Origin of the sequence: Geomicrobium sp. JCM 19038 (assembly GCF_000698125.1) — a bacterium.
Lineage (GTDB): Bacteria > Bacillota > Bacilli > Bacillales > Marinococcaceae > Geomicrobium_A.
On sequence record NZ_BAXA01000002.1, the window covers coordinates 173,015 to 403,700 of the forward strand.

General features: G+C 41.7%; 211 protein-coding genes, 18 pseudogenes and 1 other annotated feature (2 of these 230 cut by a window edge). Of the genes and pseudogenes, 175 read left to right on the top strand and 54 right to left on the bottom strand.

Annotated features, from left to right (window positions below):
- The 12 genes from JCM19038_RS03710 to JCM19038_RS03750 form a co-directional block, all read left to right on the top strand.
- Window positions 1-1,184, top strand: the 3' portion of a protein-coding gene (locus JCM19038_RS03710) for a lactate racemase domain-containing protein (protein WP_152549327.1). The gene continues 67 nt to the left of window position 1, outside the view; only the last 1,184 of its 1,251 coding nucleotides appear in the window; its start codon lies beyond the left edge, outside the window; the stop codon is at window positions 1,182-1,184.
- A gap of 22 nt (window positions 1,185-1,206) precedes the next feature.
- Window positions 1,207-2,637 carry a dihydroxy-acid dehydratase gene (locus JCM19038_RS24835; protein WP_307189942.1) on the top strand — a complete coding sequence of 477 codons (1,431 nt, stop codon included), beginning with the start codon at window positions 1,207-1,209 and terminating at the stop codon, window positions 2,635-2,637.
- Between the two features lie 31 nt (window positions 2,638-2,668).
- Complete coding sequence (locus JCM19038_RS24840) at window positions 2,669-3,412, top strand: dihydroxy-acid dehydratase (RefSeq protein WP_307189943.1); 744 nt, start codon at window positions 2,669-2,671, stop codon at window positions 3,410-3,412.
- Window positions 3,413-4,348, top strand: coding sequence for a U32 family peptidase (locus tag JCM19038_RS03720; RefSeq protein WP_042414677.1), 936 nt, complete (start codon window positions 3,413-3,415; stop codon window positions 4,346-4,348).
- Between the two features lie 79 nt (window positions 4,349-4,427).
- Window positions 4,428-5,186 carry an IclR family transcriptional regulator gene (locus tag JCM19038_RS03725; protein ID WP_042414686.1) on the top strand — a complete coding sequence of 253 codons (759 nt, stop codon included), beginning with the start codon at window positions 4,428-4,430 and terminating at the stop codon, window positions 5,184-5,186.
- 51 nt (window positions 5,187-5,237) lie between these two features.
- Window positions 5,238-6,140: a fumarylacetoacetate hydrolase family protein gene (locus JCM19038_RS03730; protein WP_042414688.1), complete on the top strand. Its 903-nt coding sequence runs from the start codon at window positions 5,238-5,240 to the stop codon at window positions 6,138-6,140.
- Window positions 6,141-6,230: 90 nt separating this feature from the next.
- Complete coding sequence (gene gucD, locus JCM19038_RS03735; protein WP_042414690.1) at window positions 6,231-7,682, top strand: alpha-ketoglutaric semialdehyde dehydrogenase GucD; 1,452 nt, start codon at window positions 6,231-6,233, stop codon at window positions 7,680-7,682.
- 28 nt (window positions 7,683-7,710) lie between these two features.
- Window positions 7,711-8,580 carry a DctP family TRAP transporter solute-binding subunit gene (locus tag JCM19038_RS03740; protein WP_238554269.1) on the top strand — a complete coding sequence of 290 codons (870 nt, stop codon included), beginning with the start codon at window positions 7,711-7,713 and terminating at the stop codon, window positions 8,578-8,580.
- An 8-nt stretch (window positions 8,581-8,588) separates the two neighbouring features.
- Window positions 8,589-8,741 carry a hypothetical protein gene (locus JCM19038_RS23300; RefSeq protein ID WP_238554270.1) on the top strand — a complete coding sequence of 51 codons (153 nt, stop codon included), beginning with the start codon at window positions 8,589-8,591 and terminating at the stop codon, window positions 8,739-8,741.
- Window positions 8,742-9,055: 314 nt separating this feature from the next.
- Window positions 9,056-9,382: a hypothetical protein gene (locus JCM19038_RS24845; protein WP_307189944.1), complete on the top strand. Its 327-nt coding sequence runs from the start codon at window positions 9,056-9,058 to the stop codon at window positions 9,380-9,382.
- Window positions 9,379-9,882, top strand: coding sequence for a mechanosensitive ion channel family protein (locus JCM19038_RS24850; protein WP_307189945.1), 504 nt, complete (start codon window positions 9,379-9,381; stop codon window positions 9,880-9,882). Before JCM19038_RS24845 ends, JCM19038_RS24850 begins: the two co-directional genes overlap by 4 nt.
- Before the next feature lie 54 nt (window positions 9,883-9,936).
- Window positions 9,937-10,173, top strand: a complete 237-nt coding sequence (locus tag JCM19038_RS03750; RefSeq protein ID WP_042358146.1) for a hypothetical protein — start codon at window positions 9,937-9,939, stop codon at window positions 10,171-10,173.
- Between the two features lie 43 nt (window positions 10,174-10,216).
- On the opposite strand, the gene JCM19038_RS20360 is transcribed toward JCM19038_RS03750, so the two are convergent.
- From JCM19038_RS20360 to JCM19038_RS03765, 3 genes are all read right to left on the bottom strand, one after another.
- The gene (locus JCM19038_RS20360; protein ID WP_052361032.1) at window positions 10,217-11,101 is read right to left on the bottom strand and encodes an N-acetylmuramoyl-L-alanine amidase; all 885 of its coding nucleotides are present in this window, start codon (window positions 11,099-11,101) and stop codon (window positions 10,217-10,219) included.
- A 388-nt stretch (window positions 11,102-11,489) separates the two neighbouring features.
- The gene (locus JCM19038_RS03760) at window positions 11,490-11,669 is read right to left on the bottom strand and encodes an S-layer homology domain-containing protein (protein WP_042414693.1); all 180 of its coding nucleotides are present in this window, start codon (window positions 11,667-11,669) and stop codon (window positions 11,490-11,492) included.
- A gap of 5 nt (window positions 11,670-11,674) precedes the next feature.
- A complete protein-coding gene (locus tag JCM19038_RS03765) occupies window positions 11,675-12,532 on the bottom strand; it encodes a C40 family peptidase (protein ID WP_052361038.1) in 858 nt (285 codons plus the stop codon).
- A gap of 425 nt (window positions 12,533-12,957) precedes the next feature.
- Between JCM19038_RS03765 and JCM19038_RS03770 the strand changes: the two genes are divergently transcribed.
- The 15 genes and pseudogenes from JCM19038_RS03770 (at window position 12,958) to cas7c (ending at window position 31,533) form a co-directional block, all read left to right on the top strand.
- A complete protein-coding gene (locus JCM19038_RS03770; RefSeq protein WP_042414696.1) occupies window positions 12,958-13,761 on the top strand; it encodes a DUF6612 family protein in 804 nt (267 codons plus the stop codon).
- A 564-nt stretch (window positions 13,762-14,325) separates the two neighbouring features.
- Window positions 14,326-18,969, top strand: coding sequence for an S-layer homology domain-containing protein (locus JCM19038_RS03775; protein WP_042414699.1), 4,644 nt, complete (start codon window positions 14,326-14,328; stop codon window positions 18,967-18,969).
- Window positions 18,970-19,184: 215 nt separating this feature from the next.
- On the top strand, window positions 19,185-19,466 hold the full coding sequence (locus JCM19038_RS24855) for a hypothetical protein (RefSeq protein ID WP_307189946.1): 282 nt from the start codon (window positions 19,185-19,187) through the stop codon (window positions 19,464-19,466).
- Window positions 19,439-19,692, top strand: a pseudogene (locus tag JCM19038_RS24860) (JAB domain-containing protein). Before JCM19038_RS24855 ends, JCM19038_RS24860 begins: the two are co-directional and overlap by 28 nt.
- Window positions 19,673-20,011, top strand: a complete 339-nt coding sequence (locus tag JCM19038_RS03785; protein WP_193745041.1) for a hypothetical protein — start codon at window positions 19,673-19,675, stop codon at window positions 20,009-20,011. Before JCM19038_RS24860 ends, JCM19038_RS03785 begins: the two are co-directional and overlap by 20 nt.
- Before the next feature lie 680 nt (window positions 20,012-20,691).
- Window positions 20,692-21,396: a DeoR/GlpR family DNA-binding transcription regulator gene (locus tag JCM19038_RS03790; protein ID WP_042414704.1), complete on the top strand. Its 705-nt coding sequence runs from the start codon at window positions 20,692-20,694 to the stop codon at window positions 21,394-21,396.
- A 98-nt stretch (window positions 21,397-21,494) separates the two neighbouring features.
- Window positions 21,495-22,508: a 4-hydroxythreonine-4-phosphate dehydrogenase PdxA gene (pdxA, locus tag JCM19038_RS03795; RefSeq protein WP_042414707.1), complete on the top strand. Its 1,014-nt coding sequence runs from the start codon at window positions 21,495-21,497 to the stop codon at window positions 22,506-22,508.
- Window positions 22,508-23,545 (top strand): tripartite tricarboxylate transporter substrate binding protein, encoded by a 1,038-nt coding sequence (locus JCM19038_RS03800; RefSeq protein ID WP_042414710.1) that lies wholly within the window; start codon window positions 22,508-22,510, stop codon window positions 23,543-23,545. The genes pdxA and JCM19038_RS03800 overlap by 1 nt, the downstream gene beginning before the upstream one ends.
- 45 nt (window positions 23,546-23,590) lie before the next feature.
- The gene (locus JCM19038_RS03805; RefSeq protein WP_042414712.1) at window positions 23,591-24,118 is read left to right on the top strand and encodes a tripartite tricarboxylate transporter TctB family protein; all 528 of its coding nucleotides are present in this window, start codon (window positions 23,591-23,593) and stop codon (window positions 24,116-24,118) included.
- Window positions 24,119-24,132: 14 nt separating this feature from the next.
- Window positions 24,133-25,668, top strand: a complete 1,536-nt coding sequence (locus JCM19038_RS03810; protein WP_042414715.1) for a tripartite tricarboxylate transporter permease — start codon at window positions 24,133-24,135, stop codon at window positions 25,666-25,668.
- 547 nt (window positions 25,669-26,215) lie between these two features.
- Window positions 26,216-28,027 carry a CRISPR-associated helicase Cas3' gene (cas3, locus tag JCM19038_RS03815; RefSeq protein ID WP_042414718.1) on the top strand — a complete coding sequence of 604 codons (1,812 nt, stop codon included), beginning with the start codon at window positions 26,216-26,218 and terminating at the stop codon, window positions 28,025-28,027.
- Window positions 28,028-28,089: 62 nt separating this feature from the next.
- Complete coding sequence (locus tag JCM19038_RS03820) at window positions 28,090-28,338, top strand: hypothetical protein (protein ID WP_042414721.1); 249 nt, start codon at window positions 28,090-28,092, stop codon at window positions 28,336-28,338.
- A 17-nt stretch (window positions 28,339-28,355) separates the two neighbouring features.
- Entirely contained in the window at window positions 28,356-29,006 is a 651-nt protein-coding gene (gene cas5c, locus JCM19038_RS03825; RefSeq protein ID WP_238554271.1) for a type I-C CRISPR-associated protein Cas5c, read from the top strand.
- Window positions 28,997-30,607, top strand: coding sequence for a type I-C CRISPR-associated protein Cas8c/Csd1 (gene cas8c / locus JCM19038_RS03830; RefSeq protein ID WP_042414724.1), 1,611 nt, complete (start codon window positions 28,997-28,999; stop codon window positions 30,605-30,607). The genes cas5c and cas8c overlap by 10 nt, the downstream gene beginning before the upstream one ends.
- On the top strand, window positions 30,604-31,533 hold the full coding sequence (gene cas7c, locus JCM19038_RS03835) for a type I-C CRISPR-associated protein Cas7/Csd2 (RefSeq protein WP_042414727.1): 930 nt from the start codon (window positions 30,604-30,606) through the stop codon (window positions 31,531-31,533). Before cas8c ends, cas7c begins: the two co-directional genes overlap by 4 nt.
- Window positions 31,534-32,496: 963 nt before the next feature.
- Here cas7c and JCM19038_RS03840 read toward each other — a convergent pair.
- Entirely contained in the window at window positions 32,497-34,506 is a 2,010-nt protein-coding gene (locus JCM19038_RS03840) for an acyltransferase family protein (protein WP_042414730.1), read from the bottom strand.
- A gap of 145 nt (window positions 34,507-34,651) precedes the next feature.
- Window positions 34,652-35,875: a polysaccharide deacetylase family protein gene (locus JCM19038_RS03845; protein ID WP_042414733.1), complete on the bottom strand. Its 1,224-nt coding sequence runs from the start codon at window positions 35,873-35,875 to the stop codon at window positions 34,652-34,654.
- Between the two features lie 258 nt (window positions 35,876-36,133).
- On the opposite strand from JCM19038_RS03845, the gene JCM19038_RS03850 reads away from it, so the two are divergent.
- The 6 genes from JCM19038_RS03850 to JCM19038_RS03875 all read left to right on the top strand — a co-directional run bounded on the left by JCM19038_RS03850 (window position 36,134) and on the right by JCM19038_RS03875 (window position 41,627).
- A complete protein-coding gene (locus tag JCM19038_RS03850) occupies window positions 36,134-37,180 on the top strand; it encodes a bifunctional glycosyltransferase family 2/GtrA family protein (protein ID WP_042414735.1) in 1,047 nt (348 codons plus the stop codon).
- Between the two features lie 8 nt (window positions 37,181-37,188).
- Entirely contained in the window at window positions 37,189-37,665 is a 477-nt protein-coding gene (locus JCM19038_RS03855; RefSeq protein WP_042414739.1) for a hypothetical protein, read from the top strand.
- Window positions 37,666-37,956: 291 nt separating this feature from the next.
- On the top strand, window positions 37,957-38,868 hold the full coding sequence (locus JCM19038_RS03860) for a hypothetical protein (RefSeq protein ID WP_042414743.1): 912 nt from the start codon (window positions 37,957-37,959) through the stop codon (window positions 38,866-38,868).
- A gap of 297 nt (window positions 38,869-39,165) precedes the next feature.
- The gene (locus tag JCM19038_RS03865; protein ID WP_042414746.1) at window positions 39,166-39,783 is read left to right on the top strand and encodes a hypothetical protein; all 618 of its coding nucleotides are present in this window, start codon (window positions 39,166-39,168) and stop codon (window positions 39,781-39,783) included.
- A 51-nt stretch (window positions 39,784-39,834) separates the two neighbouring features.
- Window positions 39,835-40,122 (top strand): hypothetical protein, encoded by a 288-nt coding sequence (locus JCM19038_RS03870; protein ID WP_042414750.1) that lies wholly within the window; start codon window positions 39,835-39,837, stop codon window positions 40,120-40,122.
- A 38-nt stretch (window positions 40,123-40,160) separates the two neighbouring features.
- On the top strand, window positions 40,161-41,627 hold the full coding sequence (locus JCM19038_RS03875) for a CotH kinase family protein (protein ID WP_255343342.1): 1,467 nt from the start codon (window positions 40,161-40,163) through the stop codon (window positions 41,625-41,627).
- A 56-nt stretch (window positions 41,628-41,683) separates the two neighbouring features.
- Here JCM19038_RS03875 and JCM19038_RS03880 read toward each other — a convergent pair whose 3' ends face one another.
- From JCM19038_RS03880 to JCM19038_RS03885, 3 genes are all read right to left on the bottom strand, one after another.
- The gene (locus JCM19038_RS03880) at window positions 41,684-42,223 is read right to left on the bottom strand and encodes a YusW family protein (RefSeq protein WP_042414756.1); all 540 of its coding nucleotides are present in this window, start codon (window positions 42,221-42,223) and stop codon (window positions 41,684-41,686) included.
- Window positions 42,224-42,329: 106 nt separating this feature from the next.
- Window positions 42,330-42,482: a hypothetical protein gene (locus JCM19038_RS22600; protein WP_193745030.1), complete on the bottom strand. Its 153-nt coding sequence runs from the start codon at window positions 42,480-42,482 to the stop codon at window positions 42,330-42,332.
- Complete coding sequence (locus tag JCM19038_RS03885) at window positions 42,482-43,423, bottom strand: hypothetical protein (RefSeq protein WP_042414757.1); 942 nt, start codon at window positions 43,421-43,423, stop codon at window positions 42,482-42,484. The genes JCM19038_RS22600 and JCM19038_RS03885 overlap by 1 nt, the downstream gene beginning before the upstream one ends.
- Before the next feature lie 329 nt (window positions 43,424-43,752).
- Here JCM19038_RS03885 and JCM19038_RS23305 point away from each other — a divergent pair.
- From JCM19038_RS23305 to JCM19038_RS03895, 3 genes and pseudogenes are all read left to right on the top strand, one after another.
- Window positions 43,753-44,963: pseudogene (locus JCM19038_RS23305) on the top strand (AMP-binding protein); the annotation flags it as partial.
- Window positions 44,964-45,152: 189 nt separating this feature from the next.
- Complete coding sequence (locus tag JCM19038_RS23310) at window positions 45,153-45,443, top strand: hypothetical protein (RefSeq protein ID WP_238554285.1); 291 nt, start codon at window positions 45,153-45,155, stop codon at window positions 45,441-45,443.
- 93 nt (window positions 45,444-45,536) lie between these two features.
- Window positions 45,537-46,892 carry an acyl-CoA carboxylase subunit beta gene (locus JCM19038_RS03895; RefSeq protein WP_238554286.1) on the top strand — a complete coding sequence of 452 codons (1,356 nt, stop codon included), beginning with the start codon at window positions 45,537-45,539 and terminating at the stop codon, window positions 46,890-46,892.
- Between the two features lie 98 nt (window positions 46,893-46,990).
- Here the strand turns inward: JCM19038_RS03895 and JCM19038_RS03900 are convergent, their stop codons facing one another.
- Window positions 46,991-48,472, bottom strand: a complete 1,482-nt coding sequence (locus JCM19038_RS03900; protein WP_042414758.1) for a methyl-accepting chemotaxis protein — start codon at window positions 48,470-48,472, stop codon at window positions 46,991-46,993.
- Between the two features lie 205 nt (window positions 48,473-48,677).
- Window positions 48,678-50,348, bottom strand: a complete 1,671-nt coding sequence (locus JCM19038_RS03905; protein ID WP_042414759.1) for a methyl-accepting chemotaxis protein — start codon at window positions 50,346-50,348, stop codon at window positions 48,678-48,680.
- 258 nt (window positions 50,349-50,606) lie between these two features.
- Between JCM19038_RS03905 and JCM19038_RS03910 the strand changes: the two genes are divergently transcribed.
- Together JCM19038_RS03910 and JCM19038_RS03915 are read left to right on the top strand one after the other, a co-directional pair.
- Entirely contained in the window at window positions 50,607-51,785 is a 1,179-nt protein-coding gene (locus JCM19038_RS03910; protein ID WP_238554273.1) for a ParM/StbA family protein, read from the top strand.
- Window positions 51,786-51,795: 10 nt separating this feature from the next.
- Entirely contained in the window at window positions 51,796-52,137 is a 342-nt protein-coding gene (locus tag JCM19038_RS03915) for a hypothetical protein (RefSeq protein ID WP_042414760.1), read from the top strand.
- A gap of 250 nt (window positions 52,138-52,387) precedes the next feature.
- On the opposite strand, the pseudogene JCM19038_RS03925 reads toward JCM19038_RS03915, so the two are convergent.
- Window positions 52,388-52,836 (bottom strand): annotated as a pseudogene (locus JCM19038_RS03925) (DUF4385 domain-containing protein).
- A gap of 176 nt (window positions 52,837-53,012) precedes the next feature.
- On the opposite strand from JCM19038_RS03925, the gene JCM19038_RS03930 reads away from it, so the two are divergent.
- The 36 genes and pseudogenes from JCM19038_RS03930 to JCM19038_RS04095 all read left to right on the top strand — a co-directional run bounded on the left by JCM19038_RS03930 (window position 53,013) and on the right by JCM19038_RS04095 (window position 95,517).
- Window positions 53,013-53,759 carry a 2-phosphosulfolactate phosphatase gene (locus JCM19038_RS03930; RefSeq protein ID WP_042414762.1) on the top strand — a complete coding sequence of 249 codons (747 nt, stop codon included), beginning with the start codon at window positions 53,013-53,015 and terminating at the stop codon, window positions 53,757-53,759.
- Window positions 53,752-54,813 carry a phosphotransferase family protein gene (locus JCM19038_RS03935; RefSeq protein ID WP_052361043.1) on the top strand — a complete coding sequence of 354 codons (1,062 nt, stop codon included), beginning with the start codon at window positions 53,752-53,754 and terminating at the stop codon, window positions 54,811-54,813. The genes JCM19038_RS03930 and JCM19038_RS03935 overlap by 8 nt, the downstream gene beginning before the upstream one ends.
- Window positions 54,810-56,042, top strand: coding sequence for an acyl-CoA dehydrogenase family protein (locus tag JCM19038_RS03940; RefSeq protein ID WP_042414765.1), 1,233 nt, complete (start codon window positions 54,810-54,812; stop codon window positions 56,040-56,042). The genes JCM19038_RS03935 and JCM19038_RS03940 overlap by 4 nt, the downstream gene beginning before the upstream one ends.
- The gene (locus JCM19038_RS03945) at window positions 56,039-56,818 is read left to right on the top strand and encodes a glucose 1-dehydrogenase (protein ID WP_042414767.1); all 780 of its coding nucleotides are present in this window, start codon (window positions 56,039-56,041) and stop codon (window positions 56,816-56,818) included. Before JCM19038_RS03940 ends, JCM19038_RS03945 begins: the two co-directional genes overlap by 4 nt.
- A gap of 262 nt (window positions 56,819-57,080) precedes the next feature.
- Complete coding sequence (locus JCM19038_RS03950; RefSeq protein ID WP_052361045.1) at window positions 57,081-58,664, top strand: sigma-54-dependent Fis family transcriptional regulator; 1,584 nt, start codon at window positions 57,081-57,083, stop codon at window positions 58,662-58,664.
- Window positions 58,665-58,849: 185 nt separating this feature from the next.
- Window positions 58,850-60,421 carry a long-chain fatty acid--CoA ligase gene (locus JCM19038_RS03955; RefSeq protein WP_307189947.1) on the top strand — a complete coding sequence of 524 codons (1,572 nt, stop codon included), beginning with the start codon at window positions 58,850-58,852 and terminating at the stop codon, window positions 60,419-60,421.
- A 12-nt stretch (window positions 60,422-60,433) separates the two neighbouring features.
- Window positions 60,434-61,300 carry a branched-chain amino acid ABC transporter permease gene (locus JCM19038_RS03960; RefSeq protein ID WP_042414770.1) on the top strand — a complete coding sequence of 289 codons (867 nt, stop codon included), beginning with the start codon at window positions 60,434-60,436 and terminating at the stop codon, window positions 61,298-61,300.
- Window positions 61,301-62,296, top strand: a complete 996-nt coding sequence (locus JCM19038_RS03965) for a branched-chain amino acid ABC transporter permease (RefSeq protein WP_042358182.1) — start codon at window positions 61,301-61,303, stop codon at window positions 62,294-62,296.
- Window positions 62,297-63,073, top strand: a complete 777-nt coding sequence (locus JCM19038_RS03970; protein WP_042414772.1) for an ABC transporter ATP-binding protein — start codon at window positions 62,297-62,299, stop codon at window positions 63,071-63,073.
- Window positions 63,057-63,764, top strand: coding sequence for an ABC transporter ATP-binding protein (locus tag JCM19038_RS03975; protein WP_042358183.1), 708 nt, complete (start codon window positions 63,057-63,059; stop codon window positions 63,762-63,764). Before JCM19038_RS03970 ends, JCM19038_RS03975 begins: the two co-directional genes overlap by 17 nt.
- 24 nt (window positions 63,765-63,788) lie before the next feature.
- The gene (locus tag JCM19038_RS23315; protein ID WP_238554274.1) at window positions 63,789-64,268 is read left to right on the top strand and encodes an ABC transporter substrate-binding protein; all 480 of its coding nucleotides are present in this window, start codon (window positions 63,789-63,791) and stop codon (window positions 64,266-64,268) included.
- A 12-nt stretch (window positions 64,269-64,280) separates the two neighbouring features.
- Entirely contained in the window at window positions 64,281-64,964 is a 684-nt protein-coding gene (locus tag JCM19038_RS03980) for an ABC transporter substrate-binding protein (RefSeq protein ID WP_238554275.1), read from the top strand.
- 94 nt (window positions 64,965-65,058) lie between these two features.
- A complete protein-coding gene (locus JCM19038_RS03985; RefSeq protein WP_042414774.1) occupies window positions 65,059-65,448 on the top strand; it encodes a PaaI family thioesterase in 390 nt (129 codons plus the stop codon).
- Window positions 65,442-66,584 (top strand): thiolase family protein, encoded by a 1,143-nt coding sequence (locus JCM19038_RS03990; RefSeq protein ID WP_152549328.1) that lies wholly within the window; start codon window positions 65,442-65,444, stop codon window positions 66,582-66,584. Before JCM19038_RS03985 ends, JCM19038_RS03990 begins: the two co-directional genes overlap by 7 nt.
- A gap of 25 nt (window positions 66,585-66,609) precedes the next feature.
- Window positions 66,610-67,785 (top strand): acyl-CoA dehydrogenase family protein, encoded by a 1,176-nt coding sequence (locus JCM19038_RS03995; RefSeq protein ID WP_042414778.1) that lies wholly within the window; start codon window positions 66,610-66,612, stop codon window positions 67,783-67,785.
- Window positions 67,786-67,855: 70 nt separating this feature from the next.
- Window positions 67,856-68,617 (top strand): 3-oxoacyl-ACP reductase FabG, encoded by a 762-nt coding sequence (gene fabG, locus JCM19038_RS04000; RefSeq protein WP_042414780.1) that lies wholly within the window; start codon window positions 67,856-67,858, stop codon window positions 68,615-68,617.
- A gap of 17 nt (window positions 68,618-68,634) precedes the next feature.
- Window positions 68,635-69,084 carry a MaoC family dehydratase N-terminal domain-containing protein gene (locus JCM19038_RS04005; RefSeq protein WP_042414782.1) on the top strand — a complete coding sequence of 150 codons (450 nt, stop codon included), beginning with the start codon at window positions 68,635-68,637 and terminating at the stop codon, window positions 69,082-69,084.
- Complete coding sequence (locus tag JCM19038_RS04010; protein ID WP_042414785.1) at window positions 69,081-69,518, top strand: MaoC/PaaZ C-terminal domain-containing protein; 438 nt, start codon at window positions 69,081-69,083, stop codon at window positions 69,516-69,518. The genes JCM19038_RS04005 and JCM19038_RS04010 overlap by 4 nt, the downstream gene beginning before the upstream one ends.
- Window positions 69,519-69,778: 260 nt before the next feature.
- On the top strand, window positions 69,779-71,254 hold the full coding sequence (locus tag JCM19038_RS04015) for a sodium:solute symporter (RefSeq protein ID WP_042414788.1): 1,476 nt from the start codon (window positions 69,779-69,781) through the stop codon (window positions 71,252-71,254).
- A 20-nt stretch (window positions 71,255-71,274) separates the two neighbouring features.
- Window positions 71,275-72,952, top strand: a pseudogene (locus JCM19038_RS04020) (M3 family oligoendopeptidase).
- A 476-nt stretch (window positions 72,953-73,428) separates the two neighbouring features.
- On the top strand, window positions 73,429-78,813 hold the full coding sequence (locus tag JCM19038_RS04025) for a S8 family serine peptidase (RefSeq protein WP_052361047.1): 5,385 nt from the start codon (window positions 73,429-73,431) through the stop codon (window positions 78,811-78,813).
- 172 nt (window positions 78,814-78,985) lie between these two features.
- Window positions 78,986-80,083, top strand: coding sequence for a YecA family protein (locus tag JCM19038_RS04030; protein WP_042414791.1), 1,098 nt, complete (start codon window positions 78,986-78,988; stop codon window positions 80,081-80,083).
- Window positions 80,084-80,555: 472 nt separating this feature from the next.
- Window positions 80,556-82,322 (top strand): S-layer homology domain-containing protein, encoded by a 1,767-nt coding sequence (locus JCM19038_RS04035; protein ID WP_042414793.1) that lies wholly within the window; start codon window positions 80,556-80,558, stop codon window positions 82,320-82,322.
- A 68-nt stretch (window positions 82,323-82,390) separates the two neighbouring features.
- The gene (locus JCM19038_RS04040) at window positions 82,391-83,287 is read left to right on the top strand and encodes a hypothetical protein (RefSeq protein ID WP_042414796.1); all 897 of its coding nucleotides are present in this window, start codon (window positions 82,391-82,393) and stop codon (window positions 83,285-83,287) included.
- A 173-nt stretch (window positions 83,288-83,460) separates the two neighbouring features.
- Window positions 83,461-85,593, top strand: a complete 2,133-nt coding sequence (locus JCM19038_RS04045) for an S-layer homology domain-containing protein (protein ID WP_042414801.1) — start codon at window positions 83,461-83,463, stop codon at window positions 85,591-85,593.
- 69 nt (window positions 85,594-85,662) lie between these two features.
- A complete protein-coding gene (locus JCM19038_RS04050; RefSeq protein ID WP_042414804.1) occupies window positions 85,663-86,244 on the top strand; it encodes an S-layer homology domain-containing protein in 582 nt (193 codons plus the stop codon).
- A gap of 53 nt (window positions 86,245-86,297) precedes the next feature.
- On the top strand, window positions 86,298-86,615 hold the full coding sequence (locus tag JCM19038_RS21605; RefSeq protein WP_238554276.1) for an RNHCP domain-containing protein: 318 nt from the start codon (window positions 86,298-86,300) through the stop codon (window positions 86,613-86,615).
- A gap of 114 nt (window positions 86,616-86,729) precedes the next feature.
- Window positions 86,730-88,121: a fibronectin type III domain-containing protein gene (locus JCM19038_RS04055; RefSeq protein WP_042414807.1), complete on the top strand. Its 1,392-nt coding sequence runs from the start codon at window positions 86,730-86,732 to the stop codon at window positions 88,119-88,121.
- Window positions 88,122-88,203: 82 nt separating this feature from the next.
- A complete protein-coding gene (locus tag JCM19038_RS04060; RefSeq protein WP_052361049.1) occupies window positions 88,204-88,521 on the top strand; it encodes a hypothetical protein in 318 nt (105 codons plus the stop codon).
- Window positions 88,522-88,809: 288 nt separating this feature from the next.
- Complete coding sequence (locus tag JCM19038_RS04065) at window positions 88,810-89,982, top strand: DNA-processing protein DprA (RefSeq protein ID WP_042415160.1); 1,173 nt, start codon at window positions 88,810-88,812, stop codon at window positions 89,980-89,982.
- 8 nt (window positions 89,983-89,990) lie between these two features.
- On the top strand, window positions 89,991-90,695 hold the full coding sequence (locus JCM19038_RS04070) for a gamma-glutamyl-gamma-aminobutyrate hydrolase family protein (RefSeq protein ID WP_238554277.1): 705 nt from the start codon (window positions 89,991-89,993) through the stop codon (window positions 90,693-90,695).
- Window positions 90,696-90,843: 148 nt separating this feature from the next.
- Window positions 90,844-91,278, top strand: a complete 435-nt coding sequence (locus tag JCM19038_RS04075) for a YaiI/YqxD family protein (RefSeq protein ID WP_042414812.1) — start codon at window positions 90,844-90,846, stop codon at window positions 91,276-91,278.
- Window positions 91,275-92,480, top strand: coding sequence for an ArgE/DapE family deacylase (locus JCM19038_RS04080; RefSeq protein WP_052361051.1), 1,206 nt, complete (start codon window positions 91,275-91,277; stop codon window positions 92,478-92,480). Before JCM19038_RS04075 ends, JCM19038_RS04080 begins: the two co-directional genes overlap by 4 nt.
- 99 nt (window positions 92,481-92,579) lie before the next feature.
- Complete coding sequence (locus JCM19038_RS04085) at window positions 92,580-93,335, top strand: SDR family NAD(P)-dependent oxidoreductase (protein WP_042414817.1); 756 nt, start codon at window positions 92,580-92,582, stop codon at window positions 93,333-93,335.
- 15 nt (window positions 93,336-93,350) lie between these two features.
- A complete protein-coding gene (locus tag JCM19038_RS04090; protein ID WP_042414820.1) occupies window positions 93,351-94,340 on the top strand; it encodes an NADPH:quinone oxidoreductase family protein in 990 nt (329 codons plus the stop codon).
- Window positions 94,337-95,517 (top strand): annotated as a pseudogene (locus tag JCM19038_RS04095) (lactate 2-monooxygenase). The gene JCM19038_RS04090 and the pseudogene JCM19038_RS04095 overlap by 4 nt, the downstream one beginning before the upstream one ends.
- Here JCM19038_RS04095 and JCM19038_RS20365 read toward each other — a convergent pair.
- Both JCM19038_RS20365 and JCM19038_RS04105 read right to left on the bottom strand, forming a co-directional pair.
- Window positions 95,487-96,149 carry a GntR family transcriptional regulator gene (locus JCM19038_RS20365; RefSeq protein WP_052361052.1) on the bottom strand — a complete coding sequence of 221 codons (663 nt, stop codon included), beginning with the start codon at window positions 96,147-96,149 and terminating at the stop codon, window positions 95,487-95,489. The pseudogene JCM19038_RS04095 and the gene JCM19038_RS20365 sit on opposite strands and share 31 nt — an antisense overlap.
- A 195-nt stretch (window positions 96,150-96,344) precedes the next feature.
- Window positions 96,345-97,121, bottom strand: coding sequence for a TerC family protein (locus JCM19038_RS04105; protein ID WP_042414823.1), 777 nt, complete (start codon window positions 97,119-97,121; stop codon window positions 96,345-96,347).
- A gap of 336 nt (window positions 97,122-97,457) precedes the next feature.
- Between JCM19038_RS04105 and JCM19038_RS04110 the strand changes: the two genes are divergently transcribed.
- The 6 genes from JCM19038_RS04110 to JCM19038_RS04130 all read left to right on the top strand — a co-directional run bounded on the left by JCM19038_RS04110 (window position 97,458) and on the right by JCM19038_RS04130 (window position 103,777).
- Window positions 97,458-99,572, top strand: coding sequence for a hydantoinase/oxoprolinase family protein (locus JCM19038_RS04110; protein ID WP_042414826.1), 2,115 nt, complete (start codon window positions 97,458-97,460; stop codon window positions 99,570-99,572).
- Window positions 99,541-100,566 (top strand): hydantoinase B/oxoprolinase family protein, encoded by a 1,026-nt coding sequence (locus JCM19038_RS24215; RefSeq protein WP_193745031.1) that lies wholly within the window; start codon window positions 99,541-99,543, stop codon window positions 100,564-100,566. Before JCM19038_RS04110 ends, JCM19038_RS24215 begins: the two co-directional genes overlap by 32 nt.
- Entirely contained in the window at window positions 100,554-101,165 is a 612-nt protein-coding gene (locus JCM19038_RS24220) for a hydantoinase B/oxoprolinase family protein (RefSeq protein ID WP_255343343.1), read from the top strand. Before JCM19038_RS24215 ends, JCM19038_RS24220 begins: the two co-directional genes overlap by 13 nt.
- Window positions 101,166-101,190: 25 nt before the next feature.
- Window positions 101,191-101,976, top strand: a complete 786-nt coding sequence (locus JCM19038_RS04120) for an SDR family NAD(P)-dependent oxidoreductase (RefSeq protein WP_042414829.1) — start codon at window positions 101,191-101,193, stop codon at window positions 101,974-101,976.
- Between the two features lie 199 nt (window positions 101,977-102,175).
- Window positions 102,176-103,060 (top strand): AEC family transporter, encoded by an 885-nt coding sequence (locus tag JCM19038_RS04125; protein WP_042414833.1) that lies wholly within the window; start codon window positions 102,176-102,178, stop codon window positions 103,058-103,060.
- 45 nt (window positions 103,061-103,105) lie between these two features.
- Complete coding sequence (locus JCM19038_RS04130) at window positions 103,106-103,777, top strand: glycosyltransferase family protein (protein ID WP_042414836.1); 672 nt, start codon at window positions 103,106-103,108, stop codon at window positions 103,775-103,777.
- A gap of 202 nt (window positions 103,778-103,979) precedes the next feature.
- Here the strand turns inward: JCM19038_RS04130 and JCM19038_RS04135 are convergent, their stop codons facing one another.
- Window positions 103,980-104,300: a hypothetical protein gene (locus JCM19038_RS04135; RefSeq protein ID WP_202963040.1), complete on the bottom strand. Its 321-nt coding sequence runs from the start codon at window positions 104,298-104,300 to the stop codon at window positions 103,980-103,982.
- 147 nt (window positions 104,301-104,447) lie between these two features.
- On the opposite strand from JCM19038_RS04135, the gene JCM19038_RS04140 reads away from it, so the two are divergent.
- From JCM19038_RS04140 to JCM19038_RS04170, 7 genes are all read left to right on the top strand, one after another.
- Window positions 104,448-104,873, top strand: a complete 426-nt coding sequence (locus JCM19038_RS04140; protein ID WP_042358205.1) for a hypothetical protein — start codon at window positions 104,448-104,450, stop codon at window positions 104,871-104,873.
- 56 nt (window positions 104,874-104,929) lie between these two features.
- A complete protein-coding gene (locus JCM19038_RS04145) occupies window positions 104,930-105,433 on the top strand; it encodes a DinB family protein (RefSeq protein ID WP_042414839.1) in 504 nt (167 codons plus the stop codon).
- 104 nt (window positions 105,434-105,537) lie between these two features.
- A complete protein-coding gene (gene pxpB / locus JCM19038_RS04150; protein WP_042414842.1) occupies window positions 105,538-106,281 on the top strand; it encodes a 5-oxoprolinase subunit PxpB in 744 nt (247 codons plus the stop codon).
- Window positions 106,271-107,287, top strand: a complete 1,017-nt coding sequence (locus JCM19038_RS04155) for a biotin-dependent carboxyltransferase family protein (RefSeq protein ID WP_042414845.1) — start codon at window positions 106,271-106,273, stop codon at window positions 107,285-107,287. The genes pxpB and JCM19038_RS04155 overlap by 11 nt, the downstream gene beginning before the upstream one ends.
- Complete coding sequence (locus JCM19038_RS04160; protein ID WP_152549329.1) at window positions 107,287-108,060, top strand: putative hydro-lyase; 774 nt, start codon at window positions 107,287-107,289, stop codon at window positions 108,058-108,060. Before JCM19038_RS04155 ends, JCM19038_RS04160 begins: the two co-directional genes overlap by 1 nt.
- 20 nt (window positions 108,061-108,080) lie before the next feature.
- Window positions 108,081-109,295 (top strand): NRAMP family divalent metal transporter, encoded by a 1,215-nt coding sequence (locus tag JCM19038_RS04165; RefSeq protein ID WP_042358210.1) that lies wholly within the window; start codon window positions 108,081-108,083, stop codon window positions 109,293-109,295.
- Between the two features lie 20 nt (window positions 109,296-109,315).
- Window positions 109,316-110,074 carry a LamB/YcsF family protein gene (locus JCM19038_RS04170; RefSeq protein WP_042414853.1) on the top strand — a complete coding sequence of 253 codons (759 nt, stop codon included), beginning with the start codon at window positions 109,316-109,318 and terminating at the stop codon, window positions 110,072-110,074.
- Window positions 110,075-110,120: 46 nt separating this feature from the next.
- Here the strand turns inward: JCM19038_RS04170 and argS are convergent.
- Window positions 110,121-111,757 (bottom strand): annotated as a pseudogene (gene argS, locus JCM19038_RS04175) (arginine--tRNA ligase).
- 39 nt (window positions 111,758-111,796) lie between these two features.
- Window positions 111,797-112,003: a binding site (T-box leader), on the bottom strand.
- Between the two features lie 91 nt (window positions 112,004-112,094).
- Here argS and JCM19038_RS04180 point away from each other — a divergent pair.
- The gene (locus JCM19038_RS04180; protein WP_042414856.1) at window positions 112,095-112,490 is read left to right on the top strand and encodes an ASCH domain-containing protein; all 396 of its coding nucleotides are present in this window, start codon (window positions 112,095-112,097) and stop codon (window positions 112,488-112,490) included.
- Window positions 112,491-112,560: 70 nt separating this feature from the next.
- Here the strand turns inward: JCM19038_RS04180 and JCM19038_RS04185 are convergent, their stop codons facing one another.
- From JCM19038_RS04185 to JCM19038_RS21620, 3 genes are read right to left on the bottom strand one after another with little or no spacing between them, the layout of a single operon-like run.
- Complete coding sequence (locus JCM19038_RS04185; RefSeq protein ID WP_042414859.1) at window positions 112,561-113,427, bottom strand: hydroxymethylglutaryl-CoA lyase; 867 nt, start codon at window positions 113,425-113,427, stop codon at window positions 112,561-112,563.
- Entirely contained in the window at window positions 113,427-113,894 is a 468-nt protein-coding gene (locus JCM19038_RS04190) for a GntR family transcriptional regulator (protein WP_193745032.1), read from the bottom strand. The genes JCM19038_RS04185 and JCM19038_RS04190 overlap by 1 nt, the downstream gene beginning before the upstream one ends.
- Window positions 113,895-113,906: 12 nt before the next feature.
- Window positions 113,907-114,068, bottom strand: a complete 162-nt coding sequence (locus JCM19038_RS21620) for a GntR family transcriptional regulator (RefSeq protein ID WP_081831590.1) — start codon at window positions 114,066-114,068, stop codon at window positions 113,907-113,909.
- 167 nt (window positions 114,069-114,235) lie between these two features.
- Between JCM19038_RS21620 and JCM19038_RS04195 the strand changes: the two are divergent.
- The 8 genes and pseudogenes from JCM19038_RS04195 to JCM19038_RS22605 all read left to right on the top strand — a co-directional run bounded on the left by JCM19038_RS04195 (window position 114,236) and on the right by JCM19038_RS22605 (window position 120,551).
- Window positions 114,236-115,437, top strand: a pseudogene (locus JCM19038_RS04195) (CaiB/BaiF CoA transferase family protein).
- Between the two features lie 28 nt (window positions 115,438-115,465).
- Window positions 115,466-115,714, top strand: coding sequence for a hypothetical protein (locus JCM19038_RS04200; protein WP_042358212.1), 249 nt, complete (start codon window positions 115,466-115,468; stop codon window positions 115,712-115,714).
- A gap of 58 nt (window positions 115,715-115,772) precedes the next feature.
- Entirely contained in the window at window positions 115,773-116,582 is an 810-nt protein-coding gene (locus JCM19038_RS24230; RefSeq protein ID WP_255343336.1) for a sodium:solute symporter, read from the top strand.
- Window positions 116,555-117,223: a hypothetical protein gene (locus JCM19038_RS24235; protein WP_255343337.1), complete on the top strand. Its 669-nt coding sequence runs from the start codon at window positions 116,555-116,557 to the stop codon at window positions 117,221-117,223. The genes JCM19038_RS24230 and JCM19038_RS24235 overlap by 28 nt, the downstream gene beginning before the upstream one ends.
- A 172-nt stretch (window positions 117,224-117,395) precedes the next feature.
- Window positions 117,396-117,719, top strand: a complete 324-nt coding sequence (locus tag JCM19038_RS04210; protein ID WP_042414862.1) for a membrane protein — start codon at window positions 117,396-117,398, stop codon at window positions 117,717-117,719.
- 472 nt (window positions 117,720-118,191) lie between these two features.
- On the top strand, window positions 118,192-118,977 hold the full coding sequence (locus JCM19038_RS04215; RefSeq protein ID WP_238554279.1) for a class I SAM-dependent methyltransferase: 786 nt from the start codon (window positions 118,192-118,194) through the stop codon (window positions 118,975-118,977).
- Between the two features lie 131 nt (window positions 118,978-119,108).
- Window positions 119,109-120,172, top strand: a pseudogene (locus JCM19038_RS04220) (M42 family peptidase).
- Window positions 120,173-120,323: 151 nt separating this feature from the next.
- Window positions 120,324-120,551, top strand: a complete 228-nt coding sequence (locus JCM19038_RS22605) for a DUF4190 domain-containing protein (RefSeq protein ID WP_052361057.1) — start codon at window positions 120,324-120,326, stop codon at window positions 120,549-120,551.
- A 46-nt stretch (window positions 120,552-120,597) separates the two neighbouring features.
- Here the strand turns inward: JCM19038_RS22605 and JCM19038_RS04230 are convergent, their stop codons facing one another.
- Complete coding sequence (locus JCM19038_RS04230) at window positions 120,598-121,869, bottom strand: globin-coupled sensor protein (RefSeq protein WP_042414869.1); 1,272 nt, start codon at window positions 121,867-121,869, stop codon at window positions 120,598-120,600.
- 48 nt (window positions 121,870-121,917) lie between these two features.
- The gene (locus JCM19038_RS04235; RefSeq protein ID WP_042414872.1) at window positions 121,918-123,480 is read right to left on the bottom strand and encodes a PucR family transcriptional regulator; all 1,563 of its coding nucleotides are present in this window, start codon (window positions 123,478-123,480) and stop codon (window positions 121,918-121,920) included.
- A gap of 113 nt (window positions 123,481-123,593) precedes the next feature.
- On the opposite strand from JCM19038_RS04235, the pseudogene JCM19038_RS04240 reads away from it, so the two are divergent.
- Window positions 123,594-124,951: pseudogene (locus JCM19038_RS04240) on the top strand (aspartate aminotransferase family protein).
- A gap of 126 nt (window positions 124,952-125,077) precedes the next feature.
- The gene (locus tag JCM19038_RS04245) at window positions 125,078-126,025 is read left to right on the top strand and encodes an alpha/beta hydrolase (RefSeq protein WP_042414875.1); all 948 of its coding nucleotides are present in this window, start codon (window positions 125,078-125,080) and stop codon (window positions 126,023-126,025) included.
- Between the two features lie 30 nt (window positions 126,026-126,055).
- On the opposite strand, the gene JCM19038_RS04250 is transcribed toward JCM19038_RS04245, so the two are convergent.
- A complete protein-coding gene (locus tag JCM19038_RS04250; protein ID WP_042414878.1) occupies window positions 126,056-126,466 on the bottom strand; it encodes a DUF3021 domain-containing protein in 411 nt (136 codons plus the stop codon).
- Window positions 126,467-126,470: 4 nt separating this feature from the next.
- The gene (locus tag JCM19038_RS04255) at window positions 126,471-126,926 is read right to left on the bottom strand and encodes a LytTR family DNA-binding domain-containing protein (RefSeq protein WP_042414881.1); all 456 of its coding nucleotides are present in this window, start codon (window positions 126,924-126,926) and stop codon (window positions 126,471-126,473) included.
- A gap of 358 nt (window positions 126,927-127,284) precedes the next feature.
- Between JCM19038_RS04255 and JCM19038_RS04260 the strand changes: the two genes are divergently transcribed.
- The gene (locus JCM19038_RS04260) at window positions 127,285-128,778 is read left to right on the top strand and encodes a helix-turn-helix domain-containing protein (RefSeq protein WP_042414884.1); all 1,494 of its coding nucleotides are present in this window, start codon (window positions 127,285-127,287) and stop codon (window positions 128,776-128,778) included.
- Window positions 128,779-128,912: 134 nt separating this feature from the next.
- Here JCM19038_RS04260 and ssb read toward each other — a convergent pair whose 3' ends face one another.
- A complete protein-coding gene (gene ssb, locus JCM19038_RS04265) occupies window positions 128,913-129,290 on the bottom strand; it encodes a single-stranded DNA-binding protein (protein ID WP_307189950.1) in 378 nt (125 codons plus the stop codon).
- A 215-nt stretch (window positions 129,291-129,505) separates the two neighbouring features.
- Here ssb and galU point away from each other — a divergent pair, with 215 nt between their 5' ends.
- Window positions 129,506-130,366 carry a UTP--glucose-1-phosphate uridylyltransferase GalU gene (gene galU, locus JCM19038_RS04270; protein ID WP_042414887.1) on the top strand — a complete coding sequence of 287 codons (861 nt, stop codon included), beginning with the start codon at window positions 129,506-129,508 and terminating at the stop codon, window positions 130,364-130,366.
- A gap of 36 nt (window positions 130,367-130,402) precedes the next feature.
- Here galU and JCM19038_RS04275 read toward each other — a convergent pair whose 3' ends face one another.
- The 4 genes from JCM19038_RS04275 to JCM19038_RS04285 all read right to left on the bottom strand — a co-directional run bounded on the left by JCM19038_RS04275 (window position 130,403) and on the right by JCM19038_RS04285 (window position 133,099).
- The gene (locus JCM19038_RS04275; RefSeq protein WP_081831593.1) at window positions 130,403-131,020 is read right to left on the bottom strand and encodes a DUF4956 domain-containing protein; all 618 of its coding nucleotides are present in this window, start codon (window positions 131,018-131,020) and stop codon (window positions 130,403-130,405) included.
- Between the two features lie 126 nt (window positions 131,021-131,146).
- The gene (locus JCM19038_RS25315) at window positions 131,147-131,329 is read right to left on the bottom strand and encodes a VTC domain-containing protein (RefSeq protein ID WP_193745033.1); all 183 of its coding nucleotides are present in this window, start codon (window positions 131,327-131,329) and stop codon (window positions 131,147-131,149) included.
- Between the two features lie 8 nt (window positions 131,330-131,337).
- Complete coding sequence (locus JCM19038_RS04280) at window positions 131,338-131,913, bottom strand: polyphosphate polymerase domain-containing protein (protein WP_052361059.1); 576 nt, start codon at window positions 131,911-131,913, stop codon at window positions 131,338-131,340.
- A 127-nt stretch (window positions 131,914-132,040) separates the two neighbouring features.
- Window positions 132,041-133,099, bottom strand: a complete 1,059-nt coding sequence (locus JCM19038_RS04285) for a glycosyltransferase family 4 protein (protein ID WP_152549337.1) — start codon at window positions 133,097-133,099, stop codon at window positions 132,041-132,043.
- Window positions 133,100-133,435: 336 nt separating this feature from the next.
- On the opposite strand from JCM19038_RS04285, the gene JCM19038_RS22610 reads away from it, so the two are divergent.
- The 3 genes and pseudogenes from JCM19038_RS22610 to JCM19038_RS04295 all read left to right on the top strand — a co-directional run.
- Window positions 133,436-133,591, top strand: coding sequence for a hypothetical protein (locus JCM19038_RS22610; protein ID WP_193745034.1), 156 nt, complete (start codon window positions 133,436-133,438; stop codon window positions 133,589-133,591).
- Window positions 133,592-133,609: 18 nt separating this feature from the next.
- Entirely contained in the window at window positions 133,610-134,134 is a 525-nt protein-coding gene (locus JCM19038_RS04290) for a SpoIID/LytB domain-containing protein (RefSeq protein WP_042414896.1), read from the top strand.
- Between the two features lie 64 nt (window positions 134,135-134,198).
- Window positions 134,199-134,984 (top strand): annotated as a pseudogene (locus JCM19038_RS04295) (SpoIID/LytB domain-containing protein); the annotation flags it as partial.
- 136 nt (window positions 134,985-135,120) lie between these two features.
- On the opposite strand, the gene JCM19038_RS04300 reads toward JCM19038_RS04295, so the two are convergent.
- The 8 genes from JCM19038_RS04300 to JCM19038_RS04335 all read right to left on the bottom strand — a co-directional run bounded on the left by JCM19038_RS04300 (window position 135,121) and on the right by JCM19038_RS04335 (window position 143,249).
- A complete protein-coding gene (locus JCM19038_RS04300; RefSeq protein ID WP_042414901.1) occupies window positions 135,121-135,765 on the bottom strand; it encodes an S-layer homology domain-containing protein in 645 nt (214 codons plus the stop codon).
- Window positions 135,766-135,791: 26 nt separating this feature from the next.
- Window positions 135,792-137,102, bottom strand: coding sequence for a UDP-glucose/GDP-mannose dehydrogenase family protein (locus JCM19038_RS04305; RefSeq protein ID WP_042414903.1), 1,311 nt, complete (start codon window positions 137,100-137,102; stop codon window positions 135,792-135,794).
- The gene (murJ, locus tag JCM19038_RS04310) at window positions 137,099-138,640 is read right to left on the bottom strand and encodes a murein biosynthesis integral membrane protein MurJ (protein WP_042414905.1); all 1,542 of its coding nucleotides are present in this window, start codon (window positions 138,638-138,640) and stop codon (window positions 137,099-137,101) included. Before murJ ends, JCM19038_RS04305 begins: the two co-directional genes overlap by 4 nt.
- A gap of 31 nt (window positions 138,641-138,671) precedes the next feature.
- Window positions 138,672-139,148 (bottom strand): glycosyltransferase, encoded by a 477-nt coding sequence (locus JCM19038_RS04315; protein ID WP_042414907.1) that lies wholly within the window; start codon window positions 139,146-139,148, stop codon window positions 138,672-138,674.
- Entirely contained in the window at window positions 139,145-139,612 is a 468-nt protein-coding gene (gene pssD / locus JCM19038_RS04320) for a PssD/Cps14F family polysaccharide biosynthesis glycosyltransferase (RefSeq protein ID WP_042358230.1), read from the bottom strand. Before pssD ends, JCM19038_RS04315 begins: the two co-directional genes overlap by 4 nt.
- 172 nt (window positions 139,613-139,784) lie before the next feature.
- Window positions 139,785-140,696, bottom strand: coding sequence for a glycosyltransferase (locus JCM19038_RS04325; protein WP_052361061.1), 912 nt, complete (start codon window positions 140,694-140,696; stop codon window positions 139,785-139,787).
- A complete protein-coding gene (locus JCM19038_RS04330) occupies window positions 140,696-142,039 on the bottom strand; it encodes an O-antigen ligase (protein WP_042414909.1) in 1,344 nt (447 codons plus the stop codon). The genes JCM19038_RS04325 and JCM19038_RS04330 overlap by 1 nt, the downstream gene beginning before the upstream one ends.
- On the bottom strand, window positions 142,005-143,249 hold the full coding sequence (locus tag JCM19038_RS04335; protein WP_238554280.1) for a polysaccharide pyruvyl transferase family protein: 1,245 nt from the start codon (window positions 143,247-143,249) through the stop codon (window positions 142,005-142,007). Before JCM19038_RS04335 ends, JCM19038_RS04330 begins: the two co-directional genes overlap by 35 nt.
- Before the next feature lie 282 nt (window positions 143,250-143,531).
- Between JCM19038_RS04335 and JCM19038_RS04340 the strand changes: the two genes are divergently transcribed.
- Window positions 143,532-144,608, top strand: a complete 1,077-nt coding sequence (locus JCM19038_RS04340; RefSeq protein WP_042414912.1) for a phosphodiester glycosidase family protein — start codon at window positions 143,532-143,534, stop codon at window positions 144,606-144,608.
- On the top strand, window positions 144,575-145,726 hold the full coding sequence (locus tag JCM19038_RS04345; RefSeq protein WP_081831598.1) for an S-layer homology domain-containing protein: 1,152 nt from the start codon (window positions 144,575-144,577) through the stop codon (window positions 145,724-145,726). Before JCM19038_RS04340 ends, JCM19038_RS04345 begins: the two co-directional genes overlap by 34 nt.
- Before the next feature lie 46 nt (window positions 145,727-145,772).
- Here JCM19038_RS04345 and JCM19038_RS24240 read toward each other — a convergent pair whose 3' ends face one another.
- From JCM19038_RS24240 to JCM19038_RS04385, 9 genes are all read right to left on the bottom strand, one after another.
- Window positions 145,773-146,954 carry a CotH kinase family protein gene (locus tag JCM19038_RS24240; RefSeq protein WP_081831599.1) on the bottom strand — a complete coding sequence of 394 codons (1,182 nt, stop codon included), beginning with the start codon at window positions 146,952-146,954 and terminating at the stop codon, window positions 145,773-145,775.
- A complete protein-coding gene (locus JCM19038_RS24245) occupies window positions 146,954-148,771 on the bottom strand; it encodes a CotH kinase family protein (protein ID WP_193745035.1) in 1,818 nt (605 codons plus the stop codon). Before JCM19038_RS24245 ends, JCM19038_RS24240 begins: the two co-directional genes overlap by 1 nt.
- A gap of 60 nt (window positions 148,772-148,831) precedes the next feature.
- Entirely contained in the window at window positions 148,832-149,509 is a 678-nt protein-coding gene (locus JCM19038_RS24250) for a CotH kinase family protein (RefSeq protein WP_193745036.1), read from the bottom strand.
- Entirely contained in the window at window positions 149,437-150,342 is a 906-nt protein-coding gene (locus tag JCM19038_RS24255) for a CotH kinase family protein (RefSeq protein ID WP_081831601.1), read from the bottom strand. Before JCM19038_RS24255 ends, JCM19038_RS24250 begins: the two co-directional genes overlap by 73 nt.
- Window positions 150,300-151,217: a leucine-rich repeat domain-containing protein gene (locus tag JCM19038_RS04370; RefSeq protein ID WP_042414930.1), complete on the bottom strand. Its 918-nt coding sequence runs from the start codon at window positions 151,215-151,217 to the stop codon at window positions 150,300-150,302. Before JCM19038_RS04370 ends, JCM19038_RS24255 begins: the two co-directional genes overlap by 43 nt.
- Before the next feature lie 67 nt (window positions 151,218-151,284).
- Window positions 151,285-151,923, bottom strand: coding sequence for an accessory Sec system S-layer assembly protein (locus JCM19038_RS04375; protein ID WP_193745037.1), 639 nt, complete (start codon window positions 151,921-151,923; stop codon window positions 151,285-151,287).
- A complete protein-coding gene (locus tag JCM19038_RS24260) occupies window positions 151,872-152,198 on the bottom strand; it encodes an SLAP domain-containing protein (protein ID WP_052361065.1) in 327 nt (108 codons plus the stop codon). The genes JCM19038_RS04375 and JCM19038_RS24260 overlap by 52 nt, the downstream gene beginning before the upstream one ends.
- Window positions 152,191-154,569, bottom strand: a complete 2,379-nt coding sequence (secA2, locus tag JCM19038_RS04380; RefSeq protein ID WP_042414934.1) for an accessory Sec system translocase SecA2 — start codon at window positions 154,567-154,569, stop codon at window positions 152,191-152,193. The genes JCM19038_RS24260 and secA2 overlap by 8 nt, the downstream gene beginning before the upstream one ends.
- Window positions 154,570-154,621: 52 nt before the next feature.
- Window positions 154,622-155,437 (bottom strand): lipopolysaccharide assembly protein LapB, encoded by an 816-nt coding sequence (locus JCM19038_RS04385; RefSeq protein WP_042414937.1) that lies wholly within the window; start codon window positions 155,435-155,437, stop codon window positions 154,622-154,624.
- 321 nt (window positions 155,438-155,758) lie between these two features.
- On the opposite strand from JCM19038_RS04385, the gene JCM19038_RS04390 reads away from it, so the two are divergent.
- The 4 genes from JCM19038_RS04390 (at window position 155,759) to JCM19038_RS24265 (ending at window position 159,392) form a co-directional block, all read left to right on the top strand.
- Entirely contained in the window at window positions 155,759-157,813 is a 2,055-nt protein-coding gene (locus JCM19038_RS04390; protein ID WP_042414939.1) for an SH3 domain-containing protein, read from the top strand.
- A 96-nt stretch (window positions 157,814-157,909) separates the two neighbouring features.
- Window positions 157,910-158,236 carry an S-layer homology domain-containing protein gene (locus tag JCM19038_RS04395; RefSeq protein WP_042414941.1) on the top strand — a complete coding sequence of 109 codons (327 nt, stop codon included), beginning with the start codon at window positions 157,910-157,912 and terminating at the stop codon, window positions 158,234-158,236.
- Window positions 158,233-158,811 (top strand): CAP-associated domain-containing protein, encoded by a 579-nt coding sequence (locus tag JCM19038_RS04400; RefSeq protein ID WP_042414943.1) that lies wholly within the window; start codon window positions 158,233-158,235, stop codon window positions 158,809-158,811. The genes JCM19038_RS04395 and JCM19038_RS04400 overlap by 4 nt, the downstream gene beginning before the upstream one ends.
- A complete protein-coding gene (locus JCM19038_RS24265; protein WP_255343344.1) occupies window positions 158,808-159,392 on the top strand; it encodes a CAP domain-containing protein in 585 nt (194 codons plus the stop codon). The genes JCM19038_RS04400 and JCM19038_RS24265 overlap by 4 nt, the downstream gene beginning before the upstream one ends.
- 66 nt (window positions 159,393-159,458) lie before the next feature.
- Here JCM19038_RS24265 and JCM19038_RS04410 read toward each other — a convergent pair whose 3' ends face one another.
- The 4 genes from JCM19038_RS04410 to JCM19038_RS04425 all read right to left on the bottom strand — a co-directional run bounded on the left by JCM19038_RS04410 (window position 159,459) and on the right by JCM19038_RS04425 (window position 165,404).
- The gene (locus tag JCM19038_RS04410) at window positions 159,459-162,434 is read right to left on the bottom strand and encodes a CotH kinase family protein (protein WP_042414947.1); all 2,976 of its coding nucleotides are present in this window, start codon (window positions 162,432-162,434) and stop codon (window positions 159,459-159,461) included.
- Between the two features lie 119 nt (window positions 162,435-162,553).
- The gene (locus tag JCM19038_RS04415) at window positions 162,554-163,582 is read right to left on the bottom strand and encodes an LCP family protein (RefSeq protein ID WP_042414950.1); all 1,029 of its coding nucleotides are present in this window, start codon (window positions 163,580-163,582) and stop codon (window positions 162,554-162,556) included.
- 122 nt (window positions 163,583-163,704) lie between these two features.
- Window positions 163,705-164,703 carry an LCP family protein gene (locus tag JCM19038_RS04420; RefSeq protein WP_042414954.1) on the bottom strand — a complete coding sequence of 333 codons (999 nt, stop codon included), beginning with the start codon at window positions 164,701-164,703 and terminating at the stop codon, window positions 163,705-163,707.
- Window positions 164,704-164,762: 59 nt separating this feature from the next.
- Window positions 164,763-165,404: a YigZ family protein gene (locus JCM19038_RS04425; RefSeq protein WP_042414957.1), complete on the bottom strand. Its 642-nt coding sequence runs from the start codon at window positions 165,402-165,404 to the stop codon at window positions 164,763-164,765.
- Between the two features lie 241 nt (window positions 165,405-165,645).
- On the opposite strand from JCM19038_RS04425, the pseudogene JCM19038_RS04430 reads away from it, so the two are divergent.
- The 21 genes and pseudogenes from JCM19038_RS04430 to JCM19038_RS04525 all read left to right on the top strand — a co-directional run bounded on the left by JCM19038_RS04430 (window position 165,646) and on the right by JCM19038_RS04525 (window position 180,642).
- Window positions 165,646-166,790, top strand: a pseudogene (locus tag JCM19038_RS04430) (sensor histidine kinase).
- Window positions 166,791-166,856: 66 nt separating this feature from the next.
- Window positions 166,857-167,576 (top strand): response regulator transcription factor, encoded by a 720-nt coding sequence (locus JCM19038_RS04435; protein ID WP_042414959.1) that lies wholly within the window; start codon window positions 166,857-166,859, stop codon window positions 167,574-167,576.
- A 113-nt stretch (window positions 167,577-167,689) separates the two neighbouring features.
- Complete coding sequence (locus JCM19038_RS04440; protein ID WP_042414962.1) at window positions 167,690-168,535, top strand: DegV family protein; 846 nt, start codon at window positions 167,690-167,692, stop codon at window positions 168,533-168,535.
- 36 nt (window positions 168,536-168,571) lie between these two features.
- The gene (locus JCM19038_RS04445; RefSeq protein WP_052361066.1) at window positions 168,572-170,026 is read left to right on the top strand and encodes a DEAD/DEAH box helicase; all 1,455 of its coding nucleotides are present in this window, start codon (window positions 168,572-168,574) and stop codon (window positions 170,024-170,026) included.
- Between the two features lie 160 nt (window positions 170,027-170,186).
- Entirely contained in the window at window positions 170,187-170,711 is a 525-nt protein-coding gene (locus JCM19038_RS04450) for a ComF family protein (protein WP_052361067.1), read from the top strand.
- An 80-nt stretch (window positions 170,712-170,791) separates the two neighbouring features.
- The gene (locus tag JCM19038_RS04455; protein ID WP_042414967.1) at window positions 170,792-171,199 is read left to right on the top strand and encodes a TIGR03826 family flagellar region protein; all 408 of its coding nucleotides are present in this window, start codon (window positions 170,792-170,794) and stop codon (window positions 171,197-171,199) included.
- A 2-nt stretch (window positions 171,200-171,201) separates the two neighbouring features.
- Window positions 171,202-171,459 (top strand): flagellar biosynthesis anti-sigma factor FlgM, encoded by a 258-nt coding sequence (flgM, locus tag JCM19038_RS04460; protein ID WP_042414970.1) that lies wholly within the window; start codon window positions 171,202-171,204, stop codon window positions 171,457-171,459.
- A 12-nt stretch (window positions 171,460-171,471) separates the two neighbouring features.
- The gene (locus JCM19038_RS04465; RefSeq protein WP_042414973.1) at window positions 171,472-171,975 is read left to right on the top strand and encodes a flagellar protein FlgN; all 504 of its coding nucleotides are present in this window, start codon (window positions 171,472-171,474) and stop codon (window positions 171,973-171,975) included.
- A gap of 14 nt (window positions 171,976-171,989) precedes the next feature.
- Window positions 171,990-173,438 carry a flagellar hook-associated protein FlgK gene (flgK, locus tag JCM19038_RS04470; protein ID WP_042414976.1) on the top strand — a complete coding sequence of 483 codons (1,449 nt, stop codon included), beginning with the start codon at window positions 171,990-171,992 and terminating at the stop codon, window positions 173,436-173,438.
- 19 nt (window positions 173,439-173,457) lie between these two features.
- On the top strand, window positions 173,458-174,507 hold the full coding sequence (flgL, locus tag JCM19038_RS04475) for a flagellar hook-associated protein FlgL (protein WP_081831606.1): 1,050 nt from the start codon (window positions 173,458-173,460) through the stop codon (window positions 174,505-174,507).
- A 78-nt stretch (window positions 174,508-174,585) separates the two neighbouring features.
- Complete coding sequence (gene fliW / locus JCM19038_RS04480; protein ID WP_052361069.1) at window positions 174,586-175,047, top strand: flagellar assembly protein FliW; 462 nt, start codon at window positions 174,586-174,588, stop codon at window positions 175,045-175,047.
- Complete coding sequence (csrA, locus tag JCM19038_RS04485) at window positions 175,028-175,252, top strand: carbon storage regulator CsrA (protein ID WP_042358253.1); 225 nt, start codon at window positions 175,028-175,030, stop codon at window positions 175,250-175,252. Before fliW ends, csrA begins: the two co-directional genes overlap by 20 nt.
- 337 nt (window positions 175,253-175,589) lie before the next feature.
- Window positions 175,590-176,327: a response regulator transcription factor gene (locus tag JCM19038_RS04490; protein WP_042414981.1), complete on the top strand. Its 738-nt coding sequence runs from the start codon at window positions 175,590-175,592 to the stop codon at window positions 176,325-176,327.
- A 94-nt stretch (window positions 176,328-176,421) separates the two neighbouring features.
- A complete protein-coding gene (locus JCM19038_RS04495; protein WP_042358255.1) occupies window positions 176,422-176,790 on the top strand; it encodes a hypothetical protein in 369 nt (122 codons plus the stop codon).
- An 18-nt stretch (window positions 176,791-176,808) separates the two neighbouring features.
- Window positions 176,809-177,006, top strand: coding sequence for a YjfB family protein (locus tag JCM19038_RS04500; protein ID WP_042414983.1), 198 nt, complete (start codon window positions 176,809-176,811; stop codon window positions 177,004-177,006).
- 160 nt (window positions 177,007-177,166) lie between these two features.
- Complete coding sequence (locus tag JCM19038_RS04505; RefSeq protein WP_042415179.1) at window positions 177,167-177,499, top strand: flagellar protein FlaG; 333 nt, start codon at window positions 177,167-177,169, stop codon at window positions 177,497-177,499.
- A gap of 195 nt (window positions 177,500-177,694) precedes the next feature.
- A pseudogene (locus JCM19038_RS25320) lies at window positions 177,695-177,873 on the top strand (flagellar cap protein FliD N-terminal domain-containing protein); the annotation flags it as partial.
- A gap of 537 nt (window positions 177,874-178,410) precedes the next feature.
- Entirely contained in the window at window positions 178,411-179,436 is a 1,026-nt protein-coding gene (gene fliD / locus JCM19038_RS25325; RefSeq protein ID WP_373902418.1) for a flagellar filament capping protein FliD, read from the top strand.
- 13 nt (window positions 179,437-179,449) lie between these two features.
- The gene (fliS, locus tag JCM19038_RS04515) at window positions 179,450-179,860 is read left to right on the top strand and encodes a flagellar export chaperone FliS (RefSeq protein ID WP_042414984.1); all 411 of its coding nucleotides are present in this window, start codon (window positions 179,450-179,452) and stop codon (window positions 179,858-179,860) included.
- Window positions 179,857-180,219 carry a hypothetical protein gene (locus tag JCM19038_RS04520; protein ID WP_042414985.1) on the top strand — a complete coding sequence of 121 codons (363 nt, stop codon included), beginning with the start codon at window positions 179,857-179,859 and terminating at the stop codon, window positions 180,217-180,219. The genes fliS and JCM19038_RS04520 overlap by 4 nt, the downstream gene beginning before the upstream one ends.
- Before the next feature lie 54 nt (window positions 180,220-180,273).
- Window positions 180,274-180,642, top strand: coding sequence for a hypothetical protein (locus JCM19038_RS04525; RefSeq protein ID WP_042414987.1), 369 nt, complete (start codon window positions 180,274-180,276; stop codon window positions 180,640-180,642).
- A gap of 35 nt (window positions 180,643-180,677) precedes the next feature.
- Here JCM19038_RS04525 and JCM19038_RS04530 read toward each other — a convergent pair whose 3' ends face one another.
- Window positions 180,678-181,607 (bottom strand): DUF6612 family protein, encoded by a 930-nt coding sequence (locus JCM19038_RS04530; RefSeq protein ID WP_042414990.1) that lies wholly within the window; start codon window positions 181,605-181,607, stop codon window positions 180,678-180,680.
- 195 nt (window positions 181,608-181,802) lie between these two features.
- On the opposite strand from JCM19038_RS04530, the pseudogene hpf reads away from it, so the two are divergent.
- The 36 genes and pseudogenes from hpf (at window position 181,803) to JCM19038_RS04705 (ending at window position 218,537) form a co-directional block, all read left to right on the top strand.
- Window positions 181,803-182,367 (top strand): annotated as a pseudogene (hpf, locus tag JCM19038_RS04535) (ribosome hibernation-promoting factor, HPF/YfiA family).
- A 191-nt stretch (window positions 182,368-182,558) separates the two neighbouring features.
- The gene (gene secA / locus JCM19038_RS04540) at window positions 182,559-185,072 is read left to right on the top strand and encodes a preprotein translocase subunit SecA (RefSeq protein WP_042414993.1); all 2,514 of its coding nucleotides are present in this window, start codon (window positions 182,559-182,561) and stop codon (window positions 185,070-185,072) included.
- 15 nt (window positions 185,073-185,087) lie between these two features.
- Window positions 185,088-186,197, top strand: a pseudogene (gene prfB, locus JCM19038_RS04545) (peptide chain release factor 2).
- 70 nt (window positions 186,198-186,267) lie between these two features.
- Window positions 186,268-187,143 (top strand): YitT family protein, encoded by an 876-nt coding sequence (locus JCM19038_RS04550; protein ID WP_081831610.1) that lies wholly within the window; start codon window positions 186,268-186,270, stop codon window positions 187,141-187,143.
- A 66-nt stretch (window positions 187,144-187,209) separates the two neighbouring features.
- Window positions 187,210-187,557, top strand: a complete 348-nt coding sequence (locus tag JCM19038_RS04555) for a cytochrome c (protein ID WP_042414997.1) — start codon at window positions 187,210-187,212, stop codon at window positions 187,555-187,557.
- A 60-nt stretch (window positions 187,558-187,617) separates the two neighbouring features.
- The gene (locus JCM19038_RS04560; protein WP_042415001.1) at window positions 187,618-187,965 is read left to right on the top strand and encodes a cytochrome c; all 348 of its coding nucleotides are present in this window, start codon (window positions 187,618-187,620) and stop codon (window positions 187,963-187,965) included.
- A 211-nt stretch (window positions 187,966-188,176) separates the two neighbouring features.
- The gene (ftsE, locus tag JCM19038_RS04565; protein ID WP_042415005.1) at window positions 188,177-188,863 is read left to right on the top strand and encodes a cell division ATP-binding protein FtsE; all 687 of its coding nucleotides are present in this window, start codon (window positions 188,177-188,179) and stop codon (window positions 188,861-188,863) included.
- A complete protein-coding gene (ftsX, locus tag JCM19038_RS04570; RefSeq protein ID WP_239575104.1) occupies window positions 188,847-189,740 on the top strand; it encodes a permease-like cell division protein FtsX in 894 nt (297 codons plus the stop codon). Before ftsE ends, ftsX begins: the two co-directional genes overlap by 17 nt.
- 35 nt (window positions 189,741-189,775) lie before the next feature.
- Window positions 189,776-191,131: a murein hydrolase activator EnvC gene (locus JCM19038_RS04575; protein WP_042415007.1), complete on the top strand. Its 1,356-nt coding sequence runs from the start codon at window positions 189,776-189,778 to the stop codon at window positions 191,129-191,131.
- A gap of 312 nt (window positions 191,132-191,443) precedes the next feature.
- Complete coding sequence (locus JCM19038_RS24870) at window positions 191,444-191,872, top strand: S41 family peptidase (protein WP_307189951.1); 429 nt, start codon at window positions 191,444-191,446, stop codon at window positions 191,870-191,872.
- Window positions 191,865-192,890, top strand: a complete 1,026-nt coding sequence (locus tag JCM19038_RS04580) for a S41 family peptidase (protein ID WP_307189952.1) — start codon at window positions 191,865-191,867, stop codon at window positions 192,888-192,890. The genes JCM19038_RS24870 and JCM19038_RS04580 overlap by 8 nt, the downstream gene beginning before the upstream one ends.
- Before the next feature lie 120 nt (window positions 192,891-193,010).
- The gene (locus tag JCM19038_RS04585; protein WP_042415011.1) at window positions 193,011-194,222 is read left to right on the top strand and encodes a PDZ domain-containing protein; all 1,212 of its coding nucleotides are present in this window, start codon (window positions 193,011-193,013) and stop codon (window positions 194,220-194,222) included.
- Window positions 194,223-194,391: 169 nt separating this feature from the next.
- Window positions 194,392-196,365 (top strand): excinuclease ABC subunit UvrB, encoded by a 1,974-nt coding sequence (gene uvrB, locus JCM19038_RS04590; protein ID WP_042415014.1) that lies wholly within the window; start codon window positions 194,392-194,394, stop codon window positions 196,363-196,365.
- 46 nt (window positions 196,366-196,411) lie between these two features.
- The gene (gene uvrA / locus JCM19038_RS04595; protein WP_042415017.1) at window positions 196,412-199,276 is read left to right on the top strand and encodes an excinuclease ABC subunit UvrA; all 2,865 of its coding nucleotides are present in this window, start codon (window positions 196,412-196,414) and stop codon (window positions 199,274-199,276) included.
- A 79-nt stretch (window positions 199,277-199,355) separates the two neighbouring features.
- Complete coding sequence (locus tag JCM19038_RS04600) at window positions 199,356-200,504, top strand: DUF4097 domain-containing protein (protein ID WP_042415020.1); 1,149 nt, start codon at window positions 199,356-199,358, stop codon at window positions 200,502-200,504.
- A gap of 55 nt (window positions 200,505-200,559) precedes the next feature.
- A complete protein-coding gene (locus JCM19038_RS04605) occupies window positions 200,560-200,913 on the top strand; it encodes a phage holin family protein (RefSeq protein WP_042415023.1) in 354 nt (117 codons plus the stop codon).
- 133 nt (window positions 200,914-201,046) lie between these two features.
- A complete protein-coding gene (hprK, locus tag JCM19038_RS04610; RefSeq protein ID WP_042358268.1) occupies window positions 201,047-201,982 on the top strand; it encodes an HPr(Ser) kinase/phosphatase in 936 nt (311 codons plus the stop codon).
- A 20-nt stretch (window positions 201,983-202,002) separates the two neighbouring features.
- Window positions 202,003-202,851 (top strand): prolipoprotein diacylglyceryl transferase, encoded by an 849-nt coding sequence (gene lgt, locus JCM19038_RS04615; RefSeq protein ID WP_042415026.1) that lies wholly within the window; start codon window positions 202,003-202,005, stop codon window positions 202,849-202,851.
- A 71-nt stretch (window positions 202,852-202,922) separates the two neighbouring features.
- A complete protein-coding gene (locus tag JCM19038_RS04620; protein ID WP_042415029.1) occupies window positions 202,923-203,891 on the top strand; it encodes a nucleoside recognition domain-containing protein in 969 nt (322 codons plus the stop codon).
- On the top strand, window positions 203,863-204,507 hold the full coding sequence (gene ppaX / locus JCM19038_RS04625) for a pyrophosphatase PpaX (protein WP_042415032.1): 645 nt from the start codon (window positions 203,863-203,865) through the stop codon (window positions 204,505-204,507). The genes JCM19038_RS04620 and ppaX overlap by 29 nt, the downstream gene beginning before the upstream one ends.
- Window positions 204,508-204,509: 2 nt before the next feature.
- Complete coding sequence (locus JCM19038_RS04630; RefSeq protein ID WP_042415035.1) at window positions 204,510-204,995, top strand: DapH/DapD/GlmU-related protein; 486 nt, start codon at window positions 204,510-204,512, stop codon at window positions 204,993-204,995.
- Between the two features lie 46 nt (window positions 204,996-205,041).
- Window positions 205,042-205,542, top strand: a complete 501-nt coding sequence (locus JCM19038_RS04635) for a hypothetical protein (protein ID WP_042415038.1) — start codon at window positions 205,042-205,044, stop codon at window positions 205,540-205,542.
- Window positions 205,543-205,748: 206 nt separating this feature from the next.
- Window positions 205,749-206,924 carry an ATP phosphoribosyltransferase regulatory subunit gene (locus tag JCM19038_RS04640; protein WP_042415040.1) on the top strand — a complete coding sequence of 392 codons (1,176 nt, stop codon included), beginning with the start codon at window positions 205,749-205,751 and terminating at the stop codon, window positions 206,922-206,924.
- Window positions 206,921-207,564: pseudogene (gene hisG / locus JCM19038_RS04645) on the top strand (ATP phosphoribosyltransferase). Before JCM19038_RS04640 ends, hisG begins: the two are co-directional and overlap by 4 nt.
- On the top strand, window positions 207,554-208,834 hold the full coding sequence (hisD, locus tag JCM19038_RS04650) for a histidinol dehydrogenase (protein ID WP_042415041.1): 1,281 nt from the start codon (window positions 207,554-207,556) through the stop codon (window positions 208,832-208,834). Before hisG ends, hisD begins: the two are co-directional and overlap by 11 nt.
- The gene (gene hisB, locus JCM19038_RS04655) at window positions 208,834-209,424 is read left to right on the top strand and encodes an imidazoleglycerol-phosphate dehydratase HisB (protein WP_042415043.1); all 591 of its coding nucleotides are present in this window, start codon (window positions 208,834-208,836) and stop codon (window positions 209,422-209,424) included. The genes hisD and hisB overlap by 1 nt, the downstream gene beginning before the upstream one ends.
- Entirely contained in the window at window positions 209,425-210,060 is a 636-nt protein-coding gene (hisH, locus tag JCM19038_RS04660) for an imidazole glycerol phosphate synthase subunit HisH (RefSeq protein WP_042415046.1), read from the top strand.
- Between the two features lie 2 nt (window positions 210,061-210,062).
- Window positions 210,063-210,814, top strand: a pseudogene (hisA, locus tag JCM19038_RS04665) (1-(5-phosphoribosyl)-5-[(5-phosphoribosylamino)methylideneamino]imidazole-4-carboxamide isomerase).
- Entirely contained in the window at window positions 210,796-211,554 is a 759-nt protein-coding gene (gene hisF / locus JCM19038_RS04670; RefSeq protein WP_042415049.1) for an imidazole glycerol phosphate synthase subunit HisF, read from the top strand. The pseudogene hisA and the gene hisF overlap by 19 nt, the downstream one beginning before the upstream one ends.
- A complete protein-coding gene (gene hisIE, locus JCM19038_RS04675; RefSeq protein WP_042415051.1) occupies window positions 211,551-212,174 on the top strand; it encodes a bifunctional phosphoribosyl-AMP cyclohydrolase/phosphoribosyl-ATP diphosphatase HisIE in 624 nt (207 codons plus the stop codon). The genes hisF and hisIE overlap by 4 nt, the downstream gene beginning before the upstream one ends.
- 275 nt (window positions 212,175-212,449) lie before the next feature.
- A pseudogene (putP, locus tag JCM19038_RS04680) lies at window positions 212,450-213,957 on the top strand (sodium/proline symporter PutP).
- 138 nt (window positions 213,958-214,095) lie between these two features.
- Window positions 214,096-215,316, top strand: a complete 1,221-nt coding sequence (locus tag JCM19038_RS04685) for a hypothetical protein (RefSeq protein ID WP_042415054.1) — start codon at window positions 214,096-214,098, stop codon at window positions 215,314-215,316.
- Window positions 215,317-215,439: 123 nt separating this feature from the next.
- On the top strand, window positions 215,440-215,964 hold the full coding sequence (locus tag JCM19038_RS04690; RefSeq protein WP_042415057.1) for a GNAT family N-acetyltransferase: 525 nt from the start codon (window positions 215,440-215,442) through the stop codon (window positions 215,962-215,964).
- A complete protein-coding gene (locus JCM19038_RS04695) occupies window positions 215,964-216,581 on the top strand; it encodes a lysoplasmalogenase (RefSeq protein ID WP_042415060.1) in 618 nt (205 codons plus the stop codon). The genes JCM19038_RS04690 and JCM19038_RS04695 overlap by 1 nt, the downstream gene beginning before the upstream one ends.
- Window positions 216,582-216,594: 13 nt before the next feature.
- On the top strand, window positions 216,595-217,554 hold the full coding sequence (locus tag JCM19038_RS04700) for an alpha/beta fold hydrolase (protein ID WP_052361078.1): 960 nt from the start codon (window positions 216,595-216,597) through the stop codon (window positions 217,552-217,554).
- The gene (locus tag JCM19038_RS04705; protein ID WP_042415063.1) at window positions 217,551-218,537 is read left to right on the top strand and encodes a D-glycerate dehydrogenase; all 987 of its coding nucleotides are present in this window, start codon (window positions 217,551-217,553) and stop codon (window positions 218,535-218,537) included. The genes JCM19038_RS04700 and JCM19038_RS04705 overlap by 4 nt, the downstream gene beginning before the upstream one ends.
- On the opposite strand, the gene crcB is transcribed toward JCM19038_RS04705, so the two are convergent.
- Both crcB and JCM19038_RS04715 read right to left on the bottom strand, forming a co-directional pair.
- Window positions 218,503-218,871 carry a fluoride efflux transporter CrcB gene (gene crcB / locus JCM19038_RS04710; protein WP_042415067.1) on the bottom strand — a complete coding sequence of 123 codons (369 nt, stop codon included), beginning with the start codon at window positions 218,869-218,871 and terminating at the stop codon, window positions 218,503-218,505. The two genes, JCM19038_RS04705 and crcB, sit on opposite strands and share 35 nt — an antisense overlap.
- Entirely contained in the window at window positions 218,868-219,248 is a 381-nt protein-coding gene (locus JCM19038_RS04715) for a CrcB family protein (RefSeq protein ID WP_052361080.1), read from the bottom strand. The genes crcB and JCM19038_RS04715 overlap by 4 nt, the downstream gene beginning before the upstream one ends.
- A gap of 190 nt (window positions 219,249-219,438) precedes the next feature.
- Between JCM19038_RS04715 and JCM19038_RS04720 the strand changes: the two genes are divergently transcribed.
- The 7 genes from JCM19038_RS04720 (at window position 219,439) to JCM19038_RS04750 (ending at window position 224,900) form a co-directional block, all read left to right on the top strand.
- On the top strand, window positions 219,439-219,669 hold the full coding sequence (locus JCM19038_RS04720; protein ID WP_042415073.1) for a M48 family metallopeptidase: 231 nt from the start codon (window positions 219,439-219,441) through the stop codon (window positions 219,667-219,669).
- Window positions 219,656-220,537 carry a tetratricopeptide repeat protein gene (locus JCM19038_RS04725; RefSeq protein ID WP_042415074.1) on the top strand — a complete coding sequence of 294 codons (882 nt, stop codon included), beginning with the start codon at window positions 219,656-219,658 and terminating at the stop codon, window positions 220,535-220,537. Before JCM19038_RS04720 ends, JCM19038_RS04725 begins: the two co-directional genes overlap by 14 nt.
- Window positions 220,538-220,632: 95 nt before the next feature.
- Entirely contained in the window at window positions 220,633-221,595 is a 963-nt protein-coding gene (trxB, locus tag JCM19038_RS04730) for a thioredoxin-disulfide reductase (protein WP_042358282.1), read from the top strand.
- A 231-nt stretch (window positions 221,596-221,826) separates the two neighbouring features.
- Window positions 221,827-222,699: an RNase adapter RapZ gene (rapZ, locus tag JCM19038_RS04735; protein ID WP_255343339.1), complete on the top strand. Its 873-nt coding sequence runs from the start codon at window positions 221,827-221,829 to the stop codon at window positions 222,697-222,699.
- Window positions 222,699-223,643, top strand: coding sequence for a YvcK family protein (yvcK, locus tag JCM19038_RS04740; protein ID WP_042415077.1), 945 nt, complete (start codon window positions 222,699-222,701; stop codon window positions 223,641-223,643). The genes rapZ and yvcK overlap by 1 nt, the downstream gene beginning before the upstream one ends.
- Before the next feature lie 18 nt (window positions 223,644-223,661).
- The gene (gene whiA, locus JCM19038_RS04745; protein ID WP_042415080.1) at window positions 223,662-224,624 is read left to right on the top strand and encodes a DNA-binding protein WhiA; all 963 of its coding nucleotides are present in this window, start codon (window positions 223,662-223,664) and stop codon (window positions 224,622-224,624) included.
- Between the two features lie 24 nt (window positions 224,625-224,648).
- Entirely contained in the window at window positions 224,649-224,900 is a 252-nt protein-coding gene (locus tag JCM19038_RS04750; RefSeq protein WP_042415081.1) for an HPr family phosphocarrier protein, read from the top strand.
- Between the two features lie 175 nt (window positions 224,901-225,075).
- On the opposite strand, the gene JCM19038_RS24680 is transcribed toward JCM19038_RS04750, so the two are convergent.
- Together JCM19038_RS24680 and JCM19038_RS22615 are read right to left on the bottom strand one after the other, a co-directional pair.
- Window positions 225,076-227,406: a S8 family serine peptidase gene (locus JCM19038_RS24680; protein ID WP_052361082.1), complete on the bottom strand. Its 2,331-nt coding sequence runs from the start codon at window positions 227,404-227,406 to the stop codon at window positions 225,076-225,078.
- A 295-nt stretch (window positions 227,407-227,701) separates the two neighbouring features.
- Complete coding sequence (locus tag JCM19038_RS22615) at window positions 227,702-227,863, bottom strand: hypothetical protein (protein WP_193745038.1); 162 nt, start codon at window positions 227,861-227,863, stop codon at window positions 227,702-227,704.
- Window positions 227,864-228,896: 1,033 nt separating this feature from the next.
- Between JCM19038_RS22615 and JCM19038_RS25330 the strand changes: the two genes are divergently transcribed.
- Complete coding sequence (locus JCM19038_RS25330) at window positions 228,897-228,986, top strand: hypothetical protein (RefSeq protein WP_373902420.1); 90 nt, start codon at window positions 228,897-228,899, stop codon at window positions 228,984-228,986.
- A 98-nt stretch (window positions 228,987-229,084) separates the two neighbouring features.
- Here the strand turns inward: JCM19038_RS25330 and clpP are convergent, their stop codons facing one another.
- On the bottom strand, window positions 229,085-229,681 hold the full coding sequence (gene clpP, locus JCM19038_RS04760; RefSeq protein WP_042358286.1) for an ATP-dependent Clp endopeptidase proteolytic subunit ClpP: 597 nt from the start codon (window positions 229,679-229,681) through the stop codon (window positions 229,085-229,087).
- A gap of 231 nt (window positions 229,682-229,912) precedes the next feature.
- On the opposite strand from clpP, the pseudogene rpoN reads away from it, so the two are divergent.
- Window positions 229,913-230,686: pseudogene (gene rpoN, locus JCM19038_RS04765) on the top strand (RNA polymerase factor sigma-54) (it continues 551 nt past the right edge of the window).

Genomic DNA, 230,686 nt, shown 5'->3' on the forward strand with positions numbered 1-230,686 from the left:
TTTCTGCTCCAGTTGTTGAAGATGTCCGAGCAGCAGTGAGAATAGCCATTTCGAGTCGAGGTGTACTAAAGAAAGTCAAGCGTGGAGATCGTGTTGCTATTGCCGTAGGCAGCCGAGGGCTTACTGATTTGCCTATCCTTGTAGAAGAAACAGTGCGGTCTGTACAGGAGATTGAAGCGATTCCTTTCATCATACCTGCAATGGGCAGTCATGGTGGCGCTAGTAGTCAAGGGCAGGCAGATGTTTTGAAAGCACTTGGTGTTACCGAAGATCGTGTGGGAGCGCCAATCATATCCAGCATGAAAGTTGTGAAGGTTGGAAGTACGAATTCTGGTATTCCCATCTATACCGATCAATACGCTTACGAAGCAGATCATATTATTGTTATCAACCGCATCAAGCCACATACAGCGTTTCGAGGCGAAGTGGAAAGTGGACTGACAAAAATGATAACAATTGGATTAGGGAAGCAGAAGGGTGCAGAAGAAGCTCATAAGCTAGGCTTTGGTTATATGGCAGATCATGTTCCTGAAATGGCACACATCGTACGTGAGAAAAGTCCAATATTATTTGGGTTAGGTACAATTGAGAATGCTTATGACCAAATAGCAAAAGTTGTAGCAATTCCTGCGGAATGTCTGGAAGCAGAAGAACCGGTACTTTTAAAAGAGGCAAAGCAACTGATGCCAAAAATACTAATAAATCCAATTGATGTCCTTATTATTGACGAGATAGGCAAGGATATTTCAGGAGATGGAATGGACCCTAATATCAGTGGGCGATTTGCAACTCCCTACGCTGATGGGGGAGTAAATGCTACGAGGGTAGTTGTATTGGACCTTACATCCAAGACCACAGGAAATGCCAATGGAATTGGTCTTGCAGATTTAACGACTCGACAAGCATTTGAAAAAATACAATTCGAAAAAGGATACGTAAATGCCCTGACAAGCACCGTTTTAGAAGTTGTGAAACTACCGATGTTTTTAGAATCTAAGGAGCTGGCAGTAAAAGCGGCAATTAAAACGTCACAAGTTAAAAACTTAAACGAAGCAAAGATTGTGCGTATTAAAAATACCCTAGAGTTGGAACGAATACAAGTTTCTACGTCTTTATTGGACGTTATTCACTGTCATGCAAGCCTGACTGCTTTATCCAAACCGAAGAAGATGAATTTTCAATAAACATTATAAGGACGTGGTTGTGATGGTAAAGTATCCTCTCATTACAGATTCATATAATCCATATCGTGACAATGTACAAGGGAAAGCTAATGAGCCAATTACAGTTGCTGGTTTATTGGATCGTTCCAAGCAAGTTTTGGGGAAATCTTATGAAGGTAGTGTTCCTGATTGGACACTAGATGAGATCTATGATCGGCTTGAGAATAATGCTCCGCGTATTGCCATTATCGGGGGTTCTTCTGATCACCCTGCTCACATTATGGATTTTCAAACCTCATCCCGTGCAGCAATTCGTATTTGGGAAAATGGTGGAGTTCCTTTTTACTTCTCAACGCCCGTCATGTGTGATGGCACAGCGCAGAGTAATCAAGGGATGAGTTACTCTCTTCAGAGCAGAAATGCTGTTGCGCAAATGATTGTCAATCAGCTAGAGTCTCATAATTATCACGGTGCTTTTGTTATTCAAGGTTGTGATAAACAGCCACTAGGGGTGGTAAGCGGACTTGCACATTTGGACCGTTTAAGACAAGAACGTGGGGAGACACCGTTTATAGCTACTTTTGCTCCTGCGCATGTACTACAAGGTGGCACAATTCCAGATGATTTATGGGGTGAATTGGAAGAAGTTGCTGAGAGAGCTGTTGCACAAGGCTACTCAGATATTGCAGATGATTTGAATGATGCGATGGCTTATATCTTACAATGTTCATCTAATACTTCATTTCAAGGCGTCTTTGAACGTGCGGTAGCTCATGAAGTCATGAGCTTTGAAGAACATAAATATTTTGAAAAGAGATTAGCTGTAAATACTTGTGATGGCGCAGGTGGTGTTTGTGCATTTAATGGTACGGGAAATAGCTCCCGTCATATTGTTGCGGGATTTGGTCTTGTGCATCCCGAATTGGAACTATTAACAGAAGCACCGTCACAAGATGTAATAAATGCAGCACTTGATTCATTTGAAGTGATGTTAAATAAAAAGGAATTCGGCGTTTCGAACCTTGTGGCTGCTAACATAAGAAATGGCATTCGAATTCATAGTTCCTCTGGTGGCTCAACAAATCTCATGATGCATATTGTGGCAGCCATGTTGTACGGCGGGTATCAATTTTCTCTACAGGACTTAAATAAACTTCACAACGAATGCAAGATACCGGACCTTTTTAATTACAGCCTTACAGAAGATCGTGATATTTATCAGCTTGCAATGCAATGTTGTGATAGTTCAAGTAGAGGTATGGAATCATTATTCTATGAACTTCTTCAGAATGATGTGCCGATGGATGTGCATGCATTAACGGTTGAAGGGCGTACTTGGATGGAGCGTCTTGAGAAGAAACAAGGTCTTTCAGCAGAGAATGTAAAAAAGAATCGCATTATTCTATCGAAACCCCGTCGTGCATTCAGTGGTGTGGATGTATTAAAGGTAACTTCTTTGATTCCGCTGTTGTGAAAATCAGTGGTATGCCGACCCTCAGCTTGATATGTTTGATAACAAAGTGGCTCAAGTTCTTTATTTTGAAAATGAGGAGGATGCGAATAAAGAACTGTTGGACGATCGCTTATTAGAGAATTTGAAGCAACGGGAAGTATTTCAGAAGTCTCATCTACTTGCGCAACTTAAAAAGAACGACTCAGCTTCTTATCAAGAATGCCTCGAGATGAATACGGAGCAGCTTTTTGATTACATGATTGAGAATGAATCACTGAAAATTGCTATTATTATTGCTGGTCAGGGGCCTGAGGCTTATGGGATGCCAGAGATGTTCACACCCATGCAACATATAAACACCAACAGGAAAATGAAAAAACTAGCTACAGTAATCAGTGATGGCAGATATTCTGGAGTGACTTTTGGTGCAGCCATTGGCCATATGACTCCAGAAGCCAAGAACAATGGCGGAATTTTGTATTTGCAAAGTGGCGATCTCCTTCACATTGGATTAAGAAATAAAAAAATAGATTTTCTGGAGGTTAGAGAGGACCATGAGGTAGAAGTTAGCAATCGTTTCAATCAGATTACGAATCAACGTAATGAAGTTGCCAATCTTCGCAAGGAACGGATGAACAGGCGGATGAAACGGGTAGCTGCATCAAATAGGATGCCATACCATACTGATGCTTCTGAAGGTGTTGTGCCACACTTAATCAAAGACGAGGCGGATAAAGACTATGTTCCAATATTGAAGTCTGTATCTATTGCTAATGTAGAGAAAGAGAGGATATAAATGAAAGAAACGAGACAGTTTATACAATCGTTAGGTTTCCCAGATTCTGATTTGAACGATTTACCGACTTCTAAAAAGCGTTTTCCAGATGGAGCTCAATATCGAATTGAGATCCCTAGTGTTGAAGGACCAGAAGCTGTCAAAGCAGTTCTATCGGCAAAAGAAGTCCATCAAGTTGACATCCATCGTATTTCACAAGGCAGTGGTATTATGCTGTTAACTGACGACGAAATAATAGAGATGAGAGATTTATGTAATGAACAAAAAATTGAGCTAAGTTTATTCGTTGGACCGAGAGGAACGTTTGATGTTACAGCGATGCAGCGTGCAAGTGCAGGTCAAATCGCAGGGCTTCGTTCTCAAGGCATGAACCAGCTTGTGTATGCGATAGAAGATATTAAACGTGCTTGTAAATTAGGTATTCGAAGCATACTTGTTGCTGATGAAGGCCTTTTAAGCTTAGTAAATGAGGCAAAGAAAGGCGGTCAGTTGCCTTCAGATCTAGTTGTGAAAGTATCTGTTCAAGTGGCACATGCGAACCCTGTTTCAATTCGTATAATGGAGACGATTGGTGCCAATACCTACAATGTACCGACAGATTTAACTTTAGATAAACTTGCGGCGATTCGTGAGGCAGTTGATATTCCGATAGATATGTATGTCGAAGCACCAGATGATGTAGGTGGATTTATTCGATACTACGATATCCCAGAAATTATTCGAATAGCGGCTCCGGTGTACATTAAGTTTGGCTTGAGAAATGCCCCGAATATTTACCCTTCAGGGACTCATCTTGAGGATACTGTTGTGCGATTGACGAAAGAGCGAGTAAGAAGGGCGAAATTAGGTCTGGATATTATTCAGCGATATGCACCGGAATTAAACATGTCACCTGCAGGAAGTATAGACCTTGGGCTTACCAATGTAAAAGTATGACGGATTAGGGTTACAGTTCTTACATTAATGTATGTGATAAAATGACGGTACATTTGTTGTAAGGACGAGGAGGATCACCATGCCAATTATTCAGTCGGTTGACCGTGCTTTAGGAATTTTAGATCTATTCAATGAGTTCGATTCAGAATTGAAAATTACAGAAATAAGCAAGCGATTAAATCTCCATAAAAGCACGGTGCATTCACTACTAAAAACTCTAGAGAAGCATGATTATATTGAACAGAACGTAGAAAATGGGAAATACAGGCTCGGACTTAAGCTTTTTGAGAGAGGGAATTATGTCATAGCAAGTCGTGATATAAGAACAATGGCTAAAGATCACTTATATGAATTATCTAAAGAAACAGGCCAAACCGTGCATCTGGTTATTCAAGATGGGCAAGAAGGTGTTTACATCGATAAGGTTGAGGGAGCAGGAGCCACGGTGTTTTATTCAAGAATTGGCAGAAGAATACCTTTGCATTGTAGCGGTGTCGGTAAAGCGCTCATTGCGTTTCAAGCCGACGATGAGATTGCTAAGACATTGGAAGGATATTCATATATAAAACGCACAGAAAACACAATTACTGAGCAAAACTCTTTTATGAATGAAATTGAAAGAATTAGGCAAAAAGGATACGCAGAAGACGTTCAAGAAAATGAACCAGGCATTCATTGTGTCGCAATACCGATTCGTAACCATAACGGTCACGTTATTGCTGCAATTAGTATTTCCATGTCGGCAATGAAAATAACAGAAGACATCATTGCCCAGTTCGTTCAATTATTGACAAACACGAGCAATAAATTGTCTGCAGAACTCGGTTACGAATACTAAAATGAAGCCGTCATATTCTTGGACGATTATTGAAGGGAAATGGTGAGGAAAATGAATATATTTGTCTATGAAGATAGTGAACAGAATGTTCAGTTGGGAGCCCGAACAGATGAGGGGTTATTATATTCTTTACCCTATGAAAATTATCATCGTTTAATTGAGGTTTCGAGAGAATTAGACAAAACTCCTTTAAGCATCGTTCAAGAAGAAATTAAGTTGAATAAACCACTTTCTATTCCATTTAGTTCATTGAAGTTAAGAGTACCCATTGAAGCTCCAGAAGTATGGGCGGCAGGCGTCACGTACCAAAAGAGCCGGGAAGCCCGCAACTATGAAGCTACTGAAGGTAAGTTAGATGCAAGTACGTTTTACGATAAGGTTTATGATGCAGTAAGACCAGAATTGTTTATGAAATCAACGGCTGCCAGAACGGTGGGACCTAACGAGGAGGTTTGTATACGCTCAGATTCCCAATGGCAGATACCTGAACCAGAGCTTGGGTTAGTTTTATCTAGTTCTGGGGAGATCACAGGGTTCACTATTGGTAATGATATGAGCTGCCGAGACATTGAAGGTGAAAATCCGTTGTACCTCCCTCAAGCAAAGGTCTGGCATCGTTCTTGTTCAATTGGTCCGAGCATTCGTCTCGTGGAAACTGTTAAAAATCCTTATGATATGGAGATCAACTGTAAGATTTACCGTGATGAACAACAAGTTTTTTCAGGCAGTGGCATGATTAGTCAATTAAAAAGAAAACTGGAGGAACTGATTACTTTTCTTGTAAGGGACAACGATCTATTTGAAGGAACGATATTGCTTACAGGGACGAATATTGTTCCACCAAATGATTTCTCACTTCAAGAAGGGGATCGTATTGAAATAGAAATTACCGATATTGGTATACTTTGCAATACCGTTCAGAAGATTCAAGTGAAAACAGTGACACTAGGATGAAACCGGTGAAAAGGCTCTTTATGAGATGTGTACGTAAGAATTTACTTTATTATAGGAATAGTCAAATTATATAAACGGAAGGATGATAGTATGTCACAAATCTATTTAAATCTCGTTAACGGTGAGTGGACAAAGTCGTTAACTGGCAATATAGAAGAGAGTAGAAATCCTGCAAACTACCATGAGGTCGTTGGTATGGTTCAAGACTCAAACCTTGAAGACTTAGATAAAGCCATACAAGCTGCCAATAGTGCGAAAGAAGATTGGCGGAAGTTAGCCGCACCTGAAAGAGGAGTATTTTTACAAAAGGCAGCAGACATATTAGAAACGAAAATCGATGAAATTGCAGAGACAATGACGAAAGAAATGGGTAAAACATTACCAGAGGCGAAAGGTGAAACTGCTAGGGGAGTAGCAATTTTACGCTATTATGCAGGAGAGGGTATGAGGAAAGTTGGGGACGTAATCCCATCGACAGATGATCAAGCACTGATGTTTACGACTAGAGCACCTTTAGGTGTTGTTGGTGTGATCACCCCATGGAATTTCCCGGTAGCTATTCCGATTTGGAAGATGGTACCGGCATTAGCTTATGGAAATACAGTTGTTTTGAAGCCTGCTCAAGATGCCTCGGTCACAGCAACCAAGGTGGTTGAATGCCTACATGAGGCGGGGATTCCAAACGGTGTTTTGAATCTAGTTACAGGCAAAGGTTCAATCATTGGCCAAGGAATTGCAGATCATAATGAGGTGAACGGCATTACTTTTACAGGGTCGGATCAAGTTGGAAGGAAAGTCGGTCAAGCTGCACTTGCTCGTGGTGCAAAGTATCAACTTGAGATGGGTGGTAAAAACCCAGTAATCGTTGCTCGGGATGCAAATCTTGATTTGGCGGTGGAAGCTACTGTAAGTGGTGGACTAAAATCAACTGGTCAAAAGTGTACTGCAACTAGCAGAGTGATAGTCGATGAAACTGTTTATGAAGTGTTTAAAAAGAAACTAATAGCAAAAGTAAAGGAAATTAAAGTAGGGAATGGACTGATGGAAGACGTATGGATGGGACCATCAGTAAATGAACATCAATTAGATACGGTCATGTCTTATATTGAGAAAGGGAAACAAGAAGGCGCGGACCTGATATATGGGGGTAATCGGTTAGAAGATGAAGGACTAAAGAACGGTTATTTCGTGGAGCCTACCATCTTTGATCATGTGGAAAATGATATGGTAATTGCTCAAGAAGAGATCTTTGGGCCAGTATTGGCATTGATTAAGGTTGCTAATCTAGAAGAAGGCATTCAAATTGCCAATGATAGTGAATTTGGATTGAGTGCTTCTATTTTCACTTCGAATATTCAAAATATGCTTACATTCATTGACGATATGGAAGCCGGGCTTGTACGAGTAAATGCTGAAAGTGCAGGTGTTGAATTGCAAGCGCCTTTTGGAGGCATGAAAAACTCGAGTTCTCATTCTAGGGAACAAGGTGAGGCAGCAATTGAATTTTTTACATCAATTAAAACGGTGTTTGTTAAAGGTTAATCAACATACAGGTGAGGAGGTGTAAAGAATGAAAGCACTTCTAAGTATTACGATAGTTTCGTTGTTATTTCTTTACGGTTGTAATCCTGCAGAAGAAGTTTCGACAGAAACTGAAGCTGCCGTAGATCAACAGACACTAAGGGTTAGCATTGGACTTAATGATCGTCACCCTCAATATAATGGAATTGTCAGATTTAAAGAGCTGGTAGAAGAGCAAACAGACGATTTTGAAATAGAATTGTACCACTCAGGTCAAATAGCTGGTGACCGAGTAGCTGTTGAAATGTTGCAACTTGGATCACTAGATATTACGATTCCATCGACATCACCATTGATCAATTTCACACCTGAATATGGAGTGTTTGATCTTCCTTTTACGATACCCAATTCTGAGGTGGCTGATGAGTTGCTAGATGGAGAGTTTGGAGACCGGATGTTGGATTTGGCTGAAACACAAGGAATGGTCGGTCTAGCTTGGTGGGAGAACGGATTTAGAAATCTTACAAATGATGAACGGCCGATTGAATCAATTGATGATTTACGAGGGTTGAAGGTGCGGACGATGGAAAGTGATATCCACTTAGATACGTGGCAAGCTCTAGGCGCTAATCCTACGCCGATGAGCATGTCGGAAGTATTCAGTGCATTGCAGCAAGGAACAGTTGATGGTCAAGAGAATCCATATCCGACGATTCATATGGAGAATTTTTCAGAAGTGCAGGGGTATTTGACGGAAACGTTGCACACGTACACCCCTTTCATCTTCTTAATGGATAAAGCAGTTTGGGATAAGATGAATGTGAACAACAGGAAATTATTCAAACAGCTGCCGTTGAAGCGGGTAAATACAACCGCGACATTAACAGAGAGACTGCAGAGGAAAGTTTACTTACTTTAGAAGAATCGATGAACTTTAACCGGATTAGTGATGAAGAATATATACGCTTTCAAGAAGCGGTGAACCCAGTTATAGAAAAATACAGTGATATGATTGGAGAAGAGATCGTAGAGGATTATCTATCCGAAATTCAAGAAATTGAGTCCAGACTGAATAATTAAAGTCGCAATGCTGTCTTAGTACAAAGACAGCATTGCGACTTTGCGTTTTGAAAATTTGGAGTCGTGAGAGATAGACATTCATAAGAACCTTGTTGTTTATGTTGTCTATTTATCTATGAGTATAGACCAGAGGTGTTTTTTCAAGAAGAAAACTGGTGTATGGATCATCAATTTGATAAGCAAAGCTGTTAAGAGTCCAGATGACGGGCTCTTTTTGTTTCCAGGGTTCTGTTCATTGATATCTAGTTTATTTAATATTACTTAAGGGTAATATGGCTCGAGGAGACAAACATAAAATGTAGGGAGTGCAAGCAATGTTTGATTTTGATTTCCAAGCGATTATGAGCGCTGCAATTCCAGTGCTAATTGAAGTTGTACTCATTGTCGTCGGGTATTTGATTGTTCGTGCAGTCGGCGCGTCGGTGATTACACGGATCTTTAAGACGGTATCAGAGAAGCGTAACATTCATCCAGGACGAATTAAGACGCTAAAGAACTTGGTTCATAGCATTTTTACGTACGTATTATTATTTGTATTCGTGCTCGTCTTCTTAGGTGCCTTTGGCGTTGAGATTATGCCAATCTTAGCTGGTGCCGGTGTTGTCGGACTAGCTGTTGCGTTCGGTGCACAAGGCTTGTGAGCGATATTGTGACGGGTTTCTTCTTATTAATAGAGAAACAAATTGATGCAGAAGATTATGTAACGGTAGCAGGGCTAGACGGGATTGTGGAAGAAGTCGGTCTTCGTACGACGCGAATTCGCGGTTTTGACGGTACCCTTCATTTCATTCCGAACCGTGACATTACGAGTGTAAGTAATCATTCCAGAGGAAATATGGAAGCATTTATTGACATCGGAATCTCTTTCAACGAAAATATCAATGAAGCCATTTCAGTGCTTCAAAAAGCAACGAAAGAGTTGTATGAACAAGACGAGAATATCGTCGAAGAACCTTATGTTCTTGGGGTGTCTAGCTTCGATGAATACGACATGAAAATTCGCATCCTAACGTACACAACGAACATGAATCAGTGGGCTGTTGAACGTAAGCTTCGCCAAGTGTGTAAAGAAGCGCTAGAAGAAGCGGACATTCACATTCCAGTGCCAAAGCAAGTGTACGTGGAAGAGAAACAATCGTAGTAACGCGTTGACTCACCAGGAAACAAATTGAGGGAAAAGGGGAGCAGGGTTCTGGTGGATGCACTGCAGATGTTAAGGAATTTTCTCATTGCGTTTTTAGTCCTCATGACCATCATTGTCATTCCGTTAAGTATATTGGCAGTGGTGAACCCAGACGAACACGGCGTACCTGTCGGCACGATGATTAGCATCTCCATCGGCGCGGTCGTGTTTGTGATTAACAACCATCTTATTCGTAAATTCGAACGACGAATTCAGAGCCGAATGAGAGAAAGTGAATCACATGGATAAAGCTACCGAGTTGAACTCGGTAGCTTTTTTTGATTGTGTACAATTATAATGACTGAACCGCACGTAGAATGGCACGGGCGCTTTGATCGCGCATGAGGTCGGTCTGTTGCAAGCTTCGGTCGTACCCATTTGTCATAAAACCAAATTCAATAAGAGCTGCAGGCATCGCAGTTTTCCTTAGGACAACGTAATTGCTTGGCAACACACCGCGATCACGCATGTCGATCTCACGAACAGCTTCAGATTGCAAAGCATTAGCGAGCGTCTGGCCAGCCGCGCTACCAGGAGCATAGTAAGTTTCAATGCCATTTGCGTCTAAATCAAAGGAAGCATTAGCGTGAATGCTAATAAAGATATCCGCGCTTGTCCCATTCGCATATTCCGCGCGATCGTCCAAGGCTACAAATGAATCATTTGATCGGGTAAGGCTGACATTGTACCCGGCGTCCGTTAGGTAAGCTGCTGCACGATTGGCAATGTCTAGTGTGATTTCTTTTTCATAGAAATTGTGTACAACTGCTCCGGGGTCTTGTCCACCGTGACCCGGGTCAAGGACAATCCGTTGAATGGAACCGAGTGGAGCGCCGTTTAACGGAACCGTCTCTGCTTCATCTTGTACGACTGTGTCTTGGGCATCTGCTTCTTCAGATGCATCAACACCCGTTTCTGTGATGTAGTCGAGGCTTACGTAACCCGTACGGCCATGATACGTAATTTGACCCCAACCATTACCTATATCTAAGTATTCAATCGTCTGACGATCCACTAACGAACCGACGACCGGTGACTCAGTGTTTGCACTATCACGTACGAGCAATGAGCCGTTTGTATCGACATAGCCTGTTTGATAGGCATGTACTGAGATGGGGAAGAATAGAAATAAAAGGAAGATTGGTACGAATGATAACAACAATGATTTCTTCGACATGGACGAACCCCTCTCAAAAAGTAATCTATGAAAATAGAATAATCTAATCGTAAGAGAATTGCTTTCGATAAGCAAGGGAAATTCCTCGCCACTTTTCGCTGAGAAAAGAACGATTCTCATACAAATTTGGAAAGGTTTGTTGAAGAAAGAAGAGGAAAAACATTTTATCAAAAAAAATTTAAAGAAAAAGGTTTAGAAACCGTTCAAAACGTGAATACAATAACTAACCCCATACCCCCTTAGTATAATAGATGATCGTTCGCAACCCCCTGAGCGAATGATCCCCGATGAAACATAGATGACTACACCGATGTAGCGTCGCAGTTTCCTCGGCTACATATGAAGAAACCCGCCTCACGCAAATGCGGAGGCGGGTTTTGGTTTACAATTAATTATGAATGTCTATTGCACGCTCTAAGAAAATTGCGAAGTGTGCACGGTTTGTTGCACGCTCTGGTTGGTAATTTCCATCAGCTGTTCCTGTAGAAATTCCTGTTCCTGCAAAGGCCATAATTTCTTCGAAGTATTCGTGTCCATTGATATCATGGAATACATCGCCGCCTTGCATACCTTCTAGCTAAATGCGCTATAGAACACAGCAGCAATTTCCCCGCGAGTAATGCTTTGGCTAGCTCTAAATTGTTGGTCCGTTACAATGTTGTCAAACAAACCTGCTTCCTCTACCGCTGAAATTACTTCTGCTTGATGGTGGCTAGAGGATACATCCTTATAAGAAGGGTTCCCATCGCCTTCTAATCCAAGTGTGCGAGCAACGAGTGCAGCGGCTTGACCACGAGTAATCTCTTGGTTTGGACGGTAAGTACCGTCTGGATAACCATTAATAATATCAGATTGTCCGAGGTTTCTAATTTCATTGAAAGCAAAATGACTTTCACGGACATCATGGTAATATCCAGGCTCTAATGGTTCCGGCTCTGGTTCCGGTGATGTCTCAGAAGCTACCTCTTCTTGTTCAGTAATGACACGCTGTGCACCTACATAACGGCTGCCCCAATAGTAAGGGTCGTTAATGCTAGCAATTGAGACTCCTCTAGAAGAAGCAGAGTGAATCATGTCACCGCCACCGATGTACATTCCTGAGTGTGAGACACCGCGACCAGACGTATTAAAGAACACGAGATCTCCTGGTTTTAAGTTGCTTTTAGAGACGCTGTCTCCTGCACTCGCTTGAGCAGCAGCAGTCCTCGGTAAGCTTTGGTCAATCGCTCTGTCAAAGATATAGACAAGATAACCTGAACAATCAAATCCGCTCGGGCTTGTCCCCCCGTAACGGTATGGTGTGCCTAAATGCTTCTTACCCTCTGTAATTACTTGGTCGGCTGCGGATTGGGCGTCTGCTGTTTCGACGTCTGCAGAAAACACCGACAGTGCAAGTACTGCACTTGCCGCAGTCATTAGAAACTTGCGCAATGGAATTCCCCTTCCCCTGTAGCTCCCCTGCTACGGTTCATAATTTTTAGTAGATTGTTGTAAAACGTTGTATGTTGTAGTTCTAATAGAGTTCATCGATAGTTGGATATGTAAGTTACTTTTCAACAATTCATAGTCTATCATAGGCATTTAGATGTGTGCCTTTACAGTTGTGTAACAAGTTGGAGACATAATGAAACATTTTCTCGTAAAAAGACGTCAAATCATACAGCATCTTTACGCACATGCTGTAGATTAAATTCACAACAGACCGATAGCTGTCGTATTTCGATGAAAGGATTCACATAATAAGCATTCCAGAATAAGATCACGAGAATGTAACAGAACTGTAACAAGCCTATACAAAAAAACCACCATCCGCTAAAATAAGACCGTACTAGTTAATCTTCAATAAAGGAGTTCTTATGAAAAAACGAACGATTGCACTCGGAACAATGCTCATGATGGTCGTTGTGTCTGGATGTACAACGACAGAAAACCCGGAAGATATTTTCAATCGTTCTAAGACGGTTCTTGATGAATCGACGGAGAGCGTTCACTTTAAACAATGGCAAAATCTTAATATTAATGGAGAGAGTATGAATGCGAATACTCGAGGAGCACTTCACCTTCAACCACTTGAGGCTTACTTGATTAGCACTCTTGATCTTGTCGACTTCAATGAACCGTTAGAGTTTAGAATTCAGATCGATGGCGAGGAAGCTTACGTAGAAGAGGAAGATGGCACACGCCAATTCGCGGATGACATTCAAAGCAGTTTTATTGATATGATAAATCCAATTGATGAAATGAATCGTTATGAACCGTTCCAAGAATCGATGTTAATGAAAGAGATTGAAGATTTCTATGAAGTGTCCTTTCGTACAGACCAAGAACAACATATTCCATTGGTCATTGATAAGATGGAGCAATGGGGAATGATAGAAGAAGAACTGAATGAGGATCTTTCTGACGTAGTCGAAATTGAACGAATTGACATGGTCGCATTTATTGATAAAGAAACGTACGAATTATATCAATTTGATACTCGGTATCGTTTCACAGTGGAGTTACAAGGAGATTTACAACAAATCGATGACCAACAAAGCGTTATCTTCGAACATTGGAATGAAGTAGGAGAAGACCTTGAGTCATTTGTATATGAAATCATCGCTGAAGAACAACGAGAATCCGAAGAGGATGAAGACGAAGAGACAATTCAGGACTAAAGAAACCCGTTACCTTCCTATATAACAGGTAACGGGTTTCTTTGCGACTTCTTCCCTATCTATCATTTGACAGATTATTTAAGTTTCATATGCTTGAAATAGTCATATTTAACCATGATGAACTTTCTAATTCTAATGATTTGTCAAAAAAACAGAGACAATATAACCTAAAAAAGACACTTTTTCTAAGAAAAAATGAAAAGAACTAGCAATATTTGCCTTTATCCTGTAAAATTAGGGTAACTTGTCGAAATATCAAAAAGTTCAGGACTGCCGATGTGCTTCTTCAAAAAAATTAAGCAAAAATAACCATTTTTGTTTGACATGCCGAAAAAGCACTCTATATAATGAGTGATGGTAGTCTTGCAATCTAAGAAATTTTGAAATTTGGCAAGACGAAAGAATCAGATGAGAATGAGATCGTGAACAACGATGTTGTCATCGTTGTAACATTATTGTAATTCTCATAGATTTCCGAATGTTTATGTTTATAAAGTCCAAAGCTGTGTTATTTATCATATCCTTCCATCAGCTTTGTACTATACAAAAGGAGGAGTAATAAGAATGGCTTACCAACCAAAGTCTTATCGCAAGTTTATTGCAGGTACTATGACTGCAGCAATGGCAGCATCAGCATTTGCCGTAACAACACCTCAGCAAGTGGCTGACGCTCAAGAAGGTACTTTCCCTGATGTTTCAACTAGCTCTGATCACTTCTGGAACATTGAGCGTGCTGTAGAACGCGAAATCGTAACTGGTTTCGAAGACGGTACATATCGCCCGTTCCAACATATCACTCGTGCTCAAATTGCAACAATGATGGTTCGTGCAATGGATCTCGAAGTACCCGATACAGTTACGGATGATGTCTTCGACGATGTATCTTCTACTCATTACCATGCGAGAATCATTCAAGCGATCAGTGACGCTGGAATTATGAATGGTCGTCACAACGGTACAGTATTCGAGCCGAACATGTCACTTAACCGTGAGCAAATGGCTTCAGTGCTTGTACGTGCGTTTGAACTCGAGAACATTCCTGGAAGCGATGTTATCCCTAATGACATCGATACTGCGAATGAATCGCATACAGAGAACATCATTGTTCTTGCACAACACGGCATTACTGTTACACCTGACGGTAACTTCCGTCCGAAGGAATTTGTACAACGTGACCAACTCGCTACATTCCTTGAGCGTTCAATCGAGGTTCGCCACACACTTGACTCAGGTCTTGTAGAACTTCAACCAATCAACAACACGACAGTAGACGTTGTCTTCGATGACACGCAAGTAGATGCTGACGCTGAAGATTTCGATTTCACAGGTCTTGATGTAATCGACGCAACAGTTGTTGCTGGTCCTGAAGGAGACAACAACGTTGTTCGCCTTACAACTGCAGAGCAAACTGAAGGTGAAGAGTACCAACTAATTTATGCAGGTGAATATACTTCTCTTAAATTTGAAGGATCTGCTGCTGAAGCAACAACTCCAGTTGAAGTAACTTCTGTAGAAGCGATCACACCTTATGGCGTTTATGTAGACTTCGAAGCTCCAGGCGAAGAACTTGTTGACGCAACAGTAAACGTTACAGATCCAAATGGCTATACTCACGAAGTATATGCTCAAGACATTGCGGCAGATGACACAGAAGCACTCTTCGAATTCGTTGAGGCACCAGTATTCCCTGAAGCGGGTACTTGGATCGTTAACGGTGTGAACTACACAATGGAATTTGGCATCGGTGTAGAACCACTTGACCGTATTGGTGAAACAGTTGAGCTTACGTTCAATGCAACTGTAGAATCTCTTTCTGCAAGCAACATCGTTGTACGTGATGCCATCACAAACGAACGTCGTGGTATTGCTTCAGTAGTTCTTGCTGATGATGGAAGAAGCGCGCAAGTAATGTTCTTAGGATCATCTGACCAAGGTGGCGGTGCATTCTTAGAGCCACTTCGTAAATATAACTTCCAAATGACAATTCCTGGATTCCCTCCTGCGACTTATACGTATGAGCGTCCAGCTTATCTAGAAAATGTACGTGTAGTTGACTCTAGCGCAAGCAATGAAACAATTACATTCAATGATGGAACAACACTTAATGCTTACGAAGGTACAGATTATGAAGCTGTTCTTGGTACAGGCGGTACAGTGGCGTTCAACAGCGACTACGATGTCGTACAATTCTTTGTTGCTGACGAAGATGTATTATACGGTGCTGTAACTGATGTAGAATTTGTTGGAACTGGTTCTGATCGCAGACCAGTAGAAATCGCTCTAAATGGCGAGTGGTACGATCTTGCTGAGGGATACGATCTTCGTTACAACGGTGAAGTAGGTACATCATTAGCATCGGAAGGTGGTCCAACTGCTGATTATGCGAAGTTCGTACTTAATAGTCAAGGCGAAGTTGCTTTCTACGATGCGTATGATTGGGATCGTTCAATTCTTGTTGAAGAAGTAAACGATGGTATCGTTTCTGGTTTCGGTCAAGAACTTGATTTAAATGACTACACGATTGTAGAAGATGGTCAAACAATCAGCTATGACTACCTTAGTCGCGGAGACAACCTCTTTTTCAATGACAGTGCTGAGTATGCGGAAGTTTACAATGAAGTAGTTGTAGGAAACATCGATCGCATCTTCCAAGACAGCGTGATTGTTGACGGTGTAGAGTATGATTTCGATACAGAAACGGCTTATTATATTAATGAAGATGATGAGGTAAGACCATTAACTGCTACAGTTCTTGAGGATTTCGAAAACAGCGATGAGCCAGTATCACTATACCTTAACCGTGCTGGAGAAATCTCCTTCGTTCTTGGTGACTTAGGTGACCTTGTACGTAGCGAAGATGGTGCATACCTTACAGCAGATGCGAATGCTTTCGCTCAAGGTGCACGAGGCATATTGGAGTTAAACTTCCGTGACGTAAGTGGAGAAGGTCATAGTAAAGATTTAGTACTAAGCGACTTTACTGAAGTTAATGGTGTTGAAGTAGGTGACGATCGTGCTGGTGGCGAAGTAGATGGCTTTAGATATCTCACTGCTCCTGGTGCAGACGGTGAAGGTCAAATCGTTGCAGTGAATAGCGCAAACCAACCGTTAGGAGATGCAGTCTTAAATACTGGAAATCTTGATCGTGGCGACGTGGTAGATTTTGTTTACAATTCGGAAGGTGAAATTGTAGGAATTACTGAACTAACTGCATTGAGTTATAACGGTGTTGATTCTGATGGTGACCCTACAGATGCAACAGTTGGACAAAACTTCCTACGTGTCAACGATGGTGATAGAAACGTTAGAGCTTTCACGGGAACTCCAGTATTCCTTCATACAAATGGTTCTTACGAGGCAGTTGTAAATTGGGGAGACATTGAAGACTTTGATACCGTTTCTGCTATTGAAGTATATGAAACAGACGGTGTAGCTGACTACCTCGTTATTAACCTTAACGACACGGACATCGAAAGCGCCATCTCTGATTACAACGTAGTTGTTGACAGAGTGACTCTCAATGCTGCTGGGGACGAAGTAGCTCGTCTTACTGCCATCGTAAATGGTGAGCGCCAAACATTTGATGTTGATCTAGACGATGAAAATGAAGGCAATGACGATTTCCTCGTAGCTTTACAAAATGCAGACGATGAAACTGTACGTGGTCTTTTAGCTGAAATCGGAGTTAATGAAGACGGAGTAGTCACAGAGCTTGATGTAATTGACGACAATTTCGTTGTATCAGGTACAGTATCTGGGCTTTCTACGACAAATCGTACGCTTGAAATTAACGGAACTTCTTACACTATTGAAGCTAACGGCTATCTTGTAAGCAACACTGGTGAAACACTAACTATTAACACGACAAACCTTAACTGGTTAAGCAATCTTGGCGAAGGAAACAGCGTTCGCGCAGTTCTTGCTGAAGAGAGCAGTCGTTTCATTGATTACATCGTAATTGATGATGCTGGTGAGGTTGATGATGAAGAACCAGAAGTGCCTGCAGAAAACCCTTATGAAAATGGCAATGAAGCATTAGCAGCCGCAGCTGCAGCATTTGATAACCTTGATGATGAAGGATTTGCAGAAGCATTTGAATTTGCACTTGAATTTACAACTGCAGCAACATTTGATGAGAGTAAAGTAGCTGGGTATTTATTCGCTTATGAGCAACTAAATGCTGAAGATCGACCAGCGACAGTTAGAGAGCTAGTTGCATTTACAAACGATGTAAATAGTAAAGACATTGAAGTTGAAGTTGATGAAGCAAGTCAATCTTCAGTTGAAGTAACGGCTGATTTCACGAACATTGCAGAAACTGCTAATGTTGCATTGACAGTTTTTGACTCTGAAGGTGAAGAAGTTGAAGCAACTACTGCTGATGTAGCTACGTCAACTGAGGATTACGAAGTAATCGTTAATTTCACTGAAGATATTGCTGAAGGAGACTACACTGTTGTAGTTTCTGCAGAAGGTATTTCTGATGAAGAAACCTTCGAAGTTGTTGATCCTACAGTTACAACTGTTGACGATGCAGCTGAATTACTCGCTGCAATTGCAAGTGACCAATTTACCACAATTAATTTAGCTGACGATATTATTACTGACCAGCCTGTAAGAATTACAGATGAGACAATTAACGGTAATGGAAACACATTAACAGTTAATAATACAGATTCAGGTTCTGGAAACTCTCAAGGGCTAGGAATCTCTGGTGATGCTACAGTTAATGACCTTGTAGTTACTACTACTGCAACTGGTGAAGGTGAGAGCTTTAGAGATAACTTGATTGAGACTTCAAGCAGCGCTAATGTTGTATTAAATAACGTTACAATTAATAATGGTACTCAAGCTGGCTTAACAGTTCTTAACAACTCAACTGTTACACTTACTGGTACAACGACTTTAAATGGAAACACTTGGGGCGGTATTGAAGTTCATCCAACTGCTAGACTTGTAGCTACTGAGACTACTTTCGCCGGCACAAACGTTGATGCTGATACTCCATTAGTTTGGATTGACGGTGCAGAAAATAACGTTAGTGATAGAGTCACTGGAACAGACCTACAACCTCAATTTATTAATAGAACTGGTTCTTCTGCGGAGGATTTTGTTACACGTTCATATCCAACATTCGGTGAAGCTAATACTGAAGAAGGAAGAACTCAAATTTGGTTCGGTGGAACAGCCGATAATCCAGCAGAATAAGACATTTTGGTTGCTTTTGTCTAAAGCAAAGATTGAATTCTTATTGAAATAAAGAACTCTGATAGTCGAAAGTAAAGTAATTTAATTGCTCCTCTAAGAGTGAACACTTAAAAGTGGATACTCTTGGAGGAGCTTTTATATTGACAAATTGTAATATTACATATTTCAGATATATATTATTAACTTGATGTTACAAATTATCTGGAGGAAAAGTCATGAACAAAGCAAAACAAGTCTGTACATTTAAAGATCCATTAGAGGTTCAAGGTAGTCAAAGTCTTACTAGTAAACCTGCAAAAAGAGTTAACATCGTCACCGTTAAACTCGCCCGAGAAACAAGTGTACTTTATGAAAAAAGAGTTATCAGCTCACCGAAAGAAGCCTACCACCTTTTCTATCAATTCGTACACGATGCGATCGTGAACATTTCATTGTTTTATGCCTCGATACAAAGAACCAACCTACTGGCATTAACATCGTCCACCAAGGAACATTAAACACCTCTGTCGTTCATCCTCGTGAAGTCTTTGATACCTGCCTCACTAACTCCAATCCCATCCTTGTCGCTCATAACCACCCCTCAAACGATCCAACTAAAAGTGAAGAAGATATCGCGGTAACTAAACTAGCAGAATCAGGAAAATTATCGGAATTGAATTGTTAGATCATTTAATTGTTTGTAATCACTCGTACGTGTCATTAAATGAGAAAGGCTATCTTTAAAATGCGGATGAGGCAGGTTCAAGAAAAAGTGGTGTGGTATGTCATTAAATACAATTGGTTTGAAGTTTCATCACTTGAAGCGATTACGATGATCGCTTGGGAAGCAGTTACATTAGAGGAAGATGAAATTAGTGAGGAAATGATGCCAGAATTAATCATTCATCATTTACCTCACCCAACAGCTATAGAAATAGCCGTCATGATTGATCGGGACGACAGAGAGTACTTGCTACGTCTTGTTGAACATCTAAGTGAAGTAGGATATATCTGTTGGTTAGGTGCTATTGTAGAAGGAACTATACAAGTAACATTCCTTTAAAAGTGAGTGGAGAAATCATAATTCTTTAATGACGATACTGACGGAATAGTAAGCCAAAAACCATGACAAAACTAGCAAGATCCACTCTAGAGAGCTAGTGATTACCATTATTGCGATTGCAACCGGCTTTTTGTGTTGGAGGGAAGTATATGAGAAGTGACAAAATTGAACAGTTTGGCTTGTGATTCGTAAGAAGCAGAGGGTACGCACCATCAACAATCAATAAGAAAGTGAACTCGTTGAAGGTCTATCATGATTTTCTATACAGTAGGGGCAGTTTAACTCAGCGTTTTATAGAGTTAAAGCGAGAACGAGTTCAGGTTGCTTCTGGAAGTGATCGTGTTGTCACTGCTCTTAATGTAGATTAAATTGAAAGGCTGCAGTTTTTTATTGAAGATTTATCTAAGGTGAGTGTAAGAACTAAGCTCATCATTTACCTGCTTCTCTATACAGGGGTACGGGTAATTGAACTGGTGACAGTTAGATTTTTCAAGATTTGGATCGAATGACTGATTTGTTAACGGTGAAGGCAAAGGGAATTAGTTATTATAAGCAGATCTATTGTAATCATATTATATTAATGTTTATTTTAAACAATAATTTTGATTGAAATGAACAAAAACATTCTTTATAATTAAAGAAAGTTCAAAATAAACAAAATTACTAGAGTTGGGGTGGCTATGTCTTTTAATCAGCGTCAGCGTGAGATCTTAGATTTACTATCAGAAAGAGGAGAGCTCAGCATCCATCACTTGGAAGAGATCTTCCAAGTTTCAAGTATGACAATTCGTCGTGACCTTGGTTTTTTAGCAGAACAGCATAAGATTATTCGGACTCATGGAGGTGCAATGCGTTATCCAGCTCTTATTCATGAGACAGAGTATTCTAGTAAATCGATGAGTCAAGTAATTCAGAAGCAAAAAATAGCGGATGAAGCGTTAAAGAAAATTAAAAGCCAGATGACGATTCTTTTAGACTCTGGTACAACAACTTTACAGTTAGCAAAACGTATTAAAGAACGTGATGATTTAACGATCATTACGAACGATGTCTCCATTATGTATGAGTTAATTGATTGTCCATCGACCGTGATTAGTACTGGTGGTACCATTCAGAAAGATGTCGGTTCCTTGTTAGGTCCTCATGCCGCACAATTATTGAAGAACGTTAACGTAGATCTTTGTTTTACAGGAATACACGCGATCCACACGGAGGCAGGCTTAACTGTTCCAACGTTAGAAAAAGCTCAAATAAAGCGAATGATGATTGAAGCTGCAACGGAAGCTTGGGTACTTTGCGATTCAACGAAACTCATGAAAACATCACTTGCTAAAGTATGCAACATTGATGAGATTGCTGGAATTATTACGGACGAGGAGGGTTGAATGAAACGATCGTCGATTTTAAAGAACGTACTCAGATAATTTGTTCAAAATAATCATTTATTTATGAATTGATAAAGAGAGAATTGGAGTGGTTTCTTTTGGATAAAAGGCCTTTTGTAGCCGTTACGATAGGTGATATTGCAGGCATTGGTCCAGAAATTGTAGTAAAAGCTTTAAGGATGAATGATGTCTACACAATCTGTAAACCGATCGTAATTGGTGAGCGTTTCGTAGTAGAGGAGATTATTGATCGACTAGGTGTTGAGGTAAAAGTAAATGAAGTTACTATGCCTTCTCAAGGATCGTATGTACCTAACACCATTAATATCATGAGCTCGAATACGTTAGAGAAACACACGATCGATTACGGTGAGATACGTGGTGAGTATGGAAAAGCTGCTTATCAATTTATTTTGAAAGCGGTTACTATGGCTCATGAAGGGCTAATTGATGCCATTGCAACTGCACCGATTAATAAGGAGTCATTAAAAGCAGGTGATATTAAGGACATCGGACATACGGAGATGTTTGCTCGGTTATCAAACGTAGATGATCCTCTTACGATGTTTGAAGTGGAGACGATGAGAATTTTCTTCTTAACTCGACATGTTTCAATGAAAGAAATGATTGAGTTAATTACAGAAGAGCGCGTATTCAATTACATTAAAAGGTCACAAGTTGCACTCCAAAGGCTTGGGGTGCAGAATCCAACGATTGCTGTAGCAGCACTAAATCCTCATGCCGGCGAAAACGGGCTGTTCGGGGATGAAGAGAGGAAACAAATAAAGCCTGCGATTGAACGTGCGAAACATCTTGGGATGAAAGTCGATGGACCAATCCCTGCAGACTCAGTTTTTCATAAAGCATTGAATCAACAATACGACGCAGTATTATCGCTATACCATGATCAAGGTCATATTGCAGCTAAAGTAGCAAACTTTGAAAAGACCGTTTCAATCACTCATGACTTACCGTACCTGAGAACATCGGTTGATCACGGAACGGCTTTTGATATAGCTGGAAGAGGAATTGCTAGTGAAACGAGTATGACTGAATGTATTAAAGCAGCAGCAAACTATGCAACCATGAAAAAAATAAAGGAGGTTCAATAATGAAGTTGAAAACGCTATGTTCATTTTCAGTAATTGGATTATTCGCACTACTGTCAGCATGTGGACAGGAGGATGCTTCCTCTTCGGAGAACGATACTACGACCCAACTAGAGAGTGGCAATGATGAAAGCGCTTCCGATTTCCCGACTAGACAAATGCGATATATCGTACCCTATGGTCCCGGTGGATTGAGTGATGTGACTGCTAGAAATATTGAAACAGTCATTCGAGAAGAAGGCCTTCTTGATGTTGATTTTACAGTAACCAATGTCGATGGAGCAAGCGCAGGCAATGGGATGAATGAAGTGCGCAATGCTGATCCAGATGGTCATACGTTATTACACCATCATACATCGCTCATTGCTCATAAAGCGACAGGAGTGCGGGATTGGGGATATGAGGTTTACGAACCCGTTGCGCAATTATTTGAAGTTCCACATGTCATTTTCACCCATCCGGATTATTATGACGATGTTGATGCGTTTATTTCAGAAGTGGAACAGGGTGGCGAGGGCATATCAATGGGAACAAGTTCACCTGGTGGACTAACACATATGAATATGATGATTTTCCTTGATCAGTTAGGGGTAAGTGACAGCGTCGTTCAAGTTACTCACGGTGGCGGTGGAGATTTAAACACTGCACTTTTAGCTGGTGAAAATAACATTGGTATTGGCCAGCTACCTCAACATATTGATTACCATCGTAGTGGTGATTTAAAAATCTTAGCAGTCTCTAGTAGTGAGCGGATGGAAGCCATTTCAGATATTCCAACTTTTGAGGAAATTGGATTAGATGGAAGTGAATTTATCTTGCAAACAATGGGTGTTTGGGCACCGCCTGAAACACCAGATCCTATTATTAATGAACTTTATGATTTATATGAAACAGTCGTTGAACATGAGAAATTTATTGAAGCGGCAAATCAACAAGGATTCACTCCGGCACTTGGTGATGGGGAGGTTCTAAGTAGCACTTTTGAACAAGATGAACTTGATATTGAGACATTTTTAAGTGAGTCAGGGTTATTGGATTAAAGTTGAGGAGGGCTTTTACATAAAAGCCCTTTTTAAGGAGGAAACATGAATACAAAAACAAGAGAACTCATCCCGTGGACAGAGCTCATCTTACCGTTTGTGTTTTTATTGGTTGGCGTGGCTTTTCTTATTGAGTCAAACAATATTAACGTTTTTGGTTTTGGGGATGTAATCTTAACTGCACTATACCCTCAGATCATTGCCATTTTATTAGTACTTATTAGTGCTTCAATTTTTGTAGTGCAACTTGTTAAGACAACAATAAAAATAAAGAAAGGTACGGCAGAGAAAGTAGAAAAAAGTCCGTTGCTTCTCGATTGGAAGAAGTCTGGCATACGGTTGGGCGTATTCATGGTTTTAATGATTGCTTATGTTCTTCTAATGCCTTACATTGGTTACTTTGAAACGGGATTATTATTTTTAACAACTAGTATTTACTTGTTAGGGGACCGAACACTGAAGTGGTTCTTAAAATCGCTCGTTGTTTCTGTAGTGATTACGCTAGTTATCTATTTTATTTTCGGTTATCTACTTAACATTTACGTACCGAGTGGCATTATTTTTAAAGTGTAAGGGGGTGTTTATAGATGGAAAGTATCTTTTTTGCCGTTGACTTTTTAACGCAATTGGAAGTATTCTTGCTCATTGCAACAGGAGCGTTTCTTGGTCTTTTGTTCGGTGCTATACCTGGGCTGACAGCAACACTTGGAATTGTCTTACTCATGCCAGTAACTTTTGGAATGGAGCCTGCGGTCGCATTAGCTATGCTTTCTGCAATCTATGTAGGAGGTGTATCGGGCGGATTTGTTACTGCAATTTTACTTAATATACCTGGAACGTCAAGTTCAATTGCGACGACACTGGATGGTCACCCAATGGCAAAGAATGGTCAGCCTGGTAAAGCGTTAAGTTACGCGATCATCTCTTCTTTCGTTGGTGGATTTATAAGCTATGTAGTGTTAATGTTTATTGCTCCAATGTTAGGTGGCGTTGTTCTTAGTTTCCAAAGCTTTGAATACGTTTTATTGGGAATCTTGTCTCTGTTTATAGTTGCTGGGTTAGCAGGGAAATCTTATGCAAAAGGGTTAATGGCTGTACTTTTTGGACTGCTTATAACTTCTATTGGCCCAGACCCTAATACAGGCCAGGAGCGATTTACATTTGGAATGTCAACTTTACAAAGTGGTGTGGAGTTACTTCCAGCGTTAGTTGGACTATACGTTGTATCCCAATTGTACTCACAAATAACAAAAGTTGATGAGAAATATGTTTTTAATACAAACAAAATGGATAGTATGCGCATACCATTCAAAGAAATCATTGGTCGTTGGAAAGTGTTTTTGCGATCAACAGTTCTTGGAATTGTCATCGGTATTTTGCCAGGTGCGGGTGGTACCGTTGCGAACTTCTTATCATATGACTTAGCAAAGAAGACATCCAAAAATCCCGAAAAGTTTGGAACTGGTACACCGGATGGTGTCATCGCTTCAGAGACCACTAATAACGCAGTATCAGGCGGTGCCTATGTTCCTACATTAGCACTTGGTATCCCAGGGAATACGGTTACTGCCATCTTATTAGCTGGATTGCTCTTACATGGGGTTAATCCAGGACCCACAATGTTTACTGAAGAACGAGAGACTGTCATTTCTATCTTTGCGGCATTAATGCTTGCGAATATTATAATGATTATTCTGATGTATACGGTCATGATTCGCTTTTTCACATGGGCGTTACGAGTTCCAAAAGAAATTCTGCTTCCCTTAATTGCAGTCATGGCTGTCGCAGGAACATACAATTTACGTTTTAATTTCGATGATTTAATTATTTTACTTATTTTTAGTTTTATCGGATACCTGTTATTAAAAGCCGACTTTCCACTTGCACCAATTATTATGGGGATTATCTTAGGTCCAGTCATTGAAACAAATTTAAATACATCCTTGATGGCTAGCAGTGGGAGTTTTATGCCATTTTTAACAAGACCAGTGTCACTTGTACTCGTACTCCTTATTGTATTTTTTATTATTTTCACTTTCATTTATGCGCGAATAAATAAGAAAAAAGAAGCTGAATTAGCAGCTTTACAACAGAAAAGCAAAGAAAATAGCAGTGCCATGTAAGCATTAAAGGGGACAGTCCCCCAGCGCTTTAACGCGCCGGGGGACTGTCCCCTTTTTTAATCTATTTTAATCTTCTTTTAGAATAGGACCGAGCTCTGCTTAGAGTGCAGGCCGAGCATAGCTTTGGAGGATAAACCCGGCTATTGAACCACCTGTAACGAAATCAAGGATGATAAATACAATTTCCCAGTACCGCAAGTTTTGAAAGTAGATTGTAAGAAACGCCTTTCGATTATGAGCGTTGGGAGGTGCTTTTACTTCTAATGAAAACGACAAAAAACGACTGTACACGATCGATCGTGCAGTCGTTTTTCGTTAGAACATATCGGTCAAAAAAGACATAATATTTCAACCCATGCACGAATTCGCGTGCAAGTATCCACAAAGTCCCCGCTTTACCTCTTACGTTTTAATTCCTTTCCTAATTCAACATTGTTCATACACACTTAGTCATAAATTACTGCAGCGCACTCTTGTATACAGAGAACTCTATCAGGAGATAACTAGATTCATAGAAATGAAATTTACTTTAAAGGTTGTGTATACAATGTTTGTTGTGCACTCGTCATCTGATAAGAATCGCCCTCATCATTTAATGCTTGATCACAACAGTGAGATGAAAGCGTATATTGAAGGTTCATTTGCAAAGTACGATCCCTTCGGAATAACTCAATTAAGCAACTATTTGCACGATGTGGGCAAGCTTACGGCTAAGAATCAGGCCATCTTAACTTCAGAAAATGCAAAAAGAGGTTCTGTCATTCATGCGATTGGCGGAGCAGTCGTTCTACAAGATTACGAAGACGTACGAGCCAAGCTAGCTGCGCTCATTGTCGCATGTCATCATACAGGTTTAATCAACATCCAGCGACTTTTCCAAGAGAAACTTCCTGCAGCGGATGAAGATTTTAAGCAGATCCCATTTGATTACCCGTACATTGGAGAGAAAATTGATCAAATCCTTCACAGTAATCAACAGTTTCAGGATCAATTATCTTCGTATGCACATCTATTTGTTAAACTTTCGTACTCAGCATTAATTGACGCAGACTTCTTGAGTACCGAATTGTATATGGATGAGAGGAAGGCAGTCGCAAGAAAAGACACGAACAGTTTAGAGTTCAAAGAGTACCTCTCTCTACTAGATGCTAAAGTTCGAGCACTTCAACAAGTCTATTCAGATGAGCCACTCACGAAAAAGCGAAGTGCGCTATATTATCAGGCGAAAATCGCGGGTGAATCGTCTCAGTCGTTTTTATCATTAGTTGAACGAACAGGGTACGGAAAGAATTTTGCTTCTATGGCGTTTGGGTTGCAGCATTGCGACACCAATAATAAACGCCGTGTGATTGTCGCATTGCCACAAACGAGCATTATCGATCAGAACGCATATCAGTTTAAACAAATTTTCGGTAACGATTCAGTCCTTGTACACCACTCACAAATCAGTTCTGTTTCTGAAAGCGAGTCGGGTGAGGTACTTCGAGCGAACCTAGCAATTGAGAATTGGGATGCTCCGATCATATTTACGACAACGAATCAGTTGTTTCAAAGTCTTTTTTCTAGAAAGAAGCGAGATTTACGTAAGCTGCACAACTTAACTAATAGTGTAATCATCTTAGATGAATTTCAGAAACTTCCACTACACGTGTTAAAGCCGATCTTCAATATCCTGCATACATTACGAACGCACTTTGGAGTCACCGTTCTTCTGACAAGTGCAACGCCATACTCGTACGAAGCTTTGCAACAATTTAGAGTCATTGATGAACCGCCACAAGAGATTAATACGAAAGGCATACGTGCTGACACACGGGTTACGTATACAAAGGAAGAAGCGCCGTTTACCGTCGACAAACTTGCCGATGAGCTTGTGAAGCATCAATTCGTGCTATGTATTGTCAATACGAAAAAACGAGCACGAGACGTATACAACGCGGTTCGTCAACGTACGGAGAAAAATGTGTTTCATCTTTCTAAGGCAATGTGTCCACATCATTTACTAAAAACGATTGAACAAATAAAAAACTTGAAAAAAAATACCCCTGTTATTGTGATTGCTACGTCAATCGTTGAAACTGGAGTGAATTTTGACTTTCCAGTCGTTTATCGTGAATTAGCGCCATTGGCGTCGCTCATTCAAGCGGCGGGTCGTTCTAATCGGAATTTTAACTATACTGTTGGGAAGTTCGTTATCTTTTCTTTTGATGAGCCGACATTTGTATCCGAAGAGTATCAGCTTGCGACTGAACAAACCGTTGCCTTTCTAGATCATTACGGACTGGATTGCCTGAAAGACCCTACATCGTTTCATCTATATGATCGGGCGTTGTTCGCAGCCACGGTGATCGAGGATTAGACAGATACGATATACTACAGCTCAAGCCATTGCAATACGAGGAAGAGTCTGCGCGGTTTCAGATGATTGAAGAACAAACGGAGCCGATTCTATTTTATGAGTACGCAAAGAAGCATGTTGACATTGATATCGAAACCATTTTGGATGAGCGAAATCTATCGAGAAACACGCTCCGATCACTGCAACCGTTTTGTGTTGCGCTACCCAAGAATCATCCGGTTTTAAAGTCAGTGCAACTCAACAAAGAAATAATGAACGGAATTGGGGTATATTTTGGACCGTATTGTGAAAGGACTGGACTATCAAGCTGAATTTGGAGGTGGTTCATGTGGAAACGCTAGCCATGAAAGTCTGGGGAGATCATGCTTTATTCACAAGACCAGAGTCGAAAGCCGAGCGTATGTCTTATCCTTTCATCACACCCGCGGCAGCGAGAGCAATTTTGGAGTGCATCGTGTGGAAACCAGAAATGAAATGGGAAGTAACGAAGATAAAAGTGCTCAACCCGATTAAATTTCTTTCGGTGACCCGTAATGAACGTTCGAACGTGTTGCATCCAGCAAAAGTGAACGAAACGATTGGAGAAGACAAACCGTTACAACGGCATTCGTTGTTTCTAAAAGATGTTGCGTATGTAATCGAGGGTAAAATACACGTTCAACCGAATGTAACCCATGAAACAAATTTCAACTTGCAGAGAAAATATGAAAGTATCTTTTTGCAACGGTTAAATAAAGGACAATGTTTCCGCCGTCCTTACTTTGGCACAAGAGAATGCTCCGTGCAGTTTAGTCCAGTACATGAAAGTGAGGTTGCTCTGCCGCTCACAGCAGATTTTGGAACGATGTTATATGACATTAAATACCCAACGTACGAGAAAGAAAGTGCCATTCCTTACTTTTTTAATGCGAAGTTAATGGACGGCACATTGTCTATACCGAATGCGTTGTATGAAGAGGTACATGCCCCATGTATGTAAATCGGCTCGTGGAATTTGCTGAACAACAGATCGATCAATTTCCACCCCCCTACTATAAAGAAAAAACTATTCAGTGGTTAGCGACTGTTGAAAGTGACGGAAGCGTGTCGTTTCTACGTTTAACTGAGCAAGCTAACTATACTGTTCCTGATTTAGCGCGAAGCGGAAAACATCCGAAACCGCAGTTGCTCGTTGACAACGCCTCGTTTGTGTTTGGTATACCCAATCATTCGAGCAGGCAAGCATCTTACGTAAAGTTGCTTGAAGAATGCTTTCATAAAACGCACAACTTGGACATTGAGCGTGTATGCACTGCTATAAAGGATCAACAATACACGGTCCCTGTTGAAATGGAAGCAAGTGATCTAATTTTGTTCCGTATAGGTACAGATACGTTTCCTCATAAACATCATGACGTGCAAATGTTTTGGGAAGCGCACGTGCGTACTCACAAAGAATCTTTACACCAATCGGTCTGTTTCGTATGTGGCAAGTTCGGTCCAACAGTAAAATCACATTCGTCAACTTTTTCAATTGTCGGAGGTTTGCAGCCTAGACTCATTTCAGCCAATGAACGGGCGTTTTATTCCTACGGATTAGAATCTGCGTACACGTCACCAACATGTTTTGCATGTGAAGAGGCATACGGAAGAGCATTAACGCATTTACTCGGACAACGAAATGGACTCAAAACGAATGACAACGCTTATACGTTTCGGATTGCGGATATTACCTACGTGTTCTGGTCAAAGCAATCTGAAAGCATCACGATTACTGGCTTAATTGATACGCCTGATCCAAAAGCGGTTAAAGAACTGTTATCGTCCCCGTTCTCAGCTAAGAAAAAACAACCGCTCGCAGACTTTTATATACTTGCACTGTCAGCCAATAAAGGTCGATTAGTCGTTCGAGAATATCATGAACAACCTTCCTGGAAGGTTGAAGAACATGTCCAACGTTTTTTCACCTCACAAGCGGTGGACGATCACAACTACTACAGTGTCTATCGCTTAGCAAGTGCTATGTTCCGCGAGCCGCAAAAGGAAATGAAACAAATGAAAGTGGCGATCCAACATTGGATCAATTGGGCAATTTACGGCGAACCGTTACCGACATCGATTGCAGCACGGTTATTAAAGCGAATTCAAGTAACAGGCAATCTTACTGTCGTAATGAGTGCAAGTATAAAAAGTTGGTTGAATAGCCAACAGCAAGAGGAGTGGACCATCACATTGGATCCAAAACGACAAACAGCTGCTTATTTATGCGGAAGACTTTTTGCAACGCTAGAGAAAGTGCAGCAAACCGCAATTGGTGGTAATGACAGCCTAGCATCACGATATTTTTCAAGAACTGCGACAACACCCAAATCGGCCTTCGTTCCGCTAATAATAAATTATCATCATTACAGCAACAAGTTAAGGCAAAACGAACAGACCAAAGGATTGAGCTATTACTATGATCAGATTCTGACATCTGTTACGGAAAACCTAGACGAGTTCCCTGCACATTTAGACATCTATTCACAAGCAGAATTTGCGCTTGGGTATGCTCATCAAAAGAATGATTTTTACAAGAAAAAAGGAGAGAATGCTGGATGACCATTTATACCGATACAACAAAACGCCAAGATTTTATGTACCTATATGACGTTAGCGACGGTAATCCTAACGGCTGCCCTGATGCCAATAACCTACCGAGAATTGATTACGAAACGAATCAAGGGTTGATGACTGACGTAGCCATTAAAAGAAAAATCCGCGATGCTATTGCTCTTACGAACGAAGGTGAAGACGGTTATAACATCTATGTGAGACCAAAAGGCATCCTCACACGAGAACAAGAAAAAGCATTCGAGCATCTCAGCAAAAAAGAAAGCGATCAAACTGCTGAGACGAAAAAGGACGCCAGAGCATACATGTGTGAAAAGTATTACGACGTCCGCATGTTCGGTGCAGTTATGAATACAAAAAAATACAATTGCGGTCAAGTTCGAGGACCGGTCCAATTAACTTTTGCTCGCTCTGTTGATCCTGTGACTCCAATCGATCTAAGCATTACCCGTGTAGCGTTAACGAACGCTACAGACACAAAAAAAGGCTCTGAAGACGATACCGAAGCAAGAAGCGGACAAATGGGAAGGAAAGCATTTATTCCTTATGGTCTTTATGTTTGTTACGGTTACTTCACTCCAGCTTTTGCTGAACAAACCGGTGTATCAAGTCGCGATTTGAAACTCTTCTTTGAAAGCCTCACATCGATGTGGGATTATGATCATTCTGCTTCAAGAGGTCGTATGGCATGCCGAGGGCTATATGTATTCTCTCATGACCATAAATTAGGAAATGCACCATCAGATCAACTTTTCGATCAGATTCAAATTCAACGGACGAGTGCGAGCGGGCAGGCTGCGCCACGCTCTTACAAAGATTACGAGGTAAAGATTAACGAACGCCTACCGGAAGGCGTGACATTAACGAAAGTTGTTGATCGGTTTGAATCGATGCCTTTGTTAGCTGCGAATTAGTTAAGTTTGTAGAGAGTAAATAATAAAGACCGTGCGATGGAAGATCCCTCTTCTATTGCATGGTTTTTTGTGTGAACCGGTGGAATAGTCTATCGGTTTTAGCGTGTTTTTATTTTATGTATGCGTCTGTATAGGATAGGTCTAATTAACTTCCAAAGGGTGATGACAACTTGTAACGATTGTCGTTGCGATTACTAGGAGTAATTTTGAGGTATTAACCCAAGCACCTATAAAAGAAGATACTAAAACTGTACTCAGGTAGAACACCCGCAACTTGAGTCGTGAGATATTTTAACCCATACGCCTATACAAGGCGTAACGTATTCAGCAAATTCACCGTCTTTAAATCCAGTGTATTTCAATCCATACGCCTATACAAGGCGTAACAATGGAGCAACAGAAAAGGACAATTAGTTTTAGCATTTCAATCCATACGCCTATACAAGGCGTAACAGCCAAAATCATATACCGAATAAGACTATATACCTAATTTTAACAATAAATCAACAAGTATTTACTGTTTTTAGTGACATTACGAAGTTAGTAATTACACATTATTACATAATCAACTAAAATTTTGGTGCGAACCTCCCTAGTCATTCATGTTCGCCTAGGGTTCGCACTAGAAATCGTGTTGATCGTTGTTCGGTTTAGCATACTTATAAAATATTTCTAAAATTCGCTGTTTGGAACGAATGATTCGTGAGCCCTCCACGGATGATCTAACCTATCGACTTAACTCTATGGATACTAGTTTATCCAGAAACAGGCGTTGTATATTCAATTCGGAAGATGAAATTAAGGTTGCTGCAATAAGAATAAATGTCAAAGGCGTTCTAATTTTAAAGTGTCGTTAAATCAATCTGAAGATACTGTTGTAGAGTTTCTATCCGCGATAATTAATAGGGGACAGTCCCCCAGCGCTTTAACGCGCCGGGGGACTGTCCCCTTTTTTAATCTATTTTAATCTTCTTTTAGAATAGGCTCAATCTCTGCTCGCAGTGCAGGTCCTAGTGTTCGTGCATAGAGCGTCGAGATATGATTGTTATCTCTAAGTGTAATGACGTTACCGATGATCGGTAGGCATTCTCCGTCTACACAGAAGTGATCCGTTAGATCAACGAGGTGTACGTTTGAAGGAATGTTCTCTTCTCCGATCCAATCCCACGGTTGCTCCTCGGTTAATAAATCATCGCGAGGCGTGGCGCATTCCGATGGATCTGACGCTTGCTCCAAACATTGCGGAACATCGAATTCCATGCGTTGATTGTCTCGTAAGGCAAGGATATCAATTTTCCCTTCATAATTCTCCCACATCTCAACGAATCCTTCTGGCGTTAATTCGATATTCGCATTCGCAGTCGTCACGATTAAGTCGGGTTCGTGATCAATAAGCGGTTGAATGATGTGTTCATTCCAATTTACACAAAGGTCGGTAAGTGCTCCACCATGATTGTCTGTCGTAAAGCGGCAGCCGTCTTTAATATACGTATCAATTTGCATATTCAAGTCTTCAGCAATCTCTTCAAGTGCCGGAAACCAGTGACCAGAATGGGAACCGCCGACTAATGCTACACGGTAATCCGGATCTTCCGTTTCTCCGAATGAGCAACGATGAATGCGGTCGCTATCGAGCCCGGTATAACAATCAGAGTCATCATACATCGATGGCAGCTCTTCACTCGCTTGTAATATCCTCTCCATCGGGTCAATGTCAGGGTTTGGTGTTACCCCGTGAGAAACAACTTGTGCTCCAGGGAAATCGTTAACCGACGCTCCTTCTGAAGAGACAAGGCTTTGTTGGACTTGGGTATGCTGCCACTGCCATCCTCCGTTTGCTACGAACACGGGAATCATGAAGATCGCAAGCATGGCAATGACTTTTCCTTTGTCCTTTCGTGTTTTTACGCTTCGGCTTCGAGTTGGTGACTCGATTAGTTTTCCAGATATTACGGATAGAATAAATGATAGTCCGAGTAATAACAATCCGTCTACGAATGAAACAGTCGCATTGTTCGTGATTGCAAAATACATAATGAGAACCGGCCAATGCCAAAGATAAAAGGCATAGGAAATGCTTCCAAAGTAAACGAATGGCTTCGATCCAAGTAGTTTTTGCACACCGAAGGTTGTACCATTTTCAGCTGCTATTAGAATGAAAATAACACCAGAAATCGGGAGAAGTGCGGCATAACCTGGGAACAGGTCAGAGACAGGTAAGATCATACCGGTTAACGAAATGATCGCTAATCCGAGCCAACCTAAGATTAAACTGAAGATCCGGTTAAGTGATAAGTATGAAAGAGTGAGTGCTAAGATACCGCCAATGCTAAATTCCCATACACGTGCAAACGTATCAAAGTATGCCCAAGGTTGATTGATTGTTGTAATGTAAACTGAGTAGGCAAATGACGCTATAAAGATCGTTATGAGAACATAGAGTAATGTTTTTCTTACAGGTAGTTTTAATAGCTTTTTAGCTAAAAAGTAAGCCAGCAAGATGATAAGTGGCCATGTGATATAGAATTGACCTTGAATCGATAACGCCCAAAAATGTTGAAGTGAACTTGCTTCATTGTTTTGCGCAAGATAGTTTACAGAGTTTGTTGCAAGCTCCCAATTTTGGAAGTAGAGTGCTGAAGCAAAGGTTTCGGAAATTGTCTGTGACCATTGAGATTGAGGCAAAAACATATAAGAAAAGATGATTGTAATCAGCATTACTAGAAAGGCTAAAGGGAATAGTCTTTTCATCAATCCTAATAAATAGGTGCCAAAACCAATGGTACCAGTTCTTTCAAGGCGAGATAACAAGGATGTCGTAATTAAAAAACCAGAGACAATAAAAAAAACATCGACACCACCAGAGACGGTACCAAACCATATATGATAAATAGCTACTAGGAAGGCAGCAACAGCTCGCACACCTTCTAGCTCAGGTCGAAAGCGCTTTTCAGGAAGACGTAGATCTTTCAAATACTTCACCTACTTTATTTAAGTTACCAGATAAATATTATCATATTTAAATAACAAGCAGATTAAATTCATGTGAGGAATTTATTAACCTAATGGGGACAGTCCCTCAGTGCTTTAACGCGCTGAGGGACTGTCCCCAAAAGTGTTATCTATGTTCTGTTAGTACAATATTTGAAAATTCTTCAATACTGAGCTGGTCATGCACGTTTACTCGGTTAAGTTGGTATGGATCGTCGCCAGGGCGAATCGTGCCATTTTGAGTAGTAAATGCATAAGAATAACCAATTTCTTTTAGCATTGTAATTGTCCGCTCATCATATTGTCCAAATGGATATGCAAATGATAGTGGTTCATTGAGTAGTTCAAAGCTATGGTTCAAATCTGCGTATACTTCTTGAATTGGAAGGTGTAGTAAAAATGATGTACGATCATTATGATACAGCCAATGAAGATTATGAGTGTGGCCTCCTACTTCATGTATTGGCTCCATTTCTTCAAGTTCGTGCCAATTTAAATTGTTACGTCCTTCTGTCTCTTTACCATACCTTGGCCGTGCAGAAATAATATGAGAGATTCCTACCTGATCAAGTTCTTTCATAATGGGATAAGCATGCTCACGAATTGTTCTCGATCCATCGTCGAACGTAATTAGCACAGCTGGGTGATCTAATTGGAGTTCTCCCTTTAGGTACGAGACTAAATCGTCACCTGCTATTGTTTGAACATTATTTTCATCTAAGAAACGCATTTGTTCTTTAAAAGACTCAGCATCTAAATAGTCACCTCGCCCTTTAAATTGTTCCTTTGTCGTATCGTCATAGAAGCGGTGATACATTAATACAGGAATCCCATCTACTTGGGCATGAACGCTACGGATGTCTTCGTTTTTTGTTAAGTTATCTAGTGTACGATATAAATCATATAAAGAAATAGGATCATCTACATGAAGAACTACGTTTTCCTCAACTAATGGAACATTATCTAGTAATAATTTATTAAGTACGGCTTTCACACGCGCTGAATAATTGGCATCTGCTTCTTGCACGATAACGTAATCATCATTTTCTTCTGGTAATTCATCAAGAATATAAAAGGCATCGGCAATTCTTGCTAATCTTTCGTATGTAAGTAATTCGTCTTTATCATCGAATTCAAAAACGTATGTATTTAAGTATTCTAACCCCGTCTCTGGAAACAGAAAACGTGATTCCAATACAGTGGCAGCTTCATCTATGGTTATAGTACTAGTTCTTGGAAAGTCATCGTTTTCTTTATCGATAGAAGCATCTTCAGTACATCCTACTAATAATAAGTAAAATAAAAAAAATGAAAATAAAGCTAAATTTTTGGTGTGTAATATGTGCCTCAAAACCAAGCCCCTCCCTCTCACTAGTGCAAAAAACCTATAATAAGTATAGATGAAGAACTACATATTGGAAAGGTTTTGGAAACTAACAATATTATCAATTTACTAGTTTTGAGGAGATAATCACCTGTGGGGCACTATATGTTAAAGAATAACTAGTTAACTAGATATTTAGTCACAAATCATAGTTGCTTTTTACTTGTTGGCATACTATGATTAAAGGCAGGAAATGTCAGAAATTTTTGAAGGAGAATGACGATAATGACCGGTATTTCTGTTGTTATCCCTGCATATGAACCAGATTATAAATTAATTGAAACTGTAAGAAAGATTGCACAATACGCATTTGATGAAATCATCGTTGTGAATGATGGAAGTGATAGTTCAAAGCTATCAATTTTCCGAGAATTAATAACAATAAGAAATTGCACAGTTCTAAACCATAAACAAAACTTAGGGAAAGGTCGGGCTTTAAAAACGGCGTTCTCTTATTTTTTGGGTAAAGGTGAGAATAGTGTAGGTCTTGTAACAGCTGATGCAGATGGTCAACACGACCCTGAAGACGTATACCGTGTGGCGAATTGTTTATCTAATAACCCTAACTCACTTGTTTTAGGTGTCAGAAATTTTTCAGAAGATAATATACCACTTCGTAGTAGGTTTGGTAACCAACTCACTAAAGTCGTATTAAAGGTTGCATCAGGTATTAGTTTAAGAGATACACAAACGGGCTTGCGGGGAATACCAGCAGAGTTTGCTAAGGAACTACTTGAGGTAGAAGGTGAGCGTTATGAGTTTGAGATGCGAATGTTGATTGCTTGTCGAACGCACAACCGCGAAGTCGAACAAGTAACAATTGAAACAATTTACATAGATGAAAATGCGTCCTCTCATTTTAATCCAATAATTGATTCATTAAAAATTTACTATGTGTTCCTTCGTTTTGCATTTGTTTCGATTTCTTCATTTATACTTGATATTGGTTTATTTGCATTGTTTTCTTCCATATTGAAGATGTTTATGCCAGCAAGCTTTATCATTGTAGCTACTGTGATGGCACGGGCAGTTTCTTCTCTATTTAATTATTTGCTAAATCGTCAAGTTGTTTTTCAATCTAAAGGTAAAGTATCGAAAAGCCTACTCAAATATTATTCTTTAGCTGTAATTCAAATGGTGGCTTCTGCTGGGGGAGTGTATATCATTTATCAAGGTGTAGGTGACTATGAGGTCATAATTAAAGTTTTTGTAGATTCAATGCTGTTCTTAATTAGTTTCTTGATCCAAAGGCTATGGGTGTTTAGAAAGTAGGTTTTAGGTTGGTTCTTTTATTATTTTTAGCTGCTCTTTTATCTGTTGTGGGATATGGCTATTCTTTAAATCAGTTTTTAAAGATACCCATAGCGTTGTCTTATGCAGTCGCAATAGCTATGAAGGTATTAGTTTTGTTTATATCTGGAATATTAGATGTACTTCCATTTGTGGTGTACATTCTTTTTGTGTTGGGTTTACTTCTTCTTACTTGTAGTGTCTTACGTTTTCGCGATCTTTCACCATTTTATCATCCAGGTACTCTCTTCATGATGGTCTGTTTATTAGTGCATGTCTTTATTTTGCATGATGCTAAGTTATTATTTTTTGATGACTTCAGCCACTGGGGTTTAATGGTTAAAGAAATGGTGGCGTATGGAGATTTCCTGATGAGGAATCCACTATTGCTTATCGGAATTACCCTCCGGCAATGGCACTTTTTATATTTTCTATTGTTACAATTACAGGTTTTTCAGAAGCAATGATGCTAATTGCTCAGAGTATAGCAGTCGCTGTTTTACTTTCTACACTATTCGTAGGCTCCAAGTGGAAAAAGCCAGGATCAGTTTTTTTGCCATTGATTGGTGCTAGTGCATTGCCGTTAATTTTTCCCGTCAGTGGTACGTCTTTAATTGTGGATAGTTTACTTGGCTATGCTGCAGTTGCGAGTATAATAGCAATCTATACGTTTCGTTCTTCCTTAAAAATGCAGTTCTTAACTTCTGTGCCGTTACTGAGCTTACTAGTGTTAGTTAAAGACAGTGGAAAGCTCTTCTTTGCTTTTATTATTTCTGTTTGCTGGTTTACTGTTTTTCCGCTATGCAAAGGATCAATCATTTTCAAGTAGAATAGCAATTTTCATTAGCATAGTAGTTATACCTATTATTTTTGATCGTCTTTGGTCGTGGCAGCAAAATCAAATGTATGATTCTGCGTATGAGGACAATCGATTTGCTATTACTACTGGGATATTTCAGCATGATCGAACAGAGAATTATGTTGAAAGGTTATTGCCAGATTTAATGGCATTATCATTTAATTTTTCTTCACCTGCATTTCTTGGCTTTCTAGGGATTTTATTGTCTTTGAGTATTGGGATTTTATTAATGCGTTCAAGTCTTTTAAAACGAATATTAATATATATTGTTTTCCTGTATTTTATCTATATCGCTTTTTTATATATCTTGTATTTATTCATTATGCCAGATGCTACAGTCGGAAATTTAGTAGCGTTTAATCGTTATCAAGGGTCAATTCTCATTTTCCTTTGCGGGATCGGTGTCTTTTTCCTCAAAGAAGCCTTGTTAAAACAAAAAAGTAACACATCAAATGCTAAGTTAAGGTGGACGACTTTTAGCGTGCTGTTATTCTTTGTTCCTATTAGTACTCAGGTTAATGAGTTTAATATAGACCCTAACTATGATCAAAGTAATCGAGTGCCAGTCGTAAATCAATTTAAAGAACTGAGAGCAGTGACAGATCTAAATCACTCTGATCATATTATTATTGTGGATGTTGATGAGGAAAGCAGTCCTATTTTTTTAAGGTACTTAGTTATGTTTGAGCGATTAAGCCGAGCGCAAACTCAAGTTCAGCATTGTGATAATGCTAATGAATTTGTGGAGATTTTAAACAGTGGTGAATACTTGATGCTGTACAATTATGATGAGGGATTTAGCGATTGCTAGAAGATCATGCAGATGTAAAGCCCGAAAGTGGTAGAAACTATCGATTGGAAAACGGTACCATTGTTGAAGACCTATCTGGGGACAGACCCCCAGTGCGGTGAAGTGTTAAAAAGTGAGGGGTATTTTTAGGTTAAAGCGGTCTAAACCAAATATTATGAGATGCAAATGTCTTTTGCCCACAACAAAAATCGCTTATAAAAAGTGACTTTTTCTTTCATACAAACTTATGATAGGATCAAAGAAGTTGTAACATGTTACATCGTCATGACGTCTGTATGACAGGGAGGGGCAGAGTGAATGCTAAAATGGTTTATATTTGCTGTTTTATCAACTATTATGATTATTTCAGCTGCCTGTACACCTGATGAAAATGAAGAAACATTTACATTAGACGACATAGAAGCAAGTGTAGAAAAAGAGAAAAATTCAGATTTGAATGAAGAAGAGATTATTGAAGTTAATGAAAATATCACCATCGCCTCTGAAATAGAAGAAAAGGTTGATGTGGTGACTGAAGGTTACGTTTCTCAGGAAAGGTATTTTGAGCGGTTTAGAGATGATCAGTCAGATCAATTTGCTGAATTTGATGAGGATGAGCGTTTTCTTGCTGATGAGGTAGGACAAGTCGAAGTTATGGAAGAAGACGGAGTAGAGCACATATATCATAGTTATCAAATGGATGTTGTACGCGATGGCAAAGTATTTATCCACTTGATGACTCATGAGTATGTCGAAAGAGAAGACAGCTTTGAGTTGATTGATACTACAATTAATATAGAGATTCATAGCATCGATAGTGGGGAACAACTTGAACTCATAGATGCAGATACAGGTGAAATTATAGACGAGGCGAATTTCACTGACGATCAGGTGAACAAAGAATACAGAGGAATACAGAGCGGCGAACGACATTAACTTTTGGGGACTGTCCCCACGGATGAGTATAACTAAGGGGGAAAATAACTCATGAAGAAAATTCACGGTGTTTCCATAGCTTTCACATTTCCACTGCTGTTGATAGCTTGTGATGGAGGAAATTTAGAAGCAGAAGAGGTTTATGAAGGAGATGAAGAGGTTGTAGAAGGAGATGATCAGGAAGAAGAAGCTCCATTTACACCGAGGACAGAAATAGAACAACTCGCTTATGAATCGGATATTGATACGCTTTACTTATATATGAGAGATGAAGATTTAGAGGAACTCTACGAACGCGATGTTGATTCCGATGATCGTCTCACTGGCATATTCGTATAAACTCGCCGGAAGCAGAAATTAAGCACCTAGATGGAGGTCTGCGTTTCCGAGGCAATTCAACGCGACGTATGGACAAAAAATCATTTAACGTGCGTTTTGAAGACCCACAAGCCATTACGTTTGGAAGTAATCGAATGAATCTCAATGCCAATTATAGTGATTCATCGATGATGCGAGATCAGTTATCGTTTGAAATGTTTCGTGATGCCGATGTAATGGCACCTAGAACGGAGTACTTTAATCTTTTTATGAATGATTCATATGAGGGGTTATACGCGCATGTAGAACGTGTAGACTCTGATTTGTTAAAAGCAAATGGTCGTAACGGTGACGGAACTCTAGTGCGAGATCGTATACGAGATGTAGAGGACATTGATATAAATTCAACGTTTTCTTATGATCTAAGCACTGTTGAAGACGAGGAAGCATTCTTTGAAGAGGTTTTTGATTATCGTGGCGACCCAGAATGGCAAGCATTAGCAGAGCTCATTACGTGGGTGTATGAAACACCAGCAGGTGATGAGTTTGCGCAAAGATTCTACGAAGAGATGGACGCAGAACGAGTGATTAATTTCTTGGCTGTACATTTTCTCGTAGGTGATATCGATGCGTTTGGGGATGACTACTGGTGGTATCTTGATCATGAAGATCCTGATGCAAAATGGGAATTCATCCCGTGGGATAAAGACTTAACATTCGGCTCTCACAGTCGTACAGATTATGGAACGATGAACGATTTTATGCGTTATGATTACGGGCTGTCTTCAGGTTGGGATAACGCTCTTTTCGAGAAGATGCTCGAGACACCAGAAATTAAATCGCATATTGATCAGAACTTAGAGCAATTAATGGAAACGTTCAATGAGGACGAGTTAAATTCAAGAATTGATCGCTATTATGAGCGTATACAGCCATTTGTACCCATTAGCTCGGACACAGAAGGTGCATTTAACATTCATCCTCAAAACCACTTCTCAGAGCTTAGCGATTTCGATGCTCAAGTGGATGTCGTAAGGGAGTATATTCCACTTCGTTATCAGGCGATCAATACGCGGATTGGAAATTATAAAGAGCAAGAAAGAGATCAAGTCATACACATGATTGATGAGAGTAACGTAGGAGAGGACGTATACTTTACGAATTCTCGAGGTGATGTGTTTGCCGTCTTTACACCGTCGACGGTTGACCAAGCGGGTGAAGTTACTTTAAGGTTAGATGAATTAGCAGAAGGTGATGTCGTCGATGGGGTTCAGCGAACGTATGCGTTTGACTCAGGTGAAGCGGATGTGAATGGACAACTTACGTTATACTACATTAGTACGAACGACGTTACCAACTGGTACAAAGACGAAGAACCAATTGGCGACCAATGGGGATTGTCGATTGCTGAGCGTGTTGGCGCAGAATTAAACGTTATGGAAACGGATGTGAATCCATACACGAACCGTGCAACGTCAGAAGATGTGCCACTCAATGGTACTCACGAATTTGTAATCACACAATAATAATAAGGGGACAGTCCCCCAGCGCTTTAACGCGCCGGGGGACTGTCCCCTGAAATTTACATCGTGTGGTCCACGTTGTACATGTTGCCGTTCTCAAATTCAATCGATAGCTCGACTTTATAGACATCGTCTTCGCTTACATCTAGAGCTTGTAATACTTCAGTGACCATCTCTTCTTCATCAGCATCACCGTGAAGTTCGATGTCTTGTAATAGTTGTTCAATCTCCGTAATCGCTTCATCATTTTGAATGGTTTCGTTATCACGTTCGATTGACGCTGTAACTTCACCGTCTTCATCTTCGTAGTCGTATTCCCAGTCGTCGCCTTCGATGAACTCAATATCAAGCTCAAAGTCGACAACCCCACGATCATACGCAGATCCTTCCTCGTCCATGGCATTGCCACCATCGCCGTCTTCAGGCGTGTCGGTATCCTCCATGTCATCACCAAGATCTAAATCATCCTGACCATCTTCTTCGATGTCGCCAGCAGGGTCATTGTCCATATCCATGTTCTCATTCGGATCGTCATTCGCGTTTCCGCAACCTGTCAGTACGAGCGTAGCAATAAGACCAGATAATAAAAATTTCTTCAAGTACGTAAACCTCCTATATCGGTTAAGATACATATAGCCTTTCACAACGGAAAAAAAGTATACGAAAAAAATAACCGACCAAAAGGACGGTTACTAAAATATAGATTTAATTGTTGATACCGATGGAAAACTGCTTGAGTCGTAGTTCGTTTGCCATTCTCATATACGATAGCGCAAGTTCAAATTGTTGATCTATCTCTAGTGCTGCTGCAACCTCTTCATAAGCTTCTGTCGCTTCGAAATACAGTTCTTGATTCACTAATTCGTCAAGCCCCTGATCAACGAGTAAAAGGTCAATCGAAGAAACGTAAAGCCTCGTGTGATCCGGTTCCCTGCAGTAAACTCAACAAGGTTATAGGTTTTCATATCATCTTCGGCCTCTTCTAGTAGTGCAACGCCTGAGCAATCGCCTAAGCGTAATAAAACATTCGCTAAGTTTGCTTTTGTTTTGGAGCCGACCAAGGTGTCATACTGGTCACCCGTATGAAGCGCCTCATCGTAATAATCTCTCGCATCTTGAAGCATCCCGTTTCGCTCTTTATGCAACCCATACGCCCGTAAGTGTATCGAACGATTGAACGGCTTTTGATTTGGTTGTTCTAAACAATCAAGAAAAAACTCTTCTGCTTGATGATATAAGCGAAGTTCCGAGTAGATCGAAGCTTGTAAGCTCGTGCATGCAATGACCCGTTCATCATGTCGTGAACTAAGCTCGAAGATTTCTTTTGCTAAATCGAGGTATAGTGAAGCGTGCATATATTGATTAATTCTGTAGAAACCTTCACCGAGCAAGAAGAAAAATTCAGCTCTTTCTAGTTCACTCACTGAATGAATCGATCGCTCTGCTTTTTGATAATGACCCAATGATTGTAAATAGTTCTCGCGCTGAAACGCCATTCGACCTTCCATCAAGTGATACAAGTAATTAAGCACTTGATCAGTCTCTACAATGGATTCATCGACGTGTGCTTGATTCTCAGGAAGCGGATCTCTAAGAATCTCATTTGTAAAAATTTTATGACGAAATTCGACGAGTTGATGATACGTCTGAATCTTTTTGTCTGTTACAGCTGATCGTAAGAGCTGTTCTGTTAGCGCCTTCTGCATTTGGGCTTTCTTAGCATCATAAGAAACGATAGCATTATACCAATTCCCAATAGCACCGATGAGTAAATCTGGAGACGCAGTTGTTTTGCCCATGAGCCCCTCCTTCTAGCGATCTCACCCCGATTATGGCAAGCATAACAGTTGCAATTCTTTATTGCTATGCGAAAAAAAAGATAGAAAGATAAAAGGCAATATCTTGACAAGATATGCTAATTTTTGTTGAACGAAATTGAATGAATTTGACATTATTTTACCAAAAGTACGGTTGAATATCGTACACCCCGATTGATTCAAAAATGAACAGCGAAAATTTAAAAATGAATTATAAAGTCACTTCAACCAAATAAGTAAGCGCTTACAATTGGTATGTATTTTGCAGTAACACTCTTTAAACCAATTAGCAGCATAAAGGAGTGGTATGAGTGGATGAGCAGCATTATCTAGATGATTTGCGTAAGCGTCGGGAAGTAAATTGGCCAAAACATTTGCCAAAGGAAGCGTATTATCCGTTTGGTAAAAAACTTTTAAGCGATTATCTTGAAGAACACGCACACAGAACGCCGAACAAAGCATCGACGATTTTTTACGGTCGCGAACTGACTTTTGCAGAACTTAATGAAAAGAGTAGTCGATTCGCAACCTATTTATCAGGAATTGGCATTAAGAAGGGTGATCGGATAGCAGTATATATGCCGAATTGTCCGCAATTCATCATTGCCTTTTATGCGATTTTAAAAATCGGTGCGATTCACGTTCCGGTAAATCCAATGTTTAAAGAAAAAGAACTGCAATACGAACTGACAGACTGTGACGCTCAAGTCATCGTGACGTTAGATCAATTCCTTACACTCATTAATCAAGTGAAAGATCGTACGACCCTACACACCATCATTGCGACATCTTTGTCCGACTACCTCCCTGAAAACCCAACATTACCAATACCCGACGGAATGACTCAAAAAGTACAACATACTGAAATTGATTTCGAACAAGCCATCGCTTCAAGTTCTTCCACTTATCCACATGTGGATCGATCGTTAGACGACATCGCTGCATTGAATTACACAGGGGGGACGACAGGCTTGCCGAAAGGGTGCATGCACACACAAGGGGATATGTGTATACAGCCGCCACGTCAACGACCTTTGGCTTAAGTCATAAAGGGGATCAAGTGACGCTGAACTACTTGCCAATCTTCTGGATAGCTGGGGAAGATGCGGGCGTGATCAATCCGATATTCACAGGTCATACACAGGTGTTGATGACTCGCTGGGATACGGAGACGTTTATTCAAGCTGTGGAAAAATACAGGGTCACTTCGACATCAGCAATCACAGACAATCTCGTTGCGGTCATGAATGAAGCAGAAGGTCGCGACTTATCCTCATTCGAGACAACACTTGGTGTTTCTTTCGTGAAAAAAATCAATGTTGAGTACCGTAAACGCTGGTATGAACTGACAGGTACAATTCTAAAAGAAGCTTCGTACGGCATGACAGAAACGCATACGATGGATTCATTTACAGACGGTCAACAAGAGCAAGACACTGATTTGGATCGCCCAGGATTCGTCGGATTTCCGATGCCTGGTACTGAAATTAAAATTCTCGACTTCGATACTGGAGCATTGCTTCCAATTGGTACAGAAGGAGAAATCGCGATTCGAACCCCATCGCTTATGAAAGGATATTGGAACAATGAAGAGAAAGCTGAACAAGATCTCGTCGATGGCTGGTTAAAAACGGGTGACATCGGCTTAATGAATGAGAAAGGTCAGTTTTATTTTCTAGGACGGAAGAAAGAGATGTTAAAAGTGAACGGGATGAGTGTGTTTCCGGCTGAAATTGAAGTGATCGTCACCAATCATCCAGCCGTTGCAGTCTGTGGTGTCATTGGGATTGAAGATGAGCAAAAGGGAGAGCTACCAGTAGCCGCAGTGGTGTTAGAAAAAGAAACGACCGTTCAAGAACTGGAAGCATATTGCAAAGAGAACATTGCATCGTACAAACGACCGAGAATTGTCATTATGAAGAGTGTCCCAATGACAGCCACTGGCAAAGTAAAAAAGCCTGAGCTAAAAGAGGAGATCGAGCATGGAAACTTACTTGCATGAGTTGGAAGAGCGAAAAGAGCGCGCACGTCAAATGGTGGAGAGAAAAAGGTCGCAGCTCATAAAGAAAAGGGATTTTATACGGCAAGAGAACGGATTGCCAAGCTCGTCGATGCGGACTCATTTCTTGAACTTGGCCTACTCAATACATCCGATCAACAAGGTGCAGCGACAAAAAGCCCAACGGACGGACTGATCGGAGGTGTCGCCAAAATTGAAGGGCGACCCGTCGTCATTAAAGCGTTTGATAAAACGGTGTTTGCAGCAACTGAAGGAGCCGTCTTTATGCGGAAATCGAAGAAGCTCCATGAATACGCCGTCAAACGCGGGTTTCCTTTGATTACTCTCGCTGAAGGTGGCGGACTGCGAATGCCAGATGGGATGGGATCTGACAACATTAGTCGCTTTATGATGCCCTATCAATTGTTGCATCATGATCGCAAAGTACCGTTAATAACAGGGATTTTTGGTGATAGTTACGGCGGTCCGACGTGGTTTGCGGTGAGCTCGGATTTCGTAAGCCAAGTAAAAGGAACGTGCATGGCTGTGGCAGGTCCAAGAATGCTTGAAGTGGCTACGGGGGAACAGATTACACCAGAACAACTCGGTGGATGGGAGATGCATGCAACTGAAACAGGGCAAATTGATCATGCTGCAGAAGACGAAGATGACTGCATCCGAGCAATCAAGGAGTATTTGTCCTACGTCCCAAGTCATTCAGGTGAACAACCAGCAGTGGTACCATCAAATGACGATGCGGACCGATTGCTACATGAAGCAACAGAGCTTGTTCCTACGCGTATGAAACGGGCATATGATATGAAGAAACTTATTGCATTAATTGTTGATGATCATCATTTCTATGAGCTCAAAGAAGAGTTTGGTAAAGCGCTTATTACCGGTTTTGCGAGATTGAACGGTCGAACAGTAGGAATTATCGCAAACCAACCGATGTTTTTTGCGGGGGCAGCGGGAGCGCAAGAATGTGAAAAAGCGACAGACTTTATCGTACAATGTGATTCATTTCATATTCCGTTAATATTCCTACATGATATCCCTGGCTTTCGCGTATCAAGCGGGGCAGAACGCTCGAGAATTCCTTCAAAGATTATTCTCTGGAATCAAGCACTCGTACATTCAACAGTACCAAAACTGAGTGTTGTGATCCGCAAAAGCATCGGAGCTGCATATAGCAACATGTGTGGTCCAGATATGGGTGGGGACTTTGTTGTCGCCTGGCCAACTGCAGATATTAACTTTACTGGTCCAGAAGTTGGTATAAATGTTGTGTATGGTCGAGAACTTGAAGACGCCGAAGATCCAAAAGCAGCACGGCAAGAGTTGCTTGATACGTGGGCATTTGAGAGTTCACCCTATAAAGCTGCATCAAAGCATTTGATCGATGATATTATCGACTCGCGATACACGGGCGTTTCTCTGTCAGACTCTTGAATACGCTTGTCTTAATAACGGTTCCATTAGTGAGCGAAAGTTAGCGAATTGGCCAACAGGGTATTAGTAATTAACGATTAAAGGTGGCACGTCCACCTTTAATCAATCCCATTGTTCAACGTTTGAATGTTCGTTCTAAGTGATTGTACGGTATTAACGAGTTGCTGAATCGATTGGGTGCTCTCTAAGTTTTGTTGGTGTTGAGCGGTAGCAGCGGTAATCATAGCTTCGATTCGTTTTAGAAGTTCTTCGTATGTATGGACGTGATTTGAAAGCATCTTCGTCACATCATCGTATTTGACTTGCATTCCTTTCATCGACTGTTCTCCATCGGTAATTCGTTCTTCTAACCGTTTTGTTTCTTCGAACATGGTTGTTAGGTGTGTTTCTGTGTTGACGAGAGCGTCTGTTTTTACTTGTAACGTTTGTTCTTGTTCTTTTAACAATGTCGACGTACGAGTAGCTACGTGTTCGATGGACTGAGCCGATTTAGCAATGATAGATCCTGTATGTTGTGATGTGACAGCGAGCTTTCGAATTTCTTCTGCAATCACAGCGAAGTGCTTCCCTGCATGAGTGTGAGCCGCCTCGATTCCCGTATTGATCGATAGAATATGTGATTGTCGCGCGGTCTTTTCCACATCTTCCACGTCTTTTGCAATTTGTTGGCTGATCGTCTGGAGTTGTTCGATTCTGTTCACGATCTCTTCAGGCTGTGAGTCAATCCCTTCCATTCTCTTCGTAGCGTTTGAAATATCTTGTATCGTTTTTTCAGTCGTTTCTCTAGAATGACTCGTACGAGAACGTAGCCCAACAAATGCAGCGACAACATCATCAATTTCAGTTTGCAATCGCATTAAATCAGATTGGTCGTTTTCGGCTGCGTGCACGTGTTGTTCGACTTGTTGAACGAGTTCACCTTGGCGTTTATGAATGTGCTCATGAGCTTGTTCACCCGTTTGCGCTTGTGAAAATACTTGATCCGACAACTGAGTGACTTGGTTTGAGCTTTGATTGATGTCTTCAAGTAATTGTTGCAAGATCAATTGTTTTGCTGCACGCTCTTCTTCAATGATTCGATTCATCTTTTTGCTTGATTGAATTTGGAAGTAGAGTGCGGTTGTTAGTAAAACGACAAAGAACAAATGCATGAGCACCATGATAAACGAGTAATTAGAATTACCGTAAACGGCTAAAGGGAATAAAAAGAAACCAGCAATATGTTGGAAGGCAAAAAGGGAAACAGAGACGAGTAGAAACCGCGTCTGATCATAAAACGCTACAATTGCAAGCATAACAAACACGGAGAAGTGATATTCAACCATCCCATTGCCACTTGCAATCATTGAAATGCTCGTAAACGTTAGCGTTAATGTTTGTAACCAAGCATTTCTGGTTGGCTCACGAACGAGCAAGGCTGCGACAAAGAGAGCGATTACAATTGCATACAAAAAAGGAACAAGAGGGCTTCCCTGACTTTCTATGGTAACGTGATGATGATGGTGTTGCGACCATGCTGAAACATCGAATAGAAATAAGAAGGTGGCAAGCATAACACTTACGGTAGTGATCCAAATCATTGTTCAGTTCTTTTGGTGCACGGTTATAACCTCCTTTCTTGTTTAGTATCCAAAGGAATACTTACTAAAGAACTATAAATATAACCGTACATGAATTAGTGAATGAATAATATTAATACTATTTATTTTGACTGCAATTGATCTATAAGTCATTAGTTTATGGTAAGGAACTTCTAAAAAACTGCAACAGCGGTTTCAGTTAGGGCTACATCCGAAAGCGAGCTAAGCTCGTTTGCATTGCTTGTGCCGATTGTGTTAATACATCACTCGATGATGACACTTCATCTGTTGCTGCATGTTGTTCTTGTGCAACTGCTGCGACTTGTGTGGCATAGTCAGCGATGGATTGTGCGGCAGTTAGAGACTTCTGTGCAACTTGTTCAAGTGCAGTCACATGAGCGACATTCTCTTGTTGCTCGTTTTCGATCTTCGTTACATCAGTGGCAAGCGATTGGATATGAACGAGTAACGATTGAAATTGTTCTTTTGCTAGTTCGACTTGCTGTTGACTATCTGAAATTGCAACAGTTCCTGCTTGCACCGCTTGTTTTGATAAAGTCATTTCTGCTTGAATTTTGTAGATGGTCTCTCGAATCTCGGATGCAGCTTTCCCGGAACTTGTGGCCAACTTGTTGACTTCTTCAGCAACAACGGCAAAGCTTCTTCCTTGATGGCCAGCGCGAGCTGCTTCAATCGTTGCATTTAACGCAAGAAGGTGGGTTTGCTCGGCAATTTCTGAAATGACCGATACAATCTGTTCGATCGTTTCCGAATAACTGTTTAGATTATTGATCATCGTAGCCGTCGTTTCGTTACGGTCATGAAGGATGTGCATTTGTTTTGTTGCATTGATCATCGTTGTTGAACCCTCTTCCGCGGCTGTTTGAACGTTTTGTGTTAGTGACTCGATTGATTGCAGGCGACGTAACGTTTCTTTAATCGTTTGATTCATCTGAGAAGCGTTGATGAGCGTGTGATTTGCGTGTTGCTTCTGCTCATCACTGTATTCTGCCATCGAAGAAATCGATTCGGCGCTATGAGACGCACTTGTACTAAGTTCTTCTGAACTAGCATGCAGCTCTTCAGCAGATGCTGCCACTGACTCAGATGATTCTTGAATATGAGAAAATAACTCCGCTAACTTTTTCTTCATAGTATTGTAATGTCTGGAAAGCTGTCCAAGCTCGTCTGCTGAAGAATCATCAAGAACATTGGTGAAGTCTCCTTCACCAGCTGTTTCTAATGCATATGTGACGGCGCGGAATCGACGCTGAATTACCCGGTTAATAAATAAGAATATTATGAAAACAATTATGGTGAAAAAGACGAACGAGACAACGAATAGCAATATGTTTTGGATTGTGGCAAATTGAATATGTTCTGTGGATTGACCGACTGCCCACATCCCAATCATTTCAGAATTGGCATCATAAAGAGGGGAGTAAAGCAATTGGTACGACTCACCATTGATGTCGTGGTCAGCTAGGTAAGTTTCTTCTGTTTGCATAAGCGTGTTGAACGCGCGATTGTCAGCTGTAAAAGACGCTGGGGTGGAGGAAGCAACCGTTTGATCTTGCGTAAATAGAAACGCTTCACCTTCGGTAAGAGACGTTACGTGTTCAACGAACTCGTCTCCAACAGCGCGGTTTCCTTTAACTAGTTGTTCGCCATCAAGTGACCAAGGTCCTCGGAATTGATAATCGATGACTTCAAAGCCAAGTTCAAGTTCAGATGACAATTTGTCGTGTACGCTGGACTGCAAATGATTTACGGTTTGCCAGCCAGTTGCGACGGTAACGGCAATAACAAAGAAAAGCATGATTGCTGTGAATACCTTCATATAAGTACTCGTAATGCTCTTAGACCTCCAACGCATCGTAAGCAACCCCTGTCTACATGTAGTTATCTTTACTATCGGAGGGATTCGTCATGCCCTACAGTAAAAAAACATCGTTCGACAAAAATGGCTACAATTCGTAGGTGTAAAGTTCTATTTGGATTCTTTTAGCAATCTATTAGCATTCACTAGAAACTACTCGTAATTGCTCATAGCATTTCACTGGTAACTTCTGTATGATATGGTATAGGGAAACCTTAGTAAGAATGGAAAAGAAATCTATAAGGTTTCTTTTAGATGAATAGACAAGGAGCGATTACTGTGCTAATAGCAGCGGATCTTGGAAACTCAGAAACGAAAATGTACATTAATGATCAATTTCTTAAGCAACCTTCGGTCATTAAACGCTTGTTTTCTAAGCCTGAGAATTTAGAACTAGACGTTGAGAAGTCAATTTTGAACTTGGATCATGAGCTCCTCGTAAACGTATCAAGCCAAGCGATTCGTCGCGATGGATTGTTTATGATCGGTGAAAGAGCAAGCCGTTCAGCAGACGTTGAGAACATGAATATTAAACTAGGAAACAAATACAAGCACGACCTACCTGTCATTATGCTACTCGGTATGGTCGCAAGCCATGAAGTGCGTAACCAGTACATGGAGCAAGGCGCCCTTCCTAACTTCTTGGAAGTGAAAGCAAAACTATCAACTGCTATTCCAGCTAGTGAGCATACGAATGAGAAGGCAGAAGCATTACGTCGCCGTATTCTCGATCACTCACACCATGTAACCCTTCATGTTGGCGAGCAACAAGTGAACGTTCAAGTCTCGTTTGATGATGTAAACGTTACACAAGAAGGTATTCCAGCACTCTACACATTACGTGCTGCAAACCATGAAATTCTAAAAGACTATGTTTCTCTTTATGATTACAATATTTCAGAAGAGAAATTGGACAAGTTGCCGAAGAAAATCGCTGAGAAGAACATCGTTCACGTGGATATCGGTGACGGCACGACAGAATTTAACTACACAGAGAAGTTGAACCCGGTACTTGATTTGAGTGACGGTCAACGTTTTGGCGTTGGTCATGCGACACAAGAAGCCATCAACTTGCTTAAGTCTGAAGTAGGCGGCTACCTTGATCTGAACCGTCAGCAATTCATGGACATTCACCGTGATCGTAACAACCCACTTCATAAAGACGCTGTGAACAAACTCATGGAAGCGAAGTATACACAGTCTCGTTTACTTCTAGAAGCGGTACAAGAGAAAGTCGTACAAACAGCTGGTCGAGTGAACTTCATCATGGTTTACGGTGGAGGAAGCATTCAATTTAAGACGGAACTCTATGAAGATCTCATTGAATTCGCAGCAGATGCGAAGCTTGAAGTAATCTGGGTTCCAGAAGAGTATGCAATTAATATGAACGTTGATGGTCTTCGAATCTTAAACGAAAAAGTTCTTTACGCATAGGTGATGAACGATGAGAAACAGCTACACGTGGAAATTAAATAAAGAAGAAAATGCCGAGAAGATTAATGAGTGGCTTGACTCCCAAAAGAACATTCGTGATTCATTGTCTTTTGCGGTTCAGTTAATGCAACAGCATTTAGGGAATGTTGACATCCGTAGTTTTGACAATGCGAATGAGTTAATGCGTTTGTTCCAAGAAGCGCAAACAACGAAACCTGAAGAAGTTGAAGCGCCTACACCGAAGGTAACGAATCGACCTGAACAACGTCATATTCCATCTCCGTTTGCGGACGATGAAGACGACGATTGGGCAGGGTTTGTTGACAAAGGTGCATTGTTTGGCAGGAAGTAAGTGAGTGAGCAGTGTTTACTGCTCACTCTTTTTCGTTTTTGTACCGAAAGGGGTAAAGGCTGCGAATGTCGTCACGACCATGGCGAATAATATGGAGACCACCCAGTTCTGTCCGGTTGGAAGAGTCGTGTAAGCAAAGAAGGAAAACGCGAGTAGTGTGAAGAAGAGTAAAGTAAGGTTGAGATAGTGGATCGACCTGTTTTCCTTTTTAATAAACGGCACACTCCTTTCAGTCATTGAAGATAAGCCATTATCCATATTGCGTTTGGTGTTTATGCTTTTTCTTTAAATAGTCTTCATCTTCACGAACCAATTTCCATTTCTCCTGGAAAATTGATGCTGCTTCTGCCTTTTGTTCATCAATGCAACGTTCATTACGTTTGCCATCCGCGTTGTATTTCTTGCCACCAGGATAGTTAGCATACCGCCTTGCTCTTGTATAGCCCATTTGTAAGTATTTCCGTGCCATGTCCATGCCGACGAAGTCCTTTTGTTCTTTATACGATAAGTATTGGTTGTAAATCTGATCTGCGGATGCTTGGGCAATCTCAGGGTCTTAAATCGCCAATTCGGTAGAATTTCACTTTTGTATGGTTCGACCATCAGCACGCCTTGTTCACCACGACCCACTCGGTATTTGTCAGGCTGCTTTCGGAAGTCTGTATTGTCGAAATCCACTTCATCGTAGATGTTTTCCATAGCGAAACCTCCTTTTAGTCAATGTGTAATACCCGTTTTAGATTACGATGAAACCTAGAATTCGAAATTGAGTTAGAGAATTCATAAATGAATCTATTGCTGGATGGAATATACTGATTTGTCAGTCTGGTTATTGGCATTAATTTTGCAATTAAAAAGGGTACGGAGGTGTCAACGTGGAGCGATGTCGTTTATGGTTATCCAAAGAAGAGATTGATCCTGAACTATTGCAAGGAAAAACCGCGGTCATCATTGATGCATTACTTGCAACTACGACACTCATTACGATGATGGAACGTGGCGCAAAGTATGTCTATCCGGTTGATTCAATTGAAGCTTCTACTACCTTACGTGAAGAACTGTTGCTTGAAGGCTCAGTCATTCGTGGTGGAGAACAAGGTGGGCGCCCTGTCGATGAATTTGACCTCGGTCATTTGCCGACGGATTACACAGAGGATGTTGTTTCGAATCAGCGCATCGTCTTTCTGTCAACAAATGGCACGAAGGCCATTCAATGGACAGCTGCTGCTTCCAAGCGCTTGTTATGTAGCTTTCGCAATGTTCACTATGTCGCGGATTACATTCGGCGCAGTGATCCTGAAGAACTTGTCATCGTTTGCTCTGGGGCAGGCAGTCATTTCTCAATGGAAGACTATTTGTGTGCGAGTCGTTTACTTGATGAGCTGAACCTTGACGGTGTAAAGCTCGATGATGGCGCAATTCTAGCAAGTGAAGGGAAGTATTCGGATGAGCAGATCGTTTCGCTCGTTACGAAAAGCCGTGTAGGAAGATCGATGGTCAATGGGAATATGCAAGATCTTCTCGATTTTGTACTAGGTTTCAAGACGCAAGATGTTCTCGTTGAAGCAACGGATGATGGAATTCTTGCGGTATTGGAGAAAGGAGAGGTCGTTCATGAGTGAACAACGTGAAACGATCGCCGTTCGCTCTGGGGAAGAGTTGAATGAAGACGCAATCGTATCATTTTTGAGGAAGTCTTTACCGGAGTTCCCTCAAGATGAAACACTAACCATTCGCCAGTTTCCGGCGGGAGCGTCGAACTTAACGTATTTGCTTGAAAGTGATTCGTTTGAAGCGGTGTTGAGGCGTCCTCCGTTTGGCCCACTTCCAGCAAAAGGACATGACATGTTACGAGAGCACAACTTGCTAAAAGCATTATCACCGAAGTTTCCTTACGCACCGAGGCCACTCGTTCTTGGCGAAGGCACGGATGTGATGGACGTAACCTTTTATGTCATGGAGAGAAAGCATGGAATCGTTTTAGACAGTAAAGATAGCGAGATTGTTCCCTCTAGAGAAGAAGCGAAACGTGTCTCAGAACGCTTTATCGATTTGCTTGCGGAGTTACACCAAGTAGATCCTACAACAGGTGGCCTTGAGAAGTTTGGGCATCCAGAAGGATTTACGAAAAGACAAGTCGAAGGTTGGCTTAAGCGTTATGAGAAAGCGAAAACCGAAGACGTACCAGGTTTCGAAGAGTTACGGGCGTGGATGATCCGTGAAATACCGCCTGACGGTGAAGCGACGGTCATTCATAACGATTTCAAGTTGAATAACATGCTGTTTTCACAAGGATATGAGCAAGTCAATGCAGTTGTAGACTGGGAGATGGCGACCATTGGTGACCCACTCTTTGATTTAGGTGTTGCTCTCGGTTACTGGGCTGAACCGAATGATCCACCTGGCATTCGAGCTGGATTCCAATCGGTAACGACTCATGACGGTTTTTACAACCGGCGCGACCTTATTGAACGCTACGCGAAGAAAACAGGTCGTAACCTTGATCATATTCATTTTTATCAAGTATTTGCCCATTTCAAGCTCGCCGTGATTGTTCAACAAATTTACTATCGTTGGAAAAAAGGTCAGACTCAAGATGCTCGTTTCAAAGTTTATGGTGATATGGCAACTGAACTCATTAAGCATGCAAACTCAATTAGGGGGAGTTATTCATGAACTTCGAATACAGTGATAAAGTCAAACGTCTACAACGAGATGTAAGCGCATTCATAGACCGACATGTTGTACCGAATCAAAAAGTCTTTTATGAGCAATTAAACGCAGCTCCAACGCGTTGGTCAGCGCCGCCGATTATGGAAGAAATGAAAGAGAAAGCAAAGTCAGAAGGCTTGTGGAACTTATTCCTTCCTGAATCTGAACTCGGTGCGGGCCTTACAAACGTTGAATACGCACCGCTTTGTGAAATTATGGGTCGCACGCCACTTGCTCCAGAAGTGTTTAACTGTGCAGCACCTGACACAGGCAATATGGAGACGATCGTTCGGTATGGAACAGATCAACATAAAGAGCGTTGGCTTAAACCGTTATTAAACGGTGAGATTCGTTCAGCGTTTGCAATGACTGAGCCTGCAGTTGCGTCGTCAGACGCGACAAACATTGAAACACATATCGTTCGTGAAGGCGATGAGTACGTGATTAATGGTCGCAAATGGTGGACATCTGGAATTATGGATCCACGTTGTGAAATTCTCATCGTTATGGGTAAAACCGATCCGAATGGACCCACTCATACATCGCAATCGATGGTGCTTGTGCCTCGTGATACTGCTGGTATTACTGTACACCGTCACCTACCGGTATTTGGTTATGACGATGCACCACACGGCCATGGTGAAGTTGAATTTAATAACGTCCGTGTGCCAGTAAGCAACGTTCTATGGGAAGAAGGCAAAGGGTTTGCGATTGCTCAAGGACGTCTTGGCCCTGGCCGTATTCACCATTGCATGCGTTTAATCGGACTTGCAGAGCGATCGCTTGAATACATGTGTGAACGTACGTATGAGCGTGCCCCATTCGGTAAGACCTTGGCAGAACAAGGAGTTGTTGGTGAATGGATCGCAGACTCACGGATTGAAATTGAGCAAGCGCGTCTTCTAACGCTTAAAGCAGCTCACATGATGGATACCGTCGGTAATAAAGAAGGGAAAAAAGAAATCGCAATGATTAAAGTCGTCGCCCCGAACATGGCACTAAAAGTCATTGATCGTGCCATTCAAACGTATGGTGGTGCAGGTGTGAGTGATGACTTCCCATTAGCCAAAGCATGGGCGAACGCTCGTACACTTCGTCTTGCTGATGGTCCTGATGAAGTTCATCGTCGTGCAATCGCAAGACAAGAACTTCGCCCATATCGTCCAAAAGAAGTTGAGGTGACAAAAGCATGAGTGTCCTTTCACTATTCGATCTAACTGGTAAAACGGCAATTATAACCGGTGGCGGACGTGGCCTTGGCGAAGCAATGGCAGAAGCACTATCAGAAGTTGGTGCAAATGTAGTCGTCTGCTCACGTAAAGTAGAGGCTTGTGTTGCTGTTAAAGAGAAAATTGAATCAAAAGGCGGTACGGCAATGGCGCTTGCTCTTGATGTCACAAATGAGGAGCAAGTCGAAAGCGTTGTCGAAGAAGTTCACCAGCGGTTCGGTTCAATAGATATTCTTATTAACAATAGTGGCACGTCATGGGGTGGGTATGCGCCAGAAGACATGCCGATTGATAAGTTTAAGAAAGTTGTAGACGTTAACTTGAACGGAACGTTTATAATGACACAAGCGGTCGGAAAACGGATGATCGCAGATGGAACAAAAGGGCGCATTATTAACATCGCTTCGATTGCTGGTTTCCGTGGATCAAATCCAGATGTCATGCAAGCCATTGGTTACAACAGTTCTAAAGGTGGCATGATCACAATGACGAAAGACTTCGCTGTGAATTGGGGTCGTTATGGGATTACGGTAAACGGTATTGCGCCAGGGTTTATTCCGACGAAGATGTCCCAAGATGTGATTGCTCCAATCAAAGATCAAATGATTGCGAAAGTACCACTCAAACGATTAGGAGAAATGCAAGACATGCAAGGCGCTGCGTTGTACTTAGCATCGGATGCAGCGGCCTTTATGACAGGACAAACACTCGTCCTTGATGGTGGTGTGCTCTCTAGCTAAAGTGGATGCACATGCTCTCTTCTAAGTCTACACGTTACGTGTAGGAACTTTGAAGAGAGCTTTTTGATTTAGAGTATGCAGTCAATGTTGTTCGATAATCGTGCAGTTAATATATACGAAAAGTGTATATTTAAATCAATCAAGTACGACTGAATCGATGAAAAGGCGCAAAGAAAGCGTTGTCTCTTCCTTTCCAAATTATGAAATGATATAATAGATAGAAAATTGCTATTAATCCTAACGTTTAGAGGGGGTGCATGTGATGTTGACGAAATCACTAGGGCATTTTCCATTTCCGACTGCCGTTACGAACGAAGAAGGCGACATCGTAGAGGCGAATAAAGCGTTTTATTCCGTCATGGATCACGCTGAAACATATATTCAAAGAGATATGCGACGATTTTTACGTTCCAAGCAACAAGAACATAGTCCGGTTGTTATTCCCGGTACGTCTTATCGAATGATCGCTAGACCTTATGAAGATCAACAGGACATGCATGCACTCATTCTGTTTCGTGACGAACAATTTCATCAAATCAATCAGATTATTGAGCACTCGTATGACGGCTTATCGGTCACGGATGCGACTGGCGTAACGGTCATGATTAACGGAGCTGTTGAACGATACACAGGGGTGCCAAGGGAATACTTTCTAGGGAAAAGTGCCGAACGCCTCATTACGAGAGGGTTTCTGCAAGAGTCTGTGACGGCACAGGTCATTAAAGCTCGTAAACCTGTAACGGTATTCCAAGGTGGAACAAACGACCAACAAATTATGATGACTGGAACCCCTATTTTTAGTGGAGATGAGGTAAGACAAGTCGTCATTAATTTGCGTGACATTACAGAACTTGTCTATCAATACCAAAGTTATCTACGAACGAAAGATACCGGTGATGATAGCGCGGGTCACGTTGAGCATCAAGACGTTGAAATGGTTCAAATTAGTTCAATGGTAAGTCGGATTGCAAATGTTGATGCTTCGGTCTTGTTAATGGGCGAAACGGGTGTAGGGAAAGACGTCATTGCGAATCAACTGTACGAGAAGAGTGATCGCAAAAATCATGGTGAATTCATTAAGGTAAACTGCGGTGCAATCCCGTTTGATTTGCTAGAATCTGAATTGTTCGGGTATGAAGACGGTGCATTTTCAGGTGCTAAGCGCCATGGGAAACCAGGAATGTTCGAACTCGCAGATCGGGGAGTCATCTTTCTTGATGAAGTTGGGGAACTTCCGAGTGCGTTGCAAGTGAAATTGCTTCGCGTGCTTCAAGACGGTGAGATTAGGCGAATTGGTGGTACGGTTACGAAGAAAGTGGATGTGCGAATTATTAGTGCAACGAACCAGAACTTACGGCAGATGGTTCGCGAAGCGAAATTCCGAGAAGACCTTTATTACCGGTTGAACGTGTTGCCGATTAAGATTCCGCCTCTTCGAGAACGCCCGAACGACATTGACTATATCGCGACTCATTATTTGAACAAATACGGAGAGAAATATCGAGTGCAAAAGAAGTTCTCCGATAATTTTGTGCAGTGGATGCATACGCATCAATGGCCTGGGAACATTCGTGAGCTTGCGAACTTAATTCAACGATTAGTCATCACGGTTGCAGAACCAATAATTGACGTTGAACATTTACCAATTGATTATCAGAGTAAGTTTGATGATGAGGAATTATCGAATGAGAATCTTCTTAAGAAAGCAGCGGAGGATGCAGAGCGTAACTTATTAGAAAAGGCAATGGCAAAATACAAAACGACATATAACGTCGCAAAGGCACTTAACTCAAGCCAAGCGACAGTCGCAAGAAAAGTGAAGAACTACGGAATAACCGTGCACTAACCCTAACCATTCGTTAGGGTTTTTTGTTGGTTCAATCTTGAATTGTATAATTCATTTTTGAATTAAACGTAAAGAATAAAGCCCAACAGAACAGCCTTGAAAGTTGGCATATAAGTTGCAGATATAATGTATCAAACTAGTATTTCGTAAGCGCTTACAATTTAATGATTAAAGGGGGATTAGATTTGGTTAAACAACCATCTAGTTATGAAGGAATTAGTATACCTGAGATGTCATTGCCTGAATTGTTGCATGAAAGTGTAGCAAAGCATAGCCAGAAGGTCGCGATGACGTTCGGTGAAACGAGAACTTCATATGGTGACATGCTTGACCGCATTCAAAGCCTTGCTCAAAGCCTAAAAAACTTAGGAGTAAAGCGCGGGGATCATGTTGCGCTCATGCTACCGAATTGTCCGCAATACCCGATTAGTTATTACGCTGTCTTGTACTTAGGAGCAACAGTCGTGCAAGTTAATCCGATGTATAAGCCACCAGAGCTGTTGCACATTCTTCGTGATGCAGAGGTGAGTGTGTTTTTCATCTTGGAAGACTTAATACCTGTGTATGATGCCATTAAAAATGATGTTTCATTAAGAGAAATCATTCCCGTCTCTTGGACATCACCTAGTCGCTACGATGAACTACTACAACAAGACCCCATAGAAAACGGTCCGGAGTACATTTTACCGAAAGAAGACGTCGCAATCATTCAGTATACGGGTGGGACGACGGGACGCTCCAAAGGGGTCATGCTCACGCACTTTAACATCGTAGCCAATACGTTTCAAGCTGCTTCAACACAAGTGGAAACGGAGGAAGAGGAATCAACGAGCCGTGTATTAACGGTCATTCCGTTGTTTCACGTCTATGGAATGACGAGTGCGATGGTGCTTACATTCTACCGGGGTGGGGACTTGATATTGTTGCCGCGCTTTGATGTTGAGCAGGTCGTTCAAGTGATTGAAACGAAGAAGCCTACGTATTTCCCTGGCGTTCCGACGATGTACTTGGCGTTGTATCAGTATTATCAAAAACGTCCATTTGATTTATCTTCAATTATGAACTTTACGAGTGGTTCAGCGCCATTGCCAGTTGAAATGATGAACAAGTTACTCGGATTGTCGTCTGTACCAGTTCTTGAAGGATATGGTCTTTCAGAAGCTTCTCCAACCACACACCGCAACCCTGTGGATGGTGTGCAAAAGCCAGGAAGTATTGGCATTCCGATTCCGAATACAGAGTCAAAAGTTGTCGATGTTGCGACAGGTAAAAACGAAGTACCGACGGGCGAAGTTGGGGAGCTTGTCGTTAAAGGTCCTCAAGTGATGAAAGGGTATTACAAGTTACCAGATGAAACAGTTGCGACGCTCCGTGACGGATGGTTATTTACAGGAGACTTGGCAAAGCAAGATGAAGATGGCTATTTCTATATTGTCGGACGCAAAAAAGAGCTCATAATTGCAAGTGGATTTAACGTCTATCCAATTGAAGTTGAAGATGTTTTATACCGAATTGATGGTATTGAAGAAGCTGCAGTTGTAGGTGTTCCCGACCCTTATCGCGGTGAAACGGTAAAGGCATTTATCGTGAAATCTCAGGAAAAAGAACTAACGACTGAACAAATAGAACGTGAATGTAAAGAAAAGTTAGCGGCATACAAAGTACCAAAGATCATATCTTTTATTGACGAGCTACCGAAAACAGCAGTAGGAAAGATTTTGAAGCGTGAGTTGATTACATTCGAAGAGTCTAAATAAAGGGGTGGGGGAATGGATGTTTTATTGCAGCAACTGTTTAATGGGTTAACAGTTGGAAGCGTTTACAGTTTGGTGGCACTCGGTTTAACGCTCGTATATGGAATTCTTCATATTCCGAACTTTGCTCACGGTGCCCTGTATATGGTTGGGGGTTACATTACGCTTATGTCAATGGCGCTTATGGGGGTTCCGTATTTTATCGGAATTGCGATCTCCATAGTCGTTGTTGGATCTTTGGCGATGTTGATGGAGCGTCTCGTATTTAACCCACTCCGTCATGCACCGCCGATTCATGACAAAATTGCTGCAATAGGAATTCTACTCTTTCTTGAAACGCTCGTTCAACTCGTCTGGGGTGCAGATTATCGAGCGATGCCAACACCATTTGCAGATACCGTTTCATTTCTAGGTATTACGGTTACGTGGCAACGAATTATGATTATCGTTGCAGCTGTTGTCGTAATGGTTTTGCTACAACTGTTCTTAAAGAAAACAATGGTCGGTGCTGCAATCGTTGCGATGTCGCAAAACCGCGAAGGAGCTTTTCTTGTCGGGATCAACGCGAACAAAGTGGCGATGCTTACGTTCTTCGTATCCGGTGCGTTAGCTGCCATTGCGGCTTCAATTGCATCACCAATTAACCTAGTTTATCCAGGTATGGGACATCTCGTCATCTTAAAAGCATTTGTCATCATTATTATTGGGGGGATGGGAAGTGTACCAGGTGCCATCATTGGAGGCTATATTCTCGGCTTAACAGAGAGCTTAGGAGCAACCTTTATCTCAGCTGCATATAGCGACTTAATTGCATTTGTTCTGCTCGTTGTGATCTTAACGATGAAGCCACAAGGGTTGTTTGCACAGAAGGGGGCGCATTAGATGCAAGGATTGAAGAAAATGCGAATGCCGCTCATCTTTTTACTCGTTGCACTCTTGTTTCCGCTATTCACAGATAACCAGTATTACATTTATGTTGTCACACTCGCATTCATTTATGCGATCGCAGTCTATGGGATGAATCTAGTCGGTGGATACACAGGGCAATTATCACTCGCTCATGCAGGTTTCTTTGCAATTGGTGCGTATGCACTCGGTTTGCTCACAGTCGATGCGAACGTTCCTTACTGGCTAGCCTTTGTTTTAGCCCTTGTTATTACAACGGTAATTGGAACACTCGTTGGACTTATTGCGCTTCGAACGAAGGAGCATTTTTTCGCTATTTATACGCTCTGTGTCGGTTACATTATTTATCTCATTATCTATGAATGGGACGCATTAACCGGTGGGGTTCGAGGCTTGATAGGCATTGAGAGTCCAGCTGCGATTGGTCCAATTACGTTTGATACAGGAATCTCAAACTATTATTTAATACTCGTTTTCTTAGTGTTAACCGTGATCTTCATGAAGTTCTTGACGGAGTCAATTGTCGGTAGAACATATGTGGCAATTCGGAATAGTGAGGAACTCGCTCAAACGATTGGGATTAACACGATGAAACAGAAATTGATTTCATTTGTAATCTCTACATTTCTAGCAGGGTTAGCAGGTGCATTATACGCATCGTTCGTTCGGTTTATCGGCCCTGATATTTCGTACACGATGATGACGTTTGATTTCCTTATGTACGCTATTGTTGGTGGATTTGGAACGTTGTTCGGTCCAGTAGTTGGAACACTACTCATCGTTATTTTGACGCAATCTTTACAATTTATGGAAGACTTCAGAATGATCATTTTCGGACCGTTGCTCGTCTTGCTCGTTATTTTCTATCCACGAGGCATTGTTGGTGGATATCAGATGTGGAAAATGAAACGAGCGTACAAGAAAAAGCAACGATCGGTTGATCAAGGGTCAACGTACGAGGGGGGAGATTAAATGCTCATCGAAACGAAAGGACTTACGAAGCGGTTCGGGGGATTAGTTGCTGTAAACGATGTAGAAATCGGTATTGAAAAGGGTAAGATCACTGCAATTATCGGCCCTAACGGTGCCGGGAAATCGACATTGTTTAACCTAATCAGTGGGTATCACCCATCGAGTGAAGGTTCGATTACTTTCAAAGGTGAAGATATTACGAAAAAGCGTTCGTTTAACATCGCTAAATTAGGGATTGCGCGGACGTTTCAGACGACAAACCTGTTTGAAACCGCAACGGTGATGGACAACGTCATTGTAGGGCATCGCTTACGAACGAAGTCAAATGTGTTTGATGCGGTTTTTCGTACTCCGCGCCTGCGGCGCGAGGAACGAGCGTCACGAGCAAAAGCAGCGGAAGTTTTAGAGTTTGTTGGCCTAGAGCATGAGGCACATCGGCTCGTTCAAGACATTTCACAAGAAGCTAAGAAACGTGTGGCCTTCGCGTTAGCGCTTGCTACTGACCCTGAAATTGTCTTTTTAGATGAGCCGGCTGCGGGCATTAACCCGGATGAAACTGAGAACTTAGCAGCCCTGATTCGTAAAATGATCGACCGTGGGTTAACCGTCTGCCTGATTGAACACAAGATGCAAATGATCATGGGGCTTGCGGATCATATTGTTGTCCTTAATTACGGCAAGAAGATTGCTGAAGGCACACCGGAAGAGATTCAAACGAATGAAGAAGTTATTGAAGCTTATTTGGGAGGGGGCGATAAACATGCTGAAGCTGAGTGACGTATCGGTTCGTTATGGAATGTATGAAGCGCTTTCTGACATCTCTTTAACGGTTGAAAAGGGAGAGCTCGTCGTATTGCTCGGAGCAAATGGTGCAGGAAAGAGCACCATTTTCCGTACCATTAGTGGTCTTAACAAACCGGTAAAAGGTACGGTCGAGTTCAATGGAGAATCGATTGGCGGACGCTCGGCGAGTAAGCTTGTGAAAAAAGGAATTGGCCATTGTCCAGAAGGTCGTAAGTTGTTTCCTGCAATGAGTGTCTATGAAAATTTAAGAATGGGAACGTATGCGGTTCGTGGAGATAAGAAGGAAACCGCTCGAATGCTTGAGCATGTGTATGATTTGTTTCCAATCTTACGCGAAAAAGCAAAGGAAAATGCAGGATCATTAAGTGGGGGTCAACAACAAATGCTTGCAATTGGACGCGCGCTCATGTCGAGGCCGAAAGTGGTCTTGTTCGATGAACCGTCCATAGGCCTAGCGCCACTCATTACAGAGCAAGTGTTTGATGTTATTCAAGAAATTAATAAAGAAGGTACGACGGTGCTTTTGGCTGAGCAAAATGCAAATGCAGCACTTCGTATTGCTGATCGTGGTTACGTCATTGAAAACGGAAGAATCGTCGTCTCAGGCACCCAAGATGAATTAATGCAAAATGATGAAGTTCGTAAAGCTTACATTGGTGCGTAAATTTTCTAAAGGGGGGTTTCTGTTTTGAAAAAGTTCTCGTTAATCGTTGGGTTGTCGGCAATCGTTGCTCTTAGTGCGTGTGATGCAGAAGAAACAATTGTTTCAGAAGAAGGGGCGCCAGAAAGTGAACCTGGTACTGAGGCGGACGCTGAAGCAGGTGATGATGAAGTTGAACCGGAAGAAGTTGTCACAGCGGAAGGAACTGAAGTTGTCACAATTGGCTATAGCGGTCCACTCTCAGGTGCAGCTGCTTTTTATGGGAATAACACGGTTAGTGGTTTAACGATGGCAGTAAACGAGATCAATGAAGCAGGTGGATTTGAAGTAGACGGTCAACAGTATTCGTTTAACCTTGTTGCACTCGACGATAAATATTTACCGAACGAAACAGGAGCAAATGCGAGGCGATTGATTCAAGAACATGACGTACCAATGTGTTTATCCCGCATAGTGGAGGGATTTTTGCGACACAAGTGTTTAATGAGCAAGATGATTTCATTGTAGGGGCGTATTCAAGTGAGCCTGACATTACGGCACAAGACAATGCCCTCACTTGGCGAATTCCGAATACGTATGACATTTATGTTGAGCCGTATTCCGAATACCAAATGGAGCGCTTCGGTCCGAAGCTTGCGATGCTCCCACCTAGTACACAGTACGGGTACGACTGCAGATGAGTTAGCTCCTGCATGGGAGGAACTTGGTGGTGAAGTCGTTTACGATGGTTCAATTGATTTCGCAAAGGAAACGGATTTCTTCACAACGATCACCAATGCGTTAAGTGATGACCCAGACGTTCTCTTTGTTGGAGGATCGTCTGAACCGACAGCTCAAGTTATGCAGCAGGCAAGAGAATTAGGGTTTGAAGGTGGATTCTTCATTATGGACCAAGCAAAGCTTGATGAAATCGAACGAGTGCTTGGTGATAACGCCGCAGATGTTATTGAAGGGTCAGTTGGGGTTCCACCTCTAGTCGTGGACCAAACAGAAGGAAATCAGCAATTTATTGAAGATTACATCGAGCACTATGACTCAATTCCTGGATCCGAGGCGGGTTATCACTATTACGTCGTCTACATTCTTGCTGAAGCGATGAAAGCAGCGGGCTCTGTCGATGATGCAGCAGCGATTCAAGCGAACTTAGGCGAAGGTGTAAATACGGTACCAGCTGATAAAGAAATCTACCAATTACAGAAGTGACGGCTGAGGGCGGTATGAATACAGAGTTCCGTATGGCAGTCGTTGAAGATGGAGAGATCATTCTCGTAGAGCCATAGAGAGTAAAGGAGAGATTATGGATGGGCGTTGCGAAACAGAGCCTTTTTACCAGCTATTAGGGTTTCAGGACGGGTTGGATGGAGATGAGAATGTCTACTTGCAGCTTGAAATACGCGAAGATCATTTAAATAACAACGGCTCGTTGCATGGCGGTGTCCATGCAACGATGCTTGATAACGTATTCGGCGCAATGATTTATTACAAAACCGGATGCAGAAACTTAACGATTTCCCTTCATGTTCATTACTTAGCTCCAGCGCGTGAAGGTGTGCTAACGGCAAAGGGTTCGTTCATGCAATTAGGATACAAATCCGCGCAACTCGATGGTTATATCTATGATGAAGACGATCAGTTAATCGCGAAGGGAAGCGGAACGTTTAAATTACTTAGGGAGGCGAAATCATGACTGAAGTTGTTATCGTATCAGCAGTTCGTACTGCCATTGCAAAGAAAGGGGGAGCCCTTGCAAAGGTTGATCATACCATCTTTGGCGGTCAGGTAATTAAAGAAGCATTAAGACGTGCAGAAGTTGAAGGAGAGTCAGTTGAAGATGTAATCCTCGGCAACTGCCTTAGTGGTGGTGGAAATGCTGCTCGTAAATCTGCCCTTGAAGCAGGGTTGCCGATTGAAGTGCCTGGTCTGACGATTGATCGTCAGTGTGGATCGGGCATTAATGCGGTCGCACTTGCTGCAGAGAAGATCTTGAGTGGTCAAGCGGACATTGTCGTTGCTGGTGGAACGGAGAGCATGTCTTTAAGACCACACTTATTGCGACCAGCAACGAGAGCGTACGATACGTTCCCACCACAATTCGTTTCACCGAGTCTTGCACCAAAAGAAATTGGTGATCCACCGATGGGAATTACTGCTGAAAACTTAGCTGAGAAATATGAGATTAGCCGCAGTGAGCAAGATGAGTTTTCAGCTCGTAGTCAAGAGCGCATGGTCAATGCGATTGAACAAGGTTACTTCAAAGAGCAAATCGTACCGATCGGTGAGTTCGATACCGATGAACACCCAAGAGCAGGAACAACGGTCGAAAAGCTCTCGAGCTTACGTGCGGTCTTTAAAGAAGGTGGAACCGTTACAGCAGGGAACAGTTCAGGCGTAAACGACGGGGCTTCGGCACTTGTCGTCATGAGCGCAAAAGAGGCGAAGCGTCGCGGGTTAACGCCACTTGCAGTCGTAAAGGACTGGTCGGTGGCAGGAGTGGACCCGAACATTATGGGGATTGGCCCAGTTCCTGCAGTTCAAAAGGTAATGAAGCGCTCCGGTGAAACACTAGATAACATGGACCTTATTGAATGCAACGAGGCGTTTGCAGCACAAACGTTAGCAGTTGACCGAGAGCTCGGATTTAACCACGACAAATTAAACGTAAACGGCGGAGCGATCTCCCACGGTCACCCTATCGCTGCAACGGGAGGTATGCTCATTACGAAGCTCGTGTACGAATTGCAACGTCGTGAGTTGAAAAAAGGCCTTGTGACTGCTTGTATCGGTGGCGGCCAAGGAATTGCACTAATCGTTGAAAGACCATAAAAAAAGACAAAAAGGAGTTTTTACGATGCATTTACGACTAACAGAAGAACAAAGAATGGTACAGTCCACAATTAGAAAGTTTGTAGAAAAAGAACTTATGCCGTTGGAAAATGACGTTTTACGTAACGAATTAGAAGGAAAACCGAGTCTTCCTGCCGAAAAGGTAAAGGAGCTGCAACAAAAAGCAAAAGCAGCAGGGTTCTGGGGGATTAACACACCAGAAGAATACGGTGGAGCAGACCTCGGTCAGATGATGCTTGCGCTCGTTCTGATGGAAGTTTCTAAGACCTTTGTTCCGTTTAGCTTCGGTGGTTCAGCAGACATTATTCTTTACCGTGCAAATGAAGAGCAAAAAGAGAAATACTTACTTCCAACAATTGCGGGAGACAAGAAATCTTGTTTCGCCATTACTGAACCTGGCGCAGGATCAGATACGCGTAACATTAAGATGACCGCCTACAAAGACGGCAATGATTGGGTACTAAACGGTGAGAAGACATTCATTACCGGTGGAAACGAAGCAGACTTTGTTATGGTTATTGCAATTACCGACAAAGAATTGCACGAGAAAACAGGTCGTGAAGGCGTGACGTGCTTTATTGCTGACCGCAGCATGGGCTGGACGTCTGAGTACATCCATACGATGGGTGAGTGGGGACCAGCGTCATTGTTCTTTGAAGACGTGCGTGTTCCTGAAGAGAACATTCTTGGTGTAATTAACAAAGGATACGATCTAGGGCTTGAGTGGATTGGGTTTGCGCGTTGGATTGTTGGTGCTCGCGCCGTCGGTTCTGCTGAGCGCTTGCTCAATATGGCGATTGACTATTCGAAAGAGCGTGAAACATTTGGACGCCCGATTGCAGATCGTCAAGCGATTCAGTGGCAAATCGCAGATTCTGCCGTAGAGCTAGAAGCTGCTCGTTGGCTCGTCTTAAATGCAGCATTTAGCCTTGATAATGGTGAAGACAACCGCCACCTCGCATCGATGGCAAAATTATACGGTGCAACGAAAGGAAATGACATTATCGACCGCGTTCTCCAAATTCATGGTGGAATGGGTTATACGAAAGAATTACCGATTGAACGTTGGTACCGTGAAGCACGTCTTTGGAGAATTTATGATGGAACGGATGAGATCCAACGCCTAATCATTAGCCGTAACTTAATTAAAGGTCACGTGAAACTCGGTCAATTTATCTAAATGTAACGTGGGTGAGTGCAGGTATTTCCTTACCGAGCGCTCACTCATCTTTCTAAAGGAGCGAATAAGAATGGGAAATTTCACAGGTAGATCAGCCATCGTGACGGGTGGTAGTCATGGGATTGGCTTAGGGATTGCTAAGCGCTTTGCAGACGATGGAGCGAAAGTGGCGATCGTTGATATTAATGAAGAGAACTTACAAGCAGCCAAAGCGCATTTCGAAGAACAAGGACAAGAAGCCAAGACAATTCAAGCGGACGTAAGCAACTACGAGTCGATGCAAGCGGCGGCACAAGAAGTGCATGATGACTTCGGTTCTCTAGACATTCTCGTGAACAACGCTGGCGTCATTCGTGACAACATGTTGTTTAAAATGACGGATGATGACTGGGATACCGTTATGAATGTCCACCTAAAGGGTTCATTTAATGCTGCCCGTGCTGTACAGCAATACATGGTGAATCAAAAGTACGGTCGAATCATTAACATCTCATCAACTTCAGCACTTGGTAACCGTGGACAGGCAAACTACGCAACAGCAAAAGCTGGCTTGCAAGGGTTTACGAAAACGCTTGCCATTGAACTTGGGAAGTTCAACATTACAACAAATGCAATTGCACCAGGATTTATTGAGACGAATATGACAAGAGCAACGGCTGAACGCATTGGTATTTCATTCGATGACTTAATTCATGCGAGCGTTTCTAACATTCCGGTTGCTCGTAGTGGGAAGCCAGAAGACATTGCCAATACCGCGGCGTTCTTCGCAGACGAGCGTTCTGGTTTTGTAAATGGTCAAGTTATTTACGTCGCAGGTGGTCCGAAAGCCTAACAAAAGGAGGAATCGTAATGTTCCAAGATGCAGTAGGTCTAAAATCAGAGCAGATTAAGAATACCGTTGAACGTGGTGCTGTAAAGAAGTTTGCAGAATCAATTGATGACGTTCATCCACTTTACGTAGACGAATCATACGGTAAAGAGTCCCGGTTCGGGAAAAATATTGCGCCACCAACGTTCCCAAGAACGTTTGATTACGGGACAATTAAAGATTTACATTTGCCAAATGTAGGACTCATTCACGGTGAGCAACGATATCATTACAAACGCCCATTGCTCGTCGGAGAAGATGTCTATTGCTATGCAGAAGTGAAGAGTTATACAGAAAAAGACGGAAAAAGCGGTAGCATGGGATTTTTAACTCTAGCAAATAATGGTGTTGATGAAAGCGGTGAGATCGTCTTTGAATCCACATCGACGGTCATTATTTCTGAGACGGTAAGGAGGAAGTTAAGCGTATGACGGATGTAAAGACAATTAAAGCAGGTGAATCGTTAGAATCGATCACATTACCTCCAGTCTCCCGCATTGATTTAATCAAGTATGCCGGTGCTTCTGGTGATTTCAACCCGATTCATACGATTGATGAGGAAGCCACAGCAGCTGGACTTCCAGGCATTATCGCGCATGGAATGTGGACGATGGGCAATTTAACGAAACTATTCACACCATATCTTGAAGACGGTCTCGTTACAGATTACCAAATCCGTTTCCGAGGGATGGTATTCCTTGATGATGTCGTGACGCTTCATGCGACGGTGAAAGATCGTGATGAGAAAACGATTACCTTTGAAATTGGAGCAAGTAAACAAAACGGAGATACAGCATTAAAAGGCGAAGCGTTTACGAACTACACGGCGCTTAAAAAGAATAATCAACAACCTGTCCAAACGTGATGAACATTCGTGATCAAAATGATCCGAGGCGAGTCATGAGTAGGGCAGGTTTTTTCGTTAGATAAGCTGTCGAAAGTGCTGAAAAGGTTTTGTAAGAGCAGGATTATATTACAAAAGGGAGGTGTTCCTTGTTGGGTGATTTAACGTTATTAATGGTCGTCTGTTTAATGCCAATCATTGCATCGTTCGTACTAGGTGGATATTGGTTAAAGCATGAACGGTTTCCGTGGGAGAAATAGAGAGGAGGTTGATTTTCCAAGATGATGTACGTTGGGATGGCCATTGTATTTTTAATTATGATTGTGACCGGTGTGATGTCGTATTTGCAATCAAAAGGGCTCGCATCGTTCTATGTGGCTGCAAGAAGTGGTCGCTGGTATTTAATTGCCGGATCGTTGTTCGCCTCGGGTGTAAGTGGTGCGACTTTTCTTGGGGTTATGGCTTGGTTTTATGAGTTAGGTGCAGGAACGATGTGGATTCCGGCTGGTATTGCTTGGAGTTATTTTGTACTTTGCTTCTTAATCGGACCTAAGTTGAGGCGTTTCGGTCAATTGACGATTTCAGATTACCTTGCTGAGCGCTTTGACAGTCCACTTCTACGACCAGTGTTCTCCATTATCGTTAGTGTATGGATGGTGATTTTACTCGGCTCATTATATGTGCAAGGGGGACTATTGTTCTCACAGATGTTCGGAATGAGTTACACCCAAAGCACGGTTATCACAGCGGCGTTTGTTGTCATCTTCACGGTGTTTGGTGGTATGGTTATTATTTTGAAAACGGATTTTATCGGAACGTTTATTATTATCGGCTCTCTCGTCATCACGATGCCGTACTTAATTCAAGCTTCTGATGGTTGGGGAGCTGTTACGACGTCCATTCAATTGGAATCTCCGAATTATTTTACGTCTACAGGCGAATTAACAGCACTAATGGCGTTTTCTTGGTTTTTTATATGGTTGTTCGGTTACCTCGGAAATCCTGGATACTTAACTCGTTTCTATTCAGCAGTAAACGAACGTGAAATTATTAAAGCTGGGATTGCAATTGCTGTCATCTACTTACCCGCATTAACGCTGTTTTTTATTTCGGCAATTTATGCTCGTTCTTTGTTTCCAAGTATTGAAGACCCAGAGTTGCTTTGGATTGCTTATACGATGGAATATGCACCTCCAATTGTCATTGGGATGGCGATGGCGGGGATGTTTATGGCAGTCATGACATCTGCGACATCGTGGTTACTTGCAGGTGCATCAAGTCTTGGACGAGATATTTACCAAAAGATTATCCACCGCAACGTTTCCGAAGAACGAATGCTTGTCGTCACGAAGTTACTCGTCTTAGTATTAGCCGCACTCTCAGTACCAATTGGAATAGCAAGACCGGCGTACATTATGGAGATGATGAACCTTGCGTATTTGATTGCAGGAAGTGCGGGTGGACTCGTAATTTTACTTAGCATGTTTTATCGTAATATGACGAAAGAAGCGGCGTGGGCAGGCATCATTTCGGGAGCTTTTATAGCGATTGGTGCCTCAATCCTACAAAACATGGGTATATGGCCTGCGAGCATTGATCCGATGATTCCAACTGTAATCACCGCGTTCCTCATCATATTGATTGTTAGTCGTCTTACAAAGCCAAATCACAAAATGCTTTCAGTCTACGATCGAATGAATGTGAGGGAGAGTTCAGCGTCGTCCCAAAGCAGGAATTCCTCGATTTCTGTAGAATGATCGTTTAGAGGTGATTTGAAATGAAGAAATTCCATGAGATGGAATACGATGGAATTAATGTTGAAGAAATTCAGAATAAAACCTATGCAATTACGGACCAGTTTCAAAAAGCGGATTCTTTTGACGAGCAAAATCGTCTATTGAATGACATGAACGAAATAAAAAAAGAGGTCACGACCCAAGAAACACTCGTGTCGATCCGTCATTCAGTCGATACAACGGATGAATTTTATAAGCAGGAACAAGAAAAGATGGATCAAGTCTTACCGGAACTACAAGAAGCATTTCAATCGTTTTCGAAGGCGCTCGTTTCGGCAACATACCGGGAGCAATTAGAAGAGCGGTGGGGTTCACAATTGTTTGCATTAAAAGATCTTCAGTTGAAAACATTCGCTCCAGAGATCGTACCAGATCTTCAAAAAGAAAATAAGTTATCGTCTGAGTACTCCCAGCTGATCGCTTCTGCCAAGATTGAATTCCAAGGGGAAGAATATACGCTTGCACAACTGGCACATTGAACAAGATACAGATCGCTCGGTACGAGAAGCTGCAGCAATTGCCCGTACGACGTTTATGGCAGATAACGAAGCTGAACTTGACCGCATTTACGATGAACTTATTCAAGTAAGAACAGCCGCTGCTAAGAAACTTGGATTTGAGAATTTCATTGAATTGGCGTATGCACGGATGTCACGTACGGATTTTGATCCAAAAGACGTGGAGAAGTTCCGAGCGCAAGTGAAGGAACATATCGTTCCATTTGCATCTGAATTGAAAGAAAAGCAACGTCAACGCATCGGTGTAGACACGCTCATGTATTATGATGATCACTTTAAACATCCTGATGGCAACGCGAAGCCAAAAGGTGACGCACAGTTTATTTTGGAACAAGGAAAAACGATGTATGATGAGCTTTCTGAAGAGACGAAGTTCTTTTATCGACAGTTGCTTGATCGTGACTTAATGGATGTGCTCTCTCGAAAAGGTAAACAGAGCGGCGGGTACTGTACGTTCATCGCAAATGAAAAGGTTCCTTTCGTGTTTGCGAATTTCAATGGAACGAGTGGGGACATTGACGTGTTGACTCACGAAATTGGTCATGCGTTCCAAACGTATGAAAGCCGTGAATTAGGTGTTGAGGAATATCAGTTCCCAACAATGGAAGCTGCAGAAATTCACTCCTTTAGCATGGAATTCTTTGCATATCCTTGGATGGAGAACTTCTTCAAAGAAGATGTAGACAAGTACTTCTACGACCACCTGGCAAGCAAAGTGTTTGCACTTCCGTACATGGTCGCAGTAGATGAGTTTCAACATCGTGTGTATAAACAACCTGAATTAACACCAGCGGAACGAAAAGCCATTTGGCGTGATTTAGAGCGTACTTATATGCCGCACATTAATTATGGAGATAACGACTACTTAGAAGGCGGTAGTCTCTGGCAACGACAGTTACACATTTTTGTAATTCCTTTTTATTATATTGATTACGGTTTAGCTCAAATTTGTGCTTTGCAGTTTTGGAAGAAGGCAAATGAAGACCGTGAAGCTGCCTGGAATGATTACCTTGCTCTCTGTAAATTAGGCGGTTCTCAATCATTTGTGAACCTCGTTGAGTCGGCAGGTCTTAACAGTCCGTTTGAAGACGGGGTTGTAGAAGACGTCATGCAAGAAGTGAAGGCATGGTTTAAGCAGTAAGAAACGACCACTCTAAGTAATGTACGTTGCTTAGAGTGGTTTTTCGTGTCTAAACTGAATTTTTCTAGAAAAAGTAGGACTCGTTCGACACCGCTTTGTTATCATTTTTTGTTTCATTGCTGAACGTATAGAATGCTCGACAGCAATCCCTAGCGGTTGTCATCATCTCGACAGAATCATACAAATTCTCACAGGTTTCATCATGACAATCGAAGTAAGGGTGTTGGTTCATTGGTCTCTTATTGAAGGGCTGTTCACTGAAGATTGGACGTTCCTCATCAACCATTTGTACTAAAAAATGGTAAAAACAAAAGTGGTTTATTCTCATTTTTTTAAATATTTAATCTAGTAGTATTAGAGTGACAACAAAGACTTCCGACATAAATCTTCATACTCATAAGGAGGTGACTTTCGGTTCGACATTCTCTGTTTCATGTAGAGCGTTCACCGGAGTATAAGAAAAAAGGAGGAAACGAATGAAAAAAGGTAAACTCGAAAGGCGTAGTCTGTCTGTCATGATGATTGGTGCACTTATTTTATCTCCTTATGCTAGTGTCCTCGCAACGCCCTCCATTGCAAGCGCAAATCAATCAGATGTGAACGATGTACAACGAGAGCTTGCAGATCGAGCAAGTGAAAAAATTGACGAAGAGGTAGTGCGAGCATTTCGACAAGACCAGCATGTGTCTGTACTTATTGAAATGGAAGAGCAAGTCGACACCGCTGTTGCAGCACAGCAAGGGTTGCAATCGGTTGGGTCTAATGCAACACCACATCAACAACAGCGTGCAATTAGTAACAGTGTCTACAATGCACTAAGAAGCACAGCAACGGATACACAAGCAGCTACTGTCAGCTTACTTGAAGCCGCTGAAGAAGAAGGTAACGTCATCGAATACGAAGGGTACTACATTATGAACGTTGTCGCAGCAACTCTTGATCGAGACACCCTTCGTACTCTGTCTTATCGCCCAGAAATTAGCCGTATTAAACTCGATGAATTTATTGAGTTGGATTTACCAGAAGTCTCGAGTGAAGAAATCGAAGCGACTGACGACAATGTGGAATGGAACATTGACCGCATTGGTGCACCGGATGTGTGGGATGACATAGGCGTTACCGGTGAAGGCATTACGGTCGGTATTATTGACAGTGGAACGGACTGGACGCATGAAGCGCTTCAAGAAAACTGGCGTGGATATAATCCGGATGACCCAGAAAACTCCGATCCATACGGTAACTGGTTCGATGCTGTTGAAGGTCAAGATATGCCATATGATTTGGCTTCTCAACCGCATGGTTCACACGTGATGGGGACCATTCTCGGCCAAGGTCCTGATGATGAGAACAAAATCGGTGTAGCTCCTGATGCAAATTGGATCTCTGCAAGGGCATTCTCGGCTCTTGGTGGTACACAGTCAGATCTCCTTGCATCGGGTCAATATATGCTTGCACCAGAAGATGACCCCTCTTTAGCACCAGACATTGTAAACAACTCGTGGGGTGGTCAACCTGGGGTGAACGATTGGTACCGACCAATGGTTCAAGCTTGGAAAGACTCAGGCATTATGCCGACTTTCTCTGCAGGAAACTCCGGTCCAGGAGATGAAACAGTTACGCCTCCTGCAAATTATCCTGAAAGCTATGCAGTAGCAGCAACGGATATCAATGATGCGGTTGCAAGCTTTTCAAGTCGTGGACCTAGTCAATATGAAGGCGACCAAAAGCCGAATGTCTCCGCTCCTGGAGTGAACATCCGTTCATCCGTACCAGGTGGATATGAAGCCGGGTGGAACGGAACTTCAATGGCTGCTCCTCACATTGCAGGAACAGCGGCATTGTTGTTATCCACAGACAGTGGACTGACACCAAATGAAATTGAAGCTATCATCGATGAGACTGCAGATCCGTTAACGGACAGTCAATACACGACGGTTCCCAACGATGCATATGGCGTGGGAATGGTGAACGCATACGAAGCGGTTGCTTCGATTGCTGGCAACTTAGGAAGTATTGAAGGTTCTGTATTGCAAGAAGGAAGCGATGATTTGCCTCCTGAAATCGAACATTCTCCTGTAGAGAGTGTGTTTGCGGGGTACGATGTGCCGATCACAGCAACGATTACAGATGATGTATCTGTTACGGATGCTGAAGTTTGGATGACAAATGATGAGATTAATCACCATTACGTGTTCACGATGGAACAAGTATCGGGTGACCACGAAGAAGGTACGTACCGTGCTGTTCTTCCTGCTAACCTTCTTGGCGACGAATCATTTGAGTATTTCATTCAAGCTAGTGACTACGGTAATAACGTTGCGCAAACAGAGCGTTATTCTGTAGAAGTTGACTTTGGTGTTACACCTGACAACTACATTGAAGACTTTGAATCTGAGCCAATTGGTTGGGTGCTTGAAGGTGACTGGGAGTGGGGAAGTCCTGAAGTCGGACCTGAACCTGTAAACGGGGAAAACCTCGTTGGCACAAACTTGAGCGGCAACTATAGTGATGATGAGCATGTACTTTATAGTGTTCCTATTGATTTGCGTGACGCTGAAACGGCATCACTTCGCTTGAATGAATGGCGAGAGGTCATTTCAGGTGTTGATTATGCAAACGTTCTCGTCTCCGATGACTACGGAGATCATTGGGAGCAAGCCTCAGAATTTACGGGTAACAGTGACGGGTGGCAGTCTCTTTATGTAGACCTTGATGATTATGTTGGTAGTGAAGCGCCTGTTCTTGTTGCTTTTGTTCTAGAATCGAACAGTGCAACGACTGCTACAGGTTGGTATCTTGACAATGTTCATCTCGTCGGTGAAGACGTGACAGCGCCTTCAGTACCGGAGAACTTGGACGTTACAACAAGTACGGCAGGACTTCAATTAGATTGGGATGCACCAGTCGATGAAGAGCTTGATTTACACGAGTACACGGTTTACCGTGCTACAGATGACGAATTTGACTCCATTGCGACGACATCTTCTACAACGTTCCAAGATTTAAACGTTGAAGGTGGTACAGAGTATACGTACGTCGTAACAGCGAGTGATTATGATGGCAACGAAAGCGATCCTTCAAACGAAGTTTCAGCTGTTGCTCCGAACATCACCGTTTTCTATCACAATACATTCCAAGAGGATGATGGAGGTTTTGAAAGCGGTGGAACGAATAGTTCTTGGGAATGGGGAGAGCCGACCTCAGGACCAAATGAAGCACTAACAGGTGAGCGTCTGTGGGCGACGAACTTATCTGGCAACTACAATAATGCTGAAGATAGCTATATCGGTAGCCCAATCATTGAATTAGATGACGTAGATCTTGCTGAACTTCATGTAACTCATTGGCAAGACATTGAGAACAACTGGGACTATGGATTTGTGCAAGTATCAAGTGATGACGGTGAAACGTGGGATGAACTTGCGGAATTCACCGGCCGTGATCAAGCTTGGGCTCAAGCAGAGATCTCTCTTAATGATTATTTAGGCGAAAGCATTCAAATTCGCTTTGCTTTTGAGTCTGACAGCATCATCGCTTACCCAGGTTGGTATATTGATGAAGTGACGGTTGTTGGAACGAGTGAAGATGTTGAACATGTTGCTGAAAATGATGACGTAAAAGCAGAACGTCCATCTGATGAGCGTATTGAGCGTGAACTTGAACAGGTGACAAACATTCCTGCTCCGGATGGCTCAACGCCTTATGAAGAGTCTGATGTACGCGAAGAAACATCAACAATTGCTCCTTCCGTAAGTGGATTACCAGTATCTGCAGCAGTCACTGTGCTTGAGACGAATCGCTCAGCGACAACGAATCCAGCGACTGGAACGTATCGCATTAACCATAGTGAAGGTACGTATACGGTCGAAGCAGATGCATATGGTTTCTACCCTGAACAACAAGAAGTGACGGTTCAGGAGGGAGAAAGTTCAACGGCCAATTTCATGCTTACAGAGATTCCTACAGGTGAAATTACGGGAACTGTTGTAAATGAAAGAAATGATGAGCCGGTAGAAGATGCGACCGTTCGCGTCGTTGAAGACCCGGCAATTACAGATGCAATCACCGATGAAGATGGGAACTTCACATTGGAAGATGTGCTTGAAGGCGAGTACACGATCGCTGTCTCAGCACCGAGTTTCCACAGTACACAAATGAGTGGAATTGAAGTTGTCGGCGGTGAAGAAACCGAAGTAACGGTTGAAATGCGCCCATTTATCGGCTTTGATGATGAGATTGCATATGACAACGGCAATGCTGAAAATGCCGTCGTCTTAAACGCAGCAAACAACGGGATGGCTGTACAATTTACACCGAGTGAAGCTGCGAGTGTTAATGGCGTTAATCTTTACGTTTGGGGTGACGATTTCCCTGTACCAGGAGGTACAGAAACTCAAATCGCTGTCTATGATACAGACGATGAAGGGAACCCAACGACTCAGCTCGTTGAGCCTTTTGAGATCGAAGTAGAACGTGGAGCTTGGAACTATGTTGACTTATCTGAATACGGTGTTGTCACAGATCGTGATTTCTTCGTAACGACAATTCAAACACAAATCGGAGACTTATCTCCAGCGGTCGGTACAGATATGTCTTCCAACAACGCTGAACGCTCTTACCTATATGTGAGCGGAAGCTTCGAACAAGAATTAAGTTATGGTAACTTTATGATTCGTGCGGACGTCTCTTACGAGTTGGAAGCACCGGTGATTGAGTCGCCAGAAGATATGACGTATACGAATGAAGAGAGCATTGTTGTAGAAGGATCATTGCATGAACAGGCAGAAGCAGAAATGGTCATTTACAATAACGATGAAAAAGTAACGAGAACTGAGGCTGAAGAAGGCTCTTGGAGTGTAGAGGTCGATTTAACTGAAGGCGAGAACGTATTAGTTGCTCGTGCAGAAGTTGAAGATGGTCTATCCGACCCATCAGCTCCAGTAACTGTTATTAAAGACACGGTAGACCCGGTCATTACGATTGAATCACCAGAAGACGGTGAAGTAACGAATCGTGAAGCCATTACGGTTACCGGAACTGTTGAAGAAGAGAACCTTGATTCTCTTACAATTAATGAACGAGAAGTAGAGGTTTCTGAGGACGGTGCATTTAGTCAACGCCTTCTTCTAGACCTTGGCGAGAACGAAATTGTTGTAGAAGCAACGGATCTCGCGGGTAATGTTTCTACTGAACAAGTTACTGTCTATGCAGGATTTGAAGCACCAACGATTGAAAATGTTCAACCAGCAGAAGATGTTCACTTGAATGCAGGGGAAACGGTTCAAATATCGTTTGATAGTGCAAGTGGTTTGGATGCTTCGTTTGTCATTCAAATGCCACTCGTGAACTTGCCTGACCATGTCGTTGAATTGCCTATGCGTGAAACGTCAGAAGGGCATTACGTGGGGTATTGGACAGCAATCTCAAATGCTGTAGCGAACGGTGCTGTCATTGAACTCCGTGCGACAGATCAATTCGGCAACGAAGTTCGTGAAACAGCAGATGGAAAATTGTTCATTAACGTACCGTCGGAAGAAGAGCCAGCACCAGCGCCAGATACGCCAAGAGCTGAGTTTACTTTGCCAAATTCGATTGAATCAGGCAAGAGTTTCTTCTTAGACGCTTCGAATTCCGTTGCTGATGGGGAGATTGTAAATTACTCATGGGCATTTGGAGATGGAGAGCGTGCTTCAGGTGAACAAGTGAATCATACGTATTTGCGTGAAGGTACGTACACTGTAACACTAGGAATTACAGATGAGCACGGTCAGACTGATGTCGTGACGAAACGAATTCATGCAACAGGAGAAGCATCTGTTATTCTACCAGTACCAAGACCAGGTTTTGGGCTCATGCGTTAATAATAGAAAGGGATGCAGGCTGAATTCATAGGCTTACATCCCTTTTTTCCTATACGAAAAGAAGACTTTAAGAAAGATTTCCAGTCGCTCCCTATGTTGGGAGATTGAGTTTTCCGCCAGAATCAGCTATCTTAGTACTATAGGGTTGGGTTGAAATTGTAACAAGGGGCGATTGGAAATTAAACGTATAGGACGAAATGAACCGTGCCCATGCGGTAGCGGGAAAAAATATAAAAAATGTTGTGGGAAAAACGAAACAGTACAAATCTCTGAAACTGTAAACCAAAACTTACGTGATCTACAAGATCAATTGTTCAAACACGTCATGAACAAAGAAATGAAAAAAGTAAACAACCTCGTTCATGCAAAGGTAGACAGTTCTGGATTGCACACAGAAGGAAAGAACTTTGTGCAGTTCTTCGGAGCCATTTGGGTAATGGTCTGTCACTCTTTTGAAGGTAAGACGATGATGGAGCGCTTTGTAGAAGGACGTCTGCCGAAGCTGCACCGCCCTTCAGTCATTGAGAGCTTTAAGCAGTGGCCATCCGTTGCACCATCGGTCTATGAAGTGCAAGAGATCAAAGGTGACAATGTAATTGTCGTTGATGATATTTTTACGCATGAACGTACTCACGTTCTACTGAATCAAGAAAACTATGAGCAAGGTCGCGAACCTGAAAAAGGCGAGTTGTTATTAACTGTTCTCTTGCCAGCAGGTGAGATGAAGCAAGTCTTTGCAGCGCCATTGCAATTGTTAAAAGATCACGCCAAAGAACGTAAAGAGACGATCCTAGCTCAATATAACGAGAGTGACTATCAAGATTCACGAGCATACATGAATGAAGAGTTCTTAAATGTACTACTCATTTGTTTATATGGTGAAAAAAACTCAACAGAAGACAACGATGTAGAACCAGCTGCACTTGAGACGAATGAGCAACAAGAAGTTGTTGAACAGTACGCAGCGTACATGGCAGGTCAAGATAAGGAAGAATACCGCCAAGTAGGTGAGCTGTTGTGGCGTCGTTATTGCGAACGTGAAGAGCCGAACATTCGAAAGGCAGAAGTGTTCTCAGCTACATTAAGTTACCTAATTGAAACAAAGATCGCGAAAGCGACTGTAACGAAGAAAGCCATTGCAACGCACTTTGGTGTATCACCAAGTACGCTATCAAAGCGCCTTAAAGAGCTTGAATCCTCACTTGCAGGCGATGTACGTGAAGTAAACAAGGCGTTAGAGCAATTGGAAAAAACGAATACAGGAACGTGATAAAAGATCCGGGAAAATATTCTCGGATCTTTTTCTGTGTGTCTAAAAGACTATGTTTTAGTGTTTGTGCTTTTGTTACTATATTTAGTGATTTAAATGTAACATAAACCTATTAATCGTAATATACCTTTAATATTATAGTTGTATAGTACTTTTATTAATGACTAATGACCTTATTAAAGTTACTTATTAGAGTTTTTTGTAATAAAAAAATAAAGACTAAAGTAGGTTACGACTTTCATCACACGAGTGGTAAGGTAATTTCAGGAAAGCGCTTCTATAAATTTCCTTAAATAGTATTTTTGTTTTTGAAAATGAATATTTATTCCTTGAATCTATGAAAACTATACTTTTATACAGTTCTATTTAAGTATTAAGCAATAGTTTTATGAATGTTCATTACCTATCAATTTGCTATGAATTAATAACTAATGCATAGAGCCTTAGGCTCATTACAAGGAGGAGCAACAAAATGGCTTACCAACCCAAAACTTACAGAAAATTTATTGCAGGAACGATGACAGCAGCAATGGCTGCAACAGCGTTCGCAGCAACGACACCTCAGCAAGTTGCTGATGCACAAGAAACGTCGTTTACGGACGTGGATACTTCGAACGATCACTTTGAAAATATTGAACGCGCAGTAGAACGTGGGTATGTACAAGGGTTTCCAGACGGCACTTATAAACCACAACACGATATTACTCGTGGTCAAATTGCAACTATGCTTACAAGAGCATTACAGTTAGACGTTGAAGAAAATATTGAAGAAGATGTATTTGGTGATGTGTCTGCAAATAACTATTTTGCACCAGTTGTTAAGGCGATTTCAGATGCTGGAATCATGAATGGAGTTAGTTCTGAAGAATTCGCTCCAGCAAGAGATCTTTCAAGAGAGCAGATGGCAACGATTATTGTCCGTGCGTTTGATTTAGAGCGGGACGAATCAATTGATGTTGTTGTAAATGACCTAGACTCTGCACATTCGTCACATCAAGCAAATGTAGAGATTCTTTCGCAATATGGAATTACCTTTACACCTGACAACAATTTCAATCCTAAAGACCCTGTTACACGCGGACAAATGGCATCATTTTTAGAGCGTACCTTCGATGTTGTTCATACAGAAAAAGCTGGCCTTGAAGACATACAAGCCATCAACAACAACTCAGTTAGAATTACATTTGCAGATGACGTAAATGTAGAAGAGCTTACAGCTGAACAATTCTCTTTCAACAACGACCTTGAAGTACTTGATGTTGAAGTAACAGATGAAAATGCTGTAACACTTACAACAACGGAGCAAGATTCAGAAACAACGTACACACTCTCATTCGATGGTGAGCGTACGACGCTTTCATTTGCTGGTAGTGACGAAGTGGTTGAGGAAGTTGAACTTGCAATTGAAAGTCTTGTTGTCGACAATGATGGATTTACAACATCTGTTTCAGCAGAGGTTCTTGGTAGTGATGATGAGACTGAAGCACACGTTGCTATTGTAGATGCTGATGGGGAAGTTGTTACTGAAGAAGTTGTGAGTGTTGAAGAAGGTGCAATTGAGGCTGATTTCGCTGGATTATTAGCGGGTGAATATAAGGCAGTTGTTACAATTGATAATGAGGAAGAAGATATTGTTGCTGAAGCTGATTTCGACATTTCTAACTTAGTTCTTCCTTTAGAGGTTGCTGAGGCAACAACTACTCAGGTGCGTCCAGCTGAAGGTCAAGAGCTAGCATTTACCGTTGATGACCTTTCTTACGACATTGCAGATTTAGTTGAAGCAGGATATGAAGTGAAATTCCTCTTGAATAAAGAAGAACTTGAAGTATCTAAAGAAGGCATAATCAATATTCCTGAAGATCTTGAATCATTCTCATATGCTGTTCGTGTAACGGATGCAGAAAATGATGAGCGTACGGTTACGTCAATCCGTCAAGAAGTAGAAGTAGTGAGTGCGGAAGCCATTGCAGAAATCACGGAAGTAGCGTTAGTGTCAGGTGAAGATGTTGTTGAAGGCAATGTCGTCACGAGTAACACAGATGCGAAGTTCGAAGTCATTTCTGCTGTGAATGGATACGGTGAAGAGATTGATTTTGATGAAGTAGATCAACCAGCAATTGAAAAAGCAGTTTCTAGCGACGTAACAGTTGCTCATTATAACAACGAAGACGGTATTGTCGTTCAAGGTGAAGGCGAAGTGGCGTTTGAAGTCACTTTGAAGGCATCGAAGATGCTGTAGAAGTTATCGTAACCGTTGTTGCGGATGAGGAAATTACAGAAATTAGCAATGCAGGTAGCACGGTTCGAATGATTACAAACGATGGTAAAGTTGCTACAGATCTTAAAAATTCTCTACTTGATCAGTATGGTACTATTTGGAAGGGTAATCAAGACGTTACGGTAACTGTTAGTGGCGATGGAGAATTTGAAATTAAAGCAATAGAAAATACAACTGACGGTGAAGTGTCTATCGATCTTAACGACTATGTTGGAGGGGCTGAAGGTGTAGAAGCTGGTACATACACGGTTTCTTATGCAATCGACGACCTAGAACTTGGTGAAGTAACGGTTGAAGTTATTGAACTTGACCTTGATTCTGTTGATCAATTCTTCTTAACTGCTGTTGAGGAAGAAACAATGGACCTCTATGATTCAGAAGAGAATAAGTTAGCGACTGACGTTCATCAAACGGTTACAATTGGGGCAGAGTTCGAAGGAATCGATTTAGATGCTACAGAGTTAGAAGCTGCTTTAGGTGACCTTGATGGTTCTCTTAAGTTGACAACAAGTAATTCAGAGATCGTATCTTTTGACGGTGAAGAATCTAAAGATGTCTCAAACACAACTTCTGATTTCACTGTCGCTGGTGAAGCTGAAGGTACTGCAACAGTAAGTCTCGTTCAAGTAGAAGGTGACTTTGTCACAACAATTGCTGCAACGGATATTACAGTTGAAAACAGCACTCCTCAAATTACTGAAATTACTCTAGAAGATGAAGAAAGTCCTTTACGCATTAATGCTGAAGGTTATGTGGAAACATACAATACTCTTACATCACCTGATGTTGAAGAAATTACAAATGAAATGATCGAAGAAGTTGTATTCGTATCTTCGCAAGATATTGCAATTATCTATGTGTCAGAGGTTTATGGTGGCGGTGTATTTACAGTAGAAGCTGTAAGAGCCAACGCTGAGAATAACTAATAGTTTTAGTAAAAAAAGCTGAGTATACCTCAGCTTTTTTGTTTACTAGAAAAGCACTAGAGAATTAAAATTAAAAATAATTAAAATAATAAGTGTAAAATAATCCTGCGAGGGTATTGAAACTATAGTCCTTTGTTTTTCGAAAAGATAATAATATAAAAGGGAGAGGTTCTATGGCATACCAACCAAAGTCTTATCGGAAGTTTCTAGCAGGTACACTAACAGCAGTAATGGCGACGACAGCCTTTGCGGTCACGACTCCTCAGCAAGTTGTAAACGCAGAGGACCCAGCATTAACAGATGTTCAACCAGGTGATTTTGCTTATGCAGAAATTTACCGCGGGCTTGAACGTGGCATTATTAACGGGTACCCGGATCATACTTATCGCCCTTATCAATCGATTAGTCGTGGACAAGTAGCGAACTTAATCGTTCGTGCACTTGGACTTTCTTATGATGGAGAATTAACAGACACAGGTTTCGCAGATGTTGAAGCAGATAGTTCTTTTGCTGAGGCAGCAGCACTTCTAAGTGCTGAAGGCATTATGGTAGGAAGCAGCGGAGGGACGATGTTCCGCCCAACTGAACCAATTTCTCGAGAGCAAATGGCTTCAGTATTAGTGCGAGCATTTGATGTTGAGGGATCGGGAGAAGGTGTTGACGTTGTAGATTCTGATTCTATAAATCAATCACACCTTGAAAATGTTGAAGCACTAGTTAGTCAAGGCATTAGTGTAACTTCAGACAATAGATTTCGACCTAAAGAAGATGTCACACGTGCGCAGTTTGCCGTCTTCTTAGATCGAGTCTTGGCTTATACTTGGACGGAATCACATGGCATCGAAAGCATTGAAGCCATTAATAATACGACGGTCCATGTTTATTTTGAAGAGCCTATTGATGAAGCTCCAGTTGAAATGTTCGCCTTTGACAATGAACTAGACGTTCTTGATACAGCAATTGAAGATGATGGTTATACCGTCGTGTTAACGACTTCGGAGCAAGTAACAGACCAAATGTACACACTTCTCATTAATGAGGCGCGTACAAATCAAGTCATAACAGGTCACAAGGAAGCCGAACCTACTCCTGAACCAGGAACGATCGAAGAACTAGTGTATGCTCTCCAAGAAGCATACGAACAAGACGATGAAGTGGCATTTCTTGAAGCGTTAACAAAGATTAATGAATACGATGAGGATGCCTTCGAGGATTCTCAAGTGTTCCCTGATTATATTACTTCCTATTTAGACGTTTACGATGGGCAAGATACTGTCGAGGATCTTGCAGCATTTGTCTACAGAGTAAACGTAGAAACGGCATTGATTGCAGTTGAAGCTGCGACGGAAGAGACGATTATTGGCGCTCTCTCGACGCTTGACCTGGTTACACCTGAAGAATATCGTTTAATCGTCGTCTCAGCGTCTACTGAGCGTATTTACGAGGCGATATCTGAATTAGACTTTGAAAGTGAGGATATTCTCGACCAAATTGAAGAAGTCGTGATGCGTATTGGGATCGAAGAAATAATTAATGACTTGCATGAGGCTGCTGAAGAAGATGAGGATGAAGTGGTTGGAAGTTTAGTCATTAATCAGTTGCATCAACTTCGTACAACGACAGAAGCCTTTAATGCTGAGATTATTCTTCCTTATAAGGGTGATGAGTACGCGGCGGCTCTTCGGGATGAGAATTATCCTACTGGCACAGTAGATGAGATTATTGAGATGTTAATCGATGTAAATGATGGTGAAACGTTCCCAGAGATTGAAGTTACGATTGATGACATTGGGAACTACAATTATGTTGAGGAAGAGTTAACGTTGTCTGGCATGATTTCACCGTATGAAATCGAATGGGAGATGTCAGTGACACCAAATGTTGTCGATGAAGATGGCGATCCTGTACCTGGCGGCGTTGCAATTGGTAGTGAGTACTCAGATGATGGTTCATTTGTAAGCACAATTGATATGTCAGATGTTGAAGAGTCTGGAGACTATTACATTGAATTTAGTGACTTATGGTATGAAGAAGAATTTCTTACGATCCCATTCCATTTCTACGTTGAACCTCGAGCGATTAATGAACTAGAAAACAGTGAAGATGCAGCGCTTGAACATTTCAATTGGCTCATTCAGGATGCAGAGGACCTTGGGATTGACGCCGAGGGTTATGATGCACTCGGTGAAGAGCAACGACAAGGTGTATTTGAACAAGTCATTTGGGAACGTCCAATGGATGGTTATGAAACGGTAAACGATATTGTTGAAGCATTTAATGACGCAATTGAAGCCCAACAGTCGTAAGGATTTACTAGGAGTTTAGCGGAAGAGGCAACGGTCTCTTTCGCTATTTTTAACTAGGGAGGTCTTTTGATGAAGAGGTTACTTGGATTTGCACTTGCTGTTACGCTTTGTATATGTATACACATTGAGGCAAAGGCTTCTTACTATCCTGACGTTCCTCTAGAACACGATTATGCGGAGGCGATCAATCTTTTATCCGAACGCGGTGTAGTAGGTGGCTATCATGATGGAACGTTTCGTCCAGATGAAGCTGTCACTCGTGGACAAGCGGCTGTGTTTCTTGCTAATGCTTTAGAGCTTAATCTTTATCATTTAGAGATCAACCCTTTTGTAGACCTCCCTGATGATCATCCATTTGCGCCCCATGCAACAGCGTTATACACGAACGGAATTATGGTTGGTCATCATTCTCGAACAACATTGCGACCTGCAGAGCAATTAACAAACGCTCAACTCGCTTCACTGCTCGTACGATCATTTCGTTTAGATGAGGAAGAGAATGCATTAGAAAATGTCCGAAATGCAACCCACCTTGATAATATAAGAACGTTAAGCGATCATTCATTTGAAATTTCAATTCCTTCAAACCAAGTGACAAGAGCCGAACTTGCTGGGGCAATTGTCTATTTTATGGATGATGAGCGAGAGTGAACGTTTTGTGCTAAACTAGCATGCAGAACATTGAATGATGGAGGAAGAGAAAAGTGAGTCGAGCAACAGAGAATACACAATTCACATGTGAGCATTGTGGAATGGTAGTCGAACCTTTGGAAAACGGAAGTTACCGTAATCATTGTCCGAGCTGTTTATACTCCAAGCATGTGGACGTCATTCCGGGAGATCGCGCATCTACATGTCGCAGTCTAATGGAGCCTATAGACCTAAAATCTCATTCGAAAAAAGGCTTTCAATTGTTGCATCGATGCCTTGCATGTGGTCATGAACAATACAACAAAATTGCCGAGAATACAGCACAAAGCGACGATATCATTGCTTTTATGCGAACGCGAAGTCGTGACTAAAGACCCCTTTTCAATTTATGAAAAGGGTTATTTTTTTTGTGGGCGAATTTCTCGTATACGTCGAGACTGTTTTGCGCAAATCAGTTTATTCAAAATGTAGGGGAGTGCAGAATTTTGAAGAGACTGATCGGTATTAGCATGGTAAGCGTTTTATTATTTGGTGTTCACTATTCTTCCTTGTTTGCAACAGACACATTTATAAGATCCGATGATGAAGTATCAACTTTGGACGTAAAGATGATTGAACATCAACAGCATTCTACTCGAACAATTCAGCACCCGGGACAGCTGGAATTAGAGAAGAATCTTGAAGCCGATCAGTCGTTTGATTGGCGTACGGATCACGAAGTCACTGCTGGACAATTGCTAACCGTCCATTTTGTTTTTGAGTCAAATGATCAAGCAAGTGGTACATTGACGTATAACGCTGATCAATTGAAATTGCAAGATGTGGATTTAAGTCGTCATGGAGATGTTGAGCAAAAAAAAGGATTGCTTTCTATAGAGGTATCGGATGAAGGAGTTCATAGCGGGGTTGCTACTTTTCTTGTAAAAGAAGATGTGATTGGTACGATTGACATTTCGATGGAAGAACTTGTGATTGATCACAAGTCTCATGAAAGTGACGTGCTCAAAGTAAACGTCGTTCCAGGATTACATCTTGAGGTTGAGGGACGTTCTGTAGGGCACGAAACGGAGATTGTTGTTACAGATGAGAACGGGAACGGCGTAAAAGGTGCTTCGTTACACGTAGAGACTGAAATCCCACGCGTACAGACGAAGGAGGCAACGTCGCTTTACCATGACCTTCACGAACAACAAGAGAGCCATTGGTTCCCCGTTGGACCAAACACACAGTATTATGCCTATGAAGAAACGGTGACGGGTGATGGTGAATTTATTGAGATATCCGGGAATGAACAAGCGAAGACCTATCTCAAAAAATCTGATGCAGAACCTGTTGATTGGAGTGAGATTCCAGTCACAGATGAAAAAGGGTATCTAGTTACTCGCATGTTAACAGCAATTGAAGGTGACGTGAGTATCCAAGCTGTTGCCCCTGATGGGCGTAAAAGCGAGGTGTGGGAGGGCGAGATTGTCAAAGCAATAGGTGATGATCAACCTGAAAATATAACGTTCGATTGGTACAATGAACACCCAAACAGTCAGTTCATTCATTTTGAAGCGCATCCTGGAACAGAGTCAGGCTTTATAGAAGTTGTTGAAAAGCGTGATCCAGAGAAATTCTATAGCGCTGCGACGAAGCGCTATGATGCGTCAACAAAATTAGTCTATGATGAACATGGAGAGAAGCGGCTGTACACGTCTTTGGCAACAGAACTTGAGCCTGGGACGACCTATGCCTATCGTGTAAACGTTGATGGAACTTGGAGTGAAGCATTATCATTTGTAGCGACCAATCGTTCTCGTGAAACGAAAGAAGAGCAATTGAGTACAGTGAAAAAGCCCAATTCGTTTCTTCCATATTACTTTAAAGAAAGTTAATTGATTGTATAGAGATCACTCACATCTCTGTGACGTGCGCATAGGCTGTAGTACGGATTTAAAGAAAGGGAGTGAGAGATCCGTGCAACACGAAACGTTATATCCTTATGCGGACATAACCATTGATGCTAACCAGCAATCGCGTAATCATGGCGGACACGGACACGGACACGGACACGGACATGGACACGGACACGGACATGGACATGGACACGGACACGGACATGGACACGGGCATGGACATGGACCACCAAGGCCGCCGTGGCCTGGATTTGGTGGAGGCTTTATTCCAGGGTTAGTAATTGGAGGCTTAGCAGGTGGCGGATTTGGTCCAGGATATTATCCATACCCACCGCCTCCACCACCCCCACCTCCTTATCCGTACCCGCCCTATTATTAATGGTGAACGTAAACGCGTGCGAAAATTGCACGCGTTTTGTTTGTCACAAATTCGACAAAAATGGTCAAAATCCTTGCCAATTGTCGAATCAAAATCCCTTTCCTTAGATGTTATTTTTTGTATTTAACAAAAAAGTTTGAAAATAAGTGGCGTTGAATGCTATGATGAAGGCAATAGTTAAGAAGTAGAGGTATATACAAAAAACAACCTTATGACTCATCTTAACTAGAGCATCGACCTATATAAAGAGAAAAATAACATGTAAAAAGAAGGGTGAATACAGTGCAAATGAAGGAGATGGATTCCAGGTTTTTACGACCGATCATTGAGCAGGAGATCTTGTTTGCAAGCGAAGCGGCCGCTTATTTAGGGATAACACCGCAACGCTTAAATCAGCTTGTACATACTGGCAAGGTGAAGCCAGTTCGGACAAGCCCAAGTGGAAATTTATATTTGAGAAGTGATATGGAAGAACGTAGAAAACGTATGCACGGAAACCAAATTGCATATATATCAGCACTTTTCGAGAAGAATGAAGCAACAACAGTCTATGAAGCAATGAATTACTTTACAATTCAATCGATTTTCAACGGTTCAGATAAAAAGGCAACAGCTGAGTTCGAACGATTAGCTGAGAAATTTCAATTAACTGAAGAATTGACAAATAACTTACGCTCAATCGCTGATGACTTAGGTGTCGAGCTGGAAGTGATGGAAAAAGCGTACACTGCAGTCGTCGGTGGATTCCAACAACTCGGAGCGGATGATTACATCGTAAAAAAAGGTCAGAATCATTATCCAAAAAAACTGTCTGAAATTTCCGATGCTCCTTTATTCCTATTTATGCGTGGAAACCCTGAATTGTTAACGAAGCGACTGGTAACAGTTGTAGGAGGAAGAAAAACGACAGAAAATGGGGAAGTTATGGCTTACGAATTGTCGAAAGAGCTCGGACAAGAAGGCTATGTGATCGTTTCTGGATTATCGAAAGGCATTGACTCAGTCGTTCAGCAAGCGACCGTTAATCATCAATTGCCAACGGTTGCTGTTCTAGGAACACCGATCACTCATTTTCACCCACGTGAGCATCAAGTGCTCCAAGGGCAATTAGAAGATCACGGCCTTGTCATTTCTCAGTTTCCACCGTCTGTAAAGGTGCAGCGTTGGCATTTTCCAATGCGCTACGCACTGATGAGTGGGATTTCTGAAGCGACGGTCATGATTGAGTCGACCGATAAGAGTGAAGTGCTTGAGCAAGCAGATTATGCTTGTAAATATAGACGCCCACTACTGTTACCCCAAGTGGCATTAGATGACCGCAAGTTACAATGGCCAAACCGGTATATCGATTATGGAAAAATGTACGCATATCGTAAACCTACCGACGTCTTGAAGCGTATGGAAATGTTAACAACTGAAGATGGAACGAGTACGCGTTACGCTCAACAAACAATCGGATAGAAGGGATCATGATGACGAGAAAACCGATGATTGGCATCACTTCACATATGGATGAAAACGGAACGCATCATATGAGTCAGGATAATTTACGAAGAATTGCAAATGAAAATGGAATTCCAATCATTCTTCCGAATGTTCCAGATGAAGCGTCGATCCCACGCATTATTTCATCGATTGATGGCCTTGTTGTTACAGGCGGTGGAGACATCGACCCAACTTTGTTTGGTGAAGAACCTCATCTTAAATTAGGAAGTATTCACCCTGATCGTGATGCTTTTGAAATGATGCTCATTCAAGCCGCTTTAGAAGCTAATCTTCCAATTCTTGCGATTTGTCGAGGGTGTCAAATCTTAAATATTGCTGCCGGCGGGGATATGTATCAAGACATTTACAGTCAATACGATGTAGACTTGTTACAACATCAACAACGAGCACCAAGGCAACATGTGTCTCATTTTATTGACGTTGATGAAGGTACGATGCTACAGCGGATTTCTAAGTCTAGTCGCTATAAAGTTAATAGTTATCATCATCAAGCGGTACGCCGACTTGCTCAAGGGTTTCGGCGATCTGCAGTTTCATCGGATACCGTCATTGAAGCTTTTGAAAGTGAACGCCACTCTTTTGTTATTGGAGTGCAGTGGCATCCGGAGAATTTATTTGACGATGAGTATGCCAACCGTCTATTTAAAGCGTTTATCGCAAGTACGTAACAATCGGAACAAACCGTCTTGCCAATTTAATTGGAGGCGGTTTGTTTCTCTTTTTATGGAATCGGGAATAAATAAAAAGATAATCCATGAATTGTATAGATGATAGATGGTTAAAGAAGACGTTAATGAAAGAGAAAGGAAAAGAGCAATGAAGATCATCATTGATGCTGATGCTTGTCCCGTGCAAGATGTCGTTATTGAAGAATCAGCGAAGCGAGGAAAAGACGTGATCCTCGTGAAAAGCTACGCCCACTACTCAAATGTCGAGCAAGAGGCCGAAGTCATTTATGTTGATCCAGGTAATGATTCGGCTGATTATAAGATCGTACAGCTAGCAGTGCCTGGTGACATTATTATTACGCAAGATTATGGTCTTGCGGCTTTAGCGCTTGAGAAGAATTGTAAGGTGTTGCACCATACGGGTTTTTTCTATTCTAAAGATCGAATTGATGCGATGTTATTTGAACGCCATCAATCAGCGAAACGAAGAAGGAGCAAGCAAAGAGTTCGTGGACCTAAGCCATTTACTAATGAACAGAAAGAACATTTTAAAGAGCAATTTATAAAGGAGCTGGAAGCGTGATCAATGACTCGATAGCCATACAAGCACTGAAGGAAGTTTTAGAAATGGATACTTCAAATCCACCTGGTAATGAAGAACTTGTAGCAAACAAGCTTCAGTTCATTTTTACAGAGTATGGCATTGAAACGACAGCAATTGCTCATAGTGCAGGACGTACGAACCTCATCGCAACGCTGCCTGGAGATGGTTCAACCGATGAAGTGATTGGATTATCAGGACATATGGATGTGGTACCATCTGGAGAAGTACCGTGGGATTCTCTTCCTTTTGACCCAGTAGAAGTTGATGGGAGGATTTATGCTAGAGGTGCATGTGATATGAAGAGTGGCTTAATGGCTGCTGTAGCCGTTCTATGTCGAATTAAACATGAAGGAATAAAGCTTCCATTTGATCTTAAGCTCTTTGCCTCAATTGGAGAAGAACGGGGGGCGGTAGGTGCTAAGCAATTAACCGAAGAAGGTTACACGGATTGCTTGAGTGCAATGATCATTACAGAACCTACAAACGGTAGGGTCATTACGTCTCACAAAGGTGCATTATGGCTAAGAATTACGACACATGGAAAGACTGCACACGGCTCCAAGCCTGAGCGTGGAGTCAATGCGTTGATTCATTTAATTTCCATTGTGAATGAGCTACAACATGCCCTTCATTTTGATGAGAATGATGAAAAGTTAGGGCAACCATCATTTAGCTTTAATGTGATGAACGGCGGTAAGACTACGAACATGGTTCCTGACCAAAGTAGCGTTGAGATTGACATTCGTACATTGCCAGGTCAAAGTCACGCATCAATCGTCCAAGACATTAAGGATCATATTCAACATGTAAGAGCCCAGCACCCTGAATTGCAAGCGAGTGTAGAAGTCATTAATGACCTGCCCCCATTAGAAACAGACGATCATCACCAGTTCGTAGAATTCGCTTGTGAACATCTTTATAGTCGTACGTTCGGGATGTCAGGCTATACGGACGGTTCAAGGTATCAAATGGGAACGAGTGATTTCCCGATTATCGTGTGGAGTGGAATTGAAGGAGTCACGGCTCATCAACCAAATGAAGTCGTGTATATTGACCACTACACAAAAACAATTGAACAATTGCAATCGCTTCTAATGGCGTATAAGCTCAGAAGATTCATCAACTGTAAGAAAGAAAGCGTAATTCGGGATCGAGGCGAATTGCGTTTTTTATTTTGTTAAAACGATCGGACAGAGTTTGAAAAGGAGAAGGAATCCCGTCTAAATTGATCGAATTATTAAAATAGAAAGCGTATTCATAAATGGAATGGAGGTTACGAGATGAAATTAGAGCATAAAGTTGCCGTCGTTACGGGTGCAGGATCAGGTATTGGACGTGCAACGGCAATTCGTTTTGCAGCAGAAGGGGCATCTGTCATCGTTGCAGAGCTGAATGAACGTAGCGGTAAAGAGACGGAAGAATTAATTACTGAATCAGGTGGAAAGGCAACGTTCGTTCAAACAGACGTCACGAGTTTTGATGCCGTTCAAAATGCGGTTGATGTTGCAGTAGAGCAGTATGGGAAATTGGACATTATGTTCAACAACGCTGGCACTGGGACAAAACCAACGAGTGTGTTGGATATGTCCATTGAAGACTATGATAAAACGATTGCAGTTAATCAATACGGTGTTTTCTTTGGAATTAAGGCAGCTGGAAATGCAATGAAAGAAGATGGAGGAGTCATTATTAATACGGCATCAATCTATGCATTTATCGCTGATCGCAATCGCATCTCGTATCATGCGAGTAAAGGAGCGGTTGTTTCAATGACAAAGTCAGCTGCGTTTGACTTGGCGAAATACAACATTCGAGTGAACGCAATTGCTCCTGGGTTGATTGAAACAGGGATCGTTACGGATTGGAGAAATCAACCAGAGGTCTGGGAGCAAATTGAACGGGCGCAGATGCGTCGAAAAGCAGGTCAACCTGATGATGTTGCCAAACTTGTTACTTTTTTAGCAAGTGATGATGCATCATTTTTAAATGCACATGTTCACTACGTAGATGACGGCGCAGCCGCATTTAAACGATAAGGGAGGATCTTAACAATGAAAAAATGGATCGTAGAAACGTTAGCAGACCCTACTGAGGCGCTCGTCTTAAAAGAAGATGAGAAACCGCTTCGCACAAAAGGACAGCTTCTTATTGATACGAAGGCAGCCGCTTTGAACTTTTTTGATATTCTACTCTGCCAAGGGAAATATCAGGAAAAGCCGCCCCTTCCTTTTACACCAGGGGCAGAGATCTCAGGAACAATTGTCGAAGCAGACGAAGGCAGTAAGTGGAACGTTGGGCAAAAGGTGTTGGCGCGCCCGAAATTGCCTAACGGTGGTTTAGCAGAGTTTGTCGTAGTCGGGGAAGATGAAGTATTTGCAGTTCCGGAATCGATGTCCTATGAAGAAGCATCGGCATTGTTTATTACGTATCAAACGTCGTATTATGCACTACACCACCGTGCGAAGTTACAACCAGGAGAAGTACTTCTTGTCCATGCGGGAGCTGGTGGCGTAGGTTCAGCAGCGATTCAACTAGGTAAAAGCCAAGGCGCTACTGTCATTGCAACCGCAGGTGGTGAAGAGAAAGTAAACCAATGTTTAGAGCAAGGCGCTGATTACGCCATCGATTACAAAGAAGAAGACTTCGTTCAACGAGTGAAAGATTTAACGAATGGAAAAGGTGCAGACGTCATCTATGACCCTGTCGGTGGTCATGTGTTTGATCGTTCAAGGAAATGCATTGCCTTTAATGGTCGAATTCTTATCGTTGGGTTTGCAGGTGGGACGATCCCAGAAGCACCGATGAATCATGCTCTCGTCAAAAATTATTCCCTCGTAGGCGTACATTGGGGTTATTATGCACGACTGTATCCAGAGGGTGTTCATGATATTCATGAAGAATTGTGCAGGCTTTATGAAAAAGGTGACATTAAACCACTCCTTTACAACGTGTTCCCTTTTGATGAAGTTCCTAGCGCATTAACGGCATTAGGGAATCGTTCGACTTATGGAAAGTTGGTTATTGGAGGCACATTTTCGTGAGGAATGTTGGAAACGAAGTTCAGTTTGCAATTTATCAATCACAACAAACCGATCCCTTTCCAATCCAATTTGAGGATTGGGTAAAAGGCGCTAGTGAAAAGCTGACGAGTGAAGCATTTGATTATATTGCAGGCGGGGCAGGTAGTGACTACACTGTTCAAGAAAACGTTGATCGCTTTAAAGCGTACAACATCGTTCCAAGAATGTTTCGTAACGTTGAAGAGCGTGATCTTTCAGTAGAATTATTTGGACATACGTACCCGTTTCCAGTTTTGCATGCACCGATTGGTGTCCAATCCATTATCCATGAAGACAAAGAGCTTGGTTCTGCCGAGCTTGTGCTAAGCTTGGTGTCCCTTACATTGCTAGTTCAGCAGCTTCGACTACGTTAGAGGACATTGCAAAAGCAATGGGAGATCAGCCGCGCTGGTTTCAACTTTATTGGAGCCGCGATGCAGAGATTGCTGCAAGCTTTTTACAACGTGCTGAGCGTGCTGGTTACTCGGCAATTGTGATAACGTTAGACACTCCAATGATGGCTTGGCGTGAGAAAGACCTGACGAATGCCTATTTGCCGTTTCTAAAAGGTGAAGGTGTTGCGAATTATCTGTCTGATCCTGCTTTTCGTGCAAAATTAGAAAAGCCACCTGAAGAGGACCCTCAAGCTGCCATTGAACAATGGTCTAAAGTGTTTGGGAATGCAACGCTTACATGGGAAGACTTGTCGTTTATAAGGCAACATACAACACTTCCGATCATTCTAAAAGGAATCCTACACCCTGAAGATGCGAAGCTTGCAGTTGAAGGCCATGTAGACGGAATTATTGTCTCAAACCATGGTGGTAGACAAGTCGATGGCTCAATTACGGCAATCGATGCATTGCCAGAAATTGCAGAAGTCGTCCAAGGGAGAGTTCCGATTTTGATGGATAGTGGAATTCGAAGAGGTGCAGACGTATTGAAAGCTCTTGCGCTAGGGGCGACTGCTGTCCTTGTCGGTAGGCCGTCTATGTATGCATTGGCTGTAGGAGGGGAAGAGGGTGTTGAAGCGTTATTCAAGCAATTAGTTGCGGATGTTGATTTAACGTTAGCACTTGCAGGTGGCACGAACGTTCGCCACCTGGACAAGGAGTTTCTACAGTCAAGTTATGTTTCTAGTGTGCGCTCATTCAAGTAAACAATTCCTCGATTTCGTTCGGATTCAATGATCGAAGTAATCGCTTGAATTGCCTTTGATTCGTCGCGTGATTGCATCGCAAAAAGCAGCTGTTCTTGTTCGGTTATACGTTCAGTAAATGATTCTCTGATTGTAGGCGCAACATAAATAAGTAGTAACGAGTGAACCGATTGTACGAGCTGAGCAAGGCGTCTGTTCGTACAGGCGTTGATGAGGATCGAGTAAACGTTCACAAAAAACTCGATGCATTCATCCGGTTGCTCATTAGATAACTGTTTTGCGTAGTCAATTTGCTGCTCAATGCGTAAAAGATTCGCGTCGCTAATTGAGGTCGTAATATTTGCGATGAACTCTTTTTCAGTAATTTTCCGACAATCATACAAAGCGTCTAAATCGTCAAACTCAAGGTCAATGACGCGCAACACACCATTACGGTCTACGGTAACGAGCTGTTCTTTTAGCAGTTGCCGAAACGCTTCTCGAAGTGGTGTTCGACTTATGTTTAAGTCGTCTGCTAATTTGGCAACGATGACCTTTTCGCCCGGGGCGATTTTTCCGTAGAGGATCAGTCTTTTCACGAGATCATAAGCTTGTTCATATAAAGGTTTAACGTGATTGAAAGTCGTATTCATGGAGACCCCCCTCATACATTATGAAATAAAATGAAAAAATCTATAATTAATTATTAATCTTAAGTATATTCGCAAGAACTGTCAAACATTAGGAAGTTGTTCTGTTAATCGGAATCTTCCCTCATTTAATAGTTAGCATTCAATAGAAAGAGCTCAGGCATAAGGTTGCCTGAGCTCTACTTGTTGATTTGTGTATTATTGCTCTAGGTGATGAGTCTTTTGAAAACGCGGACCTGAAAGAATCCAGCTAAGGACGATGATTAGTCCCATCACTCCCCAGAAGATCAGCTTCCAAACGGTGCTTTCAGGGAAATGTTCAGGCAAAACGGCGAGACTCGGGTGCGCTAACGTAAACACAGCGAGCTTTACACCGACCCATCCAACGATTAAATACGCACCGTTTTCAAGTCCTGGTCTTGAATGGAGGACCTTTATAAAGAATCCAGCAGCAAAACGCATAATAATGACACCGGTTAATCCACCAATAAAGACGACGATGAATTGTGCACCGTCTAATGGGCCAACAGAGAACCATCCTGTCGGTGTCAATGTCATAGCAAGGGCAACTGCTGCAAGGATACTATCAACCGCAAAAGCAATATCAGCGAGTTCTACTTTGAGAACAGTCATCCAAAAGCCTGACTTTTTCGGTTCTTTTTTCGGTTTTTCTTCTGACGTTTTCTGACGTACAAATCGTTTGAAGAAGTGGTTCACTGTTAAGAAGATGAGATAAAGTGCCCCGATTGCTTGAACTTGCCACACATTAATTAACACGGCCACGAAGGCAAGGGCTGCAAGTCGGAAGATAAAAGCGCCTGCAAGTCCATAGAACAGCGCTCTTTTTCGTTGTTTTTCTGGTAAGTGTTTGACCATCATTGCAAGAACAACCGCGTTATCTGCCGCCAAGATACCTTCTAGCGCAATTAAGACGATTAATACCCAACCATATTCAACTAGTAATGCTACGTCCATGTGAGTTTTGCTCCTTTTTTGTATACGAAGTCTATGAGTCCATGAAAAAAGACCTTCGCCGTAATCGGCGAAGGTCAGTAATTGGTCATTTCATAGACCTCGCCCATAGTGGCAAAGGTCTTGCGACAGTCAAATAATGACTGCACTAAAGCCGGGGCGATTATATTCCCGTCATGACGACTTTAGTGAGGAGCTACTCCCCTTTGATACTGTAATCGTAATGGACGGTTAAGGAAAAGTCAATAAATGTTTCACGAGAAACAAAGTTTAAAAGGATATTCGACAACTTTAGCGAAATAGTAGGTAATCACGGTTATTTAACAAAGGATGTGTCTAATGGTTACAATTCGAGCTGGTGTTGACATTGGTGGAACGTTTACAGACTTTGTGTTCTTAACGAGCGATGGGAAGAGGTTCTTTGGAAAGACGTTAACAACCTACCCTGACCCTTCCGAAGGATTTATTAACGGGTTACAAGAGAATATGGAAAAGCACGGTTGGCGTTATGACCAACTTGAAAGTATTATTCATGGAACAACGCTCGTCGTCAATGCACTGATTGAACGTAAAGGTGCAAAAACAGGGTTAATTACGACGAAAGGGTTTCGCGATCAATTGGAAATTGCAACTGAGAGTCGCTATGATTTGTATGATTTAATGGTCGATAACCCGAAACCACTCGTACCACGTGCGTTAAGGAAGACGGTTACTGAGCGGTTAACGAGTGATGGGAGCGTCTTGACGAAGCTGGATGAGCAAGAAGTAGAAGAGACGTTGCAACAGTTCGTTCACGAAGGTGTTGAAGCGGTTGCTGTCTGTTTCTTACATAGTTATCGCAACGATCTTCACGAAAAGAAAGTGAAAGAAATCGCAGAACGAATTGCGCCACAACTACACGTTTCCATTTCGTCAGAAGTGTCCCCAGAAATTCGCGAGTACCAACGGTCTTCTACGACCGTTGCCAACGTATTTGTAAAACCGCTTGTGGAACGTTACTTAGGGAGTTTAGAACGTGCTTTAGTGGAAAAAGGTTTTAAAGGTACATTCCTCATGATGCTCTCTGGTGGTGGTACGTGTACGCTAGAAACAGCAGCGAAGTTTCCAATTCGTATTTTAGAATCAGGCCCAGTAGGTGGAACCATTTCAGGTGCCCATTATAGTAAGCAGGCAAAAGAGAACTCTCTCATTGTGTTTGATATGGGAGGTACGACTGCAAAAGCAAGTCTCGTTGATGAAGGGGTACCGCTTACGACGACTGAATTTGAGGTAGGACGAGCAGATCGCTTTATGAAAGGCAGTGGCATGCCCGTAAAAGTACCTGTTGTTGAAATGATTGAAATTGGAGCGGGTGGCGGAAGTATTGCCCACGTGAACCGACTTGGATTACTAAAGGTAGGTCCAGAAAGTGCTAGCAGTAAGCCAGGTCCAGCTAGTTACAATCTTGGTGGATTAGAACCTACAGTTACTGATGCGGATCTCGTTCTTGGCTATTTGAACCCCGATTATTTTCTTGGTGGAGAAATGAATCTTAGCGTGGACAAAGCAAAGGAAGCAATCCGGAAAAAAGTCGCAGAGCCACTCGGAATGTCCACGATCGAAGCTGCATGGGGAATTCATCAACTCGTCAATGAGAATATGGCAAGTGCGGCTCGAATCCATGCAGTAGAGAAAGGCAAAGACGTTCGCAAGTACGGGTTGTTTGCTTCAGGAGGAGCAGGTCCTGTTCATGTCGGCAATGTCGCTGAAATTCTCGGTGTCGATACGATTGTTCATCCTGTTGGTGCAGGCGTTAACTCTGCATTTGGCTTTTTAACGTCCCCACTTGCGTTTGATTTCGTACGAAGTTTTTACAGTCGTTTAGATGATTTAGACTGGACACATGTAATGAGTCTTTTAAATGAAATGGAAGCAGAGGGGTACGAGCTTCTTAAGCGTGCAGGCGTATCAGAGCAGATCTCTATTGTTCGAAAAGCGGAAATGAAATACAAAGGACAAACCCATGAAATTACTGTATCCATTCCGAACGGAACGTTAACTGAAGGTTCCAAAGAAGACATTGTAAACAATTTTAAGCAAGCTTATCGCGAGCTTTACGCTGAAGCAAATGAAGATATGGTCATTGAAACGTTGAACTGGCGTGTAGTTGTGGAAGGTCCAGATCCTGAACTCACACTCGAACAAGCCGAAGGAGGCGACGTTATCGTTGAACCGAAGTCCACAAGACATGTTTATTTTGATGGTTGGTTTGAAACGAATGTCTACGAACGTAATGATTTAAATCCAGACGTGGATATTGATGGACCGGCCATCATTGAGGAACGTGAATCAACGCTCGTCGTTCCGCCGAGTTTCCGAGTATCGGTTGATCAATACTACAATGTGAAGCTACATCGAAAAACTGCCAAAGGAGGCGTTTTTGTTGGCGAACACGAAAAAGCAAGAAGTGTTTGATCCGATTCAATTGGAAGTGATTTGGAATCGGCTTGTCACTTTGTTAGAAGAACAAGCAAAAACGCTCATTCGTACGTCTTTTACAAGCATTCTATCAGATGCCAATGACTTGTCTGCAGGGTTGTTCAATCAAGCAGGTGATATGATCGCACAAGCGAATACTGGAACACCGGGTCATATTAACTCAATGGCAACAGGTGTCCGTCATTTCTTGAAGAATGTCGATACAACAAAGCTTAAAGACGGCGACGTATTAATCGGTAATAATCCGTATGAAATATCCGGTCATTTGCTCGATGTAACGATCGTTACACCGGTGTTTTACAAAGAGTCACTGATTGGATATTTTGCCTCTACGTGTCATGTTTCTGATGTAGGTGGACGTGGATTCAGCCCAGAGGGCGAGAGTATATACGAAGAAGGCTTACATTTGCCGTACATGAAAATGTACGAGCGAGGTGTCGTAAATGAAACGTTACTTACGCTCATTCGTGCCAATGTCCGTGCCCCTTATCAAGTGATTGGCGATTTGCGTGCCCAAGTGGTTGCTCAAGAAGTGGCAATTAGCCGTTTAAGGGAAACGTTAGAAGAGTTTGGTTTACGTGATATAGAGGCAATTGGAGAAGAGATTATTGCAATCTCTGAAAAAGCGATGCGTAAAGCGATTGAAGAGCTTCCGGACGGAACGTATGAAAATGAGTTATATAGCGATGGGGCTGAAAAGCCAATTCTTTTGAAGTGCAAACTCATCGTTAAAGGAGATACGGTTCACGTAGATTTCGACGGAACTTCTGAAGGAAGTAAAAAAGCAATCAATGTTTGTCTTAACTATACACTTGCTTATGTGAACTACGTGTTAAAAGCGACGATTGCACCGGACGTTCCAAGTAATGAAGGTAGCTTTCGTCCAGTGAGTGTATCGGCTCCAGAAGGTAGCGTATTGAACGCCGTTCATCCAATGCCAACGGCTCAAGACATATTATTGGTCATTTAGCACCTGTATGTGTATTAGGAGCGCTACAACCCGTATTACCAGACAAAATCCCTGCAGAAGGTGCTGCCGCGATTTTCGCAATGCAAGTTCACGGGGTTGATCGGGCTGGGGAGTCTTTCTCGAACGTCGTATTTAATGCCGGAGGAGCTGGAGCTCGCCCAGGGAAAGATGGCCTAAATGCGACAACGTTCCCGTCAGGCGTGAAAGGAACACCGATTGAAATTATCGAAAACACATCACCAATTCTCGTCTATGAGAAAGAACTTCGAGAAAACTCTGGAGGAGATGGTGAGTTCCGAGGAGGATTAGGTCAAACGATCACATTTGGCGTTCGGACGGACCAACCGTTCCATGTGCCATTAATGTTTGAACGTACTCGCTATGCGCCCCTTGGTTATGAAGGTGGTTTAGAAGGTGAAAAAGCTAGGGTATTTATAAATGATCAAGAAGTTGAAGAAACGAAAAAATTGTATACGCTTAATCCGGATGATACTGTAACCCTTCAATTGCCAGGTGGTGGAGGTTTCGGAGATCCTGCAAAGCGAAATGCAGAGGCAAGAGCGAGCGATGTAGAAAACGGTTATGTGATACGATCATAGATGGAGACAGATGGGAGAGATCATAATGAGGTTAGAAAACAAAGTAGCGATTGTTACAGGTGGTAGCCAAGGAATTGGCGCTGGCATTGCAAAGCGTTTTGGCCAAGAAGGAGCCAAGGTCGTTGTTGCAGATGTGAATGAAGAAGCTGGAGAGAATGTAATTGCTGAATTGAAACAACAAAAAGTAGAAGCGATTTTTGTACACACGGACGTCAGTAACGAAGAAAGTGTACAAAACCTCGTGAAGGAAGCGAGTTCAGCATTTGGTAAAGTCGATATTCTCGTCAATAACGCTGCGATTAACTTTCGCAAAAGCGTGACAGATACGAGCTTTGAAGAGTGGCAAACGTTATTAGGCATTAATCTAAACGGTCCATTCCTATGTTCGAAGTACAGCATTCCAGAAATGCAAAAGGTAGGCGGAGGTTCAATTATTAACATCGCTTCTTGGCACGCTGAGAAAACCATTACACGTCTAGCGGCTTATGCATCAGCGAAAGGCGCAATGACAGCGCTAACGCGACAAATGGCGCTCGACTATGGTAAAGATCAAATTCGTGTTAATGCGGTAGGTCCAAGTACGGTAGACACGCCATTATTACAAAAAACATTTGAGTCTTTAGATGATCCAGAACAAGCATTCAAAGATACGTTAAAGTTCCAACCAATGGGGAGAATTGGAACGGTTGAAGACATTGCGAATACATGTCTTTTCCTCGCGTCAGACGAAGCCACTTACGTAAGTGGACAAACGATTATGGTCGATGGCGGTGCGATTAACAAAATCGCTAGACCAATTGAATTTGATTGATGATTTAGGGGGGACTCAGTGCGAGAATAAGCGCTGAGTCTTTTCGATTTATCGTATGATGGCTCTGTATTTTTACTAACTTCACGAGAGATCTTACAGAAAGAAGGATAAAGATGGGGTCACTGTTGTCTGTGCTTGCGCTCATTCTATTTGGGCTTGGAATTGGCAGAGGCATACGCATTTACACGATAAAAGGTATATGCCAGCGTGGGTTCCAGTTGCGAAAGTGTTACGTGTGTTAACTTTTACCGTTCTACTCGGTCTTATGCCTATTGTGTTAATCGGTGCATTTTGGAACGTTGACTTTAGGCAAACAGAATTTTTAATACTTCCTGTGATTGGTGTCTTTACGATTTTTCTAGGTGGCGGTTTGGCACTGGTCGCTTCGAAGATTCACGGTCTTACGAGGGAGCAAACAGGGTCCATGATTCTTGCCGGCGCCTTTATTAATCTTGGGAGCTTTGGGGCGTTGTTTTCGGTATTTTTTATCGGGATTGAAGCATTGCCGTTTGTGATTTTGTTTCGTTTATTCGAAGAAATTGTGTATTATGCCATTTGTTATCCGATTGCGAAATCATTTGGTCCATTGCGACACGTTTCATCCTCTTCCGGTATTAAGAGAATTATAAAGGACCCCTTTATTATGGTGACCTTTTCTGCGCTTTGTATTGGGGCACTTCTTAACTTTTCACCACTTGAGTATGGGTCATTTTACGATACGATTAACAGCATTCTCGTTCCGCTTTCAGCAATTCTTTTATTAGTGCCTGTTGGATTTTCAATGAAGCTCGGTGCCGTTCGAACGCATATGAAACCAAGTGGATCGATTGCCCTTATTAAGCACATCATCGTTCCAATTACGGTGACGAGCATTGCTTACTTCATTGGTCTTGGAAACTATGGAAATGGAATCATTCTCTATGTCGTACTCATTCTGTCATCCATGCCACCAGCGGTGTCGTCTCTTGTTCCGCCTCAATTATTCAAATTGGATGTTGATCTTGCGAATGCTGCATGGGTAGTAAGCATGTGTTCATTAGCGTTCACTCTCCCGATTTTGTATGTCGTGACGAATGTATTGTGATAGGACAACGGCAATGATTCATACAGTATCATTGAGGTGAGTCGTATGAGCAACGATGCATCGGTATTTTCTTTTATTTGTTGCGTGAATGATGAAGACATGTATCGTGTGTGTGAAAAGCACATTGATGCACTTTATGTTCCTGAAGGATTTACAGTTGAAAAGATTGTGATGAAAGAAGCGAAGAGTATGGTGTCGGGATATAACGAGGCGATGCGTAAGGCAAAGGGAAAGTACAAAATCTATCATCACCAAGATGCATGGATGATTGAAAAGCAGCTCCTCTATCATATGAAATCGCTCTTTGAAGCATCTGAGGTAGGGATGATTGGTGTATGCGGAACGAAGAATCTCCCTCCTCATGGCGTCTGGTGGGACGCACATCAGAGGGAATTATATGGTGTTGTCATTGAAGAAAGGAATACGATTGGTGTTCTTTCATTTCAAAATCCCCGTCAACGTTATGAACGAGTAGAAGCAATCGATGGTCTCGTAATGGCAACACAGTATGATTTACCGTGGGATGAGCAATTCGATGGTTGGCATTTTTATGATGTTAGTCAATCTTCTTTGTTTCAAAAAGCTGGATTAGACGTGATTGTGCCTCATCAAGATTCACCTTGGGTTTATCATAAATGCGGGGTAGAGTTTGATCAATGGGCTTATGAACAGTATCGTAGACAATTTATTACGTGGAAGTTAGCAGTCCGAAATTGAAAAGAAACAGCTTGGTTAACATATCGTTTTCGTTAACTAAGCTGCTTCTTTTTTTCAATGCATAGGCTTATGACCTGAATGCTTGCGATAATTGTTGCTTACGAAATTCAAATATTTCTTCGAGTCGCTTCTCAACTAACATACGGTGAGCAAGTGTGCCGAGAGGTCCGAAGGGAGAACGTAGTGAATGATGTCTTCAATTTCAACACCTAAGGGTGATCATTAAAATGGTGCTGGTGATGCCAAAAACGAAAGGGCCGAATCGTTGTTCATCAACAAATAATCGTTCATCGATCATGTGAGTAATTTCGGTTACCCATTGAACAGGAAATGCAGGGAGCGGTTTAAGGTCATAGTGAATAATCATTCCTGGGTGCATTGCTCGAGACATGGGAGTTCTCATATCAAACTTCATATCACCAGGTGTTATGGATGATAGTTTGCTAGGGTCAGAGAAAAATTCCCAAGCCTCTTGCTTAGAAAGTGGTAACACTTGTTTTTTGTGCAATGTGTATAAGTGCATGCGGAACGCCTCCTCTTCTCTTTTTACCCGTTTGTACGCATCTAAACACAGCTTCTTTGTAAGATTGTGAAAATCTAGTTCTCCTACTTTGTTTTCACTACTTTTGTCCGATATAATTTGGATAGTTTGATAAGGAGAGTGGACAACATGTTAAAACCGTTAAAATGGACAATGACCGTAGGGTTGTTATCTATCGCACTCGTTGCTTGTGGAAATGACGAAGTGGATGAGACAGAAGATGTGGACACTGAAACGGAAGAGACCGAAGAAACAGACGCTGATGACAGTACGACAGAAGAATCGGATGACGTTAGCGTCGGTGGCAACGAAACGGATGCTGATACAGCCGAAACGCTAGAACAATTAGATGAAGTTGAAGAAGCATTAGTCGTATATGAAGGCGAAGAGTTTGTAAATGTTGACCTTACATTATCTGTATCAGAAGATGAGGCGAACGATGATCTATTCGAACGACTTGAGTCAGATGTAACAGAAGCAATCGACGAGCGTCCAATTGATTTAATTGTAATTGTCGATGGCACAGCTGTTCACCAGTCAATGATTGAAGACTAAGGATTTGATTGGAGAGAGTCAGTACGCTATGATTCTGTACAAGGAGTGATACATTCATGTACCGAACTGTAGAAGATTTTATCCAAGATTGGACACAAGAATCTCGTGGGACAGCAGCAGTCATTGCAGCGATTACGGATGAGAAGCTTGACGTGTCAATCGTTGAAGGGCATAGTTCGCTAGGTTGGTTAGCTTGGCATTTGGCAACATCGCCGGCGTTCTTTTTAAGTCTCGTTGGTGTGAAGGTGAATTCTGTTGGAGATGGCAATGACGTGCCTTCACAAGTTGCGTCTATTCGTGACGGCTACCAACAGACTGTCGACAATGCGGTTGAGGCAGTGAAGCGTGAGCTTACTGATGATTTGATGTTGGAAACGGTTGAAGCGATGGGACAAGATGTTCCACGTGGAGCATTGTTACGTACGCTCGTAAATCATCAGACGCACCACCGTGGCCAAATGACTGTATTGCTACGTCAAGCTGGCTTACAAGTGCCAAGCGTTATGGCCCTACAAAAGAGGAGCAAATGTAAATCCGACAGGTTAGACCGTTTGGTCTAGCCTGTTTTTTATGACCTGGTATTAGAAGGTACTACGTTGGAGACGTCCGTTTATTATGCTAATATAGTGATAATTTCTTTCTGGAGACGTGAAGGAGGTCCTTGATGGCAGTATATAAAGAGGCTGAGTTTTACGAATTAAGTGAACGAGCAGTAACAGTTAAATTTGGTGACGGTATTGATCCAAAACTGCATGCACGTGTTAGTCAGTTTATGCAAGTAATCGACGAGCAACCGTTTCGGGGGTATGTTGAAGCGGTCCCAAGTTATACTGGCATTACGTTTTTCTATAATCCTTTGAAAGTTATAAAAACGAACAATGAAACTACAATTCAACAACAGGTCATTGTAGAGTTAAAGGAGCGAATTGATCAGCTAGAGTACGCAACGAAAAATAGTTTAGAAGCAAATAAAATCGAAATTCCTGTTTTATACGGTGGAGAATATGGCCCTGACTTGCAAGAAGTTGCGCACGCCAATGGTTTATTAACAGATGAAGTGATTCAACTTCACTCAGAGCGCACGTATCTAGTCTATATGATTGGTTTTGCGCCTGGGTTTCCCTTTATCGGTGGGATGAATGAACGTATTGCAACACCGAGAAAATCGAAGCCACGAGAAAAGGTTCCTGCAGGATCCGTTGGAATTGCAGGGCATCAGACGGGTGTGTATCCCATGGCAACACCTGGAGGATGGCAATTGATAGGTCAAACACCGTTGAAGTTGTTTGATGTAAATAGGGATGTGCCAAGCTTATTGCAATCGGGTGATCAAGTTACGTTTAAACCCATCTCTAAAGACGCGTTTGTCGAACTTAAGGAAAGGAGTGAAAAGAGCCATGACAGTTGAAGTCGTAAAGCCTGGGGTGCAGACGACAGTACAAGACATCGGTCGATTTGGTTATTTGCGTCAAGGTGTGTTGCAAAGTGGTGCGATGGACACGATTTCGTTACGCACTGCCAATCAACTCGTCGGGAACGATGAATTTGCTGCTGCTCTTGAACTAACGATTGCGGGCCCCTCGTTAAAGTTTGAAACCGATGCTCTACTCGCAGTTACAGGTGCGGGCATGCAACCAGTCATTGATGGAAAAGAATACAGCTTAGGTGTCCCTCTTTTCATTCCTAAAGGTCAAATGCTTTCATTTAAGCCAATTAAACACGGAATTCGTGCGTACGTTGCAGTAGCTGGTGGCTTTGATATTCCTCAAGTAATGGATAGTCATAGTACATATTTGCGCGCAGGCTTTGGTGGCTTTGAAGGAAGAGCGTTGCAAAAGGGTGACGTATTGGCAATTCAAGAAACAAATTATCCGTACTTTAATTGGATGAAAGAACGAGCTGGTGGGATCGTGAAGGCACTTAAATGGGGAGCCAATTCATTACGATTGGATGAGGAATCGAACCAAAGCATTCGTATATTTAAAGGAACTCACTGGGACCGTTTTACAGAGGATAGTCAGAAGAAGCTCATTCATACAGAGTATTTCTTAACGACACAATCAGATCGAATGGGCTATCGTTTTGAAGCGGAGGAAACGCTTGAATTAAAGGATGCCTTTAACGTACTTTCAGAAGCGGTTGATTTCGGTACTGTGCAAGTTCCAAGTGAAGGGAAGCCGATGATTTTAATGGCGGATCGTCAAACGACCGGTGGTTACCCACGCATGGCACAAGTAATTGCTGCGGACCTTTCGCGTTTGGCACAATTGAGGCCAACAGAAACGATGCGTTTTGAACTTGTTTCATTTAAAGAAGCAGAAGACTTGTATGTACAACAAGAACGATCAATGACTGAGCGAAAAGCCGGAATTAGTCTGCGTTGGAACGAATGTTTAAAAGGAGCGGGTGTGTAATGAAAGAGCGACAAGCGGTCATGAAAGAAATCAGAAGTGCGTCGTTTACAACACCAACATCGGGCGTTGCTGACGGGTACGCTCAAGCAAACCTTGTCGTTCTCGATAAAGCGTATGCGTTTGATTTTCTCGTCTATTGTGAACGTAACAAAAGAGCATGTCCAATTCTTGACGTTACGGATGTCGGCTCACCGAAACCAGTATTGACCGGGCATCAAAACGATCTACGTACGGATCTTCCGAAGTATCAAGTGTATGAATCAGGGAAACTCGTGGAGTCTGTCAACGATGTGACAGAGTATTGGACCGATGACTCGGTCGCTTTCTTGCTCGGGTGTAGTTTTACGTTTGAAGAAGCGCTAAGACAAAATGGCATCCCAATTCGCCACAATGAAGAGAAGTGCAATGTTCCGATGTTTGAAACGAATATTGACACCATACCTGCAGGACCTTTTAGTGGTCCAATGGTCGTTAGTATGCGTCCGATGTCACAGCAAGACGCGGTACGTGCCGTCCAAGTGACTTCACGTTTTCCAGATGTTCACGGGGCGCCGATTCATATTGGCGATCCTAAAGCTATTGGTATTGATGACATCCGAACGCCTGATTATGGGGATGCTGTAACGATTAAAGAAGGCGAAGTTCCGGTGTTTTGGGCTTGTGGCGTTACTCCTCAGGCTGCAGCAAAGGCAAATGGTTTAAGTATGATCACTCATGCTCCAGGGCATATGTATATTACGAATGTAAAAAATGAAACGCTAGGTGTACTGTAGCGCTAGGAGGAAACAAGCTCATGGGGGCAAATTTACAACGACAATTGACAGATAAGGAACGAAATCGCTTTTTGCGTGGTGCCATCTTTTTAATGGCTACTTCTGCAATTGGTCCGGCATTTCTTACGCAAACGGCGACATTTACAGAGCAGTTTATGGCGAGCTTTGCATTCGCGATTGTCGTTTCATTGATTATTGATATCGGTGTGCAGCTAAACATCTGGCGTGTCATTTCGGTTTCAGGGATGCGGGGACAAGAAATTGCGAACAACGTGTTACCCGGTTTAGGATTCGTCATTGCCGGATTGATTATTTTTGGAGGCTTTGCTTTTAATATCGCAAACCTTGGTGGTGCGGGCCTTGCACTCAACGTGCTTTTTGATTTTCCGCCTGCATTAGGTGCAGGGATTACAGCAGTCATTACTATTATTATTTTCTCAATAAAGAATTACGGTAAAGTCATGGACAAGCTGATGCAGATCTTTGGTCTTATCATGATTGTCATGACAGGGTATGTGATGTTTTCAACAGATCCCCCATATCAAGAGGCATTAATTCGTACGTTCGTTCCTGAAGACTGGATGATTCTGCTTTTACCTATTGTTACCATCGTTGGGGGAACCGTAGGTGGATACATCTCATTTGCGGGTGGTCATCGACTTGTCGATGCGGGTGTAACGGGGAAAGAGAATGTTGGTTTTGTAAGCCGTGCAGCGTCATATGGAATCTTAACGACAGGGGTTATGCGAATCTTTTTATTCCTCGCTTTCCTTGGCGTCGTTAGTGCAGGTTTCACGTTAGATGAGAACAACCCGGCGTCTACTGCTTTTCTTGTAGGCCTTGGTGATATTGGCTATTACATGTTTGGTGTTGTATTGTTCGTTGCAGCCATTAGTTCAGTAATTGGTGTAGGGTATACGAGTATGTCCTTCTTGCGTTCGTTCCATCCTGTCTTTGAAAAGTATAACAGCTGGTTTATTGCTGGTTTTATAACGATTTCAGCTACAATCTTCATACTCATTGGTCAACCGGTCCAGCTACTCATTATTGCAGGTGCTTTAAATGGTATGATCTTGCCAATTATCTTAGTGACAATCCTCGTTGCCTCACGTAAAAAGAAAATTGTTGGAGATTACAAACATCCGACGTGGCTTATTATTTTCGGAGCGATTACGGCGGTTGTAACTGTAGGTGCAAGTATCATTGCATTCAGAGGAATATTGGACTTATTCTAATATGAACAGGAGGAGAAACAATGGTTAAAGTTGATTTGAACTGTGATATGGGAGAAAGCTTTGGGACGTATGTCAAAGGAACTGATGAGGAAATCTTGCCTTACGTTACCTCTGCAAACATTGCTTGTGGTTTTCATGCAGGAGATGCAAGTACGATGCGAAAAACGGTAAAGCTCGCTTTAGAGCACAACGTTCGTTTAGGCGCACATCCTGGTTTGCAAGACCTGATTGGCTTTGGACGTCGCTCAATGGATCTTTCGTTTGATGAAGCGTATGACTTGGTACAATATCAAGTCGGTGCATTAATGGGCATTGCCAAAGCTGAAGGTGGTCACCTTCAACACGTAAAAGCTCATGGTGCACTTTACAATATGGCAGCAGGAAACGAAGAGATTGCGAACGCAATTGCCAAAGCAGTGTATGATATCGACGACCAGCTCATCTTGTTCGGACTTGCTGGAAGTAAGCTGATTGAAGCGGGAGAAGCTGTAGGACTTCAAACTGCAAGTGAAGTATTTGCCGACCGGACGTATCAGAACAACGGTATGCTAACGTCACGTCGCGATACGAATGCGCTAATTGAAGATGTGAATGTCGCGAGTGAACAAGTCATACGTATGGTTACTGAGCATACAGTAAAAACAGTAGAATCAAAAGACATTGCTATTCAAGCTGACACCGTTTGTATTCATGGTGATGGTGCACATGCCTTAGCCTTTGCAAAGCAAGTACGAGAGCAAGTTGAAGCAGCAGGAATTACGGTACAAGCATTTAAATAATCATGTGAAACGGCCATTCGTTGTTAGAATGGCGTTTGTAGTTTTACTACATCTTCTTTGGGGCTTCAATTACGAGAAGGTGTAAGCATTGTTTAAGTGCTACGTTAATCGCGTCAACGAGGCTTAAGCGGTTTTGTAGCTGGTCATCGTCTTTTAGGATGTGTGTTTGACTGTAGTAACGGTTGAAGGCTTGCGAAAGTGATAAGACGTATCTAGCAACAATTGAAGGATCATGGGAATTAAGTGCTCGTACGATTGTTTCCTCTAATTTAGAGAGGGTAACAAAGCATTCCCAAGCTTCATCTTCAACGGATTGACCGTTTTGCCACATAAACGTTTGCCCATGAACTAACGAGTACGTACGAACGTGCGTATATTGTACGTATGGACCTGTCTCGCCTTCAAAACGAAGCGTATCTTCTAATGAAAAATCAATGTCGTTTCTACGGTCATTTTTCAAATCGTTAAAAATAATTGCGCCTACACCGACTTGACTGGCGACTTCTTTACGATTTGGGAGGCTGGGGTTCTTTTCTTGCATGTACTGTTCAGCAAGCGCGGTAGCTTCGGATAACACATCATCAAGATAGACAACACTTCCTTTTCTAGTGCTCATCTTTTTCCCCTCAAGGCGCATCATGCCAAAGTTGATATGCTCCATTTTTTCAGACCAACCATAGCCAAGTTTACGTATGACAGCCTTGAGTTGTTTGAAATGAAGGGTTTGTTCATTACCAACGACATAGAGTGAACGTGTAAACTGATACATTTGTTTACGATACAATGCTGCAGCAAGGTCACGTGTAGCATAAAGCGTTGCTCCGTCTGATTTTTTGATCAGGCATGGCGGCAAATGCTCTTGATTAAGTGAAACGACTTGAGCGCCTTCAGATTGTTCGAGTAAGTGATGATGTTCAAGTTTTTCAATGACCGCTTGCATTTTATCGTTATAAAATGATTCACCGTCATATGAATCAAAGGTGACCCCGAGTGTTGTATAGATGCCTTGAAAGGACGAGAGAGATACTGATTTAAACCATTTCCAAAGGCTAAGCGCTTCTTCGTTTCCTTGTTCAAGCTCGTAAAACCATCGTCTACCTTCAGCTTCGTCCCCTTCTTTATGGAAGCGTACATACAGCTTTAACAATTCTTGAATGGGCGCTTTTTCCACCTCTTCCTTTACACCCCACTGTTTGTACGCGGCAATTAACTTTCCAAATTGAGTACCCCAATCACCAATATGATTAATGCGAATGACCGTGTACCCTTGCTGTTCATACAAGCGAGCGATCGATTCTCCGATGATCGTTGATCGTAGGTGGCCCATTGAGAAAGGTTTGGCAATGTTTGGTGACGACATATCAATCGAAACGGTTCCTTGATTTGTGATCGTTTCTTTTTTCTTAGCAAATAGCGAATCAGCAAACGCTGTACGATTGAAATGGACGTTAGCATAACCACCAATGACATCGACTTCGTCGATACTTGTAACTGCAGAAAGTATCGTTTGAACGCGTAATGCAATAACATGGGGCGACATTTTTAGTTCTTTAGCTAATGTGAAGCAAGGAATAGAGAGGTCGCATGATTCGGTTGTTTAGGGTATTCAAACAAGTGTGATGTAATGGGAACGGACAGTTCTAACGATAAAACGTTCGCAATTTCTTCTTTTAGCAAATTCATAATACGCCCCTTTTTACGACGAAAAGACCCCCACCTCAAAAAAGAGGCGGGGGTCCCGCGGTACCACTCTCGTTAACGTATGAAACGTTCACTTTCACATAACGGTGTGATTGCCGGCTGTTCGTACTCAAATGTTCAGAACAGCATCTTAGAAGTCCGCTTCACGATTCTGTTCCTGCCGGCTTGCACCAAACCCGGCTCGCTGTGAGTGAACATCATCGCTACTCTCTTCATCGTCGATTGTATAGTGAGATTTATTCTACCCGAGTATCCTCGTTTGTCAAGCACTAAATCAAAAATAAGTTCAGGTTATAATAAGTCTAGAGGAGTGAACTATATGACTATTCATGAACGAACAATGGTCTTTGGTTGGGAGAATGATGGAGGCATTGGAGAGAAATTAATTCAAGAGATTATTGATGGTACAAAAACAACTACGTGTGCTTTAAAAGCAGAATATACGGTAGATCAAATGCAAGAAGTGTACCGTCAAGTTCATGAGCGAGTAACTATTTTGAATAAACATGGGGTTCCAAAAGTGAATGTCGTCGTTGTAGATGTTTATGAGACAACGTTTGGTCAACCAGATTCCAGGCTCGTTGAAGGGGAAGGCTATGGGAGGGACATTCACGGATTTCAAGAAGCACACCGGTTAGCATGGGGAGATTTAGGTGTGCCTTTGAAAGAGGATACAATTTTAATTGTGGAACAATTTAAGAAAATTGATAACTAAAACGAGCGTCCTCTTATGGGCGCTCGTTTTTTAGTTTAGGCTTTGGTCGTTTCATATGCAGGGCCTGCTTTCATGACCATGCAGGAAGTGTTTTGCCCATCACACGTTCTAGCCAGTTCGCGGTTTTGAGTAGTTTCTCTAAATCAACGTCTGTTGCAATGCCCATTTCATGCAACATATGGATGAGATCTTCACTCGCGACATTGCCAACGGCATTTGGTGCAAATGGACAGCCACCGAGCCCCCCTAAAGCAGCATCGAATTTCGTAACACCTTCTTCGTAACCAGCAACGACATTGGCTAATCCAAGTCCGCGCGTATTATGGAAATGCAATCCAAGGGGTGTGTCGGTGCCAAAGTTCTCTTTAAATAATCGCACCATCTGCTTTACTTTAGTTGGGTTCGCCATTCCGGTCGTATCGGCAAGAACAATTTCAGTTGCGCCAGCGTTTAAGAAACGCTCTACGACGTGTAATACTTTTGTTTCATCAACATGACCTTCATAAGGACATCCAAAGCTTGTAGCTAACACAGCTGCAGACGGTCGTCCGGCATTTTTCGCATCCTGGATGACGGCGCTGTTTTCATCTACACCCTTATCAACTGTCCTTCTCGCATTTTTCTGATTAAATGTGTCACTCGTCGCAACGACGACGTGTAATAAATCGACGTCTGTTTCAATTGCACGTTCAAGCCCTGAACGGCTCAACACAAGTCCGGCATACGTGACACCGTCACGCTTGTTGATCGCTTTCATTACATCTTCAGCATCAGCCATTTGTGGAACGACTTTAGGGTTCACAAACGATACAGCCTCAACTTTTTTAACGCCGGCATCAACGATTTGCTCAATAAATTGAACCTTGTCCTCTGTGGGCACATGCTTTGGTTCATTCTGTAATCCGTCTCTTGGTCCAACCTCACAAAGTGTAATCATCACAAATCACTCCTTTTTAGTTGTTCAAGGACACGATCTCTTCCTTGATAAATATGTTCATGCATTGCACTCCTTGCGCGAGCGCTATCTTGGTCTTTGATCGCACGTATAATGACTTCATGTAGTTCAAATGACTGTTCTAGACCTCGTTGTTCAAACCAATAAAATGAATGGAACACAAGAGGTAAAACAACGACCTTACGGATGAGATCTTCAGTATGTGGGTCTTTGCTAGCTCGAATCACAGTGTCGTGGAACTTATGGTTTTTCTTTAATACATCTTGAATATGTGCTGTTTTATTTGTCCCTCGACTCATGATAATCGTTTTAAAATCTTCGTTTGCCTTGTGCATGTCGGACAGGTCTTGCTCTGTTCGATGAATGGCACTCAAACTAGCAGCGTAGCCTTCGAGTAAAGACCGCACATCATAGATTTGACGGATATCATTTTGTGAAAAGGAACGCACGATGTACTCGCTTTAGCGGGTGATGAGCCCGTCAAACTCCAATTGCTTTAATGCGCTACGAATTGGTGTACGACTCACTTTCCATTCTTCGGTTAACGCTTCTTCGGTTAAGCGATCTCCTGGTTTGTACTTTCCCGTAATTAACGCTTGTTTCATACGTTCATAAACATTCAAAGCCAACACCTCTTCGTTTATTGTAGCTGAATGTTGAGAAAACAACAAAATATAAATCTTATTTTGTATACAATAAAGCGTTTACACAATGTTATTTTAAATTATTATTGACCTTTTGTATACAATGGTGCTATTGTTTTCTTAATATTCAATCAGGAGTGATGGGAATGAATGAGACGTCTATGCCCCTTAAAGGCATTCGTGTACTAGAGCTTGGGACGTTGTTAGCCGGCCCATTTGCTGGACGTTTGCTTGCGGATTTTGGTGCAGAAGTAATTAAGATTGAACCACCAGATAAGCCCGATCCGATGAGGCAGTGGGGAAAAGAAAAAGAAGGAGTTGGATTGTGGTGGCCGGTGCAATCACGTAATAAGAAATCGATTACGTTGAACTTACGGACAGAAGAAGGTCAAACTGTGTTCAAAGAATTGGCAGAGAATTCAGATGTTGTCATTGAAAATTTCCGAACAGGCACGATGGAAAAGTGGGGGCTCGGTTACGAAGATCTTAGGGAAATTAATCCTCGTCTCATTATGATGAGAACAACGGGTTACGGTCAGACAGGTCCTTACAAAGATCGTGCAGGGTTTGGAAGTATTGGTGAGGCGATGGGTGGTATTCGTTACGTAACTGGATTCCAGGATCGTCCGCCAGCTCGAGTAGGTATATCAATCGGAGACACATTAGCGGCATTGTACTCGACAATTGGTTGTTTAACAGCGATTGAAGAACGACACAAGTCAGGGGAAGGCAGATGATCGATACGGCCATTTATGAGTCGGTATTCTCTGTAATGGAAAGTATGATTCCAGATTACTTACTAGCCGATTATGTACGAGAGCGAACGGGCAATATTCTTCCAGGTGTTGCACCTTCAAGCATTTATCGTACAAAAGACGATACGTACGTTGTAATTGGCGCAAATGCAGATGCAGTGTTTTCAAGGCTTACGAGAGCGATGGGACAACCAGAACTTGCTGAGCATGATGATTATAAAACACATCTTGCTCGTGGAAAGAATCAAAAAGAGTTAGATGCTCTTATTGAGCGCTGGACAAAAACTCTCGATGCAAAGCATGTGCTTGAAGCGTTAGAGGAGCAAGGCGTTCCTTCGGGGCTAATCTATAGTGCAGCAGATATTGTTAAAGACCCGCATTATGCAGCTCGAGACATGATCGTGAAAACAGAACATCCACAGCTTGGGGAGTTTCCGATGCCTGGAGTTGTACCGAAGTTAAGTCGTACACCAGGGCAAATCGATCATGCGGGAAGTGTAAAGCCAGGCGAAGCAAATGAAGCGATCTATCAGTCGATGCTAGGGATGACGAGTGAGAAAATAGAGCAACTGCAAGCGCGTGGTGTCATTTAAACAAATCAGTCGAAAAGGAGGGATTTGGATGAAAGAACCCATTCAGAAGAAGTGGATTTGGGTAGGCTTTGTGTTATTGATTCTGTTTAATGCTCCGTGGTATTTACCTGAAGGGATGATCGAACCGTATATTCTAGGTATTCCGTTTTGGGCGCTCATTAGTGTTGGATTGTCACTAATTCTTTGTGCGTATTTGAGTTGGCTCTGTATGACGCAGTGGAACTTAATAGAAGATGAAGAGGAAGAAGAGTTTGAAAAAGAGAGGAGACAATCATAATGGAGTTGCAATTTGGCGGTACTGATGCCTGATCATACTAGGTGCATATGCCGTACTCATGATTGTCATCGGCTGGATTGCGGGAAGAGGAAAGAAGTTAGGGAAAAGCGTTGGAGAGTATTATCTTGCAGGACGAAACTTAGGGTTTATTACGTTGTTTTTCACACTTTATGCGACACAGTATAGCGGAAATACGATTGTCGGTTACGCCCCAACAGCCTACAGGGAAGGCTTCTCATGGTTACAGTCAATACCGTTTATGACAGCGATTATTGGTGTATACCTCATCTTTGCACCGAGGTTGTACGTCATTGCGAAGCGTGCGAAGTTCGTAACACCAACGGATTGGATTAGTTACCGTTTTGAGTCGAAGCGGGTAACGATCGTTGCAATCTTGCTCATGCTTTGGGGATTAGGGAATTACTTATTGGAACAACTTGTAGCCATTGGTCATGCTGTTTCTGGGTTAACGGCTGGAGCAATCCCATATGGGTATGCAGTTATAGGATTTATCGTCGTTATGCTTATCTATGAGTGGCTCGGTGGAATGAGAGCGGTTGCAGTCACTGATGTACTTCAAGGAATTATCTTGCTTGTAGGTATTTTTGTTGTACTAATCGGTGCTTTAGCGTTAGCGGGGGGCAGTCTTAGCGGAGTTTCAGAAACGATTGCTACAACCGAACCACAGAAAATTGGAGTACCTGATTTACAGACGAATATAAACTGGATTAGTATGATTCTTCTAGCAGGTATTGGTGCTGCCGTATATCCGCATGCTGTGCAACGGATTTATTCAGCAAAGAGTGAGCGTACATTGAAACGTTCATTTGCTCGTATGGCTTGGATGCTCCAATTACGACGGGGTTAGTACTAGTTGTTGGTATTATTTGTATCGTTTTATACCCTGGAATGGATACAGGGCAATCAGAGCAAGTCATAGGTATACTTGCAAATGATATTGCTGCCATGCACCCATTCTATTATTGGATGATGATTATCTTCTTCGGTGGAATCGTTGGTGCGATTATTTCTACTGCGGATTCAGTATTACTTAGTTTCTCATCTATGGTGTCTCATGATATTTATGGGAAGTACATCAACCCTAATGCAACAGATGAGCGTAAAGTAAAAGTAGGAAAGTTCGTCGGTATTGTCGTCGTCTTCTTGTTGTTGTGGATTGCATGGAACCCACCAGGAACACTTTATCAAATTTTTGTTTTGAAATTCGAATTGTTAATTCAAGTTGCACCTTGCTTTTTGTTAGGCTTGTATTGGAAGCGTTTACGCGCAACGCCAGTGTTCTGGGGTATGGTCATTGGAGCCACAATTGCAGGGGTCATGACACTTACAGGAAACAATACACTCTACGGAATTCACGGCGGGATCATTGGCTTGATTGCTAACTTTGTCGTCTGTGTCAGTGGTTCACTAATGATGCCAGTATCCGAGGATTACAAAAAGCATATTCATACAAAAACATCCATTCATGATAACGGCGTACAAATGTAGTTCTGAGAAGGTGGAATAGCGCATACTTGTTGTTAATCAAACGTTTAATTAGCGAACGAGAGCATCTTCTTTCCTTTCCGTCAGCAATGTTGTATGTTTAAAACATAAAAAAATGAAACTATGGTTCATTTTCAAACGTATTTAAGATTAATAAAGGAAAGGAGATGTTGGTATGTCAGAAATACAACGAACGCCGGACCGAGATGCGGAAGAAAATATGGGTTTAGGAATTGTTGCATACATTTTGTTCTTTATTCCGTTACTTGCTGGTAAAGATTCTCCATTTGCGAGGTATCATGCAAATCAAGGATTGTTGCTGTTAATCTTAGGGATTATTGTGGCGATTTTCGGATCGATTCCGATTATAGGGACATTTATTATTGGCCCAATTGGTTCACTATTTGTCCTCGCATTGTTCATTTTAGGAATCGTGAACGCAGTGCAGAAGAAAAGAAAGCCTCTTCCAGTCATTGGTGGAATACAGATCATTAAGTAAATGGAAACGGTTGTCTAAGGTACTAATCTTAAGGCAACTGTTTTTTTTTTGTGGTTGAAAAAAGAAGGGTGCGCAATGAAAAGAGTTGAGCAGTGTTGTCTCGACCATTCATCAAAAAAGTAGAGTATTTGGAGTCACTGGTTTCGTAGTTAGCATGGATGTCATACTGATGGATGGCTACTTATATGTTCTAGAAGCGTTCTTTGCGAAGTGCTTGCATACGGTGAAGTCGTTACGGGGGAAGTAGAAGGCACCCTTCTTTCACTTAATGCTAACATTATTCAGATAAATTGCAATACTTTTATCATAGTTTTTCATAATTTTAACGATAATAGTTCGGTTGAAAGAAGAATGGCATAAGTCTTAAGTCTTTTTTCTGATGATGATTCATTTTTCTTATAGGTAGCCATTCGGTATTCGTAGTAGTCCTTCTCGTTCTAGTACCATAAACTGAGTGTATAAAGGTAAAGAGGTGGTTATCTTGAACAACCAAAAAAATGCGGTACAACAAACGTTCTCATCCTCTTCTCAGAACTATGTGAAAAGTGAACTTCATGCGAAAGGAGAAGATTTAGGAGCACTCGTTACGGAAATTTCAACGCTTAAACCAAAGTCATTACTAGATATTGCTGTAGGTGCTGGTCATGTTAGCAATGCGGTCGCGCCTTACGTAGAAGAAGTGACTGCAATGGATTTAACCGATGAAATGCTTACGACTGCAGAAGCTTTTATTACAGGGAACGGGCATCAAAACGTTCAGTTTGAGCGGGGGGATGCGGAGTCGTTGTCCTATGAGAGTGATTGGTTTGACGTGTCGGTATGTAGAATTGCTGCGCATCACTTTGAACACCCGATTCAGTTTTTGGACAGCGTACAGCGAGTGACGAAGTCAGGGGGACGTTTCTATTTATTAGACAATACGGCACCGGAGATTGAAGAGTATGATCAATTTTACAACGAAATAGAAAAAATGCGTGATCCGAGTCATTATCGAGCTTGGAAGAAAAGTGAATGGATCGCTATGATTGAACAGTCTGGACTTGTCGTTGAGCATTTAGAACGTTACCCAAAAGTTTTTCAATTTGGCGATTGGTGTGGGCGTTTGAACCTTTCAAAGGAACTCCGTCAAGAACTTACTGAACGATTGAAAGATACAACTGTTGAACAGAAGAAGAAATTCAACATTGACATTGACGAAAGCGGAGCTGTGAAGTCTTTCTCAGGGGAGTCTGTTTTAATTCGAGCAAGAAAGTTGTAGCCTAACTTGATAAAATGTTCGTTTCAACGTCAATCATGTGATTGGCGTTGTTTAGTTGTGCATCGTTTAGGAAAAATTAGTGAATTCGGTTACAATAAAGGCAATTGTTGAGGTTAGAAAGGATGTTTAATATGAGTAAGAGTCATCAGTTTTTATATGAGTTAGTCAATACACCGTCACCATCGGGTTATGAAGAGCAAGTGCAATCAAAATGGTTAAACTATGTTCAGCCGTTTGCAGATGAATTAAGAACGGATCATGCGGGAAACGCTTATGCGATCTTAAATCCGAATGCGCCATTTAAAGTTCTAATCGCAGGACATGCAGATGAGATTGGGTTTTTAGTGAAATCAATTGATGAACGAGGATTTATTTATGTAGAGAAACTTGGAGGGATCTCTCCTGCAAATGCCTTAGGGATGGAAGTTACTCTTCATGGTGAGCATGGAGAAGTATCTGGAACGTTTGGGACGAATGCAGAGCACCATGGAGGAGCAAAAGAGAAGATTACAATTGATGATCTTTACATTGATATTGGGGCAACGTCAAAAGATGAGGTGATGCAATATATTCGTGTAGGAGATCCGGCAACATACGATGTAACACCAAAGACTTTACTTAACCAAAGAATTAGTGCGCGTGGCTTGATAATCGTAGTGGCGCTTACATCGTAGCGGAAGTCATTCGTCGTTTGCAAGGTGAGAAAGTTCAAGTTGGTGTATATGGTGTGAGTACCGTCAATGAAGAGACGAATATGGGTGGCGCTTATTTTGCAGGTGCACAAGTGGAGCCGACGATGGCGATTGCTCTTGACGTTACATTTGCGACCGATTACCCGAGTGCAGATCCTAAGAAAAACGGTGATGTACAACTAGGAAAGGGACCGGTCCTTGCAATTGGTGCACCTATTAATCGCAAGATTAATGGACTATTTGAACGTGTAGCAAGTGAAAATGGCATTGAGTTACAATATGAATTAACACCACGAACGACAGGTACGGATGCGGACCGCCTTCGTGTTACGGGTCGCGGGGTACCGGTAGCGGTCGTATCGCTACCGTTGCGATATATGCATGCACCTAGAGAGGTCGTTTCTCTTGAGGATATTGAACTAGAAATTGAGCTTCTCGTACGTTTCATTTTGAGCTTAGAGGGAAAAGAAGGACTAAAGCCAGTCGAAATTCCTTCAAATTGATGATCTAAAGAAACGCCATTCCATGTTTTACGTAGAGCACGGTCTAGATGATCGTAAACGAGCACGTCTATTGAATGGAGTACGGATGTGGAATCACTCTTTGAAGAGGCTTTACTATTCAGAAGTACGTACATTCGATAGGAGGAATACCATGAACGGGAAAGCAATTGCTTCAGTGATCTTAGGTCTCGTTTCGTTTTTTGTTTCATGGATTGGATTTTTAACCGGTGTTGTTGGACTCGTATTAGGAATTATGGCCTTGCGAGAACCAAACGGTGGTGGATTAGCGATTACAGGAATTATAATTAGTGGACTTTCTTTGTTCTTAAATATCTTACTCATCATTTTTGGTGTCGCGTTCCTCGGGTTTTTAATCTAATTAACAGAGCAATCGATCTAGCAATCGATTGCTCTGTTCTTTTTTGTTAAAGTTGTTCGGTGAGTTGTAAGTCTGTTAATTCATTCGATAATGTTGTTAAGGAATTAAATTCTTGCAACAACTCTTCAAAGTGGTGTTGATAATCTGAAACGAACATAGAGAATTGCTCAATGGCTTCATAGTTTAATGCTACACGTTTCGATGTTTCATTTAACCGTTCATTCATTGCAGCGGTTAACGTATTCATCGCAAGGGCTCGCTCACTTAATGCTGTAATATCTTCATTTACATTTGACACGTGCGTCTGTGTATCTGCAATTTGAGCACGAATGCTCTCTAGTGCTGATTGCGTATCAGCTGCTAGATTCCCAACTTCTCTAGCCACTACTGCAAATCCTCTTCCGTATTCCCCAGCGCGTGATGATTCAATGGATGCATTTAACGATAAAACTTTTGTTTTTTTCGAGATTTCCCAGATTGTTTGTGTGATTTTACCGACGTTGATTGAGCTTTCTTGAAGGTGTCCTAACTGATTTTTCGATTTCTCTACTTCAGCAACCATTTCATTCAATCGCTTTATAGACGTCGTTGTTTCGTCTTGAGTGAGCTTCATTTCTGAACTCATCGCCAGAGAATCTTTAAGTAGCTGTTGAAGAGAGGTTGTCATACGTTCCGTTTCTTGCTTTTGTGTTGATACTTTTTCTTTCATCAAGTCAGATTGAGTTTTTAAACTTTCAGCGGTATCAGAAAGCTTTAGATTTTGAGCTTTTCGTGCTTCATTAAAGTGTAGTAAAGATGTTGAATACGATTCAATATACGTTGTAATGGCAAGCTGCATGTCAATTGAACAGAGACGTTTAAATGCGTGATACGTTTTAATGGCTTCAGCTGTTTCCATCTCACGTAAAAGAATCGTTAACATTTCAGTTTGTAAGTGGTTGTAGGCGGCTAAATACCACCGTTCGTTCAGACCAATCTGATGGTGAATTTGACCGATTCGAATGCGTCGGTTTACATAGTCTTGTCCAACTTTACCTTGAAACATATCGAGAATGTATTCCGAGAACGTTTGCTTTAATCGTTCTGTAGATGAATATTGATCTATAATGTCGCGCAATTGTTCTTGTGCCAAAATAGGTTCGTAGAATGTGTCAACGAGAGATGTGATGTGAGGTTCAATGATTAAACGAACATGGGTTAAGTGTTCGATGTCTCCCCATGTAAGCCCTGTAAAAACAATCATATCTCGGTGGTCACTTTGTATAAGATCTTCAAATTCTTCTTTTAATTGTGGCGCTTCTTTCACAAGATTAGTCATAGTAAGCCAAGCTCCCTACTCTATTCATCGGTTAACCATTTGTGTTCTTTAAGACCTCAATTCATAAGCACATAGTGCTACTTCAATGGATAATCGTTGAAAGCAGTCTTCGTTCAGCTTACATCCGAGTAGGTGCTCAATTTTGGATAGCCTATGGTAAAGCGTCTGGCGTGCAATATTTAATCGTTCTGCTGTCTTTTGTTTTGAGCAATTGTTTTGCAAATATACGTTTAATGTAGCCAACAGTTCTTCTCGGTTTCGTACGTGATCAACATAAAGTCCCTTAAGTTGTTGCTGGATGAAGCGATCCAATTCGTCGTTGCTAATCGTTAGTAAGAGTTGATAAATTCCGAGCTCATCATAAAAGCAAGGCGTATGAAACGACGTATGATGAAGTTGAATTACAAGTTCCGATTCTCTAGATGCTTCTTTGACGTGATGTAATTTCGTCTTTCGGCTACTAAATGAAAAATGTAACGTGTCCAGCGCTTCCGTAGAAGACATTTTGCTCAGAAAAAAATCATAAAAGTCTCTGTTGCATGCCTTTGATTCAATGATAAAAAGAATGATGGTATCATGAAGGATTGTAATAAAGATAGGTATTGCCTTTTGTTCAAACAGAGAACGGATGCGTTGGATCATGTAATACTGATCGCTGTTTTCAACAACTGAATGACGGTGTTGTACTTTGCAGATCCGGTAATAAAAAGGTGTTTGAACAGACGGGAAACGACGTTCAATTGTCGTGAGTATTTCTCGTTCATTACACGATCGATCGTTCATTAAATCCAAAATCCACCGATTACTTTGGAGGAGGGATTTCTCTTCATTGTAAGTACGGCGTAAAATCATTTGTGCAAGAGCAATCGAGGCACGGTCGAGAACGAGTTTTTCAAAAGACGTTACATCGGAGTGCTCAATTAGCAAATACCCCCAGGTTTGACCCATCGCTTCAATTTTTTGTACATAATACGTCTCACGATTAAATGTCCAATACGTTGATTCGAATTCATCATCACGGTCCCGTTCTACATGTTGTTGAAGAAATTGAATGTCTTCTTTAGGTTTTACAGGTACACAATAAGGCATTTCGTTTTGTAAGGGTAGATAGACGAGTGGATACGGTATGGCTTCTTTAATTTTCTTTATAAGCTTGAGCGTTCCTTGTTTGTGCAATGTAAGTTTTTGGAATGATTTTGACAGTTCATCGAGTTCGAGCAATTGGTGGTGATGGCGATCGATGAGAAAAGCATGAATATCTTGAGTAAGATCAACAAATCGAACAACCTTATCGAAAACGATAATTGGAAATTGATGTTCATCTGCATAACGAACGACAGATGTCGGTACAGAGTGAATATGTGTACCTAATTCAAAACAAAGCGCGGTTGCGCCTTGATCGATGAGTCCTTTGACATAATGGAGAGCATTGTCATTTTGAATACCCGCACCCGTGCTTAAGATTAATTCGTTACCGTGAATTAGTGATTCAAAGTTTGGTACATCAAGTATATGGACCCAACGAATCGAGCGGTTGAGCCCCTTTTCACCACAAACGACTCGTGCTGTGTTGAAAAGGGGTCGAGTAAGAATCTCTTGCACAGAGATCATAAGTAGCCTCCTAAAGTGTCAAGTCTTTATCTATAAGATTAGACAACTTGTAAAAGGAAATCAATCAGAATATTTGGTATAGTTTGTGTAAAATAACGGATGGAGGCTTGAGCATGAGTGACAAAACAATTGTGTCAAATGAGGAAATGGTCGAGAAAGATCGTCGTTTGCTTTGGCATCATATGACCCCTTATCAAGAGAATAGCGGAGCGATGATTGTTGATAAAGCAAAGGGAGCTTGGATTGAAGACCTTGATGGCAATCGCTTTTTAGATGCGATGGCTGGATTGTGGTGTGTAAATGCGGGCTATGGAAGAACGGAACTCGCTGAGGCGGCTTATGAGCAATTAAAGAAAATGCCTTTTTATCCACTGACACAAAGTCATCTGCCGGCAATTCGTCTTGCAGATCAATTAAATAAATGGCTTGGAGAAGAGTACCGCTTTTCATTCTCGAATAGTGGATCAGAAGCAAATGAAACCGCGTTTAAGATCGCTCGTCAATATCATTACCAAAATGGTGATCAAGGACGTTATAAAGTCATCTCAAGATACCGTGCTTATCACGGAACAACACTTGGAGCATTGTCAGCTACGGGCCAACCGCAACGCAAGTATCGGTATGAGCCCTCGTTCCTGGATTTACTCATGTAACGGCACCTGATTCCTACCGTGTGCCTGCGGAGCATACTGAAGAAAGTTGGAGCAAGCATTGCGCCAATGAAATTGAACAAACCATTCGTTGGGAAAGACCAGAAACGGTTGCAGCAGTTATTATGGAGCCGATTATTACAGGCGGTGGCGTACTTATGCCACATCCGTCTTATTTAAAGGAAGTTGAAGTCATTTGTAAGAAGTATGGCGTACTACTCATTATTGATGAAGTGATTTGTGGCTTTGGACGTACGGGTAAGCCATTCACTTTTCAACATTACGACATTTCTCCAGACATCGTGACGATGGCTAAAGGAATTACGAGTGCGTATTTACCGTTATCGGCAACCGCAATGAAGCCTTATTTATTTGAAGTATTTAAAGAAACTGGAGAAAACGATCATTTTAGACATGTGAATACGTTTGGTGGGCATCCAGCTGCTTGTGAGGTTGCGATTAAGAACCTTGAAATTATGGAAAAAGAGTCACTCGTTGAACAATCAAACGTACAAGGAACGAAGTTGCGAACTCAATTAGAGCCTCTTTTGCGTCACCCACTCGTTGGTGACATTAGACAAAAAGGCTTGTTGCTCGGTATTGAGCTTGTCGAAGATAAGAAAACGAAAGTGCCAGCGGCCCCTGAAGTGATCGCAGATTTGATGAAGCGATGCAAACAAAAAGGATTAATTGTCGGGAAGAACTCTGACACGGTGAGTGGCTATCAAAATGTTATTGCGCTTTCACCACCACTTTCCATTACAGATGAAGATGTAACGTTTATTTCTACCACGATAAAACAAGTCTTTTCAATAGAGTAAGGTAAAAGGAGTGCTGTGGTCATAGTCACAGCATTCTTTTTTTTTGATGGAGCCACAAATAATGATAGATTTTTTAGCAAAGAAAATTTAGAATATTAAGTATAAAATAAGTGAGGAGTGTTTGTGATGACATTAGATCCTACGGTAAAAGCTATTTTAGAGGAGATGGAGAAACAAGGTTTACCAGGGCTAGAAATGTTAAGTCCTGAAGAGGCTAGAGTGAACCGTAGAATTGGTACTGATGATGGTCAAGTCGTTGAAGAAGTGAATCGAGTAGAGAACTTGTCTTTCGAAAGTGAAGGGTACACGATTCCAGTGCGAGTTTATCAACCAGAAGGTACAACCCCTCAACCTGTACTCCTTTACTTTCATGGTGGGGGCTGGGTGCTTGGTGATTTAGATTCCCATGACCCAGTATGTCGTCGGATTGCAAATGCAAGTCAGTCGACCGTTATTTCAGTGGAGTACCGGCTTGCTCCAGAATATCCGTTTCCTGCTGCAGTTTATGATTGTTACAATGCCGTCTATTGGGTAAGAGAGCAAGCAGAGATCCTTGGCATCGATAAAGAGAGAGTTGCCGTTGGTGGAGACAGTGCTGGTGGCAATCTAGCAGCGGTAGTCACACATTTGTTAAAAGAAAGAAACGAAACGTTACCGGTGTATCAATTGCTAATCTATCCATCGGTTGATTTTACAAAAAAGTATCCATCTGATGAGAAGAACAAGGAAGGCTTGTTCTTAACGGGAGAGGCAATGAGTTATTTTCGTAAGCACTATTTGAGTCAGAAAGAGGATAAGTTTAATCCACTTGCTTCTCCAATGGTACGTGATGACGTGACGGGGTTACCGCCAGCGCATATTATCACAGCAGAGTATGACCCGCTTCGAGATCAAGGTGAGGCGTATGCTACGCGATTGAAAGAAGCTGGCAATGAGGTTACGTACATTGATTATAAAGGGATGGTCCATGGATTTATCAGCATGGCAAATCTTGTTCCACAAGGTGCAGAGGCATTAACAGAAGTAGGACGAGCTCTTCAAGCTCGTTTTAATGAAGTGAAAGCAGGAAAATAAAAGAGAGAAGCAAGGGTAGGCGTGATCAACTTACCCTTGCTTCTTTAATGATTGATTGAGTTTGTTTTCCATTCGTTTGTAGTATAGGTAGAAACAAAACCAATGAATACAATAGAGGATTGTAAATGTACTAATTGCAATCGCGACGGCTGTCGTGCTAATTGGGAACCAACCTACAGCATAAGCAATCGTAAACCAAACGACAATAGACAGAGCATAGTGAATTGCCGTAGCCGATAATAAGCTCATCGATTCATTTTCAAAAATAAGTGCAGAGATTGCGAAGTAAATGCCCATTAATATGCTGCCAAGCATTTGCGTCCAAAGGTAATGAGAACTTGGATTAATATCATTTATCATGAGAATCGTTAAAGCAATAAACATAATGAATCCACCAGCTGCAATCCCAGCTAGTATTCGAAAGAATAATTCACGAATCATAGCGTCATCCTTCCAACAATTTCTGACGTAGTGGCTTTACATATTTGCGTGATACATACTCTTTTTCACCAGACTTAAAAAACACACAGAGATTTCCGTTAAAAGAGACTTCGAAGCGTTCAATTTGATTTAAGTTTCCAAGAACGGACTTTGAAAATCGTATGAACTGGTGCGAGGCGAGCTGCTCTTCAAGTTCATAAAGCTTCTGTTTAATTTCCGCACGTTCCCCTGCAAATACTGCAAACACTTTCCGTTCTTCAGCAACAATATAGTCAATTGTTTTTGGTTCAAGAACAATTGAGGAATCATCGGTTTCAGCAATAATTCTTCGTTGTGTCGTTGGTTCTTGATAGTCATGCACATGCTTTATAAATGATTCGACTTGATTGGACCATTCTTTCGCATGAATCGTCACACTCGTATCATTGTGCTTTGAATCTAAGTCTAGCTCGATGCGCATATGGTCGATCACCTCTTAGTATTTTCGCATCTATCTTATGTCGAACGTTATGTACATGACTGAAAGATCATCTAGAGGACATAAGTGGTCGAAATTGATGGATTAGATGTCTATACATAGTGTAAGGAATATTCATACATAGTGAAAGATAATTTTGAATTCCTAGAAATAGGTCTTTAATCTAGTTATGAGCTCTATTATTTGAATAACGGTCATTTTTCAGGATGTTTTAATGATAAAATCTATAATATAGAGCTATGACCTGCATCAAATCTATTGAACTAGTTAGATAATAATGGTAAATTAGTAGCAATAAAAGTATAAGTAAACACACATGGTAGAAAAGGAATTGATAATTGTGAGCACCCAGTTTGTCGTTGCGGATCGAGATCAAAATGACCGAATTGGAATGAAATGGGTCATTGAAACCATGGATGACCAACATTTTGTGCGCAATTTTACGACGACTTATGATGAGACCGTTGTGATGTTAGCCCAAAATGAAGCGGATATTGTGATTATAGAGTTAGATATGATTGCAACCGAAGATCATGAAGGCCTCGCAAGTGCGATCGCTCGTTTTCAAGGTACAATCATCGCAGTAGCTTCAATGGCCAATTTCGAGGCAGGAAAGTGTGCGGTTGAAATTGGAGCAAAGGCACTACTTCGTAAACCTGTTCAAGCAGATGATTTAAAGCGTGCCGTTTCCACAGTAACGAAGCGGAACTCGCATAGGATACAAACGAGCTCTCAACTGCCATCACTTTCAAAACGAGAGCGAGTATTGCAACAAATTTATGGCAAAGAGATACAAAGCGAACTCGAATTTAGTATGCTGATGTTTCGAACGCGTAATCGAGAGACTGTGTCACTCATTGAATATGTATTGCAGTTGAGTGCTTTACAGCCGTTCACTCACACGATTACATGTACGGAAGATAGCGTATTCGTAATTATTGATCAACAATCAACGAAAACGTACAATCTACCGAATGAATGTCTGAACGCATGGCCGTATTATGATCACAACCCACTCGTTGTCAGCTATTTCGTTTCAACGGGCAAAAACACCTATCATCAAGGATACTTGTCATGCCAACATGTGAACTTGCAAACATACTTTAGCGGTGAAGGAAAAGTGTTATTTGCAAACCAATTAAAAAGCGATCAACGCTTTGATTTCCCTTTTCTTACGATTGAAGATCATCGTCTTCTACTTTCATTCATTCAACATCGAGATGAATTTAGTTTTATCGAGTGGTGTAAAGCATGGCTTTATACGTATGAAGAAGAAGGTCGCAGTTTATTATTTACGAAAAAGCGGACAGCGGTCTGTATTGAATTTTTATACTATGAATTAGATTCATCGATTACAAAGGACGGGGAAACTGGCGTTCAATTAGCTACAAAAGTACAAGAAATTGGTCACGTCGATCATGCAGAGCAAATCCTATCAATACTCACAGAATCATTTCAAATGATCGTACAGTTACAAGCAAATGAAAAGACGACCATTAGTGTTGAAATTGTCAAATCTGCGCTTCATTATATGAAGTCTCAATATAACAATCCGTTGCTCACCTTAAAGGATGTTGCGGACTATGTTGATCGAAATCCATCCTATTTAGGACAATTATTTGTTCAACATGAACAAGGAACGTTCCGTCAAGTGCTGAGAGATTTTCGATTAGATGCTGCTAAGAAGAAGTTAACGATGACCAGGCAATCTGTAAAACAACTTGCCTATGATGTAGGATATCGTGATCCGAATTACTTTAGTCGACAATTTAAAGACAAGACAGGTTTATCTCCGCGAGCATACCGAGATGAACATAAAGAGCCCCGCTCCTGAATTTGAATGGAACGGGGATTGTTCATTTGGGTGTATAGTTAGAGGGAAATACAACGACTGAGAGAGTCGACTTAGGAAAAATAGGTTGCTTTAGAATTGGTAGTAGTGGTGTACGCTATAAAAGGTAAGAAAAGTTACGATGAGGTGATTGTTTCTGAAGGGTTGACGGGCTTTGTGTGTTCAGTAGAATCATCATACTTTAACTTGAGGAATCTTACGTCATCACCGATGATCTCTGTTATAAACACTCGTTCACCGTCTTCATTGACGTAATTGCGAGTCTGTATTCTACCGATGACTGCTATGAGCGCTCCTTTGTGGCAATAATGGGCGGTTGATTCTGCTTGCTTACGCCAAACTGTACAAGGAACAAAATCAACATCAAACTCTCCTTTTGCATTTCGGTAGCGTCTTTGAATCGCTAGAGAGAGTTTTACATAGGGCACGCCTGCATGTGTTACTTGTAAATTAGGATCCTTTGTCATCCTGCCAATGAGTGATACTTGATTCAATACGGCATACCTCCAATTCATTTCTAGTAATGGTTCTAGAGCCTCCTTTCTGCTGTATTCTAAATGTAGCATAAGACCTTTAGTTATACCATCCCTATTATTTGCATTATTCAAAAAATATTTCGACAAAATGATTTTTACACTCCTTAATTTTTCTAGTAAGTTCGCTGTGCTATACTGTTCATACATGCTTCATGTGTGGAAGGAGAAGATCAATGAAAGTTAAAAAGGCAGTTATCCCTGCAGCTGGACTCGGTACTCGATTTTTGCCAGCTACGAAAGCTTTACCGAAAGAAATGCTCCCTGTTGTTGACAAACCAACGATTCAGTACATAGTAGAAGAGGCGATTGAATCTGGTATAGAGGATATCTTAATCATTAGTGGACGTGGAAAACGTGCAATCGAAGATCACTTTGATGTTTCTTATGAATTGGAACAAACGTTAGAGCGTACGGGGAAGTACGATCGACTTGAAGAAGTGAAGAAGATCTCAAACATGGCTTCAATTCACTACGTCAGACAAAAGGAACCTAGAGGGCTTGGACATGCCATCGCTTGCGCTCGAACATTTATTGGTGATGAGCCATTTGCTGTCATGCTCGGAGACGATATTGTCCGTTCCAACACGCCCTGTTTACAGCAATTGATGGAGATCTATGAAGAACAAGAGCGCTCGGTCTTAGGGGTTCAACAAGTACCTGACCATAAGGTTTCTAGTTACGGAATTGTTTCGTCACAAGAATCAGGAGAAGTTGTGAATGTGACAGATCTCGTGGAAAAGCCAAAAGTAGAAGAAGCACCATCAAATATGGCAATTATGGGACGTTACGTGTTAACACCGGAGATTATGCCGATTCTCGATACGATCCCCCCAGGTGCAGGAAATGAAATTCAATTAACGGATGCAATTCGAGAACTCGTCAAAGTTCAAGAAGTTCTTGCTTACCAATTCGATGGCAAACGTTATGATGTTGGTGACAAATTAGGGTTTTTACAAGCGACTATTGATTTTGCTTTAGAGCGAGAAGATTATCGAGAAGATCTTACGAACTACTTGCGTGATTTAAAACTATAGAAAAAACCGAAGCCACAAATAGGGGCTTCGGTTTTTTTAGTAATCAGGATTTGCCATACCGATGGAAACTTTTAAGTTTGCATTTAACTGGCGTATGGAATCAATAATATCTTTATCAGACGTACCGTCTTTTGGAGTAATCATGTAAGTGAGCTGATACATTGTTCCTAAGTTTGTCGTTTCAACAGTCATTAGCTTATGGTCATGCAAATACGTATTAAATGTTTCATCAAATACATTCTCATAATGCATGTTCTCAGGAATTGTAATTCTCATTCGCTTCTGAACAGATTGTCCGCCACCGTAATCAATGACGTACAAGAAGTAAATAATGATTGATAAAGTAATTGTGAAAAGTACTGCGAGCAAGTAAAACCCGAGACCTGAAGCAATACCTGTAGCCATACCGAAGAATATAAAGGCGATGTCTTTTGGATCATTCATTGCTGAACGGAAACGAATGATTGAAAATGCCCCGACTAAACCGAATGCAACAGCAATGTTATTGCCGATTACAATCATGATAACCGAAACAACGATAGACATAATTACAATCGTATGTATGAATGATTGCGCATATCGAGAGCCTTTATGTGTTTTCTGATATAAGAAGGTAATGATCATTGAAAGAACAAAGGTAAGTGCAATTGCCATAAACCCATCGATGATTGATGACTGGGTCTCATGTCGGTTAAGTTACGAAGTTCTTGTAAAAAACTATCCATTCAAATTCTCCTTGATCAGTGTGAAGATTTTCATTCTTAGAACCAAGGGACCTTACTATAGCAAGGTGCCCACAGGTTCAACAACTGGATTACGAGTGTATGGTTTCATGACACCGTTCGAAATATCAATACATGTGCAAAACTTCGATACGGATTTACGCTCACATTCATAATCACTTAACATACGTGACAACCAAAATGGCACACTATTAGACACTTTCACTTCCATAATGACCATATTCGGATCTACAAACAAATCACCATCAGGACCGTCTTCAATTTGAAGATTATGCTACGCGTCATTAAATTAAAGTCAAACGTAACACGTAGATCGGGTTCATCTATACCTGCTAATGCTTGACGGTCGTAACTGACGACAACAGAAGGTTTTAGTTCATATAATGAGCTAAATGCTGAAACCTCACCTAAGATTTGCGGATTAGAAACGTTGTAGTTTTCGCGATTGTTAGCGTTGTTGTAAACATAATCATACGCATCTTTAAGCGTAATTAACGTACGTCGTTTGTTTACCACTCGATTGTACTTTTGTTTAATTTCTAAGAATGAAGTGCTGTTTAAATCAGAGTCCCCATAAACCCTTAAACGAAGTTTCTGTCTGAAATTCAAGTTATTGCGCGTTTCATTGTATATTTTGTCATCGTCAGAATCAAAATAAAGGCTAACGATGTTATAACAACCTTGTTCATCTCCATAAGGGTCGAACTTCATGCGTTTTTGTAATAGGGAAGTAACTTCCTCGTAAGTGGAGTAGGGGATCAAATATTTCAGTTCATAGCGCTGGAATATTTCTAATGCTTCCAACCTGTGTTCACCACCTCAAAATAACGATTCAACCGCTATTATATCATGTGTAAAAGCGGTTGTCCTTTGCAATGTCTAATTCTGAAAAAATCCCCTTCACTCATGAGCAAAGGGGAGGATTTGCTAGTTAGCGTCTCGTTATGTTGTCTCCGATTCGCGTAAAGAACTTCATAAACGGCCTGAACTCTTTACCTACAAGTCCCACTTTCTCAGCGAACAATTCTATCAAGATCAGCAATGCTAAAACAATCAATACGGTTACCCATAAAGTTGACATTGTGAGTACGATAGCGGCAATACCGAACAGTGCACTCATCGCGTAAATGATTAGTACAGTCTGCTTATGACTATATCCTAGATTGAGGAGACAATGATGTAAGTGAGATTTATCAGCAATAGAGATTGGCTTTTTATTCACGATCCGTCTAATAATCGCAAACAGTGTATCCGAAATAGGTACGGCAAGCATAACAACTGGAATGAGTAGTGAGAATACGGTAATGTTCTTAAATCCGAGTAATGCAATAACACTAATCATAAACCCTAAAAATAACGCACCCGTATCTCCCATAAAAATCTTAGCTGGGTTAAAGTTATGAACGAGAAAGCCTAGCGTGCTTCCGAGCATAACGGCTCCTAAAGCCATCACGAATACGTTTGAATCAATAATTGCAACGATCGTAATCGTTGCAAGAACAATGGATGACACCCCGGCGGCTAAACCATCGAGACCGTCAATTAAATTGATTGCATTTGTTACACCGATAATCCAAATCATCGTAAGGGGAATGCTTAGCCAACCAAGTTGCCACTGCATATCAAAAGGTAAGTTAATAAATTCAACATGTACCCCGCCAATCACAACTGCAGAAGCTGCTGCAATTTGTCCGAGTAACTTCCATTTTGCAGAAAGTTCAAAGAGGTCGTCAAGAAACCCTGTTAATGTAATAATAAACGCGCCGATTAGAATTGGATAAAAGAATTCATGTGTATGTGCTTGCGTAATAAAAATTCCTGCAATGAATGCAATAAAAATTGCAAGACCACCGATTCGAGCCATTACCTTTTGGTGCACTTTACGATCATTTGGTTGGTCAGTGGCGCCAATCTTAATCGCAAATCGCTTAATAATCGGTGTTACGGCAAGCGCTATAATAAAACATACAATTAAGGAAATTGCAGTGATCATAACGAAACCTCCCTTAGTACCTTCTGCAAAATTAGCGAACATCATTTATAGTAAATATCGGAATTTCTTTCTCTTTTTAGTGCACATTAAACCTCATAAGATTATAGCATAGTTTTGTGAGCGTTCACGACTTTTTTATACATTTACATAATCCATTGTCATAATATATTCCTGTATTTTCTATAAGTTTGTAGAAACAATGCGGAAGTCCTATCACTGTTTGTTTGAATTTGGTATAATTTTCACATCTTAGTTATATGTGGGGGTCTTTAACGTGAAGAAATTATTCATCACTAGTGCAATTGTAGTTGTGATGGTTGGTTCTGGGAGTTATTGCTAAAAAATGATGCAATTGCGAATTCTCAGCCGGTAGTGGCAAGTGTTGACTGGGTATTAGAACAACTCGCGCCTTATAGTGAGCGAATGACGAACTTAGAGTCTGAAATTGACCGTTTGGAATCAGAAGTAGAAGCATTAAAAAACCGTTAGAAAGAGTGAATGAAATCTATGAAACTTAGAAAAGTAATTAAAGGAATGCTCGCTTTTCTTTTTGTCCTTACTGGCTTTTTCACTTTCTCTGATTTTAAGGTGAATGCAGCGTCTTACGATGATCAAGTAAATGTTCGTCTCGTTGTACCTGAGACGTTTAAACTTACACCAACTGGTTCATATCGGCTCGTTAATGTCGATAATGGCAGATCAGTTGATTATCGTGGATCATTAGAATTTCGTTACTCTAGAACGAGCAATGCAATTGGTGTACGATCAGATTTAAACAACTCATACATCTATTCAGGTCGTGGTTTCCGACTTGAAGAACGAACGCCAAGTTCTGGAAACTCAGTTGTCGTAAATCAAGTGAGAGTTGCCGGGGCTGCGAGTTATACAAGAAATACATACCGTGGTTCGATGTCTGTAACCGTTAATGCGAATGATCGCCGACCAAGGTTACATAATGAATTAGACATTGAGGATTACCTTAAAGGAGTTGTACCGAGAGAGGCCATCGCTAGTTGGCCAATAGAAGCTTAAAGGCTCAATCGGTCGCAGCTAGAAACTATGCGAAACTAAACATGTCAAAAGGTACTTAGTCGATACAACGACGGATCAAGTGTATGCTGGAAAGACAGCAGAACATCCGAATACGAACCGTGCTGTCGATGAAACGAAAGGTCGTTATGCGACACATAATGGTAATTTAATTACTGCGTTCTATCATTCAAGTTCTGGTGGTTATACTGATGATAGTGAAAATGTTTGGTTAAATGCTGTACCGTACATTCGTGCCGTAGAAGATCCCTACGATAACAACCCAGGGAACAGTCGTCATTCTTGGACAACAACTATGACACGCTCTCAGATCGGTGAGGCGGTTTTTGAAAGAGGATGGACGGCAACGGACATTACGATTGAAAGTAAAAGTCAGGCAGGTCGTGTTCAAAGCATGACGGTGACCGGAATGAGTCCGAGTGGTCGAGTCGATACCGTCCGAATTCCTAGTGCGAATGGATCTTCTGATTCAATACGTTGGTCGCTTGGTCAGTCATTAAACAGTACAAAGTTCGATGTTGAATTTCCAGATCAAGATGCGAGAGTTCGCTTGCCTGGCGGAGGGACAAGTTCTGTTGAGTTAAATGGGGCAGAGATGGCACTTCCAGGGGAACAAACGATTACACTTCGAAGTAACCAAATGCAAGTACGAACAGCGAATGGTGTCGAGGTAATTAGACCTAGTAGTGATACTGTCGTGTTTAATGGGAATGGCTGGGGACACGGACTTGGAATGAGTCAATGGGGTGCAGCAACGATGGCACAACAAGACTATTCCTACACAGAGATTCTGCAACATTACTATACAGATATTCGAATTGAACGAAGATAAGAAAGAGCCGTTGAGTGTAGACTCAACGGCTCTTTCTATTAGCGATAATCTTCATTGATTGTGCGAGCTAGAAAGAGTGAAAATTGTGCACGATTTGTATGTTCAAACGGTCGATACGCACGATTAGCTTCAGTCGTTATACCGACATCAGCGAGCCGATTAGCTTCATCATAACTAAATGAGCCTTCAGAAAGATCTGTAAATGAATGGCGGTTGCAGTCTCAGGAATTTCATCTGGATAAGCTCGTGTTAAGACAAGAGCCATCTGAGCCCGAGTCAAATTAGCTGTATCATTCATTCTACCTGAGTTACCAGTCATAATTCCGTGATATTCAGCAGCTTTTAAATTTTCATAATTGTGGTGATTAGCATCAATATCAGTTACTTGAATTTCATAATCGACTGGTGCCGTTAAATCAAGGTGTCGCACAATCATTGACGCTGTTTGACTTCTAGTTATGTATTGAGACGGTCTAAATGTCCCGTTTGGAAATCCATTAATAATTTCCTTAGACGTTAAGTATTCGATCTCATCAAAAGCAAAATGGTCGATTGCAACATCGTAAAAACTACGTCCTTCAGAGATCATTGCAATGTCTTGAGATAATTGCTCGGTGCGCGCCTCTGCTTCGGTTACTTTTGAGTCAAGTTCACCAATCTCACTATTGACCCAGCTATCACCAGCTGCTTCAGGTTGTTCATCTGCTACTGCAGAAGATGAACAACCGTAAAGCATAAGCAGGGAACCTGTCAGCGCAAGAAGTTTGTAATGAGCTTTCATGATTTCCCTCCTAAATGGCACTAGTATTATGAATTACGTCCGATTCCGTAATAATCAATACCAGCATTTTTGTATGCGTCAGCATCAAAGGCATTTCGACCGTCTATAACAAAGTTTCCATGCATGTGTGTAAGAAGGTCTTTAGGATCTATTGCTTTGTACTCTGCCCATTCGGTAATCAAAATGACTGCATCTGCATGTGCATACGTTTCTTCCATCGTTTCTACTAGTGTAACATTATTTGGTAAAAAAGGCTTGGCAGCATTTTGGGCAATTGGGTCATGAGCTCGTACGATAGCCCCAGCTTTAACGAGCTCATGAATAATATCAATCGAAGGCGCATAACGCATGTCGTCTGTATTCGGTTTGAAAGCAAGACCTAAAACTGCGATTTGTTTCCCCTCAATCGATCCATTGAACTTCTTTAAAAGTTGGTCTAACGGCTTGAATCGTTGCCTTTCATTAATACGATCTGCCGCATAAAGCATGTGAGGTTCGTAATCATGAGTCTCTGCCATATTAACAAGTGCTTTTACATCTTTAGGGAAGCAAGAACCGCCGTAACCAAGACCTGCATTTAAGAAATGTGGACTGATTCGTCGGTCTGAACCAATGCCTCGAACGACATCGTCAATATTCGCACCGACATGTTCACTTATGTTTGCCATTTCATTAATAAAGGAAATTTTCGTCGCTAAAAATGAATTTGCAGCGTATTTAATCATTTCAGCACTTTTTTCGTTTGTAAACACAATCTTATCTTCAGTTGCGAGCTTTTCATGTAATTGTACGAGACGGGCTTTAGCCCAAGGAATGCTCGTGCCAATCACGATGCGATCTGGGTTCATCGTATCTTTAACAGCGGAGCCTTCACGAAGAAACTCTGGCACTGAACAAACCGCAACATCAATATCTTCATTCATGTTATGAATAATTTCTTTGACTTGATCAGCAGTTCCTACAGGAACAGTAGATTTATTGACAACCACATATTGCCCTGTAGAAGGAAGTGCTTGCCCGATTTCTTTTGCAACCGTGTGTACGTACTTCATATCTGCGGAGCCGTCCTCTGCTTGAGGCGTGCCCACAGCAATCATGATCACATCGCTTGAAGGCGCACTTGCAGATAAATCAGTGTCAAAGGTTAGACGACCTGCCTGAATGTTCTTTTGTAGGAGTTCTTCGAGACCAGGTTCATAAATTGGGCTCTTTCCTGAGCGTAATTGTGCTACTTTATCTTCCATCTTATCTATACATACGACTTCATGTCCAAGTTCAGAAAAACAAACCCCTGAAACGAGGCCGACATAGCCTGTACCAACGATGGTCAGTTTCATCGGTCATCTCCAACTTTCCGTTTTAATAACTTTTGAATATCTTTTCGTTCTTGAAAACGTAAGGCATACAATAAGCCAATAAATAATACTGCAAAAACGAAACCACCGATCAAGATGTCAACAAGTGGGTACGTATCAATCAAGTAGTGGTTCATGCCATAAAGAATCAAACCAATGATGGCCGACATGACCAGTAACTTTATGAAGCCTACAAGTTGTTCTTTCATCTCTGTCGGAGCTTTTCTTTGCCATTTTAGCACATTGTTTACACCTACTAAAAGCAAGATAAAGTTAATCCCTGCACTGATGGTCATTGCCCATGCCAATCCTTCAGCTCCCATAGGACCAATCAGAACATAACTAAGTGAAATGTTAATGGCTAGTACTGAAATTAAGCTGACGATGAGTGGATACATCGAACGCTCATAGGCATAATAAAACCTCGTTATGTATACATTTGCCGCATGGAAAAACATACCGATCACAAAAATCTGTAACAGAGGAGTAGCGACGAGCGTATCTTCTCGTGTGAAATCTTGGTACTCAAACAGTGTAATGATAATGTCCTTAGCATAGACAACGATAAATACAGTAACAGGAATGATGACCAATGCCATTAACCGTAAGCCTTGACCGTGAATCTTGGCAACCGTTTCATGTTCGCTCGCAGCAACCTTTCGCGCTAACATTGGAAAGATAACGGCGGTAACAGCTAACATTAAAACGGTTTGTGGAAGTTGCACGAATTTGGATGTTAGATTCAATGCTGCGATCGTACCTTCACCGATATGTGCACCAAAGATACGGTAGATAAGAAAGTACAACTGTAACGTTGCTCCTCCGAGCATAATCGGAATGGTGAGTCGGAACGTTCGCCAAACCTCTGGTGTAGTTTCTAGACTAGGTCTGAAGTTGAAATATCCCTTGTACCAAATAAAAGCAACAAGAAAGGCAAACATTAAAAACGCACTGATTGAAGCACCATACGCATGTGCGTAAGAAGATAAGCTTGGGTAGAATACAAAGGCAATCGCAACAAACGCACCGTTCATAATTAACGTAGACAGTGCAGCGATTGAAAATTTGTCATTCACGTTTAGTAATCCTTGCAGCCACATCGAGAGGATTAAAAAGAAAATAGCAGGAGCCATAATCATAAATAAGTTTACGGATAAAGAAATGGTTTCTGCTTGGTCTTGGAATAAGAATGGAATGAGTAATTCCGATGTTCCTATAAATAGTAGCGTGAGTAAGATCATGCTAAGCGATAACCAGCCGAACATACTTCTTAAATATTGTTTTTTACGTTCTGGATCTTCTATTTTGCTATAGACAGAAACGAATGCACTCGTCAAGGCTCCTCCGAGAACGATGTAAAGAAAGTTAGGGATCGTGTATGCAGTCGCAATACTATCTGCTTGAAAGCTAAAACCGAATTGATACGCAACGAGCATTTCTCGGAAGTAGCCAATTAAGCGCGAGACCAAATTAATGATCGTAACTGCACCAATTATCGCTATAATGTGCTTTCCCTTCATAGTTCTCAGGCCTTTCATTAAGGAGTAGTGATTAGATGTTGTTAATGTAGTTACGAATCATCGTAATAATTTGCGTTTGTCCGCTTTCGTACGGTGATGGCTTAAACCCAGCAAAGGCGCGTTTGATATCTTCTTCGAGACTATCGCTTGCAATAATATGTTCAGTTTCTTTAAATTGAGCAACAATTTCAGTTTGGTGATCATCATTATGCTCACCATGCTGTGAGAGACGCGCGACGGCAATTACAGGTTTGTTTTTCTTGATGCCTGTAATTAACGAGCCTGTCCCTCCGTGAGAGATAATGACGCTCGCCTGATCATACAGCCCGCTCATTTCATCATAGGAGAAAAACGGTGTTGCATTTAAATGCGCAAACTGATCGGCAGGTGTATGTCCGTTTTGGACGATAATTTCTTCTTCGATTACACCTTTTTCTTTCAGGGTATTGACTTGTTCTAAAAGACGAGTGAATGGAAGTTCTTGTGTACCTAAAACGACGAGTATCAATAGATTGACCCTCCGTACTTTGCTTTTGGATAATGTTTTAACATCGTTTTCCACTGTACGATAAACAAATCTGCGATCGGATAAATCATTCTTCCTGATAACGTTGGAGAGTCGGTTTTCGCAAAGCTCTCAATGTAAATGACTTTCTTTCGAAACAACTTTGCGATGTAACACATTGGGACCGCAGTGTGTGTACCTGTTGTTACGACAACCTCAGGTCGCAGTTTTAAAAATAGAACGAGTGACTTGATGATATTAAACGAGAATTTGAAGAGATAGCGAACTGGGTAATTACGTGCACCGTAGACAAGAAAGGATAAATTCGGATGATCTTTCTTAAGCGCTTTCGTAACTTCTGTCTTTTCGGTAATCATATGTGATTCGTATTCGTTCATTAGTGGTTGTAATTGCATCAGTTGTGTTAGATGTCCGCCAACCGATGAAATAAAAAGGACTCTTTTCATGAAACATCCCTCTTTGTTGTATCGTTGTAGATCGTCATGATTCTCGAGATGATCTTTTCGGTTTCATTCGCATCCGCTTTTTTGTACCCTGCTTGAACGAGCTGTTTGCGAAGTGATTCATCATATAAGACAGCGTCTATGCCACGTTTTAAGCTTTCAGGCTGTTCTGGTTCTACGAGTACACCAGCTTCATGCTTAAAAGCGAAGGGAGTCCGCCGACGTTACTAGCAACGACAGGCGTTCCGCAAGACATCGATTCAAGAACAACCAGACCAAAGCCTTCAATATGAGAAGGGAGTACAAATACATCGGCATAAGTCATATGAATGGCGAGCTCATCTTGGGACTTAGGTCCATGGAAGAGAACGGCTTCTTTAGGTAAGCGAAGTGTTTCAATTAAGTTTTCCACTTCGATCTTAAATGCGTCCGATTGGAAAGAACCAACGAGATGTAATTGTAACTGTTGGTCGTCTTCATGCAATTGTTGAAAGGCACGAATAAGTTCTACTATTCCTTTTTGCTGAATGATGTTCCCAGCAAAAAGAATGTGTTTTTTCTCTTTATCAAACGGTGAAGTGACATCAGTTCTTTGATGGAAGACGTTACGATTCACGCCCATGTTTATCAAGGAAACACGATCTTCTGAAACGCCGTACTCTTGAATAATTTCTTCGTAAAGCGCGGGTCCAACAGCGATGACATGTGCAGCATTTTTCAAGATGCTTTTCGTTTGCTTCTTGAAAAATGCCCCTTTTTTAGCCATTTTGTTTAAATCGCCACCGTGTACGGTGACGATATAAGGGACTCGACGAATTTTCGAGTACAACTTCGCTAACCAGCCTGAAGGAAACGCATAATGAGCATGAACTAAATCATAGCGAGTAGAAAAACGCGTCATTGTCCCAAGTACCCAACGTGCGTATTTCTTTAGGACATTCGCTTTTCCGTTTCGAGGATCACGAATTGCGGCCACGGTAATGTCAAGTTCATGTGCTTGTAATTGCTCCACCTGATTCCGAACAAAAATACCAAATGTCGGAGCTTGCGGGGCAGGGTACATATTACTAATGACGAGTACACGCATTAGACGCTTTCCTCCTTCGTTAAGTGCTTGTTATTCTGGTGCCAATTTAGGACGATTCCTAAGAAAAGCCAGAAGAAGATCGACAACGGATGGTTTTCCCAAGCCGTTGAGAGTAAGCCCATCAGCAAGAAGGCAATTCCATACGTAATAACGAATACGGATAACCATCGTACAGCAGGGTTTACACTGTCAGACAACTTAAACATCCACCTGAATATGGACCAGAATAAGAATAGGAAGAGAACCGTACCGATGATTCCGTATTCGACGAACACTGCAAGGGCATTGTTATCGACCGTCGTCATGAGTACCGGTAACATATCATACATGAATTGGTGGAACGGTGAGTCAAAGACAAATGCAGCGTTACTTCCAAACATTCCTGGTCCAACGCCGATTACTGGACTGAACATAAACACTTGTAAGCCAGCTAGTGCCATTAACACACGGTAATTCCGCTCAAAGTCAAACGTGTAGAAATTACGCTGAGCGAATCCTTCTAAGAAGAGCAGAGCAAGCCCATAACCGATGACAAACAGTACACCGAGACTCACAGATGTAATGAGCATAATCCGGAAGGTTTTATTGTGACGGAATAAAAGTCCAATTAAACCTAGGCAACCAATCAACGCTAAAAATGCTTGTCTTGAGAATGTAAGCGTTAAAGCTAGTAGCATAACCGCAAGCATCGATAAGAGAATTACTTTATGCTTTTTAGGTACTTCTGCTCGGTACATAAAGAGATATAAAACGATTAGAAGTACAGCAACGAGTAAGAATCCTGCAAGGGTGTTACTTGAGTCCATGAAACCGAAGGCACGAATTTCCTCACCGATCGCAACACTTCTTCGTTCTTCCATATTATGTAGTGGCAACGGGATGCCCAGAATCACTTGGAAAATCCCCACAACCGACTGTACAAAAGCCATTCCGATAATTAAATAGAACAATTTCTTTACCCAAGCAGTCGGTATTTCGAGCATAAGTAAGATGATGACGAGTAGTACAAATTGGAACAATGCTCTTAGACCAAAAATCCCTTGTGCAAATGGAACGTTATTTAAAAACATACTTACAAAAGCAAATGCTATGAACAAAAGAAAAGCAAAATTAATAGGGTTTTTTAACTTCGTCCAAATATGTTTACGTCCGAGTTCAGGATGAAAAAGTACATACCCGAGCAGGGCAACGAGTAACGCTTCTCCCAAATAACCAACAACCCCTGGGAAGATTGACCATACTCGAGTAAATAGTAGGTTAATCGTCGTCCAAAAAACGAGTAGCAGGACACCTGTCAAAGCGAGTCGATTAGCTTTTTCTTTCGGATAAGCAAAGATGTTCATGAGGTTGTCCACCATCACTTTCTTGACGTTTTTGTACGGAATGGTCATGTAACCACTCGATCTTTTCCAGACTCTTAAATGATTCACGGTGCAATTTGCTGGATTTGTGAGCAACCCTTTGTTGCGTTTCATTCCAATGGCTCTGTATATCATTGATGAGTGTCACGATGCCGTTTCCGTGTTTGCCGATTTCTAGACTGTATGAACTCTCATCAATGGATTCCATAAAGTGACGGACTTTATGATGATATTCGACCCCAATTACTGGTGTACCGACAGTCACAGACAAAATTAAAGAGTGAAGCCTCGTCCCAATAATTAAATCTTGCTCAGAGGAAACCCGCATAATGTCATGTGGAAGTAGTTGTTGATCAATAATCGTTGTCCGTTCTTGATGGGTCATCAATGCTTGAATATCCTTACTTACTTCAATGTCTTGTGGATATTTTGTTGAGAAGAAAGTGATAGTTGCATCATGCGTTTCAATGAGTTGGTCAGCAGCAAAAGCCATTCCTTGAATGTATTGTTGGTACTTGCTTTCATCATGTACGGGCCAATATTGTTGACTGTAATAAGGAGCTGCTGTCATCCCAATTTTAGTGAGGCGTTCTGTATGTTTTCGTTTAGGTGGCATTGGAATTGCAAATGCTGGGTCTGCAACGACTTTAATATCTTTTCTGTTTGAAATAGAAGCAATCAGTTGTTGTGAAGGTACATCACGAACACTCACGTGATCAGCCGCATTCACGATTCTTTTTAAGAAAAACTTCCCGACTACCGTTCGAATAGGTCCCGCACCTACAGAATGAATGATAAGTTTACAGCCGCATTTTTTGGCGGTCGTACCGAGCATGCTATACAAAGGCGCGTCTCTTCGGTACATATCCATCAACAATCCACCACCGCCAATGATGACGAGTTCTAAATCTTTCATTATATGTTTAGCAGCTTTAATCGTAGCCAGCGCTGAACTTGCAGCTGTTCCTTTCTTTATTACGAGCGGAACGGCCTTTACGTTATACTGTTTAGTGGTTATGGCTGGATGGTTGCTAAATACGACGACTTCTTCTTTAGGTATCCCAATCACTTCGAGTTGCGAAAGTATACCTAGAAGAATCGCCTCATCTCCATTGTTGTTATGTCCGTAATTTCCAATAATCCCAACTCTCATATATAGAAGCTGCGCCTCTACACGTAGAGCGCATGCCATTCACCTCACAAAAACAAACTCCTATACTTGCTTCTTGGAAACAAGCACAATGCTTTCATTATACACCGTGACCTACAAAATCGATAGGTGATTTCGTTTGGTTCCGACAATTATTCGTATCTTTCTACTCATACCAACGTTATTCGTACTGCAACGTTACACAAACCGTCTAATTTAGCAGGCATTAGACACCAATTTGCATTATTCTCCAAGTATTGACAGTTTAATGACTTTCACTTAAGCTACACCTATTATACTATGAAAAAAGGTGGGGTTTTTGTCGTGGGGAAACGGTTGTTGCGAGCACTTGGAGTATGTGCAATAGTAGGACCATTAATGATTGCGGATGCAGGAGCACAGTCATTGTCAACGGGAGTCAACCATGAAAGTAGTCAGGGGAATCATCATTTAAAAGTCAATCTTAATGATGTTCATACGAAGATGGGCATATCCTATTCGCAACCTTTGAACCAGTTAACATCCACACTTTCGCATGCAGAACGTGCATCAAGGGACGGTTTTGCTGTTGTAGGTGCCGTGAATGCAACGTTTTTTGATATGAATCACCGTGATCAACCGTCATTTAGCTTAATTACAGAACATAACAAAATTATTAATTATGGCAGAAACTCACCAGACAGCAGTCATTATCGTCAACATCCGATTGCTTTTGGGGTCATGAGTGATGGGACGGCAATGATTGATCGTTTCGATAGTCGTTTACGAGCGAGTAGTGGAAGTCGAGAATTTTCGATACATAATATGAATGCTGAACGTTCGGCAAACTCTGTTAGTTTATATACATCTCAATTTGTTCGTGAACGAACAGGAACGAATGAGTATGGTGTGGAGGTTGTTGTTAGAGGTGCGGATCGAGATGCTGTACAAAATTTCGGATTTGGTGAAGTAATTGAAGGCACAGTAGAAACCGTAGGCTCATACGGTCAACCTGGTAATAGTCGAATTCCTAGTACAGGTTTTGTTTTATCAGGTCACGGAGATGGTGCAGATCACTTACGTCATTTAAGTCCTGGAGATTCTGTGAGAATTGAAGCGTCGATTGACTCGAAATGGCGCGACGCCGAGTTAATGCTAGGGAGTGGTCCGCAACTCGTTAGAAACGGCCAAGTAGACGTTAGCATGGATCTTAATTCTTGGCGTGCGCAACAAGTTACAGAGCGTGCAGCTGTCGGAGTAAGTAAAAATGGACAAGAAGTGTTTATGGTGACGACACGAAACATGAACATGTTGCAGTTAGCTGAACATATGAAGAATTTAGGTGCGCATTCAGCATTGAATTTTGATGGTGGTGGGTCTCTACACTCGTGGGTAGACAAGACAATAATTTACGTGCTCTAAATCGTACAGGCTGGTTGCGTCCAGTTCCATCAGCGCTCCTTGTTGGGTATACAGGAGATCTTTCTGTGCCTGTGCAAGCGAGTATAAGTTTTGGAAGTGGAAACCAATTTCTCGTTGGTTCAACATTTCCTGTTTCTGTTGACGTGTTAAATGGAATTGGACAGAAAGTCTCTAGTGACGAAGCGAATGGTGAATTAAGGGTGAGCGCTTCAGTAGGAGAAATATTAAATGGGCAAGTAACGGTCCAAAACGTTGGCTCAGGTGGGATCTCTTATTCAGTTGAAGGTAGCCAAATTGCAAGAAGACCGATCTCTTCAACGGATACGATTCATGATTTTGGGTTGCCAACATCGATTACGATTTCTGTGGATGGGCGAACGAATCTCGATGTAAAGCCGAAAGATTCTAATGGGAATGAAATTCGTTATGACGGATTACAAGTCGAAAAAGAAGTTATAGGGAACGTAGGTCGGATCGATAGTCGCGGTCGTTTCCATGCCACGAATGCTGGAGACGGCGAAGTCATTATAACCATTGGTAAGGCAGAGACGAAGGTGCCAGTTACAGTGACTGAAGCTTCTCCTTTTAATGATGTACAAACTAATCATGCTTATTATGAAGAGATTCTATTTGGAGTGGAGCGAGGCTTCTTTAGGGGTTATCCGAACGGAGATTTCCGTCCAAATCAAAATGTGTTAAGACAACACGTAGCGTCAGTTCTCGTTAGGGAGTTTGACCTTGAAGGTCAGGCAGCACCGAATCCTAATTATGTAGATGTTCCGGATGATCATGGGACGTTTAGTGAAATTGCAATTGCAACAGAACAAGGCTGGGTACAAGGGAATCGCTCAACTGGAAAGTTCAGACCTACTTCTGCATTAACACGTGGTCAAATGGCTATGGTTTTGACGAGAGCATATGACCTTGATGCTGGAGATGTAAGCACGTCATTCTCTGATGTTAAATCAAGCGATGAGCCTTATGAAGCCATTCAGGCTCTTGCATCAAAAGGAATTACAACAGGTTATTCTGATGGAACATTCAGGCCAAATGAACCGATTTCAAGGGCTCACTTTGCAACATTCATGAAAAGGCTGATCGATCATCTAGAAGAATAAGAAATGAAGAAATACGCCACTCAGCATTAAAATGAGTGGCGTATTTTTAGTGTATTTCAATTGATTCTACAACAATTCGATTTCCTGCAGATCTTTCGTTGCTGTTACGTACAAAGATTTCTACATGGTGCTCATCGCCAGTTAGGTCGCCTGACTCAAATAACAACTGAGTGTGCTGATCTGTTGAGTTGTACGTATCAATGGTGTCAACGAAGTCACCATTAATATAAATATCTGCTTTCCCACCGATTCTTTCGGAATAACCGTACCAAGAAAAGGATTCTCCACGGAATGTAAACGTCAAAGAGTCGTCAGGGTGTTCGTTGTAGATAACCTGATTGTCACTAGCCATTTCATACCAGTTGGTGCCATGTAGTTCTATGGCTCCACTTTGCCCATCTAATTGATCACCAACGTCAGCAATTTCATAGGCGTCTACATAATAAATTGCTTCAATGTCTTCTTCATTAAAAGCGGTGATAGTGCTCATTCCAGCTTCGTGAATCATCATCTTTTCATTATCGATAATTTCAATTGAGTCTGTGTTGTTAGAGGTCCAAGTTGCACCTTCTGATACAGGTTGTAGAGAAATCTGTTGTTCCAATGCTTCGACACTTAGTTTCTCTAAGGATACTTCCAGCACTTCAATGTCTAGTACCAACTTTGGCTGATGATCTGCATCATCTGAGAAGACAATTTCTGTATGACCTGGACCTGAAAGCGTAATGTTTAATGCGTCATCTACGGAAGCGACCGAGGAATTAGAACTGCTTGCAGTTATTGAGGGATTTGTGAAATCAATTTGAATGGTTTGACCCAAATTGTATCTACCCGTCCATTGGTCGATGAGATCATCCGCAGTTGTGTTGTTAATCGAGAACTCATCTGTAGTCATAGATGAAATGGATACCTTCCCATAACCATCGAGCTCAAATTGGCGCATAAGATGAGACTGCATGTGTCTGCTACGGTCCGCTGCGAAATCACGTAAAACATCAATATGTTCATCCCATTCTTCCATGGACCCAATCGTTCCCCAGCGCTCAATATGAGAGGGCATTTCTGGTGCTAGTACGTCTTTTTTGCTCTCTATTTCATGATGTACATGCTCTGGTGAGAAAATCGTACTCAAATAATGAAACGACCGATCAATAAATTCTTGTTCAAACTCTTTATTCTCTAATAAAGACTGAAAGATAAATGTTGCCCATTGGAACCGCGTAGTGATTAGGCGTTCAAGGGAATCTTCATGAGGACCCTTAAACCTCTCATATCAAAACCAGCATCGGTATCAAATAATGCGAACTGCCATTTCCCATGGGGCTTCTCCCTATAGAAAGTATAGTTATTGTGTGGCCAATCATTATTATCAAAGTAGATTTGACTTATATAATAATCTAATAGGCTATTGAGGTTGATTTGCTGAGCTACCTTTTCAAAGTTTTGAGATTCACCCATGTCATGTTCTCGAATGAATTGCTCAAGATGCTCGTACGCAATCGTATCTCCAATTGTAGCAATTACATCATCATCTAAAGTATGTTCAATGACATCTAAGTTTTCTTCTTGGATGTTATGCTTCAATCGAAAGTAATGATGATCGTAACGTTCTCTAATGTTGTAAATTCCCCAGTCATCCCCGTTAATAAAGAGACGTGCTGGTCGATATAATTGTGTGTCGAAGTCTAGGTTTTGTACTAACCCTTGCATGAAAGCATCTCGAAAGAACGTCTTGTTATAGTCTTGTCCAGAGTTCCGTAACAATAGGCGATTGAATCTTTGTCGTTCATCATATCCAAAGATAGTATGCCTGAAGCGATTTTCACCGTAATCGGAACGTGCATAAAGGCGAAATGATTTTTGGTCGAATGTTCTAGATTGGTTTCCATGTATACGCATACCTGCATGTTGAGAGAGCGCTAGGCTACCATCAGTTTCAAATAGTTGAAGGTGAATAGGGCGTTCCCATTCTCTACCCCTTTGCATATAGTTTCCTGTGAATGCTGGCATTGGTACATCATCACGGTGATAAATTCCTTTTGTGTATATACCCTTTCGTTCATCGAATAAATTAGCTTCATCTGTAGTAATTGCAATGATGGGTAAAGTACTTGATTCATCAATTAAATAAGATTGCACGAATTCTGTAGTATCGTGATTTTGCTCTGGAAAAAATTTAGCTCGCACGTTCATCGTTTCGTTAACAGGGATTGGTTCTGTATAAACAGTAGCATCACTAGTTACCTCTGTATTATCTACGGTGTAGCGAATGTCTCCTGCAGTTGCTATTGCATCAAGTTGAAGTTCTAGAGTTTCTGAATAGAGCCCAGCCTCGTGACTGAAATGTATTGTATATTCAGGCCTTGGTATATCAATCTCTAATTCACGGTCAAATAAGGGAACTAATGGCTCTTCGTCTTCTAAGTTATTACCTTGAACATATAATCTTTCTACTAAATTAGGAAGATGAACAATCGGTTCAATGGATGTAATATTGTTATAACGTAAATTCAAATTTTCAAGTTGGTGAAGGTCACGCAATGGTTCAAGTGACTCAATTTCATTTTCTTGTGCATTTAAACTGCGTATATTAGGATGATTTTTTAGAGAATCAAGAGAAACTACGTAATTTTCTCTGATGTTTAAATTAGTTATTTGCGAAAGGTTAGTAAAAACAACGATATTTGAGATGTTGTTATCTTCCAGGTTTACGTCCGTAAGCCTCCGCAGGTCTTTCAAGTAACTAATATCTTCAATTTTATTGCGGGAGGCACTTAAACTTTCAAGACTTTGAAAGTGTTGAATTCCGTTAAGGTTTTCAATTTGACGGTTAGAAAGGTCTAACTGAGTGATGCCCTGAAGATCTTGAAAAGTAATATCATCATCTTCTTTTAGGTTTAGTTCAGATCGTATTGCTAGATCAAACTGTGGATCATCAAATGAAACGTTACTAGAAAACAGGTACGCTAATGACCAGACACAGGCAAGAGCAACTAAAGCAAAGGCTAGTGTAAAAACTTTCTTTTTAATGTCGCATGCCCCCAAGCATTTCATGGTATAAAAGGTTAAATGTATTAAGGTTTATAACTCTCGTATGCAAAGTTACTAAGAATGAACTTTTACAATAATTGAGAGTAGGTGGTTTCCGAGATCATCCGAGAATATTATTGTTGATTCACCGGAACCAACAAAAACAAGTTGATGATTGTTGTCTACAGATACGACAGATTCGTCAGTAGAAGATGCATTAATATCGCTTGCATTGGGAATGTCAATGGTTAATGGAACATCATTAAAGTACTTTCCAGTCCACCCCTCTTCAACTTCAAAATCATACGAAGCCATTGTAATCTGTTCTGTGGTAGCTTTAGCTATGTTTATTTCTACAAAACCATGAAGTTGGAAGTGAGATTGAATATACTCTCGTAAATGAGTAGGTCTGTTAGTGACAAATTCTTGTAATTGTTGGATGTGATGTTCCCATTGATTGTAATTAATAGGCTCTTCCCAACGATTTATATGGCTATGCATGTCTCGTTCAATTGTAGCTATCATTGAAGATAGAAGTTCAGATGCATGGTTAGACTTAAATGTTGTGTTCAGTTGGTGAGCAAATCGTTGAATAAATTGATGTTTAAATTCTTCATTTGTTAATAAAGAAGTAAACAAAAACGTTGCGAATTCGTCTGTTCCTCGAGTTGTAATCCACGCTAAGGTGTTATGTTGGAGGCCAGTATTGCGATCCGTAATATCTGAATTGACATTTGAAAGGCTAGTCGCCACTTGCCATATGGGCGTTCTCGCCAATAATAAAGGTTACCATCAATCCATTCAGTATTTGCGGCATAAATTTGTGTAATGTAAAAATCAATAAAGCTATCAATATCAATTTGAGTAGCGATATAACGATAGCTCTCATTACTTGAAGCGCCATATTCACGTATGTAAGCAAGCAGCTGCTTGTAGTCAACGTTATTGCCTTCGATTGCTGTTCCATCACCTTCAAGTAAATCTAAGTCTTCTTCTAGTACTTGTTCAGCAAAACGAAAATAATGCGAATCATATCGTTCACGTAAGTGATAAATCCCCCAATACTCTCCATTCAAATAAACATTTACTGACTGAGATCGTTGAGTTTCAAAATGTGAATCTTTAGTAAGTTCATGGATCAACGGGTCATGTAAGAGTGTTCGGTTCCAGTCTTGGTTACCGTTGTGTAGAACTAGTCGATTAAATTGTTTTCGTTCATCAGGACCAAAGAATGGATATTGAAACCTGGCCTCTCCATAATCATCTCTTGCATACAACCTCAAAGACTTTCGATCAATTGATGAATCAGTTTCAGCGTGAATTCGTACACCTGCATGTTGGGTAAAAGTAGAGTTGCCGTCTTTATCGAATAGTTGTAAGAAAATGGGTCGCTCCCATTCTCGTCCTCTTTGCATGAAATTGCCTGAATACAAGGGGTTCTCCGTGTTTGAATAAATGCCAGATACATAAATACCTTGCTGATCGTCAAATAAATTGTTGGCATCTGTTGATATAGAAACAATAGGTAAGTAAGAGGTTTCATTTATAAAGTATGAATTTGCGTGTTCACTCGTTTCCTCTGGCACTTCTGGTAGAACTTTGCTTTTAAGGTTGTATTTTCATGAATAGGTACTGGGTTCGTATAGACTGGATCTTCAACTGTTACTTCACTATTGTCCGTCGTGTATCGAATATCTCCTTCAGTTTCGCCAAGTGTTGATAGTTTAATTGAGAAAAGTTGGTCGTAAAACCCAGGTTCATGAGAAAACTGAATGTTATATTCTGGCCTTGGGACGTCAACGTCTTGAATTTCATCATAGAAGTCTGATAGTAAATCAAGGTCTTGAATAGGATTACCTTCTAAATACAACCTAGTTTGAAGAGATGGTAAATGATTGATTGGCAACAATGATTCGATTTGATTGTATTGAATGTTAAGGTCCTCTAAATGCTCAAGATTGGAAATGCTAGTAATCTCATTAATCCGGTTCTCTCGAACATTAAGTGCTCTGAGATAATCTAATTTTTCTAACGGTGCTAAAGAAGCAACGAAATTCTCACGAATGTTGAGAATCTCAAGCTTATTAAGAGCTTGAAGGGGTAAAATCTCTTCAATTACATTGTTTTCTAGATTCAACTTCTCAATATTTGTTAAATGTTGAATTGGAGAAATATCTACAATAGCATTATGAGATAAGTCTAGTAATGTTAACCGTTCAAAGTGCTCAATCCCAGAGAGGCTAGATATTTGGTAACCTGATAAATTCAACTCAGTTACTGTAAACGTTAGTGACTGGTCAAGCTGCTCATCTTTATCGATATTCAGTTGCTCGCGTAATGCCTTTTCAAGCATTGGATCATCAATTGAAAGATTTTCATTTTGGGAAAATAAGTAGGCACTAGTCCAAACTGATATACAAAGGCAGATGAGCAAAGCTAATCCGAGTATTCGCTTTAACATCAAGCTTAACTCCCCCTAAGCGCTTTTAAAAAGGCTGATGAATGACTTCATCAGCCTAATAAAACAATTATTTCTTTGGCATGTATACTTTCCATTTATCAAGTGAATACGATTCTTTTATTAACATACTTTGCGGGAAAATAAAAACCCAAGGTTTACTTGTATTTGCTTTTACTTTTAGATCTTTTGGCGTGAAGGAAGCTTTAGCTAGCACATCGCCAGTAGCATCTTCAAGTACGAGTGGAACTTTTTCAAGGTTAACCGTTTTTTCTGAGCCATTTCTTATGAGAATGATTAACTGCACATCCCCGTTTTCTCGAGTAGCGGCCTTTAGCCCGAGTAAATTAACTTCTGATACTTTTGGACGTTCTAGTCGATTAACGAGTGATTTTAGATCCTCAATATCTTTACTAGGTAGTGTCTTTTGCCATTTTTCATCAAGATCTAGGGAATGCTTTCGTTGAGAAGGTTTTAATTGAAAAACGACTTTCCATCCGTTTTCAGGCTTTTCACCTACATTTAACTCTTTCTGTGAAAAAGCAATTACCCAAGGTCGACTACTATTTGGTGGTAGTTTGCCGACTTCTTTTAAGTTGATTTGTTTCCGACCAATAACTTGATCATGGTGATCAAGAAGTGCTAAAGTTGTCTCTTTTAACTCAATGGTTTTATCCATGCTATGGCGAATAAATACGGTCGCTTCCAACTACCTTCGTTGTTTTCCGGTTCTTCAATCTTAATGCCTGAGATTGACAACTGGTTCGGTAATAGTGGTGAACATTCAATGTTTAGGAACTGAAAAGAGTAAATATCTTCTTGTGGTAGCTTCCAGTCTGGGTGGATCGATAGTTCGGTTTCGACTTCATTTGTTGTTTCAACTGTACTTGCTACTTCGTCATGCAAAAGGTCTTTAGAAGAAATGGGCATTTCATTTCCTTCTAATTGCATTTGTTTGTCTTTTTTTGAAAAAAAGTTACGCATGGTTTTTCACTCCTTTTGTTACTGATGTGAGCGGTCGCAAAATTCGAGCTAAGTACATTGAAGCATCACGCTCCACCTGGTTGTACATTCGAGTAAATAACTCGTAGCCTTCTTTGTTGTACGTTCTTAGTGGATCTTCTTGACCGTATGAACGTAAGTTAATTCCTTCTTTTAACTTTGCCATATCTTCTAATTGCTTTAACCAATAGGAATCAATAACACTGAGCATTACCTTTCGAGCTTGAGCTTGTACACCACTTTTCTCTTGTAAAGGCTCAAGTACTGCAAGGTAATCAACTAAAGCGTTGTTAACGACCTGTTGGATGTCTTCAGTTTCTTCAACTGCTGAAAACTCGTACTCTGACATTACAGGTACCATGACTTGAAATGTTTCTTTTAGTTGTACGAGATCCCAATTCTCAGGGACTTCTTCTTCAGGAGTATGCTCTTCTACAAGCCGCTTTGAAGCTGACTTTAAGCTTTCAATCCAAATCGATAATGGATTCTCGTCAGTCATGACTTTATCACGCCATTCGTAAACGACTTTACGCTGGTCATAAATGACATTGTCTAATTTCAAATTATACTCACGGATGGAAAAGTTCCCTTGTTCACTCATATCTTGAGAACGATCAATTAGAATTTTTGCCTCCTCATCCGAAATAATGCCATTTTCATTGATATGTAGTTTTGGTAGAAGTTCATCAATATCTTCTCGTGCAAACCGCTGCACCATATCATCTTCAAGTGAGATGTAGAATTGCGTAATCCCTGGGTCGCCTTGACGTCCAGAGCGGCCTTTGAGTTGGTTGTCAATTCGACGACTCTCATGTCTTTCTGTGCCGAGAATATAAAGACCACCGAGTTCGGCAACGCCTTCACCTAACATAATATCTGTACCTCGCCCTGCCATATTCGTGGCAATCGTTACTTGTCCTTTTTGTCCAGCAAGGGAAATCAATTGAACTTCGTTTTCAACACTTTTTGCGTTTAACAATTCATAGGGAACCTCAGCTTCATCTAAGTAACTAGCTACAGTTTCTGATTGAATAATGGAACTTGTTCCTACGATAACAGGTTGCTCTTTTTGGTGTAAGTCTTTTACTTTTATTGCTACAGCGTTGTATTTCTCTGCACTTGATCTAAAAATGACATCATCGTTATCAATACGGATGCGTTCCTTATTAGATGGGATTTGTATTACATCCATGCCATATAGCTGTTGCATTTCTTCTTCTTCAGTTTTTGCTGTACCCGTCATTCCAGAGAGTGATGGATACATCCGGAAGTAGTTTTGAACCGTAATGGTCGCTTGCGTTTTATTTTCTTGCGTGATTTCTAAATCTTCTTTCGCTTCAATTGCTTGATGTAAGCCTTCACCTAAGCTTCTTCCTTCCATAATGCGACCAGTGAACATATCGACAAGTTTAATTACGTCCTCATCAACGATGTAGTCGACATCTTTATGGAACATTACTTTAGCTCTTAGAGCTTGAAGTACAAAATGATAGAGAACATGGTGTTCGAGGTCATATAAGTTGTCAATTCCAAACGCCCGTTCAACTTTTGTAATCCCTGAGTCAGTGAGGTTTACTGATCTTGCAATACGATCATAAGAATAGTCTTTATCTTCTTTGAACGATCGAGCCATTCGTGCACAAACGTAGTAAAGGTTTGGGTGCACGGTTGTTTTCCCAGCGATGACAAGTGGCGTTTTAGCTTCATCAATAAGAATTGAGTCAATTTCATCGATAATAGCGAAGTGAAAAGGACGTTGTACACGATCACTTATCGTTGTTGCCATGTTGTCTCGTAGATAGTCAAACCCAAACTCACTACCTACTCCATAAGTAATATCGGCATCGTATGCTTTTACTTTGTCTTCTGGTGTTAGTTGTGAGTGATTTATACCAACTGTTAGTCCTAAAAATTGATGTACTTGTCCTATTGTTTCAAAATCACGTTTGGCAAGGTAATCATTGACAGTAATAACATGCACACCTTTACCTTCAAGTGCTCGTAAATAACTAGGCAAAGCTGCAACTAGCGTCTTCCCTTCTCCTGTTCCCATCTCTGCAATGTCACCTTGACTAATGGCTAGTCCACCAAACAATTGGACATCATAAGGTCGCATGCCGAGTACTCGAAATGCTGCTTCTCTTACAGCGGCAAACGCTTCAGGTGTAACCGCTTCAAGTGTTTCTCCATTTTGGAGTCGCTCTTTAAGCTGGTGTGTTACTTGTTGTAATTGTTCATCTGTATAGCTTTGATAACTTGGTTCTAATTCGTTTACAGTTTGAGCGATTTTCTCAAACTTTTTAATTTGTTTTTGCTGGTGATCTGGAATAAACTTCTTCACAGCTGAAAACATGGTATGCATCCTCCTCATTGTTTCCGATCAGACAAACCAATAAATTGGAGTATTAATCTACACTTTCTTCTAAAAATTGTTGATAGAAATTAAGTGTGTCGTCCCCAAAGTTAGTAATGAGGTTTCTAGACGGTGCAAATGCCATTTCCATTGCATCTTGTGCACGTTCATCGTCGCCCATTTCCCGGTAGGCTTGACTTTGTAAATAATAAATTGACGCATCATCTGGAGAAAGCGTGGCTAGTTGATCGTAAATCTCAATACTTTCTTCATAATTGCCAACATGATGATGTGCTCTTGCAATTGTAAAGAACCCATCGCTCCCTAGTTCCTCATCATTAGCAGAGTCTGCCCAAGCAAAGATCATCTCTGCTCCACGCTCTACATCTCGGCCCGATTCCATTAATGCTCGTGCAAGCCTTAATGTACGTGTGTGATCCAAAGGATCTGCTTCATATTGTTCAGAAAACGTTTGAATGGCATCATCTACTAGTCCTTCAGAATTAGGGAAAGGACTTTCAATGTGTGCTAGCAAAGCATCGTAATAAAGGTTTGTAAAAGGTGCAGCTTCTTCGGGCTCTTCATCCACCCAATCTCTAAAGAAAACAATCCATTCATTATAGTGACCAGCATCTAGGTCGTCAGCGATAATACTTGAGACATGACTCGGTGATAGTTGATCAAGACGAGTTAAGTCAGACATGTTGTACATGACAGACTCATTTAAAGTGAAGTCATCGTCTTCTTCATACCCAAATTGTTCAAGGTCTACTTCACGTTCATTAGCGAGGTGACGTTCCATTCCCATCGTTGAACAACCGGTAAGAAAAAGCACCGACGAAAGGAATATCGGAATACATTTATTCATCGTAATCTCCTTTAAATTCTTAAGGTCTACACGGAGGTAAATCTAGTTTTCTACATCTAATTTAGTGTATAAGAATTACTTGAAAAAGAAAAGGTCATTCAAAAGATCTTTAAAGTTCTGACAATGAATTTGACGCTAATTGTCATGGTGAGTTTCAGTGAAATAACAAGAGTGATCCCGTTTATTGATGTTTTTTGTAACGAAACTGTTACGCTATGACAAACTTTTCCATGATATGCTATAATGCGAGCATATTTAACTAGGAAAAATGGAGGAGGGAAGAGAGGGTCTTAATTTATAATTAAAGGGGTTTTGGCACATATGCGTCGACGTGTGTTTCTTTTCGCTCTAGTGGCTGTCGTTCTTTGCATGCCGTGGTTTACAGATTTACATAAAGGTTCTGTTTTTCAACCGTTAACGGCTGAAGCTGCTACTTTAGATGTGCCTTTTGACGGAACGGTTGTCGTTTCTTCTGCTTTAAACGTTAGATCAGGTCCAGGAACATCGTATGATCGTGTTGGACAGTTACGTAACGGATCAACGGTTAAGGTTCTCAATGTTCATAACCAAGGACAATGGTATGAGATAGAAATGAATGCTAGTACAGGATTTGTACATAGTAGCTACATTCAAAAAATAGAGAAGGACGTCCCAGACCAAGACGTCCCAAGTGAAGTAGAAAGAGAAGTGTTAGATCGAGCAGTTGTGACAGCGAATACTTTAGTTGTTCGAGATCGCCCTAGCGGGAGTGCTACAATCTTAGGGCGGTTGACTTCTGGTACCGAAGTTGAGATTACAGAATATCAAGAGAATTCTCGTTGGGTAATGATAAATTATCAGAGTGGTTATGCGTATACTCATCTTGATTATTTACGAATTGAAGAAGATCAGGCGCCAGAGCCACCAGAAATCGTTCAGCCAGAACCTGATCGTATTACTTCAATTGGTATCGTTACGCATCGTAATTTGGCAATTCGTCATTCAGCGAGTGGTACGGCTGAACGAGTAGGTGGTGTTACAACTGGCGATGCGTTAGAAGTTTATGGAGAAGTCAATGGTGGCCCGTGGGTAAAAGTGCGCTTTAATAATCGCGATGCTTACACACATAGTGGTCACTTAACCTTACTTGATGTAGCAGGTTCGTCGTTACCAATTATTGAGCGTGGGGTAGTGAATCACAATAACCTTGCTGTACGCACGAGTCCTAGTGGATCATCAGAACGAGTAGGTGCATTGACTCGAGGAGATGCGGTAATTATTCATGAGCGAATTGGTAGTGGACCGTGGGTGAAAATTACGTTCAAAGGTGGTATTGCCTATACTCACCGTGATTATCTACGAATACAAGATAACCCATCCACACCTGAACCTACGCCACCAGCCGTTACAGATCCAGTTGATGAACTTGGTGATGTTGTAGCTACAGGTGTTGTAAATACATCTTCAAGACTTGCGGTTCGAGTAAGTCCTAGTGGTTCTTCAGACTCTCTTGGACATTTACTAAATGGTAATGTTGTTGAGATTTATGAGTTCATCAATGGGGGACCGTGGGTAAAGATTTTATACAATGGGCAAGTTGCCTATACTCATGCAGACCACATGAATGTCACTCAAGTTGGAGAAGCGATTGAATCAGCCACTGTGAGTCATCACAACCTTGTTGTGCGGAGCGGTCCGGGCGCAAGTCACGCTATCATTCATCGATTATCACGAGGTACACAAGTACAAATCTATGAATATGTGAATGATGGACCCTGGGTTAGAGTTTCCTTCTCTGGTGGGGAAGGCTATACGAGTGTTGAGCATTTAACTGTTGGATCAACAGGGAATGGTCCGCTTGCAGGAAGAACAATTGTCATTGATGCAGGACATGGTGGTCATGATTCTGGAGCAACAGGCAATGGACTAGTTGAAAAAACGCTTAATTTACAAGTTTCTAGAGAGCTTGCAAATCGTTTGGAGCGTGGTGGAGCCAACGTTATTATGACAAGATCAAATGATACGTTCATTGAATTGGTTGAACGCGCTCGTATTGCAAATCGAGCCAACGCCGATCTTTTCATAAGTGTTCATGCAAATGCGTTTCCTGCTGCAAGTGCTAGAGGAGCAGAGACGTTCTATCATCCAAATGATGGTCCTGATAGTCGGAGGTTAGCAACTGTGCTTCAAAATCGTCTCGTTCGTGATACTGGCATGAATCATCGTCGAGTTGACCCTGCGAACTTCTCAGTACTAAGAAATACAAACATGACAGCTTCATTGATCGAGCTTGGTTTTGTAACGAATGCTGGTGATGCAAGCATTATGCGTCAACCTGGTTATCCGGCAAGAGCGGGCGAAGCACTGTACCAAGGAGTGCTAGACTTCTATCGTTAAGAAAAAAGCTACGTAACGACTCGTTACGTAGCTTTTTTTGCCTCATAACTAGTAATATTTGTTATTATGAAAGAAAGAGATGGAGGGGGTACACCTATGAAGAAAATTTTGGGCACTAGCGCACTAGTGGTAACATTACTTGTTTACCCATCATTTGAGGCTAACGCAAGCTCCTTTAGCGATGTGAATGATTCGTATTGGGCAACTGAAGAAATTGAGTACATATTTTCTAAAGAAATCATTACAGGTTATCCAGATAGTAGCTTTCGTCCTGATCGGCAGGTGTCGCGCTCTCAGACCGCAGTGATGTTAGATCGTGCGCTTGAGTTAGATGATGTTTCAGAAGATCGAGACTTTGGAGATGTTGATGAATCGCACTCGAATTATGACGCCATTCAGAGAGTAAATGCCGCAGGATTATGACCGGAGGGGAGAATGATCAATTCCGCCCTTCAGAACCGCTAACACGAGCGCAAATGAGTGCTGTATTAACGAGGGCATTTGATTTAGGAGCAGATCGCGAAGTCGAGTTTAGGGATTTGAATCATTTGCATTGGGCTTATGATGAGATTGCTCCTGTTGTTACGAATTATATTTCGACAGGTAAAGGAGACGGAAGCTATAGCCCTAATGAGCAAGTGACTAGAGCGCAATTCAGTGTGTTTATGGCGAGGGCAATCAACGAAGACTATAGAACGTCATCAACGAACGAAACCTTTTACGGTGGCGAATGGACATTTGATGGAATTAGGATTGGAGATTCAGCAGAAGAGCTACAGCGTCTTCACGGTGACCCTGAGCAAGTTTTAGATAGTGAGTACGGATTCCGTTGGTACGTCTATCATGATGACTGGGATCGTTACATTCAATACGGGATTGAAGACGAAACAGTTGTTGCTGTATTAACACCTCAGGAGCGTTGGCGTTCAACTAATGATATAAGTAAAGGGTCTAGCAAATCAGCAGTACGTGAGCAGTTAGGGAGCCGGAATCAATAGTCGTAAAAGACGGAATGCGCTATCGGGTTGACAACGGACAAAAAGATCTCTTCTCAGTAAATGATTACTATGTAACGTATTATTATGATTCACATAATGGTGATGAGGTTTCTAGTGTATTTGTTATTGATGAAGCAGTAGAAGATGAATATGATCAATACTATCCTGATGCAACAGGTACAATTCGTAACACGTATGAAACTCAAATTGTTTATCTCGTAAATGCTGTACGTGCCTCTTACGATTTAGGTTCACTAGAGCGTTTAGATGATGCATCAGAGACTGCCTTAAATCATAGTCGAGATATGGCAAGGCACAATTATTTTAGTCACACAAACCTTGAAGGTCTTAGTCCATTTGATCGAATGGATGCTGATGGAGTAGAATACCATTCAGCAGCCGAGAATTTGGCTCGTGGTCAAGTCCGTCCGTTGGATGCAATCGAGGGGTGGATGAACTCTGATAAGGGCCATCGTGAAGCACTTCTTGGTAACTACACACATACAGGTGTAGGGATTGCATTTGATGAATCACGTAACAATCGTCCTTATTACACACAGCTTTATTATACGTTACCTTAATTAGCAGTTAAATCAAAAAAAGCAAGAAGGTGCACAACATGCACCTTCTTGCTTTTTTAATATGTGTTAATTAATCGTAATTTCGTCGATACTGACATAACTTTCGTCATCTTCATCAGTGCTAACATCATCTACAACAATTGTAACTACGTGCTGATTTTCGTCTAAGTTCGTCACTTCAAACGAAGACTCGTTATCCTGAACTGTATCATATAGCTCACCGTTAACATATACAGAGGCTTCACCAAATGGTAAATTCGATATGTTTGTCCATTCAAACCCAGTACCGATAAAACTAAATGTCGCTGTAGCTCCTGTTTCTTGAGAATACCGCATCACGTGATCCGCTTCTTCATCACGAGAACGTTCAGACCATCCGCCAACATAATTAATGGCACCTTCTGCATTAGGATTGATGGTCGTGCCTGATTCAGCGATTTCCATTACGTGAGTATGCTGTACTTCTACAATCTCACCACTAGAATCTATTCCAAATAAGGTAGCAGCCCCGTATTGTTGGGCTTCAAAAGTGCCGTCTTCCTCTATAGCGATAATACTTTCATCGCTACTAATCCATGAGATTGTTTCGTTATGAGTTGGTTCCGCACTTCCTTCGCCTAATTCAACATACTGATCATCTTGTTCTACATGCTCTGTGTTGAAATGCAATTGAAGGATGGAATTACCCTCAGCATTCGTTACTGTGACATCTGCTTCGCCTTCACCCACAAGTAAGATTGAATTGTCGCTCGTTATTTGAACAACATCTTCATTTGAAGATTGTATGTCAACTTCTTCATTAAAATCAGTTTGGATTGGTGTGTTTGTAAAATAAATACTTGTGTCGCCATCTTTAGCTTCAGATAAGTCAAAGCCTGCAAGACCCCAGTCATCAATACGAGTATTAATAACTGTCATTTCACTCCAACCATCTAATGCAAAGTGTTGAGCGATGTGAGCACGATTAAACTGTTGACGGTTCATTGCAAAATCACGCAAAATATCTACCTGATCCTCCCATTCATCAAGTGAAACAGGCTCATTCCAACGTTCAATATGATTTTGCATTTCTGGTTCTAATGTTGCATGGAATTCATTAATACGCTCTATAACGTGATTCGCTTCAAAACGAGTATTTAAATAATGCGCATAGCGATTAATAAATTCTTGCTTGAATTCTTCATTTTGTAGTAATGACCGTAGCAGAAATGTTGACCAAGAAGAGGCCTCGTTCGTTGCGTGCTCTAACGTGTTATGCATAGCAGAAGACCTGGTAGTCGGTAAAGCGAAACCAAAGTCGGTATCAAACAGCGCCCATCGCCACTTACCATGAGGCCGTTCACGCCAAATGTTTACATTGTTATGTGGCCAGTCAACATTACCAAAGTAAATTTGTGAAATATGATAATCGATAAAGTTATCAATATCAATTTCATTTTGGATTTGTTCATAAACTTCTGGGTCCGAAGAGTCAGAGGTCGTCATCATTGATCGAAGTTGCATAAAGTCGTGATTCGAGCCTTCTACTTCTTCACCGTGATTCTCTAATAAATCTAAGTTTTCTTCGGAAACGTCATGAGCAAACCTGAAATAATGGTTATCGTAACGTTCACGAATGTTAAATAATCCCCAGTCTTCACCGTTTACATAGAGCTTTGCTGGCCGATATAATTGGGTCTCCATATTTAAATCTTCAACGAGCGATTGCATCATCGCGTCTCTAAATAATGTTCGATGCCAATCTTGACCAGAATTTCTTAGAATAAAGCGGTTATAGTAATCACGCTCTTCTTCACCGAATAGTGAATGACGAAATCGATTTTCGCCGTAATCAGAGCGAGCATAGAAGCGCAAGGATTTGCGGTCTAGAGACCGTGATGCACCGCCGTGAATCCGAATTCCGGCGTGTTGCGTTAACCCAATTTCACCATCGGGCTCAAACATTTGCATAAATACAGGACGTTCCCAATGCTGGCCACTTTGATGATAGTTACCTGTTAAGTTTGGATTCTCAGCATCTGGATTATAGTAAATCCCTGGTGTGTAAATGCCATATTCTTCGTCCCAAAGGTTCGCTTCATCGGTAGCAATTGAAACGATGGGCAAATGACTTTCCTCATCGATGATGTAAGATTGGCCTTCTTCAGGTCCTTCTTGGCCGTTGTCGCTAAAGAACTTTGCACGAACCGTCTGCCCCTCATTGATTGAAATGTTTTCATCATAGACAGGTGAGTCTTCAGTTACTTCGCTGCCATCAACGGTATAGCGTAGAATACCATCAGCGTCTGCAAGAGTATCAATTTCTACAACAAAAGGCTCTTGATAGACCCCGCCTTGTTGAGAGAATGTTACATGGTATTCTGGGCGAGGAATGTCGATGTCCTCAATCTCATCATACAAATTAGTTAGTGTAAGGAGATCTTCAATAGGGTTTCCTTCAACGTAAAGACGCTCACGTAATAAAGGCAGCGTAAGTACTGGCTCGATGGATGTAATTTCGTTGTAACGTAAATTTAGATCTTCTAGAAATTCTAATCCTGAGATTGAATCAATAGAAGTAATTCGGTTCTCACGAAGGTTCAAGTCTTCAAGATAAATGAGTTCTGTTATGGGCTCAATGTTTTCCACGTGGTTTTCCCTAAGGTTCAGGCTTGTTAACGACGATAATTCAGCTAAGTAATCAATCTCATAAACATTGTTATTTTCAAGAGAAAGTGTTTCAAGTCTTTCAAGTTCTGAAAGGGTTGTGATGTCTTCAATTTTGTTATTCGTTAAATCTAAGGAATTGAGCATTTCAAAATGTTCAAGGCCTGAAAGATTTTCAATTTGCTGGTTAGATAAATCAAGTGAAGTAATTGAACGAGCAAGTTCTGCTGTAACACCTTCACCTTCTTCTAAGTGTAGATCCTCTCGTATCGCCTGTTCTAAAAACGGGTCTTCGAATGTAAGGTCTTGACTTTTGGCAGCAATAAAGGCTCCACCCCAAGCGACCCCGACAATAACGATAAGTGTGAGCAATATCGTTATATGTTTGACTTTCATAAAAGCCTCCTTATCGTTACTAGTAATTCATGATGTAGGCATTAGTAACGCTCTTAATATATCAAATTTGAAAGCAATCGGCAAAAAACAAGCGATGAAAAGATATTCTTTTCATCGCTTTAATCGTTTTGTTTCTCACCTGCGGTTTCAGTATGGTCCATAGGTGTGGAGTCATCATCAAGCTCTAGGTGATTGCGAAGTGCAATTCTTGAATTAGCAAGTGATGTGTCGTCCACATCAAAGTAAAACACACCATTCACGTAAGTGCCTTCACCTTCTAATTGATGTCGCTCTATGTCATCTAATGAAGTGACATAATTATGAAAAGCACTGATGTTATTGAAACTTCCAAAATTGTGCTTCATGTTGTTTTGGAGGTCTTGGAACGCTTGGCTGTAATTGGAGAGGTTAGAAACGGATGTTGCCTCTTCAATGAGTGCCTGAATCACTTCGGTTTGTCGCTCCCCGCGAGCGAGGTCGCCGTCTGATTTACGGTGACGAACGTAAGCGAGAGCTTCTTCCCCAGTTAACGTTTGTTCCCCGGCTTGAATGTGATAGGCGTCTGGATTACCATCTGCATCTTGTTCACTGAAGGCGTGAGATGCATCAACGTCTACACCACCGAATGTATTCACAATATCAATAAATGCTTGGAAGTTAAGCGTCACATAGTAATCGACGGGCACATCAATGAAGTTCTCAACCGTCTCTACGGCAAGGTCAGTACCTCCAAATGAATGGGCGTGATTAATTTTGTCATGAGCTTCTCTACCTGGAATGCTTACGTATGAATCTCGAGGGATGCTTAGCATCTTTACAGATTGTTCGCTGTGATTAAATGTTGCCAAGACGATAGCGTCAGATATCCCAGAAACTTGACCATCGCGATTGTCTACACCTAGAAATAAAACGGATATATTGTCTATGGAAGGGTCAACTTCAACATCTCGTTGCTTTGATACCGTTCCTCGATCAAGTTGTACATCGGTATCACGAGTGATTTGATCAGCTTGATAAATGGTATATGCAAGTCCAACCCCTACAGCAATAAAAGCCAGTGATGCAAGAGTAATCATTGAAACTATGATACGTTTCTTTCGACGTCTTTTGCGTTCAAGACGTAAGGAACGTGTTTGTTCTCTCGCCATAAAGCTGGCTCCTTCCATGCTTCGTTCACTTTAATTCAAAACACATTAGATATATTTTACATGATTAGTAGAACAAAAGTAAATAAAGTTATTTCTAAATGTGTCGGAATTTGTTGCCAAGCCTATGGCTGCTCAGGATCGTCTAATTCTAGGTGGTTTCGCAATTTCAATCGCGCATTTGCAAGTGATGTGTCGTCGATGACAATGACTTCAGATCCGTCAATCCGTTCAAACGTTCCTTCAAGCTGAAATCGTTCCATACTGTCTAAAGAAGAGGCATATGAATGAAAGGCAATAAGTTCTTGAAAACCTTCAATATTATGATTCATATTATTTTCCAAGCTTTTAAATGCATCATCATAATTACTAATGTTAGAAATTGACGTAGCTTCATTAATTAATGAAGCGATGACCTCCGTTTGACGATTTCCTCGTGCGAGGTCACCATCTGTATTACGGTGGCGAACATAAGCGAGGGCCTCTTCACCGTTAAGCTCTTGCTCACCTTCATCAATGAAAATGGCATCAGGGTTGTGTTCTGAATCTTGTTCGGAAAACGAAATATCGGAATCGACCGTAATGCCACCAAAAGTATCAACAATCTCTATGAATGCTTGAAAATTAATCGTTGCGTAATAATCAACAGGTACGTCAAGGAAGTTCTCGACGGTTTCGACCGCTAAATCGTGCTCCCCATAAGCATGAGCATGGCTGATTCTTTCAGAGCCACGGTCTGGAATCTCTACATAGGAGTCCCTAGGGATGCTGAGCATTTTAACGCTGGAGTCATCACGATTGAACGTAGCTAAGATCATGGCATCACTTCGGCCTGAAACAGCGCCTTCGCGGCTATCCACACCTAGAAAGAGCACGGATACATGATCGTCTTGTATGTTTACGGACTCTTGGTCGGGGCGCAAATCAGATATCTCCCTTGGGAGTGGTTTGAACGTATCGTTCGTTAAGCCTGATATTTGCGACCATGCCCACGTTAAACCGCCCCCTACAACGAGGAATAAAAGCGTTGCTACGGTTATGAAAAAGACAGCAATTCGTTTTCTTCTACGTCTTCTACGTATTTTACGTCGTTGGAGCGTTCTTGATTGTTGTTCTTCTTCCATAGGAACCTCCTTTCTTGACTATTTCCCGGGAAATTTGTCTAACTTTGTTCATTATTGGATTATCTTTTTTCGCGATCTTCTTCAACATAGGACGTTTCTGTTGCATTGTACGTTACACGATCGTTCGAGATTTCTACGAGCCAGTTTTCATAATTTGTTGTTTCTTCAACGGGTGCAGCTGTGAGAAAGGTTACATTTTCTGCATAGTTTATGTCAATTAACATGTACGCTGATTGACGAAGTTCATTTTCTATTTTTCCTAGCAATTCGTAGGAAGACGTTACTTCGTAGTGTTGCATTAGGCTTCGTTCAACTGCTCCAATTTCTTCTATACCTACGGAAACACTGCTTCCATATGCACGAATTAACCCGCCTGCACCGAGCTTAATTCCTCCAAAGTATCGTGTTACAACGACAACTGTATCTTTTAGTTTTTGTTTGAGGAGGACATTTAGCATAGGCACTCCTGCAGTACCCGAAGGTTCGCCATCATCATTGGCTTTTTGAACTTCATCATTTTCACCGATTACATAAGCAGAGCAGTTATGATTTGCATTCCAATGTTCCTTTTTTATCGTTTCAATGAATTCCTTAGCTTCATTTTCAGTTGTTACACGTTTCATGTGCGTAATAAATCTTGATTTTTGTATTGTTTGTTCAGCTTGACCCGTTTTTTTAATTGTATAGTACGAATTGAGCATAAAGTGGAATTTCCCCTTTCGAGACTGTAACTACTTTATAATGTTTTTGTAACACACGAAAAGCGATAAACATGATAGTGTCAGACATGTCAGCGTTTTGTATAACAACTAACGCAGAATATGTTATTTCTTGAACTTTTCTTCTTAATAGCCGTTTAGACCTCTAAGAATGTGCTAAAATAATCATATCGAATCGCACGATAGTGTCAAACAAACGATTCGAAAGGCTGGTGATTATGGAATGGGTTCTAAACAATCGCTAGACCAAATCATTGAGCAAATGATGGACACGGTTAGAGATAGTAAAGAACAGATCTTTGAAATCTGTGAGAAAACGAGAAAAGAATACGCGGGGTTGGAGATCGAATTAAAAGATTTGCGTGTGAAAGTTGCGGAGATCATTCGATTGACAGATCAGAAAGAAATCCATGCCAAATTGGCCCGCAACCGCTTAGCAGAAGTTAGTCGTGAATTTGGAAAGTACAGTAATGAAGAAGTTCGGAAAGCGTATGAGCATGCCAACGAACATCAAATACAATTGGCCGTATTAAATCAAGAAGAGAAACAAGTTAGAGAGCGACGGGATCAAGTTGAGCGCAGGTTGCTCGAGCTTGAGGACACGATTGAAAGAGCAGAATTGCTCGTTGGACAAGTGTCAGTCGTTCATAATTTCCTCGTTGGTGACTTACGTGAAGTAGGAGAAATTGTTGAAGACGCGAAAGAAAAGCAAGCTTTTGGTCTGAAGATTATCCAAGCGCAAGAAGCTGAAAGAAAACGTGTTGCGAGGGATATTCATGACGGTCCTGCCCAGCTTTTAGCGAATGTGTTACTTCGCGCTGAATTAGTTGAACGTCTCTATTATGATCAGGGCATTGAAAGTGCACTTCAAGAAGTTAAAGACGTTAGACAAGCAATTAAGATGAGCCTTGCTGACGTAAGGCGAATCATTTATGATTTACGGCCAATGGCTTTAGATGATCTTGGCTCATTCCCACATTGCGAAAGTATTTAAGCTCAGTAGATGAGCGTGAAGACATGAATGTGAATTTACGTTTTCTCGTACTAGGCGATGAACGAAGAATGGAGCCGAATTTAGAAGTCGCGCTGTTCCGCCTCGTTCAAGAAGCTGTCCAAAACGCATTAAAGCATGCAAATGCGTCTCAAATTATTGTTAAAGTACAGTTACTACAAGAGCGGGTACTGCTCATTATCTCTGATGATGGTTTAGGGTTTGATCAGTCAGAGAAGAAAGAAGGTAGTTTCGGTATAATGGGTATGAAAGAGCGAGTCAACATGCTGAAAGGTCAATTTACCATTGAGAGTGCTAAGGGTAAAGGGACTAAGTTAATGTTTTCCGTACCTGTTGAATTAAAACAAGAAGTTTAATAGACTTTGAATTTTAACGCGACGCACGAGGAGTAGATCCTTGTACGCGGAGAGGTGAGTATAGTGATGTTAGATCGAGAACAGGATCAAATAAAACTTCTTCTAATTGATGATCATAAATTATTTAGAGAAGGTGTCAAACGTATATTGGCGATGGAGAACGAATTTGATGTTGTCGCTGAAGGAGACGACGGTAGTGAAGCTGCTGAACTCGTAGCGAAACATCGACCAGACGTTGTTCTAATGGATATTAACATGCCAGGAGTTAATGGAGTAGAGGCGACAAAGCACCTCATTGAAAGATTTCCTGATGTGAAAGTGTTAATTCTTTCCATTCATGATGATGAAACGTATGTGACACACGTATTAAAAACAGGTGCTGCAGGCTATTTATTGAAAGAGATGGATGCAGATGCACTCATTGAAGCAGTGAAAGTGGTCGGTTCAGGTGGGGCGTATATTCACCCGAAAGTCACGCACAACCTAATTAAAGAGTACCGCCGATTGGCAACAGGTGATCGTGTTGCGGCAACGAGCGATCAAACTGAGGTTGGCTTTAGAGAAGTGGAATACCGCAAGCCACTGCACATTCTGACACGTAGAGAATGTGAAGTTCTACAGCTGATGACTGATGGCTTTAGTAACCGAATGATCGGTGAAGACCTCTATATTAGTGAAAAGACCGTTAAGAACCACGTAAGTAATATCCTTCAGAAGATGAACGTAAACGACCGTACGCAAGCTGTTGTTGAGTCCATTAAAAAAGGCTGGGTCAAAGTAAGATAATAAAAAAGTCGGAGCATCCTACGTGCTTCGACTTTTTTTCTGTTTTTCTTTCATTTAGTTTGAAAAAAACTTATAGTATACATAGGAACATAATGGAGAAGTGGGGTCCAAATATGTCAAAAATAGCGATTGTAACCGACAGTACAGCATATCTTGATCAGGAAACGATCGAGCAATATCAAATTAAAGTACTTCCTTTAAGTGTGAACTTCGGGGAAGAGACAATTGAAGAAACAAACCTTGGATACGAGAAGTTTTACGATAAGATGAGAAGCTTCCCCGATCTACCGACGACCTCTCAACCTGCACTCGGTCATTTCATTGAAACGTACGAGCAATTAGCAAGAGACCACGATGCAATCTTGTCGTTTCATCTATCAAGTGGAATTAGTGGAACGTTCCAAACAGCTGTGAGTGCGGCACGTTCAATTGAACATGCGAAGGTATATCCTTTTGATAGTGAGATCAGTTGTGAACCTCAAGCATTTTTCATTAGGGAAGCTGCACAAATGATCGAAGACGGTAAAGATGTGGATGAAATCTTCAAGCGTTTATCAGAGGTACGTGAAACATTACAAGCCTACTTCATCGTTGATGACTTAAATCACCTTCATCGTGGAGGGCGTTTAAGCGGTGCACAACGTTTAATTGGTAGTGCACTTAAAATTAAGCCGATCTTAACGTTTGAAAACAAAGTCATCGTGCCTTATGAGAAAGTTAGAACGTACAAGAGAGCTTTGCAACGAGTCTTAAGTTTTCTTGATCAATCAGCAAGTGAAGGTAAACAAATAAATGCTAGTGTCATTCATGCGAATGCCTTACCTGAAGCAGAGCGAATTCAAAAGGAGATTCAGGAAAAGTACGATAACGTTACCGTTTCCATCTCATATTTTGGCCCTGTTATTGGTACGCACCTCGGGGAGAATTCTATTGGAGTGACATGGTATGAAAGTAATTAAAGACGGCTTAGCCGTCTTTTTTTAGGAGGAATGCTTTTGAAATGTGTTTGGGTTGTTCCGAAAGGACAGTTGGAGCCAGTCGTATTACCGTGTGACTTGGTCCAGCAAGATGACGACGTACAATCAGAAGCTGCAGTCATTACACACCTTAAGCCTAGTCCGCCACTTCCGACGCTAGAAGGGAAGTCTTTACTCACAAGTGAGCTCACTGACCAACAAATTGTTACTCGTCGCCAATTGATTGCAGGAACTGTGCAGCTTAGTATAGGAATTTCATTAAAGCGTTCTGCACCAACATGCAACCGTTGTGGGAATCAAGATAAAGAGCAATTCGCCATGTTTGATTGTTATTGGTGCGGCCGTAACGAGTGCTTATATTGTCGTTCTTGCATCATGATGGGTAAAGTAACGACGTGTACACCACTCGTCCATATTCCGATTACTGAACCATTTCCAAAGACACGACTGAATTGGCATGGTTTACTGACCGACGCACAAAAGCGTGCCTCCAACCAAATGGTTGAAATTCTCCAACATCGAACAGACAATGAGTTGCTCGTATGGGCGGTGTGTGGTGCAGGCAAAACTGAAATGCTTTTCCCGCTTATTATTGAAGCGATTGATCAAAAGAAAACGCTACTTATTGCGACCCCTAGAACCGATGTTGTACTTGAGTTAATCCCCCGAATCAGACAAGCATTTCCGAACTTACGGAGTATCGCTCTTTATGGCGGAAGTGAAGAACGTTTTCAATCTGCACCTTTAGTTATCTCAACAACGCACCAAACGCGACGTTATTTTCAATACTTTGACGTTGTAATCATCGACGAAATCGATGCATTTCCTTATCACTACGATAAATCTCTTCGTTTTGCTGTCAATAAAGCGGCAAAGCCCTCTGCAAAATTCTACTATTTAAGTGCTACTCCTCCACAATCACTTATAAAAAAGTTAAAAACTAACAACCAAATTGCTATGATTAACCGCAGGTATCATGGCTTCCCTTTGCCTGTCCCTAGCTTAAAATGGATTGGTGATTGGCGTTCTTATGTGGAACGTGGAAAACTACCTCCTAAATTAAAAGCTTGGATGAACCGTCAAGAACGAGAGTCAGACCGACAATTACTCATTTTCGTACCGAGTATCAACGTTTCTGAGCGACTAGAATCAATCATTGCTCGTAAAGATATCATTTGTGTTCACAGTCAACACGCCAAGCGAAAAGAAATTGTCGAAGCATTTCGCCATAAACAGTATCATTGTCTAATTACAACGACGATCTTAGAACGAGGTGTAACCTTTCCGAGTGTTGATGTGTTTATTTTAGGTGCTGAAAACGATGTATTTACAATTGCAGCGCTCGTCCAAATTGCAGGCAGAGCGGGTCGGAGTTTAGAAGATCCAAAAGGAGACGTTCTTTTTTTACATGATGGGACGACGATTGCGATGAAGCAGGCAGTTAAGCAGATTAAAAGGATGAATGAGAGATGAGCAGTTGCTTTATTGTCAAAAACCAATTGACGAGCAATTAAGCTGGGATACGCTTTTAAGGCGTGAGTATCGTCGATTTTGTTACGCTTGTTCGCAGCAAATGATATGGATTAATGCGCTTCATTGCAGTCGTTGTTATAGACCTCAAGCAGACTCATCCGTGTGTTTAGACTGCGTTCGTTGGGAGAAAAGTACTTATTGGTCGAACAAATTAAGCCGTAATGTATCGCTTCTTTCCTATAATAATTGGGCACAAGACTTTGTTGCACGCTTTAAGTTCCGAAGAGACGTTGTTCTTGCAAAAGCATTTGAACAAGAACTGAAACGAATGTATGCAAGGAATTTCAATCAACACCTCATCGTTCCAATACCCTTAAGCGAAAAAAGAATGATCGAGCGTGGTTTTAATCAATCAGAAGTGATCGCACGTTGTATACGAACAAACATTACCGATGTTCTTATTCGTGTCATTCATGAAGAAAAAACGAGCAAGAAATTGCGTTGGCAAAGGGTAGCAGGTCGCTCTCGGCCATTTGAAGTGACGGATCGAAAGAGCGTTATGTTAAAGAATGTGGTGTTGGTTGATGATATTTATACAACGGGTGCGACTGTTCGTAAAGCGGCGACGGTTTTACTTGAAGCGGGGGCAACTTCAGTCAGTTCAATGACATTATTTCGGAGTTGATTTGTGAGCCTTTCGTCATACTTAAACTTCGCATGTACTAGCCGATATACTAAGTAGAAGAACAGTAGAGAGGTGGCAACGTGACAGAACTAGTTAATTGTGTATCGTGTGGGAGTTTGTACGTGAAAACGATTCGTGATCTTTGTCCTCGTTGCTACCAACAAGAAGAAGCCTATTTTAGACGAGTCAGTACGTTTTTAAGGCGACGAGAAAATCGACAATCAACGATTGCTGAGACGTCGAGTGCGACTGGAGTTTCTGAGCAGCGTATTTTGGATTACATTTCTCAAGGACGACTTCAGTTGATTGACTTACCGAATTTCGAATGGTCTTGTTACTTTTGTAAAGTGAAAACGAGATACGGAAAGTTGTGTAAATCATGCGAAAAGCAAATGTCAAAAGACCTTGCTGAACATATGGAAGAAAGCGATAATAAACGTAAACAAACGTATTATGTTAGAAACGACCACGATGGAAGGAGATCATGAATATGAAGATTAATCCGTACGGTTCTATTCATTCTTATTACCAATCATCCGCACAAAACGTCCAGTCTAAAGCGTCAGGGCATGAGAAAAAGGATTCGGTAGAGATCTCTTCGAAAGCGTTAGAAATGCAAGAAGAGCCTGTTCCAACTGAACGTGATAAGCGTATTCAAGAGCTACAACAAAAGATTGACAATGGTACGTATGAAATCGATGAACGAGCAGTAGCGAAGAAGCTTTATGAATTTTGGAATGGTCGATGAGGTGATGATTAGATGAGTCAAATTCATCAGTTTGTAGAAACGTTAGAAGAACTTCAGCAACGACATCATTATTTGTTATCGCTTGCGAAGAAGAAGACAGAATGCCTTCAAAAAGCTGACATTCAGGGGATCCAAGACCTCGTGAAACTGGAAGCAGAGCAGATGAAAGAGTTGCGTTACCTTGAGCGCGAACGGAAATCGAGAAGTGAAGAAGTTGTTAAGTGGTATTGTCCAAAGCATGTGCAAGACTTGCCAATGAATGAATGGCTAGAGTATTTACCTGAAGAAGAAAAGAACGTCTTGCAATCCCTTAGAACAGACCTTAAAGCGACAATTGAAGAGTTGAAAGATCAAAATGAATTGAACCATCAACTCGTAACCGATAGTTTATCTGTAGTCGAAGCGACGTTAGATATGTTACGACCAGAAGACAATTCACAGTCATATCAGCCACCGAACCAAGTACAAGGAAATGAAAGTAAGCAGCATTTTTCAGCGTTTGATTCGAAAGCGTAAGGAAGGAGAACGTGATGACGTCAACATTTCACGGATTACAAACGGCTTATAAAGGGTTAATGGCTCAGCAACGAGCGTTACAGACAACTGGACATAATATCGCAAACGCGAATACACCTGGCTATACACGTCAACGTGTGAACTTTAATGCATCACAAGCTTTTCCAGCACCTGGCATGAATGCGCCTTCGATTGCGGGGCAAATCGGTACTGGAGTCGATGTAGAATCAGTGCAACGGGTACGTGATGAGTTTTTAGATTTGCAATACCGAGGCGAGAGTTCAAGAGCAGGGTATTGGGGGAAAATGCATGAAGCGTACATTCGAATGGAAGACATTATGAATGAACCGTCAGATTCTGGCCTCGGAATTGTGATGGATGATTTTTGGCGTGCCATTGAAGTTCTAGCGGACAATCCAAGTGATAAAAGTGCACGGGAAGTCGTACGACAACAAGGTGAGACACTTGCGGATACATACAATTATATCGTTGACTCGTTAACAAGCGTCCAGCAAGAGCTAAAGCATGAGCTTGACGGTACGACAAAGCAAGTAAACACGTTACTAGAGCAGATTCATAATCTTAACAAAGATATCAATCGCTTAGAACCACACGGCTATTTACCGAATGACCTTTATGACGAACGCGATCGATTAATCGATGAATTGTCAGAGCTCATTCCAATTGAAGTGAAATACGCTGAAGAACCACCGAAAGACAACCGTCACCCGACGGCGTTAGGTCCGTTAGAGATTCATTTGAAGAATTCAAATGGTGAAGAAAGTAAGATACTCGATGCAGATGGTGTTTCTAAGATGACTGTCCATGAGTCTGCTGGTGTGGTGGAGTCCATTAGTTTTGAAGGGAATATTGAGATGGATATCCCTTCACAACACGGCAAAGTAGCTGCGCTCGTTGAGAGTTACGGGTATGCCGATGGTGATAATGTTGCTGGTGTGTATCCAGAGATGTTAAATGAACTTCAAACGATGATGAAAGAATTTGTAGATGGATTTAATGGAATTCATAATGGCGGATTCAATCTAGAAGGTGAACCTGGTGGAGACTTTTTTGTTTTTCCTGAAAATGAAAACCGTCTGACATTACATGAAGATATTAACGATTTGGATAACATCGCAGCTTCCGGGAGTGGTGTTTCAGGTGACGGCTCGAACGCGTTAGCATTGTCTAATCAAATCGAACAACTGCAAGAATCATACCGTGCAATTATCGGTGAAATGGCTGTTGCGACGAACAATGCTGCGCGTATGGATTATACGAGTGGTGTTCGTCAATCAACCATTGAACAGAACCGATTGTCGATGAGTGCGGTAAGCCTCGATGAAGAAATGGTGAATATGATTTCATTTCAGCATGCATACAATGCGGCGGCGAGGCAAATTACGATGATTGATGAAATGCTGGATCGAATTATTAATGGTATGGGAATCGTCGGTAGGTAAAAGAAAGTGAGGTGACGATATGCGGGTCACTCAGTCTATGATCGCAAATCAAACGTTAAGGCATATCCAGTCAAACTACAACAACATTTCAAAGTACCAAAATCAACTGAACACGGGGAAGAAGTTTAGTCGTGCATCGGAAGATCCGTTATCGGCGACGAGTGGGATGCATTATCGTACTCAAGTTCGTGAAATTGAACAATTTCAAAGAAATCTATCATCTGCACATACGTGGATGGAGACGAGTGATCAAGCGCTTTATGATGTAAACACGAGCTTACAACGAATGCGAGAGCTCACATCTCAAGCGGCAAATGATACGTACGATAGCGAGCAGCGCAAAGCGGCTGCAGAAGAAATTGGACAGCTGATTGATCACATCAAAGACTTAGGTAATACGAAGGTCAATAACAAATACATTTTCAATGGGACCGATACAGAAAATCGACCGATTGATAAATCGAAATTCGACATTACGGTAGAAGACCCTAACGCTCCCCCTGATGGGACGATGTTATTTTACGAAGGTGTGTTATACGAATTTACGGATGGTAGTTACCAAGAACATGGCATAGACCCTGAAGATGAAGGACGAACACCTGGTGAGATTGATGTTAGTAAAGCGGTCTTCTTTGAAAGTGGTGCCATTTCCATTAACGAAGATGACGTCGAATTGCAGATGATGAAAGGCGTAAACATGCCAATCAATGCGAATGGTGCGGATATCTTTGGCTATGAAGCTTTTGGTGAACTCATTTTACTAGAACGTTCAATGAAAAATGCGGACTCGGGTACGGAGATTGGTGCCCATTTAGACGTGCTTGATCAACAGCTTGATCGTGTGTTATCAGCGGAGGCAAACATTGGTGCGCGGCAAAATCGGATTATGATGACTGAGAATCGTATGGATCAACAATTAATAACCGCTACCCGAATTATGTCGGACAATGAAGATGTTGATTTCGCGGAAGCGATTATCCAACTCGTATCGCATGAAAGTATCTTAAATGCGTCTTTATCAGCGGGTGCTAGAATTATGCAACCGAGTTTAATAGACTTTTTACGTTAATAAAGCCTTGATTTAGGCTTTATTTTTTTGTTACTAGCAAAATAATCAGGTAAAATAAAGAAAAAAAGTAGGTGAGGGTTGGTTGAACATTTCAACGAAATATTTCGGGGATGTTACTGTGGACGAAACGAAGAGTATTACATTCCCTTATGGCTCCCAGCGTTTGAGACGGAGCATACGTTCTTTTTGCTGCCAATGGCTAGTGATGAATTTACACCATTTCAAATTTTACAATCTGCAAAAACGAAGGATTTGGCCTTTGTTGTTTGTGAAATCTTTCAATTTTTCCCAGACTTCGAAGCAGAACTTTCACCTTATGAAATTGAATCGCTACGTTTGAATGAAGCGAAAGAGGCAACGTTACTTGGGATTATTACAGTGCAAGACCCATTTCAATCCTCAACGATTAATTTGGCTGCTCCAATCGTTATGAATGTAAAAGAGAGGTTGGCTAAGCAAGTGATCGTAGAAGAGAGTGTAGCGCGTCGTAGAGCGCTATTGCTTCAGAGGGAGGAAGCGTATGCTCGTACTGACACGTAAAGTCGATGACGCAATCATGATTGGGGATGACATCGAATTAAAAGTGATTAGCATCGAGAAGGATCAAGTGAAACTCGGTATTGCAGCACCAAAGCATGTGAGCATACATCGAAAAGAAATTGTTGTTGATATTGCAAAAGAAAATCAAGCTGCGGCATCAATTTCACAGGAACTATTTTCCCAGATAACGAATCGGAATGAATAGCATAAATAATAGATATTTAGACTAGATATAGAAATATAAGTCTATAAGATTATATTTCTATTTACCTGTAATTGAGGAATTGGAAAAAGTTCAGAAAAGTGTACGGCAAAGCAATATAAAATACCTAGTCCTTTGCTGTCTTTTAGTAGGATCCCTTATTTTGTCATGATTATCGCACCTTGTTTGATGATTGGATCATTGTTAATCTTTCAACATAATTATGTTTTTCACCTGTGTGAAATATTAGATTTGATACAGTTTTTAGTTCTAAAGTCCTTTCATTAACTGTTGTTCTTGCTCGGTTGATGTTGGATTGATGATAAAGGAGGGATTGTTGATGCACACCTCTGCCCAACTGCACTTTGGCAATAAGACTGGAAAGACGCTTCCCTTTCTTTGGCTACAATTAGGTGGAAAAAGGAACGATGAATTCCTACTTACTGCTTTAAAGGCTAGTGGCTTTAAGACAAAGTACTTAGAACAGATCCCAGACACGGTAGACGATGTAGTAAATGATGTATCACTATTATCAAAAGAAGAGAGTTTTTATTTATTAGAGAGCGGACGACTGTATGGATTGATGAATCGTTTTCGTATCTGTGCTGCGATTCCAGCAGATACACCAGATCTTCTTAAGAAAACGGTAGAATCGGATATTACGACGTTAATTTGTATTAATCAAAGCTCAAGGTCGATTGCACAACACTTTGCTACAGCGATTGATTACTCGTCTTATGTAGATCCTCTATTACAAACGGAACTTATTGAAGTACTGCGACTAAATCGTTCGTCAGTCATTAACGAGCCTCCTTTTGAAATTGTAAAAAGGAATATGGACCCGGATGCTTTAATGCTTGATCATGCGAAAGCATCGATCCGCTTAACGGCGTCTGAATGTCGAGTGCTAGATTCAATTTTAAAAGGGAAAAGCAATCGAAAGATTGCTGAAGATGATTTTTTATCTGTTTCGACCGTGAACAATCACGTCAGTCAGTTGACGAAAAAGATTAACGCGAATGATCGGACACATGCAATTAAGCGGGTCATTCAATTAGGTTGGTTACGTTCTGGATAAGTCAATTAAACATTTTGACCAAACAAACCGATATAGGTAAGGGAAGCAACTCTATGAATGTTGCTTCTCAACTATCATTGTGGAGTTGGTGAATGTGCATGAACGGGAATTGTACAACCGGTTTGGCATTCTTGGTGACCGAGTCGTTTATGCTTTAGAACATGCTGAAGCTTTGATGGATTCAAAAGCAAAGTGTGATGAAGTTCTTCGGCATTTAAAAGAAGTGCTTCTGTTTTATTCTGAGCTCGAAGGTTTGATTCCTAGAACAGGTGACAATCGAGAAATTGGAAACATAAAGGCAAGGCTGACACGAAATCGTCGTGGGATTGAGGAAGTGATGTATCTCGTGGAACTAGGGAATACCGTGCGTGCATCTGAAATGCTCTCATTGACAATCCTTCCGGCTAGTCGGCGTTTGAATGAGCATTGCATGTCTGCATTATCACTTGAGCCAAATGTCTAAGTAGATGGAGGAACTGAGATGGATATTGCTGGTTTATCAATGTTGCAATCTCAACAGGCGACTCAACTTAATGTGAATGTTGCACTACTTAAGAAATCTCAAGATGTTGCTGTTGAGCAACATCAACAATTAGATCGTATGCAAGTTGATACTAGGGTGGAAGCGGTAAAAGTTACTGAACCGTTTAAAGGAGCACAGGTTGATGTTCGTGCATAAGAACAATATCCTATTCGGGTGTTGTTCTTTTTTATTATGGAACCCTGATTGTAGCAGTTTTATATGGCTAAAGAAGGATTTCTGCGTTTGGGACTATAGAGTGCGGGCGATCCGCCGATATAGTAAACAAACATGTGGAAAGTAGGTATCTGCTGTGCGAATGAATGACATTACGGGCATGGAATTCAGAGGACGTATAAATGGAGTACAGGAACAGTTACCAAGTAAAGAGAAAACGAGAGTGCTAGAAGAGAAGGGTCGTCCAATTAATAAGGAAACAGTTCGTATACATGTCGAAGAGGCGAATCGTCAATTTGAGTCACGTCATACGAATTTGCGTTTTAAGATTCATGAAGATTTATCAAGGATTTATGTACAAGTCATCGATCGTCAGTCTGAAGAAGTGATACGAGAAGTCCCTCCAGAGAAGCTTCTTGATTTGAACGCAGCAATTTTAAAGCAAGCAGGCATGATTATTGATGTTGAACGTTGACAGTTGCATGTAGCAATTGTCTTTTTTATGAAGAGCTGAAAAGGAATTGTGATTGAACGTTAACAAGTTATCAAATGAGTCGATATAAAGAATAAGTCAAGAAGCGGGGTGGCTGTAATGAGAATTTCCGGTTTTGCGTCAGGAATGGATATTAACCAAATGGTATCAGACTTAATGAGAGCAGAACGAGCTCCGATGGATAAATTTACCCAACAACAGACATTTAAGAATTGGCAAGTCGATGCTATAGAGAATTAAACACAAAGGTTCGAGCGTTTGAACAGTCGATCTTTGATCGCTTGTTAACACCTAGTCGTTTTTTAGCGAGAACAGGTAGTTCAACGAATGAATCACTCGTTTCAGTAACATCAACGTCAGGAACAGGAAACTCGCACTATACGATCGATCGAGTAAATCAATTGGCAAAGGCAGCTTCGACACATAGTAAGTCGAAAATTAACGGTGAAGAAGGCATTGATCCTAACACATCTTTCAAAGATCTAAATTTAGATTCAATGAGTTGGGCTAAAGGTCAAGTAAAAAGAGACCTTTTAGAACGTGGTGAAGATGGCGTTTATAGGCTCGGGCTTGAGGGTGAAAGCATTGGTGAGAGCCCAGTCGTTCGAGTGAATGGACGAGAATATGAAGTAGTAAGCGATATGGATAACCTAGATGAAGGAAAAGTCTTCATCGAAAACGGAGAGCTAACGTTTGCCCTTGATGAAGTCTCAGAGAATGCACGCGTCGAAGTGGAGTATGTTGACCCGAGTGGAGAAGGGAATTATACGAAAGCAAGTATGAGCACGTTTGACGCGAATGGCGAACAACAGACACATACGATGTTCATTACCGAATCCGATTCTTTACGCAGTGTGATGAACAATTTTAACAATAGCCCGATTGGGGTTACGATGTTTTATGATGAATTTTCGAATCGTGTCTCCGTGAGTCGAACGGAGACAGGTGTGTTTAATCAACAAGAGGGTTCTGATGAGATTATTTTCAATACGTTGAATCTGCCTTCAAATAATGAAGGTGAAGACGTATCAAATGGTGAACAGTCATTTAACTTTTTCAATAGTGTCCTAAATCTTGAATCAGGCCAACACGGTGCGCAAAACGCCAAGTTTGAGATTAATGGATTAGAGACTGAGAGACAATCGAATACATTCACAATCGGCAACTTAACGATGACACTAAGAGGTCAATTTGATGAGCCGATCAGTGTTTCTTCCTCTGTTGATACAGAAAATATCGTAAAGAACATTACAGAGTTCGTTGAGGAGTACAATGCGCTCATTGAAGAAATGAACGGGTTAGTCAATGAACGGCAAAATCGAGATTATCCTCCTCTTACGAGTGAACAACGAAGTGAGATGTCTGATCATGAGATTGAACTTTGGGAAGAGAAGGCTCAAAGTGGACTAATGAGTCGGGATCGTGAACTGCAAAGCTTCTTAACGAATATGCGGATGACGCTTTATCAATCTGTGGATCAAGATCAATCCAATATTCGCCATTTAGGGGATCTCGGGATTACAACCTCAACGGATTACTTGGATAATGGAAAGCTCGTCATTGATGAAGCGAAGCTTCAGGCAGCGGTGGAGAACGATCCAGAAGGGGCGTATCATTTCTTCGCTGGGTCAGGTGAGAACCAAGGAATTGCCCGTCAACTTCGTCAAGATGTCAACAATGGGATTGACGCCATTTCTCGAAAAGCCGGTGGTTCTAACGGGCGTCACCAAAACCATCAATTTGCTATTGGTCGTGAATTGAATCAATTGGATTCGAGAATTGAGAACTTTGAGCGGCGATTAGCACAAAAGGAACAGCGATATTGGCGCCAGTTCACTGCGATGGAACAAGCCATTGCCCGTTCAAATAGTCAAGGAGATATGCTGTATAACTTTATGTTTGGTAACGGTAATTTCTAAAGGGGGCTTACGAATGACGTATACTCAGGCAATGTCTCAACAAGCGTATCAACAAAACCAATTTCAAACGGCTTCTCCTGGAGAATTAACGTTGATGTTGTATAACGGCTGTTTGAAGTTTTTGAGGTTGGCAAAACGAGGATTAGAAGCAGAGAACTATGAAGAAAAGAATAAGAACATCACAAAAGCGCAAAATATTATTCGGGAATTGATGGTCACGTTGCAAGTGAACGATGAGACGAGTGAACAGATGCTCAAACTTTATGATTACGTTCATGACCAACTTATTCAAGCTAACGTACATAACCGCAAAGAGAACTTAGATAACGCAGAAGCGATTGTGACAGAGTTTCGTGATACGTGGAAGCAAGTCATTCAAGTCGATCGTCAAAACCGTCATCAAGGTGGGCAATTGCCTGTATGAGCAACTTAAATGCTTTGCATGAGTTAACGATTAAGCTATATGATCACCTTACATTGCCGTTACCGACAAATGATGATGATCGGGATCAATACATCGAGAAAGTCGATCGCTATTTAGAGCGAAGAGAATTAAGGCTGTCTTCGTTGCACCAAGTTGAACGAAACAAAAAAACCATGATCGTCGCGAAAGAGATTATGGACATGAACAATAAGATCGATATGAAATTACAAGAAGTAAGAAGCGTCATTGGTCGAGACTTACATCGTGTGCGTGCTCAAAAGCAGATCAATGATCAATACGAAGGAACAACACCGTCGCAACAACCGATGACGAGTTATTATTTTGATCAGAAAAACTAAGCTTCGAATTTAAATTTTCGAGGCTTTTTGCTATGGTTGCAGTGAGGTGATGACATGGAGATCGGCGTCGAGAGCCAAGTCAAATTTTTAGAGCGGTTAACAGAATATCTAGAAACCGTGACGGATGGTTTGCAGCTTGTTACTCAGTTTTACCATCAAGGTGAGACGGAGCCTGCGGATCGTTTGCGGGAAGAGCTTATTCAAGGGTTCGAGCGGTTCGGGGATGAAAATGTCACGATGTATGCGATATTTCGTTCAGATGAACAGGCTTATGAAGAATGGCGAAAGCTCTTAGAAGAAGTAAAGCAACCGTTTGACTCGCTTTCTGTTAAAGGAAAGCAAGAACGTATTGCTACAGTCACGTTGCCGGCATTTCAGCGTTTTTTATTAACATCACAGCGGTTACTACGTGAGAAGAAGTGAAATACAAGAATAAGCTGCCTACTGGAATAGGCAGCTTATTCGGTTCCTTCTTGTTGCATGTTTTGGAAAGCTTCTGTATCAATTTGTACAGGCTCTGCTTCTTCTTTAACAAAGTCAGGGATCGTGATGGGATCAATCTCATTGTGGCGATTGTACGTCAGGTCTAATTGTTGATTTGCATGAATTTGTGCACCTTGTTCAGGTGAGATGAACAGTTCAATCGAAGTAGAGAACGATTCTAAGTACTTTGATTCGCGATCGATTGTAAGTTCATAATTTAACGATTGAATGGTAAGAAGTGATTGCAAATCATCCATCATTAAGCCAAACCCTCCTTGCAAAACGTCAGAAATCTGTTCACCTTGCTCATTGACAGTTTCCGTGTCACCAATTGCTGTAATCGTAATCGTCCCATCATCATTTTCTTCCAGCGACAAGGAGCTCTCTACAATGTAATCAAGAAGAATGCTTAACTGCTGTTCATCTTGGTAGTTCTGTAAAGAGTTCATGGATTGTAACGTTTCATCGGGCATGTGCATCCACGTTTCAAAGTTAGGTTCATAAATGTAGAACCCTTCTGTTTCATGTAAATAAGTTTCAAATGTTCGTTCGAGTTCTTCATCATTCGGGTCGGTCATCGTCGCAATTTCATGATAAGCAAAAGGGTCCTTCGATACCCATTGCGTCGTTTCGGTGTGAACATAAGATGTATTAATATTCCTTCGATTACGTTGTTCAGCAGACATGGATACTTCAAAGCTGTCCAATTGTTGCATTGCTTCCATTGATGAAGTGATCCATGAAAGTGCTTCTTCACTTTCATCTTCTTCAACATGTTGGTCTTCGTCAGTTATACGTTCATCTTCGGGGACGTCTCGTTCTGTATCTTCTTCATCAGAATCAAGACAAGCGGTAACGACACTGACAGTTACGGCGAGAGTGATGGATAGAAGTAATTTTCGCACAGTCAGATCCCCTTTCATTGGAGCTTCTGACTGTATCGTACCATATATTTTTGGATACTGTATGTGCGACGAAATAGACGGTTAGACCCTTAGGAAGAATGTTGTCATTTTATTGTAACGAATTTGTCGTTTTAGAAGGGATTTAAGAGTGGTATATAGAAAGTGTAGACATCCTGAAAGGAGGAGTTCTTGATGATGAATTACAACATCCGTGGTGAGAACATGGAAGTAACACCATCATTACGAGACTATGTGGAAAAGAAAGTTGGCAAGGTGGAGAGGTACTTTGACTCGACCTGTTGCTGACGTTCATGTTAAAATGCAGGTGAGAAGCACAAATGAACACAGTATTGAAGTGACGATTCCCATGTCTCAGCTTCTTCTACGAGCAGAAGAAAAGCATTCAGATATGTACGCGGCGATTGATCTCGTCGTTGAGAAGCTCGAACGACAAATTCGCAAGTACAAAACAAAGGTTAATCGCAAGTTTCGTCAAAGTGGAACAAAGGATATCTTTAAAAACGAAATCGGTGTAACGGAACTGTCGAACGGTTATTCTCCTGAAGAGGAAGAAGATTACTTTAACCTCGTTCGTACGAAACGTTTTAATTTAAAGCCGATGGATGCTGAGGAAGCCGTTCTACAAATGGACATGTTAGGCCACTCATTCTTCGTATTTTCAAATGCAGATAACGGTGATACAAATGTTGTTTACCGAAGAAAAGATGGTCGCTACGGTTTGATTGAACCAGAAGCTTAAAACGAGCGAAAGGGATCGCCCCAAATGATGGGCGATCCCTTTTTTTACGATACGACAAATTCCCCTCATTGTATCAAAGAAGACAAATTGTTAAAATAGGGATTGGAGACAATTGATACAAATTGGGTAAATAGGTAAAACCCTCATATACTCCATCAACATCAACCCAACTTTGAGAGGAAGATGGTCAAGTGATTGGTCTAATAAAGAAAGTTATTGGAGATACAGACGATAAAAAATTAAAGAAACTACAAAAGATTGTAGACAGTGTAAATGATCTTGGCGATGACATGAAAGCATTGTCTGACCACCAACTTGCCGAGAGAACAGAGAACTTCAAATCACGTTATGAAGGCGGAGAATCACTCGATGATCTACTGCCGGAAGCGTTTGCCGTCGTACGCGAAGGAGCAGACCGTGTGCTTGGAATGCGTCCATTTGATGTACAAGTAGTCGGTGGTGTTGTTTTGCATCGCGGTGATACAGCGGAAATGAAGACGGGTGAAGGTAAAACCCTTGTAGCAACGATGCCGGTTTATTTGAACGCGATTACTGGAAAAGGAGTCCACGTCGTTACGGTGAACGACTATCTTGCTAGGCGAGATAGCGAGCAAATGGGTGAACTGTACCGTTTCTTAGGGCTTACTGTCGGTCTAAATGAAAAAGGTCTAACAAAAGATGAGAAGCGTGAAGCATACAAGTGTGACGTCGTGTACGGAACGAACAATGAGTTTGGCTTTGATTATCTTCGTGACAATATGGTGTTATACAAAGATCAAATGGTTCAGCGTTCTCTTCACTATGCAGTGGTCGATGAAGTCGATTCAATTCTTGTTGACGAAGCAAGAACGCCACTCATCATTTCAGGTTCTGTTGAACAGAGCACAGACCTTTACGTAAAAGCTGATGGCTTCGTTCGGATGCTTCGGGAAGAAGAAGATTTTACGTATGAAGAGAAATCCAAAAACGTACGTTTAACAGAAGAAGGCGTTAATAAAGCGGAGAATTATTTTGGCTTAGATAACCTATTTGATTCTGGAAACGTTCAACTTACCCATCATATTAACCAATCGTTAAAAGCGCATCGTGCAATGAACCGTGATGAAGATTATGTAGTCGAAGAAGGCGAAGTTGTCATCGTTGACTCCTTTACAGGACGTCTGATGAAAGGACGCCGTTATGGAGACGGACTTCACCAAGCGATTGAAGCAAAAGAAAGCTTAGCCATCCAAAAAGAAAGTATGACACTAGCGTCCATCACGTTCCAAAACTACTTCCGTATGTACCAGAAATTGTCGGGAATGACCGGTACAGCTAAGACGGAAGAAGAAGAATTCCAAAACATTTACAACATGAACGTTATTTCTGTTCCGACGAACGTTCCGATTCAACGACAAGATCAATCTGATTTGATCTATCGTAAAATGGAATTCAAATTCAAAGCAGTTGCTGAACGTGTCGAGGAGATCCACAAAACAGGACAACCCATTCTAGTTGGTACAGCGAATGTGGATACATCTGAGCTCGTTTCAAAGATGCTTAAAAAACGAAAGATTGAACACAACGTCTTAAACGCTAAGAACCACGCGAATGAAGCAAAAATCATTACAAAGGCCGGAGAAAAAGGCGCAGTTACGATTGCGACGAACATGGCCGGTCGTGGTACAGATATTAAACTTGGAGAAGGTGTACCGGAGCTAGGTGGTTTGTTCGTACTCGGTACGGAGCGTAACGAAAGTCGTCGTATTGATAACCAGCTTCGTGGACGTTCAGGCCGTCAAGGTGACCCAGGAATGTCACAGTTCTATCTTTCAATGGAAGATACGCTCATGAGACGTTTTGCAAACGAACAAATGCAAAGTACGTTAGAAAAGATGGGTATGGAAGACGATGAGCCTCTTGAAAGTAAAGTTGTTACACGAATTGTTGAGTATTCTCAAAAACGAGTTGAGGGGCACAACTTCGATGCTCGTAAACAAATTCTTCAATACGACGATGTAATGCGTGAGCAGCGCGACATCATTTATAAGCAACGAATGGACGTGCTTGAGTCAGACAACCTTGAAGAAGTTGTAAGTGGCATGATGCAAAGTGTACTCGAACGAACGGTTGCACAGTTTACGCCTGAAAGTGAAGTACCGGAAGACTGGGATATTGATGGTCTGATTGCAGAGCTGAACAACTCTGTACTTTACCGTGGCGATGTTACGGTAAACGACTTGTATGGTAAGGAACCAGAAGAGATCGTTGAACTTCTTGAAGGTAAGGTCAAAGCCAACTACAAAGCCAAAGAAGCTGAAATTGGCGAAGAAAAGATGCGCGAGTTCGAAAAGGTCATTATGCTTCGTGCGGTTGATCGCAAATGGATGAATCACATTGATCAAATGGAGCAGCTACGTCAGGGAATTCACTTACGTGCGTATGCGCAAAACGACCCTCTTCGCGAATACCGTCAAGAAGGGTACAACATGTTCGAAATCATGGTTTCTGATATCGAGGAAGAAGTGACTCGTTATGTCATGAAAGCAAGAATTCGAAACAACATGCAGCGTGAACAAGTCGCTGAACAACAACAAGCGACCCACGGTGAACAAAAGCAGGAACAAAAGAAAAAACAACCGATCAAAAAGACACCTGAAGCAGGTCGTAATGAGCCTTGCCCATGTGGTAGCGGTAAGAAATACAAACATTGCCACGGTGCATAATAAAGGATGATAAACATGGATAGCTCAGAAATTCGTAATGATATCTCAGCAATGACAAAACGTCTTGCGGACTTTAGGGGGTCTCTTTGACTTAGATGTCAAAGAAGATCGTATTAAAGAACTTGAACTCAAGATGACGGAGCCTGGCTTTTGGGATAACCAAAATGAATCTAAAAAGGTTATTGATGAATCAAACGGACTAAAAGACATCACGGTTACCTTCCGGAACTTAGAAGAAGAGCTCGAGAACTTGGAAGTGAGTTTCGAGCTGATTCAAGAAGAGCCAGATGCTGATTTGGAAAAAGAGCTATTAACGGGTTTGAAATCACTTGGACAACAAATTAACGATTTTGAGTTACAAATGTTATTGAGTGAGCCGTACGACAAAAGCAATGCAATTCTAGAATTGCATCCAGGTGCTGGTGGTACGGAATCCCAAGATTGGGCAGAGATGCTTCTTCGAATGTACAAACGATGGCGGAGAAGCGAAGTTTTTCTGTAGAGACGCTAGATTACCTTGCTGGTGACGAAGCAGGTGTTAAAAGCGTAACGCTTCTCATTAAAGGTCATAATGCGTACGGATATTTAAAAGCAGAAAAAGGTGTACACCGTCTTGTGCGGATCTCACCGTTTGACTCTTCAGGACGACGCCACACGTCTTTCGTATCGTGTGACGTGATGCCTGAAATGGACGATGACGTGAATATTGAGATTAATACAGAAGACTTAAAAGTTGATACGTATCGTGCGAGTGGTGCAGGTGGACAGCATGTCAATACGACTGACTCTGCAGTTCGAATTACACACCTCCCGACAAACACAGTCGTTCAATGTCAAAATGAACGCTCACAAATTAAAAATAGGGAACAAGCGATGAAAATGCTAAAAGCCCGTTTGTATCAATTAGAGATCGAAAAGCAGCAACAAGAAATTAATGAATTGCGTGGAGACCAAGGCGATATTGGTTGGGGTAACCAAATTCGTTCTTATGTATTCCATCCGTATAACATGGTGAAAGATCATCGGACGAACCATGAGATTGGAAATACGGGTGCGGTGATGGACGGCGGTATTGATCCATTCATTGATGAGTATTTACGTTCGACACTCTCCACAAAAAAATAAAGGCCTCAATAAGCTGCCCGAATGGGCAGCTTAATTTTTGTGCATATTGAATGAAAGGGGTACGAATTCAATGACTCAAATCGACTCAAAACGAAGGCAACCACTTGAAGGAAACGCGAGATTTTTCCTGAATTTATTTCTCGTACTTACTGGATCTGCGCTCGTTGCGATCTCATATAATTTATTTTTACTACCTAATCAAATTGCTTCAGGCGGAGTGAGCGGTTTTGCGACAATCGTCTACAATACGATGGGAATTGCACCGCACATTACGTTGTGGGCGTTAAATATTCCTCTGTTTTTAGTAGGGATGTTATTACTCGGAGGCTGGAAATACGGAGGCAAAACGATTGTTGGGACGTTGTTTTTACCTCTTGTTGTTTGGTTAACCGAAGACTGGGCACCACTTACGAGTGATCCGTTACTCGCTTCGTTATTCGGGGGAATTGGGGTTGGTGCCGGATTAGGACTCGTGTTTAGGTCAGGAGCTTCAACCGGTGGAACGGACTTGGCTGCGCAAGTTATTAACAAGTACACAGGCATTTCACTTGGCGCTTGTGTGTTTTTTATGGATGGTCTCATTGTCACACTTTCTGCTTTTGCGTTTAGTATTGAGCTGGCGTTATTTGCACTCATTGGGCTTTTTATTACAGGAAAAACGATTGATGTCGTCCAAACAGGGCTTGGGTATGACAAAATGGCATTCATCATTACGAGTGAAGAGGGCAAAGTAAAAGAGGCAATTCTTCACGATGTTGATCGTGGGGTTACGAAGTTGCAAGCAAGCGGTGGCTTCACAGATGATGAACGACCGGTTTTGATGGTCGTTGTAAACCGTAATGAAGTCGCGCTTTTAAAGCGAACCGTACAAAAAATCGATCATCAGGCTTTCGTTGTAGTAAGCAATGCGACAGAAGTTCTTGGACGGGGTTTTAAAATGGATTGATTTAGGAACACTAAGGTCACGGGCATATGGTATGCCCATTTTTCTAAAGGAAGGGAGGTATGATGGGTGAAGAAGCTACTATTAATCACGGGTGCTCTGGCATTTATTCTTGGTGGTTGTGGAGGCGCTGATGACACCGAAGATCCAGCGATGGATGATGATGGTGCAATGGAGGAAGAAGCTGCTGATGATGGTGGTTCAGTAAGTGCTGAAGAAGGAATGGCACTGTATGAACAAAACTGTATGAGTTGTCACGGTGGTGACTTCGAAGGGATGTCAGGTCCAGCGCTTGAAGGCTATAGCGAAGACGAAGTGTTAGCAGCAATTCAAGAAGGTCCTGGTAGCATGCCAGCAGATATTGTGACTGGTGAAGATGCTGACGCTGTAGCGAAGTATGTTGCAGAAGAAGGGTAATGTACATTCAAAAAAGCTTTCGGTTAATCCGAAAGCTTTTTTTGCAGAAAGGGATGCGCTATGAAACGTTGTTTGATCATCGGAGTTGCAGCAATCGTTTTTTTAACAGGTTGTGGGGAGGATCGCGAACCGGTTAGCGATGAAGAAGGTGGAACGACAGATCAAGAAGCGGAAGTAGGTCGTACGTACGACAGCGCTGAAGCGGCTCATCTTTATGAACAAAATTGTTTAAGTTGCCACGGGCAAATGGAAGATAATGAAAGTGGTGCGACAGGCCCACCTTTAGTAGGATACAGTGCTGAGGAAGTACTAGACGCGATCGTTCAAGGTCCAGGAAGTATGCCAGCAGGTTTATTAGAGGGTGAAGAGGCCGAAGCTGTAGCGAATTACATTGCAGATTACGATTGAAAAACGAGCAAAATAGCTGCTCGTTTTTTCTTTTTGTTATATTTCTAGGGTAGGTTGTTAAATACATGAAATGAAACTGTAACACAAAAAAAGGATGGGTCTGATATAATAATTTTCGTAGATCATGACAAAGAATGCCATGATTCTACATAAAACCTGAAAAGGTGTGCGATTACGTGATCAAGAAAAGTGTATTAGGTGTGGGGTTATCATGATTACGATGAAACGAGTGCGCAAGACGTATCCAAACGGGGTACAAGCGTTAAACGGAATGAATATTCATATAGACAAAGGTGAATTTGTGTATGTTGTCGGACCAAGTGGTGCCGGAAAAACGACATTTATCAAATTGATGATTCGTGAATTAAAACCTTCTGAAGGATTAATTCAGATTAACGGGAACAACTTAGGCGATTTATCGGACAAGCAGATTCCTTACTTACGTCGTAAGATCGGTGTTGTGTTTCAAGATTTTAAGTTGTTTACAAAACTCTCGGTCTATGAAAACATCGCATTTGCTCTTGAAGTTATTGAAGAAGATCCAGAGCAAATTAAAACGAAGGTTATGGACGTTCTTGAGATTGTAGGTTTGAAATCAAAGGCGAGGTTCAACACAAGTGAGTTATCAGGTGGAGAGAAGCAACGTATTGCCATTGCAAGAGCAATTGTCAATCAACCTGCAATCTTGATCGCTGATGAACCGACAGGGAACTTAGATCCAGAAACCGCTTGGAGTATTATGGGGACGTTAGAGGAAATTAACAATAGAGGCACCACAATTGTTATGGCAACTCATAACAGTCATATCGTCAACACGTTGAAAAAACGAGTCATTGCAATCGAAAACGGCAAAGTAGTACGTGATGAAGTGGGAGGATCTTATGGCTATCAAGCGTAAAACACTCACACGTCACGGTCGTGAAGGGTTTAAGAACATACGTCGAAATGGATGGATGAGCTTTGCATCCATGAGCGCAGTAGCAATTATGCTTTTCGTTGTTGGGGCGTTTGCATTCTTAATTGTCAACACAAATCATCTCATTGATACGATTGAGAACGATGTCGAAATTCGAGCGTTTTTTGAACATGATGTCGATGCATCAGAGCAAGAGTCTGTTCTCGAAGAAGTTGAAAGTCATGATTCAGTAGAGAACGTTGTCTATCGAGACCGCGATGAAGGTCTCGACGTGTTTATGGAAAGCATGGGTTCAGATGGTGAAGTATTCGAGAACTTACGAGAAGAGAATCCATTAAATGATGCGTTAATCATTCAGGCTACAGATCCACAAATGACCGCTGCAGTTGCAGAAGAAGTAAACGCACAATCAGCCATCGAATCGGTTGAATATGGGGAGTCAATTCTCGGACAATTGTTCACAGTAACGAATTATGTACGAATACTAGGGGGCGCACTAGTTATTGGCCTCATCTTTACTTCTGTATTCCTCATTTCAAATACAATTAAACTTACAATTTTGTCCCGAAAAGATGAAATTCAAATCATGAAACTTGTCGGTGCAACGAATAGTTTTGTTCGCTTCCCTTTCTTCATTGAGGGAGCTTTGATCGGACTGATTGGAGCCATCATTCCAATTGCCGGCTTAACAGTAGGTTACAGCTATCTTTACAGCTTTATGTATGACCAAGTTCCATTTTTCACATTTGTAGAGCCGAATCCAATGATCTGGCAAATCTCAGGTTTGCTACTACTAGTCAGTATTCTCGTTGGAATCTTTGGTAGTCAAATGTCGGTTCGCAAGTTTTTGAAGGTATAGATAAACGAGTAAGGTTTAGAGGAGGAGCATGCAGCATGCAGGGGAAGAAAATAATCATGTTTGCCGCAGCGTTCTTGATCGCCCTAGGAAGCTGGATGACGATTCACGATTCAGCTTCCGCCTCTAGTAGTCTAGAGCAGGAGCTACAAGATCTTGAACGTGAACGCGAGCGAATTGAAGAACGTTCGAACGAAAGAAAGCAAGAGCTTGGCGGGGTTGAAGATGATTTAGAAGCAATCAATGCAGAAATTGCTGAACTTGATCAAGAAATCGGAGAAACAACGAGCGAGATTGCTAGTCGTGAAGCAGAAATTGAAGAAATTGAAGCAGAAATTGAAGCATTAAAAGAAGAAATTAAAGAAATCGAAACTCGAATTGCTGAGCGAGATGAACTAATTAAAGATCGTGCAGCTTCAATGTATAAAAGTGGCGGCAGTTCAGTTGAATATCTGGAAGTTATTTTAGGCGCCGAAAGTTTTGGAGATTTTATTGAACGCGTACATACGTTATCAACGATTGCAGAACAAGACCGTGAAATCTTAGAAGAGCATCAAGCGGATCACGAATTGTTAGAAGAAAAGAAAGCAAAGGTTGAGGAGAATCTAGCAGCCTTGGAAACACATTTACAAGAACTCGAAGAGTTACGTAAAGATCTTGAAGGGTCAATGGCTGTTAAAGAAAGTGTTATGTCTGATCTAAAAGAAGACGAACTCCAACTTCTTGATGAAATCAACGGATTTACGAACGAGAAGTTACTTCTTGATGATCAAGTAGCTTCTAAGCAAGCGGAGATTACGAAAGCTGAAGAAGAAGCACGTGTTGCTGCAGCGAATGCACAAGCAGAACGTGAAGCAGCTGAAGCGGCTGAGGTAGCAGAGCAAGAAGCAGTCGCATCAGCGTCAACGTCTCCTTCATCTTCATCTGAATCAAGTTCTAACTCTAGCAACAATAACTCTTCAAATGCATCAAATCCTCCAAGCGTAGGTGATACTGGAGGCACACTTGCAACGCCTGCTACAGGTAGAATTTCTTCACAGTATGGTCCCCGTTGGGGCAGCTTCCACCACGGTATTGATATCGGCGCGGGTGGACGTTCAAATGTACCAATCGTAGCAGCGGAATCGGGATCAGTTTCATTCGCTGGTTGGATGAACGGGTACGGAAACACGGTCATTGTTCGACACACGATTGGCGGACGTACTGTTGAGACACTCTATGCTCACCTTGATTCAATTAATGTTTCACAAGGTCAGTCTGTAAGTCGAACACAACAAATCGGAATCATGGGTAATACGGGCGCTTCTCAGGGTGCACACCTCCATTTTGAGGTTCATGAAGGAACTTGGAATGGTAGCAAGTCGAACTCTGTTGATCCGATGAATTATCTATAATACAAAAACACAAGTTGCTTATGCGACTTGTGTTTTCTTTAGGTATGCTCTGTGATCTCATGAACGGTGCTGTATTCTTTAATCTGATGGTTAAGATCCTTTCTTACCAAGCCAGAAAAGAGGATTGTCGCTTTCAATGATTGAGCAGAAATTCCCGTAAAAACACGTCACAGAACGTGCCCATTTACCTTTTGTACTTGCTGATGAAATGTGTTTAAATGAGAAGAAGGAATAAGCGTCATACGTACGACGTGCTTGTCATACAATCATGAAGAGTCATTAGGTCTGGATATAAATAGAGGTGGAGCAACAATGAATAGAAAAGGTGTTTGGATCGTTGTTCTTGCTGTTACAGTTTTGGCAGCGGGTGGAGGAGGCTTGTTGCTCGGTATGGGTGTAAGTAATGGAAACAATTACGAAGCACCGATTGCCGGGAATCAGCTTTCATCTAGTGAAGGTGAAGGCTGGAATAAGGTTCATGATGCGTTTCAAGTCATCTCTGAATCCTATGTTGAAGATGTTAACGAAGAAGATTTGTACGAAGGAGCTATTCGAGGAATGCTCCATGAATTAGATGATCCATATTCGGTTTATATGGACCGTGAAACAGCTGTCGAGTTTACGCAATCTCTAGGCAATGAGTTTGAAGGGATCGGCGCTGAGGTGAACATGGTAAATGGTTCGGTTACGATCGTTTCACCAATTCAAGGCTCACCAGCAGAGGAAGCAGCTGATGCCTGATGATCGGATTTTAGAAGTTGATGGCAATTCAACGGAAGGATTGTCATTAAACGAGGCGTTAATGCAAATTCGTGGTGAGAAAGGAACAACGGTTGTTCTGACAATTGGACGTCCATCTGCAACGGATCCTTTCCAAGTTGAAATCGAGCGAGACGCAATTCCTGTTGAGACAGTACATGCGAATACGTATGAACATGAGGATCAAACAATCGGTGTGATAGATATTACATCGTTCTCAGTTGATACGGCACAAGAGTTTGAAGAAGGCTTGCATTACCTTGAGAATGAAGGGATTGACGGATTAGTCATTGATGTTCGTCAAAATCCTGGTGGATACCTAAACAGTGTTCAAGATATCGGCAGTTTACTACTGCCAAAGGGCGAAACAATTGTTCAGATTGAAGAACCAACAGGTGATATTTCACAAACGGTTTCTACACTTGAAGATCAAAAAGACTATCCAATTGTCGGTTTAATTAACGGTGGTAGTGCTTCAGCTTCAGAGATTTTAGCTGCTGCTTTACATGAAGCTGGTGGTTATGAGCTTGTAGGTGAAACGACATTTGGTAAAGGAACGGTCCAACAATCCTATGACTTTGGGGACGGAAGTGAGATGAATTTATCGATGTTCCGTTGGTTAACATCAGCGGGGAACAACATTCATGAAGATGGGGTAGTTCCAACGATTGAAATTAGTCAACCGGATTACTTCTATTCAACTGCACTATCCATTGATGAATCGCTCGTTCTTAACGATAATAATGATCAAGTAAAGAGTGCTCAAGAGATTCTCCAAGGTCTTGGATTTGAGCCAGGACGAACAGACGGATACTTTGATGAACAAACAGAAAATGCGGTTACGGCGTTTCAACAAATGCATGATGATCTTGATGTAACGGGTGAAGTCGATGATTCGACGGCACAGGCACTTCACACAAGCATTGTAGAGAAGATCCGTGACCCTGAGAATGATCGTCAATTAAACCGAGCATTAGAAGTTATCCTTGAACAGCAATAGGTGTCTATACATTTAGGTAAATACATCCGTGTAACGACGGATGTATTTATTTTATAAGCTATTTCGAACCGTTTCCGTTATACTAGAATTAATTGATTACGACAATAAAGGGGTCACACTATGCAGACATGGCTGGTCGATGTACTGACAGGGATAGGTATGTTTTTTGTACATCCACTTACATATGTAGCGATCGTTGCAATGGCGTGGGTTGGATTTAGGCGAATGAAGCGCGAGCGCAAGATGTTTCATACGTCAATTCGACCGTGGACAGAAGAGTGGCTACACCCGTTAGTGCCTGGCGTGCTTGCAGGCATTATTGCATCCGTCGTTGTTGTACTACTTGGAATTGTATTATCAACAGAATACTTAATGATTACCGCTGTCGTTTACTTAATTTTTCTCGTAGTTGGAGGTACACGCTTTCTCTCTCCAATCTATAGCTTATTAATGGCTTTATTGATTGATCAATGGTTGCTTGGCTACATTACTTATGAAGCGGCTTGGCTTCCAACCGGAGCTACGACAGAGCCAGCATGGGTTCTGTTGCTCGTTTTTGTACTAACAATTATTGAAGCAGTATTATTACGTGAAAGACGCAGTAGTAGACGTTATTCACCGCTGAGAATAAAGAGTTCAAGAGGAAAGTGGATTGGCGGTCAACGCTTTGATCGGCTGTATTTAATCCCACTTTTTGTTTTTGTTCCTGGTGAGCTTGTGTCAAACGTAAACTGGTGGCCATTCTTGCCTGTGGCTGATGGGCTTTCGGTAACACTCGTACCATTTTTGTTAGGTGCTCATGCGGTGAGCTATTCCGAAAGGATCGGACATCAGCTTGCGCGGACAAGCACTCAACTCCTTTGGATTGCAGCTCTTGCTGGTGCGTCTTCGTTTGCGGTTTTTTATTACCCAACTGCACTTTTGTATGTTTTGGTCGGTTTGTTAATACTGAGAATTACTGTCCAACTTTCGAAACGATTACAAGACCGCAAAGCAACTCCTTATTTTACGCCGCGAGCTGATGGTGTCGTTATCTTAGCTGTTCGCCCAGGTTCGCCGGCTGAGAAGATGGGGTTAATACCGGGTGAAATCGTAACGAAAGTTCACCAAGAGCCTGTGAATAGTGAGTGGAGCTTCTATCAGAAACTACAAATTAACCCGGCTTACGGGAAAGTTGAAGTCGTAGATGAGCGTGGAGAAAAACGGATTGAACAAGCGGCATTATACGACAATGAACACCATGAATTAGGCATCGTCTTTTTACGCCCAGAGATGGCTGTAGAGTGGCAGACGAAGGGGAACGAAGCAACATCAAATGAAACAAATGCGTAGCAAAAGTGATTAGACATTCCTAAAAGAGGTATTCTAGTGATATAGAATGCCGAAAAACGGGAATGTCTTTTTGTGTACAGAAATAAAAACCGAAAGTATGTTCGCTTTTATGGAATTGTGATATAATTTTAGTAACAAAAGATGTACGCACGGTAGGAGGAGAGCAACGTTGAATCAATTTGAACTAGTATCAGCTTATGAGCCACAAGGGGACCAACCACAAGCGATTAAAGAAATTGTGAAGCAAGTGAACGAAGGGAAGAAACATCAAGTGTTGCTCGGTGCGACAGGTACGGGTAAGACGTTTACGATGTCGAATGTCATTAAAGAAGTTAACAAGCCAACGTTAATTATTGCTCATAATAAGACGCTGGCAGGACAGCTATACAGTGAATTTAAATCATTCTTTCCAAACAATGCTGTCGAATATTTCGTAAGTTATTATGATTACTATCAGCCAGAGGCTTATGTTCCACAGTCAGATACATTCATTGAGAAGGATGCTAGTATCAACGATGAGATTGATAAACTAAGACACTCTGCAACGAGTGCGCTTTTTGAGCGTGAAGATGTCATTATTATTGCTAGTGTATCTTGCATCTACGGCTTAGGTTCCCCAGAAGAATACCGCGATCTTGTTGTCTCACTTAGAACAGATATGGAGAAAGGTCGAGACGAACTATTAAATGATCTCGTTGATATTCAATATACGAGAAATGATATTAACTTCATACGCGGAACGTTTCGTGTACGTGGAGATGTTGTTGAGATCTTTCCTGCCTCGCGAGATGAACAATGCATTCGCGTTGAATTTTTTGGCGATGAAATTGATCGCATTACTGAAGTTGATGCACTTACGGGTGAGGTGATTGGCGAACGAAATCACGTTGCCATTTTCCCAGCATCTCACTTTGTTACTCGTGAAGAGAAGATGAAGCGTGCAATTGTCAACATTGAGAAAGAGTTGGAAGAACAACTAGAAGAATTAAATGCGAACAATAAATTGTTAGAAGCGCAACGTTTAGAACAACGTACGCGTTATGATATTGAAATGATGCATGAGATGGGTTTTTGTTCAGGAATTGAGAATTATTCAAGGCACTTAACATTCCGTGAGGCCGGTGATTCACCATACACATTGATCGACTTCTTTCCTAAAGATTTCTTATTAATTATTGATGAATCACACGTGACATTACCTCAAGTTCGAGGGATGTATAACGGTGACCAAGCACGCAAGAAAGTTCTTGTAGACCACGGTTTCCGTTTGCCATCAGCAATGGATAACCGTCCGCTTAAATTCGAAGAGTTCGAGAAGCGAGTAGCACAAGCAGTATACGTTTCTGCAACGCCTGGTCCTTATGAAGGAGAGAAGGCTCCAGAAGTAGTAGAGCAGATCATTCGACCGACGGGGTTGTTAGATCCTGAAGTAGAGGTAAGACCAATCCAAGGACAAATTGATGATTTAATTGGTGAGATTAACAAAAGATCAGAACGCTCTGAGCGGGTTCTTATTACAACGTTAACGAAGAAAATGTCTGAAGACTTAAGTGCATACTTAACGGAAGTCGGTATTAAAGTGAAGTATTTGCATTCTGACATTAAAACGTTAGAACGACTAGAGATTATCCGGCAACTTCGACTCGGGGAATTTGATTGTCTTGTTGGAATTAACTTGTTACGTGAAGGATTGGACATTCCAGAAGTATCTCTCGTCGCAATCCTAGATGCGGATAAAGAAGGGTTTCTACGAGCGGAGCGTTCATTGATTCAAACGATGGGTCGTGCGGCACGTAACGCAAACGGGCGAGTCATTATGTACGCAGATAAGATTACAGGATCGATGCGGGTAGCGATGGATGAAACTGAGCGACGTCGTACGATTCAAATAGAATACAACGAGAAGCATGGCATTACACCGCAGACGATTAACAAAGCGATCCCAGATACCGTACAAGCGACAGTGTCAACCGACGATCCAGCTGAAGAGAAAACGATCAAGTCACCTAAGAAGATGACGAAAGAAGAACGAATCGCCACCATTGAGAAGATCGAAAGTGATATGAAAGATGCTGCGCGTCTGTTGGACTTTGAACGAGCAGCAGAATTACGTGACGTGCTAATCGAATTAAAAGGGTCGTAGAACGATACCACAATTATTGCAGGAGTTATGAAAGGAAGACGTCGATATGGGATTAGATAACATTCGCGTGAAAGGTGCACGGTCACATAATTTAAAGAACGTTGACATTACGATTCCTAGAGACAAGTTGGTCGTTTTTACGGGACTTTCTGGTTCTGGGAAATCGTCACTTGCTTTTGATACGATTTACGCAGAAGGGCAACGACGATATGTTGAGTCGTTATCGGCGTATGCTCGGCAGTTTTTAGGTCAAATGGATAAACCAGATGTTGATAGTATAGAAGGGTTATCCCCGGCAATTTCAATTGATCAGAAGACGACCAGTCAAAATCCCCGATCTACCGTCGGAACGGTTACGGAGATTTATGATTACTTGCGTCTTTTATTTGCAAGAATCGGTATGCCGTATTGTCCGAACCACAATATACCGATTACTTCCCAAAGTGTACAACAGATGATTGATCAACTGCTAGAATATCCTGAACGCACGAAAATGCAAATTCTAGCTCCAATTGTCTCTGGACGAAAAGGTACCCATAAGAAAGTGTTTGATGATTTAAAGAAACAAGGGTACGTTCGTGTCCGAGTCGATGGAACGATTCTAGACCTCTCAGAGGAGATTGAGTTAGATAAGAATAAGAAGCACTCTATTGAGGTCGTTGTAGATCGAATTGTTATTAAGGATGGGATTGAAGCAAGATTATCAGGGTCACTTGAAACGGGCTTAGACCTTGCTGGAGGTCAAATTCTAATTGATCTAATTGATGGCGATGAAATTCGCTTCAATCAACATCATTCATGTCCACAATGTGGTTTCTCAATTGGAGAGCTAGAGCCGCGTTTGTTTTCTTTTAACAATCCGTTCGGAGCGTGCCCGACGTGTGATGGATTAGGCTCTAAATTAGAGACAGACGAAGAGTTAGTCATTCCAGACGCCTCTCTTAGCTTGCGTGAACATGCAATCTTACCTTGGAAGCCAACAAGTTCTAATTATTATCCGCAACTGTTAGAAGCGGTTTGTTCCCATTATGGTATTGACATGGATGTGCCGTTTAACGAGCTTCCGAAAGAACATGTTGAAATTTTATTTTACGGTAGCGGAAAAGATTTAATTGTTTTTCGTCACGAAAATGAATTTGGAACGGTTCGAGAGCGTACTATTTACTTTGAAGGTGTTTTACGCAACATCTCAAGACGTTATCATGAAACGTCGTCGGATTATGTTCGGGAACAAATGGAACAATACATGATTAGTAAGGCGTGTGGCACGTGTAAAGGACATCGTTTAAAGAAAGAAAGCTTATCAGTTCTCGTTGCAGGAAAGCATATTGGGCAAGTAACAGACTTACCGATCCTTGAAGCGAAGAACTATGTAACAACACTCGACCTTACCGATAAAGAAAAGCAGATTGCAAGGTTAATCATTAATGAAATCGATGAACGTTTAGGGTTTTTAGCAAATGTAGGGCTCGGTTACTTGACGATGAGTCGAACAGCAGGAACATTATCAGGTGGGGAGGCTCAGCGAATTCGCTTAGCAACTCAAATTGGTTCTGCGCTGATGGGAGTGCTGTACATTTTAGATGAGCCGAGTATCGGCCTTCATCAACGGGATAACACACGTTTAATTAAAACGCTTGAACGGATGCGAGACCTCGGTAATACATTAATCGTCGTTGAGCACGATGAAGATACGATGTTTGCAGCAGACCATATCGTTGATATCGGTCCTGGTGCAGGCTTAGCTGGCGGCTATATTACGAGTGAAGGAACGCCTGATGAAATTATGGAGGATCCTGAATCATTGACGGGTCAATATTTATCAGGGAAGCGATTCATTCCTCTTCCTAAAGAACGACGAGCGTTAACCGATCGAAAGTTGACGATTAAAGGTGCTACGGCAAACAACTTGAAAAACGTAACCGTTGACATACCACTTGGTGTTTTTAATGCAGTCACAGGCGTCTCGGGTTCAGGAAAAAGTACGTTGATTAACGATATTCTTCGTAAAGCACTGTCCCAAAAGCTCCATCGTGCAAGGGAGAAACCAGCAAAGCACAAAGAAATTGAAGGCATTGATCAACTTGATTATGTTGTGAACATCGACCAATCCCCAATTGGTCGAACGCCAAGATCAAACCCTGCAACATACACAGGTGTGTTTGATTACATTCGTGAAGTGTATGCGATGACAAACGAAGCGAAAGTAAGAGGCTACCAAAAAGGAAGGTTTAGCTTTAACGTAAAAGGTGGACGTTGTGAAACATGTCGCGGTGACGGGATTCTAAAGATCGAAATGCATTTTCTCCCAGATGTGTATGTGCCATGTGAGGAATGCGATGGAAAACGGTACAATCGTGAGACGCTAGACATCAAATATAAAAACAAAAACATCGCTGACATTCTAGCGATGACGGTTGACGAAGCGATTGTGTTCTTTGAGAACATTCCACGCATTTACAGGAAGATAAAGACGTTACAAGATGTCGGATTAGGGTATATAAAACTAGGGCAGTCAGGAACGACGTTATCAGGTGGAGAAGCGCAACGAGTGAAGCTTGCATCTCAACTGCACCGACGTACGAGCGGACGCTCTTTGTATATTCTTGATGAACCGACGACAGGCCTTCATGTTGATGACATTAAACGTTTGCTACAAGTGCTTCAACGCTTAGTAGATAATGGAGATACAGTTCTAGTTATTGAACACAATCTTGATGTCATCAAAACAGTCGATCATATTGTTGACTTAGGCCCAGAAGGTGGCGATGGTGGTGGAGAAATACTCGTAACAGGCACACCAGAAGTCGTAGCTGAAACGAAAGGTTCTTACACGGGAGATTACCTAAAACCGATCTTAGAGCGCGAAAAGAAACGCATGGATGAACTAAAGGAATCTGTTAGCTCCTAAACGCTTGAAACCTTATACCGTGGCTGTTCGTAAATAGATTGTGAGATAGCTAAATGTTAAGGAAAGCGAGGGTACCATCATGGAAGAGCGTAAGATGATTCTCAAGATGATTGACGAAGGTAAAATTAGTGCTGAGGATGGAGAAAAGCTTATGCGTGCCATAAGTAATCATTCATCGAACACTGAACCGACCGTAAGCAACTCAACAACGAGAGACAAATCTCAACTTAGTACAGAAGTGAACTGGGAAGAAGGGAATCGCCGTTTTGATGAGCAATCGGACCAAAATGTAAATCAAGACGACAACAATCGTTGGAGTGAAGGGGCACGTTGGTTTTCGGATTTTGTTGAGTCAGCAGTTACGAAGATTAAAGAACTTGATCTTGATTTTAACTTTGGCAATGCGGTCGAAGTTAACCATATCTTTCAGCATACAGGCATGAGTGAAGATCTGTTTAACTTATCCCTCGAAAATGGTGCAGTCGAATTAAAGACGTGGGATGAGCCAGATGTGAAACTTGAATGCACGGCAAAAGTGTACAAAGCAAGTAACGTAGAAGAAGCTCGAAACAGCTTCTTAGAAAATACGGTCTTCGAATCCATTGACAACGAACTTCATTTTTACACGAAGTCGAAGCGCATTAAATTGAACACGACTGTTTATTTGCCTAAGAAGAAGCTCGAAAAGGTAAAGTTATATACATTTAACGGTAAGGTGACGGTTGCTGATGCAGATACAACGTATTTGTCCATTAAATCTGTTAACGGAAGTTTAGATGTTGATTCAGTAAAAACGGAGCTTCTAGAAGCTGAAGCGTTAAACGGTACCGTACACGTTAAAGGTGGTACAATTGACCGTATCGATTTGAGGACAGCTAATGGTAGCGTAGAGTTGGATGGAAGTTATAAAGACATTGATGCAGAAGCATTAAATGGAACGATCCATTGTCATTTTAAAGATGTGAAGTCAGGGTATGCGTCGTTAAACGCGGGTACTGGTTCAGTGAAGGTTATTGTTCCTGATCAAGTGAGTACCAAAGCGAAGTTAAAGACGAATGTGGGAAGCTATCATTGGAAGCTCCCAAATGTTGATGTTCATGAGGAGAAGCGTGACTTTATCCAGAAAACGTTGACACTCGTTTCAAACCCTAACTTTGAGGATCAAATTCGTATTGATGCAAGTACAAAAACGGGTTCAATCTCAATTAAAACAGAGAGTGAAGAATAAAGGATAGAGCGGCGGGGTCCGCTCTCTTCTTTTATGGAAGGAGAGCCTGATCACGATGCTCGGATGTTTCTTTTATATAGTAGTAAATGCAGCAGTGTTGTTAATTACAGGATTGATTTTTGATGGGTTTGAATTAAGTGGATGGGGTGCAGCGTTTATTGCTGCCATTTTACTTGGTCTTGCCAATACGCTTGTACGTCCAATTTTAGTCGTACTTACGCTCCCAGTGACGGTTTTGACATTAGGTATTTTTATCTTTATTATCAATGCCTTCTTGCTCTACTTTATCTCGTTTTTGATGGGAGATGCCTTTGTAATTGACCACTTCGGTACGGCGATTTTAGCTGCTGTCGTTATGGCGTTAATTAACGCATTGCTCAATCTAATTTCTAAACCTTTTACTTCTTAATTGAAAAGGGACCTTGGCCGAAGGATAGCCAAGGTCTCTTTTTGCTGTACGTCTGACATTCATCTTGAAGTTCTTTCATGCTACAATAGATAGGATCTGCAAAAAGATAATGGATAGTTTCGGAGGTGTGACGATGTCAAAAGTCACTGCGAAAAGTTTAATCGATCGATTCTCCATGGAGTTACTTGGTGGAGAAGATGGCATTTATCGACCGATTACGACGAGTGATATATCTCGACCGGGAATGGAAATGGCCGGTTTCTTTACATATTATCCGCGGCGACGGTTACAGTTGCTCGGGCGTACAGAGTTAACGTTTTTAGAACGACTTACCGATCAGCAACGTACAGAAAGAATGCAAAAGTTATGTACACCGAACACGCCAGGTGTCATTATTTCAAGAGGATTAGAAGCTCCACCTGAATTGATGGAAGCCGCTGAAGCTTCAGGCGTTCCAATCATGCGTGCAGATATGACAACGACACGTCTCATCAGTATGATTACAAACTTTCTAGAAGCGCAGTTAGCCGATACGACTGCTGTGCATGGTGTTCTTGTAGACATATATGGAATTGGCGTTTTAATCACTGGGGCAAGTGGAGTAGGTAAGAGTGAAACGGCTCTTGACCTCGTACGACGTGGTCATCGACTTGTTGCTGATGATTCCGTTGAAATTAGTCAACAACATGCGGACACATTGATGGGACAAGCACCTGAACTCATTCGCCACCTACTTGAAATCCGGGGTTTAGGGATTATAGATGTGATGACCTTGTTCGGCGCTGGAGCGGTGCGACCATTTAAGCGCATTACACTAAATGTTCATTTAGAACTTTGGGATGAAAAGAAAGCGTATGACCGCTTAGGAATTGATGAAGAAAAATTACAGATCCTTGAAAGTGAAATACCGAAATATACGATTCCTGTTCGTCCTGGACGGAACTTGGCAGTAATTGTAGAAGTTGCAGCGATGAACTTCCGATTGAAGCGGATGGGAATTAATGCTGCGCAAGAGTTTTCGAACAAACTAATGGATGTTATTGAAGATTACGACAAAGAAGAATTGTAATTGAAAGAGGTGACTGTAAAATGTTTTTATCCGTGCAACCTTTAAACCCCGTTGCTATTGAGATTTTTGGCTGGCCAATTTATTGGTATGGATTAATTATTATGCTCGGTGGTTTTCTAGGTTACTTATTGGCGAATCAAGAAGCAAAGCGCCGTGGTCTACCGAAAGATTTGATTTTGGACTTGCTCATTTGGGCTGTGCCGATCGCAATTGTCAGTGCAAGACTTTACTACGTCTTATTTAGGCTCGATTATTATTTAGAAAACCCTGGTCAAATCATTGCGATTTGGGAAGGTGGACTAGCAATTCATGGGGGGCTTATTGGAGCCGTCATAACTGCAATTGTTTTTGCGAAAAAGCGTGGCGTTTCTTTTTGGAAGTTAGCCGACATTACAGCACCGAGTATTTTGCTCGGGCAAGCGATCGGCCGTTGGGGTAACTTTATGAACCAAGAGGCACATGGGGGAGAAGTTTCTCGTCAGTTCCTTGAAAACCTTATGCTACCAGAGTTCATCATTAACCAAATGTACATCAATGGTACGTACTATCACCCGACGTTTTTATATGAATCACTTTGGAGCTTGTTAGGTGTAGCGATCTTGCTTTACTTGCGTCGAGTAAACCTTCGCCGTGGTGAGCTATTCTTAACGTATGTTATTTGGTATTCATTCGGTCGACTCTTTATCGAAGGTCTTAGAACAGATAGTCTAATGATCTTTGATTTACTACGCACGGCACAAGTGATCTCGATCGTACTCATTGTCGGTGCGATTGTACTGATCATTTACCGCCGAAAAACAGGGCAATCCGATATAAGATATTTAGATGACGAACCGAAGAAAAAATCGAAGAACACGAAGAAAAAATAACGAGTCCTCTTTGAAAGAGATGAATTACGAGGTAAAGCAGTTTAAAAAATAGAATACCCTTGGGGGAGCGTATGAAGACGTTGAAAAACGGCCTAAGGTCGGGTATTAAAACAACTTGGATGTTAGCAAAAATTATTTTCCCGATCACGTTCCTCATTACAGTGCTTTCACATACGCCTGTGTTGGATTGGATTGCACGTCAAATTGCACCAGTGATGAGTTGGCTTGGTTTGCCTGGGGAAGCGGCAATCCCACTCGTTTTAGGTAACTTTTTAAACTTGTATGCGGGAATTGGTGCAATTTTGTCGTTAGACCTTACTGTGAAGGAAGTTTTTATTCTTGCTGTCATGCTGTCATTTAGCCATAACTTGATCGTGGAATCAGCAGTTGCTGCGAAGCTTGGTGTCCGAATTTCAGTGATTTTAAGTGTGCGAATTGGCCTTGCGATCTTTTCCGCACTCATGATCAACTGGTTTTGGAACGGTGGAGGAGAACTTGCACAATATGGCTTTTTTGAGGCAAATGTTGCGGCTGAGCCTAGTGGGGCTTTAGGAATTGTTGCAGACGGGCTTATCGCAGCAAGCCTCGGAATTATGCAACTCGCGTTATTTGTTTTTCCGATTATGCTACTCATTGAAGTGATGAGGGATTTACATTTACTGGATTGGTTCTCGCGTAAAATGCTTCCGTTTACGAAGATGTTAGGCATTGCGCCAAACACATCAACGACACTTGCATCAGGGCTGTTCTTTGGTCTCGCGTTAGGCGCAGGTGTTATGGTAGAAGAAGTAAAGAAAAACGGGGTAAAAAAGAAAGACGTCTACCTTGTCGTGATCTTTCTTGTAGCATGTCATGCGATTGTGGAAGATACGCTCATTTTTATTCCGTTAGGGATCCCCGTGTTACCGTTACTCGCGATTAGACTTGTAACAGCGATTCTTTTAACGATGATTGTCGCTTATTTTTGGAATCGATCAGAGAAGAAGCAAGCGTCTAAGGAGGAGATCATTCATGAAAACGGTCGATACAGTGCTTTTTGATTTAGATGGAACGCTTATTGATACGAACGAACTTATTATCGCATCGTTTGAACACACACTTGGAGAATATTATCCAGGGCAATACAAACGAGCGGATATTTTGCCGTTTATTGGCCCGTCACTTGATGAGACGTTCACTCGACTGAACCCTAGTTTGGCGAACGATATGATTGAAATGTACATTGAACATAATCATTTGCATCACGATCAGTTACTTCGCGAATATGAAGGTGTTCGTGAAGCCGTTGCTCAACTTTTTGACAAAGGGTATAAGCTCGGTGTTGTGACAACGAAGCGCCGTCCCACAACTGAGCGCGGTTTAGAGATTACAGGTTTAAAACCTTACTTCTCAACGATCGTAACGTTTGATGATGTAGAGAATGTCAAACCGCACCCAGAACCAATTAAAAAAGCGATGGCACAGCTCGGTAGCACACCAGAACAAACGATCATGGTTGGGGATAATACTCACGACATCGATGGAGGAAAGCGTGCAGGAACTCAAACAGCGGCAGTCGGATGGGCCGTTCGTGGACTAGAAGAAGTCCGCTCACTTTATCCTGATTACATTTTAGAAGATATGCGAGATCTGCTACACATTGTAGGAGCAGACTAATTATGCCTCGAAATACAGAGCGTTTCGAGGTTAATAATGACAACTCGTTATGGCATATGTATAAGACGGTGTCGTTTTGGAAGGTGGCGAAGAACTTCATCGTCATTGAGATTAGTCGAATAACACCGTTCTTACGTGTGAAAAACTGGATGTATCGTCATTTGCTAAAAATGGACGTTGGAGCCAAAGCGTCATTTGCACTAAAAGTAACACCGGATGTCATGTACCCAGAACGAATTTCTGTTGGCAGTAATACGATTATCGGTTTTAATACGACGATCTTGGCTCATGAATATTTGACGAATGAATACCGACTCGGTGACGTAAACATCGGTAGTGATGTCATGATTGGCGCACAATCGCTCATCTTGCCCGGTGTGACGATTGGAGATGGTGCTGTCGTTTCAGCAGCAACACTCGTTCATAAAGACGTACCTGCTGGAGCATTTGTTGGTGGTAATCCGATGCAAGTGATCAAACGTTCTTGAAACCTTTGGTCACTTGCATCGTATATAGAATAAGGAGGTGTTCGAATTGGCAGCAGAAGATGGTTTCTTTCTAGCTATTCTTGCATTTATGGGTATTTTTATTGTTTTTATGTTCCTTTTCGCTATTGTAATGTATTTCTTTATGGCATTTGGGTTGTATCGCATGGCTGAAAATCAAAATATTGAACTTTCTTGGTTAGCGTTCATTCCAATTGCACAGTATTATTTACTCGGTGTTCTCGTTCAGAGTCGATTGACAGGTGGGATGCGAGAAGGGATTCCTTGGATTCTCGCTTCTTTGTTAGCGGCGAATTTTTTCCTCGGTATTATAGCTGGAGTTATGCCACTTATTGGTTTCTTGGCGCTACCTATTTCGTTAGCTTCAGTCGGATTTACAATCTATGCGTCCTTCCATCTTTACAAGAAATATTCAGAGCAGTACGTTGTGTTATTCGTATTTACGATTGTTACACTTGGAATGTTGGCACCGATCTTTGTGTTTTTCATTCGAAACAACATGCCGCTTGAAGAAGAAGCTGCAGCATAGACAGGAAAGAACGGCAAATGTGTCGTTCTTTTTTATTATGGAGTTGAATTTCGTGTATAATTTTCTTATGATTCTGACTCAGATGACGAGTACATTCGATTATCGGTTGACGGATGAATGTGGAGCGTGTAAACTCATCAGTATCTTTAATTCATTATCACTCTACCAAGTTAAAGTAAAAAACGTTAAAATTGGGGGAATGAGTTATGTCTAGTCCTTTTATGTTTGAGAAGCCTCTCGGAATGAAAGACACTCTTCCGCTCCTTTATGATCGAAATGAAGAAGTGACTTCTCAAATTGCAAAAGAAGTTCGTTTATGGGGATACCAAACCTTACATACGCCTGCGTTGGAGTATTATGATACTGTTGGTGCCGCATCAGCCATTCACGATGCGAAGCTTTTTAAGCTCATGGACAGACAAGGAAGAACGCTCGTTTTAAGGCCAGATATGACAGCTCCAATTGCAAGAGTCGTGAGTTCCAGCTTAAAAGACGAACCGTTGCCGTTACGCCTTGCTTATAATACAGCACTTTACCGTACACAAGAACATGAAGGGAAACCTGCGGAGTTTGAGCAATTTGGTGTTGAGTTGATTGGTGATCAAACGGTAAGCGCAGATGGAGAAATTATGGCGTTGCTTATTTCCGCTTTTGAGAAGACGGGACTGCGTCATTTTCGCCTTGCTTTCGGACATATCGGTTTCATGAATGCGTTGTTCACGGAAGTTGTCGGCAGTGGAGATCATGTTCATGCGCTTAAGCAGTTCTTGTTTGAAAAAAATTACGTTGGTTTCAAGCGATATGTCAGAAAGTTGCCGATTTCCGCACTAGATAAAAATCGACTAGAGCAACTCCTTTCACTACGTGGCGGTCCGGATATGTTAGAGACTGCAAAAGAGCTCGTCTCGAGCCCAGATGCACTGCGTGCATTGCAAGAAGTACAAGAAGTGTGGAATGTACTCGAAAGTTACGGTGTTAGTTCATACATGAACATTGATTTGAATGTTGTGTTGCATATTGATTACTACACAGGTGTTGTGTTTGAAAGCTATGGTAAGGAATTAGGTTTCCCACTTGCGAGTGGGGGTCGGTATGACGAGCTCGTGCCGAAGTTTGGTCGTCAAGCAAGCGCTACTGGTTTTGGAATTCGAATGGATCGACTATTGGAAGCATTGAATCATATTGATCGCCCATCGAACCAAGAACGAACGTTAATCTTATTTAGTAAAGAGCGACAAAAAGAAGCGGTTGAAGAAGCGAAGCAACTACGAGAATCAGGCAAACGTGTTGTGATCCAGCATGTTGCTGGCATTGAAGACTTAGACGCATACACCTCAACGTTCACAGACGTCATTCAGCGAATCGGAGGCAGTGCATCATGAATGAATGGATAACGATTGCGATGCCAAAGGGAAGAATCTTTGAAGAGGCAGCGACACTGCTAAGAAAAGCAAACTACCCATTGCCCGATGATTTTTCGTTCGGTCGAAAGCTAATTGTCGAGGCGCCAGAAGCGGGTATGAAGTTTTTCTTAGCGAAACCGATGGATGTAGCTACGTATGTTGAACACGGCGTTGCGACATTGGTGTTGCTGGTAAAGATGTTCTTATGGAAGAACAACGAGATGTCTATGAAGTGCTTGATTTAAACATTAGTGCTTGTTATTTAGCCGTTGCAGGGTTGCCGGGTGAAAGGCGAGAGCAAGTAGCCCCAAAGGTCGCCACGAAGTATCCGAACGTAGCGACGCAATATTTCAAAGAACAAGGTGAGCAAGTGGAAGTGATCACGTTAAATGGATCGATTGAACTTGCACCACTGATCGGCTTAGCGGATCGAATTGTAGATATCGTCTCGACAGGGCAGACGCTTAAAGAAAACGGACTCGTAGAACTTGAAACGATTGAAGCGGTAACGTCACGGTTGATCGTGAACCCAGTGAGTTATCGCATGAAAGATCAGCGAATTGATGAGATTGTTGAACGTTTATCTCAAATTGTAGAGGGGGAGACTCGTGAGAATTGAACTCGTAAAAGGTGAGCTCAAAAGCCTACGTCGCAGTGTTGAAATGATTGATCCAAGTGTTCAGTCAAGCGTGAAAGAAATTTTGTCTGACGTGAAACAACGCGGTGATGAGGCCGTTTCGCAGTATACGAAAACGTTCGATGGTGCTGATCTCTCTTCCTTTTTTGTGACCGAAGAAGAAAAGCAGGCGGCTTATGAGCATGTAAATACTGACGTGCTACGTGCCATTCGTCAGGCTGCTGAAAATATCCGAGAGTATCACGCTCGTCAACTTGAACAGACGTGGATGATGACAAAAGACGATGGCACGATTCTCGGTCAAAAAATTACGCCACTTGACTCGGTCGGCGTGTATGTTCCGGGAGGAACAGCCGTGTACCCATCTACTATTCTCATGAATGTCATTCCTGCTCAAGTTGCCAAAGTCGAACGAATTGTGATGGTCTCACCGCCAAATGCAGAAGGAAAACTGCATCCAGCTGTACTCGTAACCGCTCATGAGCTAGGAGTAAAAGACATTTACAAAGCAGGTGGCGCACAGGCAGTAGCGGCACTGGCTTATGGAACAAAGACGTTAGAGGCTGTAGACAAGATTGTTGGGCCAGGGAATGTATTCGTTGCTGCTGCGAAGCGAGAAGTTTTTGGACACGTTGATATTGATATGATTGCGGGTCCCAGTGAAATCGTCGTTTTATGCGATGATTCCGTGAACCCGTCTTATGTTGCTGCTGATCTTCTTTCTCAAGCAGAACACGATGAACGAGCATCGGCTATCGCTGTAACGACGTCCAATGCATTGGCAGAAAACATCCGAGATGAAGTTGAACGGCAACTTCAGCAGTTGCCAAGAGAGGCGATTGCACGTCGTTCTATTGAAAGTTATGGTGCAGTTTATGTAGCAGAAACGTTGGCTGAGGCAGTTGAGGTCGTCAATCAACTAGCTCCTGAACATCTGGAAGTCATGACGAAAGATCCGTACTTACTCCTCGGGAAAATTAAGCATGCGGGCGCAATTTTCTTAGGTGAATATAGTGCAGAATCGGTCGGTGATTATTTCGCTGGAACGAATCACGTGTTACCAACGAATGGCACTGCGCGTTTTTCTAGTCCGTTGAACGTGAGTGATTTTACGAAGAAATCAAGCATTATTTCTTATAGTAAACAAGCGTTAGTTCAAAATGGACCTTTGATTGCATCATTTGCTCGTGAAGAAGGTCTAGAAGCACATGCAAGGGCGGTCGAGATTCGTACGAAAGAAGGAGAGGTCTAATGACAGCGCGTAAAGGTGGAGTCGAGAGGAACACAGGAGAAACAGCCATCGCATTATCGTTAAATCTAGATGGAGAAGGGAATGGGAGCCTCCAGACACCAGTACCATTTCTAACACACATGCTCGATTTATTTCGAAAGCATGGACAGTTTGATTTGGATGTGAAAGCTAGTGGTGATACCGAGGTAGATGACCATCATTCAACAGAGGATATCGGAATTTGTTTAGGCATTGCTCTAAAAGAAGCACTCGGTAATAAAGAGGGCATTAGACGTTATGGTGACGCATTTGTTCCGATGGATGATGCGCTTGCACACGTTGTCATTGATTTAAGTAATCGGCCACATTTAGAGTGGCGTGTTGAGTTACCACAAGCAAAAGTTGGCCAATTTGATACAGAACTCATTCGAGAATTCCTTGCGAAGCTTGCAATTGAAGCGCGGATGAACGTTCACGTGAACGTTCAATACGGTTGGAATACACACCATATTATTGAAGCGATTTTTAAGGCGCTTGGGCGTGCATTACGAGAAGCGGTAAGTCTTGATCCTCGGGTAAAAGGAATTCCTTCAACGAAAGGGATGCTCTAAATGATTGGAATTGTAGATTATGGCATGGGTAATTTACATAGTGTCTCGAAAGCGTTGGAGCGACTCGGTGCAACGTACATTGTTAGTGATAACAAAGAAAAGTTGCAGTCGTGCGACGGTCTGATTTTGCCAGGTGTTGGTGCGTTTAAAGATGCCATGGAAATTTTACATGAGAGCGGTCTTGCTCAGTTCTTAACGCAATGGGTCGAAGGTGAAAAGCCCCTGCTTGGCATTTGTCTTGGTATGCAACTACTGTTCCAAAGTAGTGAGGAGCACGGCCATACCGAAGGGTTAGGGTTTCTCCCAGGTAATGTGAAACGATTTTCGGGCAAAACGAGAGCGGGCAATCCCTATAAAGTGCCGCATATGGGCTGGAATCAATTGCGATATTTGCAGCCAGAGCACCCAATCGTAAACCAAACTGAACCAGGATATGTTTATTTCGTTCATTCTTACGTTGTGCATGCGAATACGAGTGAAGTTGTTGTGGCAACAGCAGATTATGACGGTGACGTACCAGCAGTCGTTGGTAAACACCACGTATTCGGCACCCAATTTCACCCTGAAAAAAGCAGTACGCTCGGGATGAGCATGTTAAACAATTACATTCGTTATGTAGCGGAAAGGAGAGAGTAAAGGTGACGGCATTTTCTATTTATCCAGCGATTGATATTCGTGGAGGTAATTGTGTTCGCTTAAAGCAAGGGGATTACAATGAGGAAACGGTGTACCACGACTCTCCAGTTCACGTTGCAAAACAATATGAAAGTGAAGGAAGTCGCTATGTGCACGTCGTTGATCTAGATGGTGCAAAGCAGAAGGAACCTGTAAATTTCGAATCGATAAAAGCTGTGATTGAATCGACGAACCTACTGGTGCAAGTTGGCGGTGGGATTCGAACAGAAGCACACATTAAGCAGTATTTAGACGCAGGTGCCAATCGTGTCATCTTAGCTCGATCGCCGTAGCAGAACCAGCGTTTACGAAAGAAATGCTCGCTAAATACGGGAAGAGAATCGTAATCGGTCTGGATGCAAGAGATGGTTATGTTGCAGTGAATGGTTGGTTAGAAGCTTCTGAGGCTCGTGTAGAAGTGCTTGCTTCTGAAATGAAACAAGCAGGTTGTGAAACGTTTATTTTCACAGATATCCATAAAGACGGCATGATGGAAGGACCGAATGTCGAAGCGAATCAAGAACTTGCTGAGAAAAGTAGGGCGAACATCATTACCTCTGGTGGGGTTTCTTCGAATGAGGACATCTATCGTTTACTTGAACTGCGCAAATACGGTGTCACAGGTGCCATTATTGGAAAGGCGCTTTACACAGACGTTATTGATTTATCTTCTTTACTTCAAGAGGTGGAACGAAGATGCTCACAAAACGATTAATTCCTTGTTTAGATGTGAAAGAAGGTCGGGTCGTAAAAGGCGTCCAATTCGTTGATTTAAGGGATGCAGGTGATCCAGTTGAACTTGCCGCATTTTACGATGGACAAGGTGCAGATGAACTTGTTTTTCTCGATATTTCTGCGTCTCATGAAGGGCGCAAAACGATGATTGACGTTGTAGAGGAAGTTGCAGGAACGCTCGCCATTCCGTTTACCGTTGGTGGGGGAATTAACAGTGTTGATGACATGCGGGCAATTTTAAGAGCCGGTGCCGACAAAGTATCGTTAAATACTGCAGCAGTTCTCAGACCTGCGCTTATTCGAGAAGGAGCAGACTTTTTCGGATCACAATGTATCGTCGTTGCTGTTGATGCAAAGTGGGATGAGTCGCTTGAATCTTGGCGTGTGTATACGCACGGAGGAAGAAAGCCGACCGATTGGGAAATCACAGATTGGGTAAAAGAGGCTGTTCATCAGGGAGCGGGAGAGATTCTGCTTACGAGCATGGACCAAGATGGACGGAAAACCGGCTTTGATTTGCCGCTTACCAGAACGGTTAATGAAGTTGTGGGGGTCCCTGTCATTGCGTCAGGTGGGGCAGGAAACCGACAAGACTTTGTAGAGGTGTTCGAGGATGCAGGTGCGGATGCGGCACTTGCAGCATCGATTTTTCATTACAAAGAAACGTCAGTCGAAGAAGTGAAACAGACATTAAAAGAGAAAGGAGTGGTGGTCAGGTGAAGATTGATTCTTTGCGATTTAACGACGATGGATTGATTCCTGCCGTTGTTCAAGACGCTCGAAGTAAAGAAGTGCTAACTCTTGCCTATATGAATAAAGAATCACTTCATAAGACAATTGAGACGAAAGAAACATGGTTTTACAGTCGAAGTCGAGAAGAATTGTGGCATAAAGGCGCAACATCTGGCAATACACAGACCGTAACTGACGTAAGGTACGATTGTGACGCAGACAGTCTAGTCGTACTCGTTGAACCTCATGGCCCTGCGTGTCATACAGGTTCTTACAGTTGTTTTACTTCGTCACTTATAAAAGGGGATGTTGGGCAAGCGAACGATCCTTTCTCAATCATTCGAGATTTAGAGAAAACAATCGCTATGCGAAAGCATGAGCGCCCTGAAGGTGCGTATACGACGTATCTATTTAATGAAGGCATCGATAAAATTTTAAAGAAAATCGGTGAGGAAGCATCAGAAATTATTATTGCAGCCAAAAACCGTGACCTGGAAGAAATGCGTTGGGAGAGTGCGGACTTTCTATTCCATTGGCTCGTCTTACTAGAAGAACAAGGCATCTCGGTTGATGACGTGCTAGAGACGCTCAGAGAGCGGCATCAGTAAGTTAAATAAACGTTTGTTTAATTTGAAGACGATCATAATGGTCGTCTTTTTTATGTGCGCGCACGTTTTTAAGCATCGACGTTAACATTGTGTCATAGTTAGAGTTGTGCTAAATTTCTAATATATAAATCTTATTTACTAGATTAAGAGAGGTGTGTACGTATGGAGATTTTTGGTTTGCCTGCGGTCACCGCATTTTGGCTTTTCGTACCAATGTCACTAACCATTCTTCTATCTGCAATTAGTTACATTCGCTTTAGAAGGAGGGTGCAACAATGAGTGGGATTGAGATTCCTACACTGATTACATTTATTGTCTATATTATCGGTATGGCCTTATGTGGAATTATTTTTTACAGGCTAACATCGAGCATGTCTGATTATGTACTAGGTGGAAGGAGTTTAAATGGTTGGGTTGCCGCACTTAGTGCAGGGGCATCGGATATGAGTAGTTGGATTTTGATTGCTTTACCAGGAACAATTTACTTAAATGGTCTGAGTGAGATTTGGTTACCGATTGGTCTATCAATTGGTGCATACTTGAACTGGCAGTTTTTAGCGAAGCGTCTACGTCGCTATACACATATTTCAGGGGACGCCATTACACTACCTGACTTCCTGGAGAAACGATTTCGTGATACGTCTAGAACGTTACGTGTTGTATCCGCATTTTTCATTCTTCTATTCTTTACGTTCTATACGTCGTCTGGCCTCGTTGGGGGAGCGATTTTATTCGAGGGAACATTTGGTTGGGATTATCAGTTATCACTCATTGTAGGTACGATAGCAATCGTTTCGTATACGTTTTTGGGTGGATTTTTAGCAATCAGTTATACTGACTTCTTTCAAGGGACATTAATGTTACTTGCTTTAGTCGTTGTGCCGATCGTAGCCATTTATGAAATTGGTACGTGGGACAGTGCCGTAGCGTCAGTTGCAGCTATTGATCCTACATATTTAGATGCATTTGCTGGAACGTCACTGATTGCAATTATTTCTCTATTAGGTTGGGGATTAGGTTACTTCGGTCAACCGCATATTATCACTCGTTTTATGGCAATTCGCTCTGAGCGAGAGGTTCCTGTCGCAAGGTTAGTTGGGATGACTTGGATGGTCATTTCGTTATTTGGAGCCATCTTTGTCGGGATTATTGGGATTGCATATTTTGACGGCATCGGTGCAGGTACGCCACTTGATAACCATGAAACTGTGTTTATTATGTTTAGTCAAATTCTCTTTAATCCGTGGGTCGCAGGATTTTTACTAGCAGCGATTCTTTCAGCGATTATGAGCACAGTTGATTCACAATTACTCGTGTCGTCGAGTGCCCTAGCAGAGGATTTCTACAAAGGTTTATTCGACCGAAAGCTTCTGATAAGGAACTGGTTTGGCTCGGTCGTTTTGGTGTTGTTCTCATTGCAGTCATTGCAATGATCTTAGGATTGGATTCGGATAACACGGTGTTAGAACTCGTTGAGTATGCATGGGCAGGATTTGGGGCTGCGTTTGGACCTGTTATGTTATTTAGTGTGTTCTGGCGGAGGATGACGAGCTGGGGCGCTGTTGCCGGAATTGTAACCGGTGGTGTTACAGTGATTGTCTGGTCATTAATTGAAGGTGGGATCTTTGAACTTTATGAGCTCGTTCCAGGATTTATACTTGGAAGTATAGCGATTGTAATCGTCAGCTTGTTGAACAAAAAACCTTCGCAAGAAATTCTAGATGAGTTCGATTTTGTTGAAGTGGCAAAATATGACGAAGAGAAACGTGAATACTATCGATAAATAGAGACCCTGTGCAATTTCGCACAGGCTCTTTTTCTATGATTTATACCAAATGTTGGGAGAGAGTGGAATCTAATGTAGTTTTCGTATAAAATCGTACTTGAGCATTAGTTCTTAAGGTCAGGAGAGATGTATCGGGTGCGAACGAACAAATGGTTCCTAGTCATGTTCGTAGTACTTCTTTCTGCATGTACGTTGGAAGAGGAAGAACCAGTTGAAGAAGAACAACCAGAACATGAGGAACAAATTGAATCGACCTATGAGTTCGGAGAATTCTCACGCTTTGAAGGCGATTCACCGAGCGAATGGATGCAGGCCGAACCTGGAAGTTTGTACAATGAGCCAAATGATGAAGAAAAAGCGTTACAGATATTACGCGAGCAAGCGGAAAACGACGTTTCGGAATCTCAGTTGTACTATCAAATGTTAGATTTGGTTGCGAGTGATTATCGTGATTATCACGAGTATTTTGAACAACTAGATGACGTGTATAATGATATCGTCGAAGCGAGCGCGCAAGTAAGAGAAGATGCACTGCAAATGAATGTGCATGTGATTTTTGATGCGCACATTGAAGCGTTCACAACGAGTGAAATCGAACCGTTGCTGTATGAGTTTTTAATGGACATGCCGGATGATACGAATGTTTCATTGAAATTACTCGGTTCGGGGCGAGTTGAGGAACCTTGTGAGACGAGTGTTGATGAGGATTCAGTCTTACCATTTGACGAAAAAGAGGCAGAATCTTTACATGTCGAGTCGTATGACGAAACACCGATTGCTCATGCCCTAAATTCGGTTGAAAATATTTTCCCTTCGTATGATGAGGATAAGCCTGTTAAAAATGTCGTTTACTTAATCGCTGCCAATCAAGACAATTGTGACGGTGTTCCAGAGGAAGTAGCGGGCGAGTTGGATGCGATTGTTAACGTAATTGGGTTTGACGTTGAAAAAGAGACAGATGAATATCTGAAAGCCATTGCTACTGCGGGTAACGGAAATTACGTTCCAGTCACAACAGTTGAAGAGTTAACGCGCACAATAGAAATTGCTTCTATTGAAACGATTCAGTTATGGCGTGATTGGCAAGTAGAGTGGATGGAAGATGAGCGTGATCGTCAAATGGTTTACATTGATGAATCACGTGAACAGCAAGATGAGATGGTTGAAGAAACGAGGCTTGAACAAGAGCGTTTACGTGCTTTGACAGATCAACTAGAAGAAGAGTTTAATCTAAATGGTTCGATGATTCGTAGTAATGTCAACGAACGAGCGGTCGCCTTGCGCAATTACATGGAAGAAACGTCGCTGAAATTTAGAGATGAAGCCTTTCAAGCAGGGACGATCACAGGAAATTAAACTAAGTTGCTATCGTATAATTAGCAACTTAGTTTTTTCGTGTGGAATTAATTCATTGAACAAAAAGGCGCACTTCAGTAAGATAATGGTAACGACATAACGGTCGATGGAAGGGGGATCTAAATGACAAGCATCAATGCATTGCGCCGTTGTAAGCCATCTGATATAGAGGCGTTACGAGCGGTGAGTATCGATACTTTTGTAGAGACATTCGCTTCTCAAAATGAACCAGTTCAATTGGAGCGTCATTTGGAACGCGCCTTCGCCTACTCAAAGCTAGAGTTAGAGCTCCAAGAAGAACAATCAGAATTTTACGTGATTGATGAAGGTGATGAGTTTCAGGCACTTCTGAAGCTGAATGTTGGTGCTGCGCAATCAGAGCCATTTGGACAGGACCACTTGGAGATTGAACGAATTTACATACGGTCTTCCAACCAAGGCCTAGGAATAGGGCGAGCACTACTTGAATTTGCGTTCCAACGAGCAAAAGAACTAAATAAAATGTATGTCTGGTTAGGAGTCTGGGAGAAAAACTTACGAGCTAAACAAGTGTATGAACGTCTTGGTTTTACAGCATTTGATGAGCATTATTTTTATTTCGGTGAGGAGCAACAAAGAGATATTCTCATGAAACGGGCTACTGAGTAATGACCAATCGTCTATTATCGTTTCTCATCTTGCTCTCTGGTCTTCTTTACATTTTTATTATTCCTAATGTTTTTGAACAGAGCACAATCATCATCGTTTTTAAAGTTATACCGGTGTTGTTGATCATTCTATATGGTTTGAAAATCCGTGAACGTGGTATAAGGAACTTGGTGATGTATGGTCTGATTGTCTGTGCAATCGCTGACGTTGCTATTGTGTATTCGTTTCTTGCAGGTTTGGTCATCTTTTTACTAGGGCATTTACTTTATATTCCAGCTTTTTGGAAATATCGTAAACATACAACGTTGAAGTGGCCGTTTATTGCTATAGCGATTTACATGGGATCGATGGGGTGGATCTTTGGATCGACGCTGATCGGTACGACCGAGCAAAGTCTAGTCTTACCTGTATTCTTTTATATTATTGTGATCGGTCTGATGGGGATTGTCGCGATCAAAACGAGAAATCGATTAGCCATTATTGGCGCCCTTTTTTTTATCCTCTCCGATAGCATTCTTGCTTGGAATAAATTCGTTGAACCATTATCAAGTTCTCATATATTAATTATGTCGACGTACTATGCTGCGCAGTATTGCATTGCACGAAGTCGATTGTAAGGGGATGAGGAAGATGTTTACGATCAAACAGTACTTAGAAATTGACGGTCATGAACATGGGATGATCATTGAAGGGACAAATGAAGACAATCCAATCGTTTTGTTTCTACACGGGGGGCCTGGGTATTCAGAATATCCGATGATCTCACGTGAAAAACTAGACTGGTTGCAACATGTAACAGTTTGTTATTGGGACCAACGGGGCGCAGGCATGTCTTACAATCGTACAACTCAAGGTGAGCTTTCTCCTGAACGATTTGTTCAAGATTGCGTACAAGTGACGTTGCATTTAAAGCAGCAGTGGCGAAAAGAAAAGATCTACTTATTCGGTCACTCTTGGGGAAGTATGGTCGGGAGTTTAGTGGCGCATCAGTACCCTGAACATTATTACGCTTACATCGGAACCGGTCAAATCGGTCGATATTTGGAATCGGCGAAAGATACCGTTCGCTTTGTGAAACAAAATGCTCAATACCGTGAAGATAAACGTGCCCTTAAGCGAGCGAATAAAGTTGTGTTTGATCAAGAGTTACACACGAGCCGTCCGCTCGTTCAAGTGCTCAGTTACGTAAATAAATATCGTGGTGGTATGAAGCGATCTGGTTATTCTACGTGGCAAGGCTTTGTTGATGTCTTACGGAGCAAACATTATACAGATCGTCAGAAGTTTAATGTGATCCCCGGTTCATTTCAAACGTATAAAGAAGTGGGCGAATTTATGGTTCATACGGATTTGGCACAATTAACTCCAAACTTTGATTTGCCTGTTTATATCTTGCACGGAAGGCATGACTTCCAAACGAGCATACTTGAAGCAGAGCGCTTCTACGAATTGATTAACGCGCCATATAAAGAGTTTCACGTTTTGAAGAAGTGCTCATTCACCATTTGTGGAAGAGAAAGAACAGTTCATCACCGTTCTTCAACAAATCATTCAGCAAACGAGCGCTTAAGTCGAAGGAGGAGAAGATGAAACCTTACGTCTATATAGGACATCCAATTGAAAAAGAAACAGAAGCCTATATTGCAAAACATTGTCATTATAAAATTTGGAACGAAGAAAATGAAAAAGTGCCTGAAGCGGTGTTGAAACAAGAACTAAAACATGCTGACGGGGCGATGTTGACAGCAACGAAAGTGACAGATGAGATCGTTCGTGATGCGAATCAATTAAAAGTCATTAGTACAGTGAGTGTGGGCTATGATCAATTTGATGTTGATGTGCTTTCAAAACATGGGATCTACGGAACTCACACTCCTTATGTCCTCGACGATACAGTTGCTGATTTGATCTTCGGAATCTTGCTATCAGCATCAAGGAGAATTGGCGAACTTCATCATTACGTGAAAAATGGGAAGTGGACAATTGAGCCTGACAGTGCATTTTACGGTCAAGATGTTCACCATAAGACACTAGGCATTGTAGGGATGGGACGAATCGGAGAAAAGATTGTCCATCGTGCAAAGCTGGGGTTTGAAATGGACATCGTTTACCACAACCGCTCTTGTAAACCAGAGCTTGAAGAACAATACGATGCATCGTATGTGGAGCTTGAAGAGTTGTTAAAAACAGCCGATTTTGTACTTCTTATGGTCCCGCTTACGAATGACACTGTAAAATTAATCGGGGCGAAAGAGCTGTCGCTCATGAAGTCTACATCAATATTAATTAACGGTGCAAGAGGCCCTGTTATTGATGAAGATGCACTCGTTCAGGCGCTTAAGAATAAAGACATCTTCTCAGCGGCACTTGATGTGTTTGAAACGGAGCCTTTACCGAGTGATCATCCATTTTTGCAACTCGACAATGTTACGCTTACCCCGCACATCGGTTCAGCAACGTTGGCAACGACGCGCGCAATGGAAATGAGTGCAGCAGAAAACATTGTTCAAGGAGCATTGGGAAACGTTCCAAGAGACGTTATCCCTGAACTGAAATCGCGTAACCAAGTATAAAAAAACCGATGCATAACAAGACCGAGAGCGATACGTAAACCATCATGTGAACGTATCGTTTTTGTGAGAATAAATCGAGTGCTTCGACACTGAACGTAGAAAACGTTGTAAAACCGCCAAAAAAGCCGATGGCAATGGTTGCATAGGTGAGCGAGTCTGATGCAAGTTGTTCAATCGCAATAAATGCACCAAGGCCGAATGAACCGAGTGAATTAACGACAATCATTGATACAGGGATAAACGCGTTTTGGAAGGCTTTAGCTAAAGTAAGCCCGAGCAAATAACGCAAAAGACTCCCGATAGCACCCCCTATTGTCACGGCTAGAATGTTCAATGATCATCACCTCGGTTTATTCTTTTTCCGATCGCGTAACCAATAAAGGCAAGCGTAATGCCACCGATGATTGAAACGATCATGTAGATCGTTAAGAATGCAACACTTTCATGAAAAATTTGTACAATATCATAGGCAAAAGTCGACATGGTCGATAACCCTCCACAAAACCCTACTCCCATACCAACAAATAGCGGCTGGTTAAACCTTGATTTCGTTGCGGAAAGCATACCGAGTAGAAAGCTTGCAAGTAAATTCACGATCATCGTTGCAACGTGTGAGCTTATAGGCAGTTCTAACGCAAGATAACGCACTGCACTTCCAGTTCCGCCTCCTAGAAGAACGGCTGTGATTGTATACCAATGACCTCTATCCACAACAATCCTCCTTTAGACTCGTCCTAAATTAGTCGTAACAAAAAACTTAAGTAGCATCACGGAAAATAAACCGTAAAAACTCATGATGTAGTGCCACAAAAGAGAAACTTTTGGAAAGGCTTAGAGGGTTTTTAAAGCGCCTTATCTATGGTATAATCAAAACGTTATGCTTTGTTTTAAGGAGCCTTCCTTGACAAAGTACATTTTTTATGTGAAGCCGAGAGTGAGGGTTTGTTCAATGGGTCAAGTTGTCCCTTTTATACAGAATCCAGAATACTTCTTTAAACAAGGAGTCGTTGCATATCAAAAGAAGGATTGGCAACGATCGATTCGCTATTTGCAACGTGCCATTGACTTGCGTCCTAGAAGGGGTTTTTCATTGTCAGCTGGCAGCCGTTTTATCGGATATGGGGCAATATGAACGCTCTAATGAAATTTTACTACATGTGATTGAACATATCGATTACAAGCTCTATGACTGTTATTACTTTCTCGCTAATAATTATGCCTATTTAGGCTTATTTGATCGCGCAAGAGACGCTGCGAATAAATATATCCAACTTATGCCTGACGGAGACTTCCGCGAAGACACAGATGAGTTATTGCAACTGTTGAATCTTGAAGACATCGGTAGCGATGATTTTTCCGATGATGAATCGTTAGATGCTCCAATGTCGGATGAGTTTATTTTACGTTTTGAAGAAGTGCACCAATTTATTAAAGATCAAAACTATCTCAAAGCAGAAGAACAACTGCGAGAATTGATCTTTGAAAACCCGAGTTATTATGCGGCTTACAGTCAGCTTGCTCGCGTATTACACCTTCTCGGGCGTACTGAAGAAGCCATTTATTTTCTTGATGAACTCTTACAAGTTGAAGCTTACGTTCCAGCAATATGTCAAATTGCATTACTGCTTGATCACGCTGGGCACGACCAAGAACTTCATTATTGGAAAGAAAAATTAATCGATGTGATGCCAATTGATAAAAACCACATGTACAAAGTAGCAGCCACACTTTGCCGACTCGGTGAATACGAGGCTGCACTCCATGCATTTCAATATTTGCATAAGCATTCGTATCAAGAAAAAGGTGTTTTCTTCTACCGATTCGGAGTTGCAGCATTTCATTGTGGTCACGATGCAAAAACGAAAAAATTCTGGTCAATGGCAAGGCGTACAGGGCATGAAAAAGCCAGGCTGTTGTTAGAAACTTGGGAAGAACGTTCGTTATCGAATGAAGAAGTACGGTGTGAAACGGTTCAAGATTTAGCGTTCGGTCTTGATTAAGCAGATCAATGGACGACAAGGTCTAAGATCCCATATACTCATATCAGGATAATAAATACTAGATCGCAAAGAATACTGAAAAAGGAGTGGGCAGGATGACAGGGGATATAGAAAAAATCTATGATGTCATTATTATTGGTGCTGGACCTGCAGGGATGACTGCGGCTGTTTACACGTCTAGAGCTGAAATGTCGACATTGATGATAGAACGAGGAATTCCAGGTGGGCAGATGGCAAACACTGAAGACGTGGAGAACTACCCAGGATATGACCATATACTAGGTCCGGATCTTTCTAATAAAATGTTTGATCACGCAAAGAAATTCGGTGCTGAATACGCATACGGAGACATTAAATCCATCGAAGATGGTAAAGAATACAAGACGATTCATGCTGGAAGTAAGACGTACAAAGCGCGTGCAGTGATTGTTTCCACAGGTGCGGAGTACAAAGCATTAGGAATTCCTGGTGAAAAAGAACTTGGTGGTCGTGGTGTCTCCTACTGTGCCGTTTGTGATGGCGCGTTCTTCCGTGAGCGTGAGATCATCGTCGTCGGTGGAGGAGATTCTGCGGTTGAAGAAGCGGTTTACTTGACGCGTTTTGCTAATAAGGTAACAATCGTTCATCGTCGTGACCAGCTAAGAGCACAAAAGATTTTGCAACAACGTGCATTTGTAAACGACAAGATTGATTTTAAATGGAATACGATTGTTAAGGAAGTAAACGGTGAAAATGGGAAAGTGAAAAGCGTGACACTTTCTGATGTTGAAACTGGTGAAGAGTATGAGCACGAAACGGAAGGTGTATTTATATACATCGGGATGCTCCCGCTCAATGATGCGGTCAAAGATCTTGGGATTACGAACGAAGATGGTTACATCGAAACGAACGAAGAGATGGAGACGGCTGTGGCAGGTATTTACGCAGCAGGAGACATTCGTGAGAAGTCCCTTCGTCAAATCGTTACAGCGACTGGAGACGGCAGTTTAGCAGCCCAAAATGCACAACATTATGTAGAAGAATTGTTGAATCAAGTTGAAGCTGGTAAAGGTTCGTGACCAATCGCCTAGGTCGTTACCCAATCTTTATAATTTCGTTATTCGCTTTTAACTGATTTGTAATCACGATGCAATACTCATGCGCTATGATGGGGTTAGTTAATTGACCCCCCTTTTATATATGTTGATGCGCAAGGCGAAATCGCCTTGCGCCTTTTTTGGGCATAAAGGTTATTGTCATGTATACTAGAGGGAGAGTTAAAGGATCGTGGCAGTATAGGGGGAGATCTTGTGAAGGAAGATATTCAAATTGTCGTCATTACGGGCATGTCAGGTGCAGGCAAAACAGTAACGGTTCAAAGCCTAGAGGATTTAGGCTATTTTTGTATCGATAACTTACCTCCAGCATTAATCCCTAAGTTATTAGATCTCATTGAAGCGGGTTCAATGAATCGAGTGGCACTCGTCATGGACTTACGTGGACGAGAGTTTTTTGAACAAGTATTTTCAGCTGTGAGCTTGCTAGGAGATACGGCAAATTTACACACGCATATTCTTTTTCTTGATGCAGACAATGAGAAGCTCGTTTCCCGTTATAAAGAGACGAGGCGTTCCCATCCTCTAGCGCCGGACGGTTCATTGCTTGAAGGAATCGAAAAGGAACGTAAGATTCTCGAAGAAATCAAAGGGCGGGCAAGACACAGAATTGATACTACGAACTTAAAGCCAAAGCAACTCCGTGAAGAAATTAATCGCTTGTTTTCATCACCGGAAGAACAGCCATTTACCGTTCATTTTATGAGCTTTGGATTTAAACACGGTGTACCTATTGATGCAGATTTAGTGTTTGACGTACGCTTCTTACCGAACCCACATTACATTGATCGACTTCGTCCAATGACAGGCCTCGATAAAGACGTATCTGATTACGTATTGAAATGGGACGATACGAAGAACTTTATTACAAAACTTCAAGATTTGCTTACGTTTATGCTCCCATTATACAAACAAGAAGGTAAAACGCAGCTTATTGTTGCCATTGGTTGTACAGGTGGACAACATCGATCTGTAACGTTAGTGGAACATTTTGCGAACCTATATGAACAAGAATACAACGTTCACCGAAGTCACCGCGATCGTAAAGTAGGGGGAGAAGAACGATAGTGGCCCCGCAAAAGGTGGTCGTGATCGGAGGCGGCACAGGCCTAGCAGTACTGTTAAGAGGTTTGAAAACGTTTGATGTCGAAATCTCCGCGATCGTAACGGTAGCTGATGATGGCGGAAGTTCAGGGAGGTTACGAAAAGAACTGAACGTGCCCCCGCCTGGTGACGTACGAAATGTATTGGTCGCGCTTGCGGAAGTAGAGCCTTTAATTGAACAGCTGTTCCAACACCGCTTTAAAAACGGCGAAGGACTTAGTGGTCATTCACTAGGTAATTTGCTACTTGCAGGAATGACATCAATTACGGGTGATTTTGCGCAAGGAATTACCGAGTTAAGTCGTGTACTGAATGTTCGCGGGAAGGTGTTGCCTGCATCAAATGACAGTTTAGAGCTTTCTGCGACACTTACTGATGGTACAACGATTCACGGTGAATCCAACATCCCAAAAGCCAACAAGCCGATCGCAAATGTTTGGATCGAGCCTAAAAACCCAAAGGCACTTCCTGAGACGCTAAAAGCAATTCATGAAGCAGATAAGATTGTCATCGGTCCTGGCAGCTTGTTTACGAGTGTTCTTCCTAATTTACTCGTCCCTGAAATCTCAGAAGCGATCATGCAATCAAGTGCAAAGAAAATGTACATTTGTAATGTGATGACTCAGTTTGGAGAAACAGAACGTTACAGTGCTTCAGAACATGTAATGGCGATTCATCAACACGTGGGAACAGCGCTCTTTGATTATGTGATTGTTAACGATGCCCCGATTCCGAATAAGGTGGCCATGCGTTATTTAGATGAGCATGCAGAGGCTGTAGCGTGTGATGAAGAAGCACTACTTCAACTTAAGTTACAAGTCATTCGAGATGATTTTATTCTTATTGATGATGGTGAACATATCCGTCATCATGCAAAAAAAATCTCCGAAGTAATATTATCAATATAAAAAAGGTGGTGAGCGCCTATGTCTTCTTTTGCCGCAATGACAAAGAAAGAACTGACGCAAATCGATACAGAGCATTGCTGTGAAAAGGCAGAGTTGGCTGCGCTCATAAGAATGAACGGCTCCCTTTCATTTAGCAATGGACGTTTATCTTTAGACATTTCTACAGAGAATGCTGCGATTGCTAGAAGAATTTATACGCTATTAAAGAGATCATATCGCAATATGAAAGCGGAACTAGTTGTTCGCAAAAAGATGAGACTAAAGAAAAACAACGTCTATATTGTTCGCCTATATGAACAAGTGAAAGAGATATTGGCAGATACAGAAATCATGAATGATGGATTTACGTTCACACGTACGATTTCAAAAGAACTCGTTAATGAATCATGTTGCAAACGTGCATACTTACGGGGCGCGTTTCTTGCGGGAGGATCAGTCAATCACCCGGACACTTCATCGTATCATTTGGAGATATTCTCCCTTTATGAAGAGCATAACCGAGCGTTGCAACAACTGATGGCAGAGTTTGAGTTGCAAGCGAAAGTACTAGAACGTAAAAAAGGATTTATTCTCTATGTCAAAGAAAGCGAAAAGATCACCGAGTTTCTTAACATTATCGGTGCTCATCAAGCGTTACTCTATTTCGAAGACGTTCGCATTATGAAGGATATGCGCAACTCAGTAAATCGACTAGTGAACTGTGAGACAGCGAACCTCAACAAAACTGTCGGCGCAGCACTACGACAAGTTGAAAACATTCAGTTGTTAGATCGTGAAGTAGGATTAGAGCGTTTGCCTCACAAAATCCGTGAAATTGCTGAACTTCGAGTACAACATCAAGATGTGACCCTTAAAGAGCTGGGAGAAATGGTTCCAAGTGGAAAGGTAAGTAAATCAGGGGTTAACCACCGTCTACGTAAAATCGACGAGCTCGCTGAGAAGATTCGCAATCATGAACCGATCCAAATTCCGCAAACATAACGTTTATAGAAAGGAAGACTGGCAATGAATCAACGCGAAGTGACTGTTTCCTTAAAGACGGGATTGCAAGCACGCCCTGCGGCGTTGTTTGTACAAGAAGCAAATCGATTTGGCTCGAACGTATTTTTAGAGAAAAACGGACAAGAAGTGAACGCCAAAAGTATTATGGGCGTGATGAGCTTAGCGATTCGAAAAGGGACAAGTGTTACAATTAAAGCTGACGGGAACGATGCAGAAGAAGCATTAGATGCATTAGAAACGTTTGTTACAGAATAGAAAACGGCGTAGCTCCTAAGAGTTACGCTATTTTTTTATGCTTTCGATGATCGAAGTTAAATACTGGTACTTGTTAGTGTTTACGTCATGTAGAAATTCGCACAAGATTCAAATTCAGTCATAAAGAAAACCCCCCTCGACGTATACGTGCAATACGTTGAAGGGAGTATCGTAGTTAGTCTTGTACAGCTTTCCAAACGTCCCATTCTCCTGAGTCGTTCGGGTTGTTTCCTTGTGTCCACCATTTTGCTTCAAATAGTTGACCTTCATGCATGACGCGATCGCCACCGACGTAGACTTCACTTTGAGTCCAAACCGGGTATCCGTCTTCTAAATCAGGTTCTGTACAATCAGAGGCGATTTTCCAAACATCCCATTGTCCGGATTGTTCAGGGTCCTCACCTTGCGTCCACCATTTTGCTTCATAGAATTTGCCATTGTGTTCAACGCGATCTCCACCAGTGTAAACGTTCGAGCTAGACCAAGCTTCGTGTTCACACAGTGGTGGGGTTTCAGGTTCAGGTTCTGGTGCAGGTTCAGTTGCTTCTTCGTCGTGAGCGAGAACTTCAAAGATATCACTTTGTGCAGTGTTTGTTTGTTCGAGGTACGTCGCATAACCAATCATGACGTATTCACCTTCATCAAGTGGATTGCCATTAAGTGTAGCGTCGTAGTTCGTTTCAAACGTTCCACCAGTTACGTCGGAGTACGTATTTGCAAGACCTAAATATTCGCCTGTCTCAGCATCATAGACCCAAAATCCGAGTTCCTCAGCTCCTCGAGGGACATTCGCCACTACATCGAACTCATTAATTTCGTCAGTCTCAAGCACATTAAGACTCGTAATTCGTGGATAATCAGGCTCTCCGACGAAAAGAATTGTCGGTACTTCAATCGTATCAGTTAAACTTTGTACGGTAATCGTACCTTCATAGTAATCTTGTTCAAGTAGATCAGGATTTACCTGAATATTAAGGCGTACTTCACCAGAATCTCCCGGTTGAAGGGCGATATCGCTGCTTGACATCGCAGTAATTCCACTTGGATTTCCGTGGAACTCAATATTAAAGCCATAAGCTTGTCGTTGATCAGAAACGTTATTGATCGTAAATGAACTGCGCTTCGTTTGGATGCCATCTTCTTCTGTGAAAATACCGAATGAGTGGCTACCAGGTGAAACAGTTGAATCGACGGTTAATGCTTCTACGAGACGAATGCTACCTGTTCCTTGTGTGTTAAATGGATAAGCATTTCCGTCTGCATCATAAAGTGATTCAGCTGTGTTCATAAGTGCAGAACGCACATGATCAACAGATGCATTTGGATCAGCTTCTAGAAGGAGTGCAGCAGCACCGGCAACATGCGGTGACGCCATGCTTGTTCCTTGCATTGATGAATACCCATGTGGGTTCGAAGAGTCGTGTGTTGGAACAGTACTCACGATCGCTACACCAGGTGCAGAAACATCTGGTTTAATCATCCAAGTGTTCATAACCGGACCTCTTGAAGAGAAGTCAGCGACTGTTTCGCCTACTTCTCGCTCAAAATCAAGGTCAAAAGAAACGGTATTGTTTCCTTGAGCGATTTGAGATTGAAGTTGTTGACCATCTTCTAGTGAAAGCTTAATCGTTGGAACAGAAAGACCTGGTACGTCTGGTTGTTCCCCGGCAACATTATTGAAAATAATTGCTCCAGTAGCACCTGCTGCTTCAGCGTTATCCGCTTTCTCAACAAATGGCAGGTCACCACGGACCATTAGCGCAATTTTGCCTTCAACATCGATGTCTTCGAAATCTTCTGGAGCACCAATTCCTGCATCAACGACTTCAAAGTCTCCTTCATTTAAGCGAAGAAGTTCTAACTCGCTCGGGAAGCCCATCACTTCTGCGGAATCAAAGCTTGCACTTCCACTCGATAATGCTGCGGAGTATTCTGGGAATGGAAGCTGAGTTGCACCGACAGAAATGGCATCTCGTGACGTTCCTGGTGATCCAACCGTCCAGTTGTTAGGACCTGAATTCCCGTTAGATGTGACTGCAACAACACCGTCAGCCATTGCTTGATCTAAGGCAATGCTCGTTGCGAAGTCAGGGTCATTCAAGGTGTTTCCGAGTGATAAGTTCATAATATCTGCGCCATCAAGAACGGCTCGTTCAATCCCCGCAATAACGTTTGCTGTCGTACCAGATCCACCAGGACCTAATACACGGTAGGCCAAAAGATCTGCATCAGGAGCTATCCCCGTAACGAGTCCGTTACCTGCGACTGTACCTGCTACGTGCGTACCGTGGTTCGTTTGATTACCTCGAGGGTCTCCTGGAGGTGTTTCTTGCGGGTCTTCGTCGTTATCAACAAAGTCATAGCCTTTGTAAGAACCAAAGGAGCTTGCAAGGTCAGGGTGTGTGTAATCAACACCTGTATCAATTACAGCGACAGTTACACCATCTCCAGTAAACCCGAGGTCAAATGCGTCTTCATTCCCGATGAATGGACCGCTATCGAGCATATGCGGACTAAATTCCTCTTCTGTAATCGGAATTTCCTCACCGACCGTTCCTGTTTCATATTCAACGTCAGGGTAAACCGCTTTTATTCCGTCAATAGTAAGTAGTTGTGGAATCTCATTTTCAGGTAGTTCAATAGAAAAGCCTGAAAAACGTATCCATACTCTTGAATCACATCGACTGAGCTTACGTTCAGTTCAATGTCATCGATGACGTTACTTCGTTCATCAGTAAGTACAGAGCGCGACTGACGTACCCCTCGTTGTTTTGCTTCTAGTTCGGAGTACTCTTCTAGCTCTACAATAACCGTCTTATTGGAAGAAGAAGAAAAGTCATGGTCCCAAAAATCTGTGCCTGCATAAAGTCTTCTGCTTGTTGAGCATTAGCTCCTTGAGGTAGTGCTGAAGACGCCAATAAAAAGAAAATACTAGAAAGTGAGAAAGTTTTGAATTTAATCATCTTGTCCTCCTTTTTGCAGTTAAAGCTCGTAATGTAAGTACGAATAACCCCCCTTTAATCTTCTATTGAACGACTATTTCTATATACGAAACAAAAAGCCTTCCTGAGTAAGTGAATACAGTGATTTCGACCTCCATAAAAAGATGGATTTGTGACTTAGTAACTAACTATTAGCTGGGTCTTAAATCGAGGAGTTTTTGGTTTTCATAGAGTAAAGGAGTGTGGCTCAGCATTTCACAACTTCATCGTAATGATATTTTTTCTTGGGGAACTTGAGGATGTTGATCATGGTAAAGAAAATGAACGTTGAAAGAAATGGAGTATAGAGTAGAGGGGTCTGCATTGTAGATGGTTGGTTCAGGACAACGAATAGCCATCTAACTTAAGAACCAGTACATATGCTAATGATAATGAGAGGAGGTTGAACATGTCGAGATTGAAAAAAGATCATTGTCATCAACAATAACCTCATTAATGGTCCTGGTAACGTTCAGCCGGTTTCAACACCAACGATTCCACCTGAGCTTGAAATTTGTAGGAAGATCTACGTTGCAGATGGAAGGGTCATTCAATAACTGTTTTAGATGCTAACACCTTCGAACAAGTTGGTTTCATTAATACCGATGCCAGTGTAAACAACCCTTATGAGATCGCACGCGATCCACCAGCTACAGGATATGTGTGTGCAACGAATACATTTGCTGACTTTGTTTACGTGATCGACGGCTCAACAATTATCGGTCAAATACTTGTAGGGCAAAATCCAACCCAAAGACGAGCGTACGTATCAAATCATGCAGTCGGGATGTATCGGTGATCGATTTAACGACTAACCAAGTCATTGCAATGATAACAAGGGGGATGTTACACCGTATAGAACTGCTGTAGATGTTGCAACGAATACGGTATACACCGCATTAAATAACGGTACAGTTCTGTAATCGATGGTAATACAAACACAATTATTGATTATGTTGAGGTGGAGACGTTCCCGAGAGCAATTGTGATCAATGCCACTGATCGACTCGCTTACGTGAGTAACAACTTAGACAATACCATTTCCGTCATTGACCTTACTACACGTGAAGTAATTGCTACAATTCCTGTTGGGAATGGGCCGTGAGGCATAGGAATTTATCAATTTTCTTGCTAACGAAGGCAAAATAAAAAAACGGAGGAAATGAGACTCACTCATCTTCTCCGTTAAATCATGATCTTCAATTATTTTCCAGGTTGGCCGTTTTTCTCAAAGATTTGATCAACAAGACCGTACGTTTTGGCAGCTTCAGCTGTCATAAAGTTATCACGATCTGTGTCTCGCTCAATCACTTCAAGTGGTTGACCGGTTCTTTCAGAAAGAATTTGGTTTAGCTTGCCACGCATTTCAATAATTCGGCGTGCGTGAATCTCGATGTCGGATGCTTGACCTTGCGTTCCGCCGAGTGGTTGGTGAATCATAATTTCACTGTTCGGAAGCGCGAAACGTTGTCCTTCTTCTCCAGCAGCGAGAAGGAACGCTCCCATTGATGCTGCCATACCGATGCAAATCGTCGATACTTTTGGAGTAATGTATTGCATCGTGTCATAAATTGCCATACCTGCTGTAATGGAACCGCCTGGGCTGTTAATATAAAGAGAGATATCTTTATCTGGGTCTTCAGCTTGTAAGAATAGCATCTGTGCAACGATGGAGTTGGCTACGTTGTCATCAATTCCAGATCCTAGCATAATAATGCGATCTTTCAATAAGCGGGAATAAATGTCATAGGCACGTTCACCGCGATTTGTTTGTTCAATAACTGTTGGGATTAAGTTCATTTTCGTACCTCCTCATATGTTCTGCATTTATCTTACCTCTTAGGTCAATAAAGGTCAAATCAAACGCATACTCTCATTATATGATTTCCGATCTGCAAATTATTCAAACCCATCTAGCATGATTTTGTGATGTAACGTATAATATAGAAAAAGTTCAACTTTTAGACATAATTTGAAGGCATGATTTACGATAGGCAATTCTTATAGGGGGAGATTGTAATGAATCTGGAGATGGGCCTGTTCCAACAACAGACGATGAAGCTAGTCATGACGCAGCAATTGCGCCAGGCGATCTCACTGTTGCAGTACTCATCATTAGAATTATCGGAATACATTGAGGATCAAGCCCTTGAGAACCCGCTGCTTGAGGTATTGGAGTCTGAAGAAACACCATTTATACCAGATGCTCCTGTACTTTGGAGAGATCGTGATGAGTCTGGAGTAGAAAACGGTGCCGAATCGTTCTTAGAACAAATTAAAGAAAGTCGTACGGACTTGACAACCATTCTGTTTGAACAGTTGCAACATTTGAATATTGATAAAGCGACTCATGACCATATTACTTATTTAATTTATAACTTAAATGAACAAGGCTATTTACAAGTTGATGTTGATAAAGCAGTGAATGAAGGTAGTATGACAGAGTCACAATTTCATAAAGCGCTCTTTCATTTACAAGGGATGGAGCCAATCGGAGTCGGTGCAAGAAGCTTAGCAGAGTCACTATTGATTCAAATGCGTGAACATCCTGAGGAGTTTGAACTTGCAGAAACCATTGTAGAATTTTATTTGCAACCGTTTGCAGAGAAGAAATGGAAAGCGTTGAGTGAAGAATTACAAGTGACGATGAAAGAATTGCAAGACGTTCACGACTACATTCAGCAATTTAACCCTTGGCCAACACAAGGAATGGGTGGCGAGCAGCCACGTTTTATCACCCCAGATGTGTATGTCGTGCGTGAAGACGACCAATGGCGGGTGCAATTAAATGATGAATCGCTACCG

Coding starts and splice junctions, on each gene's coding strand:
- JCM19038_RS24835 (WP_307189942.1), top strand. CDS start 1,207: ATGGTAAAGTATCCTCTCATTACAGATTCATATAATCCATATCGTGAC.
- JCM19038_RS24840 (WP_307189943.1), top strand. CDS start 2,669: ATGTTTGATAACAAAGTGGCTCAAGTTCTTTATTTTGAAAATGAGGAG.
- JCM19038_RS03720 (WP_042414677.1), top strand. CDS start 3,413: ATGAAAGAAACGAGACAGTTTATACAATCGTTAGGTTTCCCAGATTCT.
- JCM19038_RS03725 (WP_042414686.1), top strand. CDS start 4,428: ATGCCAATTATTCAGTCGGTTGACCGTGCTTTAGGAATTTTAGATCTA.
- JCM19038_RS03730 (WP_042414688.1), top strand. CDS start 5,238: ATGAATATATTTGTCTATGAAGATAGTGAACAGAATGTTCAGTTGGGA.
- gucD (WP_042414690.1), top strand. CDS start 6,231: ATGTCACAAATCTATTTAAATCTCGTTAACGGTGAGTGGACAAAGTCG.
- JCM19038_RS03740 (WP_238554269.1), top strand. CDS start 7,711: ATGAAAGCACTTCTAAGTATTACGATAGTTTCGTTGTTATTTCTTTAC.
- JCM19038_RS23300 (WP_238554270.1), top strand. CDS start 8,589: ATGAACTTTAACCGGATTAGTGATGAAGAATATATACGCTTTCAAGAA.
- JCM19038_RS24845 (WP_307189944.1), top strand. CDS start 9,056: ATGTTTGATTTTGATTTCCAAGCGATTATGAGCGCTGCAATTCCAGTG.
- JCM19038_RS20360 (WP_052361032.1), bottom strand. CDS start 11,101: ATGTCGAAGAAATCATTGTTGTTATCATTCGTACCAATCTTCCTTTTA.
- JCM19038_RS03760 (WP_042414693.1), bottom strand. CDS start 11,669: ATGCAAGGCGGCGATGTATTCCATGATATCAATGGACACGAATACTTC.
- JCM19038_RS03770 (WP_042414696.1), top strand. CDS start 12,958: ATGAAAAAACGAACGATTGCACTCGGAACAATGCTCATGATGGTCGTT.
- JCM19038_RS03775 (WP_042414699.1), top strand. CDS start 14,326: ATGGCTTACCAACCAAAGTCTTATCGCAAGTTTATTGCAGGTACTATG.
- JCM19038_RS24855 (WP_307189946.1), top strand. CDS start 19,185: ATGAACAAAGCAAAACAAGTCTGTACATTTAAAGATCCATTAGAGGTT.
- JCM19038_RS03785 (WP_193745041.1), top strand. CDS start 19,673: ATGAGAAAGGCTATCTTTAAAATGCGGATGAGGCAGGTTCAAGAAAAA.
- JCM19038_RS03790 (WP_042414704.1), top strand. CDS start 20,692: ATGTCTTTTAATCAGCGTCAGCGTGAGATCTTAGATTTACTATCAGAA.
- JCM19038_RS03800 (WP_042414710.1), top strand. CDS start 22,508: ATGAAGTTGAAAACGCTATGTTCATTTTCAGTAATTGGATTATTCGCA.
- JCM19038_RS03805 (WP_042414712.1), top strand. CDS start 23,591: ATGAATACAAAAACAAGAGAACTCATCCCGTGGACAGAGCTCATCTTA.
- JCM19038_RS03810 (WP_042414715.1), top strand. CDS start 24,133: ATGGAAAGTATCTTTTTTGCCGTTGACTTTTTAACGCAATTGGAAGTA.
- cas3 (WP_042414718.1), top strand. CDS start 26,216: ATGTTTGTTGTGCACTCGTCATCTGATAAGAATCGCCCTCATCATTTA.
- JCM19038_RS03820 (WP_042414721.1), top strand. CDS start 28,090: ATGATTGAAGAACAAACGGAGCCGATTCTATTTTATGAGTACGCAAAG.
- cas8c (WP_042414724.1), top strand. CDS start 28,997: ATGTATGTAAATCGGCTCGTGGAATTTGCTGAACAACAGATCGATCAA.
- cas7c (WP_042414727.1), top strand. CDS start 30,604: ATGACCATTTATACCGATACAACAAAACGCCAAGATTTTATGTACCTA.
- JCM19038_RS03850 (WP_042414735.1), top strand. CDS start 36,134: ATGACCGGTATTTCTGTTGTTATCCCTGCATATGAACCAGATTATAAA.
- JCM19038_RS03865 (WP_042414746.1), top strand. CDS start 39,166: ATGCTAAAATGGTTTATATTTGCTGTTTTATCAACTATTATGATTATT.
- JCM19038_RS03870 (WP_042414750.1), top strand. CDS start 39,835: ATGAAGAAAATTCACGGTGTTTCCATAGCTTTCACATTTCCACTGCTG.
- JCM19038_RS03885 (WP_042414757.1), bottom strand. CDS start 43,423: ATGGGCAAAACAACTGCGTCTCCAGATTTACTCATCGGTGCTATTGGG.
- JCM19038_RS23310 (WP_238554285.1), top strand. CDS start 45,153: ATGAGTGTGTTTCCGGCTGAAATTGAAGTGATCGTCACCAATCATCCA.
- JCM19038_RS03900 (WP_042414758.1), bottom strand. CDS start 48,472: ATGATTTGGATCACTACCGTAAGTGTTATGCTTGCCACCTTCTTATTT.
- JCM19038_RS03905 (WP_042414759.1), bottom strand. CDS start 50,348: ATGCGTTGGAGGTCTAAGAGCATTACGAGTACTTATATGAAGGTATTC.
- JCM19038_RS03910 (WP_238554273.1), top strand. CDS start 50,607: ATGAATAGACAAGGAGCGATTACTGTGCTAATAGCAGCGGATCTTGGA.
- JCM19038_RS03915 (WP_042414760.1), top strand. CDS start 51,796: ATGAGAAACAGCTACACGTGGAAATTAAATAAAGAAGAAAATGCCGAG.
- JCM19038_RS03935 (WP_052361043.1), top strand. CDS start 53,752: ATGAGTGAACAACGTGAAACGATCGCCGTTCGCTCTGGGGAAGAGTTG.
- JCM19038_RS03940 (WP_042414765.1), top strand. CDS start 54,810: ATGAACTTCGAATACAGTGATAAAGTCAAACGTCTACAACGAGATGTA.
- JCM19038_RS03945 (WP_042414767.1), top strand. CDS start 56,039: ATGAGTGTCCTTTCACTATTCGATCTAACTGGTAAAACGGCAATTATA.
- JCM19038_RS03950 (WP_052361045.1), top strand. CDS start 57,081: ATGTTGACGAAATCACTAGGGCATTTTCCATTTCCGACTGCCGTTACG.
- JCM19038_RS03960 (WP_042414770.1), top strand. CDS start 60,434: ATGGATGTTTTATTGCAGCAACTGTTTAATGGGTTAACAGTTGGAAGC.
- JCM19038_RS03965 (WP_042358182.1), top strand. CDS start 61,301: ATGCAAGGATTGAAGAAAATGCGAATGCCGCTCATCTTTTTACTCGTT.
- JCM19038_RS03970 (WP_042414772.1), top strand. CDS start 62,297: ATGCTCATCGAAACGAAAGGACTTACGAAGCGGTTCGGGGGATTAGTT.
- JCM19038_RS03975 (WP_042358183.1), top strand. CDS start 63,057: ATGCTGAAGCTGAGTGACGTATCGGTTCGTTATGGAATGTATGAAGCG.
- JCM19038_RS03985 (WP_042414774.1), top strand. CDS start 65,059: ATGGATGGGCGTTGCGAAACAGAGCCTTTTTACCAGCTATTAGGGTTT.
- JCM19038_RS03995 (WP_042414778.1), top strand. CDS start 66,610: ATGCATTTACGACTAACAGAAGAACAAAGAATGGTACAGTCCACAATT.
- fabG (WP_042414780.1), top strand. CDS start 67,856: ATGGGAAATTTCACAGGTAGATCAGCCATCGTGACGGGTGGTAGTCAT.
- JCM19038_RS04005 (WP_042414782.1), top strand. CDS start 68,635: ATGTTCCAAGATGCAGTAGGTCTAAAATCAGAGCAGATTAAGAATACC.
- JCM19038_RS04010 (WP_042414785.1), top strand. CDS start 69,081: ATGACGGATGTAAAGACAATTAAAGCAGGTGAATCGTTAGAATCGATC.
- JCM19038_RS04015 (WP_042414788.1), top strand. CDS start 69,779: ATGATGTACGTTGGGATGGCCATTGTATTTTTAATTATGATTGTGACC.
- JCM19038_RS04025 (WP_052361047.1), top strand. CDS start 73,429: ATGAAAAAAGGTAAACTCGAAAGGCGTAGTCTGTCTGTCATGATGATT.
- JCM19038_RS04035 (WP_042414793.1), top strand. CDS start 80,556: ATGGCTTACCAACCCAAAACTTACAGAAAATTTATTGCAGGAACGATG.
- JCM19038_RS04040 (WP_042414796.1), top strand. CDS start 82,391: ATGATTACAAACGATGGTAAAGTTGCTACAGATCTTAAAAATTCTCTA.
- JCM19038_RS04045 (WP_042414801.1), top strand. CDS start 83,461: ATGGCATACCAACCAAAGTCTTATCGGAAGTTTCTAGCAGGTACACTA.
- JCM19038_RS04050 (WP_042414804.1), top strand. CDS start 85,663: ATGAAGAGGTTACTTGGATTTGCACTTGCTGTTACGCTTTGTATATGT.
- JCM19038_RS04065 (WP_042415160.1), top strand. CDS start 88,810: ATGAAGGAGATGGATTCCAGGTTTTTACGACCGATCATTGAGCAGGAG.
- JCM19038_RS04070 (WP_238554277.1), top strand. CDS start 89,991: ATGATGACGAGAAAACCGATGATTGGCATCACTTCACATATGGATGAA.
- JCM19038_RS04075 (WP_042414812.1), top strand. CDS start 90,844: ATGAAGATCATCATTGATGCTGATGCTTGTCCCGTGCAAGATGTCGTT.
- JCM19038_RS04085 (WP_042414817.1), top strand. CDS start 92,580: ATGAAATTAGAGCATAAAGTTGCCGTCGTTACGGGTGCAGGATCAGGT.
- JCM19038_RS04090 (WP_042414820.1), top strand. CDS start 93,351: ATGAAAAAATGGATCGTAGAAACGTTAGCAGACCCTACTGAGGCGCTC.
- JCM19038_RS20365 (WP_052361052.1), bottom strand. CDS start 96,149: ATGAATACGACTTTCAATCACGTTAAACCTTTATATGAACAAGCTTAT.
- JCM19038_RS04105 (WP_042414823.1), bottom strand. CDS start 97,121: ATGGACGTAGCATTACTAGTTGAATATGGTTGGGTATTAATCGTCTTA.
- JCM19038_RS04110 (WP_042414826.1), top strand. CDS start 97,458: ATGGTTACAATTCGAGCTGGTGTTGACATTGGTGGAACGTTTACAGAC.
- JCM19038_RS04120 (WP_042414829.1), top strand. CDS start 101,191: ATGAGGTTAGAAAACAAAGTAGCGATTGTTACAGGTGGTAGCCAAGGA.
- JCM19038_RS04125 (WP_042414833.1), top strand. CDS start 102,176: ATGCCAGCGTGGGTTCCAGTTGCGAAAGTGTTACGTGTGTTAACTTTT.
- JCM19038_RS04130 (WP_042414836.1), top strand. CDS start 103,106: ATGAGCAACGATGCATCGGTATTTTCTTTTATTTGTTGCGTGAATGAT.
- JCM19038_RS04135 (WP_202963040.1), bottom strand. CDS start 104,300: ATGCACTTATACACATTGCACAAAAAACAAGTGTTACCACTTTCTAAG.
- JCM19038_RS04140 (WP_042358205.1), top strand. CDS start 104,448: ATGTTAAAACCGTTAAAATGGACAATGACCGTAGGGTTGTTATCTATC.
- JCM19038_RS04145 (WP_042414839.1), top strand. CDS start 104,930: ATGTACCGAACTGTAGAAGATTTTATCCAAGATTGGACACAAGAATCT.
- pxpB (WP_042414842.1), top strand. CDS start 105,538: ATGGCAGTATATAAAGAGGCTGAGTTTTACGAATTAAGTGAACGAGCA.
- JCM19038_RS04155 (WP_042414845.1), top strand. CDS start 106,271: ATGACAGTTGAAGTCGTAAAGCCTGGGGTGCAGACGACAGTACAAGAC.
- JCM19038_RS04160 (WP_152549329.1), top strand. CDS start 107,287: ATGAAAGAGCGACAAGCGGTCATGAAAGAAATCAGAAGTGCGTCGTTT.
- JCM19038_RS04165 (WP_042358210.1), top strand. CDS start 108,081: ATGGGGGCAAATTTACAACGACAATTGACAGATAAGGAACGAAATCGC.
- JCM19038_RS04170 (WP_042414853.1), top strand. CDS start 109,316: ATGGTTAAAGTTGATTTGAACTGTGATATGGGAGAAAGCTTTGGGACG.
- JCM19038_RS04180 (WP_042414856.1), top strand. CDS start 112,095: ATGACTATTCATGAACGAACAATGGTCTTTGGTTGGGAGAATGATGGA.
- JCM19038_RS04185 (WP_042414859.1), bottom strand. CDS start 113,427: ATGATTACACTTTGTGAGGTTGGACCAAGAGACGGATTACAGAATGAA.
- JCM19038_RS04200 (WP_042358212.1), top strand. CDS start 115,466: ATGAAAGAACCCATTCAGAAGAAGTGGATTTGGGTAGGCTTTGTGTTA.
- JCM19038_RS24230 (WP_255343336.1), top strand. CDS start 115,773: ATGATTGTCATCGGCTGGATTGCGGGAAGAGGAAAGAAGTTAGGGAAA.
- JCM19038_RS04210 (WP_042414862.1), top strand. CDS start 117,396: ATGTCAGAAATACAACGAACGCCGGACCGAGATGCGGAAGAAAATATG.
- JCM19038_RS22605 (WP_052361057.1), top strand. CDS start 120,324: ATGAACGGGAAAGCAATTGCTTCAGTGATCTTAGGTCTCGTTTCGTTT.
- JCM19038_RS04230 (WP_042414869.1), bottom strand. CDS start 121,869: ATGACTAATCTTGTGAAAGAAGCGCCACAATTAAAAGAAGAATTTGAA.
- JCM19038_RS04235 (WP_042414872.1), bottom strand. CDS start 123,480: ATGATCTCTGTGCAAGAGATTCTTACTCGACCCCTTTTCAACACAGCA.
- JCM19038_RS04245 (WP_042414875.1), top strand. CDS start 125,078: ATGACATTAGATCCTACGGTAAAAGCTATTTTAGAGGAGATGGAGAAA.
- JCM19038_RS04250 (WP_042414878.1), bottom strand. CDS start 126,466: ATGATTCGTGAATTATTCTTTCGAATACTAGCTGGGATTGCAGCTGGT.
- JCM19038_RS04255 (WP_042414881.1), bottom strand. CDS start 126,926: ATGCGCATCGAGCTAGACTTAGATTCAAAGCACAATGATACGAGTGTG.
- galU (WP_042414887.1), top strand. CDS start 129,506: ATGAAAGTTAAAAAGGCAGTTATCCCTGCAGCTGGACTCGGTACTCGA.
- JCM19038_RS04275 (WP_081831593.1), bottom strand. CDS start 131,020: ATGGCAATTGCACTTACCTTTGTTCTTTCAATGATCATTACCTTCTTA.
- JCM19038_RS25315 (WP_193745033.1), bottom strand. CDS start 131,329: ATGGTCATTATGGAAGTGAAAGTGTCTAATAGTGTGCCATTTTGGTTG.
- JCM19038_RS04290 (WP_042414896.1), top strand. CDS start 133,610: ATGAAACTTAGAAAAGTAATTAAAGGAATGCTCGCTTTTCTTTTTGTC.
- JCM19038_RS04300 (WP_042414901.1), bottom strand. CDS start 135,765: ATGAAAGCTCATTACAAACTTCTTGCGCTGACAGGTTCCCTGCTTATG.
- JCM19038_RS04305 (WP_042414903.1), bottom strand. CDS start 137,102: ATGAAACTGACCATCGTTGGTACAGGCTATGTCGGCCTCGTTTCAGGG.
- murJ (WP_042414905.1), bottom strand. CDS start 138,640: ATGAAGGGAAAGCACATTATAGCGATAATTGGTGCAGTTACGATCATT.
- pssD (WP_042358230.1), bottom strand. CDS start 139,612: ATGAAAAGAGTCCTTTTTATTTCATCGGTTGGCGGACATCTAACACAA.
- JCM19038_RS04325 (WP_052361061.1), bottom strand. CDS start 140,696: ATGCGTGTACTCGTCATTAGTAATATGTACCCTGCCCCGCAAGCTCCG.
- JCM19038_RS04330 (WP_042414909.1), bottom strand. CDS start 142,039: ATGAACATCTTTGCTTATCCGAAAGAAAAAGCTAATCGACTCGCTTTG.
- JCM19038_RS04335 (WP_238554280.1), bottom strand. CDS start 143,249: ATGGCATGCGCTCTACGTGTAGAGGCGCAGCTTCTATATATGAGAGTT.
- JCM19038_RS04370 (WP_042414930.1), bottom strand. CDS start 151,217: ATGTTAAAGCGAATACTCGGATTAGCTTTGCTCATCTGCCTTTGTATA.
- JCM19038_RS24260 (WP_052361065.1), bottom strand. CDS start 152,198: ATGCGTAACTTTTTTTCAAAAAAAGACAAACAAATGCAATTAGAAGGA.
- secA2 (WP_042414934.1), bottom strand. CDS start 154,569: ATGTTTTCAGCTGTGAAGAAGTTTATTCCAGATCACCAGCAAAAACAA.
- JCM19038_RS04385 (WP_042414937.1), bottom strand. CDS start 155,437: ATGAATAAATGTATTCCGATATTCCTTTCGTCGGTGCTTTTTCTTACC.
- JCM19038_RS04390 (WP_042414939.1), top strand. CDS start 155,759: ATGCGTCGACGTGTGTTTCTTTTCGCTCTAGTGGCTGTCGTTCTTTGC.
- JCM19038_RS04395 (WP_042414941.1), top strand. CDS start 157,910: ATGAAGAAAATTTTGGGCACTAGCGCACTAGTGGTAACATTACTTGTT.
- JCM19038_RS04400 (WP_042414943.1), top strand. CDS start 158,233: ATGACCGGAGGGGAGAATGATCAATTCCGCCCTTCAGAACCGCTAACA.
- JCM19038_RS04410 (WP_042414947.1), bottom strand. CDS start 162,434: ATGAAAGTCAAACATATAACGATATTGCTCACACTTATCGTTATTGTC.
- JCM19038_RS04415 (WP_042414950.1), bottom strand. CDS start 163,582: ATGGCGAGAGAACAAACACGTTCCTTACGTCTTGAACGCAAAAGACGT.
- JCM19038_RS04420 (WP_042414954.1), bottom strand. CDS start 164,703: ATGGAAGAAGAACAACAATCAAGAACGCTCCAACGACGTAAAATACGT.
- JCM19038_RS04425 (WP_042414957.1), bottom strand. CDS start 165,404: ATGCTCAATTCGTACTATACAATTAAAAAAACGGGTCAAGCTGAACAA.
- JCM19038_RS04435 (WP_042414959.1), top strand. CDS start 166,857: ATGTTAGATCGAGAACAGGATCAAATAAAACTTCTTCTAATTGATGAT.
- JCM19038_RS04440 (WP_042414962.1), top strand. CDS start 167,690: ATGTCAAAAATAGCGATTGTAACCGACAGTACAGCATATCTTGATCAG.
- flgM (WP_042414970.1), top strand. CDS start 171,202: ATGAAGATTAATCCGTACGGTTCTATTCATTCTTATTACCAATCATCC.
- JCM19038_RS04465 (WP_042414973.1), top strand. CDS start 171,472: ATGAGTCAAATTCATCAGTTTGTAGAAACGTTAGAAGAACTTCAGCAA.
- flgK (WP_042414976.1), top strand. CDS start 171,990: ATGACGTCAACATTTCACGGATTACAAACGGCTTATAAAGGGTTAATG.
- flgL (WP_081831606.1), top strand. CDS start 173,458: ATGCGGGTCACTCAGTCTATGATCGCAAATCAAACGTTAAGGCATATC.
- csrA (WP_042358253.1), top strand. CDS start 175,028: ATGCTCGTACTGACACGTAAAGTCGATGACGCAATCATGATTGGGGAT.
- JCM19038_RS04490 (WP_042414981.1), top strand. CDS start 175,590: ATGCACACCTCTGCCCAACTGCACTTTGGCAATAAGACTGGAAAGACG.
- JCM19038_RS04500 (WP_042414983.1), top strand. CDS start 176,809: ATGGATATTGCTGGTTTATCAATGTTGCAATCTCAACAGGCGACTCAA.
- JCM19038_RS04505 (WP_042415179.1), top strand. CDS start 177,167: ATGAATGACATTACGGGCATGGAATTCAGAGGACGTATAAATGGAGTA.
- fliD (WP_373902418.1), top strand. CDS start 178,411: ATGTTTTATGATGAATTTTCGAATCGTGTCTCCGTGAGTCGAACGGAG.
- fliS (WP_042414984.1), top strand. CDS start 179,450: ATGACGTATACTCAGGCAATGTCTCAACAAGCGTATCAACAAAACCAA.
- JCM19038_RS04520 (WP_042414985.1), top strand. CDS start 179,857: ATGAGCAACTTAAATGCTTTGCATGAGTTAACGATTAAGCTATATGAT.
- JCM19038_RS04525 (WP_042414987.1), top strand. CDS start 180,274: ATGGAGATCGGCGTCGAGAGCCAAGTCAAATTTTTAGAGCGGTTAACA.
- JCM19038_RS04550 (WP_081831610.1), top strand. CDS start 186,268: ATGACTCAAATCGACTCAAAACGAAGGCAACCACTTGAAGGAAACGCG.
- JCM19038_RS04560 (WP_042415001.1), top strand. CDS start 187,618: ATGAAACGTTGTTTGATCATCGGAGTTGCAGCAATCGTTTTTTTAACA.
- ftsE (WP_042415005.1), top strand. CDS start 188,177: ATGATTACGATGAAACGAGTGCGCAAGACGTATCCAAACGGGGTACAA.
- ftsX (WP_239575104.1), top strand. CDS start 188,847: ATGGCTATCAAGCGTAAAACACTCACACGTCACGGTCGTGAAGGGTTT.
- JCM19038_RS04575 (WP_042415007.1), top strand. CDS start 189,776: ATGCAGGGGAAGAAAATAATCATGTTTGCCGCAGCGTTCTTGATCGCC.
- JCM19038_RS24870 (WP_307189951.1), top strand. CDS start 191,444: ATGAATAGAAAAGGTGTTTGGATCGTTGTTCTTGCTGTTACAGTTTTG.
- JCM19038_RS04580 (WP_307189952.1), top strand. CDS start 191,865: ATGCCTGATGATCGGATTTTAGAAGTTGATGGCAATTCAACGGAAGGA.
- JCM19038_RS04585 (WP_042415011.1), top strand. CDS start 193,011: ATGCAGACATGGCTGGTCGATGTACTGACAGGGATAGGTATGTTTTTT.
- uvrA (WP_042415017.1), top strand. CDS start 196,412: ATGGGATTAGATAACATTCGCGTGAAAGGTGCACGGTCACATAATTTA.
- JCM19038_RS04600 (WP_042415020.1), top strand. CDS start 199,356: ATGGAAGAGCGTAAGATGATTCTCAAGATGATTGACGAAGGTAAAATT.
- JCM19038_RS04605 (WP_042415023.1), top strand. CDS start 200,560: ATGCTCGGATGTTTCTTTTATATAGTAGTAAATGCAGCAGTGTTGTTA.
- hprK (WP_042358268.1), top strand. CDS start 201,047: ATGTCAAAAGTCACTGCGAAAAGTTTAATCGATCGATTCTCCATGGAG.
- lgt (WP_042415026.1), top strand. CDS start 202,003: ATGTTTTTATCCGTGCAACCTTTAAACCCCGTTGCTATTGAGATTTTT.
- JCM19038_RS04620 (WP_042415029.1), top strand. CDS start 202,923: ATGAAGACGTTGAAAAACGGCCTAAGGTCGGGTATTAAAACAACTTGG.
- ppaX (WP_042415032.1), top strand. CDS start 203,863: ATGAAAACGGTCGATACAGTGCTTTTTGATTTAGATGGAACGCTTATT.
- JCM19038_RS04630 (WP_042415035.1), top strand. CDS start 204,510: ATGCCTCGAAATACAGAGCGTTTCGAGGTTAATAATGACAACTCGTTA.
- JCM19038_RS04640 (WP_042415040.1), top strand. CDS start 205,749: ATGTCTAGTCCTTTTATGTTTGAGAAGCCTCTCGGAATGAAAGACACT.
- hisB (WP_042415043.1), top strand. CDS start 208,834: ATGACAGCGCGTAAAGGTGGAGTCGAGAGGAACACAGGAGAAACAGCC.
- hisH (WP_042415046.1), top strand. CDS start 209,425: ATGATTGGAATTGTAGATTATGGCATGGGTAATTTACATAGTGTCTCG.
- hisF (WP_042415049.1), top strand. CDS start 210,796: ATGCTCACAAAACGATTAATTCCTTGTTTAGATGTGAAAGAAGGTCGG.
- JCM19038_RS04690 (WP_042415057.1), top strand. CDS start 215,440: ATGACAAGCATCAATGCATTGCGCCGTTGTAAGCCATCTGATATAGAG.
- JCM19038_RS04695 (WP_042415060.1), top strand. CDS start 215,964: ATGACCAATCGTCTATTATCGTTTCTCATCTTGCTCTCTGGTCTTCTT.
- JCM19038_RS04700 (WP_052361078.1), top strand. CDS start 216,595: ATGTTTACGATCAAACAGTACTTAGAAATTGACGGTCATGAACATGGG.
- JCM19038_RS04705 (WP_042415063.1), top strand. CDS start 217,551: ATGAAACCTTACGTCTATATAGGACATCCAATTGAAAAAGAAACAGAA.
- JCM19038_RS04725 (WP_042415074.1), top strand. CDS start 219,656: ATGGGGCAATATGAACGCTCTAATGAAATTTTACTACATGTGATTGAA.
- trxB (WP_042358282.1), top strand. CDS start 220,633: ATGACAGGGGATATAGAAAAAATCTATGATGTCATTATTATTGGTGCT.
- whiA (WP_042415080.1), top strand. CDS start 223,662: ATGTCTTCTTTTGCCGCAATGACAAAGAAAGAACTGACGCAAATCGAT.
- JCM19038_RS04750 (WP_042415081.1), top strand. CDS start 224,649: ATGAATCAACGCGAAGTGACTGTTTCCTTAAAGACGGGATTGCAAGCA.
- JCM19038_RS24680 (WP_052361082.1), bottom strand. CDS start 227,406: ATGCTCGATAGCGGTCCATTCATCGGGAATGAAGACGCATTTGACCTC.
- JCM19038_RS22615 (WP_193745038.1), bottom strand. CDS start 227,863: ATGATTAAATTCAAAACTTTCTCACTTTCTAGTATTTTCTTTTTATTG.
- clpP (WP_042358286.1), bottom strand. CDS start 229,681: ATGAACTTAATCCCAACAGTTATTGAACAAACAAATCGCGGTGAACGT.